Annotated in this window: 198 protein-coding genes, 4 tRNA genes and 2 riboswitches (2 of these 204 cut by a window edge); of the genes, 103 read left to right on the top strand and 99 right to left on the bottom strand. The window is 33.2% G+C overall.

Annotated elements, in window-relative coordinates; all coding sequences use genetic code 11:
- The 3 genes from QMG60_RS07000 to QMG60_RS06990 all read right to left on the bottom strand — a co-directional run.
- Positions 1 to 4 carry the 5' end (the start) of an MG2 domain-containing protein gene (locus QMG60_RS07000; protein ID WP_281867310.1) on the bottom strand. It extends 5,675 nt beyond the left edge of the window, so 4 of the gene's 5,679 nt are visible here — the first part of the coding sequence; the start codon lies at positions 2 to 4; the stop codon falls past the left edge of the window.
- Positions 5 to 293: 289 nt separating this feature from the next.
- A complete protein-coding gene (locus QMG60_RS06995; protein ID WP_281867309.1) occupies positions 294 to 926 on the bottom strand; it encodes a hypothetical protein in 633 nt (210 codons plus the stop codon).
- A 13-nt stretch (positions 927 to 939) separates the two neighbouring features.
- A complete protein-coding gene (locus QMG60_RS06990) occupies positions 940 to 1,383 on the bottom strand; it encodes a nucleoside deaminase (RefSeq protein ID WP_281867308.1) in 444 nt (147 codons plus the stop codon).
- Between the two features lie 61 nt (positions 1,384 to 1,444).
- On the opposite strand from QMG60_RS06990, the gene QMG60_RS06985 reads away from it, so the two are divergent.
- Genes QMG60_RS06985 through QMG60_RS06975 form a run of 3 tightly spaced genes read left to right on the top strand, consistent with a single transcriptional unit; the run spans position 1,445 to position 5,181 of the window.
- The gene (locus QMG60_RS06985; RefSeq protein ID WP_281867307.1) at positions 1,445 to 2,305 is read left to right on the top strand and encodes a hypothetical protein; all 861 of its coding nucleotides are present in this window, start codon (positions 1,445 to 1,447) and stop codon (positions 2,303 to 2,305) included.
- 52 nt (positions 2,306 to 2,357) lie between these two features.
- Positions 2,358 to 4,145: a 1-deoxy-D-xylulose-5-phosphate synthase gene (locus QMG60_RS06980; protein ID WP_281867306.1), complete on the top strand. Its 1,788-nt coding sequence runs from the start codon at positions 2,358 to 2,360 to the stop codon at positions 4,143 to 4,145.
- 34 nt (positions 4,146 to 4,179) lie between these two features.
- Positions 4,180 to 5,181, top strand: coding sequence for a DUF3078 domain-containing protein (locus QMG60_RS06975; protein ID WP_134139230.1), 1,002 nt, complete (start codon positions 4,180 to 4,182; stop codon positions 5,179 to 5,181).
- Between the two features lie 63 nt (positions 5,182 to 5,244).
- On the opposite strand, the gene QMG60_RS06970 is transcribed toward QMG60_RS06975, so the two are convergent.
- Both QMG60_RS06970 and QMG60_RS06965 read right to left on the bottom strand, forming a co-directional pair.
- Positions 5,245 to 6,591 carry a deoxyguanosinetriphosphate triphosphohydrolase gene (locus tag QMG60_RS06970; RefSeq protein WP_281867305.1) on the bottom strand — a complete coding sequence of 449 codons (1,347 nt, stop codon included), beginning with the start codon at positions 6,589 to 6,591 and terminating at the stop codon, positions 5,245 to 5,247.
- A gap of 249 nt (positions 6,592 to 6,840) precedes the next feature.
- Positions 6,841 to 7,302 carry an Lrp/AsnC family transcriptional regulator gene (locus tag QMG60_RS06965; protein WP_042566180.1) on the bottom strand — a complete coding sequence of 154 codons (462 nt, stop codon included), beginning with the start codon at positions 7,300 to 7,302 and terminating at the stop codon, positions 6,841 to 6,843.
- Positions 7,303 to 7,460: 158 nt separating this feature from the next.
- Between QMG60_RS06965 and metE the strand changes: the two genes are divergently transcribed.
- The gene (gene metE / locus QMG60_RS06960) at positions 7,461 to 9,782 is read left to right on the top strand and encodes a 5-methyltetrahydropteroyltriglutamate--homocysteine S-methyltransferase (protein ID WP_281867304.1); all 2,322 of its coding nucleotides are present in this window, start codon (positions 7,461 to 7,463) and stop codon (positions 9,780 to 9,782) included.
- Positions 9,783 to 10,088: 306 nt separating this feature from the next.
- On the opposite strand, the gene QMG60_RS06955 is transcribed toward metE, so the two are convergent.
- The gene (locus tag QMG60_RS06955) at positions 10,089 to 10,670 is read right to left on the bottom strand and encodes an outer membrane beta-barrel protein (protein WP_057117562.1); all 582 of its coding nucleotides are present in this window, start codon (positions 10,668 to 10,670) and stop codon (positions 10,089 to 10,091) included.
- 149 nt (positions 10,671 to 10,819) lie between these two features.
- Between QMG60_RS06955 and gldA the strand changes: the two genes are divergently transcribed.
- Positions 10,820 to 11,716: a gliding motility-associated ABC transporter ATP-binding subunit GldA gene (gene gldA, locus QMG60_RS06950; protein ID WP_134139224.1), complete on the top strand. Its 897-nt coding sequence runs from the start codon at positions 10,820 to 10,822 to the stop codon at positions 11,714 to 11,716.
- A gap of 187 nt (positions 11,717 to 11,903) precedes the next feature.
- Here the strand turns inward: gldA and QMG60_RS06945 are convergent, their stop codons facing one another.
- The 15 genes from QMG60_RS06945 to QMG60_RS06875 all read right to left on the bottom strand — a co-directional run bounded on the left by QMG60_RS06945 (position 11,904) and on the right by QMG60_RS06875 (position 31,137).
- Positions 11,904 to 13,307, bottom strand: a complete 1,404-nt coding sequence (locus QMG60_RS06945) for a pyridoxal-dependent decarboxylase (RefSeq protein WP_281867303.1) — start codon at positions 13,305 to 13,307, stop codon at positions 11,904 to 11,906.
- Between the two features lie 104 nt (positions 13,308 to 13,411).
- Entirely contained in the window at positions 13,412 to 14,635 is a 1,224-nt protein-coding gene (locus QMG60_RS06940; RefSeq protein ID WP_281867302.1) for a dicarboxylate/amino acid:cation symporter, read from the bottom strand.
- A 153-nt stretch (positions 14,636 to 14,788) separates the two neighbouring features.
- Positions 14,789 to 15,442 (bottom strand): class I SAM-dependent methyltransferase, encoded by a 654-nt coding sequence (locus QMG60_RS06935; RefSeq protein ID WP_281867301.1) that lies wholly within the window; start codon positions 15,440 to 15,442, stop codon positions 14,789 to 14,791.
- A 134-nt stretch (positions 15,443 to 15,576) separates the two neighbouring features.
- Positions 15,577 to 16,533 (bottom strand): methylenetetrahydrofolate reductase [NAD(P)H], encoded by a 957-nt coding sequence (gene metF / locus QMG60_RS06930; RefSeq protein WP_057117566.1) that lies wholly within the window; start codon positions 16,531 to 16,533, stop codon positions 15,577 to 15,579.
- Between the two features lie 162 nt (positions 16,534 to 16,695).
- Entirely contained in the window at positions 16,696 to 19,371 is a 2,676-nt protein-coding gene (gene metH, locus QMG60_RS06925; protein WP_281867300.1) for a methionine synthase, read from the bottom strand.
- 234 nt (positions 19,372 to 19,605) lie between these two features.
- On the bottom strand, positions 19,606 to 20,268 hold the full coding sequence (locus QMG60_RS06920) for a hypothetical protein (RefSeq protein ID WP_281867299.1): 663 nt from the start codon (positions 20,266 to 20,268) through the stop codon (positions 19,606 to 19,608).
- A gap of 85 nt (positions 20,269 to 20,353) precedes the next feature.
- Positions 20,354 to 21,358 (bottom strand): homocysteine S-methyltransferase family protein, encoded by a 1,005-nt coding sequence (locus QMG60_RS06915; RefSeq protein WP_281867298.1) that lies wholly within the window; start codon positions 21,356 to 21,358, stop codon positions 20,354 to 20,356.
- Between the two features lie 303 nt (positions 21,359 to 21,661).
- Positions 21,662 to 21,778: riboswitch (SAM riboswitch) on the bottom strand.
- 381 nt (positions 21,779 to 22,159) lie between these two features.
- Positions 22,160 to 23,212 carry an NAD(P)/FAD-dependent oxidoreductase gene (locus tag QMG60_RS06910; protein WP_057117569.1) on the bottom strand — a complete coding sequence of 351 codons (1,053 nt, stop codon included), beginning with the start codon at positions 23,210 to 23,212 and terminating at the stop codon, positions 22,160 to 22,162.
- 95 nt (positions 23,213 to 23,307) lie between these two features.
- Entirely contained in the window at positions 23,308 to 23,889 is a 582-nt protein-coding gene (locus QMG60_RS06905; protein ID WP_281867297.1) for a bifunctional precorrin-2 dehydrogenase/sirohydrochlorin ferrochelatase, read from the bottom strand.
- 172 nt (positions 23,890 to 24,061) lie between these two features.
- On the bottom strand, positions 24,062 to 24,835 hold the full coding sequence (gene cobA / locus QMG60_RS06900; protein WP_281867296.1) for a uroporphyrinogen-III C-methyltransferase: 774 nt from the start codon (positions 24,833 to 24,835) through the stop codon (positions 24,062 to 24,064).
- A complete protein-coding gene (locus tag QMG60_RS06895) occupies positions 24,828 to 26,918 on the bottom strand; it encodes a HEPN domain-containing protein (protein WP_281867295.1) in 2,091 nt (696 codons plus the stop codon). Before QMG60_RS06895 ends, cobA begins: the two co-directional genes overlap by 8 nt.
- A 159-nt stretch (positions 26,919 to 27,077) precedes the next feature.
- Positions 27,078 to 28,322 carry a GTP-binding protein gene (locus QMG60_RS06890; RefSeq protein WP_281867294.1) on the bottom strand — a complete coding sequence of 415 codons (1,245 nt, stop codon included), beginning with the start codon at positions 28,320 to 28,322 and terminating at the stop codon, positions 27,078 to 27,080.
- A gap of 143 nt (positions 28,323 to 28,465) precedes the next feature.
- On the bottom strand, positions 28,466 to 29,365 hold the full coding sequence (gene cysD, locus QMG60_RS06885) for a sulfate adenylyltransferase subunit CysD (protein WP_057117574.1): 900 nt from the start codon (positions 29,363 to 29,365) through the stop codon (positions 28,466 to 28,468).
- A gap of 148 nt (positions 29,366 to 29,513) precedes the next feature.
- Entirely contained in the window at positions 29,514 to 30,224 is a 711-nt protein-coding gene (locus QMG60_RS06880; protein ID WP_281867293.1) for a phosphoadenylyl-sulfate reductase, read from the bottom strand.
- 25 nt (positions 30,225 to 30,249) lie between these two features.
- Complete coding sequence (locus QMG60_RS06875; RefSeq protein ID WP_057117684.1) at positions 30,250 to 31,137, bottom strand: sulfite exporter TauE/SafE family protein; 888 nt, start codon at positions 31,135 to 31,137, stop codon at positions 30,250 to 30,252.
- A 311-nt stretch (positions 31,138 to 31,448) separates the two neighbouring features.
- Here QMG60_RS06875 and QMG60_RS06870 point away from each other — a divergent pair, with 311 nt between their 5' ends.
- Entirely contained in the window at positions 31,449 to 32,231 is a 783-nt protein-coding gene (locus QMG60_RS06870) for a sulfite exporter TauE/SafE family protein (protein WP_281867292.1), read from the top strand.
- A 74-nt stretch (positions 32,232 to 32,305) separates the two neighbouring features.
- Here the strand turns inward: QMG60_RS06870 and QMG60_RS06865 are convergent, their stop codons facing one another.
- From QMG60_RS06865 to QMG60_RS06815, 11 genes are all read right to left on the bottom strand, one after another.
- Entirely contained in the window at positions 32,306 to 32,716 is a 411-nt protein-coding gene (locus tag QMG60_RS06865; protein WP_008466594.1) for an Rrf2 family transcriptional regulator, read from the bottom strand.
- A 133-nt stretch (positions 32,717 to 32,849) separates the two neighbouring features.
- Positions 32,850 to 33,353, bottom strand: coding sequence for an RDD family protein (locus QMG60_RS06860; RefSeq protein ID WP_281867291.1), 504 nt, complete (start codon positions 33,351 to 33,353; stop codon positions 32,850 to 32,852).
- 137 nt (positions 33,354 to 33,490) lie between these two features.
- Complete coding sequence (locus QMG60_RS06855) at positions 33,491 to 34,663, bottom strand: aminotransferase class I/II-fold pyridoxal phosphate-dependent enzyme (protein ID WP_134139210.1); 1,173 nt, start codon at positions 34,661 to 34,663, stop codon at positions 33,491 to 33,493.
- A 128-nt stretch (positions 34,664 to 34,791) separates the two neighbouring features.
- A complete protein-coding gene (locus QMG60_RS06850) occupies positions 34,792 to 35,220 on the bottom strand; it encodes an OsmC family protein (RefSeq protein ID WP_281867290.1) in 429 nt (142 codons plus the stop codon).
- A 79-nt stretch (positions 35,221 to 35,299) separates the two neighbouring features.
- Positions 35,300 to 37,714, bottom strand: coding sequence for a bifunctional aspartate kinase/homoserine dehydrogenase I (gene thrA, locus QMG60_RS06845; protein WP_281867289.1), 2,415 nt, complete (start codon positions 37,712 to 37,714; stop codon positions 35,300 to 35,302).
- 1 nt (position 37,715) lies between these two features.
- Entirely contained in the window at positions 37,716 to 38,699 is a 984-nt protein-coding gene (locus QMG60_RS06840) for an alpha/beta fold hydrolase (RefSeq protein ID WP_281867288.1), read from the bottom strand.
- Between the two features lie 79 nt (positions 38,700 to 38,778).
- A riboswitch (SAM riboswitch) is annotated at positions 38,779 to 38,886 on the bottom strand.
- Positions 38,887 to 39,075: 189 nt separating this feature from the next.
- Entirely contained in the window at positions 39,076 to 39,279 is a 204-nt protein-coding gene (locus tag QMG60_RS06835; protein WP_057117582.1) for a hypothetical protein, read from the bottom strand.
- 643 nt (positions 39,280 to 39,922) lie between these two features.
- A complete protein-coding gene (locus QMG60_RS06830; protein WP_281867287.1) occupies positions 39,923 to 41,011 on the bottom strand; it encodes an aspartate kinase in 1,089 nt (362 codons plus the stop codon).
- A gap of 212 nt (positions 41,012 to 41,223) precedes the next feature.
- On the bottom strand, positions 41,224 to 42,528 hold the full coding sequence (locus QMG60_RS06825) for an O-acetylhomoserine aminocarboxypropyltransferase/cysteine synthase family protein (RefSeq protein WP_281867286.1): 1,305 nt from the start codon (positions 42,526 to 42,528) through the stop codon (positions 41,224 to 41,226).
- A 61-nt stretch (positions 42,529 to 42,589) separates the two neighbouring features.
- Entirely contained in the window at positions 42,590 to 42,784 is a 195-nt protein-coding gene (locus QMG60_RS06820) for a hypothetical protein (RefSeq protein ID WP_281867285.1), read from the bottom strand.
- A gap of 401 nt (positions 42,785 to 43,185) precedes the next feature.
- On the bottom strand, positions 43,186 to 46,032 hold the full coding sequence (locus QMG60_RS06815; RefSeq protein WP_281867284.1) for a TonB-dependent receptor: 2,847 nt from the start codon (positions 46,030 to 46,032) through the stop codon (positions 43,186 to 43,188).
- A gap of 532 nt (positions 46,033 to 46,564) precedes the next feature.
- Here QMG60_RS06815 and metK point away from each other — a divergent pair.
- On the top strand, positions 46,565 to 47,815 hold the full coding sequence (gene metK, locus QMG60_RS06810) for a methionine adenosyltransferase (protein WP_057117586.1): 1,251 nt from the start codon (positions 46,565 to 46,567) through the stop codon (positions 47,813 to 47,815).
- 110 nt (positions 47,816 to 47,925) lie between these two features.
- Here metK and QMG60_RS06805 read toward each other — a convergent pair whose 3' ends face one another.
- The 3 genes from QMG60_RS06805 to QMG60_RS06795 all read right to left on the bottom strand — a co-directional run bounded on the left by QMG60_RS06805 (position 47,926) and on the right by QMG60_RS06795 (position 53,872).
- Positions 47,926 to 50,172, bottom strand: coding sequence for a hypothetical protein (locus QMG60_RS06805; RefSeq protein WP_281867283.1), 2,247 nt, complete (start codon positions 50,170 to 50,172; stop codon positions 47,926 to 47,928).
- A 92-nt stretch (positions 50,173 to 50,264) separates the two neighbouring features.
- Positions 50,265 to 52,949: a carboxypeptidase-like regulatory domain-containing protein gene (locus tag QMG60_RS06800; RefSeq protein ID WP_281867282.1), complete on the bottom strand. Its 2,685-nt coding sequence runs from the start codon at positions 52,947 to 52,949 to the stop codon at positions 50,265 to 50,267.
- Between the two features lie 38 nt (positions 52,950 to 52,987).
- Complete coding sequence (locus tag QMG60_RS06795; protein ID WP_281867281.1) at positions 52,988 to 53,872, bottom strand: GLPGLI family protein; 885 nt, start codon at positions 53,870 to 53,872, stop codon at positions 52,988 to 52,990.
- 212 nt (positions 53,873 to 54,084) lie between these two features.
- Here QMG60_RS06795 and QMG60_RS06790 point away from each other — a divergent pair, with 212 nt between their 5' ends.
- Positions 54,085 to 54,900 (top strand): hypothetical protein, encoded by an 816-nt coding sequence (locus QMG60_RS06790; protein WP_281867280.1) that lies wholly within the window; start codon positions 54,085 to 54,087, stop codon positions 54,898 to 54,900.
- Positions 54,900 to 55,514, top strand: coding sequence for a deoxynucleoside kinase (locus QMG60_RS06785; RefSeq protein WP_057117590.1), 615 nt, complete (start codon positions 54,900 to 54,902; stop codon positions 55,512 to 55,514). The genes QMG60_RS06790 and QMG60_RS06785 overlap by 1 nt, the downstream gene beginning before the upstream one ends.
- 184 nt (positions 55,515 to 55,698) lie before the next feature.
- On the opposite strand, the gene QMG60_RS06780 is transcribed toward QMG60_RS06785, so the two are convergent.
- The 5 genes from QMG60_RS06780 to QMG60_RS06760 all read right to left on the bottom strand — a co-directional run bounded on the left by QMG60_RS06780 (position 55,699) and on the right by QMG60_RS06760 (position 63,331).
- Positions 55,699 to 58,224, bottom strand: coding sequence for a sodium-translocating pyrophosphatase (locus tag QMG60_RS06780; protein WP_057117591.1), 2,526 nt, complete (start codon positions 58,222 to 58,224; stop codon positions 55,699 to 55,701).
- A gap of 111 nt (positions 58,225 to 58,335) precedes the next feature.
- The gene (locus tag QMG60_RS06775; protein ID WP_057117592.1) at positions 58,336 to 58,866 is read right to left on the bottom strand and encodes an inorganic diphosphatase; all 531 of its coding nucleotides are present in this window, start codon (positions 58,864 to 58,866) and stop codon (positions 58,336 to 58,338) included.
- Between the two features lie 111 nt (positions 58,867 to 58,977).
- Complete coding sequence (locus QMG60_RS06770) at positions 58,978 to 59,577, bottom strand: DNA-3-methyladenine glycosylase 2 family protein (RefSeq protein ID WP_281867279.1); 600 nt, start codon at positions 59,575 to 59,577, stop codon at positions 58,978 to 58,980.
- Positions 59,578 to 59,781: 204 nt separating this feature from the next.
- Positions 59,782 to 62,283: a DUF5686 family protein gene (locus QMG60_RS06765; RefSeq protein WP_134139191.1), complete on the bottom strand. Its 2,502-nt coding sequence runs from the start codon at positions 62,281 to 62,283 to the stop codon at positions 59,782 to 59,784.
- A gap of 70 nt (positions 62,284 to 62,353) precedes the next feature.
- Positions 62,354 to 63,331, bottom strand: a complete 978-nt coding sequence (locus QMG60_RS06760; protein ID WP_071636151.1) for a pyruvate dehydrogenase complex E1 component subunit beta — start codon at positions 63,329 to 63,331, stop codon at positions 62,354 to 62,356.
- A gap of 501 nt (positions 63,332 to 63,832) precedes the next feature.
- Here QMG60_RS06760 and QMG60_RS06755 point away from each other — a divergent pair.
- The 4 genes from QMG60_RS06755 (at position 63,833) to QMG60_RS06740 (ending at position 67,395) form a co-directional block, all read left to right on the top strand.
- A complete protein-coding gene (locus tag QMG60_RS06755) occupies positions 63,833 to 64,579 on the top strand; it encodes an electron transfer flavoprotein subunit beta/FixA family protein (protein ID WP_134139190.1) in 747 nt (248 codons plus the stop codon).
- A gap of 88 nt (positions 64,580 to 64,667) precedes the next feature.
- Positions 64,668 to 65,636, top strand: coding sequence for an electron transfer flavoprotein subunit alpha/FixB family protein (locus QMG60_RS06750; protein ID WP_281867278.1), 969 nt, complete (start codon positions 64,668 to 64,670; stop codon positions 65,634 to 65,636).
- Positions 65,637 to 65,800: 164 nt separating this feature from the next.
- Positions 65,801 to 66,424 carry a bifunctional nuclease family protein gene (locus tag QMG60_RS06745; protein ID WP_057117598.1) on the top strand — a complete coding sequence of 208 codons (624 nt, stop codon included), beginning with the start codon at positions 65,801 to 65,803 and terminating at the stop codon, positions 66,422 to 66,424.
- A gap of 119 nt (positions 66,425 to 66,543) precedes the next feature.
- A complete protein-coding gene (locus QMG60_RS06740) occupies positions 66,544 to 67,395 on the top strand; it encodes a thymidylate synthase (protein WP_057117599.1) in 852 nt (283 codons plus the stop codon).
- A 38-nt stretch (positions 67,396 to 67,433) separates the two neighbouring features.
- Here the strand turns inward: QMG60_RS06740 and QMG60_RS06735 are convergent, their stop codons facing one another.
- A complete protein-coding gene (locus QMG60_RS06735) occupies positions 67,434 to 67,730 on the bottom strand; it encodes an isoamylase early set domain-containing protein (RefSeq protein WP_057117600.1) in 297 nt (98 codons plus the stop codon).
- A gap of 239 nt (positions 67,731 to 67,969) precedes the next feature.
- Here QMG60_RS06735 and QMG60_RS06730 point away from each other — a divergent pair, with 239 nt between their 5' ends.
- The 4 genes from QMG60_RS06730 (at position 67,970) to QMG60_RS06715 (ending at position 70,834) form a co-directional block, all read left to right on the top strand.
- Complete coding sequence (locus QMG60_RS06730) at positions 67,970 to 68,314, top strand: 2TM domain-containing protein (RefSeq protein WP_057117601.1); 345 nt, start codon at positions 67,970 to 67,972, stop codon at positions 68,312 to 68,314.
- A gap of 12 nt (positions 68,315 to 68,326) precedes the next feature.
- Positions 68,327 to 68,809: a dihydrofolate reductase gene (locus QMG60_RS06725; RefSeq protein WP_057117602.1), complete on the top strand. Its 483-nt coding sequence runs from the start codon at positions 68,327 to 68,329 to the stop codon at positions 68,807 to 68,809.
- Between the two features lie 581 nt (positions 68,810 to 69,390).
- Entirely contained in the window at positions 69,391 to 70,122 is a 732-nt protein-coding gene (gene ubiE, locus QMG60_RS06720; protein WP_057117603.1) for a bifunctional demethylmenaquinone methyltransferase/2-methoxy-6-polyprenyl-1,4-benzoquinol methylase UbiE, read from the top strand.
- A gap of 1 nt (position 70,123) precedes the next feature.
- Positions 70,124 to 70,834: a porin family protein gene (locus QMG60_RS06715; protein ID WP_134139185.1), complete on the top strand. Its 711-nt coding sequence runs from the start codon at positions 70,124 to 70,126 to the stop codon at positions 70,832 to 70,834.
- 9 nt (positions 70,835 to 70,843) lie between these two features.
- On the opposite strand, the gene QMG60_RS06710 is transcribed toward QMG60_RS06715, so the two are convergent.
- The gene (locus QMG60_RS06710) at positions 70,844 to 71,572 is read right to left on the bottom strand and encodes an RNA methyltransferase (protein ID WP_281867277.1); all 729 of its coding nucleotides are present in this window, start codon (positions 71,570 to 71,572) and stop codon (positions 70,844 to 70,846) included.
- A gap of 37 nt (positions 71,573 to 71,609) precedes the next feature.
- On the opposite strand from QMG60_RS06710, the gene QMG60_RS06705 reads away from it, so the two are divergent.
- From QMG60_RS06705 to QMG60_RS06690, 4 genes are all read left to right on the top strand, one after another.
- A complete protein-coding gene (locus tag QMG60_RS06705; RefSeq protein WP_082586809.1) occupies positions 71,610 to 74,183 on the top strand; it encodes a BamA/TamA family outer membrane protein in 2,574 nt (857 codons plus the stop codon).
- 60 nt (positions 74,184 to 74,243) lie between these two features.
- A complete protein-coding gene (fbaA, locus tag QMG60_RS06700; protein ID WP_057117606.1) occupies positions 74,244 to 75,311 on the top strand; it encodes a class II fructose-bisphosphate aldolase in 1,068 nt (355 codons plus the stop codon).
- A gap of 86 nt (positions 75,312 to 75,397) precedes the next feature.
- On the top strand, positions 75,398 to 76,252 hold the full coding sequence (gene accD / locus QMG60_RS06695; protein ID WP_026728501.1) for an acetyl-CoA carboxylase, carboxyltransferase subunit beta: 855 nt from the start codon (positions 75,398 to 75,400) through the stop codon (positions 76,250 to 76,252).
- An 83-nt stretch (positions 76,253 to 76,335) separates the two neighbouring features.
- Positions 76,336 to 76,956 carry a hypothetical protein gene (locus QMG60_RS06690; RefSeq protein ID WP_281867276.1) on the top strand — a complete coding sequence of 207 codons (621 nt, stop codon included), beginning with the start codon at positions 76,336 to 76,338 and terminating at the stop codon, positions 76,954 to 76,956.
- A 1-nt stretch (position 76,957) separates the two neighbouring features.
- On the opposite strand, the gene QMG60_RS06685 is transcribed toward QMG60_RS06690, so the two are convergent.
- Both QMG60_RS06685 and QMG60_RS06680 read right to left on the bottom strand, forming a co-directional pair.
- Positions 76,958 to 77,845: a cupin-like domain-containing protein gene (locus QMG60_RS06685; RefSeq protein WP_281867275.1), complete on the bottom strand. Its 888-nt coding sequence runs from the start codon at positions 77,843 to 77,845 to the stop codon at positions 76,958 to 76,960.
- 79 nt (positions 77,846 to 77,924) lie between these two features.
- Positions 77,925 to 79,172, bottom strand: coding sequence for an ABC transporter permease (locus tag QMG60_RS06680; RefSeq protein WP_057117608.1), 1,248 nt, complete (start codon positions 79,170 to 79,172; stop codon positions 77,925 to 77,927).
- 165 nt (positions 79,173 to 79,337) lie between these two features.
- Between QMG60_RS06680 and purH the strand changes: the two genes are divergently transcribed.
- From purH to rodA, 6 genes are all read left to right on the top strand, one after another.
- Positions 79,338 to 80,864 carry a bifunctional phosphoribosylaminoimidazolecarboxamide formyltransferase/IMP cyclohydrolase gene (gene purH / locus QMG60_RS06675; protein ID WP_057117609.1) on the top strand — a complete coding sequence of 509 codons (1,527 nt, stop codon included), beginning with the start codon at positions 79,338 to 79,340 and terminating at the stop codon, positions 80,862 to 80,864.
- A 54-nt stretch (positions 80,865 to 80,918) separates the two neighbouring features.
- Complete coding sequence (locus QMG60_RS06670) at positions 80,919 to 81,947, top strand: rod shape-determining protein (RefSeq protein ID WP_008466528.1); 1,029 nt, start codon at positions 80,919 to 80,921, stop codon at positions 81,945 to 81,947.
- Between the two features lie 111 nt (positions 81,948 to 82,058).
- Positions 82,059 to 82,889 carry a rod shape-determining protein MreC gene (gene mreC, locus QMG60_RS06665; protein WP_057117610.1) on the top strand — a complete coding sequence of 277 codons (831 nt, stop codon included), beginning with the start codon at positions 82,059 to 82,061 and terminating at the stop codon, positions 82,887 to 82,889.
- The gene (locus QMG60_RS06660) at positions 82,882 to 83,388 is read left to right on the top strand and encodes a rod shape-determining protein MreD (protein WP_134139180.1); all 507 of its coding nucleotides are present in this window, start codon (positions 82,882 to 82,884) and stop codon (positions 83,386 to 83,388) included. Before mreC ends, QMG60_RS06660 begins: the two co-directional genes overlap by 8 nt.
- Positions 83,385 to 85,358 carry a penicillin-binding protein 2 gene (gene mrdA, locus QMG60_RS06655; protein ID WP_134139178.1) on the top strand — a complete coding sequence of 658 codons (1,974 nt, stop codon included), beginning with the start codon at positions 83,385 to 83,387 and terminating at the stop codon, positions 85,356 to 85,358. The genes QMG60_RS06660 and mrdA overlap by 4 nt, the downstream gene beginning before the upstream one ends.
- Before the next feature lie 15 nt (positions 85,359 to 85,373).
- Positions 85,374 to 86,609: a rod shape-determining protein RodA gene (gene rodA, locus QMG60_RS06650; protein WP_057117613.1), complete on the top strand. Its 1,236-nt coding sequence runs from the start codon at positions 85,374 to 85,376 to the stop codon at positions 86,607 to 86,609.
- Between the two features lie 283 nt (positions 86,610 to 86,892).
- Here the strand turns inward: rodA and QMG60_RS06645 are convergent, their stop codons facing one another.
- The 6 genes from QMG60_RS06645 to xrtF all read right to left on the bottom strand — a co-directional run bounded on the left by QMG60_RS06645 (position 86,893) and on the right by xrtF (position 91,650).
- Positions 86,893 to 87,573, bottom strand: a complete 681-nt coding sequence (locus QMG60_RS06645) for a VTT domain-containing protein (protein WP_057117614.1) — start codon at positions 87,571 to 87,573, stop codon at positions 86,893 to 86,895.
- A 133-nt stretch (positions 87,574 to 87,706) separates the two neighbouring features.
- Complete coding sequence (locus tag QMG60_RS06640) at positions 87,707 to 88,048, bottom strand: heavy-metal-associated domain-containing protein (protein ID WP_057117615.1); 342 nt, start codon at positions 88,046 to 88,048, stop codon at positions 87,707 to 87,709.
- A 59-nt stretch (positions 88,049 to 88,107) separates the two neighbouring features.
- Complete coding sequence (locus QMG60_RS06635) at positions 88,108 to 90,114, bottom strand: TonB-dependent receptor (RefSeq protein WP_281867274.1); 2,007 nt, start codon at positions 90,112 to 90,114, stop codon at positions 88,108 to 88,110.
- Positions 90,115 to 90,231: 117 nt separating this feature from the next.
- Positions 90,232 to 90,630, bottom strand: coding sequence for a hypothetical protein (locus QMG60_RS06630; protein ID WP_134139175.1), 399 nt, complete (start codon positions 90,628 to 90,630; stop codon positions 90,232 to 90,234).
- Positions 90,631 to 90,677: 47 nt separating this feature from the next.
- A complete protein-coding gene (locus QMG60_RS06625; RefSeq protein WP_134139174.1) occupies positions 90,678 to 91,124 on the bottom strand; it encodes an exosortase F system-associated protein in 447 nt (148 codons plus the stop codon).
- The gene (gene xrtF / locus QMG60_RS06620) at positions 91,114 to 91,650 is read right to left on the bottom strand and encodes an exosortase family protein XrtF (RefSeq protein ID WP_134139172.1); all 537 of its coding nucleotides are present in this window, start codon (positions 91,648 to 91,650) and stop codon (positions 91,114 to 91,116) included. Before xrtF ends, QMG60_RS06625 begins: the two co-directional genes overlap by 11 nt.
- Positions 91,651 to 91,720: 70 nt before the next feature.
- Here xrtF and QMG60_RS06615 point away from each other — a divergent pair, with 70 nt between their 5' ends.
- From QMG60_RS06615 to rpe, 11 genes are all read left to right on the top strand, one after another.
- Positions 91,721 to 92,176 carry a GAF domain-containing protein gene (locus QMG60_RS06615; protein ID WP_057117619.1) on the top strand — a complete coding sequence of 152 codons (456 nt, stop codon included), beginning with the start codon at positions 91,721 to 91,723 and terminating at the stop codon, positions 92,174 to 92,176.
- Between the two features lie 33 nt (positions 92,177 to 92,209).
- Positions 92,210 to 92,905, top strand: a complete 696-nt coding sequence (locus tag QMG60_RS06610) for a hypothetical protein (RefSeq protein WP_281867273.1) — start codon at positions 92,210 to 92,212, stop codon at positions 92,903 to 92,905.
- A 52-nt stretch (positions 92,906 to 92,957) separates the two neighbouring features.
- Complete coding sequence (locus QMG60_RS06605; protein ID WP_281867272.1) at positions 92,958 to 93,896, top strand: energy transducer TonB; 939 nt, start codon at positions 92,958 to 92,960, stop codon at positions 93,894 to 93,896.
- Positions 93,897 to 94,053: 157 nt separating this feature from the next.
- Positions 94,054 to 94,320: a 30S ribosomal protein S15 gene (gene rpsO, locus QMG60_RS06600; protein ID WP_057117622.1), complete on the top strand. Its 267-nt coding sequence runs from the start codon at positions 94,054 to 94,056 to the stop codon at positions 94,318 to 94,320.
- Positions 94,321 to 94,496: 176 nt separating this feature from the next.
- Complete coding sequence (locus tag QMG60_RS06595) at positions 94,497 to 96,641, top strand: polyribonucleotide nucleotidyltransferase (protein ID WP_281867271.1); 2,145 nt, start codon at positions 94,497 to 94,499, stop codon at positions 96,639 to 96,641.
- A 181-nt stretch (positions 96,642 to 96,822) separates the two neighbouring features.
- Positions 96,823 to 97,566 carry a hypothetical protein gene (locus QMG60_RS06590; RefSeq protein WP_281867270.1) on the top strand — a complete coding sequence of 248 codons (744 nt, stop codon included), beginning with the start codon at positions 96,823 to 96,825 and terminating at the stop codon, positions 97,564 to 97,566.
- Positions 97,567 to 100,353, top strand: a complete 2,787-nt coding sequence (locus QMG60_RS06585) for a TonB-dependent receptor (protein ID WP_281867269.1) — start codon at positions 97,567 to 97,569, stop codon at positions 100,351 to 100,353.
- A 4-nt stretch (positions 100,354 to 100,357) separates the two neighbouring features.
- Positions 100,358 to 101,584 carry a DUF4249 domain-containing protein gene (locus QMG60_RS06580; RefSeq protein ID WP_281867268.1) on the top strand — a complete coding sequence of 409 codons (1,227 nt, stop codon included), beginning with the start codon at positions 100,358 to 100,360 and terminating at the stop codon, positions 101,582 to 101,584.
- Between the two features lie 13 nt (positions 101,585 to 101,597).
- The gene (locus QMG60_RS06575) at positions 101,598 to 103,388 is read left to right on the top strand and encodes a hypothetical protein (protein WP_281867267.1); all 1,791 of its coding nucleotides are present in this window, start codon (positions 101,598 to 101,600) and stop codon (positions 103,386 to 103,388) included.
- A 189-nt stretch (positions 103,389 to 103,577) separates the two neighbouring features.
- Positions 103,578 to 104,441, top strand: a complete 864-nt coding sequence (locus QMG60_RS06570) for a sigma-70 family RNA polymerase sigma factor (protein WP_007804760.1) — start codon at positions 103,578 to 103,580, stop codon at positions 104,439 to 104,441.
- A 327-nt stretch (positions 104,442 to 104,768) separates the two neighbouring features.
- Positions 104,769 to 105,431, top strand: a complete 663-nt coding sequence (rpe, locus tag QMG60_RS06565) for a ribulose-phosphate 3-epimerase (protein ID WP_057117631.1) — start codon at positions 104,769 to 104,771, stop codon at positions 105,429 to 105,431.
- Here rpe and QMG60_RS06560 read toward each other — a convergent pair.
- Positions 105,408 to 106,193 (bottom strand): DNA/RNA non-specific endonuclease, encoded by a 786-nt coding sequence (locus tag QMG60_RS06560; protein ID WP_281867266.1) that lies wholly within the window; start codon positions 106,191 to 106,193, stop codon positions 105,408 to 105,410. The two genes, rpe and QMG60_RS06560, sit on opposite strands and share 24 nt — an antisense overlap.
- Before the next feature lie 95 nt (positions 106,194 to 106,288).
- Positions 106,289 to 108,472, bottom strand: coding sequence for a carboxy terminal-processing peptidase (locus QMG60_RS06555; RefSeq protein WP_057117632.1), 2,184 nt, complete (start codon positions 108,470 to 108,472; stop codon positions 106,289 to 106,291).
- Positions 108,473 to 108,686: 214 nt separating this feature from the next.
- Here QMG60_RS06555 and surE point away from each other — a divergent pair, with 214 nt between their 5' ends.
- From surE to QMG60_RS06530, 5 genes are all read left to right on the top strand, one after another.
- On the top strand, positions 108,687 to 109,466 hold the full coding sequence (surE, locus tag QMG60_RS06550) for a 5'/3'-nucleotidase SurE (protein ID WP_057117633.1): 780 nt from the start codon (positions 108,687 to 108,689) through the stop codon (positions 109,464 to 109,466).
- Positions 109,459 to 109,728 carry a hypothetical protein gene (locus QMG60_RS06545; protein WP_057117634.1) on the top strand — a complete coding sequence of 90 codons (270 nt, stop codon included), beginning with the start codon at positions 109,459 to 109,461 and terminating at the stop codon, positions 109,726 to 109,728. The genes surE and QMG60_RS06545 overlap by 8 nt, the downstream gene beginning before the upstream one ends.
- Before the next feature lie 66 nt (positions 109,729 to 109,794).
- The gene (gene lpxB / locus QMG60_RS06540; RefSeq protein ID WP_057117635.1) at positions 109,795 to 110,913 is read left to right on the top strand and encodes a lipid-A-disaccharide synthase; all 1,119 of its coding nucleotides are present in this window, start codon (positions 109,795 to 109,797) and stop codon (positions 110,911 to 110,913) included.
- Between the two features lie 10 nt (positions 110,914 to 110,923).
- The gene (locus QMG60_RS06535; RefSeq protein ID WP_281867265.1) at positions 110,924 to 111,409 is read left to right on the top strand and encodes a C40 family peptidase; all 486 of its coding nucleotides are present in this window, start codon (positions 110,924 to 110,926) and stop codon (positions 111,407 to 111,409) included.
- A 52-nt stretch (positions 111,410 to 111,461) separates the two neighbouring features.
- Positions 111,462 to 113,495, top strand: coding sequence for a ComEC/Rec2 family competence protein (locus QMG60_RS06530; protein WP_281867264.1), 2,034 nt, complete (start codon positions 111,462 to 111,464; stop codon positions 113,493 to 113,495).
- 6 nt (positions 113,496 to 113,501) lie between these two features.
- Here the strand turns inward: QMG60_RS06530 and QMG60_RS06525 are convergent, their stop codons facing one another.
- From QMG60_RS06525 to QMG60_RS06500, 6 genes are all read right to left on the bottom strand, one after another.
- Positions 113,502 to 113,951 (bottom strand): thioredoxin family protein, encoded by a 450-nt coding sequence (locus QMG60_RS06525; protein ID WP_281867263.1) that lies wholly within the window; start codon positions 113,949 to 113,951, stop codon positions 113,502 to 113,504.
- A gap of 257 nt (positions 113,952 to 114,208) precedes the next feature.
- The gene (locus QMG60_RS06520) at positions 114,209 to 114,661 is read right to left on the bottom strand and encodes a hypothetical protein (RefSeq protein WP_057117639.1); all 453 of its coding nucleotides are present in this window, start codon (positions 114,659 to 114,661) and stop codon (positions 114,209 to 114,211) included.
- Between the two features lie 213 nt (positions 114,662 to 114,874).
- A complete protein-coding gene (locus QMG60_RS06515) occupies positions 114,875 to 115,342 on the bottom strand; it encodes a thioredoxin family protein (RefSeq protein WP_057117640.1) in 468 nt (155 codons plus the stop codon).
- A 48-nt stretch (positions 115,343 to 115,390) separates the two neighbouring features.
- Entirely contained in the window at positions 115,391 to 116,875 is a 1,485-nt protein-coding gene (locus QMG60_RS06510) for a peptide MFS transporter (protein WP_057117690.1), read from the bottom strand.
- 1 nt (position 116,876) lies between these two features.
- Positions 116,877 to 118,553, bottom strand: coding sequence for a peptide MFS transporter (locus QMG60_RS06505; RefSeq protein ID WP_281867262.1), 1,677 nt, complete (start codon positions 118,551 to 118,553; stop codon positions 116,877 to 116,879).
- Between the two features lie 39 nt (positions 118,554 to 118,592).
- Positions 118,593 to 120,761 carry a S9 family peptidase gene (locus QMG60_RS06500; RefSeq protein WP_281867261.1) on the bottom strand — a complete coding sequence of 723 codons (2,169 nt, stop codon included), beginning with the start codon at positions 120,759 to 120,761 and terminating at the stop codon, positions 118,593 to 118,595.
- 182 nt (positions 120,762 to 120,943) lie between these two features.
- On the opposite strand from QMG60_RS06500, the gene QMG60_RS06495 reads away from it, so the two are divergent.
- Entirely contained in the window at positions 120,944 to 122,257 is a 1,314-nt protein-coding gene (locus QMG60_RS06495) for a hydroxymethylglutaryl-CoA reductase, degradative (RefSeq protein WP_281867260.1), read from the top strand.
- A 75-nt stretch (positions 122,258 to 122,332) separates the two neighbouring features.
- The gene (locus QMG60_RS06490; RefSeq protein WP_281867259.1) at positions 122,333 to 123,241 is read left to right on the top strand and encodes a GYDIA family GHMP kinase; all 909 of its coding nucleotides are present in this window, start codon (positions 122,333 to 122,335) and stop codon (positions 123,239 to 123,241) included.
- 20 nt (positions 123,242 to 123,261) lie between these two features.
- Here the strand turns inward: QMG60_RS06490 and QMG60_RS06485 are convergent, their stop codons facing one another.
- From QMG60_RS06485 to QMG60_RS06460, 6 genes are all read right to left on the bottom strand, one after another.
- Positions 123,262 to 123,705: a hypothetical protein gene (locus QMG60_RS06485; protein WP_057117644.1), complete on the bottom strand. Its 444-nt coding sequence runs from the start codon at positions 123,703 to 123,705 to the stop codon at positions 123,262 to 123,264.
- Positions 123,706 to 123,984: 279 nt separating this feature from the next.
- On the bottom strand, positions 123,985 to 126,084 hold the full coding sequence (locus tag QMG60_RS06480; protein ID WP_281867258.1) for a peptidylprolyl isomerase: 2,100 nt from the start codon (positions 126,082 to 126,084) through the stop codon (positions 123,985 to 123,987).
- Between the two features lie 107 nt (positions 126,085 to 126,191).
- Positions 126,192 to 127,448 (bottom strand): hemolysin family protein, encoded by a 1,257-nt coding sequence (locus tag QMG60_RS06475; RefSeq protein ID WP_057117646.1) that lies wholly within the window; start codon positions 127,446 to 127,448, stop codon positions 126,192 to 126,194.
- A gap of 206 nt (positions 127,449 to 127,654) precedes the next feature.
- The gene (gene lptC, locus QMG60_RS06470; protein ID WP_057117648.1) at positions 127,655 to 128,206 is read right to left on the bottom strand and encodes an LPS export ABC transporter periplasmic protein LptC; all 552 of its coding nucleotides are present in this window, start codon (positions 128,204 to 128,206) and stop codon (positions 127,655 to 127,657) included.
- 50 nt (positions 128,207 to 128,256) lie between these two features.
- Positions 128,257 to 129,483: a hypothetical protein gene (locus QMG60_RS06465; RefSeq protein ID WP_281867257.1), complete on the bottom strand. Its 1,227-nt coding sequence runs from the start codon at positions 129,481 to 129,483 to the stop codon at positions 128,257 to 128,259.
- Positions 129,476 to 130,210, bottom strand: coding sequence for a type III pantothenate kinase (locus QMG60_RS06460; protein WP_281867256.1), 735 nt, complete (start codon positions 130,208 to 130,210; stop codon positions 129,476 to 129,478). The genes QMG60_RS06465 and QMG60_RS06460 overlap by 8 nt, the downstream gene beginning before the upstream one ends.
- Positions 130,211 to 130,313: 103 nt before the next feature.
- On the opposite strand from QMG60_RS06460, the gene QMG60_RS06455 reads away from it, so the two are divergent.
- From QMG60_RS06455 to QMG60_RS06425, 7 genes are all read left to right on the top strand, one after another.
- Positions 130,314 to 130,386: transfer RNA gene (locus QMG60_RS06455), tRNA-Phe, on the top strand.
- Between the two features lie 50 nt (positions 130,387 to 130,436).
- Entirely contained in the window at positions 130,437 to 130,721 is a 285-nt protein-coding gene (locus tag QMG60_RS06450; RefSeq protein ID WP_134139137.1) for a GIY-YIG nuclease family protein, read from the top strand.
- A 95-nt stretch (positions 130,722 to 130,816) separates the two neighbouring features.
- Positions 130,817 to 131,101, top strand: coding sequence for a GIY-YIG nuclease family protein (locus tag QMG60_RS06445; RefSeq protein WP_134139137.1), 285 nt, complete (start codon positions 130,817 to 130,819; stop codon positions 131,099 to 131,101).
- Between the two features lie 96 nt (positions 131,102 to 131,197).
- Positions 131,198 to 131,482: a GIY-YIG nuclease family protein gene (locus QMG60_RS06440; RefSeq protein ID WP_134139139.1), complete on the top strand. Its 285-nt coding sequence runs from the start codon at positions 131,198 to 131,200 to the stop codon at positions 131,480 to 131,482.
- A 96-nt stretch (positions 131,483 to 131,578) separates the two neighbouring features.
- Positions 131,579 to 131,863, top strand: a complete 285-nt coding sequence (locus QMG60_RS06435) for a GIY-YIG nuclease family protein (RefSeq protein WP_134139139.1) — start codon at positions 131,579 to 131,581, stop codon at positions 131,861 to 131,863.
- Positions 131,864 to 132,319: 456 nt separating this feature from the next.
- Complete coding sequence (locus QMG60_RS06430) at positions 132,320 to 133,813, top strand: MFS transporter (protein WP_281867255.1); 1,494 nt, start codon at positions 132,320 to 132,322, stop codon at positions 133,811 to 133,813.
- A gap of 11 nt (positions 133,814 to 133,824) precedes the next feature.
- Complete coding sequence (locus QMG60_RS06425; RefSeq protein ID WP_057115955.1) at positions 133,825 to 134,049, top strand: DUF6814 family protein; 225 nt, start codon at positions 133,825 to 133,827, stop codon at positions 134,047 to 134,049.
- A 105-nt stretch (positions 134,050 to 134,154) separates the two neighbouring features.
- Here the strand turns inward: QMG60_RS06425 and QMG60_RS06420 are convergent, their stop codons facing one another.
- From QMG60_RS06420 to QMG60_RS06405, 4 genes are all read right to left on the bottom strand, one after another.
- The gene (locus tag QMG60_RS06420; RefSeq protein ID WP_281867254.1) at positions 134,155 to 137,028 is read right to left on the bottom strand and encodes an alpha-amylase family glycosyl hydrolase; all 2,874 of its coding nucleotides are present in this window, start codon (positions 137,026 to 137,028) and stop codon (positions 134,155 to 134,157) included.
- An 82-nt stretch (positions 137,029 to 137,110) separates the two neighbouring features.
- Positions 137,111 to 137,926 carry a SusE domain-containing protein gene (locus QMG60_RS06415; RefSeq protein WP_134139132.1) on the bottom strand — a complete coding sequence of 272 codons (816 nt, stop codon included), beginning with the start codon at positions 137,924 to 137,926 and terminating at the stop codon, positions 137,111 to 137,113.
- 28 nt (positions 137,927 to 137,954) lie between these two features.
- Positions 137,955 to 139,562 carry a RagB/SusD family nutrient uptake outer membrane protein gene (locus QMG60_RS06410; RefSeq protein WP_134139131.1) on the bottom strand — a complete coding sequence of 536 codons (1,608 nt, stop codon included), beginning with the start codon at positions 139,560 to 139,562 and terminating at the stop codon, positions 137,955 to 137,957.
- A gap of 31 nt (positions 139,563 to 139,593) precedes the next feature.
- Positions 139,594 to 142,569, bottom strand: coding sequence for a TonB-dependent receptor (locus QMG60_RS06405; RefSeq protein ID WP_281867253.1), 2,976 nt, complete (start codon positions 142,567 to 142,569; stop codon positions 139,594 to 139,596).
- 236 nt (positions 142,570 to 142,805) lie between these two features.
- Here QMG60_RS06405 and QMG60_RS06400 point away from each other — a divergent pair, with 236 nt between their 5' ends.
- The 11 genes from QMG60_RS06400 to QMG60_RS06350 all read left to right on the top strand — a co-directional run bounded on the left by QMG60_RS06400 (position 142,806) and on the right by QMG60_RS06350 (position 158,374).
- A complete protein-coding gene (locus QMG60_RS06400) occupies positions 142,806 to 143,837 on the top strand; it encodes a LacI family DNA-binding transcriptional regulator (RefSeq protein ID WP_057115950.1) in 1,032 nt (343 codons plus the stop codon).
- Between the two features lie 178 nt (positions 143,838 to 144,015).
- On the top strand, positions 144,016 to 145,533 hold the full coding sequence (locus tag QMG60_RS06395) for an MFS transporter (protein ID WP_281867252.1): 1,518 nt from the start codon (positions 144,016 to 144,018) through the stop codon (positions 145,531 to 145,533).
- Positions 145,526 to 146,185 carry a beta-phosphoglucomutase gene (pgmB, locus tag QMG60_RS06390; RefSeq protein ID WP_281867251.1) on the top strand — a complete coding sequence of 220 codons (660 nt, stop codon included), beginning with the start codon at positions 145,526 to 145,528 and terminating at the stop codon, positions 146,183 to 146,185. Before QMG60_RS06395 ends, pgmB begins: the two co-directional genes overlap by 8 nt.
- Before the next feature lie 86 nt (positions 146,186 to 146,271).
- On the top strand, positions 146,272 to 148,575 hold the full coding sequence (locus tag QMG60_RS06385) for a glycoside hydrolase family 65 protein (protein ID WP_281867250.1): 2,304 nt from the start codon (positions 146,272 to 146,274) through the stop codon (positions 148,573 to 148,575).
- Between the two features lie 27 nt (positions 148,576 to 148,602).
- Positions 148,603 to 150,717, top strand: coding sequence for a glycoside hydrolase family 97 protein (locus tag QMG60_RS06380; RefSeq protein ID WP_281867249.1), 2,115 nt, complete (start codon positions 148,603 to 148,605; stop codon positions 150,715 to 150,717).
- Positions 150,718 to 150,821: 104 nt separating this feature from the next.
- Complete coding sequence (locus QMG60_RS06375) at positions 150,822 to 152,687, top strand: glycoside hydrolase family 13 protein (RefSeq protein ID WP_281867248.1); 1,866 nt, start codon at positions 150,822 to 150,824, stop codon at positions 152,685 to 152,687.
- Between the two features lie 196 nt (positions 152,688 to 152,883).
- Positions 152,884 to 154,551 carry an alpha-amylase family glycosyl hydrolase gene (locus tag QMG60_RS06370; protein ID WP_281867247.1) on the top strand — a complete coding sequence of 556 codons (1,668 nt, stop codon included), beginning with the start codon at positions 152,884 to 152,886 and terminating at the stop codon, positions 154,549 to 154,551.
- Between the two features lie 181 nt (positions 154,552 to 154,732).
- A complete protein-coding gene (locus QMG60_RS06365; protein WP_281867246.1) occupies positions 154,733 to 155,416 on the top strand; it encodes a glycerophosphodiester phosphodiesterase family protein in 684 nt (227 codons plus the stop codon).
- 225 nt (positions 155,417 to 155,641) lie between these two features.
- Positions 155,642 to 156,850 (top strand): NAD(P)/FAD-dependent oxidoreductase, encoded by a 1,209-nt coding sequence (locus QMG60_RS06360; RefSeq protein WP_281867245.1) that lies wholly within the window; start codon positions 155,642 to 155,644, stop codon positions 156,848 to 156,850.
- Positions 156,851 to 156,854: 4 nt separating this feature from the next.
- A complete protein-coding gene (locus QMG60_RS06355) occupies positions 156,855 to 157,502 on the top strand; it encodes an HAD family hydrolase (RefSeq protein ID WP_281867244.1) in 648 nt (215 codons plus the stop codon).
- Between the two features lie 137 nt (positions 157,503 to 157,639).
- Positions 157,640 to 158,374 (top strand): hypothetical protein, encoded by a 735-nt coding sequence (locus QMG60_RS06350; RefSeq protein ID WP_281867243.1) that lies wholly within the window; start codon positions 157,640 to 157,642, stop codon positions 158,372 to 158,374.
- A 2-nt stretch (positions 158,375 to 158,376) separates the two neighbouring features.
- On the opposite strand, the gene QMG60_RS06345 is transcribed toward QMG60_RS06350, so the two are convergent.
- The gene (locus QMG60_RS06345) at positions 158,377 to 158,853 is read right to left on the bottom strand and encodes a TspO/MBR family protein (RefSeq protein ID WP_281867242.1); all 477 of its coding nucleotides are present in this window, start codon (positions 158,851 to 158,853) and stop codon (positions 158,377 to 158,379) included.
- 151 nt (positions 158,854 to 159,004) lie between these two features.
- Between QMG60_RS06345 and QMG60_RS06340 the strand changes: the two genes are divergently transcribed.
- From QMG60_RS06340 to QMG60_RS06310, 7 genes are all read left to right on the top strand, one after another.
- Positions 159,005 to 160,087, top strand: coding sequence for a diphosphomevalonate decarboxylase (locus tag QMG60_RS06340; RefSeq protein ID WP_281867241.1), 1,083 nt, complete (start codon positions 159,005 to 159,007; stop codon positions 160,085 to 160,087).
- A 30-nt stretch (positions 160,088 to 160,117) separates the two neighbouring features.
- Positions 160,118 to 160,336, top strand: coding sequence for a hypothetical protein (locus QMG60_RS06335; protein ID WP_281867240.1), 219 nt, complete (start codon positions 160,118 to 160,120; stop codon positions 160,334 to 160,336).
- Complete coding sequence (locus QMG60_RS06330) at positions 160,336 to 160,641, top strand: type II toxin-antitoxin system RelE/ParE family toxin (RefSeq protein ID WP_281867239.1); 306 nt, start codon at positions 160,336 to 160,338, stop codon at positions 160,639 to 160,641. Before QMG60_RS06335 ends, QMG60_RS06330 begins: the two co-directional genes overlap by 1 nt.
- A gap of 3 nt (positions 160,642 to 160,644) precedes the next feature.
- Positions 160,645 to 161,583, top strand: coding sequence for a hypothetical protein (locus QMG60_RS06325; protein ID WP_057115938.1), 939 nt, complete (start codon positions 160,645 to 160,647; stop codon positions 161,581 to 161,583).
- Between the two features lie 64 nt (positions 161,584 to 161,647).
- Complete coding sequence (locus tag QMG60_RS06320) at positions 161,648 to 162,238, top strand: DUF502 domain-containing protein (RefSeq protein WP_281867238.1); 591 nt, start codon at positions 161,648 to 161,650, stop codon at positions 162,236 to 162,238.
- Positions 162,239 to 162,299: 61 nt separating this feature from the next.
- Positions 162,300 to 163,256, top strand: a complete 957-nt coding sequence (locus tag QMG60_RS06315) for a geranylgeranylglycerol-phosphate geranylgeranyltransferase (protein ID WP_057115936.1) — start codon at positions 162,300 to 162,302, stop codon at positions 163,254 to 163,256.
- Positions 163,257 to 163,594: 338 nt separating this feature from the next.
- On the top strand, positions 163,595 to 164,506 hold the full coding sequence (locus QMG60_RS06310; protein ID WP_057115935.1) for a pseudouridine synthase: 912 nt from the start codon (positions 163,595 to 163,597) through the stop codon (positions 164,504 to 164,506).
- Positions 164,507 to 164,563: 57 nt separating this feature from the next.
- Here QMG60_RS06310 and QMG60_RS06305 read toward each other — a convergent pair whose 3' ends face one another.
- Together QMG60_RS06305 and QMG60_RS06300 are read right to left on the bottom strand one after the other, a co-directional pair.
- Positions 164,564 to 165,166, bottom strand: a complete 603-nt coding sequence (locus tag QMG60_RS06305; protein WP_057115934.1) for a DUF937 domain-containing protein — start codon at positions 165,164 to 165,166, stop codon at positions 164,564 to 164,566.
- Positions 165,167 to 165,444: 278 nt separating this feature from the next.
- A complete protein-coding gene (locus QMG60_RS06300) occupies positions 165,445 to 165,945 on the bottom strand; it encodes a DUF456 domain-containing protein (protein WP_057115933.1) in 501 nt (166 codons plus the stop codon).
- A gap of 154 nt (positions 165,946 to 166,099) precedes the next feature.
- On the opposite strand from QMG60_RS06300, the gene QMG60_RS06295 reads away from it, so the two are divergent.
- Positions 166,100 to 166,579 carry a hypothetical protein gene (locus QMG60_RS06295; protein WP_057115932.1) on the top strand — a complete coding sequence of 160 codons (480 nt, stop codon included), beginning with the start codon at positions 166,100 to 166,102 and terminating at the stop codon, positions 166,577 to 166,579.
- A 20-nt stretch (positions 166,580 to 166,599) separates the two neighbouring features.
- On the opposite strand, the gene QMG60_RS06290 is transcribed toward QMG60_RS06295, so the two are convergent.
- Positions 166,600 to 167,703 carry a glycosyltransferase gene (locus QMG60_RS06290; protein ID WP_281867237.1) on the bottom strand — a complete coding sequence of 368 codons (1,104 nt, stop codon included), beginning with the start codon at positions 167,701 to 167,703 and terminating at the stop codon, positions 166,600 to 166,602.
- On the bottom strand, positions 167,700 to 168,644 hold the full coding sequence (locus tag QMG60_RS06285; protein ID WP_281867236.1) for a lysylphosphatidylglycerol synthase domain-containing protein: 945 nt from the start codon (positions 168,642 to 168,644) through the stop codon (positions 167,700 to 167,702). Before QMG60_RS06285 ends, QMG60_RS06290 begins: the two co-directional genes overlap by 4 nt.
- Before the next feature lie 120 nt (positions 168,645 to 168,764).
- On the opposite strand from QMG60_RS06285, the gene ruvC reads away from it, so the two are divergent.
- The 6 genes from ruvC to QMG60_RS06255 all read left to right on the top strand — a co-directional run bounded on the left by ruvC (position 168,765) and on the right by QMG60_RS06255 (position 173,151).
- Entirely contained in the window at positions 168,765 to 169,319 is a 555-nt protein-coding gene (gene ruvC, locus QMG60_RS06280) for a crossover junction endodeoxyribonuclease RuvC (RefSeq protein WP_082586749.1), read from the top strand.
- 75 nt (positions 169,320 to 169,394) lie between these two features.
- The gene (gene hemW, locus QMG60_RS06275; protein WP_281867235.1) at positions 169,395 to 170,543 is read left to right on the top strand and encodes a radical SAM family heme chaperone HemW; all 1,149 of its coding nucleotides are present in this window, start codon (positions 169,395 to 169,397) and stop codon (positions 170,541 to 170,543) included.
- Between the two features lie 87 nt (positions 170,544 to 170,630).
- Positions 170,631 to 171,386, top strand: coding sequence for a cyclase family protein (locus tag QMG60_RS06270; protein ID WP_281867234.1), 756 nt, complete (start codon positions 170,631 to 170,633; stop codon positions 171,384 to 171,386).
- A 134-nt stretch (positions 171,387 to 171,520) separates the two neighbouring features.
- Positions 171,521 to 171,919 (top strand): GNAT family N-acetyltransferase, encoded by a 399-nt coding sequence (locus tag QMG60_RS06265; protein ID WP_057115926.1) that lies wholly within the window; start codon positions 171,521 to 171,523, stop codon positions 171,917 to 171,919.
- Positions 171,920 to 172,004: 85 nt separating this feature from the next.
- Positions 172,005 to 172,376, top strand: coding sequence for an MmcQ/YjbR family DNA-binding protein (locus QMG60_RS06260; protein WP_281867233.1), 372 nt, complete (start codon positions 172,005 to 172,007; stop codon positions 172,374 to 172,376).
- 70 nt (positions 172,377 to 172,446) lie between these two features.
- Positions 172,447 to 173,151 carry a PH domain-containing protein gene (locus tag QMG60_RS06255; protein ID WP_281867232.1) on the top strand — a complete coding sequence of 235 codons (705 nt, stop codon included), beginning with the start codon at positions 172,447 to 172,449 and terminating at the stop codon, positions 173,149 to 173,151.
- A 97-nt stretch (positions 173,152 to 173,248) separates the two neighbouring features.
- Here QMG60_RS06255 and QMG60_RS06250 read toward each other — a convergent pair whose 3' ends face one another.
- Positions 173,249 to 174,349, bottom strand: a complete 1,101-nt coding sequence (locus QMG60_RS06250; protein ID WP_281867231.1) for a DUF4407 domain-containing protein — start codon at positions 174,347 to 174,349, stop codon at positions 173,249 to 173,251.
- 241 nt (positions 174,350 to 174,590) lie between these two features.
- On the opposite strand from QMG60_RS06250, the gene QMG60_RS06245 reads away from it, so the two are divergent.
- Together QMG60_RS06245 and QMG60_RS06240 are read left to right on the top strand one after the other, a co-directional pair.
- A complete protein-coding gene (locus QMG60_RS06245; RefSeq protein ID WP_281867230.1) occupies positions 174,591 to 177,398 on the top strand; it encodes a TonB-dependent receptor in 2,808 nt (935 codons plus the stop codon).
- 74 nt (positions 177,399 to 177,472) lie between these two features.
- Entirely contained in the window at positions 177,473 to 178,531 is a 1,059-nt protein-coding gene (locus QMG60_RS06240) for a phytase (protein ID WP_281867229.1), read from the top strand.
- Positions 178,532 to 178,777: 246 nt separating this feature from the next.
- On the opposite strand, the gene pckA is transcribed toward QMG60_RS06240, so the two are convergent.
- Both pckA and QMG60_RS06230 read right to left on the bottom strand, forming a co-directional pair.
- A complete protein-coding gene (gene pckA, locus QMG60_RS06235; RefSeq protein ID WP_281867228.1) occupies positions 178,778 to 180,382 on the bottom strand; it encodes a phosphoenolpyruvate carboxykinase (ATP) in 1,605 nt (534 codons plus the stop codon).
- 301 nt (positions 180,383 to 180,683) lie between these two features.
- Entirely contained in the window at positions 180,684 to 181,070 is a 387-nt protein-coding gene (locus QMG60_RS06230; protein ID WP_134139092.1) for a DUF423 domain-containing protein, read from the bottom strand.
- Between the two features lie 187 nt (positions 181,071 to 181,257).
- On the opposite strand from QMG60_RS06230, the gene QMG60_RS06225 reads away from it, so the two are divergent.
- Entirely contained in the window at positions 181,258 to 182,622 is a 1,365-nt protein-coding gene (locus tag QMG60_RS06225) for a saccharopine dehydrogenase C-terminal domain-containing protein (protein ID WP_057115918.1), read from the top strand.
- A 158-nt stretch (positions 182,623 to 182,780) separates the two neighbouring features.
- On the opposite strand, the gene QMG60_RS06220 is transcribed toward QMG60_RS06225, so the two are convergent.
- Complete coding sequence (locus tag QMG60_RS06220; protein WP_281867227.1) at positions 182,781 to 183,878, bottom strand: glycosyltransferase family 61 protein; 1,098 nt, start codon at positions 183,876 to 183,878, stop codon at positions 182,781 to 182,783.
- Between the two features lie 405 nt (positions 183,879 to 184,283).
- Positions 184,284 to 185,672: a dipeptidase gene (locus QMG60_RS06215; protein ID WP_057115916.1), complete on the bottom strand. Its 1,389-nt coding sequence runs from the start codon at positions 185,670 to 185,672 to the stop codon at positions 184,284 to 184,286.
- A gap of 109 nt (positions 185,673 to 185,781) precedes the next feature.
- On the opposite strand from QMG60_RS06215, the gene QMG60_RS06210 reads away from it, so the two are divergent.
- A tRNA-Leu gene (locus tag QMG60_RS06210) sits at positions 185,782 to 185,863 on the top strand.
- A 40-nt stretch (positions 185,864 to 185,903) separates the two neighbouring features.
- Here QMG60_RS06210 and QMG60_RS06205 read toward each other — a convergent pair.
- Together QMG60_RS06205 and QMG60_RS06200 are read right to left on the bottom strand one after the other, a co-directional pair.
- Positions 185,904 to 187,874, bottom strand: coding sequence for an NACHT domain-containing protein (locus QMG60_RS06205; protein WP_281867226.1), 1,971 nt, complete (start codon positions 187,872 to 187,874; stop codon positions 185,904 to 185,906).
- A gap of 238 nt (positions 187,875 to 188,112) precedes the next feature.
- Entirely contained in the window at positions 188,113 to 188,346 is a 234-nt protein-coding gene (locus tag QMG60_RS06200; RefSeq protein WP_281867225.1) for a hypothetical protein, read from the bottom strand.
- Positions 188,347 to 188,433: 87 nt separating this feature from the next.
- On the opposite strand from QMG60_RS06200, the gene QMG60_RS06195 reads away from it, so the two are divergent.
- The 3 genes from QMG60_RS06195 (at position 188,434) to QMG60_RS06185 (ending at position 190,958) form a co-directional block, all read left to right on the top strand.
- Positions 188,434 to 188,664, top strand: a complete 231-nt coding sequence (locus tag QMG60_RS06195) for a helix-turn-helix transcriptional regulator (protein WP_281867224.1) — start codon at positions 188,434 to 188,436, stop codon at positions 188,662 to 188,664.
- A 313-nt stretch (positions 188,665 to 188,977) separates the two neighbouring features.
- Positions 188,978 to 189,769: a hypothetical protein gene (locus tag QMG60_RS06190; protein ID WP_134139084.1), complete on the top strand. Its 792-nt coding sequence runs from the start codon at positions 188,978 to 188,980 to the stop codon at positions 189,767 to 189,769.
- Positions 189,770 to 190,112: 343 nt separating this feature from the next.
- Positions 190,113 to 190,958, top strand: coding sequence for a class I SAM-dependent methyltransferase (locus tag QMG60_RS06185; protein WP_281867223.1), 846 nt, complete (start codon positions 190,113 to 190,115; stop codon positions 190,956 to 190,958).
- 98 nt (positions 190,959 to 191,056) lie between these two features.
- Here the strand turns inward: QMG60_RS06185 and QMG60_RS06180 are convergent, their stop codons facing one another.
- The 11 genes from QMG60_RS06180 to QMG60_RS06130 form a co-directional block, all read right to left on the bottom strand.
- Positions 191,057 to 191,722: an HAD family phosphatase gene (locus QMG60_RS06180; protein ID WP_281867222.1), complete on the bottom strand. Its 666-nt coding sequence runs from the start codon at positions 191,720 to 191,722 to the stop codon at positions 191,057 to 191,059.
- Positions 191,723 to 192,004: 282 nt separating this feature from the next.
- The gene (locus QMG60_RS06175) at positions 192,005 to 193,588 is read right to left on the bottom strand and encodes an MFS transporter (RefSeq protein WP_281867221.1); all 1,584 of its coding nucleotides are present in this window, start codon (positions 193,586 to 193,588) and stop codon (positions 192,005 to 192,007) included.
- A 1-nt stretch (position 193,589) separates the two neighbouring features.
- Entirely contained in the window at positions 193,590 to 194,639 is a 1,050-nt protein-coding gene (locus QMG60_RS06170; protein WP_281867220.1) for an HlyD family secretion protein, read from the bottom strand.
- Between the two features lie 89 nt (positions 194,640 to 194,728).
- A complete protein-coding gene (locus QMG60_RS06165; protein ID WP_281867219.1) occupies positions 194,729 to 196,027 on the bottom strand; it encodes a TolC family protein in 1,299 nt (432 codons plus the stop codon).
- Positions 196,028 to 196,276: 249 nt separating this feature from the next.
- Positions 196,277 to 197,089, bottom strand: coding sequence for an AraC family transcriptional regulator (locus QMG60_RS06160; protein WP_134139076.1), 813 nt, complete (start codon positions 197,087 to 197,089; stop codon positions 196,277 to 196,279).
- Positions 197,090 to 197,278: 189 nt separating this feature from the next.
- Positions 197,279 to 197,352: transfer RNA gene (locus QMG60_RS06155), tRNA-Asp, on the bottom strand.
- A 456-nt stretch (positions 197,353 to 197,808) separates the two neighbouring features.
- A tRNA-Asp gene (locus QMG60_RS06150) sits at positions 197,809 to 197,882 on the bottom strand.
- An 86-nt stretch (positions 197,883 to 197,968) separates the two neighbouring features.
- Entirely contained in the window at positions 197,969 to 198,895 is a 927-nt protein-coding gene (locus tag QMG60_RS06145; protein ID WP_281867218.1) for a DUF58 domain-containing protein, read from the bottom strand.
- Positions 198,892 to 201,465, bottom strand: coding sequence for a M1 family aminopeptidase (locus QMG60_RS06140; protein ID WP_281867217.1), 2,574 nt, complete (start codon positions 201,463 to 201,465; stop codon positions 198,892 to 198,894). The genes QMG60_RS06145 and QMG60_RS06140 overlap by 4 nt, the downstream gene beginning before the upstream one ends.
- 171 nt (positions 201,466 to 201,636) lie before the next feature.
- The gene (locus tag QMG60_RS06135) at positions 201,637 to 202,227 is read right to left on the bottom strand and encodes a hypothetical protein (protein WP_281867216.1); all 591 of its coding nucleotides are present in this window, start codon (positions 202,225 to 202,227) and stop codon (positions 201,637 to 201,639) included.
- A 39-nt stretch (positions 202,228 to 202,266) separates the two neighbouring features.
- Entirely contained in the window at positions 202,267 to 202,800 is a 534-nt protein-coding gene (locus QMG60_RS06130; RefSeq protein ID WP_281867215.1) for a hypothetical protein, read from the bottom strand.
- 194 nt (positions 202,801 to 202,994) lie between these two features.
- Here QMG60_RS06130 and QMG60_RS06125 point away from each other — a divergent pair, with 194 nt between their 5' ends.
- Both QMG60_RS06125 and QMG60_RS06120 read left to right on the top strand, forming a co-directional pair.
- Complete coding sequence (locus QMG60_RS06125) at positions 202,995 to 203,702, top strand: LytTR family DNA-binding domain-containing protein (RefSeq protein WP_057115902.1); 708 nt, start codon at positions 202,995 to 202,997, stop codon at positions 203,700 to 203,702.
- A complete protein-coding gene (locus QMG60_RS06120) occupies positions 203,699 to 205,789 on the top strand; it encodes an ATP-binding protein (RefSeq protein WP_281867214.1) in 2,091 nt (696 codons plus the stop codon). The genes QMG60_RS06125 and QMG60_RS06120 overlap by 4 nt, the downstream gene beginning before the upstream one ends.
- A 92-nt stretch (positions 205,790 to 205,881) precedes the next feature.
- Here the strand turns inward: QMG60_RS06120 and trxA are convergent, their stop codons facing one another.
- A complete protein-coding gene (gene trxA, locus QMG60_RS06115) occupies positions 205,882 to 206,199 on the bottom strand; it encodes a thioredoxin (protein ID WP_012023423.1) in 318 nt (105 codons plus the stop codon).
- 243 nt (positions 206,200 to 206,442) lie between these two features.
- On the opposite strand from trxA, the gene QMG60_RS06110 reads away from it, so the two are divergent.
- The 3 genes from QMG60_RS06110 (at position 206,443) to QMG60_RS06100 (ending at position 210,240) form a co-directional block, all read left to right on the top strand.
- Positions 206,443 to 208,917: an AsmA-like C-terminal region-containing protein gene (locus QMG60_RS06110; RefSeq protein ID WP_281867213.1), complete on the top strand. Its 2,475-nt coding sequence runs from the start codon at positions 206,443 to 206,445 to the stop codon at positions 208,915 to 208,917.
- A gap of 94 nt (positions 208,918 to 209,011) precedes the next feature.
- Positions 209,012 to 209,776 (top strand): HNH endonuclease, encoded by a 765-nt coding sequence (locus QMG60_RS06105; RefSeq protein WP_281867212.1) that lies wholly within the window; start codon positions 209,012 to 209,014, stop codon positions 209,774 to 209,776.
- On the top strand, positions 209,773 to 210,240 hold the full coding sequence (locus QMG60_RS06100) for a hypothetical protein (protein WP_281867211.1): 468 nt from the start codon (positions 209,773 to 209,775) through the stop codon (positions 210,238 to 210,240). Before QMG60_RS06105 ends, QMG60_RS06100 begins: the two co-directional genes overlap by 4 nt.
- Before the next feature lie 47 nt (positions 210,241 to 210,287).
- On the opposite strand, the gene QMG60_RS06095 is transcribed toward QMG60_RS06100, so the two are convergent.
- The gene (locus QMG60_RS06095; RefSeq protein ID WP_281867210.1) at positions 210,288 to 210,521 is read right to left on the bottom strand and encodes a hypothetical protein; all 234 of its coding nucleotides are present in this window, start codon (positions 210,519 to 210,521) and stop codon (positions 210,288 to 210,290) included.
- A 330-nt stretch (positions 210,522 to 210,851) separates the two neighbouring features.
- On the opposite strand from QMG60_RS06095, the gene QMG60_RS06090 reads away from it, so the two are divergent.
- Positions 210,852 to 211,166, top strand: a complete 315-nt coding sequence (locus QMG60_RS06090) for an HPF/RaiA family ribosome-associated protein (RefSeq protein ID WP_057115896.1) — start codon at positions 210,852 to 210,854, stop codon at positions 211,164 to 211,166.
- A 77-nt stretch (positions 211,167 to 211,243) separates the two neighbouring features.
- Here the strand turns inward: QMG60_RS06090 and QMG60_RS06085 are convergent, their stop codons facing one another.
- Complete coding sequence (locus tag QMG60_RS06085; RefSeq protein WP_281867209.1) at positions 211,244 to 211,903, bottom strand: hypothetical protein; 660 nt, start codon at positions 211,901 to 211,903, stop codon at positions 211,244 to 211,246.
- Between the two features lie 201 nt (positions 211,904 to 212,104).
- On the opposite strand from QMG60_RS06085, the gene QMG60_RS06080 reads away from it, so the two are divergent.
- The 5 genes from QMG60_RS06080 to QMG60_RS06060 all read left to right on the top strand — a co-directional run bounded on the left by QMG60_RS06080 (position 212,105) and on the right by QMG60_RS06060 (position 216,313).
- A complete protein-coding gene (locus QMG60_RS06080) occupies positions 212,105 to 212,593 on the top strand; it encodes a nuclear transport factor 2 family protein (protein WP_281867208.1) in 489 nt (162 codons plus the stop codon).
- 262 nt (positions 212,594 to 212,855) lie between these two features.
- Complete coding sequence (locus QMG60_RS06075) at positions 212,856 to 214,238, top strand: ammonium transporter (protein ID WP_057115893.1); 1,383 nt, start codon at positions 212,856 to 212,858, stop codon at positions 214,236 to 214,238.
- 197 nt (positions 214,239 to 214,435) lie between these two features.
- Positions 214,436 to 215,113 carry a tRNA (guanosine(46)-N7)-methyltransferase TrmB gene (gene trmB, locus QMG60_RS06070; protein ID WP_057115891.1) on the top strand — a complete coding sequence of 226 codons (678 nt, stop codon included), beginning with the start codon at positions 214,436 to 214,438 and terminating at the stop codon, positions 215,111 to 215,113.
- A gap of 42 nt (positions 215,114 to 215,155) precedes the next feature.
- Positions 215,156 to 215,794, top strand: a complete 639-nt coding sequence (locus QMG60_RS06065; RefSeq protein ID WP_057115888.1) for a LysE family transporter — start codon at positions 215,156 to 215,158, stop codon at positions 215,792 to 215,794.
- A 192-nt stretch (positions 215,795 to 215,986) separates the two neighbouring features.
- Complete coding sequence (locus QMG60_RS06060; RefSeq protein WP_281867207.1) at positions 215,987 to 216,313, top strand: MGMT family protein; 327 nt, start codon at positions 215,987 to 215,989, stop codon at positions 216,311 to 216,313.
- A 200-nt stretch (positions 216,314 to 216,513) separates the two neighbouring features.
- Here QMG60_RS06060 and QMG60_RS06055 read toward each other — a convergent pair whose 3' ends face one another.
- Together QMG60_RS06055 and QMG60_RS06050 are read right to left on the bottom strand one after the other, a co-directional pair.
- The gene (locus tag QMG60_RS06055; protein ID WP_281867206.1) at positions 216,514 to 217,839 is read right to left on the bottom strand and encodes a HAMP domain-containing sensor histidine kinase; all 1,326 of its coding nucleotides are present in this window, start codon (positions 217,837 to 217,839) and stop codon (positions 216,514 to 216,516) included.
- 136 nt (positions 217,840 to 217,975) lie between these two features.
- A complete protein-coding gene (locus tag QMG60_RS06050) occupies positions 217,976 to 219,340 on the bottom strand; it encodes a sigma-54 dependent transcriptional regulator (RefSeq protein ID WP_281867205.1) in 1,365 nt (454 codons plus the stop codon).
- Between the two features lie 159 nt (positions 219,341 to 219,499).
- On the opposite strand from QMG60_RS06050, the gene QMG60_RS06045 reads away from it, so the two are divergent.
- The 3 genes from QMG60_RS06045 to QMG60_RS06035 all read left to right on the top strand — a co-directional run bounded on the left by QMG60_RS06045 (position 219,500) and on the right by QMG60_RS06035 (position 224,150).
- Complete coding sequence (locus QMG60_RS06045) at positions 219,500 to 220,741, top strand: HlyD family efflux transporter periplasmic adaptor subunit (protein WP_281867204.1); 1,242 nt, start codon at positions 219,500 to 219,502, stop codon at positions 220,739 to 220,741.
- 145 nt (positions 220,742 to 220,886) lie between these two features.
- The gene (locus tag QMG60_RS06040; protein WP_057115876.1) at positions 220,887 to 221,594 is read left to right on the top strand and encodes an ABC transporter ATP-binding protein; all 708 of its coding nucleotides are present in this window, start codon (positions 220,887 to 220,889) and stop codon (positions 221,592 to 221,594) included.
- 129 nt (positions 221,595 to 221,723) lie between these two features.
- A complete protein-coding gene (locus QMG60_RS06035; protein WP_281867203.1) occupies positions 221,724 to 224,150 on the top strand; it encodes an ABC transporter permease in 2,427 nt (808 codons plus the stop codon).
- Between the two features lie 66 nt (positions 224,151 to 224,216).
- On the opposite strand, the gene QMG60_RS06030 is transcribed toward QMG60_RS06035, so the two are convergent.
- A complete protein-coding gene (locus QMG60_RS06030) occupies positions 224,217 to 225,812 on the bottom strand; it encodes a L,D-transpeptidase family protein (RefSeq protein ID WP_281867202.1) in 1,596 nt (531 codons plus the stop codon).
- A gap of 425 nt (positions 225,813 to 226,237) precedes the next feature.
- On the opposite strand from QMG60_RS06030, the gene QMG60_RS06025 reads away from it, so the two are divergent.
- The 4 genes from QMG60_RS06025 (at position 226,238) to QMG60_RS06010 (ending at position 228,797) form a co-directional block, all read left to right on the top strand.
- Positions 226,238 to 227,368 (top strand): Mrp/NBP35 family ATP-binding protein, encoded by a 1,131-nt coding sequence (locus tag QMG60_RS06025; RefSeq protein WP_057115871.1) that lies wholly within the window; start codon positions 226,238 to 226,240, stop codon positions 227,366 to 227,368.
- Between the two features lie 117 nt (positions 227,369 to 227,485).
- Complete coding sequence (locus QMG60_RS06020; protein WP_057116000.1) at positions 227,486 to 227,725, top strand: NifU family protein; 240 nt, start codon at positions 227,486 to 227,488, stop codon at positions 227,723 to 227,725.
- A 212-nt stretch (positions 227,726 to 227,937) separates the two neighbouring features.
- Positions 227,938 to 228,420: a hypothetical protein gene (locus tag QMG60_RS06015; RefSeq protein WP_057115869.1), complete on the top strand. Its 483-nt coding sequence runs from the start codon at positions 227,938 to 227,940 to the stop codon at positions 228,418 to 228,420.
- Between the two features lie 59 nt (positions 228,421 to 228,479).
- Positions 228,480 to 228,797, top strand: coding sequence for a 2Fe-2S iron-sulfur cluster-binding protein (locus QMG60_RS06010; protein ID WP_026982672.1), 318 nt, complete (start codon positions 228,480 to 228,482; stop codon positions 228,795 to 228,797).
- Positions 228,798 to 228,836: 39 nt separating this feature from the next.
- Here QMG60_RS06010 and QMG60_RS06005 read toward each other — a convergent pair whose 3' ends face one another.
- Both QMG60_RS06005 and QMG60_RS06000 read right to left on the bottom strand, forming a co-directional pair.
- Positions 228,837 to 229,445 (bottom strand): DUF1877 family protein, encoded by a 609-nt coding sequence (locus tag QMG60_RS06005; RefSeq protein ID WP_057115866.1) that lies wholly within the window; start codon positions 229,443 to 229,445, stop codon positions 228,837 to 228,839.
- A 54-nt stretch (positions 229,446 to 229,499) separates the two neighbouring features.
- Positions 229,500 to 230,048: a hypothetical protein gene (locus QMG60_RS06000; protein ID WP_281867201.1), complete on the bottom strand. Its 549-nt coding sequence runs from the start codon at positions 230,046 to 230,048 to the stop codon at positions 229,500 to 229,502.
- A gap of 280 nt (positions 230,049 to 230,328) precedes the next feature.
- Here QMG60_RS06000 and QMG60_RS05995 point away from each other — a divergent pair, with 280 nt between their 5' ends.
- Positions 230,329 to 230,686, top strand: the 5' portion of a protein-coding gene (locus tag QMG60_RS05995) for a hypothetical protein (RefSeq protein WP_281867200.1). It continues 179 nt past the right edge of the window; only the first 358 of its 537 coding nucleotides appear in the window; the start codon lies at positions 230,329 to 230,331; its stop codon lies off the right edge, out of view.

Genomic DNA, 230,686 nt, shown 5'->3' with positions numbered 1-230,686 from the left:
TCACTTTTATCTACAGTTAATGGTTAACAAATGAAGAATTAATTCTTTTTACTTTAGTAAGATTTACAAAGCAAAGTCAGAATTAATTTAAGATAAAAGTAAACTATTTTTTATTTTATTTAAGAAGAAAATTCCCTAGTAATGATTATTTAACTTTTGTTGAAGTTTAAACGCTCATATTGCTTTAATAAGGAGCTAAATCCAGCTGTCCGCTATATCTTTTTCTTGCTAAAGAAGCAAGAAAAAGGATGCCGCTTCCATCTGGGCTAGGGCATTTATTTTCATAAGACTATTTAAAGTTCCGTCCCGAGTTCAGATAAAACTTTATCCATTTCAAGAAAATGATCTTCGGTATTTGAGGAATAAAAAAGTTGATTATTACTCATTACAACAATAACATCATCATCATAATTTCCATAGAAATTTATTCCATCAGCCCAATTTTTAAAAGAGACGCCTTTATTTTTATAATTAACAGCAATCCAGTTTAATTCTTTCTCTTCTAATTCATAAAAACAGTCTGAGGTAAATCTTAACGCAAAACTGGCTTGCAGATAAGCCATAGCATTAAAAAAATCCGATAATTTTTCTGTTTCCAAATTCCATTCCTTTTCATCATAACTCATGTAAACGGGCGGATTAAAATTTGATAAATTATCTTTATGAATTCCCCAAACACAAGCGTGCTGGTTTTCGGTATAAAATATCAGATAATCATTGTGATTATAGAATTGAAATCTTTCCGGAATTATTAAGGAATCTTGTGTTTGATTTAAGTTTTGGATTTTACCTAATTCCGAATAATAATCAACAAAAACTTGAGGAAGATTTCCAAAAATATCTTTTATAATTTGAATTTCATCACTAGTAAAACCATTTGGTCCACTAATGTGAAAAAGCTTTTTGATTGTTGAGAAATCTGTCATACTATTTTACTAATTACTTACGTCTCTCCAAAAAAAACCGCTTCATTAAATCGGCAGCTTCATTTGCCATAACTCCAGAAACAACAGTCGTTTTAGGATGCAGTTTTGTTCCCATATTCAGAAAACCGCGCTGTTCGTCGCGAGCGCCAAAAACAATTTTAGAAATCTGGCTCCAATACAAAGCTCCTGCACACATCTGGCAAGGTTCGAGCGTAACGTACAAAGTACAATCTTTCAAATATTTTCCGCCAAGAAAATTTGCGGCTGCGGTTATCGACTGCATTTCGGCATGCGCTGTAACGTCATTTAGCAGTTCTGTCAAGTTGTGGCTGCTTGCAATTACTTTATCGGCCACAACAATTACAGCTCCAACAGGAATTTCGCCTTTATCAAAAGCCATTTCAGCTTCCTGCAAAGCTTTTTTCATGAAATATTCGTCGGTGAAAGGATTTATCATAATTGCAAAAATAAGGTTTTAGTATTTATTTTTTATTACATTTATTTTCTGATATTCAAATATGGAAAGCAAACACAAAATAACTGTTCCTAAACCTTGTCACGAAAACTGGAACACTATGAGTCCTAGTGAAAATGGTCGTTTCTGCATAAGCTGTTCTAAAACCGTTGTAGATTTTACGTCGATGCTTCCTGATGAAATTCAGTCCTTTTTTATTCGAAATCAAAACAAAAATGTCTGCGGGAGATTTAAGAAATCGCAATTAGATTCGATTACAATTCAAATTCCAAATCGGGTTCTACATTCTCAAACACGCTATCATAAAATGTTTTTATTGGCTTTGTTTATTGCTATGGGAACTACTTTATTTAGCTGTCAAAATAAAGACGGAAAGAAACAAAAAATTCAAAATGTGGAAGTTGTAAAAGATACCATTACATCATCCAAAGAAATTGTTGTGGGTAAATCTCTAAAATCAAACCATTTAATTCCGCCGCCCCCTCAACCAAAAGCAAATCAGGTTAAATTTGTAAAACCTAAAGAAAATGATAATCTAAAGTCTGAAAAAATAAACGACAAGAAAAATAACGATGCAAAAGCGGTTATTAAAGCTACTCCTACTGGAGAAGTTGCATCTGAAACTAATGCGGAATTTCCAGGCGGAATCGAACAGTTCTATAATTATTTTGGAAAAGAATTTAAAAAACCTGAGAATATAAATATCAAAAACCTCAAACTCAATCTCTCTTTTGCTGTAGAAAAAAACGGATCTGTATCTTATCTTCAATGCACTCCGACAATTGATAATGCTATAGAACAAGAAATCCAGAGAGTTTTAAGCGCATGCCCTAAATGGCAGGCGGGAGAAAGTAATGGTAAAAAAGTAAAGAGACAATATTCTTTACCAATAGTATTGCAGTAGATCTCGCTTATAAAATTAAATTTAAAACCGTAAATTTGCTTTTTACCTTACAATGAAAAGCAATTTACTTTCAAACATATACAATCCTGCCGATTTACGTCTTTTAAAAGAAGAGCAGCTTACTGAGGTTGCGCAAGAACTGCGTCAATTTATTATTGATGTCGTTTCTGTAAAAGAAGGTCATTTGGGCGCGAGTTTGGGCGTAATTGAATTGACAATTGCACTGCATTATGTTTTTAATACTCCCGAAGATTTGTTGGTTTGGGATGTTGGACATCAAGCTTACGGACATAAAATCTTAACCGAAAGAAGGGAAATTTTTCATACCAATAGACAAATCGACGGAATTTCTGGTTTTCCTAAAAGAAGTGAAAGTATTTATGACACTTTTGGCGTTGGACATTCTTCAACTTCTATTTCTGCAGCGCTCGGAATGGCAATTGCCTCTAAACTAAAAGGTGATCTAGACAAACAGCATGTTGCTATTATTGGAGATGCTTCTATTGCCAGCGGAATGGCTTTTGAAGGTTTAAATCACGCCGGAGTTACCGATGCTAATTTATTAGTCATTTTAAATGATAATGCAATTGGAATTGACCCAAGTGTTGGTGCGCTTAAACAATATCTTACCGCGGTTAAAGAAGGAAAAAATCCAAAGAAAAATAACATGATCAAATCTTTGAATTTTGATTATTCGGGTCCAATTGACGGTCATGATTTTCCTACTCTGATTAAAGAGCTAAAGAGGTTAAAAGATATAAAAGGACCAAAATTTCTTCATATTGTTACTACAAAAGGCAAAGGTTTACAACAAGCCGAAGAAAATCAGGTTAAATATCATGCTCCTGGCAAATTTGATGCTTTAACTGGAGAAATTCATTTAAAACAGGAAGAAAATCTTCCGCCTAAATATCAGGATGTTTTTGGTTTGACGATTTTGGATTTAGCCAAAAAGAATGAAAAAATTATCGGAATCACTCCTGCAATGCCATCTGGAAGTTCTTTGAAATTTATGATGGATGAATTGCCAGATCGTGCTTTTGATGTTGGAATTGCAGAACAGCATGCCGTAACGCTGGCGGCAGGAATGGCGACACAGGGTATGATAGTATATTGCAATATTTATTCTACATTTTTACAACGTGCTTACGATCAGGTAATTCATGATGTCGCTTTGCAGAACTTACCTGTAATTTTTTGTTTGGACCGTGCAGGATTGGTTGGCGAAGATGGCGCTACACATCACGGCGTTTTTGATATTGCTTATCTGCGCTCTATTCCGAATATGATTATCTATGCACCGCTTAACGAAATTGAACTCCAAAATATTCTATATACAGCTCAATTAGGATTAAACCATCCTATTGCTATTCGTTATCCGCGAGGCCGCGGCGTAATACAAAATTGGGAAGTAGAAAATTTCGGACATTATAAAAAAATAAATTTCGGAAAGGCAGAATGCCTAAAAGATGGTACGGAAGTTGCGGTGCTTTCGGCCGGAACAATTGGAAATAATGTTATAGAAGCCTTGAAAGAATGCCCTAATTCTGAAGCCATTGCCCACTATAATTTTAGTTTTATTAAACCATTAGACATCAATACATTAAACACCATATTTTCAAATTTCAAGACTATAATTACAATAGAAGACGGCGTTAAAAAAGGTGGTTTTGGAAGTGCAATTTTAGAGTTTGCTGCATCTAATAATTTCAAAAATGATATTGAAATTTTGGGTGTTCCAGATGAATTTATTGAGCACGGAACAGTTGCTCAACTGCAACAATTGTGTAAAGTTGACGTTAAAAGTTTAATAAATCTTTTTTCTAACGGTTCAAAATAATTATTTTGCGATACCAAAAAAAAAAAATTACCTAATGAAATTATTGCGTTCTACCCTTTTGCTATTATTGCTTTTGAGTACCTCTCATAACTTTGCCCAGATTATACAAACTACCTTGAGTCCGAATCAAGCACCTAAACCGCCTTCGAACTGGACAAAAAAAAATCAACTTGGTTTTGATATCTCCGAAATTGCTTTTGTCAACTGGAGTGCCGGGGGAACAAGTTCTATCTCAGGTTTATTTAAAGGTGAATTTGGAAGAACATACGCAAAGAAAAATCATAAATGGGTAAACGAACTTATCGTAAAATATGGTTTAAACAAACAAGATGGAACTGAATTAAGAAAAACCGACGACGCATTTCAATTTAACTCTACTTATGGTTTTAGAAAGGACACTGCCTCAAACTGGTATTATTCTTCTAAATTAAACTTCAATACGCAATTTACAAACGGTTATAACTATCCCAACAGAGATATTGCAATCTCTAAGCCTTTTGCACCAGCTTATATCTTTTTGGGAGCTGGAGCTGAGAATTCAAACAAGGAAAAAAATAGAGTTTTTTACTTCTCTCCTATTACGTTAAAAACTACTTTAGTACTTGATCAATATCTTGCCAATCAAGGTTCCTTCGGGGTTAAAAAAGCAGTTTATGCAACAGACCCGCTGGATCCCGAAAATCAGATATTAATCGAGGAAGGACAAAAAGTAAAAGCAGAATTTGGTATACTTTTTACGGCATACATGAAAAGTGAAATTTATAAAAACGTTTTTTATGAAAACAGATTAAGTTTATATACCGATTATTTGAATAAATTTGGTAACGTCGATATAGATTACGACACTCGTTTAGACCTTGTCGTTAATGCATATGTGAAAGCAAATATCGGTGTTCATTTAATATATGATGATGATATTAAAACGAAAAAAGACGTTGTTGACCCAGCTACAGGAACAAAAAGCCAAGTAAACGAAGGTCCGAAGATGCAGTTAAGACAGGTTCTTGGTGTAGGACTTGTTTATGCTTTTAAATAATAAATAGTCCTAAAGCAAAAAAATATCCTCTAAAATCATTTAGAGGATATTTTTTTTAAAACATTAATTATTTTTTCTTCCGTTAATAGTTTCAAATAATTCTAATGCATTTCCGTCTGTCAATAGAGAAACATAATGACAAATATGAAGCAGACGTTCGTACAAATTACCTTTGTCTAAATCATGTTTTTCGGGCAGCATCTTTAAAAGTAATTTATCGTAATTTGAAGCATTTCCTTCAAATTTATTATTGAAAGCTGTAATAAATTTATCCAATAAGGTCTGGATAATCTGATATCCTACAATTTCTTTTTCGATCACTTCGCGGCTTTGGTAGATTTTATCAACGCTTAGTTTGATAATATCATTCATTTGCGCTTTGTACTTGCTTTTGTCTGTTAAAGCATAAGGGAATTTTCCTTGTAGAATTGCTTCTTCATTTTCGATAAAAACATCAACCGCGTCGTTTATCAAAGTTCCAATTGCCAAGGCTCTTAAATAACTTATACGATCTTCTTTTGTGGTTAATGACTTGTATTTAGAAACTCCAATATTATCTTTCACGAGTTTAATTAAATATTCTAAGGCAAAATCTTCTGAAACCAAACCAAGATTTATTCCGTCTTCGAAGTCAATAATAGTGTAACAAATATCATCTGCAGCTTCGACTAAATACGCCAGCGGATGTCTTTCAAAACCAATATCTTCTCCAGATTTATTGGCAATCATTCCCATATCTTTGGCAACTTCTTCAAAAAATAATTTATCTGTTTGAAAGAAACCATACTTTTTATCGGCGATATTGTTGGTTGGTTTCTTTGGAAGACTTTCTTTTGGATATTTCATAAAAGCCCCCAAAGTTGCATACGAAATACGAAGTCCGCCTTCAATTCCAGGACGGCTTGCCGTAAGAACCGAAAAGCCATTTGCATTTCCTTCAAAATCAATTAAGTCCTGCCATTGTTTATCTGTAAGCTGATTTCTGAATTTCTGTCCGTTTCCAATAGAAAAATATTCTCCAATCGCTTTTTCTCCAGAATGTCCAAAAGGCGGATTCCCAATATCATGCGCTAATGAAGCTGCAGCCACAATAGCTCCAAAATCATTCATATGATAACCGTGAATTTCTTTTAAATAAGGATATTTTTCGATGATCTTTTTTCCAACCAAACGCCCAAGCGAACGTCCGACAACCGAAACTTCTAAACTGTGTGTTAAACGAGTGTGTACAAAGTCGGTTTTAGAAAGCGGAATAACTTGTGTTTTATCTTGTAAACTTCTAAAAGCAGCAGAAAATATAATTCGGTCATAATCTACCTCAAAACCTAAACGAGTATCATCTTGTTCTACACGTAATCTTTTGCTTGTGTCTCCTTGACGTTTTAATGATAAAAGTTGTTCCCAGTTCATTTTATAATTTTAGATTGCTGATTTTAGATTTTAGATTGAGAATCTAAACGTCAAAAATACGTTTTATTTTAGGATAAAAATAAACCACGGATTAAATTGGTTTAAAAGATTAATTGTTTTTGTCTGCCACCAATTTCGCTAATTTCCACAAATCATTGTGCATAAATTAATTCGTGAAATTCGTGGCAAAAAAATTCAAGTAGAATTTATAAAATCATTTTAATCTGTACAATCTGTGGCAAAAAAAAATCAAAACTCTAAAGCCGTACTGTGTTTAATTTCTCCCATAACAAAAATACTGTTCGTGTTCCCGATGTTTTCGATTGTCGATAATTTATTCATCACAAAATCCTGATAACTAGCCATATCTTGTACCAAAATTTTAAGCATAAAATCGTAATCGCCGGCAATATTGTAACATTCTATAATTTCTGGAAGTGCTACAATATCTTTTACAAAATTACTTCCCACATTTTTGGCATGTTCTTTTAAGCGTACATTACAAAACACTGTCATACCTCTATTCATTTTTTTCTTGTCTAAAAGTGCTACATATTTAGTAATATATCCGTCTCTTTCCAGTCTTTTTATTCGTTCGTAAACTGGAGTAACCGTCAGAAATAGTTTACTCGCAAGGTCTTTTGTATTGATATTGGAGTTTTCCTGAAGGTGTTTGAGTATCAGTAAATCGGTTTTATCAAGGTTTTCCATAGTTTTTTTTACGGCTAAAGGTTCATTAAAGACAATTTCACAGTAAAATAATCTTCAAAATATAAATTAAAAAATACATTTTACTTAAAATAAGCTCAAATTTAAGTATTAAAACCCAATGAAATACATTTGTACAGTAAAAAATACTGAATCAAAAAATGAAAACAAACAACTTAGGTTACCCAAGAATTGGCAGCAACAGAGAACTCAAAAAAGCATCTGAATTGTACTGGGCGGGAAAAATTTCTGCAGATGAACTTATTGATGCGGGAAAAGAAATTCGTATTAGAAACTGGCATTTACAGTCAGAAGCCGGAGTAGATTTAATTCCATCTAACGATTTTTCTTTTTACGATCAGGTTTTAGATTTGACTTTGACAGTTGGCGCAATTCCACAGCGTTATCACGAACTGGCTAAAACAAATTCATCACTTGACTTGTATTTTGCAATGGCAAGAGGCGCGCAAAAAGACGGACAAGATGTTGTAGCTATGGAAATGACAAAATGGTTCGACACCAACTATCATTACATTGTTCCTGAATTCACAAAAAACCAAAAGTTTGAATTGTTTTCAGAAAAAATAATCAATGAATTTAAAGAAGCTAAAGACTTAGGAATTGCGACAAAACCCGTTTTAATTGGACCTATTTCATATTTGCTTTTAGGAAAAGAAAAAGAAGAAGGCTTCAGCCGAATTGATCTTATTGACGCTTTACTTCCTGTTTATTTCGAAATATTTGAAAAATTACAAGCAGAAAATGCTGAATATATTCAGCTTGATGAACCTTTCTTGGCTTTGAATTTAACGGACAAAGAAAGAAACACTTTCACAAAAGTGTACAACGAAATCAACAAACGTTTCCCGAATATTAAAATCATTTTAGCGAATTATTTTGACTGCTTCGGCGAGAATCTGGAAACAGCTTTGGCTTTACCAGTTGATACTTTTCATTTAGATTTAGTTCGATGCCCGCTTCAATTAGATGATATTTTAGAATCTGGGAAATTGGCTTCAAACGTAAATCTTTCTTTGGGAGTTGTTGACGGAAGAAATATCTGGAAAAACGATTTCAAAAAATCATTAGAATTAATCAAAAAAGCGACTGATGCTTTAGGCGAAAACAGAATTCTGGTTGCTCCATCTTGTTCTTTAATACACAGTCCGTGCGATTTGGATTTAGAAACTAATGACGCAACTTTAACTCCAGAAATCAAACAATGGCTGGCTTTCGCGAAGCAAAAAATCAACGAAATTGTACTTTTAAAACAATTCGCTTCAAACGAAGTTGACGTTAAAAACTCTGTTGATTATGAGCGAAATGTAATTGCAAACGAAAACCGTAAAACTTCAAAATTAATTCATAATAATGAAGTTAAAGCGCGTGTTGCCGGAATTACAGCTTCTGATGACCAACGTAAAAGCACTTTTGCCACCAGAAGAAAAAGCCAAATCGAAGCTTTGAATTTACCTTTGTTCCCAACTACAACTATTGGATCTTTTCCGCAGACAGCTGAAGTGAGAAGCTGGAGAGCGAAATTCAAAAAAGGAGAATTAACAACGGAACAATACAACGATTTAATCGAAAAAGAAACCGAAGCTACGATTCGTTTTCAGGAAGAAACCGGAATCGATGTTTTGGTTCATGGCGAATTCGAGCGTAACGATATGGTGGAATATTTCGGAGAACAATTATCTGGTTTTACGTTTACCAAAAACGGCTGGGTTCAGAGTTACGGAAGCCGCTGTGTGAAACCTCCAGTTATTTACGGTGATGTTTCAAGACCAAACCCAATGACGGTAAAATGGTCAAAATATGCACAGTCTTTGACTCCAAAATGGGTAAAAGGAATGCTTACAGGTCCTGTAACTATTTTGCAATGGTCGTTTGTTCGTAACGATCAGCCACGTTCTGAAACTTGTACGCAAATCGCTTTGGCCATTCGTGATGAAGTTGTAGACTTAGAAAAAGCCGAAATTAAAATCATTCAAATTGATGAGCCAGCCATTCGAGAAGGTTTGCCTTTAAGAAAAGAAGAATGGGCAAACTATTTAGACTGGGCTGTAAAAGCGTTTAGAATTTCTGCATCTGGAGTTAACGACGATACGCAGATTCACACGCACATGTGCTACAGCGAGTTCAACGACATCATTCAAAACATTGCCGACATGGATGCCGATGTTATTACAATCGAATGTTCACGTTCGCAAATGGAACTTTTAGACGCATTTGCCAACTTTAAATATCCAAACGAAATTGGACCTGGAGTTTACGATATTCACTCTCCGCGTGTGCCTTCGAGTACAGAAATGGTGAAATTACTAGAAAAAGCTTCTGCCGTAATTCCTGTAGATCAGCTTTGGGTAAATCCCGATTGTGGTTTAAAAACACGCCATTGGGACGAAACCAAAAAAGCTTTAATCGAAATGGTTGCGGCGGCTCAGGAAATGAGAGCAACAGTTGAAAACCCTGTGAGTTAATACTTTTTATTTAGATTATATTTTTGTTTCAATGCCAGTAAGCGAAGTCGAAAATCTTGTAGTTATGATTTGTTTCGACTTCACTTTTACTGGCATTGTTTTTTAGAAGCAGAAGATTTTTGTTTCCATAACACCTTTAGTCCCGCTATCCGCTATATCTTTTATGGCGAACCCCGCCATAAAAGGATACCGCTTCTATCGGGGCTAAACCAGAACTTTTTATTTTCAAAAGTTTAAAAATCTCAAACAAAAAAAAAGCATCCGCGATGGCGGATGCTTTCTGAAATTGAATATATAAAACTTAGATTAGAAGTTTTTAGAGATTCCGATGTTGAATGTTTGACCGAAGTTAAAGTAGAATTTGTTAACATCTGGACCGTTATTATCATAACTTAATGTCTCGTATCCTAAACCACCAATGCTGAAGTTTAAACCGAAACCTTTTTGCATGTTAATGAAAAGAGCTGGAGTTACACCAACATACATTCCATCTGCTTTAGATTTTGCAAAAGCATTTCCTGGACCATATTCTTTATATTTTGCATTTTGGAAACCTGCTCCCATATCTGCAAAAACAGAGAAAGTTTGGCTTAATGGCATTGTATAACGAACAAATGCACCTAATTTGAATCCGTTATTTTTTTCTTCAGTTACACCATCATCATCATTAGAAGAACTTACAGTAAATTCACCTCCAACTGTCCAGTTTTCGTGAAATTGGTAACCAACTTTTGGAGAAAAGCTAAATTCGTTTACTGTTCTTTCGCTGTTTGCAAATTCAGTTTTTTCAGAAGTGTATCCAATGTTACCACCTACTAAGATTGTTCCTTTTTGCGCATTTGCAAAACTACAGATAGCCAACGCAGCCATCACTAGAATTTTTTTCATGTTTTTGGGTTTAAATTTATTTTAGCATTCCCTTAACAATAACGATGCCGTGAATAAAGGGCTGTTCGATTTTTTTATATTTACTTTAAAAGATAAAATGTAGCAATCGAAACTATTTCTGTTTACTTTTGCAACAAATAAAAAAGTCTATGTCGATAGAAGTAAACAGCATATCAAAAAGTTACGGAGAGCAAAAAGCTTTAAATGGAATTTCTTTTAAAATTGAGAAGGGAGAAATCGTAGGATTTCTTGGACCCAACGGAGCTGGAAAATCTACTTTAATGAAAATTTTGACCACGTATTTACTTGCCGATAGTGGCTCAGCCCTTGTAAATGGTCATGATGTCATGTCAGACACTAAAGCAGTGCAGCGTTCTATTGGGTATCTTCCAGAGCATAATCCGTTATATTTGGATTTGTATGTTCGTGAGTATTTGGCTTTTAATGCCGATGTCTATAACGTGCCAAAATCTAGAATTGAAGAAGTAATCGAACTGACAGGACTGACACCAGAAAGCCATAAAAAAATTGGTCAGCTCTCTAAAGGATACCGCCAGCGTGTTGGACTTGCAAATGCTTTACTCCATAATCCAGATGTTTTAATTTTAGATGAACCAACTACTGGACTGGATCCTAACCAGTTAATGGAAATTCGTAATGTCATCAAAAATGCAGGAAAAAATAAAACTGTTTTTTTATCGACACACATTATGCAGGAAGTAGAAGCGATTTGCGATCGTGTCATAATTATTGACAAAGGGCAAATTGTGGCAGATAATAAATTAGACCATTTAGTTACTGCAAATAAAGAGCAAGTAATTGAAGTAGAGTTTGATTATAAAGTAGAAGAACAGCTTTTAGCTAAACTGCCTAACATAAGTTCTTACGTTAATACCCATGACATGACATGGGAACTGACTTTTGTTACTGATAAAGATATGCGTCCCGCTATTTTTGATTTCGCCAACGAAAATGGTTTAAAAACTCTACAATTGAATCAAAAAAATAAAAACCTAGAAGCTGTTTTTAGAGAGATTACGAAGTAAGTTTTCAGTCTCTCCCCGATAGCTATCGGGACAGTTTTTCGGAGAAAAGCGGATAGTTTAATAAAAACTATCCGCTTTTTTAATTTACTTAAATCTTAAAATCAACATATTACATTTTAAAACTCAAATTAATTTTAGGTAATAACCCATTTCCTTAAAACAGGCTCTTCTGCATTTATATTGACGGTTATATTTGTGAAACTATTTCGACCATTTCTTTCATTACAATTTTAATATCATTTTCAGTTGTTCGCCAATTTACAAACGAAGCTCTAATTCCATTTCTATTTTCATAAACTGTCGGCGTCATAAAAACTGTGCCTGTATCATTTAGCCTTGTTAAAAACTCACCAACTTTATCCTGATTTTCATCTCCTTTCAAAGTAAAACAAACATTATTTAATCGAATTGGAGCCATAAGTTCAAAATCGTCAATTTCTATAATAGCATTTCCAAAATGAAGTGCCAGCAAAGTACTTTTTTCAACAATATCACAAAAGCCTTCTTTTCCATAAGCAACCAATGAAAACCAGACTGGCAAAGCTCTTAAACGACGTGAATTTTCTGGAAGAACATTTAAATAATTAAAGTTCTCCAAAGCATTACCTAAATAAGGAGCATTTGAGTTCTGAAATGTTTCAATCTGCAGGTTTAAGTGTTCTTTTTTTACTAAATAAAAAGCGCTTTCATAAGGCACATTCAGCCATTTATGACAATCAATTGTAATACTGTCTGCTCCTTCCCAGCCTTCAACCAGATGTTTGTATTTATCTGAAACTGCAGCAAAACCCCCAAATGCAGCATCAATATGCCACCAAAAATTGTATTTTTTCTTTAGATCTGAAATAGCTTCAAAATCATCAAAATCAGCGGTGTTTACCGTTGCAGCACTTGAAATTAGAATAAAAGGTTTTCCGTTTAATTCTTTTATTTTTTCTTCTAAATTGATAATGTCTATTGCCTCACGATTCCCTTCAATTGTTTTCACAACTGTGTAATTTTGACTTCCAATTCCCAACATCGATAATGATTTTATAGAAGAAGAATGAGGAGTTGCAGTTAAAATATTAATGGGTTCTGAAATTCCGTTTTTAGCAAAATCCTTTCCAAACTGTTTTCCAAACCATTGTCTGGCAACACCTAAACAAGTAAAGTTTGACATGGTTGCGCCGGTTACAAATCCTCCTAAAAAAGAATCTGGAAGTTCTAATAATTGAAGCAGCAAATTAATAGTTTCAAATTCTATCAATGCCGAATTTCCGCCTTGAGATGTTATCGATTGTGTATTTTGATCGTAAACCGATGCCAGCCAATCACCAACAATAGAAGCAGGTGTGGATCCGCCGGTTACAAATCCCCAATAACGAGGCCCTGGAGACGAAACCAATAAAGGTGCTAATCTTTCATTAAACTCTTTTAAAGCTTCTGAAGAACCTAAACCTAATTCGTTTAAGTCTCGTTTGGGATCGATTCTGTTTTTATTTGAAGTTGGAATATTCTCCAAATTATTCAAGAAATCAACGCCTTGTTGTTTGGCTTTTTCTAAGATATTTTCAAAATCATTTAGATCGTGTTGTAGTATTGAATTCATATTTATATAATTTTTGATCTCAAACTAATTGACAGGCTGAGCGAAGCCTAAGCCTTTAGTTGAAATAATATATTTACGGTAAAAATGTGGAACTTATAATAACGTTACCATTTCGTTTTTTCAGAGAATCTCGAAACCATCATCGAACAAATTACATCACCATTTGCATTTAACAAAGTAGCAATCGGGTCAACCAAAGTTCCTAAAATCATAGCAACTGGAAGCGCTTGTTCCATCGGAAAACCATAAACGGTTATGGCTAAGATTTCGCCAATATAACCTCCGTTTGGAATTCCTCCCTCAACAATAGAAACAATTACAGTAATTCCAAGTGCTAAAAGAATCGTCATCGGATCTGTAAAATCCTTCCCAAACATGGCAAACAAAAAAGTGATTTTTAAAATAGAAGACATACTAGAACCGTCTTTATGCAAAGGCGCTCCTAGCGGAATCACCAAATTACGAACATGTGCCGGAATTCTCATTTTTTCTGCTGCTTCAAGATTGGCAGGAATTGTGGCAATACTGCTGCAAGTTCCTACTGCGGTTAAAGATGGCGTTATGTTATTACTCCAAAAAACTTTAAAAGCTCTTTTTCCGCCTGACACAAGTGCGTATAAACTAAAAAACACAAAAAAGTAAAAGACACAGGCCGCATAATAAACTGCCATAGGTTTTGCATAAACTCCCAACAATTGCGGCCCGAAAACACCAACCTGATAGGCAAAATAAGCTCCCAAACCAATTGGCGCCAATTTCATGATGATGTTTAAAAGTTGTTTCATCACCTCGTTTCCAGAATCGAGAAAGCTCTTGAAAGCATTTCCTTTTTCGCCGGACTGCAATGTTGCAAAACCAATTAGAAAAGAAAAAATAATCAATGCCAGCATACTTTTTCGCGACAATAATTCGAAGAAATCATTTGCCGTAAGCAGTTTTGCAATTTGATCTCCTGCAGATCCTGATTGAATTTCCTCAAACGGAACTTTGGCAATAGCGATATCCTCATGAATGGGAAAAAGATAAACGGCGCAAATCATTACAATTGCCGAAATAAGAATTGTCGCCAGAAAGACCAAAACCATAATAAAGAAAAGTTTTCCGAGCTTTTCTGTTCTCTCCAAATTAGCAATCGACGAACCAATTGTAAAAAAGATAAGCGGGATAATGGCCGTGAAAAGTAAGTTCAGAAATATATCCCCAATCGGTTTTATGATCAAAACTTTTTCTCCGAAAACCAATCCAAAAATACTTCCTATTATAATACCTCCAAGAAGCATTAAAATACTGCTGTAACTCTGTAAAAAATTGATTCTCTTAACTTCCATAATTTTAAACGATTATAATTCAGAATGATTAATAAAGAATGAAAGTACTTAAAAAAAGATTGCGAAAATTGATTAGTCATTTTTTTTGCCACAGATTAGTAGGATTAAAATGATTTTTTAATCTCTGTAAATCTTTATTAATCTGGCAAGAAATTATTTCTCTAGAACAATAGTCGTAAAAGCTCTGTCAACCAATTCTCCTGTTTTGCTTTTTACTTTTTCTGTCTGTGTTTCTGTATACACAATCTTAAAAGGTGATTTTTCAATTAGTTTCTGCGCTTTTTCTGTACTGTAAAGTTCAAATTCAAATTGAGTAAACGGAAGTTTCTTCATAAAATCTTCCTCTGCAAATGTTAAGCAGAAATTTCCATTTGATTTTAAAACCCTGTAAATTTCTAAAAGTAATTTCTCTGGCTCCTGCCAAAAATAAATGGTATTTACCGTAAATATTTTATCGAAAGATTCTTCTTCAAACGGAATTATATTTCCGTCATAAAGTGAAAAGAAAGCTTGTTTTTGAGACACAAAATTTCTGTTAATCTGGCGCGCTTCCTGAAACATCAGCTCGGACATTTCTAATCCATAATATTTTAGTTTTTCCGCCTGTTCAAACAAAAATTCAACATGACCAGCGTTTCCGTGGCCTAATTCCAGAATTTTATTTTCTTTGGATATATTTAAATTTTGAATCGAATGGCGCGTCATATTGATGTTTGTTTCGTTCATCATATTTGCCATTTCGATTCCTTTTTCTCCCGATGGATTTTTTAGTTGAGAGGCTATCGCTTGTAATTCTTCTTGTTTCATGATCTTTAAAGTTAAATTCCAATAAAAAAAATCCAAATTCCAAGCCTTGTTTGTCATTGCGAGGAACGAAGCAACCGTATTAAAAAAGCACAAAAGCTAAACAACTTGAGATTGCTTCGTTCCTCGCAAAAACCTTAAAAAACCTGACTCGCTATCTGGCGGATATTCTCAGATTTTCCCATTGAATAATAATGCAAAAACGGAACTCCCGCTGCTTTTAATTCTAATGACTGCTGAATTGCCCACTCGATTCCGACTTGTTTGATTTCAGCATTATTCTTGCATTTATCTACAGCATCGATCAAATCTTCTGGAAGATCAATTCTGAAAATCTGCGGTAAAACCTGTAAATGTCTTTGAACAGCAATAGGCTTAATTCCAGGAATAATCGGAATTGTGATGCCCATTTCTCTTGCTTTTTCTACAAAGGCAAAATATTTCGAGTTGTCAAAAAACATTTGCGTTACCACATAATCTGCTCCTGCATCTACTTTTTCTTTTAATCTTTTTAAATCTGATTGTAATGATGGTGATTCTAAATGCTTTTCAGGATAACCTGCAACTCCAATACAAAAATCGGCTTTATTATCAACATCCATTACTTCATGAAGATATTTTCCGCAATTCAAATCATTAATTTGTCGAACCAAATCGATTGCATAATGATTTCCTCCCGCTTTTGGCGTAAAAGACTGCTCATCTTTCATGGCATCTCCGCGAAGCGCCATTACATTGTTGATTCCCAAATAATGACAATCAACCAGCATATACTCGGTTTCTTCCTGCGTAAATCCGCCGCAAAGCAAATGTGGAACCGTATCTACATTGTATTTATGTTTAATAGAAGCGCAAATTCCAAGCGTACCTGGACGCATACGAGTTAGTTTTTTATCCAAAAGTCCGTTACCGCGATCAATGTAAATATACTCTTCGCGAGAAGTTGTTACATCAATAAACGGCGGTTTAAACTCCATTAAAGGATCGATATTATCATACAATTCCTGAATGCTTTTCCCCTTTTGAGGTGGAATAATTTCAAATGAGAATAATGTTTTTCCTTTGGCGTTTTCTATATGCTCTGTTACTTTCATTTTTTAAGTTATGGGTTATGAGTTAAGTGTTTTGAGTTTTTAGTTCGTGTAAAAAATCTGAAATCAAAAACTTAAATCATTTTATTTGTTGTTTCAAAGTTTCAAGTTTCAGGTTTCAAGTTGCTATAGAGAACTTGAAACCTGAAACAAAAATAACTTTCGTTAATCTGCAATATTAGGATTTAACCATTTCATGGCATAATCTGTTGGAACGTTTCGTCGTTTGGCGTAATCTACTACCTGATCTTCTTTTATTTTCCCTAGTCCGAAATATCGGCTTTTTGGGTTTCCGAAATAATATCCCGAAACCGATGAAGCCGGCCACATCGCCATGCTTTCTGTAAGCGTCACTCCAATTTCTTCAGCTACATTTAAAAGCTTCCAAATCGTTGGTTTTTCCAAGTGATCGGGACAAGCCGGATAACCTGGCGCAGGACGAATTCCTTTATAATTTTCTTTAATTAATTCTTCGTTGGTTAAAGATTCTTCTTTATCATAACCCCAAAAATCTTTACGTACTCTTTCGTGAAGATATTCGGCGAAAGCCTCAGCAAAACGATCGGCAAGTGCTTTTACCATAATCGAGTTATAATCGTCTAAATTCTTTTCATATTCCGCAGCCCATTCGTCAACGCCAAAACCAGTGGTTACACAGAAAGCTCCCATATAATCTTCAATTCCGCTTTCTTTTGGCAAAATAAAATCGGCTAAAGCGATGTTTGGAGCGCCTTTTGTTTTTTGTGACTGCTGGCGAAGCGTTAAGAATTTATCTAAAACTTTTCCGTTTTCGTCACGTAATTCGATATCGTCATCATCCACCTGATTCGCAGGAAAAATTCCGTAGATACCTTTTGCTTTTAGTTTTTTCTCTTCTAAAATCACCTTCAACATCGCCTGAGCATCGTTAAACACAGATGTTGCTTGTTCGCCCACAACCTCATCGGTTAAAATCGCAGGATATTTTCCGTACAATTCCCAAGTTTGAAAAAATGGTGTCCAGTCGATATACGGAACCAAAACATCAAGTTCTATTTCAATGGTTTGTGCTCCAATTACTTTTGGTTTAGTCGGTGTGTATTCAGACCAATCCAATTGTAATTTGTTTTTACGGGCATCTTCAATCGTGAGGAAATTTTTATCTCTTGAACGATTTAAAAATGTTTCTCTAAAAGAATCGTACTCTGCACGAATATCTGCCGCATATATTTTTCGGTTATGATCTAACAGGTTTCCTGCAACCGTAACAGCACGCGAAGCATCGTTTACGTGAATTACCGTTTCTCTGTACTGAGGCGCAATTTTCACGGCAGTATGCGCTCGCGAAGTTGTTGCCCCGCCAATCATAATCGGGATTTTAATATCTTGTTTGTCTAATTCTTTGGCTAGATACACCATTTCGTCAAGCGAAGGTGTAATCAGTCCGCTTAAGCCGATAATGTCTACATTATGCTCAATCGCCGCTGCAATAATTTTTTCCGGAGGCACCATAACACCAAGATCTACAATCTCGTAATTGTTACAAGCCAAAACTACCGAAACGATGTTTTTCCCAATATCGTGAACGTCACCTTTTACAGTTGCCATTAGGATTTTTCCGTTTCCTTGTTTATCTCCAGCTTGTTTGCTTGCTTCAATAAATGGCAATAAATAAGCAACCGCTTTTTTCATTACACGAGCCGATTTTACCACCTGAGGGAGAAACATTTTTCCGCTTCCAAATAAATCTCCAACCACGTTCATTCCCGTCATCAAATTGATCTCGATTACTTCGATTGGTTTTGCTGCTGCCAAACGGGCTTCTTCAACGTCTTCCTCAATAAAAGCATCAATTCCTTTTACCAATGAATGTGTAATACGTTCCTGAACCGTTCCAAAACGCCATTCCTGAACTACTTTTTCATCGCTTTTTGCTTCACCTTTTACATTTTCTGCAAAATCTAAAAGTCGTTCTGTAGCGTCGTCACGTCTATCTAAAATTACGTCTTCAACGTGTTCTAATAAGTCTTTCGGAATATCATCATAAATCGTCAACATTTCGGGATTTACGATTCCCATCGTCATTCCATTTTTAATGGCGTGGTATAAAAACACTGAGTGCATCGCTTCACGAACGGTATCATTTCCTCTAAAAGAAAACGAAACGTTACTCACCCCACCACTAATATGTGCATGAGGCAGATTCTCGCGAACCCATTTTGTTCCTCTAAAGAAATCCAAAGCATTTAAGCGATGTTCTTCCATTCCCGTTGCAACTGGGAAAATATTCAAATCGAAAATAATGTCCTGCGGAGGAAACCCTACTTTGTTCACCAAAATATCATACGAACGCTGGCAAATCTCTACTCTACGATCGTAATTATCCGCCTGACCTACTTCGTCAAAAGCCATGATAATCGCCGCCGCTCCGTAACGTTTGATTAATCTCGCGTGGTGAATAAAAGCTTCTTCTCCTTCTTTTAACGAAATCGAGTTTACAACGCTTTTTCCTTGTACTACTTTAAGACCTGCTTCGATGATTTCCCATTTCGAACTGTCGATCATAATCGGCACTCGCGAAATATCTGGTTCTGCAGCAATTAAATTCAAAAATTTAGTCATTGCAGTAACGCCATCAAGCATTCCCTCATCCATATTAATATCGATGATTTGTGCTCCTCCTTCTACCTGCTGTCTTGCAATATCAAGTGCCTCGTCATATTTCTCTTCCTTGATTAATCTTAGGAATTTTCTTGAACCAGTTACATTTGTACGTTCCCCAACGTTTACAAAAACACTTTCGGGTGTAATAATCAATGGTTCTAATCCTGATAATACAAGGTCTCTTCTTTTTTCTGCCATTTTCTTTTTAAGTTACTAAGATTCTAAGATGCTTAGATTCTGAGTTTTTTTTATTCTCTTTTGTTTCCTGCAAGGTTTTAAAAACTTAGTAGGTATTTATGTTTATTAATTTGGGCGTGTCCCTCTGGGCCGGGCTATTTGTTACAAGTCCTCGCTCTTCCTTCGTCAGGCTGTGGGCTTTTCACTACTATCCCTCACGCAAACTCGGTTTCGTAAGACGATTTTTCTTTAAAATTATATTAAAATCAAATTTTGTCTGTCAATTGGTCTATTTACTTTTTCTATATTCAAAATATTTTCCCTTGGCAAATCGTAATTATAAACTAAAGGAACTTCCGAATTTTGATCATTAAAGAAATCGTAAATACAATCAATCCATTCGTCATTCGTTTTTTCAACAGGAATTAAAACTTTTATAATATAGTGTAATCCTGAATCAACTAATATTCGTCTAAATGATTTACGATATTTTTTCCTTAAATAATCGGCAACTGGTAAAAGTGATTCTGCTCCGAACAACAAATAATGATAATGTTCAAATAAATCTTCTTTTAGCAATCCAAAATTTATTTCATTTTTTGTATAAAATTTATTTTCATGTGGGTTATCCGTAGAAAACCATTCACTTATACTTTTCTCAATCTCATTAGATAATTCTTCAGTCTCATTTATTATAAATCTGTGTTTAGCTTTTTTTTCTAGCAATTCTTTTGAAGCTACCTTGAGTCCCTCTTTTTGAATATATTTAAATTCTTGATTACTCAGATTAGTCGCATGAAATGCAACTATGTATTCAAACTTTTCCCTAAACGAAATTCTAAAATCATTTATACATTGAAAACTACACACAAAAAGCTCACATTCAGCACTTTCAATTTCAAATTTTCCTTCATTCATAAATTAATTATTTTCTCGTAGTAATTGAAAGTAGTTATTGCAATCAATACCTACAAGGTTTTAAAAACCTTGCAGGAGCGAAACTTTAGGCAATAACCGGCGCCACTCTTGGCTTATAATCCTTCGCAACCTCAGCCATTAATCTAATATGATCTGGAGTTGTTCCACAGCAACCTCCAATGATATTAATCAAATTGTCCTCTAAATATTCTTTTATAAAAGCTTGCGTTTGTTCTGGCGTTTCATCGTATTGTCCGAATGCGTTTGGCAATCCTGCATTTGGATGTGCCGAAACATTAAAACTTGTATTATGTGCTAATGTTTTCAAATACGGTTTCAACAAATCGGCTCCTAAAGCGCAATTGAATCCTACACTCAATAACGGAATATGCGAAACTGAAATCAAAAACGCTTCAACTGTCTGTCCAGAAAGTGTCCTTCCTGAAGCATCCGTAATTGTTCCTGAAACCATGATTGGAATATCTAGATTACGTTCTTCTTTTACTTCTTCGATTGCAAAAAGTGCTGCTTTAGCATTTAAGGTATCAAAAATCGTTTCTACTAAAAGTAAATCGCATCCCCCATCCATTAAAGCTTCAACTTGTTGTTTGTAAGCAATTCGCAAATCGTCGAACGTTACGGCTCTGTAACCTGGATCGTTTACGTCTGGTGACATACTTGCCGTACGGTTTGTTGGTCCGATTGAACCAGCTACAAAACGTGGTTTCTCTGGATTTTTTGCGGTAAACTCATCGGCTACTTGTCTTGCGATTTTTGCCGATTCGTAGTTTAGCTCGTAAACCAAATCTTCCATATGATAATCGGCCATACCGATTGTCGTTCCTGAAAAGGTATTGGTTTCTACGATATCTGCACCAGCTTCAAAATAAGCGGCGTGCACATCGCGGATCGCCTGTGGTTGTGTTAAGGATAATAAATCGTTGTTTCCTTTTAATGGATGTGGAAAATCTTTGAAACGCTCTCCTCTAAAATCTTCTTCGGAGAAATTATAGCGCTGCAACATTGTTCCCATTGCTCCGTCAAGGATTAGGATATTTTTCTTTATTGCTTCTTGTATCGTAATTGCCATATCTTTTTTTCTTTAGCTTCTAAGATACTGAGGTTCTAAGATGCTAAGTTTTTTTATTATGATTGTGAAGTTTAACCTTCGATATTTTTTTCACACTAATTCCAAAAGTGCAATATTGCATGCTAATTAGCCCCGATGGAAGCAAATATCCTTTTATTCTGGAGTTCAGAATAAAAGATATTTGTGTACAGCGGGAACTATTGACTGCAAAAATGCACCAATGATTCGCTCCTGATACAGAATCTGTTTCAGTAATTATTGTAAGTTGTCAGGAAAAGTTTGAGAAATACGAGTTATGTATTTGTGTTATCTATCTTTAATACTGGAAAATGTCGTATAAAGTAGAATTTAGCACCTTCTTTATGATAAAGGGTTGCTAAGGTTTCATTGGGTCTATCCCTCCGCCTTTCGTGATAACTAACAGTAATTTTAAGAACAGTGCAAAGGTATGAAATAGGCTTTCGATTTGCAAATGTTTTTTTCTAAGGTTCTGAGAGGCTAAGTCGCTAAGGTTCTAAGTTTTTCTTTTAGGATTTTTAATTTAAACAATCGAGCTCCAGAGGAGCGCAATATTTATAGAAAACAATTTACCAACTCAACAAAAGCTCCAGAGAAGCGACATATATTTCGCTCCGCTGGAGCTCTTTTGCAAACGAATAATTCTTTTCTATAAATATTTCATCCCTCTGGGATTAATTAAAAAAGCTCAAACTAAAAGTTTGAGCTTTGTATATAAAAACCTTAGCGCCTTAGTCCCTTAGTCCCGATCCCGAAATTTCGGGACGGGATCAGCACTTTCGATTAAACTATTGCCTTAACAACTGCTTTTGGAGCTTCTTTACGAGTTCCGTCGAAACCGTCTACACCAGAAACTGTTGTATATTTTAATACATACTTTTTACCTGGATTGATGATTCCGTAAGCAGCTTGACACATTAAAGTTGCTTCGTGGAATCCGCAAAGGATTAGTTTTAGTTTTCCTGGGTATGTATTTACGTCTCCAATGGCGAAGATTCCCGGGATATTCGTTTGGTAATCTAGTGCATTGTTTACTTTGATTGCATTTTTTTCGATTTCTAATCCCCAGTCTCCAATTGGACCTAATTTTGGAGTTAATCCGAAAAGTGGAATGAAATAATCACACTCGATTTTACGGTGTGCTCCGTTTTCTTCGATATCTAATGACTCAACATGCTCAGCACCGTTGATTCCGATAACTTCTGCAGGAGTGATTAATTTAATTTTCCCAGCTGATTTTAATTCCTGTACTTTTTCTACAGAATCTAAAGCTCCTCTAAATTCGTTTCTTCTGTGAATTAAAGTTACTTCTGAAGCTACATTTGCCAAGAAAATACTCCAGTCTAGTGCTGAATCTCCTCCTCCTGCAATTACTACTCTTTTATCTCTGAATTTCTCTGGATTTTTGATGAAGTATTTAACTCCTTTATCTTCATAAAACTCGATATCTTCAATAAGTGGTTTACGAGGCTCAAAACTTCCTAAACCTCCTGCGATTGCTATAACTGGCGCGTGAAATTTAGTTCCTTTGTTTGACGTTACAATGAAACTTCCGTCTTCTTGTTTTTCGATTGTTTCTGCACGCTCACCTAATGTAAAACCTGGCTCAAACTGTTTAATCTGCTCCATTAATCCATCCACTAAATCTCCAGCTAAAACTTCTGGAAATCCTGGGATATCATAAATTGGTTTCTTTGGATATAATTCTGAAAGCTGTCCTCCTGGTTGAGGCAGAGCATCTAATATATGGCATTTTAATTTTAATAATCCTGCCTCGAATACGGCAAATAAACCTGTTGGGCCTGCTCCAATTATAAGTATATCTGTTTTAATCATTATGTTGTTGTTTATAATCATTCTTAATAGTGCAAAGAAACGAATAATTTATTCTACTGACAATGATTTTTATCATTCATTTCTAAGCGATATTTTTACTCTCTATTTTTGAGTGAAGCGGTGATTTCATTCATCTTCTTCACTTTTTCTTCAAAATTGCCTTTTAAGGTTCTCCTGTATTCATTTAGGTTTTCTACCATTTGATTAATATCGTCGGGAATTACTTCTTCGAAAAATTCTCTTAGCCTTTTGGCAGTTGTCGGCGATTTTCCATTGGTCGAAATGGCGATTTTCACATTTCCTTTCGTAACGATGCCTCCTAAATAATAATCACATAAATCCGGCGTATCGGCGATATTGCAAATTAAATAACGCTTTCTAGACAAATCGTACACTCTTTTATTGACCTTTAAATCATCTGTACAGGCGATTACCATATGGCGTTTTTTGAGCATTCTCTTTTTGAACTTTGCTTCCGTCAATTTAATTGATGGATGCTTTTCTGCTAAAATTTTAATTTCTAAATGAAAATCGGGCGCTACAACCTCAACATTTGCATTTGGACTCGATTTTAACAAAAAAGAAAGTTTTTCCAGACCTACATTTCCGCCGCCCACAATTAAAACATTCAGATTGTGAAGTTTTAGAAATATTGGATATAATTCGTTTTGTTCCATGTTAATCATTTTTCATCTATTCAAAATTAGATGATTTACCAATCAGATGTTCCTAATAGAACATTTTATTGGGAACATTTTTTATTCTACCGATGAAATGTTCCTAACGGAACAATCTCTTCACGTACATTCGGTTAAAAACGGATGCTCCAATGTTGATTCCTGCGAAATTTTATCTTGTGATTTCTTTTGATAGAAATTCTTCGTAAAATCCTTTTAATTTGTTGCTTTCGCGGACAACTTCTCCAAGAACAATAATTGCTGGTGAACCTAATTCTTTTTGTTTTACAACTTCTAAAATCGAATCAACTGTTCCTACGCCAACTTTTTCTTCTGCTGTTGTTCCGTTTTGGATGATTGCAACTGGTAAATTTCCTTTATTTTCTTTTTGAAACAAATCGATAATTTGAGGTAATTTGTGCATTCCCATCAAGATTACAACTGTTGCAGAAGATTGAGCTGCCAAAGCAACATCTGCAGATAATTTTCTATCTGAAGTTGTTCCAGTAATGGCCCAAAAGCTTTCTGAAACGCCGCGTTTTGTAATTGAAATTCCCTGACTTGCAGGAACTGCCACTACAGATGAAATTCCAGGAACTACGATAGTTTCAATTCCGAAACTTTCTGCAAATTCCACTTCTTCACCACCTCTTCCAAAAATAAACGGATCTCCACCTTTTAATCGAACTACGTTTCCGTATGTCAAAGCATTATCAACAATTAATTGATTGATTTGATCTTGCGTATAGGCATGATTTCCGATTCTTTTTCCAACAAAAATTCGGATAGCATTTTTAGGTGCGTAATCCAGAATTTCTTCATTGGCCAAAGCGTCATATAAAACCACGTTGGCTTCAGCCAATGCTTTTACAGCTTTGAGCGTAAGTAGATCAGGATCGCCCGGACCTGCACCGACTAAAGTTATTTTTGGTTTTATATTAAGCATTTGCTAATTCTTGAGCTCTGAAAGTTTCAATTTTATCAAAGAAAACTACTGCCTGGGCAATGTAATCTTTAGCGAAAGCTTCAGAAGGTTCATTTTTATTGATTTGGTAAACCAAATCTTTAAAAGTTGAGTTTAATTCTATTTTATTTTTTTCAATAAAAACGGTATCAAACAAGTCTACAATTCCTGCGTGATTATTTGTTTTTTCGTTTTCAGACAATAACAAAGCTTTTGCTCCATTTACAAATCCTGCATAAGCATGATAAATAGCATCTGACCATTTTTTCTCGTCGAAAGATTCTTGAGCCAAAATCAATTTCTCTTTAGCTTCAAACAATAAAGTTGCTACTAAATCGATCACTACTCCCGCACATTCCCCAACTCCAACTGCTTTTACATAGTTGTCTGCGTTACCCCAGTCTACAAAATCAGCTTCTGTTAAATTGGTAACATCTGCGAAAGGTTTTAGAATTTCATAGAAATATTTCTCTCCTTTTGCATCATAATAATTCAAGAATTTTTCTCCGTTTGCATTGGCATCATAATCATTTAAGATGGTACGTAATGCATCTGGTCCTCTACGGCTTGGAATTTTAATTACTTTATCAGCAAAACGTCCTGATCCGTTTCCTAATCTTCCTCCGCCTAATAAAACCTGTAAAGCCGGAGCAACTAATTTTCCTGAATTGATTGACATTCCTTGGAACCCAATTGCAGACATATTGTGTTGTCCGCAGGCATTCATACAACCTGAAATTTTAATTTCGATTTCGCGGTTGTTTAAATACTGAGGATATTCGGCAGTTAAAACTCTTTCCAATTCTTCTGCAATACCGGTACTACTTGCAATCCCCAAGTTGCAAGTATCAGTACCCGGACATGCCGTAATATCTCCTGTAGAATTATATCCTAAATGAACAAAGTCCAATTTGGCTAATTCCTGATAAAAGAAAGGAAGATTCTCTTCTTTTACGTGACGTATTACAATATTTTGACGCAATGAAAAACGTAATTCATTTGCTGCGTAATTTTTAATTAAAGTGGCTAATAATCTGGCTTTATCCGTATAAAAATCTCCTAATAGAACTTTGATTCCGATGGCATAATAACCTTCTTGTTTCTGCTTAATTACATTCGATTTTTTCCATGCTTCATAAGCTGCAGTATCTTCGATTGTAACTTGCGGAACTTCTAATAATGGTTCTGGAATTGGACCTTCAAAAGCAGTCGTATCAATTTCGTATGTTTCAAAAGCGATCGCTTTTTTCTCTTTTTCAACTAAATCAAGAAAAACATCTTTTCCTATTTCTTTGATTAAAAATTTCATACGTGCTTTCATTCTTTTGGCACGTTCTCCGTATCTGTCGAAAATACGAATGATTCCTTCTGCTGTTGGAATGATTTCATTTACTGGAACAAACTCCGAAAGCAATTCAGCATGCGCTGGCTGAGATCCTAAACCTCCACCAAACATGATTTTAAAACCTTTTTGTCCGTCTTTAATTTTCGGAATAAATCCTAAATCGTGTAAATAACTCAAAGCCGTATCTTCGTCTGAAGAAGAGAACGAAATCTTGAATTTACGTCCCATTTCCTGACAAATTGGGTTTCTTAACAGATATTGAAAAAGTCCGTGTGCATAAGGCGAAACATCAAATGGTTCATTTACATCTACACCAGCCAATTCACTTCCTGTAATATTTCTAACGGTGTTTCCACAAGCTTCACGAAGTGTAATATCATCTTTAGCCAAATCTGCCCAAAGCTCTGGTGTTCTGTCTAAACTCACGTAGTGAATTTGGATATCCTGACGCGTTGTAATGTGTAAACGTCCAGTAGAATATTCATCAGAAACCTGAGTAATACGCACTAATTGTTCGCTGGTAACTTTACCGTACGGCAATTTGATACGAATCATCTGAACGCCTTCCTGACGCTGTCCGTAGATTCCGCGCGCTAAACGAAGACTACGAAAACGCTCATCATCAATTTTTCCTCCACGGAATAAATGAATCTTTTTTTCTAATTCGATAATCTCTCTTTGAACTATCGGATTTTCTATTTCTGTTCTAAAACTTTCCATTTCTTTTACGCTTTAGGCTTTAGGCTATACGCTTTAAGCTTTATTAACTTTGTGTTTTTTTTGCTTTAGGCATTAAGCAATAAGCTTTAGGCTCTTGCATACCTTTTTATACATCTTTTGCTAAGAGCTTATTGCCTAAAGCTTATAGCTTACAGCAGGTTACCTGATAAATCCTACTCCTGCTGTTGTATTCGTTGCTGTATCAATTAAGATAAAAGCTCCGTTTGATTTGTTTTCATTATAAGAATCAAAATATAACGGTTTGCTTAATTTAATGCTTACTTCTCCAATTTCGTTGATTGCTAATTGTGAAGCTTCAGTCGTTCCTGAGTAATCAGTTGCAATAGTATTTTTAATACTTTCTACTTTTGCCAAAACTCTATTCGTATTATGCTGTATTAAATACTTTGTTCCTGAAACCAGTTTTTTACTATCCATCCAGCAAACTGTCGTTGTAATATCTTTTTCAATTTTTGGAAGCTCATCTGATTTTACAATCATGTCACCTCTCGTTACATTGATATCATTTTCTAATTCGATTGTAATCGAAGATCCTGCAACGGCCTCATCGAATGTTTTATCGAAAAAGTGAATTTTAGATACTTTTGATTCTGTTAAAGAAGGAAGAACCGTTACAGCATCGCCAACTTTAATTGAGTTTCCGTATAATTTTCCGGCATAACCTCTAAAATCGTGGTATTCTTCTGTTTTTGGACGAATAACAGTTTGAACTGGAAAACGCGCTTTTCCAGCTTCAAAAACATCAGAAGCATGTAATCCTTCTAAATGTTCCAATACAGTTTGTTCGTCGTACCAAGGCATATTTTCTGATTTGTCAACCACGTTTCCACCGTTGATTGCGCTTAAGGGAATATAACTTACGTTTTGTTCCTTAAAAGTACTTTTTGCATTTAATGCCTGAAAATCAGCTTTGATTTTATTAAAAACTTCTTCAGAATAATCAACTAAATCCATTTTGTTAATGGCAACAATTACCTCTTTTACTCTTAATAAATTATTGATAAAAAAGTGGCGGTATGTTTGCTCAATAACACCTTTTCTGGCATCAATTAAAATGATCGAAACCTGAGAAGTCGACGCTCCTGTAACCATGTTTCTTGTATATTCTACGTGACCTGGAGTATCGGCAATAATGTAACTTTTCTTTGCAGTCGAAAAATAAATATGCGCAACATCAATTGTGATTCCTTGTTCTCTCTCTGCTACCAAGCCATCAGTTGCCAAAGAAAAATCAAGGTAATCGTATCCTTTTTGTCTGCTGCTTTTTTCGATTGCTTCTATTTTATCAGTTGTCAATGACTTTGTATCGTACAATAATCTTCCGATCAAAGTACTTTTTCCGTCATCTACACTTCCTGCTGTTGCTATTTTTAAAACGTCCATTCTAATATTTTTGTTTCAGGTTTAAAGTTTCAGGTTTCATGTTCTCTCGAAACTTAAATCTGTATGTTTTTGTTTTTTTTGATTCTACTTTTAAATTTCGTTCCTAATTGCATTTACAATTAACAATTCATAATTAACAATTATTAAAAGTATCCTTGTTGTTTTCTCTTTTCCATTGCAGCTTCAGAACGTTTATCATCGATTCTAGCTCCTCTTTCAGAAATCGTTGATGATCTGATTTCTCCCACAACTTCTTCGATTGTTGCTGCATAAGATTCAACAGCAGCTGTACAACTCATATCTCCAACGGTTCTGAAACGAACAATTCGTTCTTCGATTTGTTCGTCTTCTTCCTGATACACAAAAGGAGAATGCGACCAGATTAAACCGTCTCTCAAAAAAACTTTTCTTTTATGTGAAAAATAGATTGATGGAATCTCGATTTGTTCTTTTTCGATATAACTCCAAACATCTAATTCTGTCCAGTTTGAAATTGGGAAAACACGAACATTTTGTCCATTTTCGATTTTTCCATTTAAAATATCAAACAACTCAGGTCTTTGATTTTTTTCGTCCCATTGTCCGAAATCATCACGAACAGAAAAAATACGTTCTTTAGCTCTTGCTTTTTCTTCATCACGGCGAGCTCCACCAATACAAGCATCAAACTTAAATTCTTCAATTGCATCTAAAAGTGTTGTAGTCTGTAAGCTGTTACGGCTTGAATATTTCCCAGTTTCCTCAACCACTTTTCCTTCATCAATAGCATCCTGAACATTACGAACGATCAACTCTAAACCTAATTCTTCAACCAATTTATCTCTGAAAGCAATTGTCTCAGGAAAATTGTGTCCCGTATCTACGTGCAATAGAGGAAACGGAATCTTTGCAGGAAAAAATGCTTTTTGCGCTAAACGCACCAATGTGATAGAATCTTTTCCTCCTGAGAAAAGCAAAACCGGTTTGTCAAACTGTGAAATTACTTCTCTGAAAATGTATATTGCTTCACTCTCTAAAGCGTTTGTTTTTAATACTGAACTCATTGTTTTTTTGTTTGATATTTTGTTGTGAAAATTTTGTTTCAGGTTTAAAGTTTCAAGTTTTTAACCTGATCTAAAATCTTCACTCTTTACTCTATAATCTATTTTCTATTCTCTAAAAAAAGTCTTGCCTCTTGCTTCTTCTAAAACTCTACTCTTTCTTAGCACTATGAAGCCCGCACTCCTTATGGCTAGATTCCCACCACCATCTTCCGGCTCTGATATCTTCACCTGGGAAAATTGCTCTTGTACAAGGTGCACATCCAATACTTACGAAACCTTGTTTGTGTAAAGCATTTTGAGGTACATTGTTTTCCTGAAGATAAATTTCAACTTCTTCTAAAGTCCATTTTAAAAGCGGATTGAATTTTATGATTTCGAAGTTTCCATCGTACTCAAACAAGTTTAAATCTTGTCTGTTTTCTGACTGCTCAGCTCTTAAACCTGTAATCCAAACTGAATTTCCTGCCAAAGCTTTTCTTAACGGAACCACTTTTCGAATAAAACAGCATTCTTTTCTGTTTTCAACTGAATCGTAAAAGCTGTTTGGTCCTTTTGTTTTCAGAAGATTTTCTACTGAAGCAGCTTCTGGAAAAAAAACTTCGATTGGTCTTTTATACTTTTTTAAAGTTTTGTGAAAAACGTCGTAAGTTTCTTGAAACAATCTTCCGGTGTCTAAAGTAAAAACAGCAATATCAGTATTGCTTTTTGCAATAAAATCTGTAATTACCTGATCTTCCTGACCAAAAGATGTTGAGAAAATTACTTTTCCTGGAAATTTTTCTGCTAAAAAAACTAACGTTTCATTTAGCGAAAAATCTTTAGTTTTTTCTAATAATTCTTGTACAATAATCGCACTCATAATCTCTTTCTCCCTATCTAAAGAATTATAATAATTTAGATAATGTTTTTAAACTCAATAATATAATTAGAACTCCAACCGCAATCATCATTGGTTTTCTTTTAATTTTGTTTACCAAATATGCTGCTAACGGCGCTGCAATAACTCCTCCTAAAATCAATCCAATGATTACCTGCCAGCCATGAATACCGCCAAAAAGCATGAATGTAATGCCGCTAGCAAATGAAATTGCAAACTCAGCTGCATTTACTGAACCAATTGTATATCTCGGATTTCTTCCTCTTCCTAATAATGTTGAAGTTACGATTGGCCCCCAGCCTCCGCCTCCAACTGAATCCATGAAACCACCAAAAGCGGCCAAAGCACTTAATTTTTTAGTTTTCTTCTTTACAATTGTTTTTTTCAATGCTTTTCTAATGATTACAATCGCTAAAACAATCATGTAAACTGCAATAAATGGCTTAATAATATCACCGTTAATTATGTCCGACAATAAGTAAGCTCCTGTAATTGAACCTAAAACACCTGGAATCAATAAATGTTTTACCAGTTTTTTATTGATATTCCCAAATCGGTGGTGTGAAAGTGCCGATGCTCCCGTTGTAAACATTTCTGAAACGTGTACCGCAGTACTGCTCACCACTGGCGGAACTCCATAAGCCAATAAAAATGATGTTGAAGTTGCTCCGTATCCCATTCCTAAAGTTCCGTCTACCAATTGAGCAAAAACTCCAATGGCAAAAAACACTAAAAATTCTTCATTAAATCCTTCAACAAATCCATTCCACGAAAACTCAGCATGATGATTGTATATTAACACGGTTAATAAACCTACTAACAAAACAACAGGAATTCCAATCCAAAGCTTTTCTTTTAAAGAATCGGCCGTATTTATTTTCAGTTCTTTTTCCATATTAAAAATAATTCTTTTTGTTTTCAAAACCTATTACCCTATCGGGTTAATAGATTACTTTGCAAAAATAATACTTATTTCTAAAATACAAAGTAATATTTTTATTTTTTTAAGCCTTAATTACTAATTCATTGCATTCTAAAAGAGGTATTTAGAACTTTGCTTGAATAATTTCACAAATAATACCATTTTCCAAGATATTCAAACAATATAAGCATCAAAAAAACTTGTGTATTAAATACGTTTTCCAATCTCTACAATATCTATAGGATAATTATAAAAATGTCGTATTTTAGCGCCAAATTTTTTCTATGGATTTTCAAATTGGTCTTGTAATCGCAGGTTTAGTAGTTGGTTTTATTGTTGGATTAACAGGTGTTGGAGGGGGCTCTTTAATGACCCCAATTTTATTATATTTCAATATTCCTCCCACAACAGCTGTAGGAACAGACCTGCTATATGCTGCCTTTACCAAAGCTGGCGGAATATTTGTACACAATAAAAAAGGAAATATAAATTGGAAAATTACAGGATGGCTGACATTAGGAAGTGTTCCCGCTGCTTTAGTAACGTTGTGGATACTCAACAGTATTAAAACAGATATCGAGACAATAAATCGCGTTATTAAGTACAGTTTAGGCTGGGCATTATTGTTTACTTCTGTTGCTATTATATTTAAAAACAGAATTTTAAAGTTTTCGCAAAAACATGCCGGAGATAAATTTCATAGCGAAAGCCATACTCAAAATATGCTGACTGTTGGCATTGGAGTATTATTGGGAGCGACTGTAACTTTAACTTCTATTGGAGCCGGTGCTTTAGGGACTGTAACTTTGTTTTTCCTTTATCCGCTTTTACCAACTCCTCGGTTGGTAGGAACTGAAATTGCTCACGCTGTTCCATTGACTTTAGTTGCTGGAATCGGACATGCTTCTATGGGAAATTTAGATTTAACGCTTTTAGGCCAATTATTAATGGGATCACTTCCAGGTATTTATATTGGAAGCAGTTTAAGCGGAAAAGTTCCTGATCTATTTTTGAGAAATGCTATTGCTGTAATGCTTTTTCTGGCTGGATATAAATTGATTTTTTAGAACTGTAATACTCAACATAAAAAATGACTATTTTAGAATCTAAAATGGTCATTTTTATTTTTAAAAAGAAAATTCTAAAAAGCAATATCTGCTAAAGAATTACTTTCTAATATTTTAAGTGTATTATCTCTAACTTCTGTCATTAAACGACGTGCGGCGCAGGTAGACTCATCATCACAGTCATCACATCTTTCGTAGAAATTATGACTGGCACACGGTAATAATGCAATCGGCCCTTCTAGAATACGATACACTTTTGCCATGCTAATATCCTTAGGATCTTTGATCAGGTAGTAACCGCCGCCTTTTCCTTTTTTAGCTCCAAGAAAACCAGAGTTTCTCAAAAGCAATAAAATACTTTCTAAAAATTTAATCGAAATATGTTCACTTTTCGCAATTTCAGCAATTTGTACAGGTTCGTTATTTTCTCTCCTGGCTAAATATGTAAGAGCTTTAATTCCGTATTTTGTTTTCTTTGAAAGCACTAATGTATAATTTTAGATTGTAGAATTTAGATTTGGGATATTCAGATCAAACTCTTACAAATTATTAAACAACAAAAATATGCTTTTTGTTTGAACTATCACAAAAGAATAAAGTTAAATTCTACTAATTCTATCAAATTACTTCGTTAATTCCAATCAAATTAACTTTATAAAAGATTTCCATGTCTCGTTCAAGATCATTTTTATTTACCACATAAGTTTTTGATATGGAATCATGCCAAAATCTACCAGACTTATTTAAAAATGAAAACACATCGAAAGGAATTAAACGACATAAAGTTCGAATAAAAATTTTATCAAATTTTGGCTTCTCGCCATTTTCGGTAACAATTGTTATACCTGTAGCAAATTTGCCCATAGTCCCTCCAAAGAAAGATTCCATAAGCAGATAATTAAAGAGTAAAAAAGTAAAAACTGCTAAGTAAGTGGAATCAGTCACAAATCTTTGCCAAATAGAGAATATATCCCAATTAAAAATATTTCCGATGATTACAATTATAAAACCAGATACAAAAATTGAGACAATTGCAAAGATAAAATCAACAATACCACCTTCAAAACGTTTTCTATCCGAAGCAAGTAATTTTTTATCAAGAATGTAAATTCTATTGCTCATAACTAATTGAAATTAATATTGCCGTCTAAAACAAAAGTATATTTTTTATCAACAATTTAAAAAAAGAAAACGATTTTCAACTGTATTAAATTTACAGCTAAAAATCGTCTTTACTATTTGAAAATTGAAATATATAATTAAGCTAATGCTTGTTTTAAATCTGCAATTACATCTTCTACAGTTTCTAAACCTACAGAAACACGAACAAGACCTTGCGTAATTCCAACTGCTAATTGATCTTCTTCAGATAATTTGCTGTGTGTTGTAGAAGCTGGATGCGTTACAATTGTTCTGGTATCTCCAATATTTGCAGACAATGAACAAAGTTGTATCGAATTCAAGAATTTTCTTCCTGCTTCAATTCCACCTTTAATTTCAAATGCGATGATGTTACCGCCAGCTTTCATCTGTTTCTTTGCTATCTCATATTGCGGGTGCGATTTCAAAAACGGATATTTTACGCTGTTTACATTTGGATGACTTTCTAAAAACTCAGCTACTTTTAAAGCATTTTCGCAGTGTCTGTCCACACGAACTGCCAATGTTTCTAAACTTTTTGATAAAACCCAAGCATTAAATGGCGATAAAGCTGGACCTGTATTTCTAGAGAACAAATATATCTGTCTGATTAATTCTGCATCTCCAACAGTTACTCCGCCTAAAACTCGTCCTTGTCCGTCAATTAATTTTGTTGCTGAATGGATAACCAAATGTGCTCCAAATTTAATTGGCTGCTGTAAATAAGGTGTTGCAAAACAGTTGTCTATAATTAAAATCAAGTTGTGTTTTTTTGCAATATCTCCTAATAATTGTAAATCAATAACATCAACACCAGGATTTGTTGGTGATTCGGCGTATAATATTTTGGTGTTTGGTTTAATAAAACTCTCGATTGTTTCTGGCTTATTGATCTCAAAATATGAAGTTTCGATATTCCATTTTGGAAAATAAGTCATAAACAAAGCGTGAGTAGAACCAAAAACACTGCTTGCAGAAACAATATGATCTCCAGAGTTTAATAATGCAGCAAAAGTAGAATATACTGCTGCCATTCCCGTTGCAAAAGCATAACCAGAATCTGCACCTTCCATTTTGCAGATCTTGTCTACAAATTCTGATGTGTTTGGATTACTGAAACGGCTATAAATATTTCTTTCTTTTTCTTCTGTGAAAGAAGCGCGCATGTCCTCTGCATCTTCAAATACGAAACTTGACGATAAATACAATGGCACCGAATGCTCTAAATACTGTGATCTTTCTAATTGTGTTCTTATGGCTTGTGTTTCAAAACCAAATTCTTCTTTATTCATTGTGTTGTTTTTTGTTTTTTTTGAAAAACTATTTCGCAAAGATTCACAAAGTGAACACTAAGTTTCGCAAAATATTTTTCCTTTTCAGCTAACTGAGAATTATCTAATTCTCAAATTGACTAATTTAATTAACTTAATTCTTCGTTGTTTAAAACGACTTTATATTTAATAGCTGCTGTTGGCTCAACTGTTTTGGCAACCGAACAGTATTTCTCGAAAGAAAGCTGTGCCGCCTTTTTTGCTTTTTCAGGATTGATTTCTCCTTCTAAATAAAAAACCACATCGATTTCTTTAAAAGGTTTTGCTTCTTCGATTTGAACTCTTGTTCCTTCAACCTCAGCATTAAAAGAAGTGATTTCCTGACGCTGCTTCTTTAAAATTGAAATCATATCAATTGCACTGCATCCTGCAACGCCCATTAATACAAGCTCCATTGGACTAGCTCCTAAATCGCTTCCGCCGAATTCGGCTCTGCTGTCAACGTCAACTATATGTCCGCGTTCATTTTTTAGTTTAAAATGAAATGCGTCATTTACTCTGTTTAAGGTTACTTTCATTGTGTTGTTATTTTTTTTGTTTTGTTATAGCCTTGTAAATCTAAAATCTCAAGTCTAAAATCTTCAATCTAAAATCGTATTACCCTTTATCTGACAATCTCAAAATATCTCCAAATACTCCTCTTGCCGTTACCGCAGAACCTGCACCAGCTCCCTGAATAACGATTGGGCGATCTCCGTAAGATTCTGTGTAAATTTCAAAGAAAGAATCAGAACCTTTTAGTCCGCCTAAGGCTGTATCCGAAAGTACTGAAACTAATTTAACTTCTAGATTTCCTTTGTCATTTTGTAAATCGCCAGACAATTCGCCGATATATCTTAGTACATGATTTGGCTGTTGGTCTGCTTTTATTTTAGCGTAAATCGGATCAAATTCTTTTAATTTCGTCAAGAAATCAGCTGCACTTCCTTCACGTAAATGCTCTGGAATAAGATTCTGAATAGAGATTTCTTCAAATTCGTTTTGTAAATCTAATTCTCTAGCCAAAATCAATAATTTTCTTCCAACGTCATTGCCGCATAAATCCTCACGCGGATCTGGCTCTGTGTATCCGTTATCAATTGCTTCCTGCAGGATTTCACTAAACGGAGCATCTTTCGCAGAGAAATTATTGAATAAATAACTCAATGTTCCCGAGAAAACACCTTTAATTTTTGTGATGTTTTCCCCTGAAAGATGCAGTAATTTAATCGTATCAATTAATGGTAATCCTGCACCAACATTGGTTTCATACAAATAATTCTTTTGGTTTTCAGTTAAAGCTTTTCTCAATTCTTTATAAAAGCCATAGCTTAATGTATTCGCTACTTTATTCGAAGAAATCAAATCGAAACTGCTTTCTACAAGCGGAATATAGTTTTCTACGAAAGGCGCACTTGCCGTGTTATCGATCGCAATTAAGTTTTCTAAATGATGTTCATTTGCGTAAGCAATAATATCTTTTATAGTATATGCCTCGCCTTTGGTTTCAATTTCATTTTTCCAGTTTGCAGTTACACCATATTTATTTAAAAGCAGCTTTTTTGAGTTTGCAATAGCAAAAACATTCAGCTTAACATCTTTACGTTTTTCAATTGCTGCAGCCGATTCTAAGATTTGGTTAATTAAAGTCCCTCCTACTAATCCGTGGCCAAAAATCGCGATGTTTATTTTCTTAGAAACACCAAAAATTTCTCCGTGAATTACGTTTAAGGCTTTGTTTAATTCTTCTTTTTTAACAACCAAACTCACGTTTTTACCTGTAACAGTGTTGTTAAACAAAATCGGAACAATTTTATTTTTGATTAAGGCTGTATATGGTTTATGGAATGTACTTAAATCTTGTCCGATAATCGAGATTACTGATACATTATCTGTAACTGTAATTTGATTTACGTCTTTCGAATAAAAGTCATTTTCAAATTCTTTTTCTAATTCTACAACTGCAGTTGTCGCTTTATCTGTTGCTACAACTAAGCCAATTCCTCTTTCTGAAGATCCTTGCGAAATAATACTAACACTGATATTATGATCGCCCATTACCTTAAAAATACGGGCATCTACTCCAGCTTTTCCAAGTAATCCGCGTCCTTCCAAATTCACAAGAGAAACATTTTCTAAAACAGAAAGTGTTTTAATTCCTTCTTTGGCAGAATCGGATGTAATTAATGTTCCGCGGTTTTCGTGATTGAAAGTATTTAAAATACGAAGCGGAATATTTTTTTCTAATAACGGAATTATCGTTTTGGCATGCAGAATTGTTGCTCCAAAATTAGCCAGCTCATTTGCTTCGTTAAAAGACAAATATTCGATTTTTTTAGCATCTGCAACTAAATCTGGATTTGCCGTGTAGATTCCGTCTACGTGTGTAAAGTTTTGAAGTTCTTCGGCATTTAAATAATTAGCGATTAACGAAGCGGTATAGTTACTGCCGTTTCTACCTAAAGTAGTTGTGTCGTTGTTGTTGTTGGAACCAATGAAGCCTGTAACTATATTAACCGTTTCGCCGTTATGTTCTTTAAAATAATTTACTACGTTTTTCTTTGAAAGCTGTTCTAGAGGCTGTGCATCACCAAATTTAGAATCGGTTTTCAGCAGTTCTCTTGAATCTACAAAATTGGCCGGAATTCCTTTTTCCACTAAAATAGCAGTCAATAATTTAGCCGAAAGCAATTCTCCTTTTGATAGAATCTGATCTTTGATTTTTTTACTGTAATCGCCAATTAGACTTACTCCTTCAAAAAGTTTATCTAAAACATTAAATTCTTCCGAAAAATCTACATGCGGATAATCTGATATTTGATATTTTTTAAAATTCTCTAATAATTCTTTATAACTGCCATTTTTAGCAGCAATGCTTAAAATAAATTCTAATTCATCTGTTGCGTTTCCGCGTGCAGAAACTACAACTGTAATTTTTTCACCTTGATTTACTTTATCCGAAATGATTGAAACAACTTTGTTAAGTCCTTCTCCGTTTGCTAATGATTTACCTCCAAATTTTAATACTTTCATTTTATTTTTTTATTGTTTCTGCCTTAAAAATGTCGGCAAGTAAATGATCTAATTGTTTGTACTCGATTAAAAAAGCGTCATGTCCGTGAACCGAATCAATTTCGCTGTAGAAAACATTGTCTTTAAATTTCTTCAATTCTTCGTAGGTTTCTACGTTTTCTTTTGCTGTAAAAAACAAATCCGAATTAATTCCTACTATATGAATTGATGCATTTGATTGTGACAGTAAGTTTTCAAAACTTTCACTATTTCTAGTAATATCAATTGTTTTAAGCAGCTGATTCATTAATTTATAAGAAGCTAACTGAAATCTTTGCTGCAATTTTTTTCCGTGATGCGCCAGCCAGCTTTCGATATTAAAAATCAAAAGATCTTGATTGATGGTACGCTGAAATTTTTCTTTGAATGATTCTGGCGAACGATAACACAACATGGCGTGTATTCTCGCATCTTCGATTGGCTTTGAAGAATTATTGAGAATTTGTTCTTGCAGGAAGCAATTGGCAATAAGCCAGTCTGTCGATTTCCAATCGCTTGCAATTGGGATAAGATGTTCTGTGATATTTGGTTCTAAAGCTAAGATTTCCCAAGCAATTCCGCCTCCAACTGAGCCTCCAATTATAGCATAAAGCTTTTCAATATTTAAATCTTTTAGTCCTTCAATAAAAATTCGGGCAATGTCTCTGGCAGTAAAATCTAGATAATTTTCGATTAGGAAAGAATTGCTTCCATTTCCTGGAATATCAAAAGCTAAAATGGTATAGACAGCAGTATCAATGGTTTTACCTTCGCCAATTAAGTTATTCCACCAGCCATTCTCGCCAGTAACTTGGGCGTTTCCTGTCAAGGCATGATTTACCAAAACAATAGGCGCACTATGCAAAGGCTGACCAGCAATAGTAAAACTTAAAGGCAGTGTATGATAAAGCGCACCATTTTCTGTGGTGAAATTTTGTATGCTAATAGGGTTTGGTATATTTTCCAATTTCAAATCTGTTGTATTATCTGATTTGTATCTGGAAATATTAGAAAGAAAAAACTAGTATAAACTAGAAAAATTCTTGTTGTTATCTTTCCACGTTGGGCGTGGTAGAATGCAGCACCTTCTTCGAATTAACGAAGGGTTGCTAAGGATTCATCGGGTCTAATCCCTCGTCCTTTCTTTATAACATTTCAATACTTTTTTGAACTTAACGAGTGCAAATTAACTACTAATTTCTTTAACAAACAAATTTTATCGAAACTGTTTGCTAAATTTCATAAACATATTGCAGCAAAAACTATTATACGCAAAAATTTACCGAACAGAAATGCCCAGTAAAATTAAGCAGGCCGAAGCCTATTTTGCGATGCTTTTTAATTTAGATAAAAAGCGTTTCATTTTCTTTTGAATACATCAAAAACAACAAAGAATTTGGTGTTATTTTTTCGGTATTTTTATCCGTTTCAGTAATTCCGAACCTTGGGTGAGCCAATTCGTTTGCTGGCGGCGGCGGATTATTTCTTTTCGTTCTTTTGTTTTTCAAAGTAGAAATCGTTTTTGCTAAGTAGTTCAATGTGCTCATGATATTAAGTTTTAGTTTAGTTGCGTTTTATAATCTTTATTTCTTTTTTATGTTTATGTTAAATCGCTTTCAGGAATAAAAAAACCCTTTTGGAATTTCAGATACCAAAAGGGTTAAGTTTTTTAAACTCATTTATTCTTTTAGTATCAACAGACGTTCACGCAAATAAGCGCGACAGCAAACATCTTGTTCATCTGTAAGGATTTATTCATCTGTGATTTATATTGTATTTTATTTAAATTCTGCATTTTTGTGTAAAATTAAAAAGCCTCCCAATATGTTTTGGGAGGCTTTACTATATATTGTATTCTTACAATTTTTTAAGCAATAGACAACCCAGCCTCGGTTATAACCGAAATGGCGCAAAACATTTTGTTGACTTTTAAGTTCATTTGATTGTAGTAGTTTTTGGGTATAACAAATATGCAACTATTATTTTTATTAAACAAATAAAATTCAAGAATTTAATTACAAAATACGTTAAAAAGTGATTTTTTTACGTCGAAAAACATCTTACAAAAATAATTTACAGAAAAAGACTATAAAAAATTGATCAATAAGCAGTTTTAAAGCTTTCTAAACTTCCTTAACGAATCAGTTTATCAAAGAACATTAGTTATATTTTTTATTTTCTACGAAGTTTTTAAGACCAAACGGCCTCTTTATTTCTAATTCTTTCCGCTACTTTCAAAATATCGGTTATAATTCCTCTCGAAATTGCCTGTTTGCACGGCGATGCACTTTGGATTACAATTGGAACCTGTGCGTAAGATTGTGTATAAATTTCAAAAATGGTATCCGAGCCCTTTAATTGTCCAATTGCAGAATGTGCAGGTTCTGAAATCAATTTGACTTCCAGCTTATTTTTCTCAAAATCAAATTCGCCCACATAACGAAGTACATGGTTATCAGACTGTGTTATTTTTGCTATTTTAAATGATTTGTCAACTGCTTCTTTATTCAGCACTCCATTTTGTTCCAGATGATTTTCTGTAATAAAAGGATGTATTTGAATATCTGAGAAATTGAAATCTTTGCCCACTTCTCTTGCCAATATTAGAAGTTTTCTTGCCGTGTCGTTTCCAGATAAATCTTCCTTGAATGTTGATTTCATTAATCCCAAAAGACTTGCATCTTTTAAAACGGATGAAAACGAAACATCTTCAGAAGAAAATCTATTAAACACGTAACTCAAATTATCTGAAAATACTCCTCGAATCTTGGTGATTTTTTCTCCCGAATAATACAAATCTCTTAAAGTCTGCAAAACCGGAATCCCTGTATCGACAGATGTTTCATACAAAAACTCTTTGTCATACTTTTTAAGATTTGATCGCAGCTCTTTGTACAAGTCTATCGGCAGTGTGTTTGCTTTTTTATTGACAGCCACAATATTAAATCCGTTTTTGATAAGCGTATTATAATGTTTCACCAATTCATCACTGGCTGTTGCATCTACAGCAATCAAGTTTTCGAATTCATTTTCTTTAGCAAATTCAATAATATCTTCTACTTTAAAAGGAACAGCCAATTGTCTAAAATTGGTTTCCCAAGCATAACCAACACCTTCTTTCTCGAAAAAGGCCACTGTAGAATTGGTTATAATAGGAAAATGAAAATCTACGTTTTTACTTTCAAGAAAAAAGTCCTGACTTTCAATAATCTGATTAATCAAAGTACTTCCGATATTTCCAATTCCAAAAAGGATAATGTTTATTTTAAGCTTTGACATAATTTCTACTATTTTGTTTTTTAGCCATATAAGTGATATAAGTTCATTTAATTTTCTTTGCGTTAAATTGCTAGACGCACTGTGGTGCATTTTACTAAATGAACTTATATCACTTATATGGTTGAATTTTTATAATGATGCTTTTCATAAAAAATTACCTTTAGCAATAACCAATCACTAAAGGCAATCTTTCAAACAAAAAACAAAAAAACCTAATTTTTATTAATACTGTATTGTGATAGCGAAACACTCTCAAAAACAGTTTGCAGATCTGCAATTAAATCTTCAATATCTTCAATTCCCACAGACAGACGAACCAAATCTTTTGAAACTCCTGTTTCGATTTGTTCTTCATCTGTTAACTGCTGATGTGTGGTACTTGCCGGGTGAATAATCAGCGATTTAGTGTCGCCAATATTGGCTAGTAAAGAGAATAATTTTGTATTATCTACAACTTTTTTAGCAGCATCAAAACCACCTTTTAATCCAAAAGTAATGATTCCGCTTTGGCCTTGTGGCAAATATTCTTGGGCTAAATCGTAATATTTATTCGATTTTAAACCTGGATAATTTACCCACACGACCTCATCTTGTTTCTCTAACCATTCGGCCAAAGCCAAAGCATTCTCACTATGTTTCTTGATTCGGATTGGAAGTGTTTCTAATCCTTGAATAATCTGAAAAGCATTAAATGGACTCAAAGCAGAACCAAAATCACGCAGTCCTTCAATTCGCGCTTTTGCAATAAAAGCCGCATTTCCTAAAGCTTCGTGATATACTAATCCGTGGTAACCTGCAGACGGTTCGGTAAATTCAGGGAATTTTCCGTTTGCCCAGTCAAAATTTCCAGCATCAATGATAACGCCTCCTAAAGAAGTTCCGTTTCCAGCGATATATTTAGTTAAGGAGTGAATTACAATATCGGCACCATATTTAATTGGGTTCAATAAGTAAGGTGTCGCAACTGTATTGTCTACTATAAATGGCACTTTAAATGCTTTGGCTTCTGCCGAAATTCCTTTTAAATCTAAAACATCTAATTTTGGATTTCCCAGAGATTCAACAAAAAAAGCTCTTGTATTTTCTTTTGCCGCTTTGGTAAAATTTTCTGGTTTTGAAGGATCTACAAATGTTGTTGTAATTCCTAATCTTGGTAATGTAACTTTCAGCAGATTATAAGTTCCTCCATATAAACTGTTTGATGCTACTATATGATCTCCAGCTTTTAGCAAAGTCAATAATGTTGTAGAAATTGCCGATGCTCCAGATGCTGTTACTACCGCTCCGATTCCGCCTTCAAGTGCTGCCAGACGCTGTTCTAAAACGTCGTTTGTCGGATTATTTAATCTTGTATAAATAAATCCAGCTTCGGCAAGACCAAATAAATTGGCAGCGTGATCTGAATTGTTAAATACATACGATGATGTCTGGTAAATTGGCACTGCTCTTGTGCTTCCGTTTTTAGTAACATCGTGTCCTGCGTGTAATGCGTTTGTTGCAAATTTTTGTGTACTCATGATTTCTTAGTTTTTTTAGGTATTGTTATACGTTTATATTGTAATTAAGTTTTGAAATGACTTAAATAAAAAAATCTTCTCCTTCTTCTTCAAGTGCGTACATGTGAAACAGTACTGATTTGTGAGTTTTTAAATATTGTTCCGGGTTATACTTTAAAGTATCACTCGTTGTTTCTTCAACTTTATTATTATTTTTTTGAGAATCTGTTCTCAATAAGTATTGAAATGCAATTGTATTTATATCTAGTGTATTCATGATTTAAAATTTAAAATGTTGAAATGAAAAAAGCCCTTTCGGATGGCTACCAAAAGGGCTTATAGTTCTAACTATAACAAAGATTTTATCTTTCACTTTTGGCAACAGCAAGTCGGGATGCACATTTGCATCATTCCACAACACATCATATTTCTTCTTGCTATTGCTTTCATTTTTTAAATTGGCTTGTTTTTTTAATTCGACTAATTCGATAGAGTAAATGTAGTAATATTTTTTTAACTACCAAATTAAAATTCGATTTTTATTATTAAATTTTTATAATCACTTATTATATATACAATTATTCTAGAAAATGTCTCCAATTTAGCCACAGATTAGAGAATTAAAATGATTAAACAAACCTTTTAATTTGATTAATCTGCGGCATAAATTCTGAATTCTTAAAATTTAAAGCTTAAACGTGCAAAACCAAATCTTCCGTTCAATCCAAATTGAGAAACTGCTCTTGAATAAGCAAACTGATTTGCATTGGTCAAGTCTGTACTTGGCGCTGGAGATAAAGTTGGAGTTGTATTTGTAAAAGCTGGAGTTGCCGGATTGTTTCTATCTGGATAAACGTCTCCTATATTATTAAATCCAACAGTCGCTCTAAAATGTTCGTTAATCTGATATCCGAAAGATAAATCTGTTACTAATTTTGCACTGTATTCTGGATGCTCGTATACAGAAGCTGATCCGTCAAGATTCACATCTGTTGCTCCTGGATCTGTAACTTTTCCGAAGTAGCTGTTTCTTAAATAAATATCTAGTTTTTTGATGCTAAAAGTTGTCATCAGGTTTGCTTTTAATTTCGGAATGGCTTCTTCTAAATAAATTCGGCTTGATTCTGGAAAGAAAGAATAAATATATGGATCTCCTCCTGCATCAATTATTGATTGCGGAATGTGTAAATCTCCAACTCTTTTGGTTTCATTGTAACTCAAAGCAAAATCATTTCTGATTACGAAATCCTGAATAACATCATATTTTTGAGATATTACCAAATCAATTCCTTTAGTTTCAGAGTCGATTCCGTTTGTCCAGAACGAAGCTCTTTCTACACCTTTCAAATCAAATGCCTGTTGGAACAATGTCAACGCTTCTGCCTGCGTTGGAGATGTAGCGGCAGCAATTTGCGCATCTGTTGGTCTTGCATATTGTCCCGACAATACAACGCGATCATTGATTCTTGTAAAATAAGCATCAGTAGCAATGGTTATGTTAGCTTCAGGAATTTTAAATGTAAATCCTGTACTGATGCTTTTTGATTTCTCTGGCTTTAGGTTTTCTACACCAATACTTTTGGCTGCCTGCGAATCGTTTGTAAAATAACCTACTTGATATGGCGAACCATTGATGAATTGTGTTGAACTTGCTTCAAAATACTTTTGCTGTAATGAAGGCGCTCTAAAACCTGTTTGTCCAGAAATTCTCCAATTAATATTATCTGTCAATTTTAAAAGAGAGGCTAGTTTAAAAGTAACTGTACTTCCAAAATCTGAATAATTTTCATAACGTGCAGCTCCATTTACGAGCCATTTTTCTGTTGCATTCAATTCTAAATCAATATATCCTGCACCACTTTTTCTATCTCTTTCTTTAGCATCCGAAGGCTGGAAACCTGAAAATCCCTGCGCTCCTGCTCCACGTTTGTTTCCAAAGAAATCAGTAACTATTAAAGGAGAAGTGCTTGGTAAAATTCCCGTTACTAAATTTCCGTTTACATCATATAAGCCGTAAGAAGCTTCATCTCCTTGTTTAATTTGGTAATTTTCATATCTGAATTCCCCGCCAAAAGCAACGTTTAATCCTGAAAGAACATCGTATTTTTTACTAAAGTCTAAATTGGTTGTACTTTGTAAAAACGAAACTTTACCGGCATCGAAACTAAAAGGAGAATTTGTTCCAAGAGTTGCATTAATAGTATTGTTTACATCATATTTAAATGAGTTTGTTCCAAGGTTTGTACTTAAATCGGTATCAAAACCAAATAATTCTGTGTTTACGCCAACCGCTGCAGAAGCATCTAATATATCTGATTCTATTTCTGGCAAAAATCCATTTTGATACACTTGCGTAAAAGTTCCAGAACCATTTGGAAGTCTGTTAAACGCATACGATTTTCCATTTCTATACGACACTCCACCAAAAGAGTACAAAGAAGTACTTTCAGATAAAGGATATTTTGCATTATAAAATGCCTGACCAGAAGCAAGTTCTGACTGGCCAACACTCATATTATAGTCACTTCTTTGCTGTCCTCTGTAGGCTAATTCATTATTAGTAACATCAAAATTCAAAGCTGTCTGCATTTGCGCAATTGTTGTTGCAGATGCGATTGCAGTTTGCTGTGCTGCTGTAAAATAGCTCACTTGAGGCGCATATTGTTGTAATGAACTAATAATTTGTGCCGAGTTTCCAGTCGTATTAATGTTGCTGAATAATGAATTTATTTCAACTCCATTTTGTGCTGCTCTATTTTCAACAGCATTATAGGCATTAAAAATACCGTTGTTTCTAATTCCTGCTCTGCTTGTTGCTTGTCTTGTAACGGCAGTTCCTGTAATATTGAAGAAACTTCCAGGTTTTCCTAATGAAGTTCCGTAATTTAAATCGACTTGAACAGTTTGCCCGTCTGCTCCTCCTTCGAAATTATTAGATCCAGATGACAAATTAGTTCCGTATTGAATTCCTCCAGTAAGAAAGTCAGCGTTCTTTTTTAATACAATATTAATTACTCCGGCAATTGCATCAGAACCGTATTGAGCCGCAGCTCCATCTCTTAAAACTTCAATTCTTTCTATTGCAAAAGACGGAATCGCATTTAAATCTGTTCCAACAGAACCTCTTCCTGGCGATCCGTTTATATTAACTAAAGCACTTGTGTGTCTTCTTTTTCCGTTTACTAAAATTAAAACCTGATCTGGTCCTAATCCTCTTAATTGCGCTGGATCAACGTGATCTGTTGCATCTGCTGTTGATGTTGCGTTACTTGTAAACGAAGGCGCAACATAGTTTAATATTTGAGTTACGCTGGTTTGCGGCGCACCTTTTGTTATTTCGCCCACGTTAAAAACATCAACCGGAACCGGCACATCTGTTTTTACTCTGTTTTTACTTCTAGATCCAATAACTGTTACTTCTGTTAATTCATTACTCTTTAAAGTATCCTGCTCTTTTTTATTGTCCTGAGCATAAATACCTGAAAATGTAAAAAGACCTAAAACGATTAGTACATTTTTTTTCATTTTTTTAACTGATTAATTAGTTGTTTTTGGCTTAAAAAAAATCTTACAGCTTTCTTTTTTGAACAAAAAAAACCTCTGCGGTCTGCAGAGGTTCTATATATGTTGTTGAAAAAAAACTACAATAGAGTCTCTGCGGATAACTCCGGCATCTTACAAGACATCATATTGCAAATTGTAAATTTCATTTCTTTCTGTTATTTTAACGAAGCAAATGTGCGAACTATTTTTTAATCGACCAAACAAAAACCAAAATAATTTCTATTACCCTATCAATCTAGTATGTTTTTGTTAAATTTCTGTTGTAAAAAATAAAAAAAGTTGAACTTTAATTTGCAAATCAAAATGGTTTTATACCTTTGCACCCGAATACAGAGGAAAAATTTGAACTGATTGCAACCTCTTCATAATGAAATGGTTCGTTATGAATACTGAAAGATAGATTTCAGTAGTAAAAAATGCTAAAGCAGGAACTCTCCTTTAGCACTTTCAGCAATTACTTTTTCCTCGCTTAATGTTAATTTAATAAATTATTATGGCTTATTTATTTACGTCAGAATCTGTTAGTGAAGGGCATCCAGACAAAGTTGCAGATCAAATTTCGGATGCTTTAATTGATAACTTTCTGGCATTTGATGCTGATTCAAAAGTAGCTTGTGAAACATTAGTTACTACAGGTCAGGTAATTTTAGCAGGTGAAGTAAAATCGAATACTTATCTTGATGTACAACAAATTGCACGTGAGGTAATCCGTAAAATTGGATATACTAAAAGTGAATATATGTTTGAAGCGAATTCTTGTGGAATTCTTTCTGCAATTCACGAGCAGTCTGCAGACATTAATCAAGGGGTTGACAGAGCGAAGCCAGAAGAGCAAGGTGCTGGAGACCAAGGAATGATGTTTGGTTACGCTACAAACGAAACTGAAAACTTCATGCCTTTGGCACTTGATTTATCTCATAAATTATTACAAGAGTTAGCTATTTTAAGACGTGAAAACAAAGAAATCACTTATTTACGTCCAGATGCTAAATCTCAAGTAACTTTAGAATACAGCGACGATAACAAACCGACTCGTATTGATGCAATTGTTATCTCAACACAACATGACGATTTTGATGAAGAAGCTGCAATGCTTGCTAAAATCAAAAAAGATATTATCGAAATCTTGATTCCAAGAATTATCGCTAAAAACCCAGAGCACGCTCATTTATTCAACGATAAAATCAACTACCATATTAACCCAACAGGAAAATTCGTTATTGGAGGACCTCACGGAGATACTGGTTTAACAGGAAGAAAAATCATCGTTGATACTTACGGTGGAAAAGGTGCTCACGGTGGTGGTGCATTCTCTGGAAAAGATCCAAGTAAAGTAGATAGAAGTGCTGCTTATGCTACACGTCATATCGCTAAAAACTTAGTTGCTGCAGGTGTTGCTGATGAAATCTTAGTTCAGGTTTCTTATGCAATTGGAGTTGCTGAGCCAATGGGAATTTTCATTGAAACTTACGGAACTTCAAAAGTAAACTTAACAAACGGTGAAATCGCTAAAAAAGTAGAAGCTATCTTCGATATGCGTCCTTACTTTATCGAGCAGCGTTTAAAATTAAGAAACCCTATCTACAGCGAAACTGCTGCTTACGGACACATGGGACGTAAACCAGAAACTGTAACTAAAACTTTCTCTGCTCCAGGCGGAAACGAAAAAACGGTTACTGTTGAGTTGTTTACATGGGAAAAACTTGATTTTGTTGACCAAGTAAAAGCTGCATTTGGATTGTAAATCTAGACTTATAGACTAACTTAGATTGTTAGATATCTTAGTTAGCTAAACATAAAAAAGCCGATTTCTTAAATTAGAAATCGGCTTTTTGCTTTTAGAACTTAGTCTTATTAATATGTTCCGTTTTGCATTTTTGCTAACGTGTCTTTAATTTCAGTCGCAGTTTCTTCTTCAGTCACACCAGATAAATATTTCACTGCTAAAGTCTGAGTTTCGATTGCTTTTTGCTTTTGCCCGTCTTTATAATACAACTGCGCCAAAGTATCTAAATAATACGGATTGTTTTTAGTAACAACCAAACTATATTCAGACCATTTGATAGCATCTTTTAAAAAGTTAGAATTCTGAGGTTTCAACACTACAGTCCACGCTGCAGTATTTGCTAGGTTAGAATGATATTCTTTAAACATATTCCATCCGTCATAAGAATAACTTGAACTAGAATCTAATCCTGCAAAAATGGCGTCTAATTTTTCAATTGGACTTGTTCCAGCCAAAGTATTATCAAAATAGGTATTGAACTCTTTTAAGAAAGTTGTGTTAGAACCATCTTTGTCTTCAACCTGACCTAAATAATCAAAATAATTGCGGTAAGCATCAAAATTACCTTTACCAGACGCAATTATCTTTTTATAAATAGAATTGACTTTTTCTTTATTGATATTTCCTGTAACTCCATCTTGAGATGCATAAAGGTTTAACTGTAACGCATTTGAAATTTCAGTAACTGGACTTCCAACATTATGAAGTTGTCCTACTATACTATTGAACTCTGCACGTTTGTTTTCTATATCATCAGAATGTTTAAGCAAATAGTCTATCGCCAAGAAATCGGTGTCGTTTAAAATTTTATCTTCATTAAAAAGCTGTTTTGTAAATCCTTGGTTTTTGATTTCCTTTACAATTGTTTCAACCAAATACATATCTGATTTAGTATCTTTTTGATGAGCTTCAATTAATTTTTTCCAACTTGCGGCAACTTCTTTTTTGTCTAAAGGTGTTTTTGTGAATACAAATTCTGTTGAATTAGGATCTGTTACTACATCTTCTGAATCGTAGTCATAAGAAGCTTCGAGCATTGCTGCTTTATTAAAAGCCTTAATTATATCGGCATCACCTGCTTTTTTATTCTTTAAAACAGTATTCATTGCTAAAAAAGCATCTGTTCGCAGAAGTTTGCGATAAAAATCACCATAATAACTAAATTGATATTTCTGAGCTTCTAAATCAGATTTTGCAACTGCTAGTATATTGCCTTGACCGTTCAATACCAATACGCTTGGATCATTTGTTATTTTATTGTTTTTGAGCCATTTTTTATCATCGGCTCCAGCCAAATAATAATTAAAAACATCGTAAACAGGATTATAAGCATTGTACATACTATATCCTGCTTGAGTTTCTTGATCTTTTATAAATAAATCAAAACTCTCTTTTGCTTCTTTTTTACTATTGACATAAACTCCTAAAAACTTATTATTGTTTGATTCTTTAGTCGCCGAAATGGCTTTGTTCAGATTATTTTCAATTTTTAATTTAAAATCATATTGTGTATAAGCTGGAGTTGCTACATCTTCAACGGCAACCACAACACTATCTTTTGCAACAAGTCCTGTCCCAAAATCTTCGTTCACCAAAACATTTTCTTTACCTGGATAAGTCCAATTTGCAATAGACAAACTTTCTAGAGGAGTAACTTTTGAAGTTTTGGCTGCTGGCTGAGGATCTTTTTCATTAGTAAAAACTAAAGGATTTAATCCTGATTTTTCAGAGATTATCAATTGATTGGTTTTTCTATCAAAAAATCCTGAAATTTTCAAATCTCCCAAAACTGCCAATTCATAACCAATTGTTATTTCAGAAACATCTTTTGGCAATGCATATTTATTAACCGTCGTTGGGTTGTAATTATCTTCAAATACTAAATATAAAAAGTCTGCTTTTTCAATTTCAAAAGTAAGATCAGTTTCCTTCCATTCTGGATCTATCTTCGTTTTAATGTCTGAAATTCTTTGGTATTTAATTTCTTCTTTACCTTTTTGAGTTCCTATATAAAAGGAATAGTACGAAGGATCTAAGAATTTTACTTTTATGCTTTTAGCTTTTTTATCTACTTTAAAAGAAAGATCAAAATTAGTTGCTGCAGCTGTGTTTTTAGCAAACAGCAATGAATCTCCTTTTACCTCATAGTCACCTGAATAAAATACAAGTTCATATTTATTACCATCCAATAAATTTAATTTGATTTTCTGGCCTTTGTTTGTAGATAAATAGGTTCCTTTTTCATTATTTTCTTGAGAAAAAGACATAGAAATTGCCGAAGTAAATAGCAATAAACTCCAAATAAAATTGCGCATAATATAAAAATTTGGCTGTTAATATTCATGTAAAGATATTCCATTCTTATTTAAATAAACACCTTATTTATAAAATTAAACCAATTCTATTACTATAAATTATATTTCATCGAAAAGATGATGTATCGGGGCTGTACGGTATATTGAGAAACTCTTGTAGAGAATTGCGTAAAATTATCATCGTTCAAATATCTTGTATTTAACAAGTTGGTTGCCGAAATTTTATACTCCCATTTACTGTTTTTCTTTTGATAAATTAAACTGGCACTTAAGAAATCATATTCATTATCGACCGTTTTATCTCCGTTGTAATAATGGTAAAATTCATACTCCGAAACAAACGAAAAACTATCTAAGAAATAGTAATCTAATCGAGCAAATGGTTTATCGGTATAAAAGGTAGAACCGCTGTATTTATTCACCAAAAGATTGTACCCAAATTCGATATTCGGGAGTTTTTTATAATTTGTTGATGCTTTTACGGTGTAACTCTGCACAAAACTTTCGGTTGTTCTCAATTCGTTATCTTGAATATTATTGAACTTTGACCAGTTGATACTCGCACTTGCCGATGCTTTGTAATTTTTTAAAAACGAACGTCCATAAGATCCCATTCCAGAAAAAGTTTCATCGGCTAAATTTGAATTGTATGGAACTGAAGATTGGTTAATTCCATCAAAATCTGCTTTCGTTTTAATAGCATCTACTTTTCTCGTGTAAGTTGCATTGGCAAAAATATTTTCAAAATTGAACATATTATACTTGAAATAACGAAGCGAATGCACTTGCGAAGTGGCATTTTCTAAAAATCGATTTCCATGAAACAAATTGCTGTAATTGGACAAAACATAACCTGCTGCCAACTGATTAACATCTGTAAAATCATTGGTTAATGAGAAATTATAAGTCAATGTTTCTGATTTTTTAATTTGATATAAAGCAAAGAAATCCGGCAGTAATTTGGTAAAACTTTGAGAATAATCGCTTCCTAATTGTCCGTTTGTCATTTGGTAAGAATGCAGGCTGACTCCTGGTGTTAAAGTAAATTTTCCCGCTAAGATTTTATAATGAAAGCCTAGAAAAGCATCATTAAATCTATAATCTACATCATTGTTATTCGCCGAATCATTCAAATCATTTCGTGTTCCGTTATCCAATATTTGGAAAATATGAGAATTGAAGTTTTGATACGAATACGTATTTCCTAAAGTAATATTGATATTGCTTTTTGGCGTTACCATATAATAGTAATCCAGTTTAGCATCTAGTTTATTGGTTTTTACAAAACGATTTTGATTGTAATCATTTCGATCTTGTTTAACAAATCCTGACAAACGAAAAGGAAGCGTCTCCAGATTGGCATTGTAAAAAGGATTCTCGTCTTGGTACAAATGCTGCATTTCAAAAGCAAAAATATTTTTATCGCTTTGCGTGTAATACAAACTCAAGTTCTGATTAATCGAAGTTGGATCTTGCTTTTTTGTTGTAAAAATAGTTTCTGGAGTAGATTGGTTCTGTACAATCTGTTCTCTAAATAAATCTGAAAATTCTTCTTGTTTGGTCAACTTGGTTAAGATATCATAATCAAACTGAAATTTATCGTTTGGTTTGTAAGTCGAACTTAATTTGAAAAGTCCCAAGTTATTCTTTTGACTTGTATTTTCGTCTCTTTTTTCCTGATTTCCAGAATTTAAAAATGTAGTCTGAGATTTGGTTTCTAATTCTGTTTTTGAAGTAGAAAGAATTCCGAAACCACTGATATTCCAAGCTTTATTGACTGAATAAGCAAAGTTTGTTGCGCCAAATTTTGTTTCAATTTCTTTAGCGCGATTATTTCGAAGCAATGAAATTCCTAAATCGTTTGACGAAACATTAAAACTGCTTCCACCTTTTTTCATTAGATTTTTGAATCCTCCGGTGAACTTAAAATAATCCTGTGCCGTTAAAGGTAATTCTCCAATATTATTAAAATTGGTAATTAAATTGATGCTGTATTTCGGACTGTAATAAAATAGTTTTGGGTTAATTATATAACGGCTGTCTAATTCTCCAACGCCAATTCCTGCGGTAACATCTCCAAACCAAAAGTTCTTCTTTCCATCTTTTAGTTTAATATTCATCGCCACATTGTCTTGATCGTTTTCCAGACCTTTTAATGCACTGACTTCATTATAATTTCTAAGAACTTGGATTTTATCAATGGCATCTGCGGGAATATTTTTTACGCCTAATTTAGTATCTCCGTCAAAAAAATCTTTTCCTTCAACCATCAATTTACTGACTTTTTTTCCTTCCACTTCAATTTCTCCGTCGGCATTTACCTCAACGCCAGGTAGTTTTTTCAAGACATCTTCCAATTTTTTTTCAGTTCCTGATTTAAAAGAATCTGCGTTATAAACAATCGTATCTCCTTTTATAGAAACGGGCATTTCGCGTACAATTTCAACACCTTCCAATTCAATTCCTGCTCCATCCAACACAATATTCTGGTTCATGTTTTCAGCTTTAGTTGTTACGGCGATTTCTTTCGATTTCATTCCGAGGTAACTAACTTTGATTGTATAAACAGTATTCGGTTTTAAAGTCAGCTGGAATTTTCCTTTATCATTGGTAATTCCGTAAGAGTCCATTGCTTTTGTAGCTGTATTTACAGCCATAATATTGGCCATCTCCAACGGATTTTTTTGTTCGTCTTGAATAAATCCATCAAAACGAATACTTTGTGAAAAAGAAACAGAAGTAATTAAAAAAGCTAAGAAAAGATATAATTTGCTCATTAAAAGAATACTTAGAATAAATAATAAATGCCAGAAATTTATCTTCCCATTGGAGGTGGCCCGCCGGCGCGACCACGGTTCATTTCTCTAAATTCTTCCATTTTTTTAATTACTGTTTCGTCGTAATCTTTTTGAGAAATTACTTTCCCTTTTTTAGAAGGTTTTATTTCTACTTTATCCTTTGCATTCAAAACAATTTTAGAACATAAAATAGTTGTTCTTCCATCATTTACTTCCAAAATCAAACCCGGAAGTCCCCAATAATTCTCTGGTCCTTGGTTTACAGGAATCTCTGGTGTATACCAAGCCGTTACAACAATTTCTTTTGGCATCTCAAAGTTATCCTCAAAATTGGTTTTTGTGTCTCCAGAAGTCTTCTTTGGTTCTTCTTTTTTATCATCATTATTTTTAGGTCGGAAGTTTCTAAAATCGGTTTTACTTGCTTCTTTTACTGCTGTTGCTTTAAAACAATTGTAACCGCCAATTTGTTTGGTTTCCTGCTCTAGCTTCCAGTTTAATTTCGGCAGCGAATCGACAACTAAAAATTCTTTTCCCATAAATTCTTTATCAACGGTATACGATTTTGTTTTCACGTCTTTGTAGAAAGTGCCTCCGCCTCCCATGAAAGAGTTCATCATAATACGCATACCGCCTTGCTGTCCAGGAGCTTCTAATTTTTCCTCCTCTTTATAAATTGATGCCGATTTATCGAAGTTTAGAATAAATGTTTTCTCAAGCATTTTTTTCATACGCTCTTCCATATTCTTTTGCATCTCTGGCGTAATGTCTCTGTTTCCGCGCATTCCTTCAAACTTTGGCGCTTGAGTTTTTGACTCATAAACTGCCATTCCCTGAAAATCTTTTTGAGCTTGAATTTGTGTACCAACAAGTATCAATGTCATATAAAAAAATATTTTCTTCATTTCATTTTCTTTAAAAGTGAGTAAATCCGAGAAACTTACAATCAAATGTATTATTAATTTAAAAGTACTAAAAATTAAATATATTAATAGCCGCACGGCATAGACAGAAGCCCTTATTTTTTAGACTATTAGAATTAAAAAAGGTTTAAATGCTAAAATTGAACTTCTAATGAGGGATTTTTGTAATTTGCACTCTTGTAAATTTATTTCTAATGCGTGAAACTGTGCAAAAACTTGTATATTTTTTATTTCTTTTCTGCACTTTTAATGCATTGACTGCTCAGGAAGCCAGCATAAATCCGAAATTAATTTCTCATTATAAAAATGAAGCTGAACAATTTTTAGGATACGATTCTTTTGGTTATTCTTATCAGATAACAAATAATGTTTTTAGTAAAATTAAAGGGAAAGAGATATTTGAATATAAAAATGTTTCTCTGGGAAAAATTACAAAAGTCGATTTACAAAATCCGCTGAAAATAGTTTTGTTTTATGAAGACTTTAATAGCGTCGTTTTATTGGATAATCAATTGAATAAAATGACAGAAATTAATTTTTCGCAAAATTCAACGCCTATTGTAGTTGCCGGAATCGGGATGTCTACTCAAAATCAATTATGGATTTACAACACTTTAAATCAGCAGATTGGTCTTTTTGATTATTTAAAAAATGAATATAAAACAGTTTCAATTCCGCTGACTGAACCAATCAAATATTATCAAACTGATTTTAATACTTTCTATTGGATCGATAAAAATAACAACTGGTTTTCTTGTGACATTTTTGGAAAAATTACTTCATTGGGCAAAATACAAGACTTTGATAAAATTGAAATAATAAATCCTTCACAATATATCTTCAGCAGAGATAGCTTACTTTATTTTAAAGGGATTAACAAAGCAAATCCTGATGTAATTTCTGAGATTAAAATTTTAGAAAAAACCTTTACCAATTTTTATTACAAAGACCAAATTTTATCTATTTTTACATCTACAGATATATCAAATTATAAAATCGTAACACCGTAATGCACATAGCAATAGCAGGAAACATAGGCGCAGGAAAAACTACTTTGACCAAATTATTAGCGAAACATTTTAAATGGGAACCTCATTATGAAGATGTAGTTGATAATCCGTATTTAGATGATTTCTATCATCAGATGGAACGCTGGTCATTTAATCTTCAGATTTATTTCTTGAACAGCCGTTTTCGTCAAGTGCAGCAAATTCGCGAAAGCGGGAAAAAAATCATTCAAGACAGAACGATTTATGAAGATGCACATATTTTTGCTCCGAACTTATATGCAATGGGTTTGATGACAAGCCGTGATTTTGAAAATTACACTTCTTTGTTTGAATTAATGGAATCTTTGGTTAAAGCTCCAGATTTGTTGATTTATTTAAGAAGTTCTATTCCGAATTTGGTTGGGCAGATCCATAAACGCGGACGTGAGTACGAAAACTCAATTTCTATTGATTATTTAAGCCGTTTGAACGAAAGATATGAAGCCTGGATTCAGACTTATACCAAAGGAAAATTATTAATTATTGATGTTGATAATATTAATTTTGTTGATAATCCAGAAGATTTGGGAAACATCATTAATAGAATTGATGCTGAATTGAACGGGTTGTTTTAAACACGAATTACACAGATTTACACGAAATAAAAGGAGCCTCTAAATAATATTTTTTAGAGGCTTTTCTGTTAATTATGATCCTAACAGGTTTCCAAAACCTGTTAGGTATTTTTTATTCTCAGCATTTAACTAGATAGATACCTAACAGGTTTTGGAAACCTGTTAGGATAGTGAGTATCATTTTTTATTGTGCAGCGTTAATTTTTGCCTGCACTTCTTCTTCTGTTCCTTCGTAAACTTCTGTAGTTGTTTTACCATTTTCTTTTTTAGTAACAGTTCCAGTCGTTTTTCCATTTATATTTTTAACCTCAACGCGAACCGATTTTCTCTCATAACCAGCATCAGAGTATTTTCCGCTTGCATCAAAATGCGCTAAACATTTAGCCGTTTCTTCTGGAGAACAGCCTTTTTCTTTGCACATTTTAATACATTCTTCTTTTGTCATTCCAGACATGTCTCCACATTTAGAAACTCCTCCATGCATTTCAGTTTTTGCACAGCAAGAAGCTGAAGCTGCTATATCTGATGGAGAATGTCCTTCTCCCAAAATTGGTGCAATTACCAATCCAATCAAACAGGTTAACTTAATTAAAATATTCATTGATGGTCCAGAAGTATCTTTAAATGGATCTCCAACTGTATCTCCAGTAACTGCTGCTTTATGTGCATCAGAGCCTTTATACGTCATTTCGCCATTAATCATAACTCCTGCTTCAAAAGATTTTTTAGCATTATCCCAAGCTCCTCCAGCATTGTTTTGAAAAACTGCCCAAAGAACTCCAGAAACGGTAACTCCAGCCATATATCCACCTAACATTTCTGCAATTAGCTGGTTGTTATCTCCGTAAACTAATTTTCCAATCAAGACAATTAGAATTGGAAAACCAATTGTCAAAATCCCAGGAAGCATCATTTCGCGTAAAGCTGCTTTTGTAGAAATCTCAACGCATTTCCCATACTCTGGTTTTCCAGTTCCTTCCATAATTCCAGGAATTTCTTTGAACTGGCGGCGCACTTCGTATACCATATCCATCGCAGCTTTTCCAACAGAATTCATCGCCAAAGCGGAGAAAACCACCGGAATCATTCCGCCGACAAATAACATCGCTAAAACGGGTGCTTTAAAAATATTAATTCCGTCAATTCCTGTAAAAGTTACATAAGCTGCGAATAATGCTAGTGAAGTTAAAGCTGCAGAAGCAATTGCAAAACCTTTTCCAGTTGCGGCTGTTGTATTTCCAACAGAATCTAAAATATCAGTTCTCGTACGAACTTCTTTTGGTAATTCGCTCATTTCTGCGATTCCTCCAGCATTATCAGAAATTGGCCCGAAAGCATCAATTGCTAATTGCATTGCTGTAGTTGCCATCATAGCTGATGCTGCCAAAGCCACTCCATAAAATCCTGCCAAAGCATAAGAAATCCAAATTGCTCCAGCGAACAATAATACGGTTGGAAAAGTCGAAATCATTCCAGTTGCCAAACCAGCAATTACGTTTGTTCCCGCCCCTGTGGATGATTTTTGAACAATAGCCAAAACTGGTTTTGTTCCTAATCCTGTATAATATTCTGTTACAGATGAAATAGCACCGCCAACAACTAATCCTACCAAAGTAGCATAGAAAACTCGCAATGATGAAATCGCTTTTGATCCTTCACCAAAAAAACTCATCTGCATCGTTTCCGGAAGCATATATTGTACTAAAAAGAAACACGCAACAGCAGTTAAAGCTATCGAAACCCAGTTTCCTATATTTAATGCTTTCTGCACTTGTGCTTCTTTTGCATTGTCATCTGAAATTTTTACTAAAAGTGTCCCAATAATTGAGAATATAATTCCGAAACCAGCAATTGCCATTGGAAGCAAAATTGGACCAATTCCCCCAAAAGCATCATTGATACTTCCGCCCATATCTTTGATCACATAATTCCCTAGTACCATTGCGGCAAGAACTGTTGCTACATACGACCCAAATAAATCGGCTCCCATTCCGGCAACGTCTCCAACATTATCTCCCACGTTATCAGCAATTGTTGCAGGATTACGTGGATCGTCTTCTGGAATTCCCGCTTCAACCTTACCAACTAAATCGGCACCAACATCTGCTGCTTTGGTATAGATTCCGCCTCCAACTCTGGCAAACAAAGCGATTGATTCTGCACCAAGTGAAAATCCAGCTAATGTTTCTAAAACAACTGTCATTGTTTCGGTGTCTTTCCAAACTCCGTCAGAAAAAAGATTAAAGAAAATGATAAAAAAAGCTGTTAAACCTAAAACGGCTAAACCTGCAACGCCTAAACCCATTACGGTTCCGCCTCCAAAAGAAACCTTTAAGGCTTGTGGAAGACTTGTACGCGCAGCTTGAGTAGTTCTAACATTTGTTTTAGTTGCTATTTTCATTCCAATATTTCCTGCATAAGCCGAAAATAATGCTCCAAAAATAAATGCAATTACGATTAATAAATGTGTTTTTACACCCGGAATAAAAGTAATTCCTGCCAAGGCTAAACTGGCAATAATTACAAATATGGTTAATAGTTTATATTCGGCTTTTAGGAAGGCTAAGGCTCCTTCGTAGATGTAATCTGAAATCTCTTTCATCTTGCCATCTCCAGCATCTTGTTTTAAAACCCAAGTCCTTTTTATTCCCATGAAAAGTAATCCTAAAACTGCCATAATAATTGGCAGGTAAATCATAAATGCATTCATAATTTTTAATGGTTTTGGTTAATAGTCAACAATCTAACTGAAACGAATTTAAACAAAAAAGCAATACTCCTGACGGAGTATTGCTTTTTTTATAAAATATACAACCTTAAATTATTTAATACTAAATAATCCCTCTGGTTTATTTTCAATATCGTTAAAACGTTTTGTACACTCAGCAATAATTTCAAATGCTTCGTTCACGTCTCCCCATCCTTCAACATCTACTTTCTTGTTTTCAAGATCTTTGTAAACTTGGAAGAAATGCTCAATTTCTTTTACTAAGTGAGGGTTGATGTCTGATAAATCTGTTAATGAATTCCAGATTGGATCTGAAACTGGTACACAAATAATTTTTTCATCTGGTCCTTTATCATCTGCCATATGGAAAACACCAATTGGCTTAACTTCCATAACACATCCAGGAAAAGTTGGTTCGTTTACCAAAACTAATACATCAAGAGGATCACCGTCTAAAGCTAAAGTTTCCGGAATAAATCCGTAATCTGCTGGATACATCATTGAAGAGAATAACATTCTGTCGAAACGCATTCTTTTAATTTCAAAATCGTACTCGTATTTATTTCTGCTTCCTCTTGGTATTTCGATTAATACATCGAAAGTCGTTAATTTGTCTGCGGTCATTTTCGTTTTTTATTGTTTCTATAATTTCGGTTGCAAAAATAACTAAAGAATCCAGTTTTACAATAAAAAACAAGGTTAAATTATCCTCATTAGAGTTTAAAAAACAAGCATTTAATAGGTAATTTTTCTGTTTCGCTTATTTAGGTAGTAATGCCAGAGCAAATAGGTTGCATACGATCGATAAGGACTCCATTGTTCGGCATGAATTTCCATTTCTTGTTTATCGTGTATATTCAACAATTCTTTAATGGTATTTACTACTGCAATATCTCCTAACGGAATCAAATCTGGCTCTTGAAGACAGAACATTAAATAAATATCTATTGTCCAGTTTCCGATGCCTTTTAGTTTTATAAGCTCTTCGCGAACTTGCTTTGCCGATTTTGAAGCCAAACTTTCAACATCTAATTCTTTATTTAAAATTGCTTCCGCTAAAATCTTAATGTATTTTGTTTTCTGACGGCTGACACCAAGATTTCTATATTCTTCATCAGAAAGGACAGCCATAGTTTCTGGATTACAAGTAGTATATGCTTTAATTTTTAAGAATGTGGCTTTCGCCGAATCTATGGAAACCTGCTGTTCGAGGATTAATAAAACCAAAGTCTCAAATCCCTGAGGTCGTTTCGGAATTGCCGGAAGTCCATACTTCTCGATTATCTCTCGAAATATTGGATTTTTATTGATTAGAAAATCGATGGCTTCCTGCATGGTTTTGATTTAAGTCTATTCAAAATTAAAGAAAAAAGAATTTCGCAGGTATAAAGTTTTTTCACGCAGATTTTGCAGATTTAAACAGATTTTTAAATTTAGCAGAAATTACAAATCTGCAAAATCAGTGTCAAACAAAAAAGCCGCAAAGATTTAAACCTTTGCGACTTTGTAACTTTGTACCTGTGAACCTCATCTAAAAACTTAAAAATAGAATCCGAAAGATCCTTTTATAGCAAATTTATGAGCATCTGGCATATCTAAATAATTTCCTCTCCACGAAAAATCAAGTCTGAAAACTTTAAAGATATTTCCAATTCCGGCGTTGTATTCCCAGTATACTTTTTCAGGAGCATTATAAGGCAATCCAGAAGCATTAATGGCGCGATTAGCATCAGAAATAGTTCCATGAACGGCTCTAACTCCTATAAATTCTCTCCAATTTAATTTTCTCATGAATGGAATTCTAGCAAATAATCTTCCTCCAAAATCATGATTCCATTGTAAGGTTGTGTATTGATCTGTAACAAATTCGTAGAAATTCAAATTACTAAACGTATTTTCTATCGTAAAATAAGTTTGGTTACCTGGAATTACGCTCATCAATCCTAACGGAATTGTTCCAAAGGTTTTTCCCGTTTCTACTATAATATTTGATCTTCCTAATGGTCCGATAATAATAGGCTGTTTATAGAAAATCTGAATTTTTTCATACGCAAAATCACTATCCATAACTCCTTTAAGACCGTAACTAAAGTTTACAAAGAAATGACTAAAAGGACTGTCTACTAAATCTCTTTCTACTCCGTAACCAATCGTTTTTCGGTTCGGCATATATTCAAATTGAATATTGGCTTCGGATTGTTTTACGTCACTTTTAACAACTCCCATCGGATTTGCTGCAGTTGGCAATGTCGTATAATAATCTAAACTAAAAGTTTTCGAAGCCGATTCTAATGTTCGATATGAGAATCCAGCCGAAACAATAAAGTTCTTCTTGGCTTCCATTTCAACAGAAACATTGCTCAGGTTTATATTGGTCAGCTTTCCGTTACTTCCTGTTGTAAATAAAGCAGAAGACGCAAAACTTCGCCCTAAGACATCATTTGTTGTGGTTAAGCTGGCTCCAATTTGCTCGATGTCGCGCCTGTTTCCTCCAGAAATAATAACTCGGTTTTTCTTATCAACCATCCATTTTCCTGAAAGTCCGTATTTGAATTTATTATCATCAAATCCGTATGCTGTGTAAGCTTGTATACGCCAAGGGTCATTTGGTCCGAAATAAGTTCTTCCTCCTACCCTTAATCTTAAACCTTCAACTTCATTATAACCAAAGGTTGAATAAATAGGTCCGTAATCGAAATTCTTAAATTCGACGTAACCGCTTCCCAAGATGGAGACGAGATTATACAACTGTTTAAATCGCTTAACGGTCTGCAATGTATCAAGCATTTTATAAACGCCTGCTTCGTCTTTATTTAATTTTTCAAAACGATTTTCTTCCCAGAATTCAGGCGGTCGTTCATAGACTGCATTGTCAATAAAATTGACTTCTTCTTTATAGAATTTCTCTGGTTTTTGAATATTAAATTTATGATTACGATACAATGTCGTTCGTTTTCCATAAACTCCTTTTGATTTTTCTTTTTTATTTAAAGCAAAATCAGACATCATATAATCACGGGTTAGAAGAAAAACAGAATCGTTTTGTACTTCAAACTCCTGCTCGATATAAATATCTTTTACCCAGTTAATATTGGCGCTTTTTGTTACACCCATATTAATTTTTTTGATCGCAAAAGTCGTATCGTTTACCCAGAAATCACCTTTAAAAGTCAATTCGTTTTTACGTCTTGGATAGAAAACAATGTTGTAACACCATTTTTTATCAATATACGCACTGTCTTTTAAGACATAATTGTAAACATCAATTCCTGTTCGCGAAAGCGGACTTGTGAAGCTTTTATCAAAAAATTTAAGATGATTATCGTAAATATTATAATCGGAATAAAGGTCTTTTACAAATGATAAAATCTGCTGATTTCCATTAAAACCAGACATTTTATTTCCAGTTAGGTTTTCTTTTACTTTCTTTAGTTTATTATCTCCGTAAACATCATAAACTGATTCGTTGATAAAAATTGGCAGATAAGTTTTTCCGGTAACATCCGAAGTATCAACATGATTAAAGATAAACTCCATTCCCTTGAAAAGTTTGTTTTTCATGAATGCGCTATCAATAGTATTCATATCAAACTCTACTTTTTCATACTTCTGCATTTGATATTGATTAAATTGGTAAAGTCCGTTTTTACGTTTTCTTTCCCATATTTTTCTCAAAATATCAAGCGCTGGATTATTCTTTTTGGAGGTTTTACCAGTATAAATTACAACTTCATTAAGTGCTTCGGCTTCGCCTAAAACAATTTTAAAATTATAATTAACTGCTTTTTCTAGTGGAACTTCTTTATCTGAAAATCCTGCCGAGGTAACTAATAAAGCTGTATAAGTATTTGGAGATTCTAAATAAAAACGACCGTCTTCATTAGAAACGATTCCAGTATTTGAACCTTTAAAAACAACATTTGCAAAAGGTATCGGCTGATTAGATTTGTCCAAAACAATTCCACTCACTTTCGTTTGTGCAGTAGCAATAGTCGCAAATGCGATTACAAAAAATAGGCTGAGTAAAATTATTCTTTTCATAATCTGGGCAAAAAAAAACTTCATCAATTAACTATGAATGATGAAGTTTTGTGAGTATTTTAAATATGTATTATTTGTATAATACTTTTTTAACTGCTTTTACTACATCACCTGCGTTTGGCAACCAGTCTTTTAACAGTACTGGAGAGTAAGGTGCAGGAGTGTCTGCTGTTGTAATACGTTGAATTGGCGCATCAAGGAAGTCGAATGCTTGTTCTTGAACGATATATGTAATTTCAGAAGAAATACTTGCAAATGGCCAAGCTTCTTCAAGAATTACTAAACGATTTGTTTTTTTAACAGATTTAAGGATTGCATCTTTATCCATAGGACGAACTGTTCTTAAATCGATAATCTCACAAGAGATTCCTTCTTTAGCTAATTCATCAGCAGCAATAAAAGCTTCTTTGATAATTTTTCCGAAAGAAACAATAGTTACATCTGTTCCTTCACGCTTAATATCAGCAACTCCTAATGGAATTGTGTATTCTCCGTCTGGCACTTCACCTTTGTCACCATACATTTGCTCAGATTCCATGAAAATTACGGGATCATTATCGCGAATTGCAGATTTTAAAAGTCCTTTCGCATCGTAAGGAGTTGAAGGAACAACAACTTTAAGACCTGGAGTGTTAGCAAACCAGTTTTCTAAAGCTTGCGAGTGTGTAGCTCCTAATTGACCAGCAGAAGCTGTTGGTCCGCGGAAAACGATTGGCACATTAAATTGTCCCCCAGTCATTTGACGCATTTTAGCAGCATTATTTATGATTTGATCAATACCAACTAAACAGAAGTTGAATGTCATATATTCTACAATAGGACGATTTCCGTTCATTGCAGAACCTACTGCAATTCCTGTAAAACCAAGCTCAGCAATTGGAGTATCAATAACTCTTTTTTCGCCAAACTCCGCAAGCATTCCTTTTGAAGCTTTATATGCTCCGTTGTATTCTGCAACTTCTTCGCCCATTAAATATATGGATTCATCGTGACGCATTTCTTCACTCATCGCTTCGCAAATGGCCTCTCTAAATTGTATTGTTCTCATATTTATATTGTATGTTGAATTTTCTGAAGAGCAAAAATAAATATTTTAAATAACTTAAAAGCATAAATTGAATTTAAAATCGCATGAAGTTCTTTCTCTCTTTAGCTTTTAACTTTTTAAAGTTAATTGTGATATTTACGAAATCGATATAATAACGTAAAATTCACACTTAATTTACTGGAAATATTTTTTAGACAAACTTTAATCTATTTGTTTAATTCTTTGTTTCTCTGAAATTCATTCATCAAAACGTAAATATTCGAAGTTTAGTATTTTTAACACAATTTTTTTTACAGCGCAAATTTGTACGATATTATAAAATTACTAATAATCAGGTAAAATGATTGATTTTTTATTTTTAGATTCCGATAAAAATCATCTCAAACTATAGAATCTGCGAAATCGTAATAGTTTTAAAAAATATTATGCGTGCATAGTATAATTATTCCAAATTAAATTCTAAATTTGTAAAAGCATATTATAAATTCAAAATATATACTTATGAAAATACTAGTTTGCATCAGCCATGTGCCTGATACTACTTCAAAAATTAACTTTACTAACGGCGATTCAGAATTTGATACAGCCGGCGTACAATATGTTATTAATCCTAACGACGAATTTGGGCTTACACGTGCAATTTGGTTTCAAGAACAACAAGGTGCAAATGTAACTGTAGTAAATGTCGGAGGTCCTGATACTGAACCAACATTACGTAAAGCTTTGGCAATTGGTGCAAACGAAGCAATTCGTGTTAACGCGAATCCTACTGATGGTTTTTTTGTTGCTAAACAATTAGCAGAAGTAATTAAAAACGGCGGTTACGATCTTGTAATTGCAGGAAAAGAATCTCTTGATTATAATGGCGGAATGGTTCCTGGAATGATCGCTGGAATTTTAGGTTCTAACTTTTTAAATTCTTGTACAGCTCTTACAGTTGACGGAAACAATGTAAAAGCTGTTCGTGAAATCGATGGTGGTAAAGAAACAGTAAGCACTACTCTACCTTTAATTATTGGAGGTCAAAAAGGTCTTGTTGAAGAAAAAGATTTGCGTATTCCGAACATGAGAGGAATTATGACAGCAAGAACTAAAGCTTTAACTATTTTAGAACCAGTTGATGCTCCAGTAAATACAAAAGCAGTGAAATTTGAAAAACCAGCTCCAAAATCAGCAGTAAAACTAATTTCTCCTGATAATTTAGATGAGTTAATCAATTTATTACACAACGAAGCGAAGGTAATCTAGTAATCAGTTTTCAGTCTCGGTTTTCAGCTTTCAGTTTATCAACTTGAAACTTGAAACTTGAAACTCATAACCTCTAAACAAAAAAATCATGTCAATATTAATATATGCAGAATCTGCAGAAGGAAAATTTAAGAAAGTTGCATTCGAATTAGCTTCTTATGCAAAAAAAGTAGCCGAAAGTTTAGGAACAACTGTTACAGCTTTGACTGTAAATATTAACGACGTAAGCGAATTAGGCAAATACGGAGTTGATAAAGTTTTAAAAGTGAATAACGATAAATTAGCTGGTTTTACTGCTAAAGCTTATGCCGATGTAATTAAGCAAGCTGCTGAAAAAGAAGGAACAAAAGTAGTTTTACTTTCTTCTACAACAGATAGTATTTATCTTTCATCATTGGTTGCAGTAGCTTTAAATGCTGGTTTTGCATCAAATGTTGTAGGATTGCCAGTTAGCACCTCTCCTTTCCAAGTAAAAAGAAATGCGTTCTCAAACAAAGCTTTCAACATTACTCAAATCGATACAGATGTAAAAGTTCTTGGTTTAGCTAAAAACTCTTACGGAATTTTTGAAAGCGCAGGATCTGCATCTGAAGAAGATTTTAATCCATCAATTGGAGAAAATGACTTTGGAGTGAAAGTAGAATCTGTTGAAAAAGTTACTGGAAAAGTTTCTATTGCTGATGCTGATATCGTAGTTTCTGGCGGACGCGGATTGAAAGGTCCAGAAAACTGGGGATTAATCGAAGATCTTGCTGCTGTTTTGGGAGCTGCAACTGCATGTTCTAAACCAGTTTCAGATTTAGGCTGGAGACCTCACAGCGAGCACGTTGGACAAACAGGAAAACCAGTTGCAACTAATTTATATATTGCGGTAGGTATTTCTGGAGCAATTCAGCATATTGCTGGTATTAACTCATCAAAAGTAAAAGTGGTTATCAATAACGATCCTGAAGCTCCTTTCTTTAAAGTTGCTGATTACGGAATCGTTGGTGATGCTTTTGAAATTGTACCTCAATTAACAGAGAAATTAAAAGCTTTTAAAGCTCAGCATTCTTAATTCAAGAATTCTCTTCAAAATATTTGCTGCCTAAAAACAAGATATTGTATCTTTGTTTATAGGCAGCTTTTTTGTTCCATATTTTTTGATTAAAATTGCAGCTTTATTTTTCAAACAAAAAAAGCAATAAAACAAGGCTCTAAGTGCCTTTTTTACAAACATATATGAGTCTAGTAAAATTATCTATAAAAGGAATTTCATACAGTCAAACTCAAAATGGAGCTTATGCCCTAATTTTGAACGAAGTTGATGGCGAACGAAAATTACCTATCGTTATTGGCGCTTTTGAAGCCCAGTCGATAGCTATTGCCTTAGAAAAAGAAATAAAACCACCTCGTCCGTTAACACACGATTTATTCAAAAACTTCGCTGAAAGATTTGATATTGTAGTAAAACAAGTAATTATTCACAAACTGGTTGACGGCGTTTTTTATTCTAGTTTAATCTGCGAAAGAGATAAAATTGAAGAAATTATCGATGCCAGAACTTCTGATGCAATCGCTTTAGCTTTACGCTTTAATGCACCGATTTTTACTTATAAAAACATCTTAGATAAAGCAGGAATTTATTTAAAATCAAATACTGCAGATACAGATCAAGGTTCTCAGGAAATTGATGATGTTCTTTCGAATCCAGAAACTTTTGGACACGAGGAAGAAACAAATCAATCGGGAGAAGTTTACGCAAAACATACCCTGCAAGAACTGAATGAACTTTTGGATCAAGCCGTTTCTCAGGAAGATTACGAAAAAGCAGCCAAAATTAGAGACGAAATCTCGAAAAGATAATTTTATGGCTGTAAGCCATAGGCCTTAGGCTGTAAGCTTAAGCTAAAAACATAAAAAAATCCAAGCTACAAGATTTTAGGAAAAAGCCTAAAGCCTATAGCATAAAGCTTAAAGCATCTATGAAGCAATACTTAGATTTAGTAAAACACGTTTTAGAAAACGGCTGTCAAAAAGGAGACCGAACTGGAACTGGAACAAAAAGTGTTTTTGGTTACCAAATGCGTTTTGATTTAAGTGAAGGTTTCCCAATGGTTACGACCAAAAAATTACATTTAAAATCGATCATTTACGAATTGCTCTGGTTTTTAAAAGGCGATACAAACGTAAAATATCTTCAGGAAAACGGAGTGAAAATCTGGGATGAATGGGCAGATTCTAATGGTGATTTAGGACCTGTTTACGGACATCAATGGAGAAACTGGAACAGTGAAGAAATTGATCAGATTACTGAATTAATTACTGAATTAAAAACAAATCCGAACAGTCGCAGAATGCTGGTTTCTGCTTGGAATCCTTCGGTTTTGCCAGACACTAAAAAATCATTTGAAGAAAATGTAGCTAACAATAAAGCGGCTTTGCCTCCATGTCATGCATTTTTTCAATTTTATGTGGCAACACCAGATTTAGAAAAAGGAGAAACTAAAGGAAAATTATCTTGTCAGTTATACCAAAGAAGCGCAGATATATTTCTGGGAGTTCCTTTTAATATTGCTTCTTACGCATTATTGACCATGATGATTGCTCAGGTTTGCGATTTAGAACCAGGCGATTTTATTCACACTTTTGGTGACGCACATATTTACAACAATCATTTTGAGCAATTGGAATTACAATTGACTCGCGAACCAAAACCATTACCAAAAATGATTTTAAATCCAGAGATTAAAAACATTTTTGATTTTGATTTTAATGATTTTACACTAGTAGATTACGATCCGCATCCTGCTATAAAAGGAAGTGTTGCAGTATAATTATAAAAAAAATCCGCTTGAATTTTAAGCGGATTTTTTTATACAACTAAAACACTATTCTCACTTCCAGCATAATCATTCCATTTGTAGAAATCTGCTTCTGGATCATTTACATAAATCCCGTCGATAACATACTTAAATTCGTAAATCGCATCTTTCACCAAATCATAAGTCGCTTTAAAAGTTCCATTTTTCAACTTACTTAAAGTTCCTTCTTCAACATTCCAGTTGTTAAAGTCCCCTACGACCGCTGCCGAATCAGCGTCTTTGGCATCTATAGAAAATGTTACTTTACAAACTGGCTTCGTTTTGATAAATTGTTTTTTTAAAGACATAACTATTTAGTTTTTAGTTTTATACATCTAAAATTAATTAAAATCAACCAAACACTCACCACTACGGCAATCGATTTATGATAATGCTAAAAACAGGATGTCATTTTAGATTTATCTATAATTTTAAAGACATAAAATTTTGTTTTTCAAATTCTTATATCGATTTAAAACAAATATTGTATCTCCAAAATATTGACTTTCAAAAATAAATTTTAACTTTATAATCTCATATTTATCTTATGGAAAAAGAAGTGCACGAACAATACGAATACGCTAGACGACGATTAAGACAAAAAAAAATACTATATTTTCATTTTGTTCTTTTCCTTTTAGGAAGTTTATTTTTATTTATTGCTAATAGATTTTTTGGTTTTGGAGAAGGGACAACTCAAAACTGGTGTATTTGGGGTATTACGATCTGGCTTTTTATTTTTATTTTACATTTTATAAAAGTTTACATTACCGACCGCTTTATGAATAAAAAATGGGAAAGAGAGCAAATTGACAGATTAGTGGCTTTACAACAAAAAAGAATCACGCAGCTTGAATCCTCTATTAATGAAGAGAATGAAAATAAAATTTAGTTTCAGCATACCATGATTATAATGATAGCGGCAGCAGCCGAAAACAATGCGCTTGGAAAAAACAATGAATTAGTATGGCATCTGCCAAATGATTTTAAACGTTTTAAATCGCTTACGACAGGGCATCATATTATTATGGGAAGAAAAACTTTTGAGAGTTTTCCAAAACCATTACCAGACCGAGTTCATGTTGTAATTACACGTCAGGAAAATTACCAGCCAGAAGGATGTATTGTTGTAGACAGTATTGAAAAAGCAATTGCTGTTTGTCCTGAAAATGATGACAGTTATATTATAGGAGGCGGTGAAATTTACAATCTGGCACTTCCATTTACCGATATAATAGAACTTACTAGAGTTCACCATACTTTTGAAGCAGATGCTTTTTTTCCAAAAATTAGCAGAAGTGAATGGATTTTGGTAGAATCTGAAGAAAATTACAAAGATGAAAAGCATCTTTATGATTATACTTATGAAACTTACATTAGAAAATAAATAAAAAAACATCCTCTTTTGGGAGGATGTTTTTAAAACGATTGATTTTTTAGACCTGACTTACTCAAGAATAGTTTTGTTTAAAATCACAAATACTCAAAAAGCATTTGAAATAACTGAATAACATTTAATGTTATTTGAGATATAAATCTCAAAAACGCCTTTAATAACAAATACCACTAAGATATTAAAGGCAGAAAATTAAAATTTCCAAAAACAAATTTAATCCTAAGAACGTATTTTGCACTATAAAATAGTATTTCCCCCCAAGAACAATACTTACAAAACTTTTTCAAGAACAAATGAAATTACAAGTGCAAAAAAAGTAACCATCTGCTTAAGTCTTTGCGGTACTACCAATCATTAAAACTTTAATCATTTTTACTTCTACAAAGTTGCTCATAATGGAGCGATTGGACAATACCGTGATTTGGTGATTTTATCAAAATCCCTAAATTTAGGGATGCCAAGAATACAACTGGAATTAACTTTAAAATAAATCATTCAAAACATTTATTTTACAAATTAAAAAACTCAATTACAGTTAAACTAGATTGTTTATATTTGCCTAAATAAAAAAAATGTCTGAAAAAATAACTCCGTATAAAGACTCTTCTTTAGGTAAAAAAGAGCAAGTAACCCAAATGTTTGACACCATTTCTGGGAATTACGACAATTTAAACCGTGTCATTTCATTTGGAATTGATGTAAAATGGCGTAAAAAAGTATTGAAAATAGTCTCAGACAAAAAACCAAAAGTTATTCTGGACATTGCAACAGGAACTGGCGATTTGGCTATTTTACTTGCACAGACTAATGCTGATAAAATTATTGGTTTAGACATTTCTGAAGGAATGCTGGAAGTTGGAAAAAAGAAAGTTGCAGAAAAAAATCTTTCTAATATTATTGAATTAGTTTTAGGCGATTCTGAAAACATGCCTTTTGAGGATAATTATTTTGACGCTATTACGGTAAGTTTTGGTGTTAGAAATTTTGAAAACCTTGAAAAAGGTTTTGGAGAAATCTTAAGAGTTCTAAAACCAAATGGTGTTTTTGTTATATTAGAAACTTCTGTTCCAGATAAGTTCCCTTATAAACAAGGTTATAATTTTTATAGTAAAAATATACTTCCTTTGATCGGGAAATTATTTTCTAAAGACAATGATGCCTATGGTTATTTATCTGAATCTGCTGCTGCTTTTCCTTATGGAGAAGCCTTAAACAATATTTTGAGAAAAACTGGGTTTATAGATGTTGTGGCAATGCCTCAAACTTTTGGTGTCGCAACGATTTATTCTGCATCTAAAAAATAGTATGAAAAAAGCTGTAATCTTATTTTTATTGGTCTTCGCGACAAATGGGTATTCTCAATTTGCTAAAAACATGTTTAGCAAAGACCCTATTATTAATCTTGAAAACTGGCAAAAGCAGCGTGTCTACTTTGGCTATTATTTAGGTTTTAATAGTTTTGACTTTAAATTTGATTACAAAACTCCTGTACAAGCTGATATTCAGGTAAAAAAAACTACTGGTTTTAATGTGGGTGTTGTTGCCGATTTAAGATTACAGGAATATATTAATCTGCGTTTTGAACCAGGATTGTATTATACAAAACGTGATTTATATTTTCCTGGCGTAGGAACTTCAGAAAATGATTATTTGAGAGAAGTAAATAGTACTTATATTCACTTTCCTTTATTATTAAAATTCTCTGCTTTGCGTACAGGAAACATTCGTCCTTACTTAGTTGGCGGTATGTCTACAACTTTAAATTTATCGAGCAATTCTAAATCTAAAGACGATAACTTTCAGCAGAAATTTAGAGTTAAACAATGGACCGCTGCTTATGAATTAGGTGTAGGAATTGATATTTTTACTGAATACTTCATTTTCTCGCCTTCTGTAAGAGGAATGTTTGGTATAACCGACGAACTTATCAGAGATAATACTGCAGATAGTCCGTGGACTGGAAATATTGATTCAATGAAATCTAGAGCGATTTTAATAAATTTCACTTTTCATTAAAACAAAAATCTAACTATTTCGTTTAAATTCACTAAGAATAATTGCTGTTGCAGTAGCTACATTTAAACTTTCGGTTTTTTGCAGCTCTCCAAATCTAGGAATTGTTAGACGAGTTGTAACTACTTTCTCAATCTCTTCTGAAATACCGTTAGCTTCGTTACCCATAATAATGATGCCGTCTTGAGGTAATTCTGATTGATAGATATTTGCGCCGTCCATAAAAGTTCCAAAAACTGGCAGTTTAGTTTGAGCAAGGAAAGATTTTAAATCAACGTAATTTATATTTACCCTAGTAATGGAGCCCATTGTTGCTTGCACTACTTTTGGATTATAAATATCTACCGTTTCTTTAGAACAGATTACTTGTTTAATACCAAACCAATCGCAGAGACGTAAAATAGTTCCTAAATTTCCAGGATCTCTAATGTCGTCTAAGGCTAAAATTAAACCCGAATCGATTATTTTCTTTTCGGCAGGAATTTTAAAAACAGCCAGACAAGAATTTGGAGTTGCTAAAGCACTTATTTTTTTTAGTTCTTGTTCATTAATAAGAGTTCGTTTAGAAGATTGAACCTCTTCAAAATCATTTAATGTTGTGTATAAATGTTCTAATTCAAAATTGGATTGCAGCAATTCTTGAATTACTTTTACTCCTTCGGCAAAAAATAATTGATTAGCAAAACGCTGCTTTTTTTGATGTAAACTTGAGATAAGCTTTATTTGGTTTTTACTAACCATAAAATAATGTACTTTTGAATTAAATATTAAAAAACACTTGAAAAATAATTCCACAAAAATAATAGCATTTCTTCTAATTGCAATACTTATTTGCGCTTGTAATGCCGTAAAAAGAGTTCCCGATGGAAAAAACCTTCTTGTAAAAAACAATATTATAGTAAATGGCAAATCTTCAAACGACGAAATTGCCACAAATCAAATGTATCAAAAGCCTAATGGTAAACTATTGGGTTACAAACTTCGATTGAATTTATACAATTTAGCCAATTTAAATCCAGACTCAACTTACCAGGCAAAATTCAAAAACAATCCTGGCAAATATGAGCGTATGTCTAAAATATTATCTGCAAAACAAGTAGATCGTCTGGGACAGTCTTTTTATTACAAAGGAATTCATGAGTTTTTAAAAAATACTGGCGAGCCTCCTGTAATTATTGATACTTCTAAAACTAAAAAATCATTGCTTCGTTTGAAATTCTATTATTTCAATAATGGTTATTTTAATGTGAAGACTGATTATACTATTGATACAGTTGGACGAAAAAGAGCCGCAATTAATTATAACATCACTACTGGTCCTGCTTATAAGCTGGATACAATCAAAAGTAATATATTGACACCTGCACTAGATTCATTATACAAAACAAATAATGAACCTTCTTTGTTAAAATCTGGCAATCAATACAAAACTACAGATTTTGAAGATGAAAAAAATCGTATTACAACATATTTCAGGAATCATGGTGCATATTACTTTCAGCCCACTTACGTAACTTTTGATATTGATACCATTGGTAAAAAGAATAAAGCTGATGTTACTTTAAATATTACTAATAATGTTATTCAAGGAAGAGATTCAAGCCGTACTGAACCTTTCAAACTATACACTATTAGCGACGTTAATATTTACACCGATTATTCTGCCGCAAATTCAAAGAAAAAACCAACCGACAGCACAACATACAATAATTTCAATCTTTACAGTTACAACAAACTTAAGTACAAGCCTCGTGCCATAACTGATGCTATTTTTATAACCAAAGGAAGTACTTTCGCAGATTTTAGAACTACCCTTTCTTCTCGTTATTTAAACAATTTAAAGATCTTTAATTATCCTTCCATACAATATGAAGTAGACAAAAGAGATTCTACTGCTCAATCTCTTATTGCTAATGTTTATTTAACGCCTAGAAAAAAATATAGTTTTGGAGCAACCTTCGACGTAACACATTCTAACATTCAAGATTTTGGAATTGGAGCAAGTGTTTCTGAAACCATACGAAATGTATTTAATCGTGCCGAAACCTTAGAAATTTCTGCCCGTTTAAATATTGGTTCTTCAAGAGATATGGCAAATCCAAATAACAATTTCTTCAATGTTTCCGAATATGGTTTGGATCTTAAATTGAACTTTCCGAGAATTTTACTGCCTTTTGGAACTGAAAAAATCATTCCTAAAAGTATGATTCCGTCGACCTCTATTACTTCTGGTTTTTCAAAACAGCGGAATATTGGTTTAGATAAAGAGAATTTTACTGGAGGTATTGCTTATAACTGGTCGCCAAAACGTCATAATACTGCAAAATTAGAATTATTGAATGCACAGTTTGTTCGTAATTTAAATCCTGGCAATTATTTTAATGTCTATACATCTTCTTATAATGATTTGAATAATATTGGAAAAGATTACAATATTAACCCTCTTAACTGGGGAGAAACCACAGAAGAGCAAAATAGAAAAGACCTTACTATACCTAATGGAACTACAGGTTTTACCAATGACGTTTTAACCAATCAAACAGCTTTGCTGCCTGGAAATCCAGAATATAAAGAGGTACAAAGTATTGAAGAGCGCCGCATTAGGCTGACAGAAAATGATTTTATTTTGGCTACAAGTTATTCTTTCACTAAAACAACCAAAAAAGATTTAGCAGATAATAACTTCTATCAATTTAGAACAAAAATAGAATCGGCAGGAACATTATTATCTGCGATTTCAAGCATAGGAAATCTACCTAAAAATGCAAGAGGTAATTATGAGATATTCAACTTAGAATACTCAGAGTATATCAAAACCGAATTTGACTACATTAAACACTGGGATTTTGGAAAAGAAAAAGTGCTTGCTGTAAGAAGCTTTTTCGGAATTGCCATTCCGTTTGGAAATTCAAATTATATTCCATTTTCACGAAGTTATTATGGCGGAGGTTCAAATGACAACCGTGCATGGCAGCCTTATGCTTTAGGGCCTGGAAGTACAAATGCCGTAAACGACTTTAATGAGGCAAATATGAAAATTGCAATGAGTGCAGAATTTCGTTTCAAAATTGCGGGTGATGTAAAGGGAGCGATCTTTGCAGATGCCGGAAATATCTGGAATGTGCTCGATAATGTTACTGATGAGAAAGCAAAATTTGACAACTTAAACGATTTAGAAGAAATTGCTTTAGGTACAGGATTTGGTTTAAGATACGATTTAAGCTTTTTTGTTATTCGTTTAGATTTAGGCTTTAAGACTTATAATCCGGCACATGAGAAGGGAGATCGATGGTTTAAAGAATATAATTTTGGACACTCGGTTTTAAATTTTGGTATAAATTATCCGTTCTAATGCTAATTAATTCTTATTTTTGCAACCTAAAAACTAAAAACAACTATAAAAAAAATTACAATGGCACACAATATTAAACCCGGAGTAGCTACAGGAGATCAAGTTCAGGAGATTTTTAATTATGCGAAAGAAAAAGGATTTGCTTTACCTGCAGTAAACGTTACAGGATCTAGTACAATTAATGGAGTTCTAGAAACTGCAGCAAAATTAAATGCACCGGTTATCATTCAATTTTCTAACGGAGGAGCACAATTCAACGCTGGAAAAGGATTATCAAATGCAGGCGAAAAAGCAGCAATCGCTGGTGGTATCGCTGGAGCAAAACACATTCACACTTTAGCAGAAGCTTATGGTGCAACTGTAATTTTACATACTGACCACTGTGCAAAAAAATTATTGCCTTGGATCGATGGTTTATTAGATGCTTCTGAAAAACACTTTGCAGAAACAGGAAAACCATTATTCAGTTCTCATATGATCGATTTGTCTGAGGAGCCAATCGAAGAAAATATTGAGATCTGTAAAGAATATTTAGCTAGAATGAGCAAAATGGGCATGACATTGGAAATCGAACTTGGTATAACAGGCGGTGAAGAAGATGGTGTAGACAACTCTGATGTTGACAGCTCAAAATTATATACACAACCAGAAGAAGTAGCTTATGCTTACGAAGAATTATCTAAAGTAAGTCCTAAATTTACAATTGCTGCTGCTTTTGGAAACGTTCACGGTGTTTACAAACCAGGAAACGTAAAATTAACTCCAAAAATCTTAAAAAATTCTCAAGATTTCGTACAAAAGAAATTCAACACTGGACATAACCCAGTAGATTTCGTTTTCCACGGAGGTTCAGGTTCTACACTTGAAGAAATCAGAGAAGGAATTAGCTACGGAGTTATCAAAATGAACATCGATACAGATTTACAGTTTGCATACACTGAAGGAATCCGTGATTATATGGTTAAAAACCTTGACTATTTAAAATCTCAAATTGGAAACCCAGAAGGTGCTGATGCTCCTAACAAAAAATATTATGACCCAAGAAGATGGGTTCGTGAAAGCGAAGTAACATTCAACGCAAGACTTGAACAAGCTTTTGCTGATTTAAATAATGTGAATACACTATAATTTTAGATATCTGATTTTAGATTTTAGATTTCTTTTTTGGAATCTAAAATCTAAAGTCTAAAATCTTAAATCTTAAATTTTAAAAAATGGCTTGGTTTAAAAGACAAGAAAAAGGGATTACGACCGCTACAGAAGATAAGATGGACGTTCCGAAAGGATTGTGGTACAAATCTCCTACTGGAAAAATTATTGATGCTGACGAATTAGCTCGTAACTTATTCGTAAGCCCTGAAGATGATTTTCACGTTCGAATTGGAAGCGCAACCTATTTTGAAATTTTATTCGACAACAACGAATTTGTTGAGTTAGATAAAAACATGACATCAAAAGATCCTTTGCATTTTGTGGATACAAAAAAATATGCAGAGAGATTAAAAGATGTAATGGAAAAAACTCATCTTAAAGACGCTGTACGTACGGGAGTAGGAAAATCTAAAGGAAGAGAACTTGTAATCTGCTGCATGGATTTTGCCTTTATTGGCGGATCTATGGGAGCAGTTGTAGGTGAAAAAATCGCAAGAGGTATCGATCACGCGATCAAAAACAAACTGCCTTTTGTTATGATTTCTAAATCTGGTGGAGCTCGTATGATGGAAGCTGCTTATTCTTTAATGCAATTAGCAAAAACTTCTGTAAAACTGGCTCAATTAGCTGAAGCTAAATTACCTTATATCTCTCTTTGTACAGATCCAACAACTGGAGGAACAACTGCATCTTACGCTATGTTAGGAGACATTAATATCTCTGAGCCAGGCGCTTTGATTGGTTTCGCTGGCCCACGTGTTGTTCGTGATACTACTGGAAAAGATTTACCAGAAGGTTTCCAAACTGCTGAGTTTCTTTTAGAGCACGGTTTCTTAGACTTTATCACGCCAAGAAAAGAATTGAAAGATAAGATCAATTTATATATCGATTTGATTCAAAACAATGATATTAGATAGTTTTTAAACTATTCAAAATAGAAAAATCCCAAGAAATTGCTTCTTGGGATTTTTTTATATCTTTATTTTAAATCTTATTTTTTATGGCGAGAATTTTTATTGGGTTTATGATCTGTTTTCTTCTTTTGAATTGCAATAATAAAGAAGAAAAGATTGTTGAGGAAAACAAATTGTATATTATATCCTATGAAGATAGAAAACTTCAAAAATATTATGATTCATTAGAAAAAAGGAATCCAAAAAGTCCGCCACCTCCTAGAGGTTTCTATTCAGAAAACCAGCTTATTATTGATAAAAAAAGAGATTACTATTACTATCAAAAAGAATTTATGAGATATGGATGTGGAACAATCCCTGCAAGTGACACTGTGCCACATTTTATAGATTTAAAACCAAATAGGATAATGAAAGTCCCGCAAGCAAGAATCATTGATTTTCTTTCGAAAAATATTCCAACAAAAGAAGAACATAAAAAAATTTTAATCATTGCTTCTCAAAATGACACCATTAAAAACAACTTGCTTTTTGATTATTTGAATAAAAAGAATATTAGTCATTTTATAAGAAGAACGACGCAAGAAGAAGACACAGTTTTAAAATACAAGAAAAACAATGAGTATTATAATTCAGAAGAGATCAAATGGGACAAAAATAGAATTACATTTCCTTTTATAAAACCGAAGCTAGAAAAAACAAAAGAATAAATCAACTCGCTTTTTTCAAATCCTTTTTCAATTCTTTTTCAGCTATTTTAAAAGCTAGTTTCTCACGCCAAATTGCATAGCGTTCTCTAAAAACTACTTTTATGGCGCTATCGACTGCACCATGCATAAATAAGCTCCAAACGCTTCCCATTTTTCGAGTTATTGATCTATCCCACGCACGAAGACTTAGCGAGAAAGAGCCGTCTATGTAGCGCATCCAGTGCCACATTCCGGTAGGCATGAATAGAGTGTCTCCGTGTTCTAGGAAAACCTCATAGCCTTCTACTCCTTTTAGTGCCGGAAATTTTTCAAAATCTGGATTGGCAACATCATAATCTTCTAAAGCGTAAGTAGTATTTGGCACACAATAGAGCCTCTTTTTCCATTTATTATCGAACAAGATTATATGTTTTCTGCCACCAAAATGTGTGTGAAAGAGATGTGGTAGATCAATATCGTAATGCAGGAAAGTAATCGCCTTTGAGCCTCCAAAAAACATAGCAGGCATACTTTCTATAAAACCACCCATTAATTCTTTGGGGATTTTTACATCATTAATTAATTCAGGCCTGTGTTTAAAAAGATTAAAGAAAAAAATACGTAATTGAGTCGGCTCTCTTTTTATTAAATCGAGATATTCACCAAATTTCATACTGGCAATAGAAGCATTAATTACTTTTGCGGGATCTGCCTTAGAATTATCAACTAGCTTTACTTCAATATCTCCTGCAATTTCTTTAAAATAATCCGTAGACCATTTTTCTCGTGCAGGCCAATCTTTGGTTAATCCTTTTATTATAAGAGGCTTTCTTTTATCTAGATAATTCTTTTTAAAATCTTCTCTAGAAATAGATTCAACTGTATCAACATTTTTTAGGATAAAGCTCATTGTTTTCCGATTTAAATTATCTACACCACCACAACAATTATTCTAGTTTTAAAATTTCAGAAGCAAATACACACAATAACTACATTCCAGTTCGAATAGCTTCTACGGGATCTAGATTTGCTGCAGAAATAGCAGGTAAAATTCCCGAAACTAAACCGATAAATGCCGCTAAACCAGTTCCTAGAAGAATATTTCCTAAACTCAAAACAAATTCAAAATCAAGTAATTTAGTTAAAACTAAAGCAATTCCCCAAACCATAAGAAGTCCAATGATTCCGCCTATAACTGATAAAATTACAGCTTCAAATAAAAACTGGAATAAGATAAATTTATTTTTTGCTCCTAATGATTTCTGAATTCCGATAAGGTTTGTCCTTTCTTTAACAGAAACAAACATAATATTAGCGATTCCGAAACCACCGACCAAAAGCGAAAATCCACTGATTATCCATCCAACAACATTCATTTGTCCTAGAATCCCATCAATAAAATCAGTAAATCCAGAAAGTACATTAATAAAGAAATTATCCATTTCTCCCGCTTTCATTCCGCGAATAGCTCGGAGTTTTTGAGCTATTTGAGCTTTATAAGCTTCCATGTCTACTCCTTTAACTGGTTTTAAAATAATCACAGGTGTCATGGCATCAGTGTCCCCGTACATTCTTCGTAAAAAATTGGCTGGAAGATAAACCGAAGTATCATTACTATCTCCAAAAAAACCTGCACCTTGTTTTGCCATTACACCAATGACGGTAAATCGCTGTCCGTACAAACGGATATTTTTTCCAATTGGATCACTTGAACCAAAAAGTCCTTCAGCAATATCATATCCAAGAACAATAACTGCTGTTCCAGAATTAGATTCAGATTCGTTATAAAATCTACCTTTATCGAAACTTAATCCATCAATGTTAACCATTTCGCTTGACGATGGAACAATATTTACATCACTAACCGTTTTAGAATCGTATTTTAAACTTTCTCTATTTACAAAAAGCTGATATCCTACTTGATCAGTATCGTTCATTGAATTTTTCAACCCTATATACTCATCATACTTTACATTTGGAAACTGTTCTCTTTTCCATTGTGGAATTTCAGATGGTCCAAAGCAGAATTTCATTAAATAAATCGTATTTTTATCTAAGCTGCTCAAATCTTTAGAGATTTTTTTATCTAAAGAGTCAACGGCAGCCAAAACAGCAATAATTGAAAAAATACCAATTGTAACACCTAAGAGCGACAACAAAGTACGTAATTTATTATTTCGCAAAGCGTTGATAGCAAAGCTCAGACTTTCTTTTAATAATCTTAAATAAACAAGCATATTTTAGTATTTTTCAATAAAGTAAAATTCAATAATTTAAAATCAAAAACCTAATAAAAGTTAACTTACTCATCAGTAGATTTTTTTAGCATTTTGTTACACTAATTTTTTTTAATATAATATATAAAAAAACTACTTTTGCAGTCTCAAAATCATAACTACAAAATGAGCACAACTAAAAAAATACAATCGGCATTAATTTCTGTTTTTTCGAAAGATGGATTAGAACCAATCGTTAGAAAATTACACGAACAAAATGTTACACTTTATTCTACTGGAGGAACTGAAGATTTTATCAAAAACCTTGGAATTCCTGTAGTTCCTGTTGAAGACATTACATCTTTTCCTGAAATTCTTGGAGGAAGGGTTAAAACCTTACATCCAAAAATTTTCGGTGGTATATTGAATCGTCAGGATAATGAAAGTGATGTACAACAAATGAAGGAATTTGATATTCCTCAAATCGATTTAGTTATCGTTGATTTGTATCCTTTTGAAAAAACAGTTGCTTCTGGTGCAAGCGAACAAGATATTATTGAAAAAATTGATATTGGCGGAATTTCATTAATTCGTGCTGGTGCAAAAAATTTCAAAGACACTGTAATTGTAGCTTCTGTGAATGAATACAGTTTGCTTTTAGATTTAATTACAGAACAAGACGGAGCAACAACTCTTGAAAACAGAAGATTGTTTGCCACTAAAGCGTTCCACGTTTCTTCTCATTATGACGGAGCTATTTTCAATTATTTCAACACAGACGAGACTATTTACAAAGAAAGTATTGCAAACGGTCAAGTTTTAAGATATGGTGAAAACCCTCACCAAAAAGGATTTTTCTTTGGAGATTTTGACGCAATGTTCAGCAAACTTCACGGAAAAGAATTATCATACAACAACTTACTTGATGTTGATGCTGCAGTAAATTTAATTGCTGAATTTAAAACTGACGGACCAACGTTCGCAATTTTAAAACATAACAATGCTTGTGGTTTAGCATCAAGAAAAACAATCAGCGAAGCTTATTTGGCAGCTTTAGCTTGCGATCCTACATCTGCTTTTGGAGGTGTATTAATCTCAAATACTAAAATTGACTTAGCTACAGCTCAGGAAATCAACAAATTATTCTGCGAGGTAGTTATTGCTCCAGCGTATGATGATGAAGCTGTTGCTGTTTTACAAGAAAAGAAAAACAGAATTATATTAGTTCAAAATGATGTTGAATTACCATCTCGCCAAGTAAGAACTTGTCTTAATGGATTGTTAATTCAGGATAGAAATAATATTACGGATAATAAAGAGCATTTAAAAACCGTTACTATAACAGAACCTACTGCTCAGGAGATCGAAGATTTGATCTTTGCTTCTAAAATCTGCAAGAATACAAAATCAAACACAATTGTTTTTGCTAAGAATGGAACATTGATTTCATCAGGTACAGGTCAGACTTCAAGAGTTGATGCCTTAATACAAGCTGTTGATAAAGCAAAAGCTTTTGGATTTGATTTAAATGGAGCTTCGATGGCGAGTGATGCATTTTTCCCATTTCCGGATTGTGTAGAATTAGCCAAAAAAGCAGGAATTACAGCAGTAATTCAGCCAGGAGGTTCGATAAAAGACGAATTAAGCATAAATTATTGCAACGAAAATAATCTTGCAATGGTATTTACAGGAACTCGTCATTTTAAACATTAATTTGTTTAACTTTGTTCAAAATAATTTATAACATTTTAAACCCCTAAAAAACTTATGGGATTTTTTGATTTCATGACTGAGGATATTGCAATAGACCTTGGTACCGCAAACACTTTAATCATTCATAATGATAAAGTTGTTATTGACAGCCCCTCTATCGTAGCACGTGATAGAGTATCAGGCAAAATCATCGCTGTTGGTAAAGAAGCCAACATGATGCAAGGTAAAACGCATGAAAACATCAAGACCATAAGGCCTTTAAAAGATGGTGTAATTGCAGATTTTGACGCGTCAGAAAAAATGATCAATATGTTCATTAAAAGTATTCCTGCGTTAAAAAAGCGAATGTTTACACCAGCATTAAGAATGGTAGTTTGTATTCCTTCTGGAATTACTGAGGTTGAAATGCGTGCAGTAAAAGAATCTTGTGAGCGCGTAAATGGAAAAGAAGTTTACTTGATTCACGAACCAATGGCCGCTGCAATCGGTATTGGAATTGACATCATGCAGCCAAAAGGAAACATGATTGTTGACATTGGAGGTGGTACAACAGAAATCGCTGTAATTGCTTTAGGTGGTATTGTATGTGATAAATCTGTAAAAATTGCCGGTGACGTTTTCACAAATGATATTGTTTATTATATGCGTACACAACATAACCTTTTTGTTGGAGAAAGTACTGCTGAAAAAATAAAAATTCAAATTGGAGCTGCAATCGAAGATTTAGATGGTCCGCCAGAAGACATGTCTGTTCAAGGTAGAGATTTACTTACTGGTAAACCGAAACAAGTAGATGTTTCTTACCGTGAAATTGCAAAAGCTTTAGACAAATCTATTCAACGTATCGAGGATGCAGTAATGGAAACATTATCTCAAACTCCTCCTGAGTTAGCTGCCGATATTTATAATACTGGTATCTATTTAGCGGGTGGTGGATCTATGTTGAGAGGTCTTGACAAACGTATTTCTCAAAAAACAGATTTACCTGTTTACATTGCAGAAGATCCTTTAAGAGCTGTTGTTCGCGGTACAGGAATGGCACTTAAAAATATTGCAAAATTTAAAAGTATCTTAATCAAATAAGATTCAAAATAACAATCAATTTACTTTTATAAGGGTCAAATTTTTAATATTTGATCCTTATAAAATCTGAAACCATAAAGCATATCCTGAAACAAAATAACCAAACAAGAAATGCAGCAAATTTTTAATTTCATTATAAGAAACAGTAATCGATTGCTGTTTTTGCTGCTTTTAGGTATTTCGTTAGGACTCACAATTCAATCTCATTCTTATCACAGAAGCAAGGTAATCAGTTCTGCTAATTTTTTAAGCGGCGGTGTTTATGAAAAAATAAATCGTGTAAATGAATATTTGAATTTAAGAGCTGAAAACGACGAACTTGTACTTGAGAACGCAAGATTAAAAAGTCTTTTATTCAACAAGGAAGACACTACAAAATTACCTTTACCTGACAGTATAAAAGGTGTAAAACCTGCTGACATAATCGTATCAAAAGTAATTCACAACTCTTATAATACACATGAAAATTACATCACCTTGAATGCTGGAAGCAATGAAGGGATTAAACAAGATATGGGTGTTATTAACAGCTTAGGAATTATTGGGGTTGTTGATAATACTTCGCCAAGATATTCTACTGTTGTGAGTATTTTAAACATGAAATCGCAGATTAATGCTAAAATCAAAAAATCAAATCATTTTGGTTCATTAACTTGGGATGGAAAAAGTACAGGATTTGTGCAATTAGAAGATGTTCCTAGATTAGCTTCTATTAGAAAAGGCGATACTATTGTAACTGGAGGTCAATCTGTGATTTTCCCAGAAGGAATCAATATTGGTACGGTAGATAAAATATACATCAAAAAGAATACAAGTTATTATGTCATAAATGTTAAGCTATTTAATGACATGACAAATCTTGGACACGTTTATATTATCAAGAGTAAGGACAGAGAAGAACTTATTAATTTAGAAAACAAAAGCAAAGAAAAAGATGAATAGCGCTTTGTTGGTAAATATTTTTCGATTTATTATGCTGCTGGCAATTCAGATTGTTATATTCAACAATATGAATTTCTTAGGATACATAAGTCCTTTTCCGTATATCTTGTACATTATTTTATATCCTGTAAACAGCAATAAAGCCGGTTTAATTCTTTCTAGTTTTTTACTAGGATTAACAATGGATATGTTTTGTAATTCTGGCGGAATACATGCAACTGCTTGTGTTATTCTAGCCTACTACAGGCCTTATATTTTTAAGTTTTCTTTCGGACTTAGTTATGAATATCAAACTATAAAACTAAATGAATCTCTAACTCCAGAGCGTTTTTCATTTATATTGGTATCGGTTTTAATACACCATATTGTATTATTTGTTCTCGAGGCATTTCAGTTTAAATTTATCTGGGACATTTTACTCCGAACCTTATTCAGCTCTATCTTTACTATAATCACCTCAATAATAATAATTTATCTTATTAAGCCCAATAAACGATGAGAAAAGTTCTGCTGCCCACTATAATTATTATTGCAGCATCTTTGCTAGTGATTAGGATATTTTATCTGCAGATTATTGATGATTCATTTAAATTGAAATCAGAAAATAATGCGATAAAAAAAGTTTATGATTACCCTGAGCGAGGTTACATTTATGATCGAAATGGAAAACTCCTTGTGGCTAATCAGGCTTCGTATGATATTATGGTAATTCCTAGAGAAGTAAAGAAAGACCTTAATATTGCTGAATTTTGTTCACTTCTAAATATTACTCAAGAAGAATACAATAAGCGTATTGCAAAAGCAAAAGTATACAGCCCGAGACTTCCTTCTGTTTTTCTTTCGCAGTTAAATAAAAATGAATTTGCTGCTTTTCAGGAAAAAATCAGAAAATATGATGGTTTTTATTTCCAGAAAAGATCACTTCGTGATTATGAGGTAGATTATGGAGCCAATATTTTTGGTTTTATTACTCAGGTAAATGAAAAACAAATTGAGAAAAATCCATACTATAACAGTGGAGATTTAATTGGAAAACAGGGGGTAGAGCAAAGTTATGAGGAAATTTTGCGCGGAATAAAAGGTGTAAAATACATTCAGAAAGACAAATATAACCGAGAAATTGGTCCTTACAAAGAGGGAAAATACGACACAATTGCTGTAGCTGGAGAAGACATCAATATAACTATTGATGCCGAACTTCAAAAGTACGGCGAAGAATTGATGATCAATAAAAGAGGAGGGATAGTAGCTCTTGAACCTAAAACAGGAGAAATCTTAGCATTAGTTACTGCGCCTTCTTACGATCCTGGTATCATGGTAGGACGCCAAAGATCTAAGAATTATACGCTTTTGTATCGTGACTCTATAGCGAAACCTTTATACGACAGAGGACTTTTAGCAGAATATCCGCCAGGTTCTCCATTTAAAATTCTTACTGGATTAGTTGCTCTTCAAGAAGGTGTAATTAATGAGCAAACCACTTTTATGTGTCATCACGGATTTAGTTATGGTGGAGGCCGTTTCATGAAATGTCACGGTTTTGGACCTCATCAACTGCATAATGGAATTTACAATTCTTGTAATACTTATTTTGGCCAGGCATACATGTTAACAATTAACAAGTATTCTGATCCTGGCAAGGCTGTAGATGTTTGGAGTGATCACGTAAGAAGTTTTGGTTTAGGACAATTTATGGGTTATGATTTACCAACTGGCAAAAAAGGAAATATTCCGACCTCTAAAACATATAAACGAATTTACCCTAACGGAGGATGGAGAAGTTCCACCATTGTATCAAATGCAATTGGTCAGGGTGAAGTTTTGATGACTCCGATTCAATTAGCCAATATGATGGCAACTGTTGCAAATCAGGGTTATTATTATACTCCTCATATCATTAAAAAGATTGAAGGAGAAAAAATTGACGAAAAGTTTACCACAAAGCATGTTACAACTATTGATCAGAAATATTTTCCGCCAGTTATCAGCGGATTATTTGATGTTTACAATAAAGGTACCGCATATGCTCTTAGAGTAGAAGGAATCGATATTTGTGGAAAAACAGGAACAGCTGAAAACTATGCTAAAATAAACGGTAAAAGAGAAAAACTAAAAGATCACTCGATATTTGTCGCTTTCGCACCAAAAGATAATCCGAAAATTGCAATTGCAGTTATGATTGAAAACGGAGGTTTTGGAGCTACTGTAGCTGGACCTATTGCGAGTTTAATGATAGAAAAATATCTTAGAAAAAAAATCACGAGAACTGATTTGGAAGTAAGAGTACTAAACAAAAGCTTACTTTCTGAATATGCGAAATTGGGCGGATTAGGAGAGGCTCTTAAAATAGAATCTGTACCAAAAGATTCTGTTTTACAAGCCAAAATTGTAAAACCAAAAGCACCAGTCACAACAGCACCAACCACTGAAGTTAAGAAAACAGCAGTAGACACTACTAAGAAAAACTAAGAAAGATTATTTCAAATGAAAAATCAAAGTGTAAAAAATAATATCGATTGGATAAGTGTCTTTATCTATATTGCGCTGGTAACTTTAGGTTGGCTGAATATTTATTCGTCTTCATTATTGTCAACTGACGGAACTTATCAAAAACAGCTTATTTTTATCTGCTGTACTATTCCTTTGATATTTATAGTTCTTTTTGTTGATGGTAAGTTTTATGAAAAATATGCCAGTATTATCTTTGGAGTTTCTCTATTATCTCTTGCAGGCCTATTTCTTTTCGGAAAAACGATTGCAGGTCAACGATGCTGGTATGCCATAGGAAGTTTTACTTTACAGCCTTCAGAATTTGCAAAAGCCGCAACTTCATTGGCGCTGGCTAAATACCTGAGTGACACTCAAATTAATTTAAAAGAAACCAACAGACAGATTCAGGCATTAGCTATTATGTTATTACCTGTAATACTTATTTTACCACAGCCAGATCCTGGAAGTGCTTTAATTTACAGTGTTTTTATCCTTGTTTTATATAGAGAAGGCCTACCTTCTTGGTATGTCTGGACCGCTTTTATTACTATTGTTCTCTTTGTTCTTACATTAGTACTAGAACCTTATGTAGTTGTCATAATTGCGTTTGTTGTATTAGCTATTATCCATTTCAAAGGCAGGGCTGTTGACCGCAATATAATTTTGAGCGCTATATTATTAGCCTTAATCTCTGGTTTTGTCTTTTCTGTTGATTACGTTTTTGATAACGTTTTTAAACAACACCATAGAGACCGTTTCAATATTTTATTAGGTAAAAGCGTCGATATGAAAGGTATTGGATATAATACCAATCAGTCTGAAATTGCAATCGGATCTGGGGGATGGATTGGAAAAGGTTTCTTGGAAGGAACACAAACCAAAGGCGGATTTGTACCCGAACAACATACCGATTATATCTTTACAACAGTTGGTGAAGAATGGGGATTTGCAGGCTCTTTAACCGTAATTGCACTTTTCGTTGGATTATTGCTTAGAGTAATTTATTTAGCTGAAAGACAAAAAACAAAATTCAGCCGAGTCTACGGATATTGTGTCGCAGGTATTCTCTTTATACACTTTTTTGTAAATATTGCGATGGTAATTGGAATATTCCCTACAATTGGGGTTCCTCTACCCTTCTTTTCATACGGAGGTTCTGGACTCTGGGGTTTTACCATTTTGTTGTTTATTTTTCTTAAAATGGACGCTAACAAAGTAAATGAATGGTAGGTTTTAAAATTGTTAATTGTTAATTGTTATTTGTTAATTGTTATTTGTTAATTGTTAACTACAAATTTTAAAACTTCTTAAGAAACACTAACATTTACAGAACTCTTACAAGTTCGTTCTAATAATCAAAAGTGTTTGTTATTTTCTTATATCCGGTTGAAACCACACTATAGTAAATACTAGAGAGAATCATTTATATAAATAGAAATTATTTCTAAATTAAATATGAAAATAAAAAAGTCCGAAGTTTTGAAGCTTCGGACTTTTTTATTTTTATTTCTTATTATATCTTTTCTGCTGGTCTCTTTTTCAAAAGCTTCATTAACACTGGGAATGTTGATATGATTACAATAATTATAATAATATATTCTATATGTTTTTTCAAATCTATTCCTTGTTTTAAAAAGATGCCGTACAAATAATGTCCTGCAAAAATTAATATGAAAGACCAAAGGAAAGAACTCAAAATATTATAAAACATAAACTTCTTTTTATCCATCGAAACAATTCCTGCAACTATTGGGGCAAACGTTCTAAAAATAGGAAGAAATCTAGCATAGATAATGGCTTTTCCTCCATACTTTTCGAAGAAATCTTTTGATTGAAGCAGATATTTTTTCTTAAACCAGAATGAATCTTCTTTTTTAAATAAATAATAACCACTTTTGGCTCCAAACCAATAACCTGTCATATTTCCTAAAACTCCCATTATTCCCACTAAAGTCGCAAGTAGTAGTACGTTTAAAAAATCGTTAGGAATAAACATAACATTTTCAATCAAGTCACGGCTATAAATACCTGCTAAAAAAAGTAAACTATCTCCAGGCAGAAAAAAACCTGCAAAAAGCCCTGTTTCAGCAAACACTATAAACAGCACAATAAACAACCCAATCTGAAAACCTCCGACACTTAAAGTAATATAAAATTCAGGGTTAATTAACTGGGTCCAATCAAAATTATTCATAAAACGAAGTTGGTTATCTTTATAAGTGTGTGAAAGTAACAATAATTTACTGTAACCGCAATAAAATGCGGTATTTTAAACATAAATTAACTATTAAAAAAAGCCCAAACTAACGCTTGGGCTTTAAAAATAATTATTCTCTTACGTACTTGCAGCAAGTGTGTAAATTGTCATAATCTGCTGTTTCAGCTTTAACCTCCTTAGTATCATGACCTGCTTTTGCGACTGCCTTGTTTAAATCTAAAGGAGAAGATTTTTCTTCGTTTAAAATAACTGAAAGCTGATGCGAACTTATGTCCCAGCTAGCAGTTTTTACTCCGGGAACACCATAAGCCGCTTTTTCTATTCTTTTCTTACATTGTTCACAGTTTCCGTTTACTTCTGTGGTGTATTTTAAATTTTTATTCTTTTTAGTTTGTGCCTGCGCAGAAAACCCTAAAAAAGATATCATTACTATTAAAACTAATTTATTCATTTTGTTTACTATTTATTATTGTTATATTGATTTTTGAAATTGTTATTGCGATTAAAATTTTATTTAATCTTAAATCTTAAACCCGCGTAATACATTTGCCCAAAAATTGGAGCATATGCTACAGAGGCATCAAAATTTGGTCCAAAAGGATTCTCTGCACCTAGAATTGCTTTTTCTTGTCTATAGTTTCCAATATTTTCTCCTCCAATGTATACTTCAAAAACAGAAGAAAAAACACGAGTTACTTGGGCATTCATTACAGCATATGAAGGCGAAAAATCTGGAAATTGATCTGCCTCAGGATTGGAAGCCGTATAAGGCAATTGCTGCTTTCCAGACCAATTACAGGTAAAATCAAACCTCCATTGTTTGTCTTCATCCATTGTTGTTTCATACTCTAAATTTCCTAAGAAGCGATGTTTTGCCTGTAACGGACGCTGAAATGTTCCCCTTAAATAATCGGTTTGGATGTCATAATATTTATAGGCTGTTCTTAAATTTAAATTATGAATGAGCTCATAATTAAATTCCACTTGCAGACTATTGGCAAATGAGCTTCCTTTCAAATCATAAAACAACACTTGCTGCGGACTTTGCATTAAATCTACGACAGCTTGATTTTGAAAATCGGTTCTATAAAAGTCAAAACCGGCATCTGCATTTTTATTGAAAAGACGGAATTTCTGCGAAAAACTCACACCATAATTCCATGCAATTTCAGGGTTTAGTCCATATACTTTTCCGCTTGAATCCAAGATCGAAAAATTTCTTGAGCTGGCAAAAAGCTGCTGGTTTTCGGCAAAAATATTCGCTGTACGTTTTCCTCTGCCTGCAGAAAAACGAATAACACCATTTTTCCAAGGATTATATCGCATGTGTAATCTAGGAGTAACAAAAAATCCCAATCGATTATGATTATCTACTCGTCCTCCTAAAATCAAACTAAAATTATCTGTATTGTCATAAGTATATTCAAAGAATGCTCCAACCGAGTTATCAATTCGGCTGTAGTCGGTAACATTTACAAATTCCTGATATTGATCGTATGTAAAATTCAAACCAGTCGTAAACTTGTGCATTGTATTGTTTATGATGGAATTGAAAATCAAATTAGAATAAAAACTATTCTGTTTGATATCGTATTGATTTAATCCAAAATAAGAATCTTGTTTGTGACTGTTGAATGCATTTTGAAAACCAATACTTTGATAAGGCATATCTTTAAAAACATAACCTATTTTTGTTGATACATCAAAGCGTTCTGTATTGATCTCAGATCCCCAAAAATTTGTGGTTCCACGATCACGATCTTTATCAAAATCAACTTCTCCTGTTTGTTTTTTATCATTCATATACCTGAAATTGATAAAACTAACCAAACCACTTTCTGGATTATAATATTGGTAACGGTTTAAAACATTGATTTGTTTGCCTAAAGGATTATCTAAAAATCCGTCATTGTTCATGTCGTTTTTGGCTACACGTGTGTTTCCGTGAACGAATAAACTTGTTGCCCATTTATCAGAAAGTTTTTTGTTGAAATGGGTATTTAATTCAAAACGAGAATCGGTTGAACCATAAGCATTTAGGAAAAAAGGAATATCGTTTAAAGGTTTTAAAAGCTCAGTGTTAATTTGACCGGAAATACTTTCGTAGCCATTAATAACACTCCCCGCTCCTTTAGTGATTTGCACGCTTTCGATCCACGTTCCTGGAGTAAATGATAAACCGTATGCTTGTGAAGCTCCCCTAACAGAAGGTATATTTTCTTCGGTAATCATTAAATAAGGACTTGTTAAACCGAGCATTTTAATTTGCTTGGTTCCTGTTAAGGCATCCGAAAAATTGACATCTATGGATGGATTTGTTTCGAAACTTTCGGCCAGATTACAACAAGCGGCTTTAAGCAGCTCTTTACTTGTAATTAAAGATGTATTGGCTGTTACTGTGAAGGATTTTTTTATTCCTTTTTGCTTTTTATTAATTTTTACTTCCTCTAAATCTTCTTGCGAAAAAGCAGCAACAGAAAGCAAAAACGCCATAAAAAGCATTATATTTTTTTGCATAAAAAATGATTTTAATGTTGAAAAGAATTACATGTTTGATGTTTGCTCAAAACAAAAACCATCAAAATGTAAATGCAAAGTCTTAATCAAGACCTGCAGTGCATCTTAACATTAAAATCAGGAATAGAAAATATACTGATGATATAATTTGAATAAGGGGGGCGCATTCGCATCTGAATAATACGAAAGGACTTCTTTCTTTTTAAAATTTGGAAGTGCTAAAAAGGCTAAAGGCTTATAGTCTTGAATAACAGCCGGAAATGCAAATTGGAAAAAGAAAAATTTGAAAGTTGCATTGTCTGATTTTTTTTCAAAGTGAACCAGTTTATCCTTGCAGCAAGAATTCTTTTTCTCTTTTGAACCACAGCATTTTTTTTCTACAACAGGCTGTACTGTTGTGTTTAATGAAACGGAAGCAATTTTCCCTCCGCAATAATGTACATCAAAAGCAAACCCAATATTGGAAACCAATAAAAGGAACGCCAAAAATAGACCTGTACACTTTTTCAAATTCATACTGCAAAGCTATTCAAAAAACAATCGATAAAAAACAAAAAGAAATGTTATTTTTTTGAATTCTGAAGCTGATAATAGAATCCTGGAATAAACAATAACACTAAAATAGGCTGGATTATGAATCTTCTTACATAGAAAAGAAGCCAGCTTGCATCTGGAAAATATTCTAGAATTACATAAAACATTCCCAATAGTACGACTAGAAACAAGGTATATATTAATAAACTAAATTTTAAAATATCACGATCTTTAAATAATGCGTAAATCAAGATCAAAGACAAAACTGCATTTAATAAATATCGAAAAAAAAGTCCTAAAAAGAGCTTTGGAGTTTCAACTTGAGGATAAGGCTGACTATGAAAGTCATTTTTAAAATAGTTCAAAAACGGATCGTAAAACAATTTTGTTTCAAATGCTCTTATTAATGCAAAGCATACTACAATAACTATTGCTATGAAGATTTTAAACTTATTTTCTTTTAAATTATTTAGCATATTTTGAAAATCTATTAATCCAAAAAATCCATAAAATAAAAACATATCCGTAAATAATTAACGGAAACAAAACTCCATGAAGAAATGCGTTTTGTTTTGGGAAATAGAATAACAGCACCGTTAAAAGAGCAATTCTAATTACGTTCAAAATATAAATAGAGATAAGTCCTAAGATTATAAATAAGAATGTTTTTTTAAACTTTCCAGAAAAAGCTGCGACAAATGAAACAAAAAGAATCATTACACTTACCGCGTTGCAGCCTTCGGTTATACGAGCTAAATAAGCACCATTCATAATAATCTCCTGCCAAGGATTTTGAGAGCTTTTTTGAATTATTACATCATAATTAAAAAGCTTTAACAACAACTCTGCATTTTTACCTGTAACTATAGTAATACCATCTAAATCGTCTGCTTCATAACTATTTAAATAAAATTTATAAAGCAAAGTCAAGACAATATATGTCAAGAAAAAGATGCTTACAAAAATCAAGAAAGGCTTAAACTGAACTAAATATTTTTTCAAGAGATTTTTTTTTCAAATTTATGTATTTTTTGAGTTCAGCTTTAAATACTTTTGTATAAAATTTTACATCATGACATTTCAAGAATTAGAACCACAAATAACCGCCATTGTTACTGGCAATGAAGCAAATAGAGACGAGAAATTATTAGCAATCTGCAAGCTTTTAAATGAAAATATAGAATATTACAACTGGGTTGGTTTTTATTTTGCCAATCACGAAGCGAAAACTTTGCATCTAGGTCCGTATGTTGGAGCAGAAACAGACCATACTGTTATACCTTTTGGAAAAGGAATTTGCGGACAAGTAGCAGAAAGTAATGCTAATTTTGTAGTGCCAGACGTTAAAGCACAGGATAATTATATTGCATGCAGTTTTACAGTTAAATCTGAAATAGTAGTTCCGTTATTTGTGAATGGAGTAAATATTGGTCAAATTGATATTGACAGTCATGTTATTGATCCGTTTACAGAGGCTGACGAAAGATTTTTAGAATTTGTTAATCAGGAAGTTGCTAAACTATTCTAGAAGGACTATTTTTAGTATAAAAAATAGAACTGAATGAAAATAAACATATTCCTTTTTTTGCTTCTGATAATTTCAGTTAGTCTGTCTGCACAAATTAGCATGGTCTCAAAAAAAATCTTTTTAGACTCGTTAAATCAGGAATGCACACCCGACAATTACAGCTATACGAGAGTAATTACCAATTATTCGCAAAAAAGCATGCGATATGTCGTAACTGATTTCTATAAAAATGGACGAAAGAAGATGACTGGCGCTACTTTAGACCGTGATGTTCTAAAAAAAGACGGAGAGTTTATTTACTATTACAAAAACGGAGCCAAGGAAGCTGTTGTTAATTATACTGACGACCACAAAAATGGCAAGGAAATTAATTGGTACGAAAACCAAAGTAAAAAATCTGAGAAACAAAATATTTGGGAGCCAAAAACAAAGAAATCTCAAACCTTAATTCTTAATTGCTGGGATGAAGATAAAAGCCAAACCGTGACTGACGGAAATGGAGAATATGAGGAAACAGATAAGTTTGTATCACAAAAAGGAACGATTAAAGATGGACTGAAACAGGGTTCTTGGCAAGGAAACGACCTATTGCACAAAAAGACTTTTGTCGACAATTATGATAAGGGGATTTTAACTTCGGGAATAAGTGTTGATGAAAACAACGTAAAAACATCTTATTCATCTTTAACTGAAAAACAAAATCCGAAAAAAAATCTTAAATCAAAATAATTTTCTTGATAGAGTAATTCTCAAAACACTATTTTTACTACAAAAAATATTTATGAGAAAAATTTTTTATCTTCTAGGATTGCTTCCAATGCTTATTTTTTCGCAAAACGCATCAGATAAAATCATCTATTTTGATTCGATTGGAAAAGACGCTTCAAAAGAAAATCACAGTTCTTACAGAATTATAAAAGACTATCATACAGAAAAAGATTTATATCAAATTAAAGATTATTATAAATCTGGTGTATTAAAAATGGAAGGGAATTCTAAGACAAAAGATGGATTTTCCAAAGAAGGTAAATTTGTCTACTACTATGATAATGGAAATAGAAAAAGAGAAGAAAATTATTTTAAAGGAAGACTAAAAGGCCGCTTTAATGAATGGTACGAAAATGGAAATCCAAAGTTAGAAGGAGAATATTTTCAAGATGAAAAAACACTAAGCTCTGATTTTAGAATGGATAATTATTGGAATTCTAAAAACGAGCATTTAGTTGTTAATGGAAATGGGAATTATGATGAAAATGACAAAGAGCTTATTGTCAAAGGAAAAATAAAAAACGGCTACAAAGATGAAATTTGGACCGGAACTAATAAAAAACTAAATTATAGTTATATCGATATTTATAAGAAAGGAAGGTTTATCTCTGGTAAAAGCACCGATTCTTTAGGAGTTGAACGTAAATACGATGTTTTAGAGGTAAGACCATTACCCAAAAAAGGAGTCAACGATTTTTATAAATTCATTGGGGATAATTTTGTAAAAACAAAAGAAGCTGTAAATAATAAAGTAGCTGGGAAAATAATCGTACAATTTATAATTGCAAAAGACGGAAAAATTGTTGAGCCAAAAATCTTAAAATCATTAGGATACGGACTGGATGAAGAATTAGTCAGAGTTATTACCAGCTATGAAAACTGGAATTCAGGACAACAAAGAGGCGTACCCGTTAGAGTGCAGTATTCGATACCTATAACAGTAACAAATTAGTAAAATGACAAGGTAGCAAATTACTCAAAAAACAAAAATCAATATTCTATTTTTAGATTCTTGTATTTTTTTTTGATTTTTCTGTTTTTTTAATCTAATTTTGCACCGTCTTACAAAAGATGTATGACATACATAAAAATCATTAAATAATATTGGAATGTATTTAACTAAAGAAAAGAAAGAAGAGATTTTCGCACAACACGGTGGTGCAACAAACACTGGAAGCGCAGAAGGTCAAATTGCATTGTTCACTTACAGAATTGCTCACTTAACTGAACACTTGAAAAAAAATCGTCACGATTACAACACTGAGCGTTCTCTTGTACTATTAGTAGGTAAAAGAAGAGCTTTGTTGGATTACTTGAAAAAGAAAGAGATCAACAGATATCGTGAGATTATCAAAGTATTGAATATCAGAAAATAATCAATATATAAAAGAGGTGCGAAAGTGCCTCTTTTTGTTTTTACAATTACAACTGCTTACAAGCATATTACAAGAAAAAAAGTTTGGTTTTTCATTGGGTTTTAGATAACAACAACTACACACAACAACACTACAACACAACTAAAACCCATTGTATAATCAAAAGGAAAAAATTTATGATTCCACAATTATTTGTAGAAAAAATCGATTTAGGTGATGGCAGAAGCATCACAATCGAGACAGGACGTTTAGCTAAACAAGCTGATGGTTCTGTAGTAGTAAGAATGGGCGACACAATGATTCTTGCAACAGCAGTTTCAGCTCGCACTTCTAACCCAGGCGTTGACTTTTTACCATTAACGGTAGATTACCGCGAAAAATTTGCTGCAGCAGGTCGTTTCCCAGGAGGTTTCTTCAAAAGAGAAGCACGTCCAAGCGACAGCGAAGTATTAACAATGAGATTAGTTGACCGTGTTTTACGTCCGCTTTTCCCAGACGACTACCACGCTGAAACACAAGTTATGATTCAATTAATGTCTCATGACGAAGAAGTTATGCCAGATGCATTAGCTGGTTTAGCAGCATCTGCAGCATTAGCAGTTTCAGATATTCCTTTTTATAACTTAATTTCTGAAGTACGTGTTGCACGTATTGACGGGAAATTCGTTATCAACCCTAGTAGAGAAGAATTAGAAAAATCTGACATCGATATGATGATTGGAGCTTCTATGGACTCTGTTGCAATGGTTGAAGGTGAGATGAAAGAAATCTCAGAAGCAGAAATGGTAGAAGCTATCAAATTTGCTCACGAAGCTATTAAAGTTCAAATTGTTGCTCAACAAAAATTAAGAGCTGCAGTTGGTTCTCCAGAATACAGAACTTACGAAGGTGAAATCGAAGACGAAGCTGTTTACGCAAAAGTAAAAGCTGCTGCTTACAATAAATGCTATACAATTGCACAAGAAGCTTCTGGAAAAAGTGAAAGAGGTGAGAAATTTGCAGCTGTAAAAGAAGAAGCTAAAGCTTTGTTTACAGAAGAAGAATATGCTGAAAATCCAGATTTAGCTGGTTTAGTAGGGAAATATTTCTACAAAACAAACAAAGAAGCTGTTCGTAATGTTATCCTTGAAAAAGGAATTCGTTTAGACGGAAGAAAAACTACAGAAATCAGACCAATCTGGTGTGAAACTGATTATTTACCAAGAGTTCACGGATCTTCTTTATTTACACGTGGAGAAACTCAAGCTTTGGCAACTGTAACTTTAGGAACTTCTAGAGAAGCAAACCAAATCGATTCTCCATCTGAACAAGGTGAAGAGAAATTCTATTTACACTATAACTTCCCTCCTTTCTCTACTGGTGAAGCAAAACCATTAAGAGGAACTTCAAGAAGAGAAGTTGGTCACGGTAATTTAGCTCAACGAGCATTAAAAAACATGATTCCTGCAGATTGTCCTTATACAATTCGTATTGTTTCTGAAGTTTTAGAATCTAATGGTTCTTCTTCTATGGCAACAGTTTGTGCTGGAACAATGGCTCTTATGGATGCTGGAGTTCAAATGGTAAAACCAGTTTCTGGAATTGCTATGGGATTGATTACTGATGGTGAGAAATTTGCTGTTTTGTCTGATATTTTAGGTGATGAAGATCACTTAGGAGATATGGACTTTAAAGTAACTGGAACTGCTGATGGTATTACAGCTTGTCAAATGGACATCAAAATTGATGGATTACGTTATGACATTATGGAACAAGCTCTTAACCAAGCTCGTGACGGACGTATGCACATTTTAGGTAAATTAACTGAAACTATTGCAACTCCAAGAGCTGACGTTAAAGCACATGCGCCAAAAATCATCACAAGAACTATTCCTGGAAACTTTATTGGAGCATTAATTGGACCTGGTGGAAAAGTAATTCAAGAATTACAAAAAGCTACTGGAACAACTATCGTTATTAATGAGGTTGATGAGCAAGGTGTTATCGAAATCTTAGGTACAGATCCTGCTGGTATCGAAACTGTATTAGCAAAAATTGCTTCTATTACTTTCAAACCACAATTAGGAGAAGCTTACGAAGTAAAAGTTATCAAAATGCTTGACTTTGGAGCTGTAGTAGAATATACTGCTGCACCAGGAAACGAAGTATTGCTTCACGTATCTGAACTTGCTTGGGAACGCACTGAAAACGTTGCTGACGTAGTTAAAATGGGAGATGTTTTCCAAGTAAAATACTTAGGAGTTGATCCAAAAACTAAAAAAGAAAAAGTGTCTAAAAAAGCACTTGTTCCTAGACCTCCACGCGAGGACAAAAAAGAGTAATCAGATCTTAGTTTACTAAAGGTTTATTCATAGAAAACCCCAATTCATTAACTGAATTGGGGTTTTTCGATTTAATAATATAATGTTTTTATTACATTTTAACACTTTTGCGTGATTTTTATAACATTTTTTTTAATACTTTTGAAGCCAATCATCCAAAAAACAATAAACCACATTTCCTTTGAAAAATTATCAAAAAAAAGCTATTTATCTTTTGATATTTGGCACCTTCTTAAACATATCGTATTTACATTCACAATCTGTTGAAAAATCATCATTATACGATTATTTCGATGAAGCAGTCGGAAAAGATAACTTAAATATCAATAACGGAATTGTTCATAGCGAGCCCTTTCGTCCATTAGCTGGAAAAAATAGATATTATACGGAAGAGTTTAATCTGGGCGATATTAGTTATGAAGGTCAGATTTACTCAAATGTTAACTTAAAATATGATATTCTGCTGGATCAAGTTATTTACAAGCAGAATGGTTCTTCAGAAAATTTACCTATAAATTTGATCACGCAAAAGGTTGATTATTTCTTTATTAAAAATAAAAAATTTGTCAACTTAAAAGAAGAATCAATTAAATTCCCTTCACTTATAAAAGGTATTTACGAAGAAACATATGTTGGCGATAATATTTCTCTTTATACCAAACATTTCAAAGAAAAGGTAAAGTCGCTTCAGGCCGATGTTGTTTACTACAATTACATTTATAAAATCAACTATTTTATAAAATACAAAAACTATTTCTATAAGGTAGAATCCGAAAAAGATTTTAAGAAAATCTTCCCAGATTATAAAAAGGAAATAAATGGTATTTATAAAACAGACAAGAAATTAGAAGATTCCAATAAAAATCAATTTATGGAAAATCTAACGAAACAAATCAATGGTCTTTTAAAAAAAAGTTCTAATTAAATGAAAAAAATTACTCTTATATTATTTTTAATAGCCTTTCAACAAATAATTTATTCTCAAGTAATTAGTGACAAAATAACCGTTGAATTTAAGAATGCCAATATAAAAACTGCTATACAAGATATCGAGAAAGTATCATATTACAAATTCTATTTTGATGAAAAATGGTTTGAAAACGATAGTGTTTCAATAACAAAGCAATATAAAGAAGTTCGAGTTGGTGAAGTTCTGGAAGATGTTTTTCAGAATACAAGCTTTAACTTTTATATTTCTGAAAATAAAATTATCGTAACCAATAACAGTATCATTTATAGTCAATTACCTGACGATTATTTTGGAATTCCTCTTGAAAGAGATGAAAATGGCCAGATGACGACCCCAATATTCTATCAGCAATATGATTCTATAAAGAAAACAAATTCAAGAAACCCTAACAAAAACGTTAGAGACCTTATTCTGATTGGTAAAGAGGTAAAAAATCAGAAAAAGAAAGCAACTTACACTATTACTGGATTTGTAAAAGGTGGAAAAAACAATTCTGGTCTTGCAAACGTTATGGTAAAAGTTCCTAATTCGGAATTTTCTGCTACTACCGATAAAAAAGGGTATTACAGCCTTCAAGTTCCAGGAGGTTTAAATGTTCTTGAAACCGATAGCTTTTCATATAACAAAGTCACTAAAAATATAATGGTTTATAATGACGGATCTTTAAACTTTTCGTTGACAGATAATGTAAACCAATTGGATGAAGTCCTTATTAAAACAAATAAAAGTAAGGCCGCAAAATCTGCCATTACTGGTGTAACAACAATTGATTCTGAAGGAATTAAAAATGTACCTTTGGTTCTTGGTGAACGCGATATTTTGAAAGTTGCTTTAACAATGCCTGGAATAAAAACGGCTGGAGAAGGATCTTCTGGTTTTAATGTCAGAGGTGGTAAAGAAGATCAGAATTTATTCTTACTGGATCATGCAACTCTTTATAATCCCTCACATTTCTTTGGCTTTTTTACAGCGCTAAATCCATACACAACCAAAAAAGTAGATATTTATAAAGGAAGCATTCCTGCTGAATTTGGAGGAAGATTATCATCTGTTTTTGACATTACTTCAAAAAGCGGTAATGTAGACAAATTTCAGGGAGAAGGCGGCATTGGTCCCGTAACCAGCAATTTAATGATTTCTACACCTATTGTAAAAGGAAAATCAAGTTTAGTTGCCGGAGGAAGAGCTACCTATTCTGATTGGATTTTAAAAAGCTTAGATGACGAGAAGTTAAAAAACAGCCAGGCATCATTCTATGATTTCATCTTAAAATACAATCATAAAATAAATGCTAACAACGATATCGAATCTACACTTTATTACAGCCATGATAAATTTAGCGTATCTTCAGATTCATTATACAAATACAGCAACAGATTAGCTACATTAAAATGGAATCATACTTTTAACGAGAAAAATAAAGGTTCATTAATAGTAACTAATAGTGAATACAAATTCAACATTGATTATCAATCTGAAGGAGTAGATAATTTTGATTTTGGGTATAAAATTGATGAAACTCAGGCAATGTTAAAAATGACTTATTTATACAATCAAAAACATAAGTTCAGCTATGGTCTTTCAACAAAATTGTACTCTGTTGACCCGGGATATTTAAATCCAACAAATCCGCAGTCGACTTTAATTCCAATTGATGTTGAAACAGAAAGAGGTTTAGAATCTGCAGCATATATTGGTGACAACTTTAAAATAAGTGATAAGTTCTTGCTTGATTTTGGTTTACGTTACTCGACTTTTGCTGCCTTAGGAAAATCTACTCAAAGAATTTACGAACCGAATGCACCTTTTAACGATGCTACAGTAATTGAAACCAAAACATACGGCAACAATGAGGTAATTAAAAGATATGGCGGACTTGAGCCTAGAATTGCTGCTAGATATTTCTTGACGGATGACTTTTCTGTGAGAGCAAGTTATGATAAAACATATCAATACATTCATTTACTCTCTAATAACACAACTCAGTCTCCAACCGATATTTGGAAACTATCTGACTTGAATGTTAAGCCCGAAAGTGCACAGCAAGTTTCTTTAGGTTTATATAAAAATTTAAAAGATGGTGATGTTGAACTTAGCTTAGAAGGATATTACAAAAAATCTAAAAACATCTTAGACTATAAAGTTGGTGCCGAATTGTTACTCAATGAAAACATTGAAACTGAACTTTTACAAGGAGAAGGGAAAGCTTACGGCATAGAAGTTTTAGTAAAGAAACAAGTAGGCAAATTAAACGGATGGCTTGGATATACTTATTCGAGATCTTTAATAAAACTAGACAGTCAGTTTCAGTCAGAAAAAGTAAATAACGGAAAATATTTTGCTTCTAATTTTGATAAACCGCATGACTTTAGCGCTGTTTTAAACTACAGAATTACAAAACGTTACAGTTTTTCTAGTAACTTTATCTATCAAACAGGAAGACCAATTACATATCCTATTGGAAGATATGATTATGGTAATGAACAATACACTGTATATAGTGATCGTAATAAATTTAGAATTCCAGATTATTTCAGACTTGACATTGGTTTGAACATCGAAGGAAATCACAAAATCAAAAAGTTAGCACATAGCTTTTGGAATATATCTGTTTATAATGTATTGGGACGCAATAATCCTTATTCAGTATTCTTTGTTACAAAAGAAGGACAAATTAAAGCTTATAAAACATCTATTTTCTCTATTCCAATTCCAAGTATTACATACAATTTCAAGTTCTAAAATCATGAAAAATTTCATATATAAAATCTCTCTTTTCTTAATTCTGGCGGTTGCTGCCAGCAGTTGTACTGAACAATATGTTTTTCAGAATAATGATTTTGAAAGTGCTCTTGTCGTAGAAGGAACTATTACTAATGAACTAAAAAATCAAACTATAAGACTTTCTCAAGTATATGAGCTTGAAGAAACTGGTCCAAAACTAGAAAAAGGTGCCAATGTTTCTGTTTCTGACGATCAAGGAAATGAGTATCAATTTGAAGAAAAAGATACATTATATGCATCTATTACTCCTTTTAAAGCAGAGCCAGGAAGAAAATATCAATTGAAAATTAGAACAAGTGATGGAAAAAATTATACTTCTGACGAACAAGTTTTAACAACTGAAACCAAAATTGATAATTTAACTGCAACTGTCGAGAATGTTAAAGGAGAAAGAGGTGTACAAATTAATGTAAACAGCTATGACCCTAGTAATACTTCAAAATATTACAGGTATGAATATGTAGAAACGTACAAAATTGAATCTCCTTTATGGAGTCCGTTTCAAACATCGATAGTAAATGTTCCCGCAGTACCTGCAAATCCAAATGAAGATTTTCCAGGTTCGCCTGCAAGAGAAGATATTCTTGTAAGCCTTCGAACAAAAGAGACTAGAACTTGCTTCTCAACAAAAAAGTCAGATGATATAATTTTAAACAACACAAATAGTCTTAGTGAAGATAGAGTTAATTTTCCAGTACGCTTTATTAGTAATCAAAACTATATAATCACTCATCGTTATAGTATTTTTGTAAAACAATATGTTCAAAATTTAGCGGCTTATACCTATTATAAAACTTTAAGAGATCTATCCAGCTCAGGAAGTGTTCTTTCACCAAAGCAACCTGGTTTTTTCTATGGAAATATAAAATCTGTAGAGAATCCAACAGAAAAAGTGATTGGATTTTTTGAAGTATCTTCAGTTTCATCAGAAAGAATTTTCTTTAATTACGCAGATTTATTTCCTAAAGAACCTCTTCCTCCTTACTATGAAAGTGATTGTAATGTGAGAGAATTTGTAGATTGTTTAGGAGACCCTCCTTGCAACGGAACTCAATTACGCTCTGCGATTTCAAGCCGTTATTTAGTTTATTTATCTTCTAGCGGTTTATCATATTCTATGGTTAAAGCAGCATGTGGTGACTGTACTACATTTTCTTCTAATATCGTTCCTCCATTTTGGATAGATTAATCTTATAAAATTCATGAAACACCTTTCTATACATAATAAAACTAATATTCTTGACAGAATTAAACAATTGACACTTTTGATCTCTTTGTTAATTCAAGGCACATTTGTATTTGCTCAGAATTCGCAAAACAAAAATGCCGTACCTAGTATCTCAGATCAGGAAACTATTTTTCTGCACTCAAACACTACAACATTTTTGACTGGAGAAACACTTTTCTTCAAATTATACTGTCTGAATCCGCTGAATAATAAAACGAGCCAAATAAGTAAAATTGCTTATGTTGAACTTATTGACAGCGAGAAAAAGTCACTTCAAAAAAATAAAATATATCTGGACAACGGAATCGGAAATGGCGAATATTTCATCCCTACAACCTTAAAAACTGGAAATTATAAAGTTATCGCTTACACCAAATGGATGTTGAATAATGTAAATTCTCAGAAACATGAAATAGATATTTTCATCATAAATCCTTTTCAAACTCAAGAACCAAATGATAATATCACATTTGATATTCCTGATCCAACGAAAAAAACTACTGCAATTCAGACCATAAATTCTAATTCAGGAAATGACAAAAGAATTGATTTTGAGTTTGACAAAGAAAGTTATTACACAAGAGATAAAGTCAATTTAAAATTAAAAACTTTAACTGAAGCAACTGAAAAAGGCAACTATTCTGTTTCAATTCGAAAAATAGATCAAATTCCGACCATAAAACAACTTACAGCTTCAGAATTTGCTAAAAAATCAGCCGAAAGCTACGTTAATACGCCAAACACTTTTAATTATATTCCAGAAATTAGGTCTGAGCTAATTACTGGAAGCATTACATCAAATACAAATCGCGATGTAAGCAACAAATCGATTGCTTTATCTCTACCTGGAAAAGAATATGTATTAAAAATTGTTAGAACAAATGCTCAAGGAAAATTTGCTTTCTTATTAGATCAATTTCCGAATTTCCCAAATGCAATATTGCAGGTATTGGATGATAAACAAAATGATTTCGTAATCAATTTAGATGCATTTCCAAAGTTTGATACTTCTTCTTTGCAATTCACATCTAAGCTTAATTTGTCTCCAGATCTGAAAAAAGATATCGAAGAAAGATCTACTGCAAGCCAAATTCAAAATGCTTATTATCAAATTAAAAAAGACAGCTTAGTTACAGAAGCCGTTATGAATCCTTTCTTTAGTACTGTTGAAAAAACATATGTATTAGATGATTATACTAGATTTCCAACTTTAAAAGAAAATATAGTTGAAGTTATTATAGAACTTTATTACAGAAGAAATAATGGCAAATATCAGCTTCACGTTAGAAATCTACAAAAAGATTTAGAAATTTATGGTCCGCCATTGGTTCTTGTTGATGGATTATTGATTCAAGATCCGAGTGATCTTTTTGATTACAATATGGCTAATGTAAATAAAGTAAGCTTAATTACAGAACCTTACGTTTATGGTCCGAATTTGTATGGTGGTTTGGTTAGTTTTGAAACCAAAGACAACGAATTCTCCGTTAACTATGCGAAGAAATATTTAAAGACAATGGAAATTCAGCGTCCAAATCCTGAAAAAGTTTACAATAATCCTGATTACTCAGCTGGAAATAAATTACAAAGAATTCCAGATTACAGATATCAATTGTTATGGAAACCAAATATTAAATTAGAAACCAAAGAAGACAATTTATCATTTTACACTTCTGATATAAAAGGAGATTTTGAAGTCGTTTTAGAAGGCTTTACCGAAAGCGGACAGCCGATATATGTTTCAAAAAGCATTACAGTAAAATAATTTTATTTATGATAAAAAAAACCTTGACAAACTTACTCTGCCAAGGTTTTTTTTATATTTTTATTTAAAACAACATCCTGATTTTAAATGCTAAACAATAAATTTTAAAAAAAAATATAAATATTGTAACTTTTTTGTATCTCATTACGTATAACCATTTGTACACTTTAAAAAATAGGGAGACAACACATGAGACAACTTAAAATCACCAAGCAGGTAACTAATCGTGAAACTGCGTCGTTAGATAAATATCTACAAGAAATTGGAAAAGTTGACCTAATTACCGCTGATGAAGAGGTAGAATTAGCACAAAGAATAAAGGCTGGTGATCAAAGAGCTTTAGAAAAACTTACAAAAGCCAACTTACGTTTCGTAGTATCTGTGGCTAAACAATATCAAAATCAAGGATTAACTCTTCCAGATTTAATTAATGAAGGAAACTTAGGTCTAATTAAAGCGGCTCAACGTTTTGATGAAACTCGTGGTTTTAAATTCATTTCTTATGCCGTATGGTGGATTCGTCAATCGATTCTTCAAGCTTTGGCTGAACAATCTCGTATTGTACGTTTGCCATTAAACAAAATTGGTTCTATCAATAAAATCAACAAAATGTATGCTTTATTAGAGCAATCTAACGAGCGTCCGCCTTCTGCTGAAGAAATTGCAAAAGAACTTGATATGACTGTAAATGACGTAAAAGAGTCAATGAAAAACTCTGGACGTCACTTATCAATGGATGCACCTCTTGTTGAAGGAGAAGATTCTAACCTTTATGACGTGTTACGTTCTGGTGAATCTCCAAATCCAGATAGAGAATTAATTCACGAATCTCTTCGTACTGAAATCGAACGTTCATTAGAAACATTAACTCCAAGAGAAGCTGATGTTGTTCGTTTGTATTTTGGACTTGGTGACCAGCACCCAATGACGCTAGAAGAAATTGGAGAAACTTTCGACTTAACTCGTGAGCGTGTTCGTCAAATTAAAGAAAAAGCAATCCGCAGATTGAAACACACTTCAAGAAGTAAAATCCTTAAAACTTATTTAGGATAAAACAATATTAAATTTCAATATTTTTTAAATCCCAAATTACAATTGGCTTGGAATTTGGTTATTTTAAATTGGAATTTTACCACAAACAACAGTTTGATTGACTGTTCGTTTTTTGATTGATGATTGAAACTCCGGCTGATTACCGGAGTTTTTTATTTCTTTTTTTTAACGCAAAGTCCGCTAAGCTTTGCAAACTTTGAACTGTTAGTAAATTACTTTATAATTCTTCGCGGACTTTGCGTAAATTCTTCGCGCACTCTGCGGTTAAATTACCACGCACAGCATAAAAATTTTATCTTTGTAAAAAAAACAACACACTACAACAAAATGAAAAATACATTTATTGCTCCTTCAGTTCTTGCGGCAGATTTTGCTAATTTACAGCGCGATATTGAAATGATAAACAACAGTCAGGCTGATTGGTTTCATATTGATATTATGGATGGAGTTTTTGTTCCGAATATTTCTTTCGGAATGCCAGTTTTAGAAGCTATTTCAAAACATGCGAAAAAATATATCGATGTGCATTTAATGATTATCGATCCTGATCGCTATATTAAAACTTTTGCAGATTTAGGGGCTAACGGATTAACAGTACATTACGAAGCCTGTACACACTTGCACAGAACGCTTCAGGCGATTAAAGCAGAAGGAATGAAAGCTGGAGTAGCTATGAATCCTCATACTAATATTGATCTCTTAGAAGACGTTATTAACGATATTGACGTAGTTTGTATTATGAGTGTGAATCCTGGTTTTGGAGGACAATCATTTATAGAGAACACTTATGACAAAGTCAAAAAGTTAAAAGCATTAATTACACGTAAAAATGCGTCAACTCTTATTGAAATTGACGGCGGCGTTACCAACAAAAATGCAAAACAATTAGTAGAAGCGGGAGCCGATGTATTGGTCGCTGGAAGTTTTGTTTTTAAAGCTGAAAATCAAATTGAAACAATTGCCGAGTTAAAAGTCCTTACTACTTTTTAAGTTTTTTAAATTCGGGAAGAAATTAATTCCAGTCATTTTTTCTAATGTCTCGATTGGAACCATAAAATCATAGATAGATTTATCATTTTCTTCGTTTGGAACTAGAAAAGCAATCGCTTTATGCTCTTTTCCAGATTTGGCTAAGATAATTTTATAAAAATACTTAGGAACAGCAACTTTTTCTGTTCCTATTTTTTTGTCTGAATCTTTTGGAATTCCGCCCGTTACTACATAAATATCATTGTATTTTCCTGCCCAATAACGTGTCTTCTGCTCTAGCCTATTCCAAATTCCAGCATTAAATTCTTTTTTCTGAGGAGAAATATTCGAAGTGTAAAAAGTATCATTATAAGCATCCTTATTAAATTCCATATCTCCCGCAGGACAAAGATGCCCTTTATCATAACCTGATTTTTTATAATTCCTCCAATCTGCAGAACCAGTAGTTACTTTTGGATCTTCTATAAAATAAGGTCTTTTATAGTCATGGTTTTTTAAGTATTCTTTCTTTAGTTCGTACGCCACCCATTCTGCCTGTTCAAACTTTTCATTGTACGAAAGCGTATAATATTGATGTTTTACAATTTGTTTTGTTGTAGATGTTGGCAGATAAGCAAACGTGTATAAAGAATCTGTACTATTTGAGTTTCCTGAAAAAGAAACTATTTCATTATCATTCTTGCTTTCATTAATCTCTATATTGTTTTTTTTACAAGATAATAATGCAAAACTCATCAAAACTAAAACTATACAACTTTTCATAAAACCATTTTTATTAAGGGCTAAACTTACAAAAAAAACGCTCCATAAATTCAACATTTATAGAGCGTTTTTAAACAAATTAAATTCTTCCGAATTTAAGACTTCACTAGTTTATCCTTTTTCATTTTCGGAGAAACATTATTTTTTACTAAACCTTTTCCTTGTAAATCATCCAAAACATTTAATGCTTCTTCTACATAAACATCTTTTGCTAAAGCTTGGTGCCATGCATCTCTTTTTTCTTTTAAAGTAGCATCAGCATTCATTTCAACTTCTTCGTAAGGCAGTGATTTAAAAACCAAATCATTTTTATAATCTAAAATTGGTTTGTATTTCTTACCTTCATTTTCTACCTGTTCTTGAGTTGCTTTAAAGCTGTTAATGTTTAAGCTATAAGTATTCTCTTTATTCTTAACGTCAATCCATTTTGCATTGTCATCAATTAATTTGAATTGAGCATTTTGAGCAATTCTATTTTTACTATTAATAATAGCTTTATTAAAATTCTCATTAGAAGTCCAAGTGCTGTAATCAGCTGGATCAATTTTATCCCATGGCATTGCATTGTCAATATCTCTCTCACCCATTTTTAGGTAAGCGTAACGATCTGGCATAACAACATCACTATGAACACCTTCTAGTTGAGTAGATCCACCATTGATTCTGTAGAATTTTTGTCCTGTAATTTTCAAAGCTCCAAGATCTCCATAATTTGCATTACGAACAAATTGATTCAAATCTAATACGTTTTGTACCGTTCCTTTACCGTAAGTTTGTTTACTTCCGATAATTACACCACGTTTGTAATCCTGAATCGCTGCAGCTAAAATCTCAGAAGCCGAAGCAGAAAAACTGTTCACCATGATTACTAACGGACCATCCCATTCGATTTTTTTGTCTTTATCGTATAGAACTTCTTTCTTTTTACCAGCAGATTTAACTTGAACAATTGGTCCTTCTTCGATAAATAAACCAGCAATATCAACTACTGTCGAAAGAGATCCACCACCGTCATCACGTACGTCTAAAACAATTCCGTTGACGTTTTCTTTTTTCAATCTCTCTACTTCAAGAGCGATATCTTTTCCAGCATCACGTCCGTCTTTGTTTTCAAAATCGATATAAAACTTAGGAAGATAAATCACTCCATATTTTAAACCATTTTTCTCTACAATACTAGACTTAGCATAAGTTTCTTCAATTTCAACTACATCTCTGATAATCGAAATTACTTTAATACTTCCGTCCACTTTTTTAACTGTAAGTTTAACCTCAGTTCCTTTGTGGCCTTTAATTTTCTTCACAACATCATCCAAACGCATTCCGACAACATCTACAGGCTCCTCATTTCCTTGAGCAACTTTTAAAATCAAATCACCAGCTTCTAGTTGTTTTCCTTTCCAAGCAGGTCCGCCAGAAATTAATTCATCAATTTGAGTGAAATCATTTTTCTTAGTCAAACGTGCTCCAATACCTTCTAATTTACCACTGATGTTTACATCAAAACGGTCTTTTTCTTCAGGTGCAAAATAACTTGTATGCGGATCAAAACGAGTCATAATAGAATTCAAATAAACTGAAAACCAGTACTCTCTATTCAAATCTTTAATAACACTAAAATTATCATCCAGAGATTTTAAAGAACTTTCGCGTGTTTCTTTTTCTAAAGTTTCAAAAGATTTTTCTTTATAAGCTGGATCTTTTTTCTTCTTTTCTTCTTCGATTTTTTGTTTAGTAACAAGAGAAGAAAGAGTCGATAATTTAATTTGTTTTCTCCATCTTTCGTTAATCTCAGTTAAGTTTTTCGCATACGGAATGTGCTCATAATCGGCATTAAAAGTTTCATCAACATTATAGTTAAATGGCTGAGCTAAAATCGTTTTGTAACGTTTTTTACTTTCTTCCATACGTTTCATCAACCTTGTGTAAGTTAGGTTGAAAAAAGTAATATCCTTATTCAAAAACTGATCGTCAAGCATTAATTCATACTGCTTAAATTCATCAATATCCGACTGCAGGAAAAATCTCTTTGAAGGGTCTAACGCTTCAATATAATCTTTAAAAATCCCTTTTGAGAATTCATCATTTATTTCTGCTGGACTATAATGTCCTTTTTCAATAACAAATGCTAGTAACTCTAAAAGTGTTTTATCTCTATTCGGATCAGGGTCGATTGTTCTATCGGCATTCATCTTAAATGCAAATAATGTAAGCGATAAGCACAATACGGCTATGAGTATCTTATAATTTCTTTTCATAAACTTTATAATAGCATTCATCAATTTTTTTTATCTAAGTTACGTTAAAAACTATGCCACGAGAGCTAACGTCACGATAATTTTTTGTTAAAGATATAAAAATGTTTAATTCGCAAAAAAGTTCTTTAACTTAGTTGACAAATTTTACATTATTTGTGACTTATCCCGATAAATCTGTGGTTACATTTGTTTTTAAAATCTTACAATTGTTAAAATTACACATAATATTCATAAAATGAAAGCCGAAAAACCTTTAATATTGGTAACTAATGATGACGGCATCTTAGCTCCTGGAATACGAACTCTTATCAGTGTTATGGAAACAATCGGCGAAGTAATCGTCGTTGCTCCAGACAAACCCCAAAGTGCAATGGGGCACGCTATAACGATTAACAACACTTTGTTTCTCGATAAGATTTCTAAAGATGATGACACAATTGCAGAATATAGCTGCTCTGGAACCCCTGTAGATTGTGTAAAGCTGGCAGTTAATGAAATCTTAAAACGCAAACCAGATTTATGCGTTTCGGGAATTAACCATGGTTCAAATTCTTCTATAAATGTAATTTATTCGGGAACTATGAGCGCTGCGGTTGAAGCTGGAATAGAAGGAATTCAAGCCATTGGTTTCTCACTTTTAGACTTTGATTGGAATGCCGATTTTGAACCTATTAAGTCTTTTGTCAAAAAAATTGCCTTAGAAACACTAGCTAATAAGCTGCCTCCAGGTGTAGTTTTAAATGTCAATTTTCCGAAATTGAAAGAAACAGAAATTAAAGGAATTAAGGTTTGCCGTCAAGCGAAAGCATACTACGCCCAAAAATTTGATAAAAGACAAACTCCTTTTGGTAAAGATTATTACTGGCTTGCCGGCAAATTTGTAAACGAAGATCAAGGCGAAGATACAGATGAATGGGCGCTGGAAAACGGATATATTTCTGTAGTTCCCGTACAATTTGACTTGACTGCCCACCACTCTATTCAACAACTTAATACATGGAAATTAAATGATTAAAGAAATACTTGTCGGTTTTATAATCGGAATTTTTACCGCTCTTTTAGGAAGTTATTTGTTCATCACATTCTTTACAAATTTTGATATTTCTTCGGGTATTCATATTATTAAACAGCAGGGATATCTTGGAAAAATTATCACTTTAGGAACACTTTTAGACCTAGGCGTTTTTGCCATTCTTTTAAAAAGAAACAAAGAATTAATGGCTCGAGGCGTAATTTTAGCCGTGATTGTGTTGGCCATTTCTACATTAGTTATTTAAATCTTATCTTTGCTTTGTTACAATAATTGCTGAATTATAATTTGAGCATTTTTCAAAAAAACCATCATGAAGTATTACATAATAGCAGGTGAAGCCTCTGGAGATTTACACGGATCTAATTTAATGAAAGCTTTGTATGCTGAAGATCCTCAAGCAGACATTCGATTTTGGGGAGGTGACTTAATGCAGAAAGCAGGCGGAACTCTTGTAAAACATTACCGAGATCTAGCTTTTATGGGCTTTATAGAAGTGGTTTTCAACTTAAAAACCATTTTAAACAATATAAAAATCTGCAAAAAAGACATTACTGAGTTTAAACCAGATGTCATTATTTTTATAGATTATCCTGGTTTTAATATGCGAATTGCTAAATGGGCAAAAGAGCTAGGTTATAAAACTCACTATTATATTTCGCCTCAAATTTGGGCTTGGAAAGAAAACCGTATTAAAGCAATCAAACAAGACGTCGATAAGATGTTTGTTATTTTGCCTTTTGAAAAAAGTTTTTACGAAGATAAACATCAGTTTCCAGTTGATTTTGTCGGCCATCCTTTAATCGATGCTATTCAGAATCAGCCTGCATTTGATGAAGCTCTGTTTAGGAAAGAAAATAATTTGGGCGAAAAACCAATTATTGCTGTTTTACCGGGAAGCCGTAAACAGGAAATTACCAAAATGCTGAGTGTAATGTTAAGTGTTGTTGATGATTTTCAAGATTACGAATTTGTAATTGCCGGCGCCCCAAGTCAGGAATATGAATTCTATCAGCAGTTTCTAAAGAACAAAAACATTGCGTTTGTTTCAAACAAGACCTACGATTTACTGCGCTCTTCAACAGCTGCTTTGGTAACTTCTGGGACAGCAACTCTTGAAACAGCACTTTTTAAAGTTCCCGAAGTAGTTTGTTATAAAGGAAGTGAAGTTTCGTACCAAATCGCGAAACGTATTATTACATTAAAGTACATTTCGCTGGTTAATTTAATTATGGATCAAGAAGTTGTAACTGAATTGATTCAAGCTGACTGCAACAAAAAGCGAATTAAAGAAGAGCTTCAAAAATTATTAGAACCGGATTATCGCTCTAAACTGCTTCAAAACTATGATATTTTAGAGCAAAAACTTGGAGGAGTTGGCGCGAGTAAAAAAACTGCCAAACTTATAGTTGCCGATTTAAAAAATAATTAATTACCACGTTTTGAAGAGAATTATAATTTTTCTGCTTTTGACTGTTGCTTTTACTTCTTGTAAATCGACTTCTACTGCCGTGAGCAAAAATGAATCTAAAAGAGAAAATAGAACTCTGGTTAACAATTTAATTGAAAAAGCAACCGATAATATTGGCGTTCGTTACAAAGCTGGCGGAACTACAAAAAGCGGTTTCGACTGCTCTGGATTAGTTTACACGACATTCGAAAGTGAAAATATAAAACTTCCAAGAAGCTCTTATGACCAAGCTAAAATTGGAAAAGTAATTCCGCTGAATGACGCCAAAAAAGGTGATTTAATCTTCTTTAAAACCAATAAAAGCAGACAAATCAATCATGTGGGATTAATTACAGAAGCGAATTCAGATGAAGTTAAATTTGTTCATTCTTCTACTTCAAAAGGTGTAATTATTTCTTCTACCAAAGAACCTTATTATAAAAATTCTTTCGAGCAGGTTAATAGAGTACTTCCTTAAAAAAAGCATTTTTTTTATTATTTTTCTTACAAATATTTAATACTTTTAGAGCATGAAAGTATTAGATTTTCCGTTAGTTAAAATAACAATTGCCTTTATTTTGGGAGTTATTGCTTCCTACTATTCTCATTTTTCTGTTTCAATGCTGATGATTCCACTTTCATTGTCTTTGATACTATTTTGTTTCAGCTATTTCTGGAATCTAAAACACAACAAGAAGTATATCATATTTGGTGTTTCTGTGTATATCTTCTCTTTCGTTATTGGGGCTGTAACACTTTTAAGTCATACCGAGAAACTTCAAAAAAATAACTATACACATTGCAAATCAGCATTCGAAAAACCGCAGTCAATAACTATAATTCTTAGAGAAAAACTCAAAAGTAACGATTACAGCGATCGTTATGTTGGTCATATTAAAAGTATTTCAGATAAGGTTTATTCTGGAAAAATTATAATTAACATTCAAAAGGACAGTACTGAAAATCAATTGATAATCGGGAATACTATTAAGATTCAAACGGCTTTACAGGCAAATAAATCAAATAAAAATCCGAATCAATTTGACTACGGCAGATACCTAGCCGACAAACAAATTTATGCACAGATTTATTGTCAAAAAAAAGAAATACTAGTCAGCAAAACTATTACAAAAGACATTTGGTATTATTGTGCCAAACTGCACTCCAGAATAGTTTTAAACCTCGAAAAAGCAAAATTTAATAAAGCTGAAATGAATGTCGCTCTTGCCTTGATTTTAGGTCAGCAGCAAGAAATTTCACAAGACATTATTCAAGATTATCAATATTCTGGAGCAACACACATTTTATCTGTTTCAGGTTTACATGTAGGTTTTATAATGCTTTTTATAACCTTTATTTTAAAACCAATTCCAAACACAAAAAAGGGTTCTTTAATTAAACTTGCTTCTATTTTAATTTCACTGGCTGGATTTGCAATAATATCAGGTCTATCACCATCGGTTTTGAGATCTGTTGTAATGTTTTCATTTGTAGCAATTGCCAATCATTTGCGAAGAACAGGTAATATTTACCACACTTTACTAGTGTCAATTTTATTGATATTACTTTTTGAACCGTATTTTTTATTTGATGTCGGTTTTCAGTTAAGTTATTTGGCTTTGTTTTTTATTCTTTGGTTGCAGCCGCTATTAAAAAACATCTACAAACCAAAGAATAAATTGATGGTTTATATCTGGGAAGCTTTAACCGTTTCTTTCGCTGCACAAATTGGTACTTTACCTTTATGTTTGTATTATTTTCACCAATTTCCAGGTTTATTTTTTGTCACTAATATTATAATTCTTCCTGTTCTGTCATTTATAATGATTGCAGGAATTGTGGTAATGATAATTGCAATTTTTACGAGTCCGCCTTACTTTGTAACAATCATTTTTGAAAAAAGCATTTATCTCTTAAATCTAATGATTCATGCCGTTGCCTCTATTGACTCGTTTGTTATAAGAGATATTAGTTTTAACCCTTATTATTTATTCACCTTTTACCTTTTCATTATTTATGTAATTCTATGGTTAAAGAAACCAGATTACACTAAACTCGTACTTGTTTTTAGTTCTACAATTTTAATTCAGCTTGCTTTTATTCTCACTAAATTCAGAACCGAAAGCGAAAAGGAATTGATTGTTTATCATGAAAAAAATAGCACTCTTATATCAGAACGAATTGGAAAAAATACTGTTCTTTTTACCAGAGATACAACTTTCGCAAAAAATAAAAACAGCAGAAGCCTAAATATGTATCTCGTTGGTAATTCAATTGTTTTAACCAAAACAGAAAAGATTAAAAATTTACTCTACTTTAAAGACACTAAAATTCTAATCGTTGACAGCACTGGAATTCTTCCTTCTAATGCAGCGCCAGACATTTTGATTCTTACTCAGAGTCCTAAAATAAATCTAGACAGAGTACTGAAAAGCATTCGGCCAAAACTTATAATTGCCGATGGCTCGAATTCAAATACTATCCAAAAATCTTGGAAGAACAGCTGTCTCAAAAAAAATATCCCTTTCCATCCAACGAACGAAAAGGGATATTACAAATTATAAATCTTTTTATTCTGGGTTTAAAATCAAATTAGACTCAGAAATCCAAGCCTTAACGCCTGACGACATATATGAAATGAGACCGAGTTTGTTGAAGTTGGTTTTGCCTTTTCTAACGTTAACTTCTGTAAAACAAACTTGCGGAATTTCTTCAATACCAAAAGCATTTTTTAATCTAAGGTTTTGTTCTTTAGCTGCATCAGGAACCGAAGGATCTGAAAGATCTAGTTTTACTAAAATAACGTTTTTACGAGACCAATCTTCAAAATCGCGAGTAGCAAAAATTTCATTTTGAAGCTGAGGATTTACTCCTTGACCTGTAAAGAAAATCATTAAAGGTTTTCTTTTTTCTGCACTTGTGGCAACAGCATCATTAATGTCTGTTTTCCAAATTATATTTTGCGCATTGGCAAAAAATGAACCCAAAAAGAGTAGTAGAATAAGTAGTTTTTGAAGCATAAAATTTGGTTTTGGTTATGTATTTAAAACTAAAATAATATAAAAACAGAATCAAAAGAATTATTTAATAAATTAAAAACCAAGTTTTAAGCATAAAAATCAAATTGATAATAAACCGATATTTTTTTAATAAATGTTAAAAAAACACTAGCAAAAAAAATTAAATCGTTATAACGTTTTTTGAAACAAAAAAAATCCCTTCCTGTAAAAACAAAAAGGGATTAAAAAAATTAAAATAAAAGTTAAATGTAATTGTATTATTCAGCTGGATGTAAAATCGAATTCGATTCTGCAATCCAAGCTTTTGCTCCTCCAGGTTTATAGGCAATTTTTCCTAGAGCGCTGAATGTAGTTTTGTTTTTTCTTACTGATGCCATTGCGAAACATACTTCTGGAAGATCTTCAACACCAAATGCATTTTTCAATTTTACATTTTGTTCACGATCACTATCTGAAGCATTCATGTCTGATAAATCTAATTTTACCAGAATCACATTATCACGTGACCAAACGGCAAAATCAGGAGTTTTAAAGATTTCATTTTGAAGATTTTCTGGTACACCTGAGGCAGTGAATAAAATCAGCATTGGTTTTTTCTGGTCATTACTTATTGCAATAGCATCGGTCATGTTAGTTCTCCATGCTAGATTTTGCGCTTGCATCATAAATGAACCTAAAAAAAACAGTAGGATAAGTAGTTTTTTAGTCATATTAATTGGTTTTGGTTAGATTAGCATGACGAAATTAACATAATATTTTAATTTTCCAATTTTTATTAGCACAAAAAATACATTATATGTTTTTTTATCTATAATAAAATACCAAATACTCAAAATAACGAAAGGCGATTGAAAAATTTTTCTTACTAAACAAAAAAAGCCCCTTACAATGTAAGGAGCTTTATATTTATTTTAGTTTTAAACTTATGATTTCTTTGGATGAACAATTCCTTCTGCAACAGTCAGCCAAGCCGATGGTCCGCCGGCAACATATCCTGTTTTACCGAGACCTTTAAAATTTACTTTTCCATCTTTAGATTCTGCACTGGTGAAGAAAATTGTTGGAAAGCCTTGAATCCCGAAGGCTTGCTGCAATTCATTATTTTGATTCTTAAGCTCTGGAGTTTGAGGAACACCTCTTGGATAATCTAATTCTACCAGAACTACATTACTTGATGCCCATTTTTTAAATTCGTCTGTTTTTAAAACTTCATTCTGCAAACGAATGCACCATCCACACCAATCACTGCCTGTAAAAAACATCAATAAAGGCTTTTGTTCTTTATTACTTACAGTAATCGCTTCTCTAACGTCTGTGTACCATTTTAATTCTTGTGCTTGAACATTCGCAGCACCAATTAAAAATAAAGCAATAAGTACTATTTTTTTCATAATGAGAAATTTTTCACAAATTTACACAAAAACAGATTGCAATAAAATCTATTTTACTTCCTGCATCAATTTTTTAATCAATGGCGAAATTGCGATTAAAACAACTCCTGCCACAAGAGAATAAATAGCTAATTGATAATACCCTTCTGTATACGATTGTAGTTTAGAAAGTAATGTATCTCCAGTATTAGATCTTGATATTTCTGCTCCTAACTTTCCTGCTGCCAATTGCCCAAATGCACTTGCCAAGAACCATAATCCCATCATCATTCCAAACAATCTTTTTGGAGAAAGTTTTGTAATAATAGACATTCCAATTGGTCCTAAACAAAGCTCACCAATTGTTGTTACTAAATAAGCAAAAGTAAAAACATTTAAAGATGCAATTCCTTTAGCATTAGCAAAAAATCTAGTCAAATAAAAAATATAAAATGAAGCTGCTAAAAACAAGAATCCAATTCCGAATTTAATCAATGTATTAGGCTCAATTTTTCTTTTACCCATCCAGATCCACAACAAACCAATCAGCGGGCTTAAAACAACCACAAAGAAAGTATTAGAACTGTTGTTTATAATATTCGGATCAATGCTGAAAAACAAAAGTTTGTCATCTAGATTATCTTTAGCAAAAAGCGACAATGATCCTCCGCTCTGTTCGTAAATCGCATTAAATAAAAGATAGAAAAACACAAACAAAAATGCTGCAAACAGCTTTTTCTGCAGTTTAATGTCTCCCAATTTCATTAATTCGTAAGCAAAATATAATACGGCAATTATACCAATTGTATACATGAAATAATCTGTATAATCAGTATTCTTCACCATTATAAAAATAAATGGAATACTTAAAAGCGATAGTACGTAAACTGCAATTTCACGAATTCTCCTTGCAGAAGGTTTTAAATTCAATAATGGAGAATCTCCAATTGGCCCTAAATATTTTTTAGTGAATAAAAATGTCATCAACCCTAAAAACATTACTAAAGCCGCCGATAAAAAACACAACTGCCAAGAATAATATTTCCCTAAATAAACACAAAGAGCACCTCCAAAAAGACCTCCAACATTTATCCCAGCATAAAACATTCCGTAACCTGCATCTCTTCTGCCGTCATCTTCTTTGTACAATTCACCAACCATTGACGAAACATTTGGCTTAAAAAAACCTGTTCCAATAATTGAGAAAGCAATTCCGTAATAGAATAAATCGTGAGGCGACACCGCAATTAAAAGATTCCCTAGAATCATTACGATTGCACCAAAAAAAAGCGATTTTTTAAATCCTAATATTTTATCGGCAAAAATACCTCCGACAAATGTAAAAGCATAAACGAAAGCCTGAATGGCTCCATATTGTAAACTGGCATGATCTTCTTTTAAGAAAAGCTGATCAACCATAAAAATTGTAAGTACGCCCCGCATTCCGTAAAAACAGAAACGCTCCCACATTTCAACAAAAAACAAGTACCACAATTGCTTTGGGTACTTGCCTTCAAAATTTTGAATTTCTTCTAGTGTAATGTTTTTTTCCATTTTATCTAACACCGTGCATTAATTTTTTCAATAATGGCGTTAAAGCAAATAATAAAATCGCTGCAATTCCTGTTAGAACCACAAAAACCATAAAGAATTCATATAAGTTATGGATTTCAAATCCTGCGAAAACTGGATTATAAGCACTAATCTGATGCTGATCCAACAATGCTAACTGATCTGCTGTTGGAATTATTTTTTTATCTAAAACTGCTTGAAGATCGATTCCTAATTCTTTTGCTTTTGCAAATTTATCTCCAGTTGCAGGTAAAATAGAACCTAAAGTTCCTCCTAATGCATAACCTGATGCATTAGACAAGAAAAATACTCCGTAAAGCAAAGAAGCAAAACGTTTTGGAGACAATTTACCTACCAATGACAATCCAATTGGAGATAGACATAACTCTGCACAAGTATTTAAGAAATATAATAAAATCAACCATTTAACCAGTAATAATCCCGAAGTTCCGATATAAGAAACCTGAGTTGCAATCATTAAGAAACTGATAGAAATTACCACTAAACCAACAGCTAATTTTACTGGAGAAATTGGTTCTTTGCCTTTAGCTCTTAAAGTATCCCACAAAATACTAAATGGAACTGCTAAAACTACAACGAACAATCCGTTAAAAATCTGAACCATCGAAGGCGGCATTAACCAGCCAAAGAAATGTCTGTCTGTTTGGTTATCAGCAATAAAAGTCAGAGATGAACCTGCCTGCTCAAAAGCTGCCCAGAAGAAAATAATAAAAAATGATACGATATAAATTACGATAATTCTATCGCGTTCAACTTTAGTTAAAGAAGTATCAGATATAATTAATCCCGCCAATGCCAATCCACTTGAATAAATCAAAGTATAAATTAAATTTTGACCTACAGCATAATGGAAAAAGAATCCTAAAGCAATAAATGCAACTCCAGCCATCAATAAAGCTTTATTCGAAAAATTAGCTTTTTGCGCCTCTCCTTCTTCAAAATCTGAAGCATCATTTTTAGAAGGTAATCCTCCTAATGGTTTTCCTTCTGGAGAAACTACATATTTATTTTTTAAGAAGTAAAAAAGAATTGTTCCTAACAACATCGCAACAGAAGCTGCCATGAATCCCCATCTAAAAGCGTGAATGTCTCTAATTCCTCCTGCATCTTTAACATCTCCTAATAAAGGACAAATGGACTGGCCTAAAAAAGCACCAATGTTAATTCCCATATAGAAAATAGTAAAAGCACTATCTAATTTTGTTTTTTCCTGCTTAGGGTATAAACTTCCCACCATACTTGAAATATTTGGTTTGAAGAATCCATTACCAAATACGATAACTCCAAGTGCAGAATACATTACAATTTTTGCTAAGCTCAAATTAGATTCAAAAATACTTCCACTTGTAAATAAAAGCATTTGTCCAATTGCCATCAGCAATCCTCCTAATAGGATACAGTTTCTGTTTCCTAAAAAACGATCGGCTACGAAACCACCAAGCATTGGTGTTAAATAACAAAGTCCAAGAAAACCTCCATAAATTAATGAGGCTTCTTCTTCTTTCATTAATAATGAATTTACAAGAAATAAAGTCAATAAAGCCCGCATTCCATAAAAATTGAACCGCTCCCACATCTCCGTTCCAAACAATACCCAAAGTCCTTTTGGATGCGCAGTTTTTACTTGATTTTCTCCCATATTATATTCGCTTATTTAATTAAGTTTAAAAGATTTAGATTATAAATTTTCTTTGATAAAATTAGTCATTTTATTATAAAGCTGAACTCTAGTTTTTCCGCCGTAAATACCATGATTTTTATCTGGATAGATTTGAGAATCAAATTGTTTGTTAGCTTGAATTAAAGCTTCCATCATTTGCATTGAATTCTGAACATGAACATTATCATCTCCAGAACCGTGAATCAATAAAAATTTACCTTTTAATTTGTCAACGTGATTAATTGGCGAGTTTTGATCGTATCCGCTTGCATTTTCCTGCGGCGTCTGCATATATCTTTCTGTGTAAACACTGTCATAAAATCTCCAGTTTGTTACAGGAGCAACAGCGATTGCCATTTTGAAAACATCATTTCCTTGGAAAATACAGTTAGAAGCCATAAAGCCTCCGTAACTCCATCCAAAAATTCCAATTCTAGCAGGATCAACATAAGGATAAGAACCGATTACTTTAGCTGCATCAATTTGATCTTCTACCTCATATTTTCCTAATTCTTTTTGAGTAACTTTTTTGAAATCAGCTCCTTTAAAACCTGTCCCTCTTCCGTCAACACAAGCTACAATATAACCTTGCTGTGTTAATGATAAGAACCAATAATCATCAGAATTATTCCAGTCATTATTTACTTGTTGTGATCCTGGACCAGAATATTGGTACATAAAAACAGGATATTTTTTTGAAGGATCAAAATCTTTTGGTTTTAAAATCCAAGCGTTCAATTCATTTCCTTTAGCCGTTTTTAAAACGAAGAATTCTTTTGCAGGCAGATTATAAGATTTTAATTTATCTGAAAGAGCTTGGTTGTTTTCGATAACCTGAATTTCTTTTCCAGTTTTTGACTCATTCAAAGTATAAGTCGTAGGCTGTAAATTACTAGAGAAAGTAGTAATAAAGTATTGGAAATTTGGACTGAAGGTTGCAGCGTTTGTTCCTGTTTTTTTAGATAAACGTAATTTATTTTTTCCGTCTAATCCAATTCTGTAAAGATCTCTATTAATTGAACCATTTTCTGTAGATTGGTAGAAAATAGTTTTTGTTTTTTCATCAAAACCGTAGTAAGAAGTTACTTCCCAGTTTCCTTTTGTAACTTGATTTTTAAGTTTTCCTGTTTTATCATATAAATAAATATGGTTAAAACCGTCTTTTTCGCTTGTCCAGATAAAACTATTATCTTTTAAGAAAGTCAAATTATCTGTTACATCTACATAAGCTTTATCTTTTTCATTCAAGACAACTTTTGCAGCAGCGGTAGTTCCGTCAACAAATAACAAATCAAGATTGTCTTGGTGACGATTTAAAACTTGAGCAGAAAGTACATTTGCATCGTTTGTCCATTGTAATCTTGCAATGTAAAAATCATTGTAATTTCCTAAATCCACTTTTTTAGTTGCTCCAGCAGCTACATCGTATATATGTAATGAAACTTCTGAGTTTTTCTCTCCAGCTTTTGGATATTTAAATGTTTCAATTGTAGGATATAAATCTTTGTGAAACATTGACATTGAAAACTCAGGAACCTGGCTTTCGTCAAAACGAATGTAAGCCACTTTTTTACTGTCTTTGCTCCAGTCAAAAGCACGGACAAAAGCAAATTCTTCTTCATAAACCCAATCCGTAATACCATTAATTACAGCATTCTTTTTACCATCTGTTGTAATTGGAGTCGATTTTTTCGAATTAACATCGTATACATATAGGTTATTTTCTTTTGCATAAGCGATTTTAGTTCCGTCTGGAGAAAAAGTTGGTTCTTGTACTTGATCAAAAAGTTTTGTCAATGTTTTTGAAGCTATATCATATAAGTAGAAATCAGCTGTAAACGAGTGGCGAAAGATTTGATTGGTATTAGACGCAATTAAAATCTTTTTTTCTGAAGCATCAAAAGTATAGCTGTCAATTCCGTTTGCAAGTTCCTTATGATCTTTAGTATCAATTAAATTCGATACTTTTTTCAAAGTTCCAAAATCATAAAGGCCAATCTGCATACTTCTGCTTGCTTGATCTACATCTAAAACAGTATATTGATCTGTATTTTTTAGCGATTGCAATTCAGCCATTCCTTTTGCTCGAAATGCTCCGCCGTAAATATTTTCGATAGTGATTTTTTGTTGGCCAAAAACAGTCGCAACTAGAAATAAAAGTATTACAGTAATTTTACTTGTACTCATTACAATTAATTTAAATATAAAAAAGAGCCCAATTTTAGTAAAAAAAATAAACATAATACACATTTTAAGTGTTAAATGTTAAAAAAAATAACGATTGCGTACTTTCCATTTTTAAAATACATTTTAAACAAATCTCTTAAAATGGTATATTTGCCGCAACATTATTATTTAATATACTGAGAATGAACAACGCGGTTGCTGGATTTTCTAAATTATCCAAAAAAGAAAAAATTGACTGGATTGCAAATGAATATTTTTCAAACCCTGAAGAGGTGCAAAATATTATAAGAAATTACTGGAATTCAGACGAAAAGCTTCAGCAGCTTCATGATGAATTTATCGAAAACACCATTACAAACCTTTATATCCCACTTGGAGTTGCTCCAAACTTTTTAATCAACGGAAAATACAAAACCATCCCAATGGCTATTGAAGAGAGTTCCGTTGTTGCAGCAGCCTCTAAAGCAGCGAAATATTGGTCTACAAGAGGCGGCTTCAAAGCAACCATAATTAATACAGAAAAAATTGGCCAGGTTCATTTTACTTTTAATGGTGATGCAGAAAAATTAAATAGCTTTTTTGACCAAATAAAACCGAAATTCTTCTCAGAAACCCAAGCCATTACTAAGAATATGCAGCAACGTGGCGGTGGTATTTTAGATATTAAACTAAAAGACAAAAGAAGTCTTCTAGAAAACTACTATCAGCTTCACGCTACTTTTGAGACCAAAGACAGCATGGGCGCTAATTTTATCAATTCTTGTTTAGAACAATTTGCATCAACTTTAAAAGAAGAAGCTCAAAATAGCGACTTATGCGAAAATGGCGAAATATTAGAAGTTATTATGAGTATTTTGTCTAATTATGTTCCAAATTGCTTGGTTAGGGCTGAAGTTTCTTGTCCGATTGAAGAATTAGCAGAAAAACATATTACAAACCCAAAAGAATTTGCTGAGCGTTTTGTACAAGCTGTTCAAATTGCAGAAGTTGAACCTTTTAGAGCAGTGACTCATAATAAAGGTATAATGAATGGTGTCGATGCGGTAATTCTAGCAACTGGAAATGATTTTAGAGCTGTAGAAGCCGGCGTACACGCTTATGCCTCTAAAAATGGACAATATGCTAGTTTATCTCATGCAAAAATCGAAAACGGAATTTTTACTTTCTGGCTCGAAATTCCACTTGCAGTAGGTACAGTTGGCGGATTAACTTCTTTACATCCTTTAGTAAAGTTATGTTTAGAGATATTAGAAAATCCTTCTGCTCAGGAATTAATGGAAATTGTTGCTGTTGCTGGTTTAGCACAAAATTTCGCAGCTCTTCGGTCTTTAACAACTACTGGAATTCAAGAGGGTCACATGAAAATGCACTTAAATAATATCATAAATCAATTTGAAGCTACCGATGAAGAACGCCGTCTAATTAAGGCGCATTTTAAAAAAACAGCCGTTACTCATAGCGCTGTGGTAGATTTTATTGAAAACTTGAGAAAATAATTCAAAAGCTGTTTTCAATTTCTCTTCGCCTTTGCTCAAAACGCGAAGCGAGATATAACAGCTAAAAAATATAGAATGAAAAAAACATTTTACAGTAACGGAAAACTTTTAATTGCTGGAGAATATCTAGTATTAGACGGAGCAGAAGCTTTTGCGCTGCCTGCAAAATTCGGTCAAAATCTGGTAATTGAAAGCGGCGAAAATAAAGAAATTGAATGGAAAAGTTATGACTATGATGAACATTTATGGTTTGAAGAAACAATTTCATTTGACGAAATCATAAATCGGCCAGAAGCAAAAATCGAAACTGTAAAATCTACTTTGATTGATATTCTTCACGAAGCTTATGCTTTAAATCCAAAATTTATAGATTCAGCCAAAGGTTTTAAAGTGAGTACTCATCTATCGTTTCCAAGAAACTGGGGATTAGGAACTTCTTCAACTCTCATAAATAATATTGCGCAATGGGCAAATATTAATGCATTTACATTATTAAATAATAGTTTTGGCGGAAGTGGGTATGATATTGCCTGCGCTCAGAATAATACACCTGTCATATATCGTGTAAAAGACAATTTTGTTGAACAAGTTGAGTTTAACCCTGACTATAAAGAAAATATCTTTTTTGTTTATTTGAATAAAAAACAAAATAGTAAGTCTGCAATATATGCATACAACAATAATAAGAATCATCATTTAGCGCAAAGTGTTGCCGAAAACAATAAAATCACGCACGCTATTCTGAATGCTAAAACACTAAAAGAATTTGCTTCAGCAGTTCAAAAACATGAGATTCACCTAAGTAATATTTTAGAAATGCAGACTATAAAAGAAGCTCTTTTTTCAGATTTTAAGGGTGTAATAAAAAGTCTTGGAGCTTGGGGTGGTGATTTTGTTATGGTAGTTTCAAAAGAGAACCCTAAAGAATATTTCTCCAATAAAGGGTACGAAACGATTTTAACTTACGAAGAAATGATTTTGTAGAAGTCTTTTCTACAAAGTATTTAATAGTTAACTTTCTTGTTTTTAACGTCTTTTGTTTCTAAACGACGAACTGACTGGCTTTCTTGTTCATTTGATTCAATAAGTCTGTTGTGCAAACGCTCAGCCATTTTTTCGATACTGTTTGTAATAGAATCATAAACAAGTTCCATTCTACGGTGCTTTTCTTCTTTTACTGCCTTTAAAACATCTTCAACAAAGATCTTATCATATTTTTCGGCTACAGAATCATGTGTATTGGTCAATCTTATTACATAATCGTTACTCAAGATTGTAACTTTAAAATGCTGTTCTTCGTTACTCAAATAATACTTTCCACCCAATTCATCAACATTGATGTCGGTACTGCTAACTTTTAAAAGCTCGGTAATAATCCCAAAGATATGACTCTCAATTTTGGTATATACTCTTGGCTTCTTTTTAAAAATTTTTAAAGTAAAAAACATTAAATGTTTATTTAGTAAAATATTTAATTTTTGTTTTAATTGTCTTTCTAACAGTAATTTAAACGCTAAAAATATGTTAAATTTTAAATTCTGGACAAATTAACTGTAATAATTTGAATATCACAAATTTTTTAAATTAAATTTCGATTATTCCTATATACTATAAGATAATTAACAAAAAAATATTACAAAATAGAATTATTTAGTTTTCAATAAAAAAAAGAAAACCCGAAACATCTTAATGACGTTTCGGGTTTTTATGGTATTAGTTACTATTTACTAGTAATTGAATTGTAATCTGTTATCTTCAATTTTTGCATTGTTTTTCAACGCTGGTAATACTCTGCTAGCATCATTTGCGCTTTGAGCTTTTACTTTCTCTACATAAGCAGCGTGATTAGCAATTGCAGGAGCTTTTACCGTTTTAATGTTTTTAACAACATATACTCCCGTGTTTCCTTCAATTGGAGCAGAAATTTTATTTGCAGTTAAAGCAAATGCATTTCCAACAACTCTTGGCTCTTGTCCAACTCCACCTGGTAATACTGGATTATCTAAAGTTACATCAGTTGCTTGTTGAACAGCAACTCCAGCTGCTTTAGCGATAGCTTCAATACTTGAACCTGTCATTTTTGCTTTTAATAATTCAGCTTTTTTCTTGTTTTTCAAGATTGGCTCTACGTAAGGTCTTGCCATTGTAACTGAAACTAAACCTGATTTGTTTTCACCTTTATATTGAGCGATAACGTGTCCGATATTTGCAATTTCAAAACGTTTTACGTCTCCTTTGCTTGTTTCTTTGTCAAAAGCCCATCTTACAATGTTACGTTGGTTTCCTAATGGTCCAAAAGCTTCATCCATAGCTTTAGCATTTACAGGCTGAGCAACTTTTAAACCTAATTCTTTTGCTGCAGCATTGAAATCTTTGTCAGCAGCATCCATTTCGAATTTAGTTGCCAAAGTAAATACTTTATCAGATGTAGCTTCAGAAGGCTCAATTTTTTGAGCAATTGTAGCTAAACGAATTCCGTCTTGTTTGTCTGTAATTTTGATAATGTGAAATCCGAAAGGAGTTTCTACTAAACCAACTTTACCAATTCCGTTATTGAATACAAAATCATTGAATGGTTTTACCATTTGGTTTTGACCAAAATATCCTAAATCACCACCTTGTTGTGCAGATGAATCATCAGAACTTGTAAAAGCCAACATCATAAAACTATCTGGATTAGCTTGAACTTGAGCTAAGATTTCTTCAGCTTTAGCTTTTGCTTCTTCTTTAGTTCTTTTTTCTTTTGGTGATGGTGTCTGAGAACCTTCGTATGCAATTAAAATATGACTAGCTTTTGCGTTAACTCCAGCTTTAAATCCTTGAGATTTAGAAATTGCATAGTATCTTCCGTAAACATATGGACCGTAAATTGCTCCAGCTGGTAAACTGAATAATTTATCAGCATCTACAGCTGGTAAAGCATTTTTAGGAACATAAGTAGAATCGTAAGGAACATCAGAATTTGCGTTTACAAATTCAGCGATATTTGTTGCAGTTCTAAAACCTGGCAATGTATCATTTTTACCTGTTTTAGCATTGTAAACAACACTTCCTGACAATAATGCATTTAATTTTGATTTAATTTCAGCTTCATCTTCTTTAGAAGCTTTATCTTCTACTAGAACATATTGAATTTCACGAGTTGCATCCGCTTTGAATTTTTTCTCGTTTTTCTTCATATAATCTACAATTTCTGAATCAGAAATTTTTACTTCACTATCTTTAATAGAAGAGTAAGGAGCTGCAGCATAAGCAAAGCTTACTTTATTAGCTTCCATTTCATACTTTAACTTTCCTTCACTAGCAGTTGTGTAAAGTCCTGATTTAACTAAAGTATTATAGATTTGAAACTTTGCGTTCAATTCTGCATCTTTCTCTTTTTGAGCGATGTATTGTGCTGCTTCTGGATTTGATTTGAAGTAATCTTTAAATTTAACTACATCAAAAATTCCTGCTGCATTTAAGAACATTGGGTTTTTACCAATGTTTGGATCTGATTTTAAAACTTCTAATAAGTGTTTTTCACCTACTCTCAATCCTAATTTATCAAATTGTGATGACAATAAAGCGATTGAAACTTCTTGATCCCAAACTCTGTTTGCAGCTTCAGTGGAAGTAATACCTTGCCCACTTTTTTCAACATTACTAACTTTAACTCTAAAGTCTTCAAATGAAATATCTTTTCCGTCGATGCTTCCTACATCTTTTGAACTTTGACCAAATGTTCCTCTTGTAAATAGATCTTGTATTATAAATGCAAATAATGCAAGTGCAATAACTCCTATCAATAAAGCGGAACGCTGTCTAATTTTTGCTAAAACTGCCATTTTATTATCGTTAATTTTATATTCAGTTTGCGAAAATACAATTATCTAGTTAATAACAATACAACTAGCGTTTTATTTTACACATTTTTTTTTAATAATTTAAAAAATCAATCTTTAATTGTCAATTTGACTAGTTCTATTTTCTTATTTGACGCCTCTTTTATAAAAAAATGGTACTTATCTATTACAATTTTATCTCCTTTTTGTGGGATTTCTTTTGTATGATTTACAATAAAACCTCCTAAAGTTCCATAAGAATCTTCCTCAGGAATCATCAATTTATAGGTTTCATTTAAATATTCAACATCTAATCTTGTCGAAAACAAATACTTGCCTTCGCCTATTTCTTCTTCAATTAATTCTTCATCTAAATCATGTTCATCTTCAATTTCACCAAAAAGTTCTTCGACAATATCTTCAATTGTAATTATTCCAGAAGTTCCGCCATATTCATCTAAGACAACTGCGACATTTTTACGTTTTTTAATCAATAAAGTCAAAACATCTTTTATTAAAATTGTTTCAGGAACAAACTCAACTGTCATCAAAACCGATTTTATTGTCGCTGGTTTTTTGAATAAATCAAACGAATGCACATAACCCACTATATCGTCTAAAGAATTCTGGCTAATGATAATTTTAGAATATCCTGTTTCGACAAATAACGCTTTAAGGTCATCAACTGTATCAAACAAATCTATGTCTACAATTTCTGTTCTAGGTGTCATTATATCGCGTGCTTTTACACCTGAAAACTCCAGAGCATTTTGAAAAATCTGAATTTCAGAATCTACTTCTTCATCTTCTTCAACCGTGCTCATTTGTTCTGTAATATAATTTCCAAGTTCAATCCTGCTAAATAATTGAATCTGATTTCCTTCTGTTTTAAAAAATTTACTCAGCACAAAATCTGCAATCCAAATAAAGAAAGTTGAAATGTAATAAAATAATCGGTAAAATAAATAGGCCGGAAGAGCGAGAATCTTAATTAAAGAATTCGCATAAATCTGAAAAAATACTTTAGGGAAAAATTCTGAAGTTAACAGAACCACAAATGTGGCAAGCAGAGTTTGAACAAGAACATTCCACCAATCCGAAAAAACAAGACCAAAATGCGCCATCCAATTCAAAATCAGATCGCCCATAAAAAAGCCATAAACAACCAAAGCGACATTGTTGCCAATAAGCATGGCCGCAATAAATTTGGATGGATTTTCGGTAAGTTTAGTTAAGATTCGAGACAAGAAATCGTCTTGTTTCTTTTCTATTTCGAGGTAAATTTTGTTGGAGGAAATAAACGCGATTTCCATTCCAGAGAAAAAGGCTGCTAGTATTAAACATATTATTATAATACTAATTTCCATTTTTATTGTTTTTTGTTACGGTTATCGTATTTATTAAGAAACCTTCTTCTAAAGAAAAACATAAAAATAGCCATTCCTGCGATTACAAAGTAGAAGGGATAACTTTCATCTCCTTCGTTTAGTTTCATTATACCATCATAAGCAAAAAAAAGTGCAAATGCGATATAGATAAATTGTGTATATTTTAAATAACCCATGATATATTTTTATTCTTCAGATTCAATTTCGCCGCTTATTCGCTGCGAATTAATCACTTTAAAATCTTTACTAAAATCTATTCCCTGACCGTGAGAAACTCCTTTTTTATCGGTAAGTTTAAATTTTCTTTCGGTATAAAACCATTCATTTTTCTGATCGAAGTACAATTGCTCCGTTTCCAAAACCTGTCCAGCTTCAGAGGTGATTTTTACTTTTCCTATCAAATCAATAATCCCTGTATTTTTATACGAAACCGCATAATTTCCTCTTATAAAGGTACGCTTTTGCTTTTTGTCATATAAAGTAACATCTAATCCTTTAGGAAATTCTGTGAAAGGAAAATCAAGATTCGAATAATCCAGCATTTTAGGACTTATTAAAATACCTGAAATACGTCCAGAATCTGTATATTTTATATTAACTGTATCTGCATCACTTGCCGGAACAAACTCTGAGAAGTTAATTTTCTGAACATCTTTAAAATTACTTTCGCACCCAAAAAATAGTGTCACAGCAAAAACTGTGACAACTAGCAGACTATATCTCTTTGGTAAATTCATTCGCCAAATGTAATAAATTGTAATGAGCTTAGAAAAGATAAATATTATGTTTATTGGAATTTACTCTTCACGAACCATTTGTCGTTGAAAGAGAAACTTAAACTAAAATTCACGTAATTTTCTTGAACTAAATTAGAAGAAACTGTACCTCTTTTACCAAATTCAATTCCGAAATTCAAATTTGAATAAGATCCTGGAATCGGAATTCCAGCTCCTAATGTCATGCCGACATCTTTAATTGATTCGTTGTTTACAATCAAACCAATTTTTTCATATTTCAAACCAGCTCTATAGGTAATTCTACTCATATAACTTGTAAACGAATTATAATTAGGAAGATAATATCCTCCTAGAGCATATTTAGAATAACTTTCATAGCTTACATTTTGAGCTGAATTGTAATAATTTGCTAACTGTCCATCTCCTTGAAAAGTCATATTTGCACCTACAAGCCATTTTCTTGCTTCACCGATTCCTAAACCAATGCTTAATTTATTTGGAAGTTTTAATTTTGTTGAAGTTGCAGGATATATATAAGGATCAGGGTCACCTTGTACTGAAATTACTCTTGTATTATCTGAACTTAGATTACTGGCAAATGAATAACTCAAACTAGAAAATATACTAACCTTTTTGTACACTTTTCTTTGATACATCGTTCCTAAGCTAAAAGCCATACCTGATAATTCAGATGTATTTACTTCTGCTGTTCCATTTTGCACACCAGAAATACCTTCTACACTTGTTGTTGTAATTTTTCCAAAATTGTATTGGGCATCTATACCAATATTCCAATTTTGGATAATTTTATATCCTAATCCGAAATAAACTTTGTTTACCCCTCCTTTTCCGTCAAGCTGTGAATTAACATCTCCTTCTGTCGGAGAACTATTCAAAATTTTATATCCTACCGAAGTTACTGGGATCAAACCAAAAGAAGCACCAAATTTTCCCATAGGAATTCCTAATGCTAAATAATCAAAAGTACTACGTTGTGCTTTTTCAGATTGCGTACTTGTTTTTAAATTAGAAGTCGCAAAAGTTCCCCCAACGGTAAACGTAGTTTGTATTAAACTGGCATAACTTGCAGGATTATCTAAATTTAAGTGAATCGTATCTTGCTCCACTGCAACGCCAGCCATAGATCTATTTTCAAGAGTTCCCTTGAATCTTACATCTCCTATTCCGAAAAAAGAATAAGGCGAAGCAGTACCTTGTTGAGCAAATGAAACGAACGATATAAGCAAACAAGCGCTTATTAATACTTTTTTAATCATTGTCGATTTTATATTGATATGTTTGGTTCAAACTCTCCAGAAGGAAATTTGAATTGGCAAATATGGTATTTTTTAATCGTTTAGCCAAAAAATCTGCATCGCCTCCCGTTAAAATTATGATAAAATTTGAAAACTCTCTGCGATAATCATCGATAAAACCGTCAATCTCATAGACGAAACCATTGACAACACCAGAATGTATGGCTTGTGCCGTTGAGTTTCCTATATATGATTCAGGGTTTTCTAATGTAAGTAACGGCAGTCTGGCCGTAAAATTATGCAGTGATTCATAACGCAGGCGAAGACCCGGAGAAATGGCTCCTCCTAAATAATTATCATTTTCGTCGATAAAATCGTAGGTTATGCATGTTCCCGCATCAATAACCAATCTATTTTGTTTGGGGAATTTTAAAGTTGCTCCCGCAGCCAAAATCATTCGATCTATTCCTAATGTTTTTGGTGTTGCGTATTTATTATGAAAAGGAAATACATCTTCGTGTGTAAAAAAATGAACTTTTAATTGATTTTCGAAAGTTAAAAAGGATTGTTTTTTGATACTTCCTACTGATGCAACAACCAAATCGGAGCAGTTTGGAAATTTTTTTAAAATTTTTTCAATTTTTTCTTCCAGTTCATTTTTCTCAAAAATAAAATTCTCCAGAGCAGTATTTCCCTCAAATACAGATGCTTTAATTCTGGTGTTTCCGACATCAACAGTTAAAATCATTTTTACTTTTTGTTTCTGCGAAGATACGAATTGATTTTTTTTTTAAAATGTTTTGGATAAACGGAAAATGATTCTATCTTTGCACCCGCATTAACCGCACAACGGTACCTTAGCTCAGATGGTAGAGCAATGGACTGAAAATCCATGTGTCCCTGGTTCGATCCCTGGAGGTACCACAAAACCCGAATAGAAATATTCGGGTTTTTTGCTTTTTAATACTCATTCAATGCATTATCTCTATATTCTCTATTCAAAATCATCTCAAAAATTTTACATCGGCGAAACCAATAACATAAACGAAAGAGTAATAAAACACAATAATCACTCTTATTCAAATTCCTTTACCAAGATTGCCAATGACTGGGAAATCGTTTTAACTTTTAATTGTACTGACAGAGACGAAGCTCTTTACTTGGAACGCTTTATTAAAAGAATGAAAAGCAAAACCTTTAATGATAAAATAATTAATGATCCGTCAATTTTAAAAGATATTTTATCCAAAAGAAACTAAATATGTGTCCCTGGTTCTCCCAAAGCCTCGGGACTGGAGGTACCACAAAACCCGAATAGAAATATTCGGGTTTTTTGCTTTTTAATACTCATTCAATGCATTATCTCTATATTCTCTATTCAAAATCATCTCAAAAATTTTACATCGGCGAAACCAATAACATAAACGAAAGAGTAATAAAACACAATAATCACTCTTATTCAAATTCCTTTACCAAGATTGCCAATGACTGGGAAATCGTTTTAACTTTTAATTGTACTGACAGAGACGAAGCTCTTTACTTGGAACGCTTTATTAAAAGAATGAAAAGCAAAACCTTTAATGATAAAATAATTAATGATCCGTCAATTTTAAAAGATATTTTATCCAAAAGAAACTAAATATGTGTCCCTGGTTCTCCCGAAGCCTCGGGACTGGAGGTACCACAAAACCCGAATAGAAATATTCGGGTTTTTTGTTTTTTAATACTCATTCAAATGCATTATCTCTATATTCTCTATTCAAAATCATCTCAAAAATTTTACATCGGCGAAACCAATAACATAAACGAAAGAGTAATAAAACACAATAATCACTCTTATTCAAATTCCTTTACCAAGATTGCCAATGACTGGGAAATCGTTTTGACTTTTAATTGTAATGACAGAGACGAAGCTCTTTACTTGGAACGCTTTATTAAAAGAATGAAAAGCAAAACCTTTAATGATAAAATAATTAATGATCCGTCAATTTTAAAAGATATTTTATCCAAAAGAAACTAAATATGTGTCCCTGGTTCTCCCGAAGCCTCGGGACTGGAGGTACCACAAAACCCGAATAGAAATATTCGGGTTTTTTGTTTTTTAATACTCATTCAAATGCATTATCTCTATATTCTCTATTCAAAATCATCTCAAAAATTTTACATCGGCGAAACCAATAACATAAACGAAAGAGTAATAAAACACAATAATCACTCTTATTCAAATTCCTTTACCAAGATTGCCAATGACTGGGAAATCGTTTTGACTTTTAATTGTAATGACAGAGACGAAGCTCTTTACTTGGAACGCTTTATTAAAAGAATGAAAAGCAAAACCTTTAATGATAAAATAATTAATGATCCGTCAATTTTAAAAGATATTTTATCCAAAAGAAACTAAATATGTGTCCCTGGTTCTCCCGAAGCCTCGGGACTGGAGGTACCACAAAACCCGAATAGAAATATTCGGGTTTTCTGTTTTTCTATACTTTTCTGTTTTTTTTACCGCAAAGTGCGCTAAGATTTACGCAAAGGTTCGCAAAGTTTTAAAATTAAACTTTGCGAACCTTTGTATTTTTTTTTGAGTCTTTGCGATTAAAAACCTCTTCAAATTTTCTTTTGTTTCAAAAAAAGTCATTCCGCTTGATTTTATGCAACTCCAGCTAAAGCTGAAGTCAATTCAAAAAAACTTTGCGAACCTTTGCGTTTTTTCTTTCTAAACTTTGCGGTTAATCCAATAAGTCAACAAATTAACAGTTTTTGTTAAAAAAGTATTGACTGAATAAAAAAATAACTTCTATATTCGTAAAGCTATATTTTTAACATTCATTTACTAATAAGATCTCAAAGCAGTTTTATGAGCGAAACTTCTACTAAGGGCATTTGGAAAGTAATTTCAGCCTCTTCTATGGGCACCATGATTGAATGGTATGACTTCTATATTTTCGGCAGTTTAGCCGTTGTTATTTCAACCAAGTTCTTTCCCAGTGATAATCCGACCGCAGCATTTTTATCTACTTTAGCCACTTTTGCAGCCGGATTTGTAGTCCGTCCTTTTGGTGCTTTATTTTTTGGAAGACTGGGAGATATTATTGGTCGGAAATATACTTTTATGGCGACCTTATTATTAATGGGCGGATCTACTTTTTTAATAGGATGTATTCCGAGTTACGAAACGATTGGTTTTTTCGCACCATTATTAGTTCTAATTCTGAGATTATTACAAGGATTAGCTCTTGGAGGTGAATATGGCGGAGCAGCAACTTATGTAGCAGAACATGCTCCAGCTGGTCAAAAAGGTTATTGGACTTCTTGGATTCAGACCACTGCGACTGTCGGTTTATTTATTTCTTTAATGGTTATTTTAGCAACCAAGAGTATTCTTTCTCCAGAAGATTTCGATTTATGGGGATGGCGTGTTCCTTTCTGGGTTTCTATTGCTATGGTTGGCGTTTCGTATCTCATCAGAAAAAATATGGATGAATCGCCTGTTTTTGCGAAAGCTAAAAAAGAAGGAACGACTAGTACAAATCCGTTAAAAGAAAGTTTTGGAAACAGATATAATATGAAGTTCGTTTTACTGGCTTTGTTTGGAGCAACAATGGGACAAGGCGTTGTTTGGTACACAGGACAATTTTATGCCATGAGTTTTATGAAAACGGTTATGAATGTTGACTCTTCGCAAGTAGATGAATTATTAGGTATTGCACTCTTAATTGGAACTCCTTTTTTTATTATTTTTGGATGGCTGAGCGATAAGATTGGGCGTAAATATATTATGATGTTCGGAATGCTGATTGCCATATTGTCTTATAGACCTATTTATAAGATGATGTACGATACAACAGATATAAACCAAAAAACCGAAATTGTAGAAAACCCGACAGAAACTACTGAAACAAAAGATAACGGAAGTTCTATTGTTACAACAGAAAAAAAATACACAGATGGCACAACCGTCTTGGAGAAAAAAACGTACATGGAGAAAAAGGATGTACAAACTAGTGTTTCAATAACAATTAATTCAAGAGATAAATGGACTTTAATTTTCTTAGTTTTTATTCAAGTATTATTTGTAACAATGGTTTATGGTCCAATTGCCGCATTTTTAGTCGAAATGTTTCCAACTAAAATCAGATATACTTCTATGTCGCTTCCTTACCATGTTGGAAACGGAATATTTGGAGGATTACTCCCTGCTATTTCTACTTATTTTGTAACTCACGCCAAATCGGCCGGAAAACCAGATTATTATCTAGACGGATTATGGTATCCTATTGTAATTGCAGGAATCTGCTTTGTAATTGGAATGATATATATTGACAACAAAAACAAAACTACTCACCTTTAAAATTTAAAAAAATGAATGCGATTAAACAAGTTTTAGGGGCTTTATGGATTGCTTTAGCAGCTGCAGCAGCTTATTTCTGTGTGTTTGAATTTGGTTTACCTAAACTGCTTTCAGACCAGCAAGACGATTTAGTATTTGGTGTAATTATCTTATTTATATTGACACCGCTGATTGTCATGGGCCTGGGTACATTTGGTTATTATTCTCTGATCGGAGAATATAATAAGAAGAAATAAACATCACAATCAAAAATAGAAAAGGGCTGTCTACATTATGTAGAACAGCCCTTTTTCCTCACTAACCTAACCAAATTCTTAATCTGTAAAATATATTTTCAACGTTTATTTTTTAATAAACTTCATTACTTGAGTTTTATGATTTTCATCAGAAGCTTTTACGAGATATAATCCTGTTTGTAATTCGCTTACGCCAAATTGAAAATCAGCATTATTATTTGAAGTAAAGCTTTTAACTAATTGTCCTGAAACGGAATAAACCTGAACTTTTTTAAAAGAACTATTTAAAGTGAAATAATCTGAAACTGGATTAGGATATAGACTCACCATATTGCCTTTTTCAAAATCATCAATCGCTAAGTTTGCTGTTTTGTTACCATAAATTCGATAGTCTCCTGGAGGCAGATTGATTGGCGCATTTACATCGGTTACATTAATAGTTGTATTATCCATTAAATTATACCAAGTTCCCGGATACGGAAAACCTGTTGCAACATTTTGTGCCGTGGTATCGAAATTGGCCAAAATCAAAACATTTTTTAATTCCGCTGCAGTCAGAGCTGAATTTTCAATTTTGATATTAATCAACAAAGAGTTCGCATTTGTCATTGTGGGAGTACCTAAAAAAACAGGTTCTACGGTTTTAAGCGTAATCATTTTAGCCCAATCGTTATAAATTTTATTACGATTAGAATCTCCGATCCAATTTTCTGTCCATTGAGGCTGTGGTTTTGTATCTAATTTACAATCGCCGGGAATTGTTCCTGAATCATCATTTACGGTTCCGTTATTGCAACTGAAAATAGAATCATCCATTCCTAATTCTCCAAAGTGCCAAATCATTTTTGGCCCTGGAACTAATAATGAAACTGCTCCAATCGCAGACATTCTTGACAATGCTGTATTTAATGTTTTTACGTTATAAGTTCCATTAACAGCTCCATATTGTACATTTTTGTACATTAGACGTTCTTCATCATGACTTTCAGCATAACCCATTAAACGATTCGCATTAAAACCACGACTCACACTAGTCATTCTTGAAATATTACTATCTGAAGCGTAACCCATTGACAATTGATTATAAGGATTAGTCATTTTTCCCCACATCATAACTCCTTTGCTTGGCGTTTCAGTAATTTTATAATTTGCCCATTCTCTTTCTTCAATATCGCTTCCTAAATGTTCAAAAATGGTATAATGTGTTGGATCTAAACTCCATGAATAATCTGCATATTTTTTTAGAATATCTACTCTATCCTGTTGATAAGCGTTTGTACAACTTTCATCTGCTGCCGTACAAGCTTGGGTAAATCCTTTAGTTAAGTCCCAGCGGAAACCGTCAATTTTGTATTCTTCAATCCATTGTTTAATAACACGATTGACATAATTTTGAGTTTTTAGAGATTGATGATTAAAATCTTCTCCAACACTATAGCTATGCTTTGCAACCGTATTAAAATATGGATTTTCGGCAGTTGGCGAACCAAAACCATCCCCGTCTGGGTCATTCATCCACATTCTTACCATCGGATTTCTTCCAAAAGCGTGGTTTAGCGCAACATCTAGAATTACAGCAATTCCGTTTTGATGGCATAAATCGATAAACTCTTTTAATTTGTCTGACGTTCCATAGAATTTATCTAAAGCCATGTGAAATGAAGTATTATAACCCCAGCTTTCGTTGCCTTCAAATTCCATTACCGGCATTAATTCAATAGCATTAACTTTTAGATTTTTAAAATAATCTATTCGATCTATTAAACTCTGATAACTTCTGTTCGCATCAAAATCACGCACTAAAACTTCATAAACCACTAATTTTTCTTTTTCTGGTTTTACAAAATTAGTAACCTGCCAATTATAAGGAGTCTGACCCGTTTTTAAAACTGTAACCTCAAAATTTTGTCCCGCAGGATAAACTGGCATATTTGGGTATTTTGCCACAGGAATCGAAGCATCATCATAAGGTGACAAAACCAAAGTAGAATAAGGGTCTGCCGTTTTAACCATTGCTGGCGAATTTGCAAGCGGCGTTGCATCTACAACCCAATATTGATAGGTATTATTTACACCAGAAACTAATCCAGTTAATTCAAGCCAAAATTTACCTGAACTTGGATCTTTTTTCATTGCATAAGCTGATGTTGGCTGCCAATTATTAAAACTTCCTGCGACGTAAACAAAGTCCTTCAATGGTGCATCTAAAACTAAAGTGGCTTTTGTTGCATCAGAAATATTATAATTAATTCCGTCTACTAATCCAGCCGGCATAGCTTGCGAAACAGTATTTGGGTTTACAACTACTGAGAATTTCTTTGAAATTGTAGTAGCACCTTGAACAACAATCAATTCGTAGCTTTGATTACTTGTTATATTGGTGTGCGAATAAGAATAACTTGATGTACTTGTATTAGTATTGATCGTTACTCCGTTTGATTTTAAAGTATAATTTGCAGCTCCTCCTGTATTTGTTGCGGTAATAGCAAAGTTAGACCCAGAATTAATAATTGTAGTACTATTTTCTATTGGGGAAGACAGAGAAACTTGAAAAGATCCAACCTCGACAACAATATCTTGAGATTGTTTCGTGCCGCTTCCGTCTTTTGCTTTAATTAGAAAACCGATTCTTCCGATTCCGTTTCTATTAAAATATACAGATGGGGTAAATGTTTTGGTATAAGTATCGGTTCCTGCATTATAAGTAAATTTAGCTGCTTCATTTGAAGATGTCCAAGATCCGTTAGACGGAGAATCCATTTGATTTGTATCGTTCACATCATACGACCATGACCAAAGGTAAAGCGCATTTCCTGTAACTGCCCAAGTAGATTCATTAATACTGCTCCCGTTAATTGTAATCGTAATAGGTGTAGTATCTTCAAAAGTTGAAGGAGTTATAGAGTAAGTTGCTGTCTGTATCTGTGCAAATGAAAATGCAGTCAGCAATAAAAAAAATAATAGTAGAATTCTTTTCATAATTATATTGGTTTGCCGGTTAGATAGTTTGATTAAAAAAGGGCTATCTCGAGATAGCCCTTTTTGTGAATCACATTAAAAACTAGTCTAATGTTATTTTTTTCGCACCATTGTCAATAGTTAAAACTCTTGATCCAGTTGGTCCAGTATATTTAAAGTTACTGTCACCATCTCCTGCATTTACTAATTCATCATCAATAGTATAACCTAAACCTGAATAGTAAGTATAGTTATGACTTGCATCCCAGTTTCCATCACTTGTAAAGTTGTTTCCTAAGAATTCTCTAAAAGCTTCTCCGCTTTTAAGAACGATAGTTACTTTGTAAACATTTGTTGTACCTACTACTAATGGGAATTCTGTTTCAGCATCACCTGCCCATGTCCATCCTCCTGGAGTTGCAGCTCCAACTAACCAGTGAGAACTAGCTAATGGCACGTGGTATGGAGTAGCTGTAATAGTGTAAAAATTTGAATATTGTGGAATACCTGAAGCACCTACAACAGATTTAATACGAATATCAATTTTGTTTTCTTCTTTCTCAACAAATCCTCCATTTACTAATGCTGAATTTAACTCCGAAACTGTAAGTGTTTTAAACCTTTCAGTCGTATTAGAAACTACTACAGGAGTAGCAAAACTTGTTCCTGCTTTTGCAACTTCAATGGTATAATTTACAACCGTTTGAGACCCGTTATATTGTGCATCATTCCAAACTACTGTTGTAGCCACTTGATTTTCTGTGTCTTTAGAAAGAACAATACTAAAATCAGATTTTGGTGTTAATAAAACTGGAGCTGTTGATGCTTCAATTACTGGTCTGTTTTCTACGTCGTCTGCGTTACAAGAAACTGCTAATACACCAACGAATGCGATTAATACTTTATATAGATTTTTCATTTTGTTTATTTTTAGTTATAAGATTAGTTTAGTATCCTGGATTTTGTTTTAATGTTGGATTTGCCTGAATGTTTCTTGCAGGAATAGGCATTAAATCTCTGTATGAATCAGTTGCACTTCCATTAATAGAACCACCTTTCCATTGCCAGATTTTAGAACCTCCAGTAAATTTTCCAAAACGAATTAAGTCTGTTCTTCTGTGACATTCCCAGAACAACTCTCTTCCTCTTTCATCTAAAATAAAATCAAGAGTTAATTGAGGTGCTGTTATAGCTTGAGCCCCAGCTCTACTTCTAATTTGATTGATATATACTAAAGCAGTCGCAGCATTTCCTGTTGTAGCTCCTCTTAAAGTTGCTTCAGCATACATTAAATAAGCGTCAGTCAATCTGAACATTGGAAAATCAATATCTGGAATATCATTTCTTTGTGCTGCAGATCCATCAGCTTTTTTGTTGATATACTTCGTTACAGCATAACCATCTGTAAAAGTTCCAACATTTTTAATGTCTTTTGATTGTCCATTCGTGTAGAATGTTCCTCTTTTATCTCCAGTTGCAGTTTCGTCTGGGAAAAGGTTCACAAACTCTCTACGAGTTCTGATACCTTGCCATCCTCCATCCATACCTCTAGAAGCAGCATCCATACTACCTCCAATTGAAGCGTGCATGATAAAACTCATTCCACCTCCAGTAGCTCTAATTGCATTACCATCACCTACAATTGGGAAAATAACTTCGTTTTGAGCACCATTTGTGTTGTTATCTGCAGAAAACAAATATCCGTAAGGAATATTTGCAAATGTGTAACCAGAACTAGTAATGATTTCGTTGCATAATGTAGCAGCTTCATCATTTCTAGCAGTTCCTGTGTATACTTTAGCATTTAAATAAATTTGAGCCAATAAAAATTTAGCTGCAGTTTTATCAACTCTTCCGTATTCATTTGTTTTAGAAGCTGCTAAACTGCTATCTAAATCTTTCAACTCTGACTCAACAAATGCAAAAACTTCTGCTCTCGTTTTTTGTACTGGATAAAAGAATCCAACAGGATCATTTTCTGTAGTGATTGGCACATTTCCGAATAAATCCATTAAGTTGTAATAAGAGAACGCTCTTAAAAAACGAGCTTCTGCTCTAAAAGTAGCGATTTCAGCTTTTAACCCAGCGTCAACACCTCTAGCTGTTAATTTCTCATCAGTAGTTTGTCTTAAAAACTCATTTGCTACACTAATATGATAGAAAGCTCTTGAAAAAGTTCCTTCTAAAAACTCGTTAGACGGAGACCATGTTTGAGAGTTTAATGTTGGTAACGTTCCATCTGCCCAAGCAATAATTGCCTCATCTGTCGTAAATTCCTGAGTTACAAAAAGTAACCTTAAGTAACTACTAAAATCTCCACCAAGTCCAGCAATATCTGCAGAACCATCTCCATCATTACCTCCTACATATAATCCAGCATATAATTTTGCTAATACTTGTTTGTATGATGCTGGATCTTGAAAAAATGTCTCTGATAAAAATTCATCATCATCTCCTGGCGTAACATTTAAGTCGTCAGTACATGAGGTAAGCGTCATACTTAATCCTAACATAAGTAGGAAAAAATAAGATATATATTTAAATGATATTTTCATTTTATTAATTTTTTAAATTATGATTTTCCTATTAGAAGCTTGCATTCACACCAAACAAGAATGTTCTTGCTCTCGGATAAACATTATTATCAATTCCATTGAATTTCTCAGGATCTAAACCATTATACTTTGTAAGGATAAAAACATTCTGCACACCAGCAGTGAATCTTAATGAAGCTGCTTTTATAATTGTTTTATCAAAAGTATATCCAAGCGTAACATTATCAAGTTTAATAAAAGAAGCGTCTTTTATAAAATAGTCTGATAAATAACGTTGTGTACCATTATCTTCAAATGTAAAACCAGTGTTATAGTAATCTGAACTTACATTCGATAAATCTGTTTGTCTTCTTAAACCAGCATCAGAATATCCTAAGTTAGAACTTACGTTATCAAAAATACGGTTCCCTAAACTCGCTCTCCAGTTCATTGTAAAATCAAACTTTTTGTAGTTTAAAGTAGAAAACAATCCGAAAGTATAATCTGGTGCTGTTTTATGAAATCTATAACGATCTCCAGTATCAATTTTCCCATCTCCATTTCTATCTACATACGCACCAGCAATTGGTCGTTTATTTGCATCGTATAATTGTTCGTAAACAAAGAATGAGTTTGGAGCATATCCAACAGAATTTATTTGAATTTTGTTTCCATTACCACCAGCGATATTATCTCCAGTTAAGTAACCTTGGAAACCCGGAACTGTAATTCCTAAGTTAGCAATTTCTTGATGAATATAAGTAGTATTGAAAGCTACATTCCAAGTCAAATTATCTGTTTTAATAATGTCAGAAGCAATACTGAACTCGATACCTTTTGTATCAACGCTTCCTATATTAAAGAAACCTTGATTTCTAATGTTTGCTCCATCTGGAACTGCAATTTCAGCTAATAAATCTGTTGATTTTTTATTGAAATAATTTATCGATCCAGTAATTCTGTCGTTGAAGAATCCGTAATCAATACCAATATTAGTCTCAGCTAATTCTTCCCATTTAATATTTTCATTATATCCTTCTGGTCTTGCAGTTGCATAAATTGTGTTACCAAAAATATACTGAGAGTTGATTGTTCCAAGAGTTACTCTTCTTAAATAATCATACTGTGCAGATATATCTTGCTGACCAGTTGTACCGTAACCAACTCTTAATTTTAAAGTAGAAACAGTAGCATTATCTTTTAAGAAAGCTTCCTCAGATAAATTCCAAGCAAAAGCAGCTCCTCCAAAATTACCCCATCTATTAGCTTCTGAAAAACGAGATGTTCCGTCTCTTCTGTAGTTAAGAGTTAGCAAATATCTACTGTCATAACCTAAATTCAAACGACCGAAATAAGACTGAAGATTGATATCTGGATCAGTAATTACATCCTCATTTGGATTTGGCTGTCTAGTTTCTCCTGATTGGTATTTTTCTTTTTGAAACAACTGATAGTTATAACCCGCAGTTGCATCAATTTTAAATTTCCCTAAATCTTTAGTATAATTAAAATAAGCATTTAAGTTTTTATTTTGAAGTGCATCAGTATAACTGCTGTAGTTTCCTAGATTCACATAATCTGGACCATTAAAAGGTTTTGGCTGATATCCTAAAGCACTTTGAGTACTTACTTCTGTATATCCGCTGCTATCAAATCTATCGATACCTGCTTCAACAACAGCTCTTAAATCTTCGAAGAAATGGAATTTGTAGTCTAATCTAACATTTCCCCATTTTCTTGTAGAAGTTGCTCTTCTATCATCTTGATTTAATCTAGCAACAGGGTTTCTTGCTGGTAATAATGGTAAGTTTCCAGTTGGCTCTAACCATTCGAAATAACCTCCATAACGAGATCCAGCTTGGTATACTGGCTGCGTTGGATCAAATCCGATTGCACTTCCAATAACAGCTCCTTCGTCTTGAAATTGATTTTTCCCGAAAGATAAGTTTCCGCTAATATCAATTTTTAAATGATTATCAAATAAAACTGGATTTAACGATATCGATGTCGTAGTTCTTTCAAAAGAAGTGTTTCTTAGGATTCCAGGATTATCAACATTTCCAACAGATAAACGTACAGGCAATTTATTAAATAAAGACCCGCTTACAGAGATATTGTTGTTTGTTGTAAGTGCTGTATGAAAAATTTCATTTTGCCAATTTGTATTAGCATTTCCTAATAAAGCTTGTTGAGCAGGAGTTCCTTTTGTATTTACCAATTCGCGGAATTGATCTGCACTCATTACATCAACAGTATTCGCTACTGTATTAATACCAACTTGAGAACTGAAATTTACTTTAACAGCTCCTTTTGATCCTTTTTTGGTAGTAATAACAATTACACCATTTGCAGCACGAGAACCGTAAATTGCAGCAGCAGAAGCATCTTTCAATACTGTAAATGATTCAATATCATTTGGATCAATTGTAGATAAAATACTTGTTGCTCCACTTGGAACTGCATTGCTTAACGGAAGTCCGTCTAAAACTATTAATGGTTCATTTGATGCATTTAAAGAAGATCCTCCACGAATTCTAATATCTGCTTTTGCACCTGGCGCCCCTCCTCCTGTGACATTTACACCCGAAATACGACCACTAATTAAACTCTCTGGAGTTACGTTAATACCTTTATTAAATTCTTTCGCAGAGATTTGAGAAACAGAACCTGTTGCATCTTTTTTCTTAACAGTTCCGTAACCTACCTGTACTACAACTTCTTTAAGTTGATTTGTATCTTCTTCTAGAGATACAGCTAAGTTTTTTTGACCATTAAACACAATAGTCGATGTTTTGTATCCAATAAATGAAACTATAATTTTGTCTCCATTTTTTAGATTCGGTAATTGAAATTTACCATCAAAATCTGTAGAAGTACCTCCTGCGGCACCTTGTACATTCACATTTACTCCTGGTATTGGCTGACCCGTGGCAAGATCAGTTACTGTTCCTGTTAATGTGCTTTGAGCTAACACAGTAAACGGAAGCAGAAGGAATAAAAATAACAACTTTTTGTAAATTGTTTTCATACTTTTTGTTTAAATTAGTTTTGAGTTTTTGACTGTTAGTTAAGTTTTTAATTTTACTTCGAATTTCAAAATTATGAATTTATTAACATGCTCAACCAGAGACAACTTTTATTGAGTTACGAAAACGTGGTAGTGTTGAAAACTTTCTATATTTTGTAATCTTTTCAGTCAAAAATTGTCAATTATAAAATTTTCAGATACCTTTATTATTAATTAGATTTTTTTCACTTTACGCCATGAAACGCAAAATAACCCTAAAACAGATTGCAAAGGAACTTGATGTATCCATTTCAACTGTCTCAAAATCACTTAGAAACAGTCTTGAAATTGGTGAAGAAACGCGCTTAAAAGTGCAGGCTTTTGCAAAGTTTTATAACTATAAACCCAACAATATTGCTCTTAGTTTAAAGAACCGAAAAACCAAAAGTATTGGCATCATTATACCCGAAATTGTACACTACTTTTTCTCTACTGTAATTAATGGAATTGAGCAGGTTGCGAACGAAAATGGTTATAGTGTTGTCATTTGTTTATCTGATGATTCTTTTGATAAGGAGGTTTTAAATATGGAAATGTTAGCCAACGGAAGTATCGACGGTTTCATCATGTCTCTTTCTAAAGAAACACAATATAAAGGTGATTTTCATCACATTACAGAAGTCATTAACCAAGGGATGCCGGTTGTAATGTTCGACCGCGTTACTAATGATATTTTATGCGATAAAGTAATTATTGATGATAAAGCGGCGGCTTATGAAGCTGTTCAGAGTTTAATTGATAACGGACGAAAAAAAATAGCCTTAGTAACAACTGTTGACTATGTGAGTGTCGGAAAACTAAGAACTGATGGTTACGAAAAAGCACTTTTAGACAACGGAATTCCTTTCAACGAAGATTTAATCATAAAAATTGAAGATGTTGATACCTGCGAAATCACTATTAGTCAGCTTTTACACGACAGAGCTTTTGATGCTGTTTTTGCTGTAAATGAACTTTTTGCGGTAACCATTATCAAAACTGCATCAAAAATGGGATTAAAAGTTCCGGAAGATTTAGCTGTAATTGCTTTTACGGACGGAATCATCTCCAAATATTCTACTCCAAGTATTACAACCGTAAGTCAGAGTGGGGAAAAAATGGGAAATAAAGCGGCTAAAATGCTTATTGAACGACTCGAAGCTGAACATGATGATGACGAAGAAGAAAACGAAAACTATACAACAGAAGTTATAGAAACACATTTAATAAAAAGAGAATCTACTGACTAATTTTCTTAAAATCAACACATTCTAAAGCCATAAAAAATATTTATGGCTTTTTTATTAGCATAAATAAAAAAATAATTAATACTTTTACGCCCGTCAAGGCTTTTACTTTTACTTCGAAAAAAACAGTAAGTTTTGATAAGCAAAGCGCTTATCGTATAATTTTTCACAAATTACGATAATGGAAAAGCGTAAATTAAGTTTCTGGGAAATTTGGAACATGAGTTTCGGTTTCTTGGGAATACAGTTTGGTTTTGCACTGCAAAACGCAAATACTTCTAGAATTTTTGAAACCCTTGGTGCTAAAATAGACGAAATCCCAATTTTGTGGATTGCTGCGCCTGTTTCAGGTTTAATTATTCAGCCCGTTATTGGTTATTTCAGTGATAGAACCTGGACTCGTTTAGGAAGACGCCGCCCCTATTTTTTAATTGGAGCCATTTTGTCTTCAATCGCATTATTCATTATGCCCAACTCTCCTACTTTATGGATTGCGGCAGGAACTTTATGGATAATGGATGCTTCGATAAATGTTTCAATGGAACCTTTTCGCGCCTTTGTTGGCGATAATTTACCCGACCATCAACGTGCATTAGGTTTTGTAATGCAGAGTTTTTTTATTGGAACAGGTGCTGTTGTAGGTTCTGTTTTACCCTATCTTTTTACAAATGTTTTTGATGTCAGCAATGTTGCCCCTAAAGGAATTATTCCAGATGCTGTAAAATGGTCTTTCTACATTGGCGGAATTGTTTTTCTGCTTTCTGTTCTATGGACTGTTTTTAAAACAACTGAATACACGCCTGAAGAACTTCATGCATTTGAAGCTACTAGTAAAAAAGATTCTCAAAATCTTTCTAATCCAGAAACAGAATCTGGAGTTTCTACAAAAAAACAATTGCTTTTAGGATTAGTCTTTGCCGGTATTGGCGGATTAATTTCATTTCTAATTTTTGAAAACAGCCTGGCAAAAGAATTGTATATTTTATTTATCGGACTAATTTTTATGGGTGTTTTATTTGTAATTGCATCACAATTACGAACTAAAAAAGTTCAAAATGGCTTTACCATAATCATGACCGATTTATTGAATATGCCAAAAACAATGCAAAAATTAGCCTGGGTACAATTTTTCTCTTGGTTTGCGCTTTTCTCTATGTGGATTTACACAACACAAGCTGTTACACAACACATTTTTGGTACGACAGACACGACTTCAAAAGTTTACAACGATGCTGCTGACTGGGTTTCTGTGTTATTTACAGTTTATAACGGAATTGCTGCTGCAGTAGCTTTCTTATTACCAATCATTGCAAAAAAAGTAGGCGTTAGAGCAACACATTTATTGGCATTATGCGCAGGAGGTGTTGGTTTAATTTCAATTTATTTTATTGGTGATAAGCAAATGCTAATCCTGCCCATGTTAGGAGTTGGAATTGCATGGGCAAGTATTTTATCAATGCCTTATGCAATGTTATCTGGTGCTTTACCAGCAGCAAAAATGGGTTATTACATGGGAGTTTTTAACTTTTTTGTAGTAATACCACAAATTGTAGCCGCTACCATATTAGGATTTGTAATCAAACAATTCTTTCATAACGAACCTATTTACGCCTTAATAATTGGAGGTGTATCTATGATTTTTGCCGGATTACTTACACTTAGAGTAAATAGCAGAACTAAAATTGAAATTCATGAATAATAATAAAAAAGCCTTCATATTCGATCTTGACGGAGTGATCGTTGATACCGCTAAATACCATTTTTTAGCATGGCAGAAAATTGCCCAATCATTAAATATAAATTTTACACATGAAGACAACGAACTTTTAAAAGGCGTGAGCCGCGTTCGTTCGTTAGACATTATACTTGGATTAGGTAATGTTCAGGCTTCTCAGGAAGACAAAGACAAATGGTTAATTCAAAAAAACGAAGATTATTTATCCTATTTAGTTGACATGGACGAAAGCGAGATTCTTCCAGGAGTTGCTAAAATTCTAAAACTATTAAAAGATAAAAACCAAGGAATTGCATTGGGTTCTGCGAGTAAAAATGCCCGACCAATTCTTGAAAAAACTGGAATTCTTTCGTATTTCGATGTTATTGTTGACGGTAACGATGTTACCAATGCAAAACCAGATCCGGAAGTTTTCTTAAAAGCGGCTCAATTGTTAAATATTGATCCAAAAGATTCAATTGTATTTGAAGATTCTGTTGCCGGAATTCAGGCAGCAAACATAGGCGAAATGGTAAGCGTGGGAATTGGTGAGGAAACAATTTTACATGAAGCTGACTATATTTTTAAAGATTTTACCCAAATCGAAACAAGCTTTATAGAAAAATTAATCAATTAGAAAATGTGCCAATTTGATAATTAGATAATTGCTGCAAACATGCATTATCTAATTGTCTAATTAACGAATTATCAAATTAAGAAAAAATGAACCAAGATTATATAAAACCAGATAATTGGTCAATTATAGAAGAAGGATTTGATGCCGAAAGAGTAAAATCGTCTGAAAGTCTTTTCAGTATCGGAAACGGCGCAATGGGACAACGCGCCAATTTTGAAGAAACCTATTCAGCAGAAACTTTTCAAGGAAGTTACATCGCTGGAATCTATTATCCAGACAAAACAAAAGTGGGCTGGTGGAAAAACGGTTACCCGAAATATTTTGCCAAAGTACTAAACGCTCCAAACTGGATTGGAATTGACGTTGAAATCAACGAAGAAAATCTTGATTTAAATAATTGTACTGAAGTTAGAAATTTCCAAAGAGAACTGAATATGAAAGAAGGATGGTACAATCGTTCTTTTGAAGCTGTTCTAAAAAACGGAACTGAAATTGCCGTAAATGTTCGTCGTTTTCTTTCATTAGATTTAGATGAAGCGGGAATTATAAAATATGAAATCACGCCTTTAAACAAAGATGCAAAAATCGTTTACAAACCTTACGTTGATGCTGGTGTAGCCAATGAAGATGCGAACTGGGAAGAAAAATTCTGGGAACCGCTTGAAGTTAAAAAAGGCACAAACGAAGCTTTTGTAACAGCGCAGACTTTTAAAACGCATTTTAAAGTGACAACTTTCATGCACAATACGATTTTGGCAAATGATGAAGATATTCACGTTTCGCCTTCTACAATCGATTCAACTGCAGACAAAGTTCAATATACTTACGGAACTATTATTGCAAAAGGACAAACCTCAGCAATTCAAAAAATCGGAGGTTATACCGTTTCTTTGAACCACGAAAATACTTTGGCTGCAGCCGAAAAAGTAATAAAAACTGCTGTTAATTCAGGATACGATGCTTTACTTCAAAATCAAATTGAGGCTTGGGCAAAAATCTGGGAAATGTCAGATATTACGATTGAAGGCGATGTAAAAGCACAGCAGGGAATTCGTTTCAATATCTTTCAATTAAACCAAACTTATTCAGGAAAAGATTCTCGTTTGAATATTGGACCAAAAGGTTTTACGGGAGAAAAATACGGTGGATCAACTTATTGGGACACTGAAGCTTATTGTATTCCGTTTTACATGGCTACAAAAGATCAGCAGGTTGCTCGAAACTTATTGACGTATCGTTACAACCAATTAGACAAAGCAATTGAAAACGCTCAAGATAATTTAGGTTTCAAAAACGGTGCTGCATTGTACCCAATGGTTACCATGAATGGTGAAGAATGCCACAACGAATGGGAAATCACACACGAGGAAATCCATAGAAATGGGGCGATTGCTTTTGCGATTTACAACTATAACCGTTATACTGGAGATTACTCTTATATTCCAGAAAAAGGATTAGAAGTTTTAATCGGGATTGCACGTTTCTGGCACCAAAGAGCTTCTTTTTCTAAAGATAAAAACCAATACGTAATTCTTGGTGTTACAGGACCAAACGAATACGAAAACAACATCAACAATAATTTCTACACCAATTATATTGCAAAATGGTGTATTGATTTTGCTGCAGAACAAATTGAAAAAGTAGCTTCAGAATATCCTGCAGATCACAAGCGCATTTTAGAAAAAGTAAGCCTTTCGGCAGAAGAAATTCAGGAATGGAAAAAAGTGGCCGATGACATGTATTTCCCAATTTCAGAAGAACTTGGAATTTATTTACAGCAAGACGGTTTCTTAGACAAAGATTTAGTTCCAGTAAAAGATTTAGATAAATCACAGCGTCCTATTAACCAAAAATGGTCTTGGGATCGTGTTTTACGTTCACCATATATTAAACAAGCCGATGTTTTACAAGGTTTCTATTTCTTCGAAGATCATTTCTCTAAAGAAGAATTAAAACGCAACTTTGAATTCTACGAGTCATTTACGGTTCACGAAAGTTCGCTTTCCCCGTGTGTCCACTCGATTCAGGCTGCAGCTTTAGATAAAATGGATATGGCATATACGTTTTATTTAAGAACTTCTCGTTTGGATTTGGATGATTATAATAAAGAAGTCGAAGAAGGCTGTCACATCACATCGATGGCGGGAACTTGGATGAGCATTGTAGAAGGTTTTGGCGGAATGCGTGTGAAAAATGACCAATTGCATTTCTCTCCAAAAATCCCAAAAGAATGGAAAGGTTACTCTTTTAAAATCAATTTCAGAAATCAAATTTTAAAAGTAGCTGTAAATCATAACGAAACAACATTTACTGTAGACGGCGATCAAGATTTAACAATTGTAGTTAACGGAAATCCTGTAATTGCAAGTAAATTTGTACAAATAAATTAAATTACAATACTCTAAAAATCAAAAAACATGAAAAACTTATTTTTCGCAAGTTTAATTTTGTTTGCGTTTAGCACCGTTGCAACAGCGCAGCAATTAAAATCACCCGAAGGCAAGTTCGTAATGGAATTTTCTCTTCAAAACGACGGAACTCCAACGTACAATTTAAAATACAAAAACAAAGAAGTTGTAAAAACCAGTAAATTGGGTCTTGAACTTAAAGATGATAAAAAATCTTTATTAAACGATTTTACTGTTGTTGATACTAAAACTGCAACTTTTGATGAGACTTGGAAACCAGTTTGGGGAGAAGTAGATCACATCAGAAATCATTATAACGAATTGGCTGTTACTTTAAATCAAAAAGGAACAGACAGACAAATCGTAATTCGTTTCCGTTTATTCGATGACGGTTTAGGATTTAGATATGAATTCCCAGCGCAAAAGAATCTAACTTATTTTGTAATTAAAGAAGAAAGAACTCAATTTGCAATGACTGGAGATCATACGGCTTTCTGGATTCCAGGAGATTATGATACTCAGGAATACGATTATACAAAATCGAAATTATCTGAAATTAGAGGTTTATCTCAAAAAGCATATACAGCAAACGTTTCTCAAAGATCTTTTTCGCCAACAGGAGTTCAGACTTCTTTGATGTTAAAAACTAATGATGGAATTTACATTAATTTGCACGAAGCTGCTTTGATTGACTATTCTTGTATGCACTTGAATTTAGACGATAAAAACCTAGTTTTCGAATCTTGGTTAACTCCAGATGCAAAAGGTGACAAAGGTCATATGCAAGCGCCAAATCATTCACCATGGAGAACGATTATTGTAAGCGATGACGCTAGAGAAATCTTAGCTTCAAAAATGACGTATAATTTAAATGATCCTTCAAAAATTGAAAATACTTCTTGGATTAAACCAGTAAAATACGTTGGTGTTTGGTGGGAAATGATTACAGGAAAAAGCTCTTGGTCATACACTAATGATTATCCAACAGTACAATTGGGCGTTACTGATTTTGCAAAAGCAAAACCAAACGGAACACACGGAGCAAACAACGCTAACGTAAAAAAATACATTGATTTTGCTGCTGCAAATGGTTTCGATGCTGTTTTGGTTGAAGGTTGGAACGAAGGCTGGGAAGACTGGTTTGGGCACTCTAAAGATTATGTTTTTGATTTCTTAACACCTTACCCAGATTTTGATGTAAAAGGTCTGCACGAATACGCAAAATCTAAAGGTGTAAAAATCATCATGCACCACGAAACTTCAGGTTCTGTTCGTAACTATGAGCGCCATATGGATGCAGCTTACAAATTCATGAACGATAACGGATACGATGCTGTAAAAAGCGGTTATGTTGGAGATATTTTACCTCGCGGTGAAAACCACTACAGCCAATGGATTGTAAACCATTACCAATACGCAATCGAAAAAGCAGCAGATTATAAAATTATGGTGAACGCTCACGAAGCAGTTCGCCCAACAGGAATTGCAAGAACGTATCCAAACTTAATTGGAAACGAAGCTGCAAGAGGAACAGAATATCAAGCTTTTGGAGGTTCTAAACCAAATCATGTTACGGTTTTACCTTTTACACGTTTAATTGGAGGTCCAATGGATTACACGCCTGGGATCTTCGAAATGGATATCAGCAAAATGAATCCTGAAAACACATCTCATGTAAACAGTACAATTTGTAATCAATTGGCTTTATACGTTACAATGTACAGTCCATTGCAAATGGCAGCTGACACTCCAGAGAACTACAATCGTTTTCCAGATGCATTCCAATTCATTAAAGATGTAGCTGTAGATTGGTCTGAAAGTAAATATATCGAGGCTGAACCTGGAGATTTTATCACAGTCGCACGTAAAGCAAAAGGAACAAACAACTGGTTTGTTGGAAACGTAAACGGAGAAACGCCTCGTACTTCAAACATCGATTTCAATTTCCTTGAAAAAGGTAAAAAATACACGGCAACAATTTATGCTGATGCAAAAGATGCGCATTACAAAACTAATCCGCAAGCTTATACTATCAAGAAAATTGCTGTAACAAACAAATCAAAATTATCTCAGTTATCTGCTCCTGGAGGAGGTTATGCGATAAGTATTATTGAAAACAAATAATTTAATTAACCATATAAGAAATGTAAGTCCATTTAAATAGAAATCTCCCCAGTTTTTGTCTTAAATGTTCTTACATTTCTTATATGGTTTAAATTCTACTCACTATGAACAACCTAAAAATAAACCATCATATCTTTAGATTAATACTATTGGTTTTGCTGTTTTCCGCTTCCGCGAAAGCCCAAATCCAAAAAGTAGAACCGCCTTTCTGGTACGCAGGAATGAAAAATTCGGAACTGCAAATTATGTTTTACGGAAAAAATATTGCACAATACGAAGCTTCGGTTTCAAACAATGTGGTGATTAAAAATGTAGAAAAAACAGAAAACCCAAATTACCTTTTCGTAACTATTGATACGAAATATGTAAAAGCTTCTGAATTAGTTTTCTCATTCAAAAACGATAATAAAGTTGCCTTCAAACAAAAATATGTTCTTAAAGAAAGAAGAGCGAATTCTGCCGACAGAAAAAGTTACGACGCCTCTGATTTAATCTACTTAATCATGCCAGATCGTTTCGCTAACGGAAACCCTAAAAATGACAGCGATACTTCTTTAACTGAAAAAGGAAATCGTCAAGATCCAAGCGGACGTCATGGCGGCGATATCGAAGGAATCATTAAAAACTTAGATTATATTTCGTCTCTTGGTGCAACTACAATCTGGAGCACGCCTTTATGCGAGGACAATGACAAACAGCATTCATACCACACTTACGGGCAGTCTGATGTTTACAAAATTGATCCACGTTACGGAACGAATGATGATTACGCTCGCTTATCAGCAGAAATGCACAAAAAAAATATGAAACTGGTGATGGATTATGTAACCAATCACTGGGGAATTACACATTGGATGATCAAAGATTTACCAACAAAATCTTGGATCAATCAATTTGAAAACTACACGCAAACACACCACAGACGTGAAGTAATTACAGATATTCATGCTTCAAAAATAGATCAGGAAGTTTGTGTTGACGGCTGGTTTGTACCTTCTATGCCAGACTTAAATTTAAGAAATCCGTTAGTTGCAAAATACTTAACTCAAAACGCAATCTGGTGGATTGAATTTGCAAATCTTGACGGTTTTAGAGTAGACACTTATAACTATTCAGACAAAACGGCAATGGCAAATTGGGCAAAATCTATTACAGATGAATATCCTAATTTTAATATTGTTGGAGAGATCTGGATGCACAATCAGGCGAATTTAGCTTTTTGGCAGAAAGACAGCAAAATTGGTGCAATCGAAAATTACAACTCGAATCTGCCAAGTGTAATGGATTTTACGCTTCAAAGTCAAGTTACTTCTGCTTTTAATGAAGACGAACCAAGCTGGGACAACGGGTTGATTAAATTCTACAACAATTTTGCAATGGATTATTTATATCCAAATACGAATAACATTTTGGTTTTTGCTGAAAATCATGACACGGATCGTATGAATGAAAAATTCAAATATGATTTACCAAAATACAAACTGGCAATGACTTTATTGGCAACCGTTCGTGGAATTCCGCAAATCTATTACGGTTCAGAAATTGGAATGGGCGGTGATAAAGGAAAAGGCGGTGATGCCGATATTCGTCAGGATTTCCCAGGCGGATGGGCTGGCGACAAAAACAACGCTTTCACTGCAGCAGGAAGAACGGCTGAACAAGCGGCTTACTTTGATTTCTCTTCAAAACTATTCAACTGGAGAAAAACAAACGAAGCGGTTCATTTCGGAAAAATGAAACATTATATTCCAGAAAACAACACCTATGTATATTTCAGATATACCGATGCTAAAACTGTTATGGTAGTTTTCAATAACAATGCAAAAGAGCAAGTTGTGAAAACAAATCGTTTCAAAGAAAGCATCAAAAACTTTAAATCAGGAAAAGATGTTATTACTGGAAAAACATTTGATTTAAGTTCTGAAATTACTTTAGAACCAAAATCAGCTTTGGTTTTAGAATTGGAATAACAATATTTTTTTCTCTCGCAGATTTAGGAGATTTAGCAGATAATTTTAAAAAAAATCTGCCGAATCTGCGAGATCTGCGAGAAACTATTTTTTTCCGCCACGAATTCACGAATTATTTTTGACAATCTTGAGAATAAAAATTTGTGAATTCGTGGCGGAATCTTTTTATTATAAATCTTCGTTAAATTTAGAATAAATGAAAAAATACATTTTCCTTTCTTTATCTTTAGTATACTTAACAATGAGTTGTTCTGGCTCAAAATCAGTTTCAATGAATAAAGAAAATACTTCGAAAATACCTTTCGTTTGGGAAGGAGCAAATGTTTATTTTTTACTTACCGATCGTTTTTATAATGGAGACACTTCAAACGACATCAATTTCAACCGAACCAAAACTCCCGCAAAACTGCGCGGATTTGAAGGCGGCGATATCATCGGAATCATCAAAAAAATCGACGAAGGATATTTTGAGCAATTAGGAATAAATGCGATTTGGCTTACGCCGATTGTTGAACAAATTCATGATGGCGTTGACGAAGGAACTGGACTTAGTTACGGTTTTCATGGTTATTGGGCAAAAGACTGGACTGCTTTAGATCCAAATTTCGGAACGAAAGAAGACCTAGCCAATTTAGTAAAAAAAGCACACGCAAAAGGCATTCGAATAATTCTGGACGGAGTTATCAATCATACTGGTCCAGTAACTCCAGAAGATCCTGTTTGGCCTTCGGACTGGGTAAGAACAGGCGTTGTATGCGACTACAAATCTTTTGAAAACACTACAATGTGTACTTTGGTAGAAAATCTTCCAGACGTAAAGACCGAAAGCACTCAAAATGTAGAACTGCCGCCTTTTTTGATTGAAAAATGGAAAAAAGAAGGCCGTTATGAAAAAGAAATCGCTTCACTAGAAGAATTTTTCAAAAGAACAGGATATCCAAGAAGTCCAAAATATTACATCATAAAATGGCTTACCGATTATATTCTAGAATTCGGAATTGATGGTTACCGCGCCGATACTGTAAAACATACCGAAGAAGGTGTTTGGGCCGATTTTAAAAAAGAATGTGAATATGCATTTGAAACTTGGAAAAAACATCATCCTCTACAAGTTTTAGATCAGAACCCGTTTTACACGATCGCTGAAGTTTATGGTTATGGAATAAGCGGTGGTCAGGATTATGATTTTGGAGATCGAAAAGTCAATTATTTTGAAAATGGTTTTAACAGCTTAATCAATTTTGAATTTAAATGGAATGCCGCTCAAAGCGATTATGAGACTTTATTTTCGAAATATTCAAATCATCTACAGAATGATTTAAAAGGTTATTCTGTCCTTAATTATATGTCTTCTCACGACGACGGCCAGCCTTTTGATGCCAATCGCACAAGAGGTTTTGAATCCGGAACCAAACTTTTACTTGCCCCAGGAATGTCGCAAGTATATTACGGAGATGAATCGAATCGTTCCTTAGTAATTGAGGGAACTCAGGGAGATGCAACTTTGCGTTCGAATATGAATTGGGATGATATTAAGAAGGATCCCGATACACAAAGAATGCTGTGGCATTGGCAGAAGTTAGGGCAGTTTAGACGAAATCATCCTGCCGTTGGCGCTGGAATTCATTCCAAAATTGAGAGCGAATATTATGTGTTTTCAAGAATTTATTCTAATAAATCATTTACAGATAAAGTCATAATCGGTTTAGATTTACCGGAAGGCAGAAAAGAACTTCCTGTAAATTCAATTTTCGAAAACGGAATGAAAGTAAGAGACTTTTTCTCTGATCAGGAAACAGAAGTTATCAATGGAAAAGCAAGTATTGACAGTAAATACGGAATTGTTTTATTAGAACAGATTTAATTTTTTTCTCTAGCAGATTCGGCAGATTCAGCAGATATTAAAAAAGAAAATCTGCTGAATCTGCAAAATCTGCGAGAGATATAATTTATCCCATCTTTAAAATCATTTCAATGCTTTATCAAGTGATGCTATTATTTTTCCTTTGCTCCTTTGTACCTTTGCAACTCTGAACCTTTATAAAATGAATATTTTAAAGATTGCACATCGAGGCGCCAAAGCCTACGAACCTGAAAACACTTTAAAAGCCTTTCAAAAAGCCTTAGACTTAAATTCAGACGGAATTGAACTTGACGTTCACTTAAGCGCTGACGAACAAATCATCGTAATCCACGACGAAACCGTAGACAGAACCACTAACGGAAAAGGTATTGTAAACACTTTTTCTTTATCTGAATTAAAATCATTTTTGATTGATGAAAAATACCAAATCCCAACTTTAAATGAAGTCTTTGATTTGGTCGATAAAAAATGTTTTATCAATATCGAATTAAAAGGTTTAGGAACTCCAAGTAAAGTGGTTCAGTTAATTGAACAATATATTTCAGAAAAAAACTGGAGTTATAATCATTTTATAGTTTCGAGTTTCGATTGGAATATGCTGGAAGAAACTTTAAACCTGAATCCAAATATTGCAATTGGTGTTTTAACAGAAGAAGATCTTGATACCGCTATGGCTTTCGCCGAAAAAATAAAAGCAAAATCTATTCATCCTGATTTTCAATTATTGAATATCGAAAATGTAAAGAAAATTCAAGAAAAAGGATTTTTAGTTTTGCCTTGGACAGTAAACTCTGCGGAAGACATTCAAAAAGTAAAAAGTTATAAAGTAAATGGCATTATCTCTGATAATCCAGACAAGATATAAAGTTTAAAATTTTAGCCACAGATTAAAAAGATTAACCCAGATTTTTTTACCCACGAGTTACACAAATTTTAATGCAATAAATTTAATTCGTGAAAATTTGCATAATTCGTGGCAAAGGAAAAAACCCTTTAAATCTGTGTAATCTGTGGCAGAAAAAAATTAGTACCAATTTGTGACCCGAGCGATAGCAAACAGGCGAATCAAATTCGTGGCAACTCAAAAAATATGATTAAAAATTTCGACATAATAATTGTTGGCGGAGGCGCTGCAGGTTTTTTTTCGGCTATTAATATTGCAGAGAAAAATCCGAAACTTAAAATTGCCATTTTAGAAAGAGGAAAAGAAGTCCTTTCTAAAGTCCGCGTTTCTGGAGGCGGAAGATGCAACGTTACACACGCTTGTTTTGAACCCAACGAATTGGTTAAATTTTATCCTCGAGGCGAAAAAGAACTTCGCGGACCTTTCCATCAATTTTGTTCCGGAGATACAATTGAATGGTTTGAAAAACATGGCGTAGAATTAAAAATTGAAGAAGATGGCAGAATGTTTCCTGTTTCTAATTCATCACAAACCATAATTGATTGTTTTTTAAAAGCAACAGAAAAATTAGGCATAAAAGTGCTGACAGGGCAAAGCGTTCAGTCTATTTTCAAAAAAGAAAATCACTGGAAAATTGATACACAAAGTGATAATTTCGCAACAGAAAAATTAGTAATGGCAACAGGAAGCAACCCAAAAATATGGGAAATGCTTCAAGAACATGGACATGCAATTGTAAGTCCCGTTCCTTCCCTATTTACTTTCAACATCAAAGATTCCCGAATTAAAGAACTACCCGGCGTTGCAGCACAGGTTACCGTGAATGTAAAAGATACTAAACTGGAATCTACAGGACCTTTATTAATTACACATTGGGGAATGAGCGGACCTGCAATTCTAAAACTTTCGGCTTGGGGTGCACGCATTTTACACGATAAAAATTATCAGTTTATGATTTTCGTCAATTGGTTAAATGATGTTGATTTTGAAGATGCCGAAAAAACCTTAAAAGATCTAAAACAAGAACATGCTAAAAAAGCAGTTTCAAAAAAATCTCCTTTTGATTTCCCAAATCGATTATGGGAAAGTTTGGTTCTGGCTTCAGGAATTGAAACAGAAACTAAATGGGCCGATTTATCTAAAAATCAATTGCAAAATTTAACTTCTCAACTCACAAAAGCCGAATTTAAAGTAAACGGAAAAAGCACTTTTAAAGAAGAATTTGTAACCGCAGGCGGAATCGATTTAAAAGAAATTAACTTTAAAACCATGGAAAGCAAAATCCATCAAAACCTTTATTTTGCAGGCGAAATTGTAAATATCGACGCTATTACGGGAGGTTTTAATTTTCAGAATGCCTGGACAAGCGGGTTTATTTTGGCTCAAAATATTTAATAGAATGAAATTTAAAGGAATTATTTTTGATTTAGACGGAACATTAGTAAACTCATTAGAAGATATTTCAGACGCAATGAATACCGTACTTACAGGTCTAAATTACCCAACTCATAATTACGACACGTATCAATATTTTATAGGAAGCGGTTTGCGAAATTTAGTGAGCAAAGCTTTACCGGCATCCAACAATTCAGAAGAACAAATTGAAAATTGTTTTGATTGTATGATCGACACCTATCGTGAAGTTTGTACGATTAAAACAAAACCGTACGAAGGCATTGTTGAATTATTAGATAATCTGGCTTCTCAAAATATCAAATTAGCGGTTTTCTCTAATAAAGCCGATGAGCTTACCAAAAAAATAGCTGCAGAAATATTTCCAAATTATTTTGATGCTGCAGTTGGCTTAAGTACCGAAGCGCTAAAGAAGCCAAATCCGTTTGAAGCCTTAGAAATAAGTAAGAAATGGAATTTAAAACCTGAAGAAATTCTTTTCGTAGGTGATTCTGATATTGATATGCAGACTGCAGTAAATGCTACTATCTTTCCGGTTGGAGTTTCGTGGGGATATCGAACAGAAGGTGAATTGTTAGCGAGCGGAGCTAAAGTAGTTATTCATAATCCTTCCGATTTAATTCAACTATTATAAATAACATCAGCCACAGTTTATATTCACAGTCTTACAAACTGAAAACTTTCAGAATTTGTTTTAACAAGAATTTACAGATTCGGTAAGTTTTCATTAAGACAATTCTAATAATTTTACTTTCAACTAAATACCACTAGATGAAAGTAAAATTACTCACCACAATTTCCTTTTTTACGTACCAGTTTTCTATTTCTCAAACAGAAAAATTACTTCACGGAAAAGTTAGTTCTAATAATAATCCAATTAATAAGGTTGAGGTTATTAATAAAACAGCAAAAACCAGCACCAGAACCAATGAATTGGGAGACTTCTCAATTATGGTGAAAGAAAAAGACAGTTTACTATTTTTTGTTAAAGATTACTTTTTTACCAGATTAAAAATTTCTCAGGCAAATATGGATCAAAACAATATTATTGTCAACATGGTTGTGAAAGCAGAAGAATTAAATGAAGTTGTAGTAACCAACATCAAATTTCCTCATGTAGGTACGGCCAATGCCGATTCGAATGTAATCCCTTCTTCCTCTTTGCAAAAATATACTGGAGTTAACGACGGAACCATTGTCAATGGTATGAATTTTATTGCCATAGGAGGTTTCATTGCTGATTTATTCAAAAAAGAAAATGAAGCACCTAAAAAGAAAGTTCCTGAAATAAATTTCAAAAAACTTGTAGCTGCATCAATTCCTTCCTCTTTTTTTACCAAAGATTTAAAATTAAACGTAGATGAAGTTGATTTATTTATTGATTTTTGCGATGCAGATCCACAATCTAAAAAACTTTTAGAAAACAATAACGTATTAACTACAATAGATTTTTTGTATGCAAAAAGCGACGTTTTTAAGAAGTTCAAAACAGAATCCCGTCAATAAAACTATTTATTCAGCCACCAAATACTGGCATTCAAAATGGTCGCAAACCCAACCCATGCCAAATACGGAATCAATAAGTAACCAGCTGTTTTGTTGATTTTGGTAAACTTTAAATAAGTTTCGTAAATCATAAGCCATAAAAGTGCAATTTCAACTAACGCAAGCATCGGATTTTTAAATCCGAAGAATAAATACGACCAAATTGCATTAAGAATAAGTTGAATTATAAAGAAAAGAAGTGCTTTTTTAACTTCTTCTGTCTGCTCTTTTATTTTATCCCAGACTAATCCCGCAGCAACTGCCATAAAAATGTAAAGAATTGTCCAGACCGGCATGAAAATCCAGTTCGGCGGATTAAAAACTGGTTTTTCAATAGTCGGATACCAGCTTTCTACACTTGGTCTCGTTACCAAACTTGCAGAATATCCTACTGCTAAACAAATGATTAAAGCGATTACGATCTTAACTATTTTATTCATTGCATTAAATTTTGTATTCAAAAATAGTCAAAAGAAATTTTTAAACCATATACGAAATATAAGTTCATTTTAGAAAACCCAACTTATATTTCTTAAATAACTTATATGGTGAAAAAATTTAAAAACTATCTTTGCCAAAATTTTACAATTCATGTTAACAGCAGCTGATTTTATACCAAATTCATATACTTCAACAATCGAAAACGGAAACTTTGAATGGAGCGCTCCAAGCAATATTGCCTTAGTTAAATATTGGGGGAAAAAAGACAATCAGATTCCGGCTAATCCTTCGGTAAGTTTTACGCTTAACAATTGTAAAACAATTACGAAATTGGGCTTTTCAAAAAAAGACAACCACGGAAATTTTTCTTTTGATTTACTTTTTGAAGGAAAACCAAAAGAAGACTTCAAACCGAAAATTCAAAAGTTTTTAGAAAGAATTGAAGTTTATCTTCCGTTTCTGAAAGATTATCATTTTACGATTGACACTCAGAATACATTTCCACATAGTTCCGGAATTGCTTCTTCAGCGTCTGGAATGGCAGCTCTAGCAATGAATTTTATGAGTTTAGAGAAATTACTGAACCCAGAAATAACAGAAGATTATTTCTATCAAAAAGCATCTTTTCTCGCTCGTTTAGGTTCTGGAAGTGCTTGCAGAAGCGTAAAAGGAAATGTTGTAGTTTGGGGAAATCAGGCCAATATTGAAGGAAGTACTGATTTATTTGGAGTTGAATTTCCATATACTGTTCATGAAAACTTCAAGAATTATCAAGATACCATTTTATTGGTTGATAAAGGCGAAAAGCAAGTTTCAAGTACAGTTGGTCACGATTTAATGCACAATCACCCTTACGCCGAAAGACGTTTTGCTCAGGCACATGAAAACTTAGATCAGTTAATCAGGATTTTTGAAAACGGTAATTTAGATGAATTTATCAAAGTTGTAGAAAGTGAAGCTTTGACTTTACATGCTATGATGATGACATCGATGCCGTATTTTATTTTGATGAAACCAAATACGCTGCAAATTATAAATGCAATTTGGAAATTTAGAAACGAAACTAAAACTCCGGTTTGTTTTACGCTGGATGCTGGTGCAAATGTGCATGTCCTTTATCCCGAAAACGTTACCGAAAAAGTATTACAATTTATTCAAGACGAATTAGTTGTATTTTGTCAGAATCGTCAGTACATTTGCGACAAAATTGGCGAAGGCGCAATCGCATTATAATTTTGCGTATCTTTAATTAAAATTTTGATTATGGATATTCAATTAGAAAAACGTGAAGTGATAGATATTCTGGAAGGTACGGATGACCTTTCAATCATTTTGGCGGTCAAAAAATTGTTGACCAAAAAGAAAAAAGATTGGTGGGATGATCTAACTGATGAACAAAAAGAAGAAATTAAAGAAGGGGAAAGACAAATTGAACTAGGTGAATTTGTTTTGTATGAAGATATTATGAAAAAGCATCGTTAATGAAAAGAACAATAATCTTTTCAAAAAATGCAGAAAAAAGTTTATTAGAATTATTTGAATATCTGGAAATAAAGTGGTCAAAAAAAGTAAAGGATAAATTTATATCAAAGCTGGACAAAGCAATTTATCTAATACAAATAGAACCTGAAATTTTTCCTAAATCAGGACTAAATAAAAACTATCACAAATGCGTCTTGTCAAAACAAACAACAATCTATTATAAATTCAACACAAAAAGAGTTGAAATAATTGCATTTTTTGACACACGACAAAACCCAAATAAAATAAAAAAAGACATAAAATAAATCATGAAAGGACCATTATTTTACTCAAAAATATTACTCTTTGGAGAATACGGAATCATCCGCGACTCTAAGGGACTTTCTATTCCTTATAATTTTTACAATGGCGCCTTAAAGAAGTCTGAGGAGCCTTCTGCAGAAGCTATTGCATCAAACAAAAGTTTACAAAGCTTCACTGCTTATCTGGAAGTTTTACAGACACAACAACCAGAATTGGTTACTTTTGATCTGGAAACTTTAAAAAATGATGTTGAAACTGGTATGTATTTCGATTCTAGCATTCCGCAGGGATACGGGGTTGGAAGCAGCGGTGCACTTGTTGCTGCTATTTATGATAAATATGCTACCAACAAAATCACAGTTTTAGAAAACTTAACACGAGAAAAACTATTACATCTAAAAAATGTCTTCTCTCAAATGGAGAGCTTTTTCCACGGAAAAAGTTCTGGTTTAGATCCGTTAAACAGCTATTTGAGCATTCCGATTTTAATTAATTCTAAAGATAATATTGAAGCAACCGGCATTCCGACTCAAAGTTTTGACGGGAAAGGTGCTGTCTTTTTATTAGACTCTGGAATAGTAGGCGAAACAGCTCCTATGGTTAACATTTTCATGGAAAACCTAAAAGACAAAGGTTTCCGTGCAATGCTAAAAAATCAATTTGTTAAATATACTGATGCCTGTGTAGAAAACTTCCTGCATGGCGATATGAAGTCTTTGTTTACCAATACTAAAAAACTTTCTAAAGTTGTTTTAAATCACTTTAAACCAATGATTCCAGAACAGTTTCATGGAATCTGGCAGCACGGAATTGACACAAACGATTATTACTTAAAACTTTGTGGTTCTGGCGGCGGCGGTTACATTCTTGGTTTTACAGAAGATTTGGAACGTGCAAAAGCATCTTTAAAAGACTATAAATTAGAAGTTGTTTATCAGTTTTAACTCTTTAAAACCGAAGTTATTTGAGTAGATTTTCATAAGTTTTCATCCTAAAAAGTTATTTATTATGAAAAGTATTTTAAAAATATTCAAAGCAACTTTTTTAGGAGGAATTCTGTTTTTAGCACCTTTAGTCGTACTGTTTATTATTCTTGAAAAAGGATATGGCATTATTCAAAAAGTCACTCTTCCGCTTGTAAAAAATCTACCGAGAGTACATGTTTTAGGAATTGCACTGCAAGAACTTGTTGGAATAATAATTATAATCGTTTTTTGTTTCGCTGCAGGTTTATTGTCAAGAACTGCCAAAGCTAAAAAACTGATTAAGAAATTAGAAAACGGAATTTTAAGTTTTGTTCCCGGATATTCATTTATGAAAAATATGAATGAAAACATTATGGGAATTGAATCTAATCAAGATTTAAAAGTAATTCTTGTTCCTACAGATGCCGGCTGGCAATTTGCATTTTTGATAGAACAAATAGACGAAAATAGTTTTACTGTTTTTATACCCGATGCTCCAAATCCGTGGAGTGGCTCTGTTGTTTTTGTTGAGAAAAAAGACATCAAAAACGTTGAGATTTCGCAAAAAGAAGCACTGGCATGCATCAGAAAATTAGGCTATGGCTCTAAAGAATTGTTAAAAAACAAACTGTAAATTTTTATAATCAAAAATATCCTTTAACTTCCCTTATCTAAACCTTTACAAACTATTTTATATGTTAAGCAGACAGCACAAACTTTTAGTAATGAAAATTGTTAGTCTGTTTTCTGTAGTTAGGGGTTACAATATTCCAATTATAGTTTTAGCGCAATATCTATCGGCTATTTTTATTTTGGCACCAGAAATTAGGGCGCTGGATATTCTTCTTGATTTCCATTTATTTCTAATTGTTTTTGCTTCGGCGATTACGATTGCTTCGGGTTATATTATCAATAATTTTTACGACAGCCAGAAAGATTTAATTAATCGTCCCAACAAATCAATGCTGGACAGATTAGTGAGTCAAAAAACTAAATTATCGGTTTATTTTTCTTTGAATTTTCTTGCTGTTTTAATGGCTTTTATTGTTTCTTGGAGAGCATTTTTGTTCTTCTCGGGTTATATTTTCCTGATTTGGTTTTATTCTCATAAAATAAAAAAATATCCAATTATCGGGAATTTAATGTCTGCACTGCTGGCTGTTACTCCGTTTTTTGCCATATTACTGTATTTCTACAATAAAATTTCGTTTGAAGAAATTGAAAATCATATGAGTCATTTTGTGGTAATTTCGGCACATGCAGTTTTCTTGTTTTTACTTTTGCTGATTCGAGAAATGATTAAAGATTTGGAAAACTTAAAAGGTGATTTGGTAACGGATTATAGAACAATTCCTGTTTTGTATGGTGAAAAAATCTCTAAACAAGTTATTACTGCTTTAACGATTTTAACCATTTTACCTGTTTATGTTTTAATAAATATTTACGATGTGGGTTATATGGATATTTACTTTTATGCCTGCTTTGGGGTTTTGCTTTTTTTCTTGATTTATTTATGGAAATCGAATTCTAAGGAGCAGTTTTTAATGCTTCATAATGTTTTGAAATTCTTAATCGTTTCGGGTGTTTTCTGCATTGTTTTGATCAATCCGAGCGTTTTATGGCATGGGCGTGAATTGATTTCTAATTATTAATTTTTTTATTCCACTGAGATACACCAAGAGTTTCGCAGAGATTCACGAAGATTTTTTGGGGTTGCTTTGTGTAAACTTTGTGAACCTTTGTGCAATAACTTACTCCAAAATATTTAAAAGAAGCCAATTGTTTGAAATCTAGCCCCGATTGAAGTGGAAATCTTTTTATTTTTTTCTTTAAAAAATAAAAAATTGGAACGGAAAGCGGGAAATAATGCCTGAAAAAAAGCCAATTGTGATGCTCCTTACTTCTTAAAATTTATTGCTATTAATCTAAGAACATTGAACTTAAGATTTATTAGCAGGAAAAAACTATCTTTGCACAAATTAATGATTTTATGAACAACAAGGAAGGCAATAATAAAAGAGGCGGATCTAGACCAAACAGCTCAAGATCAAACTCTAGTAAGCCAAAACCTCCTATGGCGAAACGTGCGCAAGGGCCGAAAAAAGTGAAACCGGAGGTTAAAGCCGCTAATGCTGCTGCGGAAGAAAAAGTAAAAAAACAAAATCAGGCTCCGAAAAGACAAAAGGCTTCAGATGAAATTCGTTTAAACAAATACATCTCGAACTCTGGTATTTGTTCGCGTCGTGATGCTGACATTTATATTCAGTCTGGAAACGTTAAAGTAAACGGTGTTCCAGTAACTGAAATGGGATATTTGGTAAAATTGAATGATGTAGTAAACTTTGACGGTGTTACTTTGACTCCTGAAAAGAAAGAATATATTTTATTAAATAAGCCTAAAAACTTTACGACAGCTCTGGATGAAGGTCAAGAATATCGTAACGTTCTAGAACTTGTTCGTGGTTCTACAAATGCAAAAATTGCTCCAATTGGAAGAATGGATAAAAATACGACTGGTTTATTGGTATTTACAAACGATACAGATATGATCCGTAAGTTTACTTTACCAAATCAAAAATCGTCTAAAATTTATCAGGTTTCTTTAGACAAAAACTTAAAGTTTGAGGATCTTGAAAAAATCAGCAAAGGTTTGGTTCTTGACGGACACCGCGTTTTTGTTGAGGAAATTAGCTATATTGATAATGAGCCCAAAAGTGAAATCGGCCTTAAACTTCGTACTTCGAATGTAAAAGTGGTGCGTTCTATTTTTGAGTCTTTTGAATATAATGTTTTACGAATTGATCGTGTTGCATTTGCTGGTTTGACCAAAAAGAATCTTCCTAGAGGAAACTGGCGCTTTTTGACTGACCAAGAGATCATCAATTTGAAAAACGCTAAATAGTTTTTCAAATTTTGTTATAATGAATCCTGTTTTCTTTGAAAATGGGATTTTTTTATTTTAGAAACTAAAGAAATTATGTCCGAAAAGGGTAAAAATTGATCTTCCGATAGATTGGTTTTTATCTTCTACTGTTTCGTAAGATGAAAAACCGAGTATGATTTTGATTCCAGGAGGAATACTATTTAAAATGTCTCTTTTTTGGTCTTCGAGAAGTAATTTTAAACTTTCTAGTAATTGAAGATTATTTCTTAAGTAGGAAACTACAAGCAGTGCTGAAAAGTTAAGTATTTCTCTGGCTGTTTCGCTTTTAATACCGACTTCGTTTGAAACCATTTCTGAAATTCTTCCTTTTTTATTCGAGAACAATTCTTTAAGTAATGAATTTCCTTCTAAACGGTAACAATCATCAACTGATAAAATTCTACCTGCGTTAAAGTCAATTTCTTGGTAAAAAGTTGAATCTTCTTTTATCATCGAGGCTATTTCAGAATAAAAATCAGATTCTTCGGCTTTGTTGTAGAGTCCCATTAAAATTGTACCGATCGAGACATCAATTCCTTTTATTAAAAGGGCATCATTTTCAAAATAAAACTTGTTCAACTTGGAGACAACATTAGATGAAATAAAACGTCTAAGTTCAATTTGTAGGTTTGGGGTCATACGCGTTAACTTATTAAAGAAACATTATTTAAATTTGTTCAAAATAACCGATAAAGTGAGGCTTTTTATCGTTTATTGTGATAAAAATATAAAATAAATTAACATTTCCAAAAAATAAGTTAAAAATTTACATAGATAATAACCTCATGTTAACATAAAAAATGCGTAAACACCTGTAAACACAACCCTTTAGAACTCAAACACAAAAGATAAAAAAGTTAAGAAAATTTTGATGTTTTTATAAAAGACAACGTATAAGATAAAGAAATGTTATATAATTAAAACAAAATGTTTCGATATTTCCACATTACGCTTAAAAAAATGCCCAAATAGACTACACAAAACATAAAATTAATAAAGCTCGAAGCAAGAAACCCAAGCAAGGAACCTGTTGCCGCTTTTAGTGCCCGTTTATGATTTTGTGAGTCGTATAACAATTCTCCGACAAGTGCTCCCAAAAAAGGTCCGATGATAAATCCAAAAGGAATTGGCGCCAAAATTCCGATAATTAAACCAATATTTGTCCCCCATATTCCATACGAACTTCCGCCGAACTTTTTTGTCCCCTGCGATGGGATTACGTAATCTAATATTGTTATGATTACCATTAAAACAAAAGTTATTCCTAAAACCCAATAATTATTTTCTACTGCTTTGGTTAGATATAGCAAAAGCAAACCCACCCAGCAGCTTGACAACCCAGGCAAAACAGGAAGAAAACTGCCAAAAATGCCAACAATCATGCATATAAAACCTAGTGTAACTAAAAGTAAATCCATATAGTTTTGATAAATTTGTTCTTACAAATTACTACTTTATTTTTTGCTATACAAACTTTAAAATTGTACCTTTAAAATATGAAGATTCCGCGTAATTGAAAGAATCTCTAAAAAAAATAATTGTATTTTTGTTTATTCATTCAACATTAAAATCTTGAGGCCGTTTTCACTTTTTTTCATCTGTATTATCTTTAATTCTTGTCAATATTTTGAGAAGCAGGTTCCGTCTGAAAAAGAATTACTTCAAAAAGAATTGAAATCGATCAACTGGAAAGAAGTAGACGAATACCCATCTGTCTCAAACTGTGAAAAAATAGCCGATAAAAAACTTCGCCAGCAGTGCTTTTTTGATGTAATGTCTGATCTTATTGAAGAAAAACTTAATGTTGATACTTTATCGATTATGTACCCAGAATTGGACACTATTGAAGTAAAAGTAACAATTTTTCCAAATGCAACTATGAAGTTTGAGCCTCAGTTTCCTAAAGATTCTGTTGCCTATGATACTATAAAAATTGACAGTATTCTGCATGCGCGTCTTGTTGATTTTCCAAAAGTAAATCCAGCTATAAAACGAGGCATTCCTGTAAAAACACAATTTATTCTGCCTGTAATTTTGAAAGCAAAGGAATAGTTTTACCCTTTTATATAAAGTTATTTCATAAAGCGCCTGTCTTTCCATTCGTACGAACCAAATAAGCTATACAAAGCTACACTTGTACTAAAAAAAGGATAAAACAAACTACTCAATAAAAAGCTTTTAAGCCTTGTATTCTTTAAAAACTGATTTGTTTTTGAAAGCAAAACAAAATCAACCATAAACTTTAAAAAAGCAAATAAAACAAAAAACGGATAATTTAAAATTTGGAAGAGAAGTAACAAAAAAGCAATTACAAAACTCAAATTTCCAAAGAAAACAACGTATCCCATAAATTTCCCATAGCTACTTTTATACGAACTCGTTTTGGCCGCCCAGCGCACTCTTTGATGAAATAATGCTTTCCAGCTTTCTGTTGGTTTTGTAGTTACAATGGCTTCTTGAGCTTTTAAGTAATGAACTTCATTTGGAAATTTTTCAATTGCTTTTTGCAGTAAAAAGACATCATCTCCACTTGCAATAGTCTCATTTCCAGTAAAACCATTTAAACTTTCAAACAATGATTTGGTGTACGCAAAATTAGCTCCGTTACACATAAAACCTTTGTTCAAACCAAAACTTCCAATTGTTGCGCCTTGTAAACTTGTCAAATCTAATTGCTGAAAATGATGCAGAAATGAATCTCCACATTCATACGTTACTGCTCCCGCCAGCATCGAAACTTTATTTTCCTGAATATAATTATCAAAAGTTAAAAGCCAGTTTTCTGGAACAAGACAATCAGCATCTGTGGTAATTACCCAATTGTTTTTTACGTATTGCATTGCAGTCGTAATAGCATCTTTTTTGGGCGATTTTGAAACTCGAATATTGTCTATTTGTGAAATGTGAAATGTGAAATGTGAGACTTGAAATTTCTCTCTCGAATTATCATCGACTAAAATTACTTCAAATAAATCTGTTGGATAATTTAGTGTCGAAAAGCTATTTAAAAGCTTTGGCAGGTTTTCTTCTTCATTTCGAAACGGAACTATTATGGTAAAACTTGTCTGTGGCTTTAAATCTTTTTTTTGATATTTTTTGACTTTGAAAAAACCATAAATTAGCAAACTAATGTTTACAATGTAAATAGCTAATATGGCAAACAAAGCAAAAATCATGCTGCTGTTTTGGTTTTAAAATTCAGCACAAAATAACTCCCTAAAAATACTGGTAATACAACATTTAAAAACCACATCAAAGTGCTTATAAAAATGACAATCCATTCGTTAACGCCAAGAATTCCGAAAAAATAAATAGCGACGCTTCCTTTAACTGCAAAATCTAGAAACTGAAATGTCGGTAATGATGAAGCTAAAAAGTATACTGATGTAATTGCTGCCATTAAAGTTAAATAAGGCAGATCGACATCAAAAGCTAAAAACAAAAAGTAATATTGGTGCGAAAAAACCAAATATCTTAAAATGCCTAAAAAAATGTTTTTTCTATGAATAGGCTTCGGAATTTCGTTGATTTTATGAATTAGTTTTTCAATTGAATATCCTTTGACTTTTATTTTTTTGATTGAAAATAAAATAATCAGAATTAGCAGAAATCCTCCGAACAAGATTAAGACTGTTTTGGTTGTAATAACATTAAACTGTGCATTGAAATAAAGTAAGCCAAAAATTCCAAAAATGATCGTTAAAATCATTTGGATTCCGTTGCAGATTAAGTTTAGAAAAACAACTTTTTTAGCTTCCGATTTTGGATAATACAAAGCTTTTCCAGCGTACTCTCCCACTCCGTTTGGTGTAAAGATTCCTGCCGTTAAAGCGGCTAAAACCTGCTTAGTGGCTTCGTAAACCGAGATTTGATAAATTGCTTTGGCGAGATTCTGCCATTTTAGAATCTCAAAATAGCGATTCAAAACACTCAAAAGTAATATAAACGAAATGCCTAAAACCGACTGATTTTTTCGAAATAAAACAATGAACTTATTCCAGTCCAATTTGTCGTTGTTGGCCAGCTGATTGTAAATAAAATAAAATGCACCGCCAACAATCAAAAGTTTGATTAGAAGAACTAGGAATTGCTTAGCTTTGTGAGGAATTGAAATCATGCCGCAAAAGTAAAGCTATTTCACAAAGATTCGCGAAGAAATCACAAAGATACATGGAGAAAATAAAAACTTTGTGAATCTCTGTGGCAACTTGGCGAAACTTTGTGCAACCAACAAAAAATGACAAAAGAACGCATCATATTAGGAATTGACCCTGGAACCACAATTATGGGTTTTGGATTAATTAGAGTCATCAATAAAAAAATGGAATTTTTGCAGTTAAACGAATTGCAATTGTCCAAATATGACAATCATTACCAAAAACTAAAAATCATTTTTGAAAGAACCATCGAATTAATCGAAACGCATCATCCTGACGAAATTGCGATTGAAGCGCCTTTTTTTGGTAAAAATGTACAATCGATGTTAAAGCTTGGACGCGCACAAGGCGTTGCCATGGCAGCAGGCCTTTCAAGAGATATTCCGATCACGGAATATGAACCTAAAAAGATAAAGATGGCGATTACCGGAAACGGAAATGCCAGCAAAGAACAGGTTGCGAAAATGCTCCAACAGCTTTTAGGATTAAAAGAATTACCCAAAAATCTCGATTCAACCGACGGTTTGGCAGCGGCAGTTTGTCATCACTTTAATTCAGGAAAAGTCGTAGCAGGAAAAAGTTATTCGGGCTGGGATGCTTTTGTGAAACAAAATGAGGACAAAATTAGAAAATGAGATAATTAGATAATTTCTTCGAACCTAATTTTCATTATCTAATTATCAAATTGGCACATTATCTAATTAAAAAAAATGAGCGGTATCTACATCCATATTCCTTTTTGCAAACAGGCTTGTCATTATTGTGACTTTCATTTTTCGACTTCAATGAAAAAGAAAGATGAAATGGTTTTGGCTTTGGCCAAAGAAATTGTCATGCGTAAAAATGAGTTTGAGAACGATCCCGAATTCTCAGGAGTAGAGACAATATATTTTGGAGGTGGAACTCCTTCTGTTTTGACCAATGACGAAATCAATTTTTTAATTTTAGAAGTTTATAAAAACTATAAAGTCTCAGATAATCCAGAAATTACACTTGAAGCTAATCCCGATGATTTGTCTGCAGAGCGAATTTTTGAATTATCTAAAAGCCCTATAAATCGATTAAGCATTGGTATTCAGTCTTTTTATGAAGAAGATTTGAAGATGATGAACCGCGCTCATAATTCGGTGGAAGCCATAAAATGTTTACAAGAAGCGACAAAATATTTTGATAATATTTCACTCGATTTAATTTACGGAATTCCAGGAATGAGCGACGAAATGTGGAAACAGAATATCGAAACGGCTTTGAGTTTTGGCATTCCGCATATTTCGAGTTATGCATTAACAGTTGAACCCAAAACAGCCTTGAGCAAATTAATTCAGACTGGAAAAATCGCTGAACCGCAAGATGAAGCCGCTTCAAATCATTTTATGATTTTGGTTGAAATGCTTCAAAAGAATGGGTTTATCCATTACGAATTATCGAATTTTGGGAAAGAGAATTATTTCTCCAAAAACAATTCGGCCTATTGGTTAGGAAAAAAATATATTGGAATCGGGCCTTCGGCGCATAGTTATGACGGCGAAAAAAGAGGCTGGAATATTGCGAATAATTCATTGTATTTGAAAGCGATTCAAAATAACGAACTTCCGATCGAAACAGAAATTCTGACTATTTCAGATCGCTATAACGAATATATTATGACTGGCTTAAGAACGATTTGGGGCGTTTCTTTAGAAAGAATTGAAAATGAATTCGGTTTGGAATATTTGAATTATCTGAAAAAACAATCTGAAAAATTCTTAAACGATGATTTGCTTTCCATTGAAAACAACATTCTAAAACCAACTCCAAAAGGAAAATTTTTAACAGATGGAATTGCTTCAGATTTATTTTATCTAAATTTGGAAGAATAAAATTTGGACGCTGATAAAACGGATGCAAGCAACGCTGATCAATCTGTAAAATCTGCGTTAGAATATCCGTAAAATCCGTGTTCCATTATGCTAGCATTTTTAGACAATAAATATCAAATCGACTTATCAAAACCCATTGATATCTCAATTCCTTTAACCAATACAGACGAAAACCCAATTGCCTGGTATATCGAAAAACCAGTTATTGAACCTGTAGTTTTCGGCGATTGGATCGGAAAAGTTTCGGAAGGAAAATCATCTACAAATTTTAATAATATATTCTTCAACCCTCATGGACATGGTACGCACACAGAATGTTTAGGACATATTACAAATGATTTTTACAGCATTAATCAATCGCTAAAACAGTTTTTCTTTTTTGCTAAATTGATTACGGTTCAGCCTGAAAAAATTGGAGATGATTTTGTGATTACGAAGGAAAGCATTTCGACTTCGCTCAATGTGACATCGTTCGAGGCTTTGATTATTAGAACACTTCCCAATCAAAAAGAAAAAAAATCAAGAAAATATTCGAATACAAATCCGCCTTATTTGTCTGTAGAAGCTGCCACTTTCATCCGCGAAAGCGAAATTCAACATTTATTGATTGATTTACCAAGCGTTGATAAAGAACATGACGAAGGCAAATTATTGGCTCACAAAGCATTTTGGAATGTAAAAGACACTCATAATCTTAATTCTGATGCACGGTTAAATGCGACAATTACCGAAATGATTTATGTTCCAGACGAAATTGAAGATGGAAATTATATACTAAATCTTCAAATCGCTTCGTTTGAAAATGACGCAAGTCCATCAAAACCAATTTTATATAAGATTTAAAAAGTTTGCCACGACCCGAGCGAAAGCGAATTGGCGAAGCAATTACACTAATTCCCACTAATTTTTACATGCTTGAAGTGAAAAAATTAATTCGTGAAAATTCGTGAAATTCGTGGCAAGAAAAACAATAAACTATGATTAGCGTATCTACTGATAAAACCAAACTCGACGTTCCGTTTATACAAAACTTTTTAAAAGACATTTATTGGGCTGCAGGACGGACTATTGAAGAAGTGCAGACTACAATTGATGCTTCGGTTTGTTTTGGAATCTATTTAGATGACAAACAAATTGGTTTTGCAAGAGTAATTACCGATTACGCGGTATTTGCTTATTTAATGGACGTTTTTATAACCGAAGAACATCGTGGAAAAGGATATTCGTCGATCTTAATTGAAACGATGATGAAGGAACCTCAACTTCAAAATGTCAAAATTTGGAGATTAGCCACAACTGACGCTCACTTTTTATACGAGAAATTCGGATTTACAAAACTCAATCATCCTGAAAAAATGATGGAAAAAATAGTTTAATAAACACTAATTTCACTAATTGCCACGAAACAGTTCAATTAGTGAAATTTGTGTAATTCGTGTTGAATCATAACTTTTTTATAATATGAATTTAGAAACGTTTTACGAATATTGTCTTTCGAAAAAAGGTGTCAGCGAACATTTTCCGTTTGATGAAGACACTTTGGTTTTTAAAATTGGCGGTAAAATGTTTGCCCTATCTTCTTTATCGCAATGGGAAAAGAACGAGCAATCGGTCAATTTAAAATGTGATCCAGACCGCGCACAGGAACTCAGAGCTGAATATGATGAAATACAACCTGGATTTCATATGAGTAAAGTACATTGGAATACGATTGCTTTAAACGGAAATCTTCCAGACAAATTTGTCAAAGAATTGATCGATCACTCGTATGAATTGGTTTTCAAAAGTTTGACAAAGAAAATTCAGAATGAAATTATCGAATTAGAAAATTAGGCATTACATTTGTAACGTCAGTAAAAAAACTCAGCAACTTAAAAGCTCAGTAACTTAGCAACTTAAAAAAATGAAAGAACAATTTAAAAAATTTCTGAACGAAGAACAAGATCCAAAAGCGATTGAAAAAATCACTTCGAAACTTACAGATTTATTAATGAAAGGCGAAGAAGTTGGATATATTGCAGTGCAAAAAAAGCCTGCTATTACTGTTTTTCCAGACAGCATTGTATTAACAAACAAGCGTATCATTATCTGTAAGCCTAAAAATTTAGGTCTTTCTATGGATTTTACAGATTACACTTGGGATGATATTGCGAGTACTTTTGTAAAAGAAAACATTTTAGGTTCTGAATTTTCATTTGGTACCAAAACAGATTTGGCTGTTTCTATTGATTATATTCCAAAAATTCAGGCTAGAAAAATTTATACTTACGCTAAAGAGCAATTGGATTTATTGAAAAATCCTGTTTCTGCTGCTACACCAATTCAAGAAACTGTTGAACCAGAATACGAAGACGAAGCTGAAGAAGTTGAAGAAGTAGAAACTGAAGAAGTAACTAGTTTTGCTGAAATTTTGCCTTCTGCACCAGCTTTTACAGAAACAACTTATGAGCCGCTTCCAACACAGCCAGCTGGAGAACGTAAATTAAGTGACTTATCTAAAGAGGAACTTTTTGATAAATTACAGAATTACAAAAAACTCCTTGACAACGGATTGATCATGCAGGGAGAGTACGATGCTTATAAAAAAGAGATTTTAAGTTATATGTAAAATGTATTTTGTGAGAAGTGAAATGACTTCTTACTGAAAATAAAAAAGTCTTAAGTTCATTAGAGCTTAAGACTTTTTACATTTTACAGATTACATTTTACAAAGTCGCTTTCTGCTTTTCTACAAATTTATGCGACTGCAGTTCTAGTAACTCTTTTGCATTTTTACGTTGCAAATCGTAAAGATTTTTATCTTCGGCAATATCTGCATAAACTTTATCGTGCATTTCTGCGCTGGTTTTCACCAATAAATCACGTTGGTATTTATTTTGTGCCAAAGTAGCTTTCATTGCTGTTTCGGCTTCTTCTTGTTTGAAATCGAATTCACCTTTTGGAGCTAATAATTTGGCTATAATTGGAGAAGTTTCAATTGCTAAAAATAACAGCATTATAAAAAATGACGGAAGCCAAGGCAGCTTATTTAATGCATTAATACGCGCCATTAAGCCGTCGAAACCTTCAATTATAGGCTGAGTCTGAGAGACTTTTTTATCTAAATCGGCTTGAAGTTTTACACCTGCTTTTTCTTTTTCAGCGATTTTAGCTTCGTTTGCTGTTTTTAAAGTTTCAAATTCTTTTAAAGATGCATCGTGTTTCTCGCGTTTTTCTTTATAAACAGGACCTTTTCCTAATTTTTTAGTTCCAGCAGTTCCTTCTGCTTCTGTAATATAAGTAGAATATAAAGCGTTAACTTCTTTTTCTTTCTTTACAATATCTGCTTTTAAAGCTGCAATCTCAGCCTTATTTTTATCTAAATCTGTTTTGAAATACGTTCCAATTTGTTTTTTATTGGCCAACTCCATTTCGTTTTTCTCTTTCAATAAAACGGTATTGATTTCTTTTTCGAATATTTTAATTTCCAAAGGTTTAGAAATTACGATTGCAATAATAATCGCTAATAATATACGTGGAGTTGCCTGCAGGAATTCGTCCATAAAACGATCTCTCTTTTTAATGGTAGAAACGATAAATCGGTCTAAATTAAAAATCAATAAACTCCATACAAATCCGAAAATTAAAGCGGGATAAATAGAATCGAAAACGGTAAAAAGCGCATAAGCACTGGCTAAGAAAGCCATAACTGCTGTAAAAAATACAGTGGCGCCAATACCAACATATTTAGTTTGTTCGCCTTCTGAGCAGTCTTTCAAGAGGTCTCGGTCGACTCCTGAACATAGGATAAAAAATTGTTTTAACATGATTGATGATTTTTGATTGTGATTGATACGGCAAATTTAACGCCAAAAATTTAATTCTCAGACAAATAGTTGATTTGTTTTCACTTAACGCTACGAAATTCCTTTTTTTATTGAATGTTATTTTAACATTAATCTATTTCTAATGTTGGGTAGGAATCATAACACTATGTTAATTTTTTTTCAAGGGTTTAGTAATACTGGGGCTTTAGCTTCGCAACCAAAATCAAACTAAACACACACAATGAAAAAATTTTTAGTATTAACACTCTTTTTATTATCTCTAACGGGTTTTGCCCAAAAGGCGATTATATCTGGAAAGATATTAGACGCTGATGACAAACTGCCTCTTCCTGGAGCTATGATTCAAATAGTTGGCGAAAAAAAATATACCGTTTCTGACTATAACGGTCGTTTTGAGTTATTGAATATTAATGAAGGAACTTATAAAGTTGAAGTAAAATATATCGGATATACTTCTTTAACTCAGGAAATAAAAGTTGAACAAGGAAAAAACAATGTAATCGATTTTGCTCTTAAAACCTCTGGAACTGAACTGAATGAAGTTATTGTTGGAGACATCTTAAAAGGTCAGGCGAAAGCATTGAATCAGCAAAAAAACAATAAAAATATTGGAAACGTAATTTCATCTGACCAAATGGGACGTTTTCCAGATGCCAATGTGGGAGACGCTTTAAAACGTGTTCCAGGTATTACCATGCAGAATGACCAAGGTGAAGCTCGTAATATTATTATTAGAGGTTTGGCGCCATCTTTGAACTCGGTTACTTTAAATGGTGACAGAATTCCTTCAGCAGAAGGAGATAACAGAAATGTACAAATGGACTTAATTCCGTCTGATATGATTTCTACGATTGAAGTAAACAAAACTCTTACATCTGATATGGATGCAGACGCGATTGGAGGTTCTGTAAACTTAATTACTAGAGCAACTCCAAATGGCGAAAGAATTTCTGCAACGCTTGCAGGAGGATATCTGCCAATTCGTGACCACGCTTCTTACACTGCTGGTTTCGTATATGGTAATCGCTTTTTTGATAATAAATTAGGCGCAGTTTTCAGCGGTTCTTACAACAATGTTGATTACGGATCTGATAACATCGAAAACGAATGGGTAAAAGATGATTTTGGAAATGAATACCTACAAGCTTCAGAAATTAGAAAATATGATGTACAGCGTATTCGCCGCAGCGGATCTATTGCTTTAGATTACAAATTTGACGAAAATAACACCATTTTTGCTAATGCAATTTACAACTGGAGAGACGATAGAGAAAATCGTTTCAGAACAACTTACGATGATATTGAGCCTATTTACGATGGCGAAACAATTACAGGATTTGAAGGTCGTGTAAAACGTCAGACAAAAGGTGGTTTGGATAACAACAGAAACAAAAACAGAAGATTAGAAGATCAAAGAGTTCAAAATTATTCGCTTCGTGGAGAACACCTAATCAATTCTACATTAGATTTAGACTGGTCTGCAAACTACGCAAAAGCTAGAGAATACCGTCCAGGTGAGCGTTATATTGAATACCGTCAAAAAGGTTTAGAAATGTTTGAAGATTTATCTAATCCAAGATTTCCATTAATGACAACTGTTGGCGAATCAACAGACGAATTTAAATTTGATTCTGTTACTGAAAATACAGATGAAACAAGTGAAAGCGAATTTGGTGCAAAAGTAAATATCCGTTTTCCTTTTTCTGTAATTGCAGGTGAAAAAGGAAGACTGAGAACGGGTCTTAGACTTCGTTTAAAAGAGAAAGAAAGAAATAATATGTTCTATTCTTATACTCCAATTAACGACGATATGGAGTTATTATCACAAGTTCCAACAAGTTATTTTGATGGAAAAGATTTTAATCCAGGAAGTAAATATGTTCCGGGAACTTTTGCTTCAGCTAGCTTTTTAGGAAGTTTAGATTTAAACAACGCTGCTTTGTTTGAAAAAGAAGCAGATCCAGCAGAATATTTAGCAGTAAACTATAATGCTAAAGAAAGAATTACTGCTGCTTATGTAAGATGGGATCAGGATTTTAATGATAAACTTTCTATGGTTTTAGGTTTCCGTGTGGAGAATACTCACATTGATTATACAGGAAACCGTGTATTGGACGAAGAAGAATTAGAGAGCAAAATCAACAATACAAACTCTTATACCAATCTTTTACCAAGCATCTCATTCCAATACAATGCAACAAAAGATTTGATTTTAAGAGCTGCTGCAACCACTGCTTTAGCACGACCAAATTATTATGCATTAGCTCCTTATGTAAACAACATTGCTGCAGACAAAGAAATTACAGCTGGAAATCCTGATCTTGATGCTACTTATTCATACAATTATGATTTCATGGCAGAGAACTATTTCAAATCTGTTGGTTTGATTTCTGGAGGTGTTTTTTACAAAAGATTAAATGATTTCATTTACAACTACAGCGACAATCAATATACTGATACTAAATTTGCGGCAGATTTTCCAAATCAAGTAAATCCAATTCCAGCGGGAGAAAACTGGTCATTTTTACAATCAAGAAACGGAGACACTGTTGACGTTTACGGATTCGAAGTTGCTTTCCAGCGTCAGTTAGATTTTCTTCCTGGTAAATTCTTAAAAGGTTTTGGTATCTATTTAAACTATACTTACACAAAATCTAAAGCAAAAGGAATTGCAGATGAGGATGGAAACGAAAGAAACGACATTAGTCTTCCAGGTACAACGCCACATATGTTTAACGGATCTTTATCTTGGGAAAACAAACGTTTCTCAGCAAGAATCTCAACAAACTTTACATCTGATTATTTAGATGAATTAGGTTCTGAGTCTTACAAAGACAGTTACTATGACAAGCAGTTTTTCTTAGATGCAAACGCTTCTTATAAAATTACTCCAAAACTTCGCTTTTTTGCAGAAGCTAATAACTTAACCAATCAGCCGCTGCGTTACTATCAAGGAGTTGCTGCTCATACGAAACAAGCAGAATACTATCAAGCTCGTTACAATTTCGGATTGAAATTAGACTTGTAAAATCAATACTAAAAACTACTAAATTAGACAGGACTTAGCGGTTCTGTCTAATTCATTTAAAATAAAATACCAAAATGAAAAATAAATCGATACTTGCTTTTTTACTTTTAAGCCTTGCTTTTACAGCTTGTAAAGACGATAAATTAGCTCCTATTCAACCAAATGCCGTAAAACCAACAACTGTTACCGAAGCATTGCCTCATGATACAGACGATCCTTCGATCTGGATTAACCCAACTGATGCTTCAAAAAGTATTATTGTTGGAACTGATAAAGATACCGATGGTGGTTTGTATGCTTTTGATTTGAATGGAAAAATCCTTAAAAAATCAATTCCATTAAAACGTCCAAATAATGTTGACATCGCTTACGGATTGATCATTAACGGAAAAAAAGTAGATATTGCTGTTACAACAGAGCGCGAAAGCAACAAGATTAGAATTTTCAGTCTACCAAATTTAGAACCAATCGACAATGGCGGAATCCCTGTTTTTGAAGGAGATGCAGAAAGAGATCCAATGGGAGTTGCATTATATAAACGTCCAAGTGATCAGAAAATTTTTGCTATTGTAGGAAGAAAAACAGGAGCTTCTGGCAGTTATTTATGGCAGTACGAACTTTCTGGAAGCGGAAAATTTGCTGTTGCAAAAGTGGTTCGTAAATTCGGGACTTACAGCGGTAAAAAAGAAATCGAAGCTATAGCAGTTGATAACGAATTAGGATTTGTTTACTATTGCGACGAACAAGCTGGAATTAGAAAATACAAAGCTGATCCTGCTTTAAATGATAATAAAGAACTGGCTTTCTTTGGTCAAAAAGATTTCAAGGCAGATCACGAAGGAATTGCGATTTACAAAAAAACAGATTCTACAGGTTACATTTTAGTATCCAATCAACAAGCAAATTCTTTTATGGTTTATTCGAGAGAAGGAGCAAAAGGAAATCCTAACAGCCATCCTTTATTGGCAGAAGTTCCAACTTCAACAATTGAATGCGATGGTGCTGATGTTACAAGTGTAAACTTAGGTCCAAAATACAAAAACGGACTTTTCGTAGCGATGAGCAACGGCATGACTTTCCATTATTATGCTTGGGATTTGATCCAAAAACGCATAGACGAGGCTAAAAAATAAAGATTCAGTGTTGATTTGAAATTGCAGTTTTTCAGTACTTTCCTTTAAACTGTGCTGAAAACTGCGTTTCAATGTCTTTAAAAATTACTCATTGTCGGGCTGAGCGAAGTCGAAGCCCAGTTTCCAATTGAAGCGTCCTTCGACTTCGCTCAGGGAGACAAATAAGCAGTATCAGACATACACAAAAAACAAAAAAAGCTGTTCATCACTGAACAGCTTTTTTTAATTTGAATTAACTAATTCCTTTTATTCTGTAATCGGTGCTCCCGCTAAGATTTCAGCGTTTGCAAACTCTTCAAATTTGGCAAAATTAGCTTTGAATTTTTGTGCTAATTCTAATGCTTTTTGATCATATAAATCTTTATCTTCCCAAGTATTTCTAGGATTTAAAATCTCTTCTGGAACATTCGGGCAAGATTGTGGTTTTGCAATTCCAAATACTTTATGATCTGCATACTCTACATTATCCAATTCTCCTTTTAAAGCAGCTGTAATCATGGCACGAGTATATTTCAATTTCATACGGCTTCCAATTCCGTAAGGTCCGCCAGTCCATCCTGTATTGATTAACCAAACTTTTACGCCGGCATCTTTCATTTTTTTGCTCAACATTTCAGCATAACGAGTTGGATGTAAAGGCATAAACGGTGCACCAAAACAAGCTGAGAAATTAGGCTGAGGCTCAGTTACACCAGCTTCTGTTCCAGCAACTTTTGCAGTATAACCAGAAATAAAGTGGTATGCCGCCTGACCTGGGTTTAATCTTGAAATTGGAGGCAGAATTCCGAAAGAATCAGCCGTTAAGAAAAATATATTTTTTGGATTATGTCCCACCAAACCTGGCTGTACATTATCAATATGAGTTATTGGGTAACTTACACGAGTATTTTGCGTGATCGAAACATCGTCAAAATCTACTTCGTTTGTTCCTGCTTTAAAAACCACATTTTCTAAAAGCGCTCCTTTTTTGATTGCTCTAAAAATGTCTGGTTCGTTCTCTTCTGTTAAGTTGATTACTTTAGCATAACAACCACCTTCAAAGTTAAAAACAGTATTTTCATTTGTCCAGCCGTGCTCGTCGTCTCCGATCAATTTACGTTCTGGATCTGCAGATAAAGTTGTTTTCCCTGTTCCAGATAATCCGAAGAAAATTGCTGTATCTCCGTCTTCTCCAACATTCGCACTACAGTGCATAGGAAGTGTATTTTTGAAAACTGGAAGTATAAAGTTTAATGCAGAGAAAATTCCTTTTTTCATTTCTCCAGTATAACCTGTTCCTCCAATTAAAGCGATTTTTTTAGTAAAATCCAAAATTGCGAAATTAGACTGTCGTGTTCCGTCTACAGCAGGATCTGCCATAAAACTTGGTGCACAAACTACTGTCCATTCTGGAGTAAAATTAGCCAGTTCCGATTCTTCTGGACGTAAAAACATATTGTAACAGAACAAATTTGACCAAGCTGTTTCGGTTACAACACGAACATTTAATCTATAATTTGGATCAGAGCAAACATAAGAATCGCGAACAAAAACTTCTTTGTCTGATAAAAATGCTGTTACTTTATTATATAGCTTTTCAAAAGCTTGAGGTTCAAACGGGATATTTACATTTCCCCACCAAACTTGATCCTTTGTAATATCATCTTTTACAATGAAACGATCTTGTGGAGAACGACCTGTAAATTCACCTGTATTAATTGCCAACGCTCCGGTAGAATTCTCAACACCTTGTCCTGACTGCAAAGTAATCGCATGTAATTCATCTGCAGATAGTTGATAACGAACTTTTGCATTTTCAATTCCTAATTCTTTTAACGAAATCGATTGCGCGAAAACTGTGTTAGTGTCCATAAATTTTAAGTTGTGTGTGATATTTATTTCAGAAGCAAAATTACAGATTAATTCTTATTCGTTTTAAAATAATTAAATTTCACTTTGATTTATACGAAAAAAGAGAAATTTCACTTTAAAAATTACAAAAAGAAAAAAATAACTGCTTCTAATTTGTTTATTTACAACCTTATAAGCGAATTTGTTATATTATTTTAGTTTTACAACCTAAAATAGAAAAAATTCACATAACTAAAGTTATATGTTATTTATGAGACAAAATTAAAGATTAATTCTTAGACAGAATTTTTTTTTCGGGATTTTATGATTTTCTCTTCAAAATCGTAAAGAATAATAGCGTCCAAGCGATAATTAATAGAAAACCACCCACAGGAGTTGCGAATACTATAATTTTAAAATCAAACAAAGTGTAGTCTTTTGTTGCCAATAAATAAATCGAACCGCTAAAAAGAACGACTCCGGCAACTACTAAATTATAGATAGCTTTTAATGTTTTTTCTGCAATATCTTTTTGCGTAGATAAAAACAACAGAAAAAGAGCGTGGTACATTTGGTATCGAACACCAACTTCAAAAGTATTTAATTGATCAACCGAAAGATATTTTTTTAATAAATGAGCTCCAAAAGCACCCAAAATAATAGCTAACATACCTATAAAAGCTCCAGTAAGAACAATTCTTCGTTTCATGATTTATATCTTTTGAAATTTGAAACAAAAATACTTCAAACAAACCAAAAAACCACTTTAGTTTCTAGATTATTTAAATAGAATTACATTATTTTTTCCCTCAAAACAAAAAATAAAAATCAATTTTATTCAATTAAAATTGTTATAATTGTAACATTTTAATATATTTGTGTTAAATATTTAAAGCATGAGAAACGTTTTAATAATTGGAGCAGGAAGATCTGCATCTTCTTTGATTCGGTATTTGTTGTCAAAATCTAACGAAGAAAAACTGCATTTAACTGTAGCAGACCTTTCATTGAATTTAGCGAAAGCAAAGACACAAAATCATCCGAATGCTACTCCGCTTGCCTTAGATATTTTTAATGCCGAAGAAAGAAAAAAAGCTATTGCCAATGCTTCGATTGTGATTTCGATGCTGCCTGCACATCTTCATATCGAAATTGCAAAAGACTGTCTGGAATTCAAAAAACATTTGGTTACTGCGTCTTATATAAGTGATGCTATGCAGGCTTTGAACGAAGAAGCTCAGAAAAACAATTTAATCTTCATGAACGAAATTGGTCTTGATCCAGGAATCGATCATATGAGCGCCATGAAGGTTATTGATGAAATTCGATCAAAAGGCGGAAAAATGCTATTGTTTGAATCTTTCTGCGGCGGACTTGTAGCTCCTGAATCTGATAATAATTTATGGAATTATAAATTCACCTGGGCGCCTAGAAATGTGGTTTTGGCCGGACAAGGGGGCGCAGCCAAATTTATTCAGGAAGGAACTTATAAATATATCCCGTACAGTGCTTTATTTAGAAGAACTGAATTCCTAGAAGTTGAGGGCTACGGGAAATTTGAAGCTTATTCAAATCGGGATTCTCTTAAATACAGATCTATTTACGGTTTAGACGATATTCTCACTTTATATAGAGGAACTATTCGAAGAGTGGGATATTCTAGAGCTTGGAATATGTTTGTACAACTCGGAATGACTGATGACAGCTATATTATTGAAGATTCTGAAAATATGAGTTATCGTCAGTTTGTGAATTCTTTTCTTCCGTATCACCCGACAGATTCTGTTGAAATCAAAACACGTTTGATTTTAAAAATTGATCAAGACGATATTATGTGGGATAAACTTTTGGAACTGGATTTATTTAACCCACACAAAAAAGTGAATCTGCCTAACGCTACACCTGCACAAATTTTAGAAAAAATCTTAACCGACAGCTGGGCTCTTGAACCAGATGACAAAGATATGATTGTAATGTATCATAAATTCGGATATGAAATAAACGGAGAAAAGAAACAAATCGATTCTAAAATGGTTTGTACTGGAGAAGACCAGACTTATACTGCTATGGCAAAAACAGTCGGACTTCCGGTTGCCATTGCAACATTATTGATTCTCAATGGAAAAATAACAACTCCCGGAGTACAGCTTCCGATTAAAAAAGAAGTTTACGAGCCTATTTTAAAAGAGTTAGAAGAATATGGTGTAATTTTTAACGAACAAAAAGTACCTTATTTTGGATATAATCCAGATTTATTTTAATCTGGATCTGCATGTTAATTTTTAGATTTTTTAGTTTGTAATTTTATCCGCTTCCAGAAATTGAAGCGGATTTTTTTTGTTTTTTGAGGGACAAAGGTTTTTCTTTGTCAAAGTTTAAAACTTTGACAAAAACCTTAGTACCTTAGAATCTTAGCAACTTAGAACCTTAATAAAGAAAGCGTTCTCTCCACTTCTTCAAAATTGATATAGAAATTTTCCTCTTTTTGAATTCCGACTACAAAGCTGTAATTGATATTCTCCATATCTGTAGTATTTTTAATGACAGCGCTAAAACGATTTGGAGGTTGAAGGACCAAAACCGAAGCTCCTGACTCAAGAGTCATGAGTCCGTGAAATAAATGACTGCCTTCAATACCTATAAGAATTTTGGCACCAGAACACGCCGAAAGTATTTCTGAAACACTATTCTTGGTAACATCGACAATTTTAAATCCGTATTTTTCTCGGAGTTGTTCGGCGATTTCGATTTCATTCAACATAACCCGGGAAATTCCGGAATTTCGACGCAGGATGAAAACTCCAGGATGTGAAGCTGCGGGAAACAAATACAATAATTTGTTTCTATTAGCAGCGAATCGGGTATGTTTATTTTGATTATTTCCCCAATTATCATCAAAGAAAATAGCATTTTTTAAGTAAGCCGCATTTGTTCGAATTGGATTCATTTCTAAAAATGATTCATATTCAAGCATGTGCGAATAAGGAATAATATTCGAAGTTACTGGAACTCCTTCAGCTGCAGCCAAGGCATAATTAGCACAATCATCGGTCAGCCAAAGTCCAAAATATTGATTTCCTTCTGATGTGCTATAAATTGCAGCATCATTAATTTCTGCTTCTATAATAGCGGGCGGAAAATAATTCATCTTTTTAGAAAGTTGAAAAGAAGGATGAAGTCGGAAATTATGAAGTCCTTTATAAATAAACCCATTCATCATCCAAGCATCTTTTAGCTTATAAGCGTATGTTGGGGCATGTTCGACACTAAAACCGCCATGCATTGCAGCATAAGGATCATCGGTATAAGCTGTGCCTGTAATGCGTTCTAACTGACCGTCGAGAAAATAAGCTTTTGGCGAAACGGTGGTATTTCCAGGAGCAATTTCCCATGATTTTGATGCGAGACTTTCCAAAATTTTTCCTTCCCGAAACATCGAATGAGGTTTTTTTAATCCTCTAAGATATCTCGTGTACCCAATGGGCGAAAATCTAACCTTTTTTTCTATTAAGCCCATTCTTAAACATTAAAGCAACATTAAAATAAAATTAGAAATTTTTAAAACATAGAATTATTTTCAAAATAAAAACAAACTGAATAATAAAAATAACTAAATTAAGTTAATTTATTCAATAAAAAACAAAGAGAAAATTAAAAATTTTAATGTTGAAAGTTTAAACCCCGTATTTATAAGAACAAAAAAAATCCGCTCATTTCTGAACGGTTTTATATCTTACAGGATTTGAAACTCTTTGCAGTTTTTTTTAACGCAAAGAGCGCAAAGCTTTTTTTTAAGGTTACGTTTATAAACACAAAGTCCGCAAAGCTATTAATGAAGCTTTGCGAACTTTTATAAATTCTTACTTAAAAAAATCTTAGCGAACTTTGCGATAAACCTTAGCGCTCTTTGCGGTTAAAAAAACTATTTAGAAAGTTCCACAAAATACTTGTAAAACAACGGAATAGTTTCAATTCCTTTCAAGTAATTAAAGATTCCAAAATGTTCATTTGGTGAGTGAATCGCATCAGAATCCAAACCAAATCCCATTAAGATTGTTTTACTTTTTAATTCTTTTTCAAACAAAGCCACAATCGGAATACTTCCTCCAGAACGTACCGGAATTGCAGGAACTCCAAACGTTTCTGTATACGCTTTATTGGCTGCCTGATAACCAATGCTGTCAATTGGCGTTACATAACCTTGTCCACCGTGGTGAGGCGTTACTTTTACTGTAACTCCAGCTGGAGCAATGCTTGTGAAATGCTTTGTAAACAATTCTGTAATTTCTTCCCACTCTTGGTTTGGAACCAAACGCATCGAGATTTTAGCAAAAGCTTTACTCGCGATAACCGTTTTAGCACCTTCGCCAGTATAACCGCCCCAGATTCCGTTTACGTCTAATGTTGGACGAATTGAGTTTCTTTCGTTAGTTACATATCCTTTTTCGCCGTAAACATCAGCAATGTTCAAAGCATTTTTATATTTTTCTAGACTAAAAGGCGCTTTTGCCATTTCAGCTCTTTCTTCTGCAGATAATTCCTGAACTTTATCGTAGAATCCTGGAATTGTAATATGATTGTTTTCGTCGTGAAGAGAAGCAATCATTTTTGCTAAAATATTAATCGGGTTCGCCACAGCCCCACCGTATAAACCAGAATGTAAATCGCGGTTTGGACCTGTAACTTCTACCTCAACATAACTCAAACCTCTTAAACCAGTTGTAATTGATGGTTGTTGGTTAGAAATCATTCCTGTATCTGAAATCAGGATAACGTCATTTTTCAGTTTTTCCTGATTGCGTTCTACGAACCAAGCCAAACTTGCAGAACCCACTTCTTCCTCACCTTCGATCATGAATTTTACGTTACAAGGCAAAGTATTGCTTTGTACCATTAACTCAAGCGCTTTTACGTGCATGTACATCTGCCCTTTGTCGTCACAAGCTCCACGCGCGAAGATTGCGCCTTCTGGGTGAATATCTGTAGTTTTAATAACAGGTTCAAAAGGTGGCGAAGTCCATAATTCTAACGGATCTGGCGGCTGCACATCATAGTGTCCGTAAACTAAAACCGTTGGAAGATTTGGATCTATAATTTTCTCTCCGTAGATAATTGGGTAACCTGGAGTATCGCAAGTTTCGACAAAATCGCAGCCTGCTTTTGTTAAACTTTCTTTTACAGCCTCTGCTGTGTCAATAACATCTTGAGAATATGCAGTGTCGGCACTAACCGACGGAATCTTTAATAATTCGATCAATTCATTGATAAACCGATCTTTATGTTGTTGAACGTAGGACTTAATATTTTCCATTTAAATTATTTTTATAGAAACTCAAAAATACAAAAAAGAGAATTAATAATTTTTTTAAAAAAATGCTTTGAAATTTAGAAGTTATGTTTATCTTTGCACCCACAATTGAGCGGATATGGTGAAATTGGTAGACATGCCAGACTTAGGATCTGGTGCCGCAAGGCGTGTAGGTTCGAGTCCTATTATCCGCACTGAAAAAAGCTTCTGAGAAATCAGAAGCTTTTTTGTTTTTTATATATTATCTAATTCATCATCAGTATCATCTGCAATAATTTGTTTATTAATACGCACTAATTCTTTTTTACATTTTTCGTAATCTAAAATATCTTTTACTAGTAGATTTCTCTCCATAATTCCATCTTTTATGCTAGAATTAAATAAAGCAAAATTCTTTTTCAAATTAAAAACTTCATTTTCTTTATCATTTAATAAATGAAGTTTATTAAAAACTAGTTGATCTAAAATTGCAGTGATTGTTTTTTCACTGTAAGACACTGACATAAATAAATTTTCACCTTTTAAATGTAAGATTTTTATAATCTCTTTTAAAAATGAAGATTCACTCATAAAATAATAAGGCGGTTTCGTATGATAAAGAGATATTAAAGTTTCCGTTCTTTTTGCACTTGTCTCTTCCAAAAAACGCTTTCTGGCATCATTGAAAGAAAATCGTGAATCCTTAGCTTTTAAAAAACCATATTGAGCTCCAAAAGTCAGTCCAATTCTTTCATTTATAAGACCTTTTGGTATTTTCTTATTCCACAAAAATTGAGTTTCATAAAACTCAACAAAATTCTCTAAAACGACTTTTGTAATTACTTTTGAAAATGCTTTTGGCTCCAATTCATACAATAAATCAATTATATTTAAGTAGGAATGCTTTTTTGATTTAAATATCAATTCTAAAATCTCTTCTTTTTTGGAGTGATTTGAAATATATTTTGCTGAAAAAAAATCTTGAATTGACTTATGTGCCCATTTAATTTTTTGCCCTTCAATATTAAACAACGGAACAGTTGTCGTTAAATCATCATAAAAATTTTGCTCTTTAAAACTTATACTTTCATTATTCTTTTTAGCTTTCAAAATATGATGAATTAGTTCATCTTTTGTGTAAATTACCAAACCTATTTTTGAGGTTTCGAAAGCAATATTTCTTAAAATAATTTCAAAATCATAAATATCTAAGTTAGAACGCTTAGGTCTTTTAAATCCCTGTTTTGACAAATCATGATGCTTAAACAAGCAACTATACACCTCTTCATAAAATGTAATTTTCTTAGAAGGAATATCTTTATTATAAGTATAAGATTTATATAATAATGAAACTAAAAATGGATTTGATAAAAATTCATGTACTTGAGTATTTTTTTCTTTAATTTCAGAAATTAAACTTTCACCTAGTTTTACCTGACCTAAATTATCCAACTTTTCTATAATATTATATGCTTCCTCATCTCTCAATGGTTGTATATGGAATAATTGAAAATCTGAGAATGTTGATAATGCGGATTCCGGTCTAGATGTAATAACAAAATTATTTTTTCCTGTTTTTCTTACCAAATCTACAATTTGACCAGTAATGGTTTCTTGAATATCATATGGAATTTCATCAAATCCGTCTAGCAAAATTGTAAAAGATCCTAAATTCATAAGTTCAAAGGTCAAATCTTTATCTAAAGATTTATCCAAAGGGTTTATTTGATTGAAAATTTCTTCTAACAAAGAATTTTTTTCATTAATCTTTCTAAGCTCAATCAAAATTGGAATACTAATATTTTGTTCAATTACTGAAAGAGTTATCCATTTCAACAATGTAGATTTTCCCATTCCTGCATAATCAGAAATAATTATTCTACTAAATTTATCAAAAGGAATATTTTCATTTTCTTTTATTTGATAAATATGATCACCATTATACGATATAATAGTTAAAGGCACATATAATTTTTTTATTTTAGTTCCTGTATTCGGAAAAACTAAAGTTGTCAAAAAACTTGATTCTTTATAAATTTCTTGAAGATATTTAGAAAATTTATTTTCCCAATAATGATCTTCGATTTTATAATCATTATTTCTCTTTTTTAACCAATTGTTGAGACGATCAATTTTTGGAGTTATTAAAGAATTTATTAATGGTTGTATTAATGGCTTTGAAACTTCATGAATTAATTTAATTTCTTCGAGATTTAGGTCTACCATATTTTTTGGATATCTTTATGAAATCTAAATGTAGCAAAATTTTCATAACATTATTTTATTTCATTTTCAAAATTTAAATTCAGCAAATTGAGCTGAAAACACAACATCGATCATCTGGACGAAAGGAGATTACAGCAAAACGACGGGTGTACAACATGAAAAAAATTAAGAAACAATATCATTTTGTCGATTTGCTGTTTTCGTTTCTCCTTTCGTCGAAATGAAATGATTCTTCTATTTAATCAACATCCAAATAAGGATCCAGAGCTTCTGCCAATCTATTGAGCCAATAAAAATTATCTTCGAGATTATTGAATTCAGTTTCTACAGTTTCGCATCCGCGCATGGAACATAACGAAAGAATATAATTTACCTCTCGTATAGTTTTCGCCATATCTTTTGGATCGATAACATCAGTAAAAAAGGCTTGTAGTCTATTTTCAAGTTCATTCGAAAGTATTTCTGTAGTCATTATCTTATTTTTTAAAGTTTTCAAATATAATACTTTTGAGCGCATAAATGTGACCTAGGCAAAAATAAATCTTAGGAATTTTGAAATATGGATATTTCACAAGAAACTTTTATTGCAAATCTTGGCGTTCACATTAGACAATTACGAGAAAAAAAAGGCATGTCTCAACAAGATTTAGCTGATGATTGTGAGATTCGTAAAACTCAAATAGGCAGAATCGAAAGAGCTGAAATAAACACTACCATAAAAACTCTTGTAAAAATCGCCAATGCTTTAGATATTGAACCTAAAGAATTATTTAATTTTCCTTTGAAATAATAATTCGGCTAAAGCTTTTCACCTTCAATCATAAAAAAACCTCCAGCTAAAGCGGGAGGCAATTCATCTGATTTATTTCTTTTTTTAAGTCTAGTTTGTCATTTCGAGGAACGAGAAATGAAATCATAAAAATTATAAATAACGACCAAAAATCCTTTTAATCTTAATAATCTGTGGCAAAAACAGAAACTGCTTCAGAAATTTCTTTAAATCTTTTTGTGTTTAGTCTTTAAATATTCTTATTTTTAAAACACCAAAAACTTAATTCTCAAAATTCGCTTGTTTTTAAATCTCAAAAAAACATTTAGAACACATGAGAAAATACAGATTATTAATTATTCTTTTAGGAATTATTGCGGTTTTTTACTTTGCAAGAACAGTTCGAAGCTTTACCGTTAAACAGGAAATCCGAACTCTTAAATCAGAACATTTTATTATTTCTTACAGCGGAATTTATAAAAGTGAGGCTGAAAAAGTCAGCACTCATCTCGAGAACAATTATGCGAAAATAAGAGAAAATCTAAAAGATGTACAACACGACTTGATAAAGGTTTTTGTTTATGGTTCGCAATACAAATTTAATAGCGCTACTGGTTTAAAAGAAAACACAAAAGGTACGAGCCGTGGTCCAAATGAATTTCATTTTGTGTGGACCAATTGGTTCAATTCTATTTTTCCAGACGATCCTCTCAAAACTGCGCTTCATGAATTTACGCACTGCGTTCAACTCAATATATTAATCGACAGGGCAAAAGAAACAATCATCACCCAAGACCGACTTACTTTTGAAAAGGAATTTGATAAAAAGTTTAAAGCCGAATATCCGCGCTGGCTTTGGGAATCGATCAGTATTTTTGAGGCTGGAGAAGTAAATTCGCTAAGCGTAAAATACGCCAAAAGCAAAAACCTGACTTTAGAAGAGCTTAATAAAAGCAATCAGATTTATAATATCGGCTACACAATCATCGAATATATGACCCAAAAATGGGGAAAAGACAGCCTGCCCAAACTAATTGCTTCATTTGGCAGCATCGAAAAAGCACTTAGCATAAAACCCGAAGAATTTGAAAAAGGCTGGATTGCTTTTTTGGAGGAAAACTATTGATTCGGCTAAAGCCTTTTTCTTTTCAAACAGAAACCTCCAGCTAAAGCAGGAGGCAATGTATGTAATTTATTTTTTTTTAAGTCTAGTTTGTCATTTTGATCCCGAAACTTCAGGATCGAATAACAATACTTGGTGGTAATTTTTGATGAGAAACAAAAACACAAAACACTATTAATCAATAAATTAACACTAAAACCAGTTCACCAAAAAGATTTATTCCGTAACTTTGCTAATCCAAAAAAAAATCTGCCAAAAACTCTTCTCTTTGCCTATTTGCAGAACAAATTCCCCAAATTTTGTTTCGGTTATAAAATTCGTTTTCAACAACCTAACAATAAACAAAATGGAACCACAACTACAAGAAATTCGGGAACAGCAAAAAGCATCTTGGAACAAATTTTCTCCAGGCTGGAAAAAATGGGATCATGAAATTCTGGATTTTATGAGGCCTTTTGCCGATGAAATCATTCGTTCGATAAACCCAAAAGGATCAGACGTAATTCTAGATGTCGCAGCTGGAACTGGCGAACCAGGTTTGAGCATTGCTGCGATGCTTTCTGACGGAAAAGTCGTTATTACCGATCTCGCTGACGATATGCTTACCATTGCCCGCGAAAATGCTTTTAGAAAAGGAATTACAAATGTCGAATTTAAAGCTTGCGATGTCACTGAACTTCCTTTTTATGACAATACCTTCGATGCGATAAGCTGTAGAATGGGTTTTATGTTTTTTCCTGATATGCTTTTAGCAGCAAAAGAAATGTATCGCGTTCTGAAACCTGGCGGCAAAATCGCAACCGCGGTCTGGAGCGGACCTGAGAAAAATTTCTGGGTCACTGCTGTTGGCGGAACGATTAACAGAAACATGCAGCTCACGCCTCCGCCTCCCGAAGCTCCGGGAATGTTTCGCTGTTCGAAAAGCGGTTTAATAACCGATATTTTCCAACAAGCTGGGTTTAAAAATACTACCGAAACAGAACTGACTGGCAAATTAAATTGCGGTACTGCAGATGTCTATTGGAATCTGATCACAGAAATTGCCGCGCCTTTTGTCGCCGCACTCAGCAATGCCGATGATGCAATGAGAGAAAAAATCAGACAAGAAGTTTTTACTTTAGTAAATGAAAAATTCCCTGACGGAAATGTTATTATTGATGGAAATGCACTTGTAATTGCTGGAGAGAAATAGTCTTAAAAGTTTGTCTTGTTTTGGTTATTTGCAAGAAAAAACCTTTGTCAAAGTTAAAACTTTGACAAAGGTCTCTCGTACAGTTTGGAATTTGGAATTTATTTATTGGAATTTAATATTTCAATAATCTTATCCACATTAATTTCACTATAATCATTAATATAAAAATCACATACAGGAAGGTGTTCTTTCGTATGTGTACTCAAAACGCCAACAACTTTCATTCCTGCATTTAATCCTGCTGTAACGCCCGAAAAAGAATCTTCGAAAACCACACAATCAGACGGAGAAACGCCAACACGCTCTGCCGATTTTAGATATACTTCTGGGTTTGGTTTATGAAGTGTTACGTCTTCGCTGGACATCATCGAATCCATTTTGTCTGAGATTTTTAAAGCGTTTGCAATTAAATCCAGATTGGCACGCGGCGCCGAAGTTGCAACAGCCGTTTTAAATCCGCGAGATTTTAATTCGCTTAAAAAATCCAAATAATGCGGAATCGTATCTACTTTGTCTTTATAAATTTCACGAAACATTCCCTCTTTTTCGTCTTCGAGTTTCAGCAGTTCTTCTCCCGCAATTGGGCGCTTGAAGAAATGCGTCATGATGTAACTGTTATGTTTTCCGTACATATGTTCTTCGAATTCTTCATTTGTATAAGGAACATTATATTTATCGAAAAACGCCTCAAAAGCCTTCACATGATGCGGATTGGTGTGCGAAATCACGCCATCCATATCAAAAATTACACATTGCTGTTTCATTCTATATTTTTTTAACGGTTGCAAGATAGGGTAATAAAGGGTTATTTCACAGAGATTCGCGGAGGTTTTTCGCAGAGATTCGCTAAGAGTTTTTTTGAATCTCGCAAAGACGCAGAGTCGCAAAGTTTTTATTTTAAGTAATGTTTACAAAGTACTGTTTGTCATTTCGATCCCGAGACTTCGGGATCGAAATGACATCAAATGAGAAAAAAATCCTTTAAATCTTATTAATCTGCGGCTTTAAAAGCCTTTGCGACTCTGCGCCTTTGCGAGATTAATTCATCAACCAATCCATATCTTACTTTTAACCAAAGTCATTGTCTGTCTCAAATGCTGATTACATGCTATTAGAATAATCAAAACCACCAAACCGTAACCAACAATGGTATAAATCTCCATATCAGCTAATAAAGCCGCTTGTTTCGCAACTGTCCCGAAGACTTTCTTCAACGCTAAAGTATTGGCGTTATCTGCAGAATATCCCTTTGCCATAAAACTCTGCGCTGTTGCAGTTATGGTTTGCTGTGCTTCTGGATTTTCGCCTGTTACAAACTGACTTAATTTTAAAAAGTGCTTTTTGTTTAAAAATACAACCGCATTCTGCATCACGCAAAAACCAATTGTACTTCCCCAAAAACGACCCGAAACTCCAACAATTCCCGAAGAAACCGCCATTTTTGCCGGAACCGATGATGTGGTAAATAAGATGAGCGGAACAAATAAAAACCCAACACCGATTCCTTGCAAAATATACGGAACGATAATATCTGACAACGCCACATCGGGCACAAAAAGAAACGTAAACCAAAAATGAAACAATGCAATTAGCGAAAATCCAATAATGAAAATAACTTTTGTCGAAACAGATTTCATCAGAAAATAGGCCGCTAAAATAAGTCCGATTACATTTCCTAGTCCGTTTATGTATTGCACGCCCGCCACACGCGACGGATCCCAATTCCAAATCGAAAACATCGCCGAATGACAAAGACTCAGTGTTGCCCTGCTGATATAGAAAAGAAAAAACAATAAAAACCCAATTCGCAGGTTGGCATATTTAAAGACTTCAAAATCAAAAGTCGGTCTTTTTACCAAGCGTTCTTTAAAGATAAATAAACCTCCTGTAATGAGTGCAATCATCAGCATTACAACCATGTGCGAAGACTCAAACCAATATTTTTTTTCGGCATAAACAAAAAAGTAAGCACCGCAAAGAATGGCAGTTAAAACCAAAAAATAACTCATCCAGTCGATTTGATACAACGGAATTTTCTTTGTGATTCGGTGCCCACGAAAAGTAACTAAGATTAAAAAGACATTCAAAACCTGCAAGCCGCCCGAAACGTACAGCATGTATTTCCAATCGTAATGATCCAGAAACCAAACCGCAATATTCATAATAAATGGCGTTGACAATAACAGCGAACCGTAGTAAAACGAAAAACCTATTATAATGGCATTTTTAGAATTAAACTGCTCAATTAATAATTGTCTGATCGTAATTACCGGAAGAGCCATTAAGATTCCTTCGGCAATTCTCAGCAATAAAAAAAGATAAAAATTGGTAATATAAGCCGATGAAACAATCGTAATTCCGATTAGGGAATAAACCGCCATCAAGTAATTTTTTGCAGGGAAAAAACTCGAAAATCGGCTTTCTATTAAAATTGTGGCGAGCAAAGTTCCATACGTAACGCACATCGCAAACTGCAAATCTTCTGGCTCGATGTCCAGAAAACTCGCTGCGTAGGTTACGTTTGAAGTATAAACTCCCAATAAAATCATGGAATGCAAAAGACAGACAAACAAAATAATAATGATTGCCCATTTTGGAACCCAAGATTTAAAAATACTTTTATCTTCCATTTTAGTGTGCCGCGATCACGGTGATATTCATTCCCGCTCTTAAAAAATCGGTTTGTTTGTCGGTATCTTTTAACTGAATTCGAACTGGAATTCTTTGTTCAATTTTAACGAAGTTTCCTGTTGCATTATCTGGCGGAAGCAATGAAAATCTTGCCCCGCTCGCAGGCGATAAAGAAGCAATTGTACCAACGAAAGTTTTATCGCTCAATGCATCGGCTTTTATTTCGACTTCCTGTCCAACAGTTAAATACTGCAATTGCGTTTCTTTAAAATTGGCTGTAATCCATTTTTCTTTGCTTACGATTGAAAGCAATGATTGTCCTTCTTTTACCATTTGCCCTGGCTGTAAAGTTCGTTTTCCAACCCAGCCGTCGTAAGGCGCTGTAATGATCGTGTACGAAAGAAATAATGCCGCATTGTCTGCCAGAGCTTGTTTGGATGCGATATTCGTTTGTGTTGTCGGAACATTAGCCTCGGCCACAGATGTACTTAAATCTGCCGAATGAATTCTATTTTTCATTTCCTGAAAATGTGCCTGCGCCGATTCATAATCTGCCTTTACTTTCTCTAATTGCTGAGAAGTTGCGGCTTCATCCTTCACCAAAGCCTGATATCTTTCGTATTCTAATTTTGTTTTCCAAAGATTCGATTTTGCAGCATCTAATTGCGCTTCGTTAATTGCAGTTGCGCTGGCCGTATTTATCGCATTTTTTTGTGCTACAACGCTGTTTTGTTTGGCGTTTTGAACATCGGCCAAAGCCACATTCAATTTTGATTGATATTCTCTGTTGTCAATCACCACCAAAGTATCGCCTTTATGCACAAATTGGTTTTCATTAAAACGAACTTCCTGTACATAACCTGTAATTCTCGACATAATTGGCGTTACATATTGTTCTACTTGTGCGTCATTGGTTTCTTCGTGATTTCTGTTGAAAACGTAAAACCAAATTCCCAAAATAACCCCGCTCGCCACAAGCGCACACGCAATAACCGTTATTAGTATATGAAACGTTTTGTTTCTTCTAGTTTCATTTTTTATCTTAACCATAAACTCTATATCTTTTCTTGTCTATTTTCTATTATCTACTTCTAAATCTTGCCTCTTGCCTCTTTCTTCTAACTTTTCACATCTAACATCTAACTCTGAGGAAGAATCCCCGCCGTATGAAGCAATTCGTAATGTTTCAGAACTGCATCCAATCGCGTAGAAATTTTGTTGTATTTCGCCTGAAGCAAAGCATTATCGGCATCGACCATTTCCGTTATTAAAACCAATTGATTTAAGTATTTCAGCTTTACAATTCGGTAATTTTCATTGGCTAAATCCAAAGCTTTGTCGACCACCACAAATTTTTCAAGGATTTCCTGATATTGCGTATGCTCTTTATACAGTTGATCCTGAATTTCATCTTTTATAATTTCCGACTGCATTTGCTGCCATTCGATTTTTTTGTTAGCCTGTTCTACTTTGGTTTTGTTTTTATACAAAGCCGAAATATCAAAACGCGCTTCGATTCCCACTTGACCTAAAGTGTACAAATACGGATTTGGCGGAAAAAATTTGTAGTTAGGATAATAAAAACCATAATTCCCGAAGAAGTTTACCGTTGGCAGATAATTTCCTTTCACCAATTGCAGTTCCGTTTTTTTGATATTTAATTCCTGACTTGCAATGCGCATTTCTTCGTTTTGCAAAGCTTTATTCATATAAAAATCGTAGGGATCTAAACCATTCAATTCGTCAAGATTAGCTGTTGTATCGATCGCAATTTCTTCGTTTTCCGGAATCTGAAGCAGTGTTTTCAGATCGTGAAGCGCAATTTTAATGTTTTTGGAGTTTGTAAGCGCATTTAGTTCACGATCTGAAAGCTGCAATTCGGCACGAATAACCTCGTTTTTCGTAACCGTTCCATGTTTTTGAAGCGACTGCACTTCTTTCAATCGGCTTTTTTCTTCTTTGATGTTTTCTTCAAAAATCTTTTGAAGTTCCATCATTTTATAAATCGAAAGATAATTGGCTACTACTTCGAGCTCAATATCATTTTCGGTTTTTTCGGTTTTTATTTTAGCGATTTCGCTTTCCTGATTGGCAATTTTGATGGCATTATTGATTTTATTTCCAGCATAAATTGGCATTTTAAAAGTCGAATTCACCTGATAAATTTCAGGAATTGCCTTTGTAACTTCTTTTCCATTCAAGAAACCATTTCCTTTAAATTCGGTAATATTGGTAATTCTGGAATACTCGCCGTTTAATTCGATATCCGGTAAACGAAGTTCTTTACTTTCTTTTATGTTTTGCTCCGTGAGCGTAATCTCCAATTGAGATCGAAGGATTTTTTTGTTGTTTTCTTTTGCCAGTTTCATCGCTTCTTTTAATGAAACCGTATGAATTTCCTGCGCTTGTAAACTATTGAATGCCAATAAAATTAGCAATAGTATTAGTTTTTTGAGAAAACAATCTTCTGTAGAATTTGTTATTTTAAGGAACATGAATACATAAATATTTTATACTGCAAAGTTCCTTCATTTTTACGATGACTGATAATTCTAAAAAGTCAATAACGTATTCATTTCGGACAAACGTTAAAAACTTATTTTTCGAAAACGTTATATTAAAATACTGAAAAACAATTTATTACAAAATGGATTTGCTTTGTGATATTTCAAGCAGATTTAAAAAAACTACAGAATATCTTCTCCATTTAAGTAATCGGAAGGCCGTTGTCCTAAAATCTTGAAAAAAGTATTGCTAAAAGTCGGAACGCTATTGTAACCCACTTCTAGCGCAACCTCTTTTACCGATAGTTTTCTTTCTAATAAAAGTTCGATTGCTTTTAAGATTCTTCGAATGGTATAATATTGAATAAAAGACATTTTGAGATCTTTTTGAAACAAGCGATACAAAGAGCGTTCGCTGTAACCAAATTCGTGAGCAACATCTGCAAACAGAATCGTTTCGCCTAGATTGTTTTCAATGAAACGCAAAATTTTACTAAGCCGTTTGTCTTTTGGCTGAGGCAATTCTAACGGAAGATTATTGGTGCAGATTTGCGGCAGAATCGCTTTTATAGCTTTTGCAATGGTAAAGTTTGGAGTTCCTTTTTTAAGATCGCCATTCCAACGATTGGTAAAAAGCATCATTTGCAACAATAAATTATTGACGGGATAAATACCTTCAACCTGATAAAATCCATCTTCTCCTTTTTCAACCGGAAAATATAAATTTCGCATCATCACATTTTCAGATTTCGGCTGAATACTGTGTTCCACTCCACTCGGAATCCATATAAAATGTCTTGCGGGCAGAAAATAGGTTTTGGTCTCCGTTGTTACAAAAACGACATCGCCTTCTGCATAAAGTAATTGGGCTTTATCATGTTTGTGTGTAGGAATAAACAATTCACCCATCAAATCGTGGTGACAGTAAATGCTTTTTTTATCAGCATCTACTTTTTTGATGTAATATTTATCTAATTTCTGACCGGAATGTTCCATTGGTGTGATTTCTCATTATAAAGATAAGAAAGAAATTTAACCGCAAAGTTCGCAAGGTTAAAAACACAAAGTTCGCAAAGCTTAAAAAACTTTGCGAACCTTTTGTGAATCTTAGCGCACTTTGCGGTTAAACCTTAAAGCATAAAAACAAAAAAGCCTTTCCGTTAAGAAAGGCTTCTTCCAATATTGCGGTCTGGACGGGACTCGAACCCGCGACCCCATGCGTGACAGGCATGTATTCTAACCAACTGAACTACCAAACCCTGCGTTATTGCGAGTGCAAAAATACAACAGAAGTTGGATTCTGCAAGGGTTTTTAGGAATAAAAATTGAGAAATTTTTAATTACTTAAATTCCAATATTTTAAAAATTGTCTGCAAATTAAAAAAAGAAGAACTTTCCTTCTTTTTAACCGCAAAGCACGCAAAGATGTTTTATTGATTTACCAAATAAACGCAAAGTTCGCAAAGCTATATTAATTCTAGCTTTGCGAACTCTGCATTCTTTTAAAAATATCTTTGCGAACTTTGCGGTTAATATCTACTATCACGATATGTCTTAAATCAAAAAAGCCATCCACAAAAGTGGAAAGCTTTTCATTGGTCTAACTACTAAACCAGCTACGAGTTACAAAGTCGTAGCAAAACAACACAACTAATCTTAGATACCGTTTTTGGGCAAAAAAGCCTTTCTTAAAAGAAAGGCTTTTCCCAATATTGCGGTCTGGACGGGACTCGAACCCGCGACCCCATGCGTGACAGGCATGTATTCTAACCAACTGAACTACCAAACCTCTGCGTTATTGCGGTTGCAAAGATAGTACAGAATTTCATTTCTGCAAGTGTTTTTGTAAAAAAAATGAAATAAATTTTAAAACATTTACCCAAAGTTTTGTTTTTCAACCAAATATGTAGTCAATATTTTTTCAAAATTGTCACCAACATTTACCGGAACGTACTTAATTTGGTTCTTCGCACAGGTTAAAGCTAGATTTTTAAAATAGGCTTCTACCCTTTTTTCGTATTCTGATTTAACATTATCTGCAAAAATAGAAACCTCTTCTCCTGATTCTAAGTCAATGAACTTTCTTGGCGTATTGTCAAAATCAAATTTCAATTCGGTTTCATTATCAACCACATGAAACAAAACTACTTTATGTTTATTGTGTTTTAAATGCTGTAAGGCATTAAAAAGCTTTTCATCATCTTCGGTCTGAAACATATCAGTAAACAAAATAATCATCGAGCGGCGATGCATTTTCTCTGCTATTTGATGTAAATAGGTAATCGTATCGGTCGTTTTTTTAACTTTTGGCTGAACCAATAATTCTTCCAATTTATTCAACAGCATTCTATGATGACGATCGCTTCCTTTTTCTGGTGCATAATATTCGTATTTATCGGAGAAAACACTCAATCCAACTGCATCGCGTTGTTTCTTTAAGATATTCATTAAAACCGCCGAGGCCAAAACTGCAAAACCAATCTTCTTTTCATAAAAAGGCTGATTTGATTTGAGTTCAGGATAATGCATTGAGGATGAATTATCAACAATTAAATGACATCGTAAATTGGTTTCTTCCTCAAAACGTTTCGTATACAAACGATCGGTTTTGGCAAATAATTTCCAATCGATATGTTTAGTGCTTTCGCCTGCATTATACACTTTATGTTCAGCAAATTCAGCCGAAAATCCATGAAACGGACTTTTGTGCATTCCCGATATAAAACCTTCCACAACCTGATTGGCCAGCATTTCTAGATGCTGAAAACTGGAGACTTTCTCTATTTCCGATTCGATTTTCATTCGGTTTCTTTTTTAATATTTTGTGCTTTATAAAGCAAATCTGTCGATTGAAATAATTTCCTTTTTAAAATAGGACTAAAATTAGGGTTTTCTTTTAAGAATCGCTGTACTTCATCAAAGGCAAATTTCGAAGAATATTTTCCAACTGTATTATCCAGCCAGTCTTTCGGGAAGAAAATATCTCCCGTGCGCTGAATTTCATCAACCAAATCTAATGAAAATCTGATATATTTTTGTGCATTTTCCTGACGAAGCGGATGATGAATATTCGCTAATCCAACAGAAACCCACGATTCTTTTTCACGGTTTTTATCCTCTTTTAAAGATTCCATAAAAGCATTACGAACCGATTCGTCTTTGGATAATGATGGAAGCAGAAACTCAAAACGCTTTTGTTTATCAGGATTTGTAAATGTTGTTCTCGTCTTTTCCAAAATTTCATCTGCTTTTGGATGTTTGAAAATTGCGAGATTCATTGCCATGTTGGTATAATCGTCTTCGTTTAATTTTAAATTCGAAATCGAAATTTCTCTGTTCCAAACTTTGTATAAACTGGCTTTCGCCGAATTAGAATAGGCAATCGAGCTGAATAATCCGAACAATGTCTTTTTGATATTGGCTGATAAATTAGCTTGTAAACGTTCGTACAAAATACCTTCAAGCTGTTTCTGAACTTTATTCTGCTGTTTTTCGGTAAAAAATCTCCAATAAATTGTATTTAAATTATTAGAAGTGATTCTCAAAACCAATTCGTTTTCTTCTGTTTGAATTGCTTTCAGAAAACAATTAAAAGCTTTATCTGGCGAAACATGTCCAAGCAATGTATTTTCATAAAGATTGCTGTAACTCGATACTCTTGCAACCTCATCTTTCAACGTAGAAATATAATCCAAATTTTTTCCGTCAAGCGGAAAAACTCCGTACCCAAAACCATTGTAATTATAAATAACGGCAATTGGTTTTTCAAGTTCGATGGCTTCTTTTAAAACGGTGTTTTTATCATTAATATTAATCGTCAGAACTTTTACATCATTGGCATAAACCAAACCAATCTGAAAAACCTGAGGCCAGATATTATTGGAGTTATCTTCTGCTTTTTGCTGAATTTCAAAAGTTTTAATTCGGTTTTTAGAATCGTATTCAATCTTATCCGTAAAAATCGCTCTTCCAGATTTGTTTACCCAAACGTCACTCCATTTTTTCATATCGAGCGGCGTTTCTGCATCCAGAATTTCTACCAAATTATTCCAATCGGCATTGTCGTTGGCGTAGTTTTGAATGTAGTTTTGAATTCCTTTCTGAAAAGCTTCCTTTCCCATCGAAGCTTCTAACTGACGCATCATAATAGGCGCTTTGTTGTAAATAATAGCTCCGTAAAGCGAACCTGCATCTTTTAAATTCGCCAGATGCTGTTTTATAGGATGTGTACCCAAAGATCGATCTTCCGCGAAAGCGCTAGGATAATGCGCGGTAAAAAACTGCAGATTATGATTGACTTTCGGAAAAATCGGGTTCATTATTTTATCGGCCATGAAATTGGCAAAAACCTCTTTCATCCAAACATCATCAAACCATTTCATTGTGACCAAATCGCCAAACCACATATGTGAGGTTTCGTGCGCGATGAGTTTTGCTCGGTTTAATTTTTCACTATCCGTTGCACTGTTGTCCAAAAACAAAGTTGATTCTCGGTACTGAATCGCGCCAACATGTTCCATTCCGCCATACTGAAAAACTGGAATCGAAGCAAAATCCAGCTTTTGAAACGGAAACTTATAATTGGTATATTTTTCTAAAAAATCTAAGGATTGCTGATGCAGATTGAAAATAGTATCTGCGCTTACGCGGAATTTTTCTGGACTGTTTTCACGATACAGCATCGTCATTTCTAAACCTGGTTTTTTCGTCGTGCTTTTGAATTTCCCTGCTACAAAAGAGAATAAATAGGTGCTCATTTTATCTGATTCTCCAAAAATATATGTGATAAAATTACCTTTATCGATTTTCTCTTTTACATCGGCTCCAGCCAAAACCGACCAATCTTTTGGTACAGAAAGACTCAATTTGTAAGCAGCTTTAATATCTGGCTGATCAAAACATGGAAATAAGGTACTTGCGCGATCTGGAACTAAAAGTGTATATAGAAAATCGTCATTTCTATTTAACGATAAATTACCCGCGATAAAAGAAATTGAAATCGCATTTTTTCCTAAAATTAAACCCGAAGAAGGAATTACAATATGTCCGTTCTGGTGAACAATGGCAAGGCTTTTTCCGTTTATGGCAACTGTTTTTATGTTGGACGTTTTTTCCTTAAAATCAAAAAGTAAAGGCTGACTTAAATCAGATATATTCAAATTTACTGTCAAATGAGCATTTATATTTTCTTCTTTCTGATTTGGAATCTCAAATGACAAATTATACCGAACTTCTGAAATCTGCTTTTTACGAAACTGCGCCAATTGCTCTGAAACCCCATTTTCTAAAAGCACACTTTCTTTTTCTTTTGATTGGGAAAAACCATTAGAAATCAACATAAAAAAACAAAGAAAGGTGTATAGAATTTTCATTTTTAAAGGAATATAAGATTTGCTAAAAATAGAAAATAAGTTCCAAAAAAAGACCTAACAGGTTTTAAAAACCCGTCAAGTCTAAAAAAAACAAACTGTATTTTTAACGAAAAAGGCTTGACTACCGCCAAACCTTTTCCTTTACTAATTCAAAGCTATCCAAAAAAAGAATTATTCTGTTTGTTGAAATTTAAATGTAACGTCACCTGCATAATAGGTATTACGTGCATTTGTTGGGAAAATAGTTTCTGCAGCTGTACTTGAGATATACGCATATCCTGTAATAGTGATATTTCCAGCCACAATTGGATAAGTCGCTGCAGATCCATCTGTTTTTGTTCTGTTGATCCAGTCGTCACTATTTACTGTAAAAAAGTACTCTTTATCTTTAGTTAGTGCGATTGGCGAAATTGCTTTTTCGACTGTAACATTAGCTGTAGCTACATTTATAGTTTCAGATTTTATCACTGTTTTGGTTGCAGCATCCCATAAAGTAACTCTTAAAGTTGGATTTACATCTGGAATTTTTACAATCAAGGAGTTTATTTTTCCCGTTACGGTTGGTTTAAAACTAAAACCATATTCATAAATTCCTGAGTTTTTTACATCAACAGCTTTCTGGCTAAATCCAGATCCTGCCATATAAGCATCTAGAGGATTTTCTTCATTATATTTAACAGCATCTTTATCGTCATCGTTGCTGCATGAAACCGTAGAAACGGCAATTAATAAAACGGTCAAAATAGTTTTTAGAACTTTCATAATATATATTTTTAATTAATGATTTATTTGATTTCAGAATTAAGGTTTGATGTTAAAATGTGCGCAAACTTCTTCGTAACTCATTTTAGAATAGTCCAGTTTTGCAGTTTTTGCGGTGGTCGCTACTCCTCCAGGAATTAAAATATATCGCCAGTTAAGCGTTGTTGGCAGGTTTACTGTTCCTCCTCCATCATGTCTAAATCTAAATAATTTGATTTTTTGCAGATTAGAAATAGCCGTAATTGTATTTACGAATCCTCCTGCGGTAGATGTGTATGGCACTGTGTAAGTACCTGATCCAAAAGAAACATACACTAATATGGTTCCTTTAGAAAGAATGTCTGCTGATAGTTCTGGCGCATTAATAGTTGTAGACATTCCCGAAGTACCGTCTATTGTTTCTGCAGCTGCTGCTGGTGCTGTTAACCATGCACTGTAAATAACATTTGCTGTCCCGGCTGCTCCTGGCGCTCCGTCTGCCCCATTAACACCATCAGTTCCGTCATCGCCGCTGCATGAAATTGTAGAAATGGCTAGTAAGAAAATTGTAAAAATGGTTTTTGAAAATTTCATAACAATTTGGTTTTAAAAAATTAATTAAATACTTCTTTTTTAATTCAATAGCTTTATTTTTGCAACAATCGACAGGAACTTTTTTTTTCCTTGTGATTTAATTACAGGACAAATTTGCACCAAAGAGTTCAAGCTAAAAACAGCCAATAGACGAACAACATTTTAAATAGACAGACAACATAAATTAAGTTTGAATGATGAAAAAATACACTTGTATTATTGTTGATGATGACGAAATTGATAGACTTACAGCAGTTTCTTATGCTAAGAAGTTTCCTGTTCTGGATATTTTAGGGGTTTTTGAATCGGCTGAAGATGCTGTTCCTTTTTTAGAGAAAGAGAAAATCGACATCTTATTTTTGGATATTGATATGCCGGGTTTAAACGGAATTGAGTTTAGAAAACAAACTCTCGAAATTCCAGTTTGTGTTTTTATTACGGCGCATCCTGAACATGCCGTAGAAAGTTTCCAGATTGAAACTCTTGATTTTATTGTAAAACCCTTAAAGCTTGATCGTTTTACACAAACTGTAAATCGTATTGAAGAGTTTATGGAAATTAAACTCAAAGCTTCTTTGTTTGAAGCCAGTATTGGCGGTGATACTATTTATATTAAAGAAGGCCACGAACAGACCAAAGTTAAGCTGCATGAGATTTTGTATCTCGAAGCTTTAAAAGATTACACTTTGGTAGTTACAGAACGAAAAAGACATTGTGTGCTTTCGAGCATTGGAAATCTTTTGAAAGAAGATCATTTTCAATCTTTTGTGCGTATTCACAGAAGTTATGCCGTCCAGAAACAATATGTTCAAAAGATAAATTCAACCGAAATTATCTTGAATAATAATGCCGTAATACCAATTGGAAGAAGTTACAAGGAAAACTTAAATCTAATTGCATGAGAAATCTCAAGTTCTTGCTGCTCTTATTTATAAGTTGGAATGCTTTTGCACAGCAGGAACCTAATTTGGCACGTTACAGCACGACAAATGAGAAACTTAAAATCTGGCTTGCATACACTCGAAAAATCTTTGATGCAGAAGATTATCCTAAACTCATAACTGCGGCAGAAAAAGGAATTTCTCTTGCTAAAAATCATAATGCTTATTTAAGCCGGTTTTATATTCAAAGAGGACTCGGATATGAATTTACCAACAATCAATATCAGAAAGCTTTAGAAAATTATGAAATTGCCTGGAAGTACGCCCGCAAAGCCAGACATCTAAAAACCGAGACCACTGCTTTGATGCGTCTTAATTATGTTTATTATTCCGTTCAGGATACTGCAAAAGGCAAATCTTTGATAAAATATATTAAACGAGTTGTGGATACTACCAAAAGCGATTATACAAAATCTGTTTTAAACGGGAGTATCGCCGAATACTACCAGAATAACTCGGAATATGAAACTTTTATTGATTATCAATTAAAGGCGATTTCATACAAAAAACTGCTTAAAAGAGACATAGCGAGTACTGAAAACATAGGAATATCGTATCTTCAAATTGGGAGCGCTTATACCAAAATGAAGCAGTTTAAAAAAGCAATAGAATATTTTAACGAAGCCAAACCGTATGTAAAAAACTCTCCGTATGTAAGTGCTTTTTTATGCAACTATTACCTGCACAGCTATGTTGCTTTAAAGCAAAAAGACAGCATTCGAAAATATTACAATTTAGTATATACTTATCCAACAGCAAAAGATTCTCTTTTTATCAATTTGAGTTTTGCTAATAGAAGCATGTCGGAGCATTTTGCAGACGAAGGCAAAATAAACCAAGCTTATAATTTTGCAAAAAAATCTGTTTTCTACGCTCAAAAATCGAATGATCCGGATATTATAATGGAAGCAAATACCAATTTCGGAAAGGTTTTAAACGAAAAAGGAGAACATAAAAAGGCCATTGAAGTATTAAAAAAAGCATCTGAAAAGGCTTTGAAATATGACAAAGAGTCTTTTGTTATGATTAATAAAAAACTATCTCAAAGTTATGCCGCACTCGGGCAATGGAAAGAAGCTTATTTTTATAACGAAATCTACAGCAAAAACAATGACGAAATGATGGCACAGTCTGCTAAACAGAATATTGCAAATGCCGAAGCTCGTTATCAGAACAAAACCAAACAGCAGAAAATCAAATATCTTTCTACGGAGAATACAATCAAAAATATTCAAATTGAAGATGCCAAAATACAGCGCATTTTCTTAATTTCTGGAATTACTTTGGTTTGTATTATCGGGTTATTATTATTCAAACAAAATCAAAACAGAAAGAAAACCAATTTGAAACTTCAGGCTTTAAACCAAGAATTGGATGAAGCGAACAAAATCAAAGCAAGATTTTTTAGTATTTTAAATCATGATTTGAGAAGCCCAGTTTCAAACTTGATTCATTTTCTGCATCTTCAAAAAGAAAATCCCGAATTAATCGACGAAGAAACTGCAATCAGAATGCAGCATAAAATTACAACCGGCGCCGAAAATTTATTATCGTCGATGGAAGATATTCTGCTTTGGAGCAAAGGACAGATGGAAAACTTTAAACCACAGTTTAGAAAAACCGAAATCAATGCTTTATTTGAAGAAACTAAAAAACATTTTTCGAGTATAGAAAATATTGAAATGGTATTTGAAAATCCAGAAAATATCATTTTAGAAACAGACGAAAATTATTTAAAAACCATTATTCGAAATCTTACTGGAAATGCGATTAAAGCTTTAGACAAAACTCCAAATGCAAAAATCATCTGGAAAGCCTGGCAGGAAAATCAAAAAACTTATCTTTCAATTACTGATAATGGACCAGGTGGAACGCAGGAAAAATTTAAAGCGCTATACGACGAATCTGAAGTTATCGGAATCAAATCTGGTTTGGGTCTGCATTTAATTCGCGATTTAGCAACGGCTATTCATTGTAAAATAGAAGTGAATTCTAAACCAGATGCTGGAACTACTTTTACTATTGTTTTTAAACACATAGATACATAGTTTTATTTTTAAAAAATTCTGCCAAAAAAATCCAATAAAAAAGGTCTGACTTTCGTCAAACCTTTTTTATATCAATCGTAACCTTTTAAAGATTACAATAAAGCGTCTAAACTATCTGCGTAGGTTTGTTTAGGAGCAACTCCTACTTGTTTTCCTACTACTTCACCGTTATGAAAAACCAAAACGGTTGGTATGTTACGCACACCATATTTTGCAGCAAATTCTTGGTTAGCATCTACATCTACTTTACCAACAACTACTTTACCAGCGTACTCATCGCTTAATTGGTCAATGATTGGACCAACCATTCTACAAGGACCACACCATGCTGCCCAAAAATCTACCATTACTGGTTTATCTGATTTCAAAACTACTTCATCAAAAGTAGCATCTGTTATTGCTAATGCCATAATATATTAAGATTAAAATTATGTTTGAATGATTAACTTTCAAACTACAGTACAAATTTAAAAATTTAAAACAAATCAAACACGATTACTAAATTAGTTTTCATTATAAATGTATTGTCATTTATTATCAACTCTAGAATGTTTTTTGATAACTCAATTTACGACATATTAAACTGAAAACCAAACTAATAAAATGTTAATATTTTTTGTAGTATCTTTAATACTCCAAAAGATTTAATCTAAATGCAGCAAATTTTACTTCAAATAAAAACATTTCTTCAGTCTGATCCTTTTAAAAAATATGCCAAACGGTTTGGATTTTTTATTCTGGGGTTAGTCGCAATACTTTTAATTGCCTGTGGCTGCTTGTCTATTTATTTCAATCAAAATAAAGCCGAAATTATTGCTAAAGTCAATCATAAAATCAATGAAAATATTAATGGAAAATTTCACGTTACCGATTTCCATTATAAGTTCTTAACTGGCTTTCCAAATTTTACTTTGGCTTTAAAAGAAGTAGAAATAAAAGACAATCAATGGCAAAGTCATAAACATACTTTATTAAAAGCCAACGAAATAGAAGCTCGTTTAAATATTTGGAGTTTACTGCACAACGAAATCAACATTCATAAAATTCTAATTAACGATGCTCAAATTTATATTTACAAAGCCGAAAATGGTTATTCCAACGTAAACATCTTTAAGCCAAAAAAGAAAAAAGCAGAAACCAATAAAGAAAAACCCGAAACAACGATTGATGAAGTAAACCTCAACAATGTTCATGTCATTATTGCTAATCATTTGGGTCATAAATTATTTGATTTTGATGTCGCGAGCTTAGATTCAAAAGTGGATTACGATGATGAAAACTGGCACACTAATTTATTTTTAAAAACAAAAATTAATAGTCTTGCTTTTAATACTGTTCATGGAAGTTTTGCAAAAGAAAAAATGCTCGAAGGTAATTTTGATATTTCCTATTCAGAAGAACATCAAAAAATAGACATTAAAACCCAGAAACTTAAAATTGGTTCTGATGCTTTTGATATTGTGGCTTTTTTTAATATCGGAAAACAAAATTCGCTTTTCGGAATCAATATTGAAACTAATATTTTATGGAAAAATGCTTCTAATTTATTGTCGGGAAATATCAGTTCCAAACTCAATCAGTTTGATTTAAAAAAACCGATCGAAGTCAACTGCGATATTAAAGGTGATCTGAATGTCGAAGGAGATCCAAAAATTGTGGTTCAGGCTGATATTAGAAATAACGAACTTACAATTCCCGATGGCTTGTTTACCAATTGCAGTTTCAAAGGAATATTTACGAATAATTTCAAACCAGAAAAAGGTTTTAGCGATCCTAACTCTGCGATTATTTTAACCCGTTTTAAAGCCGATTATGAAAATATTCCACTGCAGATTCCGCAGGCGGTTATTAATAATCTGGAAAAACCCATTGCAACTGGATTCGTAAATTCTGATTTTGACATTTCAAAACTTAACGGAATGACGAATGAAAAAATACTGCATTTTGAAAGCGGACATGCAAAAGCTAATTTAAATTTTCAATTTGATATTGTCGATTTGTACATCAACAAACCCCGCTTTACGGGCGAAGTAGATATCGATAACGCCACATTTGATTATATTCCGAAAAATATTCATGCCGAAAAAACGGCTGTACAGTTATCGTTTACAGAACAAGCGCTTTTTATCAAGAAAATAGCTTACAAACATAAAAACAACATCATCCGCATTGACGGAAGAATCGATAATTTTCTAAATCTCTATTACGACGCACCAGAAAAAATGGTCGTAAACTGGAATATTTACTGCCCGAATATTGATGTTAAACAATTTTTAGGCATTTTGAAAAATTCTCCGTCTCAAAAAATGGCTCAGAAAAAACAAGTAAAAAAGAAAAATGTCAATTTTACGAATCAGCTAAAATCGGTAATCGAGAAATGTATTGCGGTGATTAATCTAAAAGCCGATAAAATTACTTATGGTTCGCTTACCGCAACCAACACAAAAGCAACATTGCAAATGCTGAATTCTAAATTGCTTCTTAAAAATGGAACTTTACAGACTTCTGGCGGCAGTATTACCTTTAATGGGGCCATTCAGCCAAGTGGAAACCAATATATTTTTAGTTCGACAGCTCAAGTAAGTCGTGTAGATATTGCGAGTTTTTTAAGGTCTTTCAACAACTTCGGAATCAAATCTTTCAGTCCAAAAAATATTCGCGGCCGACTAACAAGCAATGCTAATGTTGTGGGTTTAATGAACAGCAAAGGCGATTTGATTGTCAACTCCATGAAAGGGAAATTAGATTTTAATGTCAATCAAGGCGCGCTGCTCAACTTTGATCCTATTGTAAAAATTGGCAAGTTTGCTTTTCCGCGACGTGATGTTGAGAATATTACTTTCAGCGACTTATCGGGTTCGCTTAATCTTCGCGGAGAGCAAATCGACATTAATAAATTAACCATAAGCTCAAGTGTCTTAAACTTTGACATAGACGGAATTTACTCTTTCGGCCGAGGCACAAATCTAGCGCTTACGATTCCGCTTCGAAATTCCAAAAACGATGCCAGTCTTTCTACTAAAGAAGAACGAAAAGCCGTTCGCGAACGCGGAATTGTACTCCATTTGATTGCCTATGATAATGATGGGAAAATGAAGATTAAGTGGGGGAAGAAGGATAAGGGGTAATTTTTTTTCTTGAAAAAAGTCTTTTTATAGATTTCAAAGAGCACTTAAATATTTTTATATTTTTACGTGAGATAAATAATACAAGTAATAATTCATGGCAGTAGAAAATTGGACTCGAGAACAAACAGTAGTAGCCTTAAATACGTATTGCAAAATTCCATTTAATAGAGTTTCATCAAATCATCCTGAGATAATCCGGATCTCTAAGATCATAGGCAGAAGCGCTAATTCCTTAAAAATGAAAATCGGAAACTTTGGAAGTTTCGATTTAGAATTAAAAGCAAAAGGAATTGTTGGATTAGCGAACGCAAGTAAACTTGATAAAATCGTTTGGGATGAATTTAGTAGCAATTGGGAAAATCTCGGCTACGAAAGTGAATTAATTATTTCTAATTTTGCAAATAAACCTATTGAAAAAACTTCAAAAATTGATCTCGATAATTTACCATTAGGCAAAGAGAGAGAAGCAATTATAAAAGCAAGAGTCAATCAGAATTTCTTTCGCTCAACAATTCTTTCATCATACAATTCTAAATGTTGCATAACAGGATTATCAATTCCAGATTTCCTTGTTGCAAGCCATATAATTCCCTGGGCTAAAGATGACAAAATTAGATTAAATCCTCATAATGGAGTTTGTATAAATTCAATTCATGATAAAGCTTTCGATAAAGGCTTCATAACTATTACAACCGATTATAAAATAAAAGTCTCCAAGTACTTCAGCGATTATAAATTTGATAATGCTGTAGAAGATTTCTTTTTAAAGTATCAAAATAAATCAATCCTTTTACCTGACAGATTCCTTCCCTCCAAAGAATATTTAGATTTTCATCAAACAACAATTTTTAAAAAATGAAATTTATAACAGAAATAATTTTTGGCAAAGAGCAAATAACAAAATATTATAACAATCAATCCTTTGATGATTTCGAAAAGGTGATTAATGTAAAAAAATACACTTTTGAAACTCAATCAGAAAGGAATGCCTTTTATAGAGGAATGGCTGAAGCAGTTGGCTGGTTAGAATTTGAAGTAATAAAAGAATTTGAAGAGAATAATCATAAAGTTGTAAAAGAAAAAGAAGAAGATAAATTTGATTACTGGTCATTTATTGAGAAATTTTATCCAAGATACTATCAATGCAATAGTGTTTTACTTAGCAACATTTTAACAAAAAAACTTGATGGTGAAGAAATTTCCGAAAATGATAAGAAGTATATCAAAGGGTCGAATGTTAGAAAAGAATTATTAGAAATTGATAAAGAGTTATTATGTAAAGCTTTCGAAAACTACTTCAATACTATTTACCCAGAAAACTAGTAATAGTATATAATTAAAAAGCCACTTCCCAGTGGCTTTTTTAATTTCTATTCAACATCCAAATAAGGATCTAAAATCTCCGCCAATTTATTCAGCCAGTAAAAGCTTTCATCCAGACTGATATTTTCTTGCTGCAGAAATTCAGTTTCGTGCATTACATTTAAGGCAAGAATATAATTTACTTGTCGAATGCTTTTTGCCATACTTTTGGCATCAATAGAATTGTTGAAGAATTCAGTTAACCTTAATTCTGTTTCTTTTGAAAAGGTTTTTGTACTCATAATTTTGCATTTAGGAAATATAAAACCCGCATAGATTAGGTGTCCTACGCTGCAAAGAGCGTTGCGATTGTTTCCAATACCGCCACCATACCACACGGGCAATAATTTTTTTTGTATTCATATATTTTGCATTTAGGAAGTACAAACATACGAAAACAAAAAATAAATTGTAAGTTTTTTCTTTATTAAAATTTATTGATTCTAAGTTGCAATCTAAATTACAAAATTGAAAAATAAATCTCCCGAAAATTCATAATATTTCCTTAACTCACTTGGCTTTTCCTTCTAAAATGGATAGATTTGAGAAACAATCATTAAATATAATCCGTTATGAAAGTACAAATCAACACCGACAAGAATATTGATGGACATGCAAGATTAGAAAGTTACTTTTCTGCAGAATTAGAAAAAGGTTTAGCTCGTTTTGAGGATAAAATTACCCGAATAGAAGTTCATTTTGGAGATGAAAATGGAGAAAAATTCAGTCTGCAAGACAAAAAATGCGTAATCGAAGTTCGTCCTGTAAAATTACAGCCAATCACTGTTACAGAACACGCTGATACGCTTGAAAAAGCATTTAGCGGGGCTTTGGCAAAAATTAAAAAATCGTTGACTACAACTTTTGAAAAAATAAAAGCACATTAATATTGGCGCTTATTTCTATAAAAAAGGACGTTTCAAATGAAACGTCCTTTTTGTTTTATATCAATTCGATTACTGATTTATGACTTTGGCAGCGGAGCTCCAACTGCAATATCGCAGCGATGTCCAGGTTTTCCGTGTGCTGGGTTTAGTCCGTCTGCTACTGCGTTATCGGTACTTTCTGTACTTAACAATGCCGGAACTGCATTTGATGGTGGAGGTGTTACGGTAAAACTTTGAGAAACCGATCCGCTTTGTGCTGTATTTGAAGCTGTGGCAGTAGTTTTTGCTGCAGGTGAGTTTAACGGCGCTCCAACTGGAATATCACATCTATGCCCTGGCTGTCCGTGCGGCGGATTCATTCCTTTGGCAACTTTAACTGGCGTAGCTGTAGTTGTAACTACCTTTTGCTGAGTCGGATTTACTTGAACAGTTTGTCCTTGAGTCGCTTGTACTTGTTGTGTTGGTGCAGAATTTAGAGGTGCTCCAACCGCAATATCACAGCGGTGTCCTGGCTGTCCGTGTGCTGGGTTAAGTCCTTTTGTATCGCTCAAAACTGTATTAGGGTTTGCAGCTGGAGTTTGTACAACCGATGTTGCAGCTTTTGTAGTATCTTTTGCAAGTCCTAACCTTACCAATTCAGAGGTTGCTGTACTTTCTTGAGGCTCTAATTCTTTTTTACAAGAAACAAATAATAGAGAAGTTATAGCGAGTGAACTTATAAGTATTTTTGGATTCATTGGGGCGGTATTTAAAAATCTCTCAAATATAATCGTTTTTTCGTGATTACGCCATATCAGATTTTTTTAGAAATTAATCTGTGTTTATTTTCTTGGATCTTTTAAAATCTGCGTTAAACCAGAATTATAAAACTTCCACTTTCTTATATCATTTATATGGTTCAAAAAAATTAATACCTTTAAACTCAAATAATACATCTCATGAAAAAAACATTTTTACTTCTGTTATTCGTTGCTTCTTTTGCAAATGCTCAAACTGAGAAAGACAAAATAAATCAAACATTAGATGCTTGGCACAAAGCCGCTGCCGACGTAAAATTTGATGCTTATTTCAATACTTTGGCAGACGATGCTATTTATATAGGAACCGATGCAACCGAAAATTGGCAGAAAAAGGATTTTAAAACTTGGGCAAAACCGTATTTCGATAAAGGAACAACATGGAATTTTAAAGCATTAGAACGCCACATCTTTTTTGACAAAACTAGAAAATTAGCTTGGTTTGACGAATTGCTGGACACTCAAATGAAAATCTGCCGTGGTTCTGGAGTTTTGGTAAAAGTGGGTAAAGAATGGAAAATCCAGCATTATGTTTTATCCATGACCATTCCGAATGACGAAGTTGATGCTGTAACCAAAATCAAATCTCCAATTGAAGATGCTTTAATAGCAAAGCTTCAAAAGAAATAAAACATTTTAGGCTTTTCTTATTATAAACATAACTTTTATAGCACTTTACGAAACGTATTGAGAAATTAATTTTAATAAATTCGGCAAAAACGATACTTTTTTGTAACTTTAAAATAGGATACTGTCAAAAAAACACCCCTTATTTTAAAAAATCAACCAAAATAAAGCCCACACCTCTATTTTAACAGCCTTCAAAACAAGAATCTTTATTTTTTTTTAACTTTGACCCCAAAAAAAATAGGGTTAACAAAGTATTTTAAAAATGAAAATAGAAAAACGCTGGATTATTTCCTTTATCATGATCAGTGTCGTATGTACGATAGGTGCATTTTGGCCAACAGTAACAGAAAATAGTTATGTCCTATCAGAATTTGGAACTACAGATCATATTGTTCCTGCCGATGTTGCCTGGATGCTTACTTCAAGCTGTCTGGTACTCATCATGACACCTGGATTGTCTTTCTTTTACGGCGGAATGGTTGGTAAAAAGAATGTAATTTCAACTATGCTTCAAAGTTTTATCTGTCTAGGAGTGGTAACGCTTTTATGGGTTGTGGTAGCTTTTAGTCTTGCTTTTGGAGAACCGGTTGGTTTTGGTTCTGGAGATCATTTTTACAGCTTTTTCGGGAATCCGACAACTTTTGCTTTTATGGATTATGTTGGGGTTCTGCCTCATAAACAATTGGCAAATACGATTCCGTTCATGCTTTTTGCTTTGTTCCAAATGAAATTTGCCATTATATGTCCGGCAATTATCACGGGTTCATTTGCAGAACGTGTTCGTTTTATTTCTTATTTAGTTTTCATTAGTTTATTTACCATTTTTATATACGCTCCTTTATGTCACGCCGTTTGGTATCCGACAGGTGTTTTAGGAAGCTATTTTGGAGTAAAAGATTTCGCAGGAGGAACTGTAGTTCATATGAGTTCTGGTTTTGCTGCTTTAGCTGGTGTTATTGTTTTAGGAAAAAGAAAAAACAGTCAGCATATTCCAACCAATATTCCATTTGTATTATTAGGAACTGGAATGCTTTGGTTTGGATGGTTCGGTTTCAACGCTGGTTCTGCTCTTGCTGCCAACGGAACAGCCGCTATGGCTTTTGCAACTACTACAACCTCATCTGCAGCCGCAATGTTAACGTGGATCTTCTTTGACAGAATGAACGGAAGAAAAGTTTCTGCATTAGGTGCCTGTATCGGAGCGGTTGTTGGTCTTGTGGCGATTACCCCTGCTGCGGGATATATCTCTGTACCAGAAAGTATGTTCTTCGGATTTGTAACGGCTTTGGTTTCTAACACGGCTGTAAATTGTAAATATTCAAAAAGATTTGACGATACACTTGACGTTTTTGCCTGTCACGGTGTTGGTGGAATTATGGGAATGATTTTAACGGCTATTTTTGCTCACGGAGAAAATGCTAGTTTACTTCACGGAGGCTGGAATGTTTTTGGACATCACATGATGGCATTGGTATTGGTTTCAATCTTTACTTTCTTCGGAGCTTATTTCTTGTTTAAAGTAACCAATTTCATTATTCCGTTAAGGGTTTCTGAGGAGTCAGAACACATCGGATTGGATTTATCACAACACGACGAAACTTTAGATCCAAAATCTAAACCAATTACAGAACCTCATTACGGTTAATATTTGTTGCCACGAATTTCACTAATATTCACTAATTTCTTTTCGCAATCAGTTTAAAATTGATTCGTGAAAATTTGTGAAATTCGTGGCAAAACAAAATATACTTCATAGAAATTCGTGGCTGATAAAATTTAAACCGCAATTACATCTTATCCATTCGTTTATATTCCTTAATTTTGCGGAAAATTTTTGTAAAAGTGGGAAGTAAAAATAAACTAAAAAGATTCAGAGAAAACGAAACATTTCAAAACGTTTTTCAACCAACCAGAGAAGAAGTTGTGGGCGATTTAATGCCCTTAAGAGGAAAATGGAATTCTGATTTCTTTAAAAACGATAATCCTTTAGTTTTAGAATTAGGATGTGGAAAAGGAGAATATTCTGTTGGATTAGCTGAAAAATACCCAGACAAAAATTTTATCGGAATTGACATTAAAGGCGCGCGTTTCTGGCGTGGTGCTAAAACAGCTGTTGAAAACGGTTTGCATAATGTTGCTTTTGTACGTACTCAAATCGAATTGATCGATCATATTTTTGCTGAAAATGAAGTAGATGAAATCTGGATTACTTTCCCAGATCCGCAGATCAAATACAAAAGAACCAAACACAGAATGACAAATTCTGAGTTCCTGAAATTATACAAAAAGATCCTGAAAAAAGACGGTGTCGTAAACCTTAAAACCGACAGCGAATTTATGCACGGATATACGCTTGGATTGCTTCATGGTGAAGGTCACGAAGTTTTATATGCTAATCATAATGTTTACAAAAATGAAGGAAGCCCAGAAGTTGTAACTTCAATCCAGACATTTTATGAGAAACAATATTTAGAAATTAACAAGGCAATTACGTATATTCGTTTCAAAATTAAAGACTAATTTTAGTTCTGAAAACTATCTTTTAACCACTTAAACAACTGAATGGTATATCTTACTCCATTACTTTCAGGTTTTATTGCCGCCGCTATTGGGATTATTCCACCAGGATTAATCAACATGACAGCAGCCAAAATAAACTTGAAAGAAGGAAAAAAGAATGCTTTTTGGTTTGTTATTGGTGCGGTTTTGGTGATTTTTTTCCAAGTTTATGTAGCTGTTTTATTTGCTCGTGTAATTGACAACCGTCCAGATGTGGTAACGCTTTTGCGCGAAGTAGGTTTTGTTATATTTTCTATACTTACAATTTACTTTTTGTTTATTGCAAAAGATCCGATAACTAAGAAAAAATCAAAAATAAAGAAGAGTAGTAAAAAAAGTCGATTCTTCCTCGGGATGCTGCTTTCGAGCTTAAACTTTTTTCCAATTCCTTATTATGTTGTGGTAAGTGTCACTTTGGCTTCGTACCATCTTTTTGTATTCGAAAACAATATCATTTTTACCTTTGTGCTCGGTTCGGTAATAGGTTCATTTGCCGTTTTATACAGCTATATTGCCTTCTTCGGCAGAATTGAAAAGAAAACCGATTACCTGATGCGAAATATGAATACTATCATTGGAAGCATTACGGGCTTGGTTGCAATTGTAACACTTTTTAATATTTTAAATTATTATTTCGGTTAATTTTATAGACACAGATTGAAAGGATTAAAATAATTTTCTATTTTGTGGTGAATAATTTTTCACGGAGATTTTGCAGATTCAAACAGATATTTATGCTGCAGATTAATTAAGTTTTGCTTCAATTTTAATCTGCTTAAATCTTTAAAATATGCGTGAAACTTGTAGTTTAATATGTGGCAAAATGATAAAATCATGTCTGAGGAAAATTTTTTCGAAAGAGTTTATACAATCGCAAGACAAATTCCGTACGGAAAAGTAACTTCTTATGGTGCAATTGCAAAAGCCTTGGGAGCCGCCCGTTCTGCCAGGATGGTTGGCTGGGCAATGAATGCCTGCCATAATATGGACGATGTTCCTGCACACAGAGTCGTAAACCAAAAAGGACTTTTAACAGGAAAGCATCACTTTGACGGAACGAATTTAATGCAGCAGCTTTTAGAGAACGAAGGAATTAAAGTTGTCAATAACCAAATTGTAGATTTAGAAAAACACTTTTGGAAACCAGAAGTCGAACTTTAAGTTTTTTGAACCATATAAGTTCGTTTTAAGTTTGCTTTACTTTATCAATTAATCGCGCAAAGACGCAGAGCCGCTAAGTTTTCCTTTTTAAGTTTTCCTTTGCGACTCTGCGTCTTTGCGCGATTAAATACCAATAACTTTGCGTAAAATTTATACGCAATGTTTAAATGAACTTATATCACTTATATGGTTCAAAAAAATCAAATCAAGCAAATAACAAAATCTGTTTTCTCTTCATCGGTTTGGTAGCTTAAATAACCACCGTGCGCTTCGATGATATTTTTAGAAAGCGTCAAGCCAATACCAGCGCCGTCTTTTCTAGTTGTGAAGAAAGGCAAGAAAACTTTATCTCTAATTTCAGGATCTACTCCTCTTCCATTATCAGAAATTATAATAAAGAAACGATTGTTTTCGGTATAGCTGGAAAGAATTAATTTCTTTTCAGTTTTTTCTTTTAAAGCATGAATACTATTGGTAATCAAATTAATAATCACTTGTTCCATTTGGTTTTTATCTATCAAAATAGAACGGGAGCTATTGATTTCATTAACCAATTCGATGCCTTCTGCTTTCAAAATCGGACTCATAATTCGCAGACAATCTTCAAACAAGGCATTAATGGGCGTCATTTGTTTATTTGGTGTCGGAAGCATGGCTAGTTTTCTATAATTTTCAACAAAAACCTGTAAATGATCGCTCCGGTTTATAATGGTCGAAATACTGCTTTTAATATCTTCAAAATCATCTTCTTCGAGCTTTTCCTGATCTACAATGTGAAGTAAATTCTGTGAAAGCGCCCGAATCGGAGTTAATGAATTCATTAATTCATGCGAAATGATTTTCATTAAATTAATCCACGCTTCTTTTTCTTTTTTCTCAATAACACGCTGAATGCTGTCTAATAGAATAATAAAATATTCTTTATCATACGTTGATGTATGCGAAGTCTGCAGCATAAAAGTCTGCAGATCTTGATCTTCAATTTTGATCGAAATAGCAGTTTTTAGTTCTGTAAAACCAACATTTTCGATTTCGCTGCAAAGCGCAGGAATATAATTTTTTAGGTATTTCCAATGACTCACTTTCGGCACTTTGAATAAGTTCGAAAAGCAGTCATTCATTATAAAAATTGACCAAGTATCATTGTCTTTTTCTAAAATTAAAGCTGCAGTATCGATACTGTTTAATATCGAACGATAAATCAATTCTTTTGAAGTCTGCTCCTGTTTTTGAACTTTTAAAGTATCATACAAAAGATATAAACTCTTGAAATTGTCTTTTTTATGTTCTTCTTGAAAATGCGTAGAAAAGTCATTGTGCAAAATGGAGTTTATCGTTTTGTCATAAAACAATAATTGGTTCTTGACAAAAAAGTACATTTCGAACAGAAAAATCAATACAAAAAAACCAGCTAAAATGGCGTTGAATCGAAATCCTTTGTAAAGCAGCAAAACACTGCATAAAAAAAGAATCATGACAAACAAAACCCTTACAAACAAAGCGTTATAAAATTTCCAATTCTTCATGTTTTATTTTTTCTTGCCATAGATTTTAAGAATTAAAAAGATTGATCTTAATCATCAACCTAAATTAAATCTAAACCGCGCAGCATATAATAATCATTTTTAATCGTCTAAATCTGTGACAAAACTTATTTTAAGTCTAATTCTTTAAATCGTATTTTTCGATTCTTCGATACAGGGCGGCGCGTGACAAACCTAGTTCTTCGGCTGTTTTAGAAATATTTCCGTTATGTTTAAATAATGCTTTTTCGATTGCGCTTTTCTCCATTTCAGACAACGGATTTTCATCGTTTTCCTGAATTTCTTCAAAATCTAGAATATCCAAATCGATTACAGAAATTGTATTGTTTTCAGATAAAATTAAAGCTCGTTCGATCTTATTTTCCATTTCACGAACGTTTCCTTTCCAAGGATATCGCTCTAAATATGGAGCTGCATTGTCATCAAAACGCCATCCCGAAACGTCGGGACCCTGATTGTATTTTTCTGCAATCTGTTGCAGGATAAAATTTGCCATTGGCACAATATCGTCTTTTCTTTCGCGCAGGGATGGCAGATTTATTTCCATCGTATTTATTCTATACAATAAATCTTCGCGAAAAGTTTTGTTCTTTACTTCGGCTTTAATATCGCTGTTGGTCGCGGCAATAACACGTACATTTAAAGGTCTGGGTTTGCTTTCGCCCAAACGCGTTACGGTTTTAGTTTGTAAAACGTGAAGTAATTTAGCCTGAAGATGAAGCGGAATATTTCCGATTTCATCTAAGAAAATCGTTCCGTTTGAAGCGTTTTCAAAACGTCCGGGAGTGTCAATTTTTGCATCTGTAAAAGCTCCTTTTGCATAACCAAAAAGTTCGCTTTCGAATAAATTATCACTTAACGAACCTAAATCGACATGTACAAAAGGCTGATTTTTTCTTTCAGAATGCTGATGAATAAATTCGGCAAAAACATATTTACCAGTTCCATTTTCGCCTAAAATCAAAACATTGGCATCCGTTTTGGCTACTTTTTCAGCTATGGAATAGGCTTGTTTTATTTTGGCCGAAGTTCCGACAAAGTATTTCTTTTCGGTTTTTTCATTTTTATCCAAAGATGTTTTCTTGCTGTTCTTTCTGCTTTCAACTACAGCCTTATCAATTGTCTCTAAGAGTTTTTCATTGTTCCAAGGTTTTAGAACATAATCAAAAGCTCCAATTTTTATTCCTTCTACAGCCGTTTCAATTTTTCCGAAAGCCGTCATTAAAATCACAATAGTCTGGGGCGAAAGTATTTTAATTTCTTTCAGCCAATGAATTCCTTCCCTCCCATCTTCAAAACCAATTCGGTAATTCATGTCAAGCAAAACCACATTTATTTCATTTTCGCTTAAAATTGAAATGATTTTTTTGGGACTATTTGTTGTAAAAATCGTCTCAAAATGCTTTTTAAGAATCATTTTTGCCGAAAAAAGAATTTCTTCCTGATCGTCTACAACTAATATTTGGGCTTGTTTCTTTCTCATGTGGTATTTTTTCTGTCCGCTTCCGAACGGTCAACTGTTCATTATCGAACACTAGTTTTTCAAAGCGGTTTTAAAAGCTTCTTTAAAATCAAGACTTTACAAATAATAAATTTTATGGCACAGTATTTACCTATTGATTATCAGTAAAATATTGAAAAAATGGACAAGATAATTCCTCGTAAAAGTAAAAAATTTAGATATGTCGCAATAGCAATTGCTGTTTTTTTAGCTTTGGCGGTAATCATCATTTTTGCTTTTAACACCAAAAGAACTTTAAATGTAAAAACTGAAGAATTGGTAATTCAAAAAGCTGAAAAAGCTTTTTTTGAAGACTTTGTTGTTTTTCAGGCAAAAGTTGAACCTTTAAATGTAATGCTTGTAAACGTTACTGAAGGTGGTTCTGTAAAAGAAATTTTTGTAGAAAATGGTGCAATGGTGACCAAAGGGCAATCGCTGGCTCGTTTATACAATCCGAATACAGAATTGAATTATTTGACTCAGGAAACGGCTATTATCGAACAAATCAACAACTTAAATACTGGGAAATTAAATATCCGAAATCAAGAACTAAATTTAACCAAAGATTTTGTTTTAATCGAACATGATTACAACGACGCCAAAAGATTATACGATGTAAATGCTAAACTGTTTGCCAAAGATGTAATCTCGAAAAACGATTGGAATACTTTTAAGGAGAGTCTTCGTTTTCAGGAAGAACGTAAAAGAACGATTCAGCAGAGTATTCAAAAAGAGAAACAAACCAATCAAATTCAGATTTCTCAAATTAATCGTTCGATTCAAACTATGGAGAAAAGTTTGGAAATCCTTAGAAACAACAAAAAGAATTTTTTAATCACAGCGCCAGAATCTGGAAGATTAACTTCTTTTGAACCTGTTTTAGGAAAAACTTTTCAAGCTGGGGAAAGCATTGGAAAAATCGATTCAAAACGCGGTTACAAACTTTCTGCTGATGTTGATGAGTTTTATTTAGAAAAAATTAGAGAAGGCTTAAAAGGCCAAGTCGAATACAAAGGAAAAAATCTTGAGGTTTTGGTTACTAAAGTTATCCCAGAAGTAAAAAGCGGCCACTTTACAGTTGAATTGGTTTTTACTTCAAAAGAAGATATTGCACTGCAAGACGGACTTAGCTTTGGCGTGAAACTAATTTTATCTGAAAAGAACAAAACTCTTGTAATTCCAAAAGGAAGTTTTAATCAGGAAACAGCAGGAAAATGGATTTTTGTGGTAAAAGGAAACAAAGCCGAAAGAAGAAATATAAAACTAGGACGCGAAAATCCTGCTTACTATGAAGTTTTAGAAGGTATAAAAGAAGGCGAATCTGTAATTACTTCTTCTTATTCTGACTATAAAGATATTGAGGAGCTTTCGCTTGACAAGTAATTTTTGTTTCAAGTTTCAAGTTTCAGGTTTCACGCCGCCAACCAACCTGAAACCTGAAACTTGAAACAACAAAAAAACAAAAAAATCATCGTTTCAATCATCAATCAAAAAACGTATTTAATAACATTTCAAAACCTAAAAAATTATGATCACAATTCAGAATTTAACCAAAGTTTTTAGAACAGAAGAAATCGAAACTGCTGCTTTAAGCGGAATTAATTTAGAAATAAAAAAAGGAGATTTTCTAACTATTATGGGGCCTTCTGGCTGCGGGAAATCAACTCTATTGAATATCATCGGACTTTTGGACAGCGCGAGCGACGGAAGCTATAAATTATTAGATCAGGAAATGATTGGTCTAAAGGAAAAAGGAAGAGCTAAGGTGAGAAAAGAAAATATCGGTTTTATTTTTCAAAACTTCAACTTAATCGATGAACTTTCTGTTTACGATAATATCGAATTACCGCTGCTTTACAACAACGTAAAAGCTTCTGAAAGAAAACAAAAAATTGAAGCTATTGCCGAGAAACTGAATATTTCTCATCGTTTGAAACATTTTCCACAGCAGCTTTCGGGCGGACAACAGCAAAGGGTTGCCGTAGCAAGAGCTTTGGTTAATGATCCGAAAATTATTTTGGCCGATGAGCCAACTGGAAACCTAGACAGTAAAAATGGTAATGAAGTGATGGAACTTTTAACCGATTTACATGCTAAAGGTGCTACAATTTTGATGGTTACCCACTCTGATTATGATGCTTCTTTTTCGCAAAGAACCATTCACATGAAAGACGGAGTTATATTTTCTGAGAAATTAAACCAACGTAATGTTGATGTTTTTATGGACGCTAAATAAAAAATGATGATCAAAATTATTGTTACTGCACTCGTAGCTCTGGTAGAGCTGGCCTGCAAAATATTTACTCTTCTTTAGAACCAAACGGTTTTATAAACTGCCATATCAACTATAAAAATATACATCAAAATGATTTTCAACTGGTTTAAAATATTTGTTTATCATTTAAGACAAAGCAAATTGTTTTCGTTCTTAAATGTTTTAGGATTAAGTATCGGAATTTCTGGTGTCATTTTCGCCATTTTATACTGGAACAATGAACACGCATACGATCAATGGAATCCTGAAAAAGAAAATGTCTATCAGGTACTTAACAAAATAGGCGCAACTGGAGACACTTGGACCACAAGTTCAATTCCTTTTGGACAAACTTGCAAAACTACAATTCCTGAGATTGAGCAAATTTGTTTCTTAAACGATTGGTACAGCGAAGCTGTAATCAAATATCAGAATAAGAAAGTAATTGATAAAAAGATAACCGTAACCGATAATAACTTTTTTGATTTTTATCCTTTCCCAATAATCAAAGGTGCCAAAAAAGATATTCTGAAAGAAAAAAACAGTGCAGCTATTTCAGAAGAACAGGCGAAACTGCTTTTTGGAGATGAAGATCCGATAGGAAAATCTATTACTTATGACGATAAGTCTTATACTGTAAAATCTGTTTATCGCATTGTAAAACCTTCATCTGTTGAACCTAATTATGTTTTTGGAGGGATTTTGCGTGAAAACGATCTTAATCAATGGGGGAATTTTAGTTATGGTTTGATGATTAAAACCAAAAAAGGTGTTGACGTTGCAACGGTTTTAAAGAAAATGCAAAACGTAAATTTTGTAAACAGAACTTTAAAAGATGCTAAAGCAAGCGGCCAAACTGTTGAGCAGTACATAAAAGAGAATGGCGAAGTCAAAGTTATACTTGACCAGCTGAAAACACGCTACTTGCATGGCACAAAATCTTCAGGTTCAGCATCTCCAGAAGGGAAAGGAAATTTGCAGCTTTTGTATATTATGGCAGGTTTATCTCTTTTAATTTTAGTTTTATCATTGGTAAATTACATTAATCTAGCGACTGCATCTGCTATAAAACGTGCTAAAGAAGTTGGTGTCCGCAAAATTGTGGGAGCTTCAAAAAACCAGATTGTTGCACAGTTTATATTCGAAACAGCAATAATTGTAACACTGGCGATTTTGTTTGCGCTGGCAATCGTAGAACTTTCTCTACCGTATTACAATACTTTTTTAAGAAAAACTTTGACTATGAATGGCAGTGAATTTTACCTGCAGCTCATTTTAATATTTGGATTAGTAATCATTCTTGCGGGTATTTTCCCTGCCATTTATATCTCAAATTTCGAAACCCTAAAAGTTTTAAAAGGTAATTTTTCTAGAAGTAAAAGCGGCATCTGGATTCGAAATTCGATGCTTATTTTTCAATTCGGAATTGCAGCATTTTTCATTATCGGTGCTTTAATTGTAAATTCTCAGGTTGATTACATGATGAATAAAGATCTTGGTTTTAGCGGTAATCAAGTAATTCGTATTCCGTTTAATTATCAGGATTACAGCAAAAAAGGTCAAAAATACGAAACCACAAAACAAGAAATTCTTAAAATGCCTGGCGTTCAAGAAGTCTCTACTTTTGCAGGAACTTTTGGAAACAGTACGAATTCTAGTTCTGGTTTTACTCATAATGGCATTTTTGTACAGCCAAGAAATGTCGAAATGGATTTTGGCTTTTTGGAAATGATGAAAATTAAAATTGTAGAAGGCCGTAATTTATCGCCAAAATTTGCTTCAGACACCATAGACAACTGGCTGATAAATGAAACCTTAGCGAAAGAATTAATGCTTAAAAACCCTATAAATACCGTTATCACTTCGGGCTGGGGCACCGAAAAAGGAACTTTAAAATTTAAGATTGTAGGTGTTGTAAAAGATTTCCATATTACAGGTTTACAAAATAAGGTGCCGCCAATGGTTTTTATCAACATGAAAACTCTAAAATGGAATAATTTTCAAAATGTTTATGTAAAAGTTTCTCCAAATAATTTGAGTGAAACATTATCAAAATTAAAAACATATTGGGAAGCTAATATTAACCCTGATTATCCGTTTGATTATGAATTCGTTAATAAAGGATTCGCGAAAACTTATGAGGAACAAGTAAAACAAAAAAACCTCTTTTTTATCTTAAATTTAGTAGTAATCATCATTGCGATCTTCGGATTGTTTGCTTTGGCATCATTTTCGATGGAGAGAAGATTGAAAGAAATCGCTATTAGAAAAACTTTAGGAGCAGAAACAGATGCTCTTTTAAAAGAATTGTCAAAACAATATATTCTTTTTTGTCTAATAGGATTTGGAATCGGAATTGTTCCTGCCTACATTTTATTGCAAAAATGGCTTGAAGATTTTGCTTTTAGAATCGGAATATCAACTGTTCCTTTTGGCATTGCACTGATTTCTCTTTTGTTTTTAACTTTATTAATTGTTCTAACAAAAGCTTTCCAAGTAACTAAAATAGATGTTTTAAAATATTTAAAATACGAATAAGCTTGTAGACCCATTTTTTTTAGAACCCGGCAGATTCCCAAGAAATCTGCCGGGTTTTTATTTCAATTACTTCATACTTACCGAATCAGAATAAAGCAGTTTATCTAAACTTTCATCTCTGCTGTACACATCTGGGAAAAAATTTATTTCGCCATCATCCTGAACCCAAGCTGTAAAATATCCAATATAAACTGGAATTTTATTTTTAAGCATGCAGGTTGTTTCTTTTTCACCGCTCATTGCTTTATCAATTTTATCTACCGGCCAGTCTGGATCATCTTTTAAAATTGCCAATGCTAATGCTCTTGCTTCTTTTACATTAATACAGCCGTGACTAAACGTACGATTTTCAAACTCGAACAAACTTTTTGCAGGTGTATCATGCATGTAAATATCATTCGGATTCGGAAACATAAATTTTACCAGTCCTAAAGAGTTTTTAGGTCCAGGTTTTTGTCTCACTTTCCCGCCATTCCATTCCATATTATGATCTGCCAAATAGTTTTTATCGTTTGCCATCTGGAGTTTTAATTCGTTTTGAATAATGCTGTTCGGAACATACCAGTAGGGACTAAATACGATTCGGTCCATAGTACCGCTAAAAATTACAGTTTCGCTCAATCTATTACCAACGAAGATATCAGAGACGAGTTCGTATTTTCCATCTTTTACATAAAACATTCTAAATGACGGAATATTGACCATTACATATTCATTCGCTCTGGCCAATTTGGTCGGAATCCATCTGCATCTTTCCATATTCAGCATTATAGTTTTAATTCTTTTGCTGATCGGTTCATTCATTTGGTTGATATGATCTCTCGTTATAACATAGTTTAATTTTAAATTGTAACGCTTTTTATAGTTCAGTATGCCGGCCATCAGCTCTTCATCATAAACATCACTTTTAGAATCCTGCTTTAAATCTCCCACAACAAATAAGCGATTTCTAATTTGCTGAATAGCAATACCCTTATCATCTGGTCTCAATTCTTTAAAGTTTACACTATCAATTGTTATCTTCTGCCAAAGATTATCAGTTTCTATTTTTCTGTATTTTTTTAAGGCATCTTTCAGCTTATAATATTGGCTAAACAATAAATAATCGTCTTCATTTAATCGATTTGTGTCGACAATCAGCGAATCTAGAATTCTGGAATACGAAATAGTTTTAGCCGGTAAGTACCAGCCAATTTTCTTTAAAGTCGCAGGATCTACACCAGAGTAAACATTACTGGCATAAAAAATATACATATTTGTAAGGAGCAATTCTGCATCTATTTGCGGAGGGGTGATATTATCACTTTCATTAAATGCTTGATCGATTACTTCTTTATAAGGCATTTCATTATTTATTCCCTGGTCTTTCAGCACATTTACTTTTTGATACAGTAATGCACCAAATTCGGTTATGCTTTTATCATCATACCAAATAGATTTGTATTGTTTGTTTTTGTAGATATCCTCTACATCTTTTTGATATTTTTTCAGTTTGGGATATTTTTTAAAAAAAGCATTTATAGATGCCGCATCTATAGTTATGATTGAAGCATATTTATAATTTGCTGAAGCTTCTTTGCTTTTTTGGCCTGAAAATGACTTAAATGAAAATGCAAAAAAGCAAATCGCAAGAACGATTGTTGAAAAAGTAAAATTTCGCATATTTTTAAAGTTTAAATGATAGAAATAACTTTTGTAAAAAATATCGAAAACCCAATAGACATTACTTAAAAAACTAGTTTTCACATACTTTTTTATTAACTGGAAATTATCGATTTGGGCAATCAAATATAGCGAAGATTTATGAGATTCTAATTTAAAAAAGCAGAAAATTTATACAAAAACTACAATTTCAGCTTAATTTGAAAGCTGCAATAATTTTGATATTAAATCTTTTACTCTAATTTCTTCAATATAAAAAACGCTTTAAAGGACTACATAATAATTTTGAATAATCTCTCTATCAATAATTACAATTCAAAATCGCTTAATTCCGAACTTAATCTGTTATCTTTGCACCCTGAAATCAGTTTAAATAAACATAATATTTAAACCGACTTCATACAATAGAAAAATAGCCCATTACAATGAAATTAGATAGAAAAGAAATTCTTAAGGCTTTAGAAACCATTACTATTGCTGGAGAAGGAAAAAATATGGTTGAAAGCGGCGCTGTAACCAATGTTATTACTTTTGGTGACGAAGCTGTGGTAGATTTAGTACTGCACACGCCTGCTATGCACATTAAAAAAAGAGCTGAAGATGATATTAAAAAGACTATTCACGAGTTAATATCGCCTGATGCTAAAGTAAAAGTAAATATTAAAGTAGAATCTCCAGAGAAGCCTGAAATCAAAGGCCGTGCTATTCCTGGAATCAAAAATATCATTGCAGTTGCTTCTGGTAAAGGAGGAGTAGGAAAATCTACTGTAACTGCAAATCTTGCTGTTACACTTGCAAAAATGGGATTTAAGGTTGGTGTTCTCGATGCCGACATTTACGGTCCTTCGATGCCGATTATGTTCGACGTTGAAAACGAAAAACCAGTTTCTATTACTGTTGACGGAAAATCAAAAATGAAACCTATTGAAAGTTATGAAATCAAAATGCTTTCAATCGGATTTTTTACGGCTCCAAGTCAGGCTGTAATTTGGAGAGGTCCAATGGCAGCAAAAGCATTAAATCAAATGATTTTTGATGCAGACTGGGGAGAATTAGATTTTATGCTTCTTGATTTACCTCCAGGAACTGGAGACATTCACTTATCTATCATGCAGTCTTTACCAATTACTGGAGCTGTTGTAGTAAGTACTCCACAAGCTGTAGCTTTAGCAGATGCTAAAAAAGGAGTTGCAATGTTTATGCAGGATAATATTAATGTTCCTGTTTTGGGAATTATTGAAAATATGGCGTACTTTACACCAGAAGAATTACCTGACAATAAATATTACATCTTTGGACAAGAAGGTGCTAAAAACCTTGCTGCAGACTTAGATGTACCATTTTTAGGAGAAGTTCCTATTGTACAATCTATTCGTGAAGCGGGAGATTACGGTCGCCCAGCAGCATTGCAAACAGCTTCTCCTATAGAAAAAGTATTTGAAGAAATTACACGTAACGTTGTACAGCAAACAGTAAACAGAAACGAAAGTTTACCAGCAACAGAAGCTATCAAGATTACAACTATGGCTGGCTGCTCAGCAGTAAAAAAGAATTAGATAATTTAGACAATGAGGCAATGAGATAATGATTTAAAGTAATTTAGGATAATTTTAAAATTATCTAATTAACACATTATCTCATTGGCACATTATTTAATTGACACATTAAATATTATGACAACAGAAGAATTAACAAATAATGTTTTATTGGCTTTAGATGAGATTAGGCCATTCTTGAAATCTGATGGAGGAGACATTTCATTAATTTCTATTGAAGACGATAAACATGTAAAAGTTCGCCTGGAAGGAGCTTGTATTAGCTGCAGCGTAAATCAAATGACGTTGAAAGCAGGTGTTGAAACAACGATAAAAAAATATGCGCCACAAATAGAAACGGTGGTAAATATTATGTAACAAAAAATTCATTTTTTTTGAAAGTAAAGTTTTATAATTAACAAGAATAATAAGTCTTATTATGATTTGTTTAAAAAAATACTAAAAAAACCTTCAAAAAGCAATGGTTTTTGCGACATTCACAAAAAAAAACTCAAAGTTTTAAGAGTTTTAGTTAGAGATTTGTTACATTTTAATTTAAATTTGTAAACATAACCCTAAAATCTAAACTTATGAGAAAATACTACGCTCTTTTTATATTATTGTTTACAAGCGCTGTAAATTATGCTCAACAGAGTCAAACGCTTTTTGCCGACAAAGCATGGGTAAATGAATCTGAAGAATGGTCTGACTTTCAATATTCGGGACAGATTATTTTTTCTACCAAAGGAACAAATGAAGAAGGTACCTTGAGAATTGGCAATTATGATTTTTTATATGACCTTTGCGAAGGAAAAGCTAAATTCTCAAATAAAGCAACTTACAGCTCTGCCGAATTCGCGCACCCAAGAAAACTTAGTGCTCAGACAGACAAACAAGGAATATTAAATTCTACTTACGAGGGAACATTAATATTTCAATCAGATAAGGATTATTATTCTGTTATTTCAGTTGTCACGATATTAGAAAAAGGAGGCAATATTATTGGTGTAAAAATGCGCCTTAAAGACAGTAATCGAAAAGAATATGCTTTTAGCTTAAAAGAAAAAAGTTAAAATTAATAAGGAATTTGAACACGTTTTCAAATTCTACAATAAAATTCCAATAATTAAAAATGGATGTATTAATAAAGATTAAGGATCGAGAAGGAGTTATACACGAATTACAAGCTCCAACTGATATGGCAATGAATATAATGGAGTTATGCAAAGCATACGAACTTCCTGTTGAAGGAACCTGTGGCGGAATGGCCATGTGTGCATCCTGCCAATGTTATGTTCTAAATGATGTTGCATTACCAGAAATGGGAGATGAAGAAGAAGCCATGCTTTCGGAAGCATTTTATGTTAAATCTAATAGTCGTTTAGGCTGTCAGATTCCAATTACTACAGAATTAGAAGGACTGGAATTAGAACTGGCTCCGGAATATTAAAAATAAAAAAAAGCGAGAATTTAAAAGTTCTCGCTTTTTTTATGAAATTTTTACAACAACAAAAGCATTAAGCTTTTCTGCTTCTTCGTAAAATCTTTTAAGTTCGTTGAATTCTTCTTTCAAATAAACAAATTTATCAGGATGTATTAGTTTATAAACTATATTCTGCATTTCTTCTAGATTATAATATTTAATAAGCTCATCAAATTCAACACATTTTAGAAGATTATAAATTTCGTTCACTTTTTCCTGATTTATATACTCAAATCTTACAAATTGCGAATCATTTTCAATCATAATTCCTGAATAGAAAATCTCTGAGACCTTAATTTTGTTTTTATCCTTTAAATAATGTTTTAAGAGATAATTAATGGTATCGTAGCCTCGTGTCCGACTATAAAAGTTATAATTTTCAATATTTTGATTTGGATAAAAATACACGACCTTAATCGAGTCCTCTATTAATTCTTCTAATCTATTTTCAGTATTTACATCTGAATTTTTCTGGATCATTTTTAAATGAAGCCTTAAAGTTTTAACATCTAAAATTTTATCAAAATCTATAGCATACGACAAGTTTGATTTTGCTTTCTCAATAACAAAATCAGCTTTTCCTGGAATTGAAAAAAGATGTAAATCTAATCCCATCATTATGAGTTAAAAAAATGAATTTAAGTTTTCTGTTTGATAAAAATCAAGGTTTTATTTCCACTTCCAATCTAGTTCTGAGAGGAAATCAATTTGTTGTTTTTCAGCAATTGTTTTTAATTTATTTCTTAGATTTTCAACATTCTCAATTTTATCTTTAGGAATCATCAAGTTTCCAGATGCTTTAAAAGTAATAAAAAAATAATCTGCAATTTCAATTATATTCTCAAATGAAGAAAAATTCAATTCTGCTTTTCCAATATTCTCACTAGTAGTTTCAAATAAATCTTCTTTAAATATTATACTTGATACAATACCAACTCTCTCTTTAAGATTTTCATTTACATATTTTTTAAAAAGTCTTTGATAATAATGTTTTAAATATATTGGAAAAATAAAAAAACAAACAATTCCAGCACTCGTAAAGTAACAAGCCTCAACTAAACATTTATTCAAATAAAACAAAAATCCTATTAGCAACAGTATTAGTGTCACAAATACTCTAGCTAATTTTTTTTGTTTTTTAATTAGTTTACTTTTTGATGCTAGATAGAGTTGTTGTTGTAAAAAGTCGTTTTCTGTTAGGGTAAAATTTATTTCCATATTTTTATAATAATGCTATATCCGTAATTTGATAGTTTTAGTTTCAAAACTTATACTTTCTGCAAAACAAATACTATTAACACCTTTGCAGTGATCCCTAAAGACATAATTATAATATTATAAGGTTTTATTTCGAAATATATTTGTCTTTTTATAACACTATTATGTCTTTTAAAGACCAAACAGTCCTTTCTTAAAAATTACTTTTGCGAAAAATTAGAGCAACAAAAATCTTCTTAAGCTCTTTTTAAATCATTTATAATTAACAACAATGACCAAAATGAAAGGAATTTTAAGCTTTATCGGCATTACATTATTGACAGTTACTTTATTTTCATGCAACAAAAACGAATGGACACCAGAGAAAGAAGCTGATTTTAAAAAACAGTTTATAGAAACTGCAAAAACTAAAGGAAAAGGAATGTTTTCAGATGAACAAGCAACTTATATTGCAGATTGTGTTTTTGATAAAATTAAAGCGGATAATTTAAAACCAAACGATATTAAAAAACCTGGAGTTGTAATGTCTGTAAGACAAATGGGAGCGCAATGTTTGCAAGAAGCACTTTCTAAATTTAAATCTACAACCCAAAATAGCTGGAATCCTGAAACCGAACAAACTTTTAAAAGCAGTTTAA

The sequence above is a fragment of the Flavobacterium sp. GSB-24 genome (assembly GCF_027924665.1).
In the GTDB taxonomy this organism is placed as follows: domain Bacteria; phylum Bacteroidota; class Bacteroidia; order Flavobacteriales; family Flavobacteriaceae; genus Flavobacterium.
Note: the sequence above shows the minus strand (reverse complement) of the source record. Positions and strands in the feature narration are given on the sequence as shown.

Excerpts from the sequence above, each read along its gene's own strand:
- QMG60_RS06860 (WP_281867291.1), bottom strand. The coding sequence starts at position 33,353 with ATGAGCAATAGAATTTACATTCTTGATAAAAAATTACTTGCTTCGGAT.
- QMG60_RS06610 (WP_281867273.1), top strand. The coding sequence starts at position 92,210 with ATGAAAATAAACATATTCCTTTTTTTGCTTCTGATAATTTCAGTTAGT.
- QMG60_RS06475 (WP_057117646.1), bottom strand. The coding sequence starts at position 127,448 with ATGGAAATTAGTATTATAATAATATGTTTAATACTAGCAGCCTTTTTC.
- QMG60_RS06340 (WP_281867241.1), top strand. The coding sequence starts at position 159,005 with ATGTTAACAGCAGCTGATTTTATACCAAATTCATATACTTCAACAATC.
- QMG60_RS06095 (WP_281867210.1), bottom strand. The coding sequence starts at position 210,521 with ATGAGTACAAAAACCTTTTCAAAAGAAACAGAATTAAGGTTAACTGAA.
- QMG60_RS06915 (WP_281867298.1), bottom strand. The coding sequence starts at position 21,358 with ATGGCAATTACGATACAAGAAGCAATAAAGAAAAATATCCTAATCCTT.
- QMG60_RS06180 (WP_281867222.1), bottom strand. The coding sequence starts at position 191,722 with ATGAAACAGCAATGTGTAATTTTTGATATGGATGGCGTGATTTCGCAC.
- QMG60_RS06940 (WP_281867302.1), bottom strand. The coding sequence starts at position 14,635 with ATGGAAGTTAAGAGAATCAATTTTTTACAGAGTTACAGCAGTATTTTA.
- QMG60_RS06710 (WP_281867277.1), bottom strand. The coding sequence starts at position 71,572 with ATGGTTAGTAAAAACCAAATAAAGCTTATCTCAAGTTTACATCAAAAA.
- QMG60_RS06795 (WP_281867281.1), bottom strand. The coding sequence starts at position 53,872 with ATGAAGAAAATATTTTTTTATATGACATTGATACTTGTTGGTACACAA.
- lpxB (WP_057117635.1), top strand. The coding sequence starts at position 109,795 with ATGAAGTATTACATAATAGCAGGTGAAGCCTCTGGAGATTTACACGGA.
- QMG60_RS06625 (WP_134139174.1), bottom strand. The coding sequence starts at position 91,124 with ATGCTAAATAATTTAAAAGAAAATAAGTTTAAAATCTTCATAGCAATA.
- QMG60_RS06770 (WP_281867279.1), bottom strand. The coding sequence starts at position 59,577 with ATGCAGGAAGCCATCGATTTTCTAATCAATAAAAATCCAATATTTCGA.
- QMG60_RS06985 (WP_281867307.1), top strand. The coding sequence starts at position 1,445 with ATGGAAAGCAAACACAAAATAACTGTTCCTAAACCTTGTCACGAAAAC.
- QMG60_RS06365 (WP_281867246.1), top strand. The coding sequence starts at position 154,733 with ATGAATATTTTAAAGATTGCACATCGAGGCGCCAAAGCCTACGAACCT.
- QMG60_RS06760 (WP_071636151.1), bottom strand. The coding sequence starts at position 63,331 with ATGAGAACAATACAATTTAGAGAGGCCATTTGCGAAGCGATGAGTGAA.
- pckA (WP_281867228.1), bottom strand. The coding sequence starts at position 180,382 with ATGGACACTAACACAGTTTTCGCGCAATCGATTTCGTTAAAAGAATTA.
- QMG60_RS06420 (WP_281867254.1), bottom strand. The coding sequence starts at position 137,028 with ATGAAAAGAATTCTACTATTATTTTTTTTATTGCTGACTGCATTTTCA.
- QMG60_RS06545 (WP_057117634.1), top strand. The coding sequence starts at position 109,459 with ATGATTAAAGAAATACTTGTCGGTTTTATAATCGGAATTTTTACCGCT.
- QMG60_RS06460 (WP_281867256.1), bottom strand. The coding sequence starts at position 130,210 with ATGATTTTAACTGTTGATGTCGGAAACACCAGAATTAAAGCATCTGTA.
- QMG60_RS06310 (WP_057115935.1), top strand. The coding sequence starts at position 163,595 with ATGAACAACAAGGAAGGCAATAATAAAAGAGGCGGATCTAGACCAAAC.
- QMG60_RS06875 (WP_057117684.1), bottom strand. The coding sequence starts at position 31,137 with ATGGAAAAAGAACTGAAAATAAATACGGCCGATTCTTTAAAAGAAAAG.
- gldA (WP_134139224.1), top strand. The coding sequence starts at position 10,820 with ATGTCGATAGAAGTAAACAGCATATCAAAAAGTTACGGAGAGCAAAAA.
- QMG60_RS06775 (WP_057117592.1), bottom strand. The coding sequence starts at position 58,866 with ATGACCGCAGACAAATTAACGACTTTCGATGTATTAATCGAAATACCA.
- QMG60_RS06220 (WP_281867227.1), bottom strand. The coding sequence starts at position 183,878 with ATGGGCTTAATAGAAAAAAAGGTTAGATTTTCGCCCATTGGGTACACG.
- QMG60_RS06345 (WP_281867242.1), bottom strand. The coding sequence starts at position 158,853 with ATGAATAAAATAGTTAAGATCGTAATCGCTTTAATCATTTGTTTAGCA.
- QMG60_RS06025 (WP_057115871.1), top strand. The coding sequence starts at position 226,238 with ATGAAATTAGATAGAAAAGAAATTCTTAAGGCTTTAGAAACCATTACT.
- QMG60_RS06400 (WP_057115950.1), top strand. The coding sequence starts at position 142,806 with ATGAAACGCAAAATAACCCTAAAACAGATTGCAAAGGAACTTGATGTA.
- QMG60_RS06905 (WP_281867297.1), bottom strand. The coding sequence starts at position 23,889 with ATGGAACAAAACGAATTATATCCAATATTTCTAAAACTTCACAATCTG.
- QMG60_RS06335 (WP_281867240.1), top strand. The coding sequence starts at position 160,118 with ATGGATATTCAATTAGAAAAACGTGAAGTGATAGATATTCTGGAAGGT.
- QMG60_RS06790 (WP_281867280.1), top strand. The coding sequence starts at position 54,085 with ATGCGTGAAACTGTGCAAAAACTTGTATATTTTTTATTTCTTTTCTGC.
- QMG60_RS06980 (WP_281867306.1), top strand. The coding sequence starts at position 2,358 with ATGAAAAGCAATTTACTTTCAAACATATACAATCCTGCCGATTTACGT.
- QMG60_RS06630 (WP_134139175.1), bottom strand. The coding sequence starts at position 90,630 with ATGAATTTGAAAAAGTGTACAGGTCTATTTTTGGCGTTCCTTTTATTG.
- QMG60_RS06320 (WP_281867238.1), top strand. The coding sequence starts at position 161,648 with ATGAAAAGTATTTTAAAAATATTCAAAGCAACTTTTTTAGGAGGAATT.
- QMG60_RS06495 (WP_281867260.1), top strand. The coding sequence starts at position 120,944 with ATGAACAACGCGGTTGCTGGATTTTCTAAATTATCCAAAAAAGAAAAA.
- QMG60_RS06050 (WP_281867205.1), bottom strand. The coding sequence starts at position 219,340 with ATGAGAAAGAAACAAGCCCAAATATTAGTTGTAGACGATCAGGAAGAA.
- QMG60_RS06285 (WP_281867236.1), bottom strand. The coding sequence starts at position 168,644 with ATGATTTCAATTCCTCACAAAGCTAAGCAATTCCTAGTTCTTCTAATC.
- metE (WP_281867304.1), top strand. The coding sequence starts at position 7,461 with ATGAAAACAAACAACTTAGGTTACCCAAGAATTGGCAGCAACAGAGAA.
- QMG60_RS06255 (WP_281867232.1), top strand. The coding sequence starts at position 172,447 with ATGAAAGAACAATTTAAAAAATTTCTGAACGAAGAACAAGATCCAAAA.
- QMG60_RS06515 (WP_057117640.1), bottom strand. The coding sequence starts at position 115,342 with ATGAAAAAAATAGTACTTATTGCTTTATTTTTAATTGGTGCTGCGAAT.
- QMG60_RS06945 (WP_281867303.1), bottom strand. The coding sequence starts at position 13,307 with ATGAATTCAATACTACAACACGATCTAAATGATTTTGAAAATATCTTA.
- QMG60_RS06975 (WP_134139230.1), top strand. The coding sequence starts at position 4,180 with ATGAAATTATTGCGTTCTACCCTTTTGCTATTATTGCTTTTGAGTACC.
- QMG60_RS06080 (WP_281867208.1), top strand. The coding sequence starts at position 212,105 with ATGAAAAAAACATTTTTACTTCTGTTATTCGTTGCTTCTTTTGCAAAT.
- QMG60_RS06185 (WP_281867223.1), top strand. The coding sequence starts at position 190,113 with ATGGAACCACAACTACAAGAAATTCGGGAACAGCAAAAAGCATCTTGG.
- lptC (WP_057117648.1), bottom strand. The coding sequence starts at position 128,206 with ATGAATTTACCAAAGAGATATAGTCTGCTAGTTGTCACAGTTTTTGCT.
- cysD (WP_057117574.1), bottom strand. The coding sequence starts at position 29,365 with ATGAGTTCAGTATTAAAAACAAACGCTTTAGAGAGTGAAGCAATATAC.
- QMG60_RS06300 (WP_057115933.1), bottom strand. The coding sequence starts at position 165,945 with ATGGATTTACTTTTAGTTACACTAGGTTTTATATGCATGATTGTTGGC.
- QMG60_RS06690 (WP_281867276.1), top strand. The coding sequence starts at position 76,336 with ATGGCGAGAATTTTTATTGGGTTTATGATCTGTTTTCTTCTTTTGAAT.
- QMG60_RS06000 (WP_281867201.1), bottom strand. The coding sequence starts at position 230,048 with ATGGAAATAAATTTTACCCTAACAGAAAACGACTTTTTACAACAACAA.
- QMG60_RS06660 (WP_134139180.1), top strand. The coding sequence starts at position 82,882 with ATGAATAGCGCTTTGTTGGTAAATATTTTTCGATTTATTATGCTGCTG.
- QMG60_RS06230 (WP_134139092.1), bottom strand. The coding sequence starts at position 181,070 with ATGAAACGAAGAATTGTTCTTACTGGAGCTTTTATAGGTATGTTAGCT.
- surE (WP_057117633.1), top strand. The coding sequence starts at position 108,687 with ATGAAAGCCGAAAAACCTTTAATATTGGTAACTAATGATGACGGCATC.
- QMG60_RS06380 (WP_281867249.1), top strand. The coding sequence starts at position 148,603 with ATGAAAAACTTATTTTTCGCAAGTTTAATTTTGTTTGCGTTTAGCACC.
- QMG60_RS06035 (WP_281867203.1), top strand. The coding sequence starts at position 221,724 with ATGATTTTCAACTGGTTTAAAATATTTGTTTATCATTTAAGACAAAGC.
- QMG60_RS06405 (WP_281867253.1), bottom strand. The coding sequence starts at position 142,569 with ATGAAAACAATTTACAAAAAGTTGTTATTTTTATTCCTTCTGCTTCCG.
- QMG60_RS06765 (WP_134139191.1), bottom strand. The coding sequence starts at position 62,283 with ATGAAAAGAATAATTTTACTCAGCCTATTTTTTGTAATCGCATTTGCG.
- QMG60_RS06110 (WP_281867213.1), top strand. The coding sequence starts at position 206,443 with ATGCAGCAAATTTTACTTCAAATAAAAACATTTCTTCAGTCTGATCCT.
- QMG60_RS06510 (WP_057117690.1), bottom strand. The coding sequence starts at position 116,875 with ATGGAAAAAAACATTACACTAGAAGAAATTCAAAATTTTGAAGGCAAG.
- QMG60_RS06820 (WP_281867285.1), bottom strand. The coding sequence starts at position 42,784 with ATGAATACACTAGATATAAATACAATTGCATTTCAATACTTATTGAGA.
- QMG60_RS06750 (WP_281867278.1), top strand. The coding sequence starts at position 64,668 with ATGTCAATATTAATATATGCAGAATCTGCAGAAGGAAAATTTAAGAAA.
- QMG60_RS06305 (WP_057115934.1), bottom strand. The coding sequence starts at position 165,166 with ATGACCCCAAACCTACAAATTGAACTTAGACGTTTTATTTCATCTAAT.
- QMG60_RS06685 (WP_281867275.1), bottom strand. The coding sequence starts at position 77,845 with ATGAGCTTTATCCTAAAAAATGTTGATACAGTTGAATCTATTTCTAGA.
- QMG60_RS06970 (WP_281867305.1), bottom strand. The coding sequence starts at position 6,591 with ATGAACTGGGAACAACTTTTATCATTAAAACGTCAAGGAGACACAAGC.
- QMG60_RS06430 (WP_281867255.1), top strand. The coding sequence starts at position 132,320 with ATGAGCGAAACTTCTACTAAGGGCATTTGGAAAGTAATTTCAGCCTCT.
- QMG60_RS06075 (WP_057115893.1), top strand. The coding sequence starts at position 212,856 with ATGAAAATAGAAAAACGCTGGATTATTTCCTTTATCATGATCAGTGTC.
- QMG60_RS06585 (WP_281867269.1), top strand. The coding sequence starts at position 97,567 with ATGAAAAAAATTACTCTTATATTATTTTTAATAGCCTTTCAACAAATA.
- purH (WP_057117609.1), top strand. The coding sequence starts at position 79,338 with ATGAGCACAACTAAAAAAATACAATCGGCATTAATTTCTGTTTTTTCG.
- QMG60_RS06485 (WP_057117644.1), bottom strand. The coding sequence starts at position 123,705 with ATGTTTTTTACTTTAAAAATTTTTAAAAAGAAGCCAAGAGTATATACC.
- QMG60_RS06160 (WP_134139076.1), bottom strand. The coding sequence starts at position 197,089 with ATGGAACATTCCGGTCAGAAATTAGATAAATATTACATCAAAAAAGTA.
- QMG60_RS06870 (WP_281867292.1), top strand. The coding sequence starts at position 31,449 with ATGGATTTTCAAATTGGTCTTGTAATCGCAGGTTTAGTAGTTGGTTTT.
- QMG60_RS06190 (WP_134139084.1), top strand. The coding sequence starts at position 188,978 with ATGAGAAAATACAGATTATTAATTATTCTTTTAGGAATTATTGCGGTT.
- QMG60_RS06250 (WP_281867231.1), bottom strand. The coding sequence starts at position 174,349 with ATGTTAAAACAATTTTTTATCCTATGTTCAGGAGTCGACCGAGACCTC.
- QMG60_RS06735 (WP_057117600.1), bottom strand. The coding sequence starts at position 67,730 with ATGTCTTTAAAAAAACAATTTATCAAAACGAAGCCAGTTTGTAAAGTA.
- QMG60_RS06215 (WP_057115916.1), bottom strand. The coding sequence starts at position 185,672 with ATGGAAAATATTAAGTCCTACGTTCAACAACATAAAGATCGGTTTATC.
- QMG60_RS06645 (WP_057117614.1), bottom strand. The coding sequence starts at position 87,573 with ATGAATAATTTTGATTGGACCCAGTTAATTAACCCTGAATTTTATATT.
- QMG60_RS06965 (WP_042566180.1), bottom strand. The coding sequence starts at position 7,302 with ATGGAAAACCTTGATAAAACCGATTTACTGATACTCAAACACCTTCAG.
- QMG60_RS06030 (WP_281867202.1), bottom strand. The coding sequence starts at position 225,812 with ATGCGAAATTTTACTTTTTCAACAATCGTTCTTGCGATTTGCTTTTTT.
- QMG60_RS06920 (WP_281867299.1), bottom strand. The coding sequence starts at position 20,268 with ATGAATGAAGGAAAATTTGAAATTGAAAGTGCTGAATGTGAGCTTTTT.
- QMG60_RS06935 (WP_281867301.1), bottom strand. The coding sequence starts at position 15,442 with ATGAAACAAGAAGAATTACAAGCGATAGCCTCTCAACTAAAAAATCCA.
- QMG60_RS06785 (WP_057117590.1), top strand. The coding sequence starts at position 54,900 with ATGCACATAGCAATAGCAGGAAACATAGGCGCAGGAAAAACTACTTTG.
- QMG60_RS06225 (WP_057115918.1), top strand. The coding sequence starts at position 181,258 with ATGAGAAACGTTTTAATAATTGGAGCAGGAAGATCTGCATCTTCTTTG.
- QMG60_RS06880 (WP_281867293.1), bottom strand. The coding sequence starts at position 30,224 with ATGAGTGCGATTATTGTACAAGAATTATTAGAAAAAACTAAAGATTTT.
- QMG60_RS06370 (WP_281867247.1), top strand. The coding sequence starts at position 152,884 with ATGAAAAAATACATTTTCCTTTCTTTATCTTTAGTATACTTAACAATG.
- QMG60_RS06425 (WP_057115955.1), top strand. The coding sequence starts at position 133,825 with ATGAATGCGATTAAACAAGTTTTAGGGGCTTTATGGATTGCTTTAGCA.
- QMG60_RS06580 (WP_281867268.1), top strand. The coding sequence starts at position 100,358 with ATGAAAAATTTCATATATAAAATCTCTCTTTTCTTAATTCTGGCGGTT.
- QMG60_RS06560 (WP_281867266.1), bottom strand. The coding sequence starts at position 106,193 with ATGAAAAGTTGTATAGTTTTAGTTTTGATGAGTTTTGCATTATTATCT.
- QMG60_RS06725 (WP_057117602.1), top strand. The coding sequence starts at position 68,327 with ATGATTATAATGATAGCGGCAGCAGCCGAAAACAATGCGCTTGGAAAA.
- QMG60_RS06120 (WP_281867214.1), top strand. The coding sequence starts at position 203,699 with ATGAGAAATCTCAAGTTCTTGCTGCTCTTATTTATAAGTTGGAATGCT.
- QMG60_RS06995 (WP_281867309.1), bottom strand. The coding sequence starts at position 926 with ATGACAGATTTCTCAACAATCAAAAAGCTTTTTCACATTAGTGGACCA.
- QMG60_RS06755 (WP_134139190.1), top strand. The coding sequence starts at position 63,833 with ATGAAAATACTAGTTTGCATCAGCCATGTGCCTGATACTACTTCAAAA.
- QMG60_RS06825 (WP_281867286.1), bottom strand. The coding sequence starts at position 42,528 with ATGAGTACACAAAAATTTGCAACAAACGCATTACACGCAGGACACGAT.
- QMG60_RS06440 (WP_134139139.1), top strand. The coding sequence starts at position 131,198 with ATGCATTATCTCTATATTCTCTATTCAAAATCATCTCAAAAATTTTAC.
- QMG60_RS06895 (WP_281867295.1), bottom strand. The coding sequence starts at position 26,918 with ATGGAAAGTTTTAGAACAGAAATAGAAAATCCGATAGTTCAAAGAGAG.
- QMG60_RS06480 (WP_281867258.1), bottom strand. The coding sequence starts at position 126,084 with ATGGCAGTTTTAGCAAAAATTAGACAGCGTTCCGCTTTATTGATAGGA.
- QMG60_RS06780 (WP_057117591.1), bottom strand. The coding sequence starts at position 58,224 with ATGAATGCATTTATGATTTACCTGCCAATTATTATGGCAGTTTTAGGA.
- QMG60_RS06450 (WP_134139137.1), top strand. The coding sequence starts at position 130,437 with ATGCATTATCTCTATATTCTCTATTCAAAATCATCTCAAAAATTTTAC.
- QMG60_RS06955 (WP_057117562.1), bottom strand. The coding sequence starts at position 10,670 with ATGAAAAAAATTCTAGTGATGGCTGCGTTGGCTATCTGTAGTTTTGCA.
- QMG60_RS06805 (WP_281867283.1), bottom strand. The coding sequence starts at position 50,172 with ATGCGCAATTTTATTTGGAGTTTATTGCTATTTACTTCGGCAATTTCT.
- QMG60_RS06490 (WP_281867259.1), top strand. The coding sequence starts at position 122,333 with ATGAAAAAAACATTTTACAGTAACGGAAAACTTTTAATTGCTGGAGAA.
- QMG60_RS06260 (WP_281867233.1), top strand. The coding sequence starts at position 172,005 with ATGAATTTAGAAACGTTTTACGAATATTGTCTTTCGAAAAAAGGTGTC.
- QMG60_RS06175 (WP_281867221.1), bottom strand. The coding sequence starts at position 193,588 with ATGGAAGATAAAAGTATTTTTAAATCTTGGGTTCCAAAATGGGCAATC.
- QMG60_RS06500 (WP_281867261.1), bottom strand. The coding sequence starts at position 120,761 with ATGAGTACAAGTAAAATTACTGTAATACTTTTATTTCTAGTTGCGACT.
- metK (WP_057117586.1), top strand. The coding sequence starts at position 46,565 with ATGGCTTATTTATTTACGTCAGAATCTGTTAGTGAAGGGCATCCAGAC.
- QMG60_RS06290 (WP_281867237.1), bottom strand. The coding sequence starts at position 167,703 with ATGATTTTTGCTTTGTTTGCCATATTAGCTATTTACATTGTAAACATT.
- QMG60_RS06520 (WP_057117639.1), bottom strand. The coding sequence starts at position 114,661 with ATGACTAAAAAACTACTTATCCTACTGTTTTTTTTAGGTTCATTTATG.
- QMG60_RS06375 (WP_281867248.1), top strand. The coding sequence starts at position 150,822 with ATGAACAACCTAAAAATAAACCATCATATCTTTAGATTAATACTATTG.
- QMG60_RS06890 (WP_281867294.1), bottom strand. The coding sequence starts at position 28,322 with ATGGACGTTTTAAAAATAGCAACAGCAGGAAGTGTAGATGACGGAAAA.
- metF (WP_057117566.1), bottom strand. The coding sequence starts at position 16,533 with ATGAAAGTAACAGAGCATATAGAAAACGCCAAAGGAAAAACATTATTC.
- fbaA (WP_057117606.1), top strand. The coding sequence starts at position 74,244 with ATGGCACACAATATTAAACCCGGAGTAGCTACAGGAGATCAAGTTCAG.
- QMG60_RS06350 (WP_281867243.1), top strand. The coding sequence starts at position 157,640 with ATGAAAGTAAAATTACTCACCACAATTTCCTTTTTTACGTACCAGTTT.
- QMG60_RS06270 (WP_281867234.1), top strand. The coding sequence starts at position 170,631 with ATGCTAGCATTTTTAGACAATAAATATCAAATCGACTTATCAAAACCC.
- QMG60_RS06815 (WP_281867284.1), bottom strand. The coding sequence starts at position 46,032 with ATGAAAAAAAATGTACTAATCGTTTTAGGTCTTTTTACATTTTCAGGT.
- QMG60_RS06415 (WP_134139132.1), bottom strand. The coding sequence starts at position 137,926 with ATGAAAAATCTATATAAAGTATTAATCGCATTCGTTGGTGTATTAGCA.
- mrdA (WP_134139178.1), top strand. The coding sequence starts at position 83,385 with ATGAGAAAAGTTCTGCTGCCCACTATAATTATTATTGCAGCATCTTTG.
- QMG60_RS06615 (WP_057117619.1), top strand. The coding sequence starts at position 91,721 with ATGACATTTCAAGAATTAGAACCACAAATAACCGCCATTGTTACTGGC.
- cobA (WP_281867296.1), bottom strand. The coding sequence starts at position 24,835 with ATGCTTAATATAAAACCAAAAATAACTTTAGTCGGTGCAGGTCCGGGC.
- QMG60_RS06505 (WP_281867262.1), bottom strand. The coding sequence starts at position 118,553 with ATGGGAGAAAATCAAGTAAAAACTGCGCATCCAAAAGGACTTTGGGTA.
- QMG60_RS06205 (WP_281867226.1), bottom strand. The coding sequence starts at position 187,874 with ATGGTAGACCTAAATCTCGAAGAAATTAAATTAATTCATGAAGTTTCA.
- QMG60_RS06385 (WP_281867250.1), top strand. The coding sequence starts at position 146,272 with ATGAACCAAGATTATATAAAACCAGATAATTGGTCAATTATAGAAGAA.
- QMG60_RS06855 (WP_134139210.1), bottom strand. The coding sequence starts at position 34,663 with ATGAATAAAGAAGAATTTGGTTTTGAAACACAAGCCATAAGAACACAA.
- QMG60_RS06910 (WP_057117569.1), bottom strand. The coding sequence starts at position 23,212 with ATGATTAAAACAGATATACTTATAATTGGAGCAGGCCCAACAGGTTTA.
- QMG60_RS06835 (WP_057117582.1), bottom strand. The coding sequence starts at position 39,279 with ATGAGCACATTGAACTACTTAGCAAAAACGATTTCTACTTTGAAAAAC.
- QMG60_RS06435 (WP_134139139.1), top strand. The coding sequence starts at position 131,579 with ATGCATTATCTCTATATTCTCTATTCAAAATCATCTCAAAAATTTTAC.
- QMG60_RS06065 (WP_057115888.1), top strand. The coding sequence starts at position 215,156 with ATGGTATATCTTACTCCATTACTTTCAGGTTTTATTGCCGCCGCTATT.
- rpsO (WP_057117622.1), top strand. The coding sequence starts at position 94,054 with ATGTATTTAACTAAAGAAAAGAAAGAAGAGATTTTCGCACAACACGGT.
- QMG60_RS06605 (WP_281867272.1), top strand. The coding sequence starts at position 92,958 with ATGAGAAAAATTTTTTATCTTCTAGGATTGCTTCCAATGCTTATTTTT.
- thrA (WP_281867289.1), bottom strand. The coding sequence starts at position 37,714 with ATGAAAGTATTAAAATTTGGAGGTAAATCATTAGCAAACGGAGAAGGA.
- QMG60_RS06055 (WP_281867206.1), bottom strand. The coding sequence starts at position 217,839 with ATGAAGAATTGGAAATTTTATAACGCTTTGTTTGTAAGGGTTTTGTTT.
- QMG60_RS06740 (WP_057117599.1), top strand. The coding sequence starts at position 66,544 with ATGAAGCAATACTTAGATTTAGTAAAACACGTTTTAGAAAACGGCTGT.
- QMG60_RS06395 (WP_281867252.1), top strand. The coding sequence starts at position 144,016 with ATGGAAAAGCGTAAATTAAGTTTCTGGGAAATTTGGAACATGAGTTTC.
- QMG60_RS06325 (WP_057115938.1), top strand. The coding sequence starts at position 160,645 with ATGAAAGGACCATTATTTTACTCAAAAATATTACTCTTTGGAGAATAC.
- QMG60_RS06575 (WP_281867267.1), top strand. The coding sequence starts at position 101,598 with ATGAAACACCTTTCTATACATAATAAAACTAATATTCTTGACAGAATT.
- QMG60_RS06105 (WP_281867212.1), top strand. The coding sequence starts at position 209,012 with ATGGCAGTAGAAAATTGGACTCGAGAACAAACAGTAGTAGCCTTAAAT.
- trxA (WP_012023423.1), bottom strand. The coding sequence starts at position 206,199 with ATGGCATTAGCAATAACAGATGCTACTTTTGATGAAGTAGTTTTGAAA.
- QMG60_RS06525 (WP_281867263.1), bottom strand. The coding sequence starts at position 113,951 with ATGCTTCAAAAACTACTTATTCTACTACTCTTTTTGGGTTCATTTTTT.
- QMG60_RS06850 (WP_281867290.1), bottom strand. The coding sequence starts at position 35,220 with ATGAAAGTAACCTTAAACAGAGTAAATGACGCATTTCATTTTAAACTA.
- QMG60_RS06240 (WP_281867229.1), top strand. The coding sequence starts at position 177,473 with ATGAAAAATAAATCGATACTTGCTTTTTTACTTTTAAGCCTTGCTTTT.
- QMG60_RS06530 (WP_281867264.1), top strand. The coding sequence starts at position 111,462 with ATGAAAGTATTAGATTTTCCGTTAGTTAAAATAACAATTGCCTTTATT.
- QMG60_RS06445 (WP_134139137.1), top strand. The coding sequence starts at position 130,817 with ATGCATTATCTCTATATTCTCTATTCAAAATCATCTCAAAAATTTTAC.
- QMG60_RS06200 (WP_281867225.1), bottom strand. The coding sequence starts at position 188,346 with ATGACTACAGAAATACTTTCGAATGAACTTGAAAATAGACTACAAGCC.
- QMG60_RS06090 (WP_057115896.1), top strand. The coding sequence starts at position 210,852 with ATGAAAGTACAAATCAACACCGACAAGAATATTGATGGACATGCAAGA.
- QMG60_RS06135 (WP_281867216.1), bottom strand. The coding sequence starts at position 202,227 with ATGAAAGTTCTAAAAACTATTTTGACCGTTTTATTAATTGCCGTTTCT.
- QMG60_RS06130 (WP_281867215.1), bottom strand. The coding sequence starts at position 202,800 with ATGAAATTTTCAAAAACCATTTTTACAATTTTCTTACTAGCCATTTCT.
- QMG60_RS06045 (WP_281867204.1), top strand. The coding sequence starts at position 219,500 with ATGGACAAGATAATTCCTCGTAAAAGTAAAAAATTTAGATATGTCGCA.
- QMG60_RS06670 (WP_008466528.1), top strand. The coding sequence starts at position 80,919 with ATGGGATTTTTTGATTTCATGACTGAGGATATTGCAATAGACCTTGGT.
- QMG60_RS06635 (WP_281867274.1), bottom strand. The coding sequence starts at position 90,114 with ATGCAAAAAAATATAATGCTTTTTATGGCGTTTTTGCTTTCTGTTGCT.
- QMG60_RS06015 (WP_057115869.1), top strand. The coding sequence starts at position 227,938 with ATGAGAAAATACTACGCTCTTTTTATATTATTGTTTACAAGCGCTGTA.
- QMG60_RS06060 (WP_281867207.1), top strand. The coding sequence starts at position 215,987 with ATGTCTGAGGAAAATTTTTTCGAAAGAGTTTATACAATCGCAAGACAA.
- QMG60_RS06680 (WP_057117608.1), bottom strand. The coding sequence starts at position 79,172 with ATGCTTGTTTATTTAAGATTATTAAAAGAAAGTCTGAGCTTTGCTATC.
- metH (WP_281867300.1), bottom strand. The coding sequence starts at position 19,371 with ATGGCAGAAAAAAGAAGAGACCTTGTATTATCAGGATTAGAACCATTG.
- QMG60_RS06040 (WP_057115876.1), top strand. The coding sequence starts at position 220,887 with ATGATCACAATTCAGAATTTAACCAAAGTTTTTAGAACAGAAGAAATC.
- QMG60_RS06465 (WP_281867257.1), bottom strand. The coding sequence starts at position 129,483 with ATGATTAAAAAAGTATTAATAAGCGCTTGTTTGCTTATATCGTTCGTT.
- mreC (WP_057117610.1), top strand. The coding sequence starts at position 82,059 with ATGCAGCAAATTTTTAATTTCATTATAAGAAACAGTAATCGATTGCTG.
- QMG60_RS06355 (WP_281867244.1), top strand. The coding sequence starts at position 156,855 with ATGAAATTTAAAGGAATTATTTTTGATTTAGACGGAACATTAGTAAAC.
- QMG60_RS06410 (WP_134139131.1), bottom strand. The coding sequence starts at position 139,562 with ATGAAAATATCATTTAAATATATATCTTATTTTTTCCTACTTATGTTA.
- QMG60_RS06360 (WP_281867245.1), top strand. The coding sequence starts at position 155,642 with ATGATTAAAAATTTCGACATAATAATTGTTGGCGGAGGCGCTGCAGGT.
- QMG60_RS06195 (WP_281867224.1), top strand. The coding sequence starts at position 188,434 with ATGGATATTTCACAAGAAACTTTTATTGCAAATCTTGGCGTTCACATT.
- QMG60_RS06745 (WP_057117598.1), top strand. The coding sequence starts at position 65,801 with ATGAGTCTAGTAAAATTATCTATAAAAGGAATTTCATACAGTCAAACT.
- ubiE (WP_057117603.1), top strand. The coding sequence starts at position 69,391 with ATGTCTGAAAAAATAACTCCGTATAAAGACTCTTCTTTAGGTAAAAAA.
- QMG60_RS06555 (WP_057117632.1), bottom strand. The coding sequence starts at position 108,472 with ATGAATGCTATTATAAAGTTTATGAAAAGAAATTATAAGATACTCATA.
- QMG60_RS06085 (WP_281867209.1), bottom strand. The coding sequence starts at position 211,903 with ATGAATCCAAAAATACTTATAAGTTCACTCGCTATAACTTCTCTATTA.
- QMG60_RS06715 (WP_134139185.1), top strand. The coding sequence starts at position 70,124 with ATGAAAAAAGCTGTAATCTTATTTTTATTGGTCTTCGCGACAAATGGG.
- QMG60_RS06800 (WP_281867282.1), bottom strand. The coding sequence starts at position 52,949 with ATGAGCAAATTATATCTTTTCTTAGCTTTTTTAATTACTTCTGTTTCT.
- QMG60_RS06315 (WP_057115936.1), top strand. The coding sequence starts at position 162,300 with ATGTTAAGCAGACAGCACAAACTTTTAGTAATGAAAATTGTTAGTCTG.
- QMG60_RS06830 (WP_281867287.1), bottom strand. The coding sequence starts at position 41,011 with ATGTCAAAGCTTAAAATAAACATTATCCTTTTTGGAATTGGAAATATC.
- pgmB (WP_281867251.1), top strand. The coding sequence starts at position 145,526 with ATGAATAATAATAAAAAAGCCTTCATATTCGATCTTGACGGAGTGATC.
- QMG60_RS06265 (WP_057115926.1), top strand. The coding sequence starts at position 171,521 with ATGATTAGCGTATCTACTGATAAAACCAAACTCGACGTTCCGTTTATA.
- ruvC (WP_082586749.1), top strand. The coding sequence starts at position 168,765 with ATGACAAAAGAACGCATCATATTAGGAATTGACCCTGGAACCACAATT.
- QMG60_RS06125 (WP_057115902.1), top strand. The coding sequence starts at position 202,995 with ATGATGAAAAAATACACTTGTATTATTGTTGATGATGACGAAATTGAT.
- QMG60_RS06145 (WP_281867218.1), bottom strand. The coding sequence starts at position 198,895 with ATGAAAATCGAATCGGAAATAGAGAAAGTCTCCAGTTTTCAGCATCTA.
- QMG60_RS06595 (WP_281867271.1), top strand. The coding sequence starts at position 94,497 with ATGATTCCACAATTATTTGTAGAAAAAATCGATTTAGGTGATGGCAGA.
- QMG60_RS06010 (WP_026982672.1), top strand. The coding sequence starts at position 228,480 with ATGGATGTATTAATAAAGATTAAGGATCGAGAAGGAGTTATACACGAA.
- QMG60_RS06170 (WP_281867220.1), bottom strand. The coding sequence starts at position 194,639 with ATGGTTAAGATAAAAAATGAAACTAGAAGAAACAAAACGTTTCATATA.
- accD (WP_026728501.1), top strand. The coding sequence starts at position 75,398 with ATGGCTTGGTTTAAAAGACAAGAAAAAGGGATTACGACCGCTACAGAA.
- QMG60_RS06640 (WP_057117615.1), bottom strand. The coding sequence starts at position 88,048 with ATGAATAAATTAGTTTTAATAGTAATGATATCTTTTTTAGGGTTTTCT.
- QMG60_RS06330 (WP_281867239.1), top strand. The coding sequence starts at position 160,336 with ATGAAAAGAACAATAATCTTTTCAAAAAATGCAGAAAAAAGTTTATTA.
- rodA (WP_057117613.1), top strand. The coding sequence starts at position 85,374 with ATGAAAAATCAAAGTGTAAAAAATAATATCGATTGGATAAGTGTCTTT.
- QMG60_RS06730 (WP_057117601.1), top strand. The coding sequence starts at position 67,970 with ATGGAAAAAGAAGTGCACGAACAATACGAATACGCTAGACGACGATTA.
- QMG60_RS06245 (WP_281867230.1), top strand. The coding sequence starts at position 174,591 with ATGAAAAAATTTTTAGTATTAACACTCTTTTTATTATCTCTAACGGGT.
- QMG60_RS06005 (WP_057115866.1), bottom strand. The coding sequence starts at position 229,445 with ATGGGATTAGATTTACATCTTTTTTCAATTCCAGGAAAAGCTGATTTT.
- rpe (WP_057117631.1), top strand. The coding sequence starts at position 104,769 with ATGAAAAATACATTTATTGCTCCTTCAGTTCTTGCGGCAGATTTTGCT.
- QMG60_RS06990 (WP_281867308.1), bottom strand. The coding sequence starts at position 1,383 with ATGATAAATCCTTTCACCGACGAATATTTCATGAAAAAAGCTTTGCAG.
- QMG60_RS06570 (WP_007804760.1), top strand. The coding sequence starts at position 103,578 with ATGAGACAACTTAAAATCACCAAGCAGGTAACTAATCGTGAAACTGCG.
- QMG60_RS06020 (WP_057116000.1), top strand. The coding sequence starts at position 227,486 with ATGACAACAGAAGAATTAACAAATAATGTTTTATTGGCTTTAGATGAG.
- QMG60_RS06140 (WP_281867217.1), bottom strand. The coding sequence starts at position 201,465 with ATGAAAATTCTATACACCTTTCTTTGTTTTTTTATGTTGATTTCTAAT.
- hemW (WP_281867235.1), top strand. The coding sequence starts at position 169,395 with ATGAGCGGTATCTACATCCATATTCCTTTTTGCAAACAGGCTTGTCAT.
- QMG60_RS06100 (WP_281867211.1), top strand. The coding sequence starts at position 209,773 with ATGAAATTTATAACAGAAATAATTTTTGGCAAAGAGCAAATAACAAAA.